The organism is Mucilaginibacter sp. P5_A6 (assembly GCF_056400585.1).
Genome location: NZ_JBFUKZ010000002.1, coordinates 1 through 230686, shown reverse-complemented (window position 1 = coordinate 230686; position 230686 = coordinate 1). Strand labels below are relative to the sequence as shown.

At 42.0% G+C, this 230686-nt stretch carries 192 protein-coding genes, 3 tRNA genes and 2 pseudogenes; 89 read left to right on the top strand and 108 right to left on the bottom strand.

Features of this window, described 5'->3' with window-relative positions; translation table 11 throughout:
- Window positions 1-166 precede the first annotated feature (166 nt).
- Genes AC1DO4_RS03000 through AC1DO4_RS02990 form a run of 3 tightly spaced genes read right to left on the bottom strand, consistent with a single transcriptional unit; the run spans window position 167 to window position 7021 of the window.
- Window positions 167-1042, bottom strand: coding sequence for a transglutaminase family protein (locus AC1DO4_RS03000; protein WP_477412826.1), 876 nt, complete (start codon window positions 1040-1042; stop codon window positions 167-169).
- Between the two features lie 58 nt (window positions 1043-1100).
- Complete coding sequence (locus AC1DO4_RS02995) at window positions 1101-3653, bottom strand: circularly permuted type 2 ATP-grasp protein (RefSeq protein WP_477412824.1); 2553 nt, start codon at window positions 3651-3653, stop codon at window positions 1101-1103.
- Window positions 3654-3676: 23 nt separating this feature from the next.
- Window positions 3677-7021, bottom strand: a complete 3345-nt coding sequence (locus AC1DO4_RS02990; protein WP_477412822.1) for a transglutaminase family protein — start codon at window positions 7019-7021, stop codon at window positions 3677-3679.
- A gap of 567 nt (window positions 7022-7588) precedes the next feature.
- Between AC1DO4_RS02990 and AC1DO4_RS02985 the strand changes: the two genes are divergently transcribed.
- The 6 genes from AC1DO4_RS02985 (at window position 7589) to AC1DO4_RS02960 (ending at window position 14478) form a co-directional block, all read left to right on the top strand.
- Window positions 7589-9049 carry a hypothetical protein gene (locus AC1DO4_RS02985; protein ID WP_477412820.1) on the top strand — a complete coding sequence of 487 codons (1461 nt, stop codon included), beginning with the start codon at window positions 7589-7591 and terminating at the stop codon, window positions 9047-9049.
- Window positions 9050-9077: 28 nt separating this feature from the next.
- Entirely contained in the window at window positions 9078-9635 is a 558-nt protein-coding gene (locus tag AC1DO4_RS02980) for a hypothetical protein (RefSeq protein WP_477412818.1), read from the top strand.
- A gap of 57 nt (window positions 9636-9692) precedes the next feature.
- Window positions 9693-12083: a GMC family oxidoreductase N-terminal domain-containing protein gene (locus AC1DO4_RS02975; RefSeq protein ID WP_477412816.1), complete on the top strand. Its 2391-nt coding sequence runs from the start codon at window positions 9693-9695 to the stop codon at window positions 12081-12083.
- Between the two features lie 47 nt (window positions 12084-12130).
- Window positions 12131-13408: a hypothetical protein gene (locus AC1DO4_RS02970; protein ID WP_477412814.1), complete on the top strand. Its 1278-nt coding sequence runs from the start codon at window positions 12131-12133 to the stop codon at window positions 13406-13408.
- Window positions 13409-13517: 109 nt separating this feature from the next.
- On the top strand, window positions 13518-13898 hold the full coding sequence (locus AC1DO4_RS02965) for a hypothetical protein (RefSeq protein WP_477412812.1): 381 nt from the start codon (window positions 13518-13520) through the stop codon (window positions 13896-13898).
- A 10-nt stretch (window positions 13899-13908) separates the two neighbouring features.
- Window positions 13909-14478, top strand: coding sequence for a hypothetical protein (locus AC1DO4_RS02960; RefSeq protein WP_477412810.1), 570 nt, complete (start codon window positions 13909-13911; stop codon window positions 14476-14478).
- Window positions 14479-14575: 97 nt separating this feature from the next.
- On the opposite strand, the gene AC1DO4_RS02955 is transcribed toward AC1DO4_RS02960, so the two are convergent.
- Both AC1DO4_RS02955 and AC1DO4_RS02950 read right to left on the bottom strand, forming a co-directional pair.
- Window positions 14576-15976: a tetratricopeptide repeat protein gene (locus tag AC1DO4_RS02955; RefSeq protein WP_477412808.1), complete on the bottom strand. Its 1401-nt coding sequence runs from the start codon at window positions 15974-15976 to the stop codon at window positions 14576-14578.
- A gap of 165 nt (window positions 15977-16141) precedes the next feature.
- On the bottom strand, window positions 16142-16345 hold the full coding sequence (locus tag AC1DO4_RS02950) for a hypothetical protein (protein ID WP_477412806.1): 204 nt from the start codon (window positions 16343-16345) through the stop codon (window positions 16142-16144).
- 411 nt (window positions 16346-16756) lie between these two features.
- On the opposite strand from AC1DO4_RS02950, the gene AC1DO4_RS02945 reads away from it, so the two are divergent.
- From AC1DO4_RS02945 to AC1DO4_RS02930, 4 genes are all read left to right on the top strand, one after another.
- Entirely contained in the window at window positions 16757-18004 is a 1248-nt protein-coding gene (locus AC1DO4_RS02945) for a YdcF family protein (protein WP_477412804.1), read from the top strand.
- Between the two features lie 11 nt (window positions 18005-18015).
- Window positions 18016-18891, top strand: coding sequence for a hypothetical protein (locus AC1DO4_RS02940; RefSeq protein ID WP_477412802.1), 876 nt, complete (start codon window positions 18016-18018; stop codon window positions 18889-18891).
- A gap of 374 nt (window positions 18892-19265) precedes the next feature.
- Entirely contained in the window at window positions 19266-22550 is a 3285-nt protein-coding gene (locus AC1DO4_RS02935) for a SusC/RagA family TonB-linked outer membrane protein (RefSeq protein WP_477412800.1), read from the top strand.
- Between the two features lie 24 nt (window positions 22551-22574).
- Window positions 22575-24110, top strand: coding sequence for a RagB/SusD family nutrient uptake outer membrane protein (locus tag AC1DO4_RS02930; RefSeq protein ID WP_477412798.1), 1536 nt, complete (start codon window positions 22575-22577; stop codon window positions 24108-24110).
- A gap of 186 nt (window positions 24111-24296) precedes the next feature.
- Here the strand turns inward: AC1DO4_RS02930 and AC1DO4_RS02925 are convergent, their stop codons facing one another.
- The 4 genes from AC1DO4_RS02925 to AC1DO4_RS02910 all read right to left on the bottom strand — a co-directional run bounded on the left by AC1DO4_RS02925 (window position 24297) and on the right by AC1DO4_RS02910 (window position 28805).
- Window positions 24297-25868 (bottom strand): ATP-binding protein, encoded by a 1572-nt coding sequence (locus tag AC1DO4_RS02925; RefSeq protein WP_477412796.1) that lies wholly within the window; start codon window positions 25866-25868, stop codon window positions 24297-24299.
- A 21-nt stretch (window positions 25869-25889) separates the two neighbouring features.
- Complete coding sequence (locus AC1DO4_RS02920) at window positions 25890-27128, bottom strand: sensor histidine kinase (protein ID WP_477412794.1); 1239 nt, start codon at window positions 27126-27128, stop codon at window positions 25890-25892.
- A gap of 593 nt (window positions 27129-27721) precedes the next feature.
- On the bottom strand, window positions 27722-28447 hold the full coding sequence (recO, locus tag AC1DO4_RS02915; protein ID WP_477412792.1) for a DNA repair protein RecO: 726 nt from the start codon (window positions 28445-28447) through the stop codon (window positions 27722-27724).
- Entirely contained in the window at window positions 28437-28805 is a 369-nt protein-coding gene (locus AC1DO4_RS02910) for a diacylglycerol kinase (RefSeq protein ID WP_477412790.1), read from the bottom strand. The genes recO and AC1DO4_RS02910 overlap by 11 nt, the downstream gene beginning before the upstream one ends.
- 339 nt (window positions 28806-29144) lie before the next feature.
- Here AC1DO4_RS02910 and AC1DO4_RS02905 point away from each other — a divergent pair, with 339 nt between their 5' ends.
- Complete coding sequence (locus AC1DO4_RS02905) at window positions 29145-31478, top strand: efflux RND transporter permease subunit (protein ID WP_477412788.1); 2334 nt, start codon at window positions 29145-29147, stop codon at window positions 31476-31478.
- A gap of 134 nt (window positions 31479-31612) precedes the next feature.
- Window positions 31613-32389, top strand: a complete 777-nt coding sequence (locus AC1DO4_RS02900) for an SDR family oxidoreductase (RefSeq protein ID WP_477412786.1) — start codon at window positions 31613-31615, stop codon at window positions 32387-32389.
- A 62-nt stretch (window positions 32390-32451) separates the two neighbouring features.
- On the opposite strand, the gene AC1DO4_RS02895 is transcribed toward AC1DO4_RS02900, so the two are convergent.
- Window positions 32452-32649: a hypothetical protein gene (locus AC1DO4_RS02895; RefSeq protein WP_477403549.1), complete on the bottom strand. Its 198-nt coding sequence runs from the start codon at window positions 32647-32649 to the stop codon at window positions 32452-32454.
- 83 nt (window positions 32650-32732) lie between these two features.
- On the opposite strand from AC1DO4_RS02895, the gene ileS reads away from it, so the two are divergent.
- From ileS to AC1DO4_RS02880, 3 genes are read left to right on the top strand one after another with little or no spacing between them, the layout of a single operon-like run.
- Complete coding sequence (ileS, locus tag AC1DO4_RS02890; protein WP_477412784.1) at window positions 32733-36116, top strand: isoleucine--tRNA ligase; 3384 nt, start codon at window positions 32733-32735, stop codon at window positions 36114-36116.
- On the top strand, window positions 36117-36500 hold the full coding sequence (locus AC1DO4_RS02885; RefSeq protein ID WP_184547488.1) for a TraR/DksA family transcriptional regulator: 384 nt from the start codon (window positions 36117-36119) through the stop codon (window positions 36498-36500).
- Window positions 36501-37106 (top strand): lipoprotein signal peptidase, encoded by a 606-nt coding sequence (locus AC1DO4_RS02880; protein ID WP_477412782.1) that lies wholly within the window; start codon window positions 36501-36503, stop codon window positions 37104-37106.
- Window positions 37107-37324: 218 nt separating this feature from the next.
- Here AC1DO4_RS02880 and AC1DO4_RS02875 read toward each other — a convergent pair whose 3' ends face one another.
- Entirely contained in the window at window positions 37325-38866 is a 1542-nt protein-coding gene (locus tag AC1DO4_RS02875; protein ID WP_477412780.1) for a Do family serine endopeptidase, read from the bottom strand.
- 190 nt (window positions 38867-39056) lie between these two features.
- On the opposite strand from AC1DO4_RS02875, the gene dapF reads away from it, so the two are divergent.
- Window positions 39057-39842 (top strand): diaminopimelate epimerase, encoded by a 786-nt coding sequence (gene dapF, locus AC1DO4_RS02870; RefSeq protein WP_477412778.1) that lies wholly within the window; start codon window positions 39057-39059, stop codon window positions 39840-39842.
- 303 nt (window positions 39843-40145) lie between these two features.
- Here dapF and AC1DO4_RS02865 read toward each other — a convergent pair whose 3' ends face one another.
- The 11 genes from AC1DO4_RS02865 to AC1DO4_RS02815 all read right to left on the bottom strand — a co-directional run bounded on the left by AC1DO4_RS02865 (window position 40146) and on the right by AC1DO4_RS02815 (window position 57640).
- The gene (locus AC1DO4_RS02865; protein ID WP_477412776.1) at window positions 40146-41780 is read right to left on the bottom strand and encodes a RagB/SusD family nutrient uptake outer membrane protein; all 1635 of its coding nucleotides are present in this window, start codon (window positions 41778-41780) and stop codon (window positions 40146-40148) included.
- A 20-nt stretch (window positions 41781-41800) separates the two neighbouring features.
- Window positions 41801-45034 (bottom strand): SusC/RagA family TonB-linked outer membrane protein, encoded by a 3234-nt coding sequence (locus AC1DO4_RS02860; RefSeq protein WP_477412774.1) that lies wholly within the window; start codon window positions 45032-45034, stop codon window positions 41801-41803.
- A gap of 670 nt (window positions 45035-45704) precedes the next feature.
- Window positions 45705-46433, bottom strand: a complete 729-nt coding sequence (gene pgl / locus AC1DO4_RS02855; RefSeq protein WP_477412772.1) for a 6-phosphogluconolactonase — start codon at window positions 46431-46433, stop codon at window positions 45705-45707.
- A 4-nt stretch (window positions 46434-46437) separates the two neighbouring features.
- Window positions 46438-47955: a glucose-6-phosphate dehydrogenase gene (gene zwf, locus AC1DO4_RS02850; RefSeq protein WP_477412770.1), complete on the bottom strand. Its 1518-nt coding sequence runs from the start codon at window positions 47953-47955 to the stop codon at window positions 46438-46440.
- 25 nt (window positions 47956-47980) lie between these two features.
- The gene (gene gndA / locus AC1DO4_RS02845) at window positions 47981-49405 is read right to left on the bottom strand and encodes an NADP-dependent phosphogluconate dehydrogenase (protein WP_477412768.1); all 1425 of its coding nucleotides are present in this window, start codon (window positions 49403-49405) and stop codon (window positions 47981-47983) included.
- A complete protein-coding gene (locus tag AC1DO4_RS02840; RefSeq protein ID WP_477412766.1) occupies window positions 49402-50031 on the bottom strand; it encodes an HAD family hydrolase in 630 nt (209 codons plus the stop codon). The genes gndA and AC1DO4_RS02840 overlap by 4 nt, the downstream gene beginning before the upstream one ends.
- A gap of 8 nt (window positions 50032-50039) precedes the next feature.
- Window positions 50040-51137, bottom strand: coding sequence for a transaldolase (tal, locus tag AC1DO4_RS02835; RefSeq protein ID WP_477412764.1), 1098 nt, complete (start codon window positions 51135-51137; stop codon window positions 50040-50042).
- Window positions 51138-51308: 171 nt separating this feature from the next.
- Window positions 51309-52016, bottom strand: coding sequence for a ribose 5-phosphate isomerase A (gene rpiA, locus AC1DO4_RS02830; protein WP_477412762.1), 708 nt, complete (start codon window positions 52014-52016; stop codon window positions 51309-51311).
- A 171-nt stretch (window positions 52017-52187) separates the two neighbouring features.
- On the bottom strand, window positions 52188-54191 hold the full coding sequence (gene tkt / locus AC1DO4_RS02825) for a transketolase (RefSeq protein WP_477412760.1): 2004 nt from the start codon (window positions 54189-54191) through the stop codon (window positions 52188-52190).
- Window positions 54192-54209: 18 nt separating this feature from the next.
- Window positions 54210-54965, bottom strand: a complete 756-nt coding sequence (locus tag AC1DO4_RS02820; protein WP_477402633.1) for an ROK family protein — start codon at window positions 54963-54965, stop codon at window positions 54210-54212.
- 293 nt (window positions 54966-55258) lie between these two features.
- Window positions 55259-57640 carry an alpha-L-rhamnosidase-related protein gene (locus AC1DO4_RS02815; RefSeq protein WP_477412758.1) on the bottom strand — a complete coding sequence of 794 codons (2382 nt, stop codon included), beginning with the start codon at window positions 57638-57640 and terminating at the stop codon, window positions 55259-55261.
- 145 nt (window positions 57641-57785) lie between these two features.
- Here AC1DO4_RS02815 and AC1DO4_RS02810 point away from each other — a divergent pair, with 145 nt between their 5' ends.
- Complete coding sequence (locus AC1DO4_RS02810; protein ID WP_477412756.1) at window positions 57786-60194, top strand: DUF2339 domain-containing protein; 2409 nt, start codon at window positions 57786-57788, stop codon at window positions 60192-60194.
- Complete coding sequence (locus tag AC1DO4_RS02805; RefSeq protein ID WP_477412754.1) at window positions 60166-61407, top strand: hypothetical protein; 1242 nt, start codon at window positions 60166-60168, stop codon at window positions 61405-61407. Before AC1DO4_RS02810 ends, AC1DO4_RS02805 begins: the two co-directional genes overlap by 29 nt.
- A gap of 60 nt (window positions 61408-61467) precedes the next feature.
- On the opposite strand, the gene AC1DO4_RS02800 is transcribed toward AC1DO4_RS02805, so the two are convergent.
- The 4 genes from AC1DO4_RS02800 to AC1DO4_RS02785 all read right to left on the bottom strand — a co-directional run bounded on the left by AC1DO4_RS02800 (window position 61468) and on the right by AC1DO4_RS02785 (window position 65203).
- Entirely contained in the window at window positions 61468-62397 is a 930-nt protein-coding gene (locus tag AC1DO4_RS02800; protein WP_477412752.1) for a TIGR01777 family oxidoreductase, read from the bottom strand.
- Between the two features lie 4 nt (window positions 62398-62401).
- Window positions 62402-63220: a DCC1-like thiol-disulfide oxidoreductase family protein gene (locus AC1DO4_RS02795; protein ID WP_477412750.1), complete on the bottom strand. Its 819-nt coding sequence runs from the start codon at window positions 63218-63220 to the stop codon at window positions 62402-62404.
- A 276-nt stretch (window positions 63221-63496) separates the two neighbouring features.
- Complete coding sequence (locus AC1DO4_RS02790) at window positions 63497-64363, bottom strand: ester cyclase (RefSeq protein WP_477412748.1); 867 nt, start codon at window positions 64361-64363, stop codon at window positions 63497-63499.
- Window positions 64364-64429: 66 nt separating this feature from the next.
- Window positions 64430-65203: a helix-turn-helix domain-containing protein gene (locus AC1DO4_RS02785; protein ID WP_477412746.1), complete on the bottom strand. Its 774-nt coding sequence runs from the start codon at window positions 65201-65203 to the stop codon at window positions 64430-64432.
- Between the two features lie 188 nt (window positions 65204-65391).
- Here AC1DO4_RS02785 and AC1DO4_RS02780 point away from each other — a divergent pair, with 188 nt between their 5' ends.
- Entirely contained in the window at window positions 65392-65997 is a 606-nt protein-coding gene (locus AC1DO4_RS02780) for a hypothetical protein (protein WP_477412744.1), read from the top strand.
- Window positions 65994-66296, top strand: a complete 303-nt coding sequence (locus AC1DO4_RS02775) for a winged helix-turn-helix domain-containing protein (RefSeq protein ID WP_477401593.1) — start codon at window positions 65994-65996, stop codon at window positions 66294-66296. Before AC1DO4_RS02780 ends, AC1DO4_RS02775 begins: the two co-directional genes overlap by 4 nt.
- A 316-nt stretch (window positions 66297-66612) precedes the next feature.
- Here the strand turns inward: AC1DO4_RS02775 and AC1DO4_RS02770 are convergent, their stop codons facing one another.
- The 8 genes from AC1DO4_RS02770 to AC1DO4_RS02735 all read right to left on the bottom strand — a co-directional run bounded on the left by AC1DO4_RS02770 (window position 66613) and on the right by AC1DO4_RS02735 (window position 77498).
- Window positions 66613-68157 (bottom strand): carboxylesterase/lipase family protein, encoded by a 1545-nt coding sequence (locus tag AC1DO4_RS02770; protein ID WP_477412742.1) that lies wholly within the window; start codon window positions 68155-68157, stop codon window positions 66613-66615.
- A gap of 40 nt (window positions 68158-68197) precedes the next feature.
- Window positions 68198-70537, bottom strand: a complete 2340-nt coding sequence (locus AC1DO4_RS02765) for a glycoside hydrolase family 3 protein (protein ID WP_477412740.1) — start codon at window positions 70535-70537, stop codon at window positions 68198-68200.
- A 150-nt stretch (window positions 70538-70687) separates the two neighbouring features.
- Entirely contained in the window at window positions 70688-73072 is a 2385-nt protein-coding gene (locus AC1DO4_RS02760; RefSeq protein ID WP_477412738.1) for a glycoside hydrolase family 3 C-terminal domain-containing protein, read from the bottom strand.
- A 338-nt stretch (window positions 73073-73410) separates the two neighbouring features.
- Window positions 73411-74151 (bottom strand): tyrosine-protein phosphatase, encoded by a 741-nt coding sequence (locus tag AC1DO4_RS02755; RefSeq protein WP_477412736.1) that lies wholly within the window; start codon window positions 74149-74151, stop codon window positions 73411-73413.
- Between the two features lie 2 nt (window positions 74152-74153).
- The gene (gene rfbB / locus AC1DO4_RS02750) at window positions 74154-75206 is read right to left on the bottom strand and encodes a dTDP-glucose 4,6-dehydratase (protein ID WP_477412734.1); all 1053 of its coding nucleotides are present in this window, start codon (window positions 75204-75206) and stop codon (window positions 74154-74156) included.
- 16 nt (window positions 75207-75222) lie between these two features.
- Window positions 75223-76245, bottom strand: coding sequence for a UDP-glucose 4-epimerase GalE (gene galE / locus AC1DO4_RS02745; protein WP_477412732.1), 1023 nt, complete (start codon window positions 76243-76245; stop codon window positions 75223-75225).
- A gap of 45 nt (window positions 76246-76290) precedes the next feature.
- Window positions 76291-77274 (bottom strand): UDP-glucuronic acid decarboxylase family protein, encoded by a 984-nt coding sequence (locus tag AC1DO4_RS02740; protein WP_477412730.1) that lies wholly within the window; start codon window positions 77272-77274, stop codon window positions 76291-76293.
- A complete protein-coding gene (locus AC1DO4_RS02735; RefSeq protein ID WP_477412728.1) occupies window positions 77274-77498 on the bottom strand; it encodes a hypothetical protein in 225 nt (74 codons plus the stop codon). The genes AC1DO4_RS02740 and AC1DO4_RS02735 overlap by 1 nt, the downstream gene beginning before the upstream one ends.
- 6 nt (window positions 77499-77504) lie before the next feature.
- Here AC1DO4_RS02735 and AC1DO4_RS02730 point away from each other — a divergent pair, with 6 nt between their 5' ends.
- Window positions 77505-78728, top strand: coding sequence for a 3-deoxy-D-manno-octulosonic acid transferase (locus AC1DO4_RS02730; RefSeq protein WP_477412726.1), 1224 nt, complete (start codon window positions 77505-77507; stop codon window positions 78726-78728).
- A 28-nt stretch (window positions 78729-78756) separates the two neighbouring features.
- On the opposite strand, the gene ruvX is transcribed toward AC1DO4_RS02730, so the two are convergent.
- On the bottom strand, window positions 78757-79167 hold the full coding sequence (gene ruvX / locus AC1DO4_RS02725; RefSeq protein ID WP_477412724.1) for a Holliday junction resolvase RuvX: 411 nt from the start codon (window positions 79165-79167) through the stop codon (window positions 78757-78759).
- A gap of 232 nt (window positions 79168-79399) precedes the next feature.
- On the opposite strand from ruvX, the gene AC1DO4_RS02720 reads away from it, so the two are divergent.
- From AC1DO4_RS02720 to AC1DO4_RS02700, 5 genes are all read left to right on the top strand, one after another.
- On the top strand, window positions 79400-80545 hold the full coding sequence (locus tag AC1DO4_RS02720) for a DNA polymerase III subunit (RefSeq protein WP_477412722.1): 1146 nt from the start codon (window positions 79400-79402) through the stop codon (window positions 80543-80545).
- 2 nt (window positions 80546-80547) lie between these two features.
- A complete protein-coding gene (ricT, locus tag AC1DO4_RS02715; protein WP_477412720.1) occupies window positions 80548-82014 on the top strand; it encodes a regulatory iron-sulfur-containing complex subunit RicT in 1467 nt (488 codons plus the stop codon).
- Window position 82015: 1 nt separating this feature from the next.
- On the top strand, window positions 82016-82498 hold the full coding sequence (locus AC1DO4_RS02710; RefSeq protein WP_477412718.1) for a gliding motility lipoprotein GldH: 483 nt from the start codon (window positions 82016-82018) through the stop codon (window positions 82496-82498).
- A 91-nt stretch (window positions 82499-82589) separates the two neighbouring features.
- Entirely contained in the window at window positions 82590-83873 is a 1284-nt protein-coding gene (locus AC1DO4_RS02705) for a tetratricopeptide repeat protein (RefSeq protein ID WP_477412716.1), read from the top strand.
- Between the two features lie 131 nt (window positions 83874-84004).
- Entirely contained in the window at window positions 84005-85375 is a 1371-nt protein-coding gene (locus AC1DO4_RS02700; protein WP_477412714.1) for a DNA recombination protein RmuC, read from the top strand.
- 9 nt (window positions 85376-85384) lie between these two features.
- Here AC1DO4_RS02700 and AC1DO4_RS02695 read toward each other — a convergent pair whose 3' ends face one another.
- From AC1DO4_RS02695 to nadA, 3 genes are all read right to left on the bottom strand, one after another.
- Entirely contained in the window at window positions 85385-85834 is a 450-nt protein-coding gene (locus tag AC1DO4_RS02695; protein ID WP_477412712.1) for a hypothetical protein, read from the bottom strand.
- The gene (thiL, locus tag AC1DO4_RS02690) at window positions 85835-86881 is read right to left on the bottom strand and encodes a thiamine-phosphate kinase (RefSeq protein ID WP_477412710.1); all 1047 of its coding nucleotides are present in this window, start codon (window positions 86879-86881) and stop codon (window positions 85835-85837) included.
- 369 nt (window positions 86882-87250) lie between these two features.
- Window positions 87251-88243, bottom strand: coding sequence for a quinolinate synthase NadA (gene nadA / locus AC1DO4_RS02685; RefSeq protein ID WP_477406008.1), 993 nt, complete (start codon window positions 88241-88243; stop codon window positions 87251-87253).
- A 407-nt stretch (window positions 88244-88650) separates the two neighbouring features.
- On the opposite strand from nadA, the gene nadB reads away from it, so the two are divergent.
- Complete coding sequence (nadB, locus tag AC1DO4_RS02680) at window positions 88651-90243, top strand: L-aspartate oxidase (protein ID WP_477412708.1); 1593 nt, start codon at window positions 88651-88653, stop codon at window positions 90241-90243.
- 97 nt (window positions 90244-90340) lie between these two features.
- On the top strand, window positions 90341-90646 hold the full coding sequence (locus tag AC1DO4_RS02675; protein WP_477412706.1) for a GIY-YIG nuclease family protein: 306 nt from the start codon (window positions 90341-90343) through the stop codon (window positions 90644-90646).
- Between the two features lie 121 nt (window positions 90647-90767).
- On the opposite strand, the gene AC1DO4_RS02670 is transcribed toward AC1DO4_RS02675, so the two are convergent.
- Window positions 90768-90840 (bottom strand) — tRNA-Gly (locus AC1DO4_RS02670).
- A 74-nt stretch (window positions 90841-90914) separates the two neighbouring features.
- On the opposite strand from AC1DO4_RS02670, the gene AC1DO4_RS02665 reads away from it, so the two are divergent.
- A complete protein-coding gene (locus tag AC1DO4_RS02665; RefSeq protein WP_477412704.1) occupies window positions 90915-91427 on the top strand; it encodes a gamma carbonic anhydrase family protein in 513 nt (170 codons plus the stop codon).
- Window positions 91428-92664: 1237 nt separating this feature from the next.
- On the opposite strand, the pseudogene AC1DO4_RS02660 reads toward AC1DO4_RS02665, so the two are convergent.
- The 5 genes and pseudogenes from AC1DO4_RS02660 to AC1DO4_RS02640 form a co-directional block, all read right to left on the bottom strand.
- A pseudogene (locus AC1DO4_RS02660) lies at window positions 92665-93060 on the bottom strand (Ig-like domain-containing domain); the annotation flags it as partial.
- 115 nt (window positions 93061-93175) lie between these two features.
- The gene (gene mnmG, locus AC1DO4_RS02655; protein WP_477412702.1) at window positions 93176-95038 is read right to left on the bottom strand and encodes a tRNA uridine-5-carboxymethylaminomethyl(34) synthesis enzyme MnmG; all 1863 of its coding nucleotides are present in this window, start codon (window positions 95036-95038) and stop codon (window positions 93176-93178) included.
- A gap of 239 nt (window positions 95039-95277) precedes the next feature.
- Window positions 95278-95511 (bottom strand): CBU_0592 family membrane protein, encoded by a 234-nt coding sequence (locus AC1DO4_RS02650; RefSeq protein WP_477412700.1) that lies wholly within the window; start codon window positions 95509-95511, stop codon window positions 95278-95280.
- A gap of 7 nt (window positions 95512-95518) precedes the next feature.
- Window positions 95519-97387, bottom strand: a complete 1869-nt coding sequence (locus AC1DO4_RS02645; RefSeq protein ID WP_477412698.1) for an ABC-F family ATP-binding cassette domain-containing protein — start codon at window positions 97385-97387, stop codon at window positions 95519-95521.
- Window positions 97384-98040: an NAD(P)H-binding protein gene (locus AC1DO4_RS02640; protein ID WP_477412696.1), complete on the bottom strand. Its 657-nt coding sequence runs from the start codon at window positions 98038-98040 to the stop codon at window positions 97384-97386. The genes AC1DO4_RS02645 and AC1DO4_RS02640 overlap by 4 nt, the downstream gene beginning before the upstream one ends.
- A 276-nt stretch (window positions 98041-98316) precedes the next feature.
- Here AC1DO4_RS02640 and AC1DO4_RS02635 point away from each other — a divergent pair, with 276 nt between their 5' ends.
- From AC1DO4_RS02635 to AC1DO4_RS02620, 4 genes are all read left to right on the top strand, one after another.
- Complete coding sequence (locus AC1DO4_RS02635) at window positions 98317-99027, top strand: pirin family protein (RefSeq protein WP_477412694.1); 711 nt, start codon at window positions 98317-98319, stop codon at window positions 99025-99027.
- Between the two features lie 92 nt (window positions 99028-99119).
- A complete protein-coding gene (locus AC1DO4_RS02630; RefSeq protein WP_477412692.1) occupies window positions 99120-99896 on the top strand; it encodes an MlaE family ABC transporter permease in 777 nt (258 codons plus the stop codon).
- Window position 99897: 1 nt separating this feature from the next.
- The gene (locus AC1DO4_RS02625) at window positions 99898-100689 is read left to right on the top strand and encodes an ABC transporter ATP-binding protein (protein ID WP_477412690.1); all 792 of its coding nucleotides are present in this window, start codon (window positions 99898-99900) and stop codon (window positions 100687-100689) included.
- Window positions 100686-101474 (top strand): MlaD family protein, encoded by a 789-nt coding sequence (locus tag AC1DO4_RS02620; RefSeq protein ID WP_477412688.1) that lies wholly within the window; start codon window positions 100686-100688, stop codon window positions 101472-101474. The genes AC1DO4_RS02625 and AC1DO4_RS02620 overlap by 4 nt, the downstream gene beginning before the upstream one ends.
- Window positions 101475-101549: 75 nt before the next feature.
- Here the strand turns inward: AC1DO4_RS02620 and AC1DO4_RS02615 are convergent, their stop codons facing one another.
- The 3 genes from AC1DO4_RS02615 to AC1DO4_RS02605 form a co-directional block, all read right to left on the bottom strand.
- Window positions 101550-101963: a hypothetical protein gene (locus AC1DO4_RS02615; protein ID WP_477412686.1), complete on the bottom strand. Its 414-nt coding sequence runs from the start codon at window positions 101961-101963 to the stop codon at window positions 101550-101552.
- 261 nt (window positions 101964-102224) lie between these two features.
- Window positions 102225-102530 carry a DUF2752 domain-containing protein gene (locus tag AC1DO4_RS02610; protein WP_477412684.1) on the bottom strand — a complete coding sequence of 102 codons (306 nt, stop codon included), beginning with the start codon at window positions 102528-102530 and terminating at the stop codon, window positions 102225-102227.
- Window positions 102523-102930 carry a DUF4199 domain-containing protein gene (locus AC1DO4_RS02605; protein WP_477412682.1) on the bottom strand — a complete coding sequence of 136 codons (408 nt, stop codon included), beginning with the start codon at window positions 102928-102930 and terminating at the stop codon, window positions 102523-102525. The genes AC1DO4_RS02610 and AC1DO4_RS02605 overlap by 8 nt, the downstream gene beginning before the upstream one ends.
- Before the next feature lie 158 nt (window positions 102931-103088).
- Here AC1DO4_RS02605 and mfd point away from each other — a divergent pair, with 158 nt between their 5' ends.
- Entirely contained in the window at window positions 103089-106442 is a 3354-nt protein-coding gene (mfd, locus tag AC1DO4_RS02600; RefSeq protein WP_477413249.1) for a transcription-repair coupling factor, read from the top strand.
- 11 nt (window positions 106443-106453) lie between these two features.
- On the opposite strand, the gene AC1DO4_RS02595 is transcribed toward mfd, so the two are convergent.
- Window positions 106454-106972 carry a hypothetical protein gene (locus AC1DO4_RS02595; protein ID WP_477412680.1) on the bottom strand — a complete coding sequence of 173 codons (519 nt, stop codon included), beginning with the start codon at window positions 106970-106972 and terminating at the stop codon, window positions 106454-106456.
- Between the two features lie 68 nt (window positions 106973-107040).
- Window positions 107041-107577, bottom strand: coding sequence for a hypoxanthine phosphoribosyltransferase (gene hpt / locus AC1DO4_RS02590; protein ID WP_477412678.1), 537 nt, complete (start codon window positions 107575-107577; stop codon window positions 107041-107043).
- 135 nt (window positions 107578-107712) lie between these two features.
- On the opposite strand from hpt, the gene AC1DO4_RS02585 reads away from it, so the two are divergent.
- Both AC1DO4_RS02585 and def read left to right on the top strand, forming a co-directional pair.
- Window positions 107713-108942, top strand: coding sequence for a M16 family metallopeptidase (locus AC1DO4_RS02585; RefSeq protein WP_477413247.1), 1230 nt, complete (start codon window positions 107713-107715; stop codon window positions 108940-108942).
- Between the two features lie 17 nt (window positions 108943-108959).
- Window positions 108960-109532: a peptide deformylase gene (gene def, locus AC1DO4_RS02580; RefSeq protein ID WP_477406869.1), complete on the top strand. Its 573-nt coding sequence runs from the start codon at window positions 108960-108962 to the stop codon at window positions 109530-109532.
- Window positions 109533-109646: 114 nt separating this feature from the next.
- Here the strand turns inward: def and AC1DO4_RS02575 are convergent, their stop codons facing one another.
- The 3 genes from AC1DO4_RS02575 to AC1DO4_RS02565 form a co-directional block, all read right to left on the bottom strand.
- On the bottom strand, window positions 109647-110273 hold the full coding sequence (locus tag AC1DO4_RS02575; RefSeq protein WP_477406867.1) for a hypothetical protein: 627 nt from the start codon (window positions 110271-110273) through the stop codon (window positions 109647-109649).
- Window positions 110274-110390: 117 nt separating this feature from the next.
- A complete protein-coding gene (locus AC1DO4_RS02570) occupies window positions 110391-110669 on the bottom strand; it encodes a NifU family protein (protein WP_477406865.1) in 279 nt (92 codons plus the stop codon).
- 153 nt (window positions 110670-110822) lie between these two features.
- Window positions 110823-111908 carry an Mrp/NBP35 family ATP-binding protein gene (locus tag AC1DO4_RS02565; protein WP_477412676.1) on the bottom strand — a complete coding sequence of 362 codons (1086 nt, stop codon included), beginning with the start codon at window positions 111906-111908 and terminating at the stop codon, window positions 110823-110825.
- A gap of 118 nt (window positions 111909-112026) precedes the next feature.
- Here AC1DO4_RS02565 and AC1DO4_RS02560 point away from each other — a divergent pair, with 118 nt between their 5' ends.
- Window positions 112027-114261, top strand: a complete 2235-nt coding sequence (locus AC1DO4_RS02560) for a transglycosylase domain-containing protein (protein ID WP_477412674.1) — start codon at window positions 112027-112029, stop codon at window positions 114259-114261.
- Between the two features lie 61 nt (window positions 114262-114322).
- Window positions 114323-114955, top strand: a complete 633-nt coding sequence (locus AC1DO4_RS02555) for a nitroreductase family protein (protein ID WP_477412672.1) — start codon at window positions 114323-114325, stop codon at window positions 114953-114955.
- Between the two features lie 78 nt (window positions 114956-115033).
- Here AC1DO4_RS02555 and AC1DO4_RS02550 read toward each other — a convergent pair whose 3' ends face one another.
- Window positions 115034-116047: a LacI family DNA-binding transcriptional regulator gene (locus AC1DO4_RS02550; RefSeq protein ID WP_477412670.1), complete on the bottom strand. Its 1014-nt coding sequence runs from the start codon at window positions 116045-116047 to the stop codon at window positions 115034-115036.
- Window positions 116048-116210: 163 nt separating this feature from the next.
- Here AC1DO4_RS02550 and AC1DO4_RS02545 point away from each other — a divergent pair, with 163 nt between their 5' ends.
- The 6 genes from AC1DO4_RS02545 to AC1DO4_RS02520 all read left to right on the top strand — a co-directional run bounded on the left by AC1DO4_RS02545 (window position 116211) and on the right by AC1DO4_RS02520 (window position 120010).
- Window positions 116211-116618 (top strand): response regulator, encoded by a 408-nt coding sequence (locus tag AC1DO4_RS02545; protein WP_477412668.1) that lies wholly within the window; start codon window positions 116211-116213, stop codon window positions 116616-116618.
- 130 nt (window positions 116619-116748) lie between these two features.
- Window positions 116749-116979, top strand: a complete 231-nt coding sequence (locus AC1DO4_RS02540) for a hypothetical protein (RefSeq protein WP_477405943.1) — start codon at window positions 116749-116751, stop codon at window positions 116977-116979.
- Window positions 116980-117652: 673 nt separating this feature from the next.
- Window positions 117653-118384: an acyl-CoA desaturase gene (locus AC1DO4_RS02535; protein ID WP_477412666.1), complete on the top strand. Its 732-nt coding sequence runs from the start codon at window positions 117653-117655 to the stop codon at window positions 118382-118384.
- 64 nt (window positions 118385-118448) lie between these two features.
- Window positions 118449-118571 carry a hypothetical protein gene (locus tag AC1DO4_RS02530; protein ID WP_477405939.1) on the top strand — a complete coding sequence of 41 codons (123 nt, stop codon included), beginning with the start codon at window positions 118449-118451 and terminating at the stop codon, window positions 118569-118571.
- 1 nt (window position 118572) lies between these two features.
- Window positions 118573-118896 (top strand): hypothetical protein, encoded by a 324-nt coding sequence (locus AC1DO4_RS02525; RefSeq protein WP_477412664.1) that lies wholly within the window; start codon window positions 118573-118575, stop codon window positions 118894-118896.
- Window positions 118897-118945: 49 nt separating this feature from the next.
- Window positions 118946-120010, top strand: a complete 1065-nt coding sequence (locus AC1DO4_RS02520; RefSeq protein WP_477412662.1) for a fatty acid desaturase — start codon at window positions 118946-118948, stop codon at window positions 120008-120010.
- Window positions 120011-120285: 275 nt separating this feature from the next.
- Here the strand turns inward: AC1DO4_RS02520 and AC1DO4_RS02515 are convergent, their stop codons facing one another.
- The 3 genes from AC1DO4_RS02515 to AC1DO4_RS02505 form a co-directional block, all read right to left on the bottom strand.
- Entirely contained in the window at window positions 120286-120876 is a 591-nt protein-coding gene (locus AC1DO4_RS02515) for a DUF6438 domain-containing protein (protein ID WP_477412659.1), read from the bottom strand.
- Window positions 120877-120940: 64 nt separating this feature from the next.
- The gene (locus AC1DO4_RS02510) at window positions 120941-121435 is read right to left on the bottom strand and encodes a hypothetical protein (protein ID WP_477412657.1); all 495 of its coding nucleotides are present in this window, start codon (window positions 121433-121435) and stop codon (window positions 120941-120943) included.
- 108 nt (window positions 121436-121543) lie between these two features.
- A complete protein-coding gene (locus AC1DO4_RS02505) occupies window positions 121544-122260 on the bottom strand; it encodes a LytR/AlgR family response regulator transcription factor (protein WP_477408686.1) in 717 nt (238 codons plus the stop codon).
- A 458-nt stretch (window positions 122261-122718) separates the two neighbouring features.
- Here AC1DO4_RS02505 and AC1DO4_RS02500 point away from each other — a divergent pair, with 458 nt between their 5' ends.
- Together AC1DO4_RS02500 and AC1DO4_RS02495 are read left to right on the top strand one after the other, a co-directional pair.
- Complete coding sequence (locus AC1DO4_RS02500; RefSeq protein WP_477412655.1) at window positions 122719-123207, top strand: hypothetical protein; 489 nt, start codon at window positions 122719-122721, stop codon at window positions 123205-123207.
- A gap of 624 nt (window positions 123208-123831) precedes the next feature.
- On the top strand, window positions 123832-124617 hold the full coding sequence (locus AC1DO4_RS02495) for a hypothetical protein (RefSeq protein WP_477412653.1): 786 nt from the start codon (window positions 123832-123834) through the stop codon (window positions 124615-124617).
- Window positions 124618-124993: 376 nt separating this feature from the next.
- Here the strand turns inward: AC1DO4_RS02495 and AC1DO4_RS02490 are convergent.
- A tRNA-Pro gene (locus AC1DO4_RS02490) sits at window positions 124994-125067 on the bottom strand.
- Window positions 125068-125323: 256 nt separating this feature from the next.
- Here AC1DO4_RS02490 and AC1DO4_RS02485 point away from each other — a divergent pair.
- From AC1DO4_RS02485 to AC1DO4_RS02470, 4 genes are read left to right on the top strand one after another with little or no spacing between them, the layout of a single operon-like run.
- Window positions 125324-128653, top strand: coding sequence for a synaptonemal complex protein 1 (locus AC1DO4_RS02485; RefSeq protein ID WP_477412651.1), 3330 nt, complete (start codon window positions 125324-125326; stop codon window positions 128651-128653).
- A 1-nt stretch (window position 128654) separates the two neighbouring features.
- Complete coding sequence (locus tag AC1DO4_RS02480; protein ID WP_477412649.1) at window positions 128655-129077, top strand: ATP-binding protein; 423 nt, start codon at window positions 128655-128657, stop codon at window positions 129075-129077.
- Window positions 129077-129508, top strand: a complete 432-nt coding sequence (ybeY, locus tag AC1DO4_RS02475) for an rRNA maturation RNase YbeY (RefSeq protein ID WP_477412647.1) — start codon at window positions 129077-129079, stop codon at window positions 129506-129508. Before AC1DO4_RS02480 ends, ybeY begins: the two co-directional genes overlap by 1 nt.
- Before the next feature lie 41 nt (window positions 129509-129549).
- Window positions 129550-130065 carry a glutathione peroxidase gene (locus tag AC1DO4_RS02470; protein WP_477400842.1) on the top strand — a complete coding sequence of 172 codons (516 nt, stop codon included), beginning with the start codon at window positions 129550-129552 and terminating at the stop codon, window positions 130063-130065.
- A 550-nt stretch (window positions 130066-130615) separates the two neighbouring features.
- Here AC1DO4_RS02470 and rplS read toward each other — a convergent pair.
- From rplS to AC1DO4_RS02410, 12 genes are all read right to left on the bottom strand, one after another.
- Window positions 130616-130963, bottom strand: a complete 348-nt coding sequence (gene rplS / locus AC1DO4_RS02465; protein WP_295720757.1) for a 50S ribosomal protein L19 — start codon at window positions 130961-130963, stop codon at window positions 130616-130618.
- 188 nt (window positions 130964-131151) lie between these two features.
- Complete coding sequence (locus AC1DO4_RS02460; RefSeq protein WP_477412645.1) at window positions 131152-131397, bottom strand: hypothetical protein; 246 nt, start codon at window positions 131395-131397, stop codon at window positions 131152-131154.
- A 4-nt stretch (window positions 131398-131401) separates the two neighbouring features.
- Window positions 131402-131893, bottom strand: a complete 492-nt coding sequence (locus AC1DO4_RS02455) for a hypothetical protein (RefSeq protein ID WP_477412643.1) — start codon at window positions 131891-131893, stop codon at window positions 131402-131404.
- A gap of 41 nt (window positions 131894-131934) precedes the next feature.
- Window positions 131935-132501 (bottom strand): RNA polymerase sigma factor, encoded by a 567-nt coding sequence (locus tag AC1DO4_RS02450; RefSeq protein WP_477412641.1) that lies wholly within the window; start codon window positions 132499-132501, stop codon window positions 131935-131937.
- A 190-nt stretch (window positions 132502-132691) separates the two neighbouring features.
- Window positions 132692-133366 carry a tRNA (guanosine(37)-N1)-methyltransferase TrmD gene (gene trmD, locus AC1DO4_RS02445; RefSeq protein ID WP_477412639.1) on the bottom strand — a complete coding sequence of 225 codons (675 nt, stop codon included), beginning with the start codon at window positions 133364-133366 and terminating at the stop codon, window positions 132692-132694.
- A gap of 70 nt (window positions 133367-133436) precedes the next feature.
- Complete coding sequence (locus AC1DO4_RS02440; RefSeq protein WP_477412637.1) at window positions 133437-134297, bottom strand: hypothetical protein; 861 nt, start codon at window positions 134295-134297, stop codon at window positions 133437-133439.
- A gap of 101 nt (window positions 134298-134398) precedes the next feature.
- The gene (locus AC1DO4_RS02435) at window positions 134399-134770 is read right to left on the bottom strand and encodes a VOC family protein (protein ID WP_477412635.1); all 372 of its coding nucleotides are present in this window, start codon (window positions 134768-134770) and stop codon (window positions 134399-134401) included.
- Between the two features lie 35 nt (window positions 134771-134805).
- Window positions 134806-135192, bottom strand: coding sequence for a VOC family protein (locus AC1DO4_RS02430; protein ID WP_477400851.1), 387 nt, complete (start codon window positions 135190-135192; stop codon window positions 134806-134808).
- A 15-nt stretch (window positions 135193-135207) separates the two neighbouring features.
- On the bottom strand, window positions 135208-135408 hold the full coding sequence (locus tag AC1DO4_RS02425) for a helix-turn-helix transcriptional regulator (protein ID WP_259091615.1): 201 nt from the start codon (window positions 135406-135408) through the stop codon (window positions 135208-135210).
- A gap of 8 nt (window positions 135409-135416) precedes the next feature.
- On the bottom strand, window positions 135417-135836 hold the full coding sequence (locus AC1DO4_RS02420; protein ID WP_477400852.1) for a hypothetical protein: 420 nt from the start codon (window positions 135834-135836) through the stop codon (window positions 135417-135419).
- Complete coding sequence (locus tag AC1DO4_RS02415; protein WP_477412633.1) at window positions 135836-136777, bottom strand: hypothetical protein; 942 nt, start codon at window positions 136775-136777, stop codon at window positions 135836-135838. Before AC1DO4_RS02415 ends, AC1DO4_RS02420 begins: the two co-directional genes overlap by 1 nt.
- Before the next feature lie 152 nt (window positions 136778-136929).
- Window positions 136930-138684: a M61 family metallopeptidase gene (locus tag AC1DO4_RS02410; protein WP_477412631.1), complete on the bottom strand. Its 1755-nt coding sequence runs from the start codon at window positions 138682-138684 to the stop codon at window positions 136930-136932.
- Window positions 138685-138852: 168 nt separating this feature from the next.
- Between AC1DO4_RS02410 and AC1DO4_RS02405 the strand changes: the two genes are divergently transcribed.
- From AC1DO4_RS02405 to AC1DO4_RS02380, 6 genes are read left to right on the top strand one after another with little or no spacing between them, the layout of a single operon-like run.
- Window positions 138853-139308: a MarR family winged helix-turn-helix transcriptional regulator gene (locus tag AC1DO4_RS02405; protein WP_477412629.1), complete on the top strand. Its 456-nt coding sequence runs from the start codon at window positions 138853-138855 to the stop codon at window positions 139306-139308.
- 10 nt (window positions 139309-139318) lie between these two features.
- Window positions 139319-140398, top strand: a complete 1080-nt coding sequence (locus tag AC1DO4_RS02400) for an efflux RND transporter periplasmic adaptor subunit (RefSeq protein ID WP_477412627.1) — start codon at window positions 139319-139321, stop codon at window positions 140396-140398.
- Window positions 140399-140403: 5 nt separating this feature from the next.
- Complete coding sequence (locus AC1DO4_RS02395) at window positions 140404-143532, top strand: efflux RND transporter permease subunit (protein WP_477412625.1); 3129 nt, start codon at window positions 140404-140406, stop codon at window positions 143530-143532.
- Between the two features lie 5 nt (window positions 143533-143537).
- Entirely contained in the window at window positions 143538-144857 is a 1320-nt protein-coding gene (locus AC1DO4_RS02390) for a TolC family protein (protein ID WP_477412623.1), read from the top strand.
- A gap of 47 nt (window positions 144858-144904) precedes the next feature.
- A complete protein-coding gene (locus AC1DO4_RS02385) occupies window positions 144905-145285 on the top strand; it encodes a response regulator (RefSeq protein WP_477412621.1) in 381 nt (126 codons plus the stop codon).
- The gene (locus tag AC1DO4_RS02380; RefSeq protein ID WP_477412619.1) at window positions 145282-146142 is read left to right on the top strand and encodes an N-acetylglucosamine kinase; all 861 of its coding nucleotides are present in this window, start codon (window positions 145282-145284) and stop codon (window positions 146140-146142) included. The genes AC1DO4_RS02385 and AC1DO4_RS02380 overlap by 4 nt, the downstream gene beginning before the upstream one ends.
- 26 nt (window positions 146143-146168) lie before the next feature.
- Here AC1DO4_RS02380 and lnt read toward each other — a convergent pair whose 3' ends face one another.
- From lnt to rsmI, 3 genes are read right to left on the bottom strand one after another with little or no spacing between them, the layout of a single operon-like run.
- Window positions 146169-147794: an apolipoprotein N-acyltransferase gene (gene lnt, locus AC1DO4_RS02375; protein ID WP_477412617.1), complete on the bottom strand. Its 1626-nt coding sequence runs from the start codon at window positions 147792-147794 to the stop codon at window positions 146169-146171.
- A gap of 18 nt (window positions 147795-147812) precedes the next feature.
- Window positions 147813-148349, bottom strand: a complete 537-nt coding sequence (locus tag AC1DO4_RS02370; RefSeq protein WP_477412615.1) for a DUF1572 domain-containing protein — start codon at window positions 148347-148349, stop codon at window positions 147813-147815.
- Window positions 148350-148356: 7 nt separating this feature from the next.
- Window positions 148357-149076 (bottom strand): 16S rRNA (cytidine(1402)-2'-O)-methyltransferase, encoded by a 720-nt coding sequence (gene rsmI / locus AC1DO4_RS02365; RefSeq protein WP_477412613.1) that lies wholly within the window; start codon window positions 149074-149076, stop codon window positions 148357-148359.
- Between the two features lie 148 nt (window positions 149077-149224).
- Between rsmI and serS the strand changes: the two genes are divergently transcribed.
- Window positions 149225-150496, top strand: a complete 1272-nt coding sequence (gene serS / locus AC1DO4_RS02360) for a serine--tRNA ligase (RefSeq protein ID WP_477412611.1) — start codon at window positions 149225-149227, stop codon at window positions 150494-150496.
- Window positions 150497-150955: 459 nt separating this feature from the next.
- Here serS and AC1DO4_RS02355 read toward each other — a convergent pair.
- The 4 genes and pseudogenes from AC1DO4_RS02355 to AC1DO4_RS02340 form a co-directional block, all read right to left on the bottom strand.
- Window positions 150956-151609: pseudogene (locus AC1DO4_RS02355) on the bottom strand (phosphatidylserine decarboxylase family protein); the annotation flags it as partial.
- A gap of 23 nt (window positions 151610-151632) precedes the next feature.
- Window positions 151633-152436 (bottom strand): phosphatidate cytidylyltransferase, encoded by an 804-nt coding sequence (locus tag AC1DO4_RS02350; protein ID WP_477412609.1) that lies wholly within the window; start codon window positions 152434-152436, stop codon window positions 151633-151635.
- Window positions 152433-152645: a putative signal transducing protein gene (locus tag AC1DO4_RS02345; protein WP_477412607.1), complete on the bottom strand. Its 213-nt coding sequence runs from the start codon at window positions 152643-152645 to the stop codon at window positions 152433-152435. The genes AC1DO4_RS02350 and AC1DO4_RS02345 overlap by 4 nt, the downstream gene beginning before the upstream one ends.
- Window positions 152645-153592: a lysostaphin resistance A-like protein gene (locus tag AC1DO4_RS02340; protein WP_477412605.1), complete on the bottom strand. Its 948-nt coding sequence runs from the start codon at window positions 153590-153592 to the stop codon at window positions 152645-152647. The genes AC1DO4_RS02345 and AC1DO4_RS02340 overlap by 1 nt, the downstream gene beginning before the upstream one ends.
- Before the next feature lie 40 nt (window positions 153593-153632).
- On the opposite strand from AC1DO4_RS02340, the gene dusB reads away from it, so the two are divergent.
- The 3 genes from dusB to AC1DO4_RS02325 all read left to right on the top strand — a co-directional run bounded on the left by dusB (window position 153633) and on the right by AC1DO4_RS02325 (window position 155706).
- Window positions 153633-154625 carry a tRNA dihydrouridine synthase DusB gene (gene dusB / locus AC1DO4_RS02335; RefSeq protein WP_477412603.1) on the top strand — a complete coding sequence of 331 codons (993 nt, stop codon included), beginning with the start codon at window positions 153633-153635 and terminating at the stop codon, window positions 154623-154625.
- Between the two features lie 47 nt (window positions 154626-154672).
- Window positions 154673-155059, top strand: a complete 387-nt coding sequence (gene apaG / locus AC1DO4_RS02330; RefSeq protein WP_477400872.1) for a Co2+/Mg2+ efflux protein ApaG — start codon at window positions 154673-154675, stop codon at window positions 155057-155059.
- 272 nt (window positions 155060-155331) lie between these two features.
- Window positions 155332-155706, top strand: a complete 375-nt coding sequence (locus AC1DO4_RS02325) for a DUF6249 domain-containing protein (RefSeq protein ID WP_477412601.1) — start codon at window positions 155332-155334, stop codon at window positions 155704-155706.
- 105 nt (window positions 155707-155811) lie between these two features.
- Here AC1DO4_RS02325 and AC1DO4_RS02320 read toward each other — a convergent pair whose 3' ends face one another.
- Together AC1DO4_RS02320 and AC1DO4_RS02315 are read right to left on the bottom strand one after the other, a co-directional pair.
- The gene (locus AC1DO4_RS02320) at window positions 155812-156327 is read right to left on the bottom strand and encodes a DinB family protein (RefSeq protein WP_477412599.1); all 516 of its coding nucleotides are present in this window, start codon (window positions 156325-156327) and stop codon (window positions 155812-155814) included.
- Window positions 156305-157516 (bottom strand): sensor histidine kinase, encoded by a 1212-nt coding sequence (locus AC1DO4_RS02315; RefSeq protein WP_477412596.1) that lies wholly within the window; start codon window positions 157514-157516, stop codon window positions 156305-156307. Before AC1DO4_RS02315 ends, AC1DO4_RS02320 begins: the two co-directional genes overlap by 23 nt.
- A 173-nt stretch (window positions 157517-157689) precedes the next feature.
- On the opposite strand from AC1DO4_RS02315, the gene gltX reads away from it, so the two are divergent.
- Both gltX and AC1DO4_RS02305 read left to right on the top strand, forming a co-directional pair.
- On the top strand, window positions 157690-159210 hold the full coding sequence (gene gltX / locus AC1DO4_RS02310) for a glutamate--tRNA ligase (RefSeq protein ID WP_477412594.1): 1521 nt from the start codon (window positions 157690-157692) through the stop codon (window positions 159208-159210).
- A 354-nt stretch (window positions 159211-159564) separates the two neighbouring features.
- Window positions 159565-159927 (top strand): TM2 domain-containing protein, encoded by a 363-nt coding sequence (locus AC1DO4_RS02305; protein WP_477412592.1) that lies wholly within the window; start codon window positions 159565-159567, stop codon window positions 159925-159927.
- Between the two features lie 199 nt (window positions 159928-160126).
- On the opposite strand, the gene AC1DO4_RS02300 is transcribed toward AC1DO4_RS02305, so the two are convergent.
- The 4 genes from AC1DO4_RS02300 to AC1DO4_RS02285 form a co-directional block, all read right to left on the bottom strand.
- On the bottom strand, window positions 160127-161779 hold the full coding sequence (locus AC1DO4_RS02300; protein WP_477412590.1) for a M28 family metallopeptidase: 1653 nt from the start codon (window positions 161777-161779) through the stop codon (window positions 160127-160129).
- 244 nt (window positions 161780-162023) lie between these two features.
- The gene (locus AC1DO4_RS02295) at window positions 162024-163379 is read right to left on the bottom strand and encodes an APC family permease (protein ID WP_477412588.1); all 1356 of its coding nucleotides are present in this window, start codon (window positions 163377-163379) and stop codon (window positions 162024-162026) included.
- A 126-nt stretch (window positions 163380-163505) separates the two neighbouring features.
- On the bottom strand, window positions 163506-164033 hold the full coding sequence (gene rimM, locus AC1DO4_RS02290; protein WP_477412586.1) for a ribosome maturation factor RimM: 528 nt from the start codon (window positions 164031-164033) through the stop codon (window positions 163506-163508).
- A gap of 79 nt (window positions 164034-164112) precedes the next feature.
- Complete coding sequence (locus AC1DO4_RS02285; protein ID WP_477400886.1) at window positions 164113-164640, bottom strand: 30S ribosomal protein S16; 528 nt, start codon at window positions 164638-164640, stop codon at window positions 164113-164115.
- Between the two features lie 145 nt (window positions 164641-164785).
- On the opposite strand from AC1DO4_RS02285, the gene AC1DO4_RS02280 reads away from it, so the two are divergent.
- The gene (locus AC1DO4_RS02280; RefSeq protein WP_477412584.1) at window positions 164786-165343 is read left to right on the top strand and encodes a 5' nucleotidase, NT5C type; all 558 of its coding nucleotides are present in this window, start codon (window positions 164786-164788) and stop codon (window positions 165341-165343) included.
- A 115-nt stretch (window positions 165344-165458) separates the two neighbouring features.
- Here AC1DO4_RS02280 and pfkA read toward each other — a convergent pair whose 3' ends face one another.
- The 4 genes from pfkA to AC1DO4_RS02260 form a co-directional block, all read right to left on the bottom strand.
- Window positions 165459-166436, bottom strand: coding sequence for a 6-phosphofructokinase (gene pfkA / locus AC1DO4_RS02275; protein WP_477412582.1), 978 nt, complete (start codon window positions 166434-166436; stop codon window positions 165459-165461).
- Window positions 166437-166586: 150 nt separating this feature from the next.
- Window positions 166587-168320, bottom strand: a complete 1734-nt coding sequence (locus AC1DO4_RS02270; protein WP_477412580.1) for a protein-disulfide reductase DsbD family protein — start codon at window positions 168318-168320, stop codon at window positions 166587-166589.
- A gap of 18 nt (window positions 168321-168338) precedes the next feature.
- A complete protein-coding gene (locus AC1DO4_RS02265) occupies window positions 168339-168791 on the bottom strand; it encodes a protein-disulfide reductase DsbD domain-containing protein (protein ID WP_477412578.1) in 453 nt (150 codons plus the stop codon).
- A 3-nt stretch (window positions 168792-168794) separates the two neighbouring features.
- Window positions 168795-169565 (bottom strand): biotin--[acetyl-CoA-carboxylase] ligase, encoded by a 771-nt coding sequence (locus AC1DO4_RS02260; RefSeq protein WP_477412576.1) that lies wholly within the window; start codon window positions 169563-169565, stop codon window positions 168795-168797.
- Between the two features lie 47 nt (window positions 169566-169612).
- Between AC1DO4_RS02260 and rsfS the strand changes: the two genes are divergently transcribed.
- The 3 genes from rsfS (at window position 169613) to AC1DO4_RS02245 (ending at window position 172890) form a co-directional block, all read left to right on the top strand.
- Window positions 169613-169987: a ribosome silencing factor gene (gene rsfS / locus AC1DO4_RS02255; RefSeq protein WP_477407719.1), complete on the top strand. Its 375-nt coding sequence runs from the start codon at window positions 169613-169615 to the stop codon at window positions 169985-169987.
- A 90-nt stretch (window positions 169988-170077) separates the two neighbouring features.
- Window positions 170078-172186, top strand: a complete 2109-nt coding sequence (ftsH, locus tag AC1DO4_RS02250) for an ATP-dependent zinc metalloprotease FtsH (protein WP_477407721.1) — start codon at window positions 170078-170080, stop codon at window positions 172184-172186.
- Between the two features lie 56 nt (window positions 172187-172242).
- Window positions 172243-172890, top strand: a complete 648-nt coding sequence (locus tag AC1DO4_RS02245; protein ID WP_477412574.1) for a LutC/YkgG family protein — start codon at window positions 172243-172245, stop codon at window positions 172888-172890.
- Between the two features lie 71 nt (window positions 172891-172961).
- On the opposite strand, the gene AC1DO4_RS02240 is transcribed toward AC1DO4_RS02245, so the two are convergent.
- The gene (locus AC1DO4_RS02240; protein WP_477412572.1) at window positions 172962-174047 is read right to left on the bottom strand and encodes a metallophosphoesterase; all 1086 of its coding nucleotides are present in this window, start codon (window positions 174045-174047) and stop codon (window positions 172962-172964) included.
- Between the two features lie 153 nt (window positions 174048-174200).
- Between AC1DO4_RS02240 and AC1DO4_RS02235 the strand changes: the two genes are divergently transcribed.
- The 5 genes from AC1DO4_RS02235 (at window position 174201) to AC1DO4_RS02215 (ending at window position 178835) form a co-directional block, all read left to right on the top strand.
- The gene (locus tag AC1DO4_RS02235; RefSeq protein ID WP_477412570.1) at window positions 174201-174548 is read left to right on the top strand and encodes a hypothetical protein; all 348 of its coding nucleotides are present in this window, start codon (window positions 174201-174203) and stop codon (window positions 174546-174548) included.
- 207 nt (window positions 174549-174755) lie between these two features.
- Complete coding sequence (locus tag AC1DO4_RS02230) at window positions 174756-175307, top strand: hypothetical protein (protein ID WP_477412568.1); 552 nt, start codon at window positions 174756-174758, stop codon at window positions 175305-175307.
- Between the two features lie 987 nt (window positions 175308-176294).
- Entirely contained in the window at window positions 176295-177125 is an 831-nt protein-coding gene (locus AC1DO4_RS02225; RefSeq protein ID WP_477412566.1) for a sensor histidine kinase, read from the top strand.
- Window positions 177091-177735, top strand: coding sequence for a response regulator transcription factor (locus AC1DO4_RS02220; protein ID WP_477412564.1), 645 nt, complete (start codon window positions 177091-177093; stop codon window positions 177733-177735). Before AC1DO4_RS02225 ends, AC1DO4_RS02220 begins: the two co-directional genes overlap by 35 nt.
- 29 nt (window positions 177736-177764) lie before the next feature.
- A complete protein-coding gene (locus tag AC1DO4_RS02215) occupies window positions 177765-178835 on the top strand; it encodes a PA0069 family radical SAM protein (RefSeq protein ID WP_477412562.1) in 1071 nt (356 codons plus the stop codon).
- A 32-nt stretch (window positions 178836-178867) separates the two neighbouring features.
- Here the strand turns inward: AC1DO4_RS02215 and AC1DO4_RS02210 are convergent, their stop codons facing one another.
- The 4 genes from AC1DO4_RS02210 to AC1DO4_RS02195 all read right to left on the bottom strand — a co-directional run bounded on the left by AC1DO4_RS02210 (window position 178868) and on the right by AC1DO4_RS02195 (window position 181550).
- Window positions 178868-179224 carry a ribosomal maturation YjgA family protein gene (locus AC1DO4_RS02210; RefSeq protein WP_477412560.1) on the bottom strand — a complete coding sequence of 119 codons (357 nt, stop codon included), beginning with the start codon at window positions 179222-179224 and terminating at the stop codon, window positions 178868-178870.
- Between the two features lie 88 nt (window positions 179225-179312).
- A complete protein-coding gene (locus tag AC1DO4_RS02205; protein ID WP_477412558.1) occupies window positions 179313-180056 on the bottom strand; it encodes a zinc ribbon domain-containing protein in 744 nt (247 codons plus the stop codon).
- The gene (locus tag AC1DO4_RS02200) at window positions 180056-181153 is read right to left on the bottom strand and encodes a Nif3-like dinuclear metal center hexameric protein (protein ID WP_477412556.1); all 1098 of its coding nucleotides are present in this window, start codon (window positions 181151-181153) and stop codon (window positions 180056-180058) included. Before AC1DO4_RS02200 ends, AC1DO4_RS02205 begins: the two co-directional genes overlap by 1 nt.
- 34 nt (window positions 181154-181187) lie before the next feature.
- Complete coding sequence (locus AC1DO4_RS02195; RefSeq protein ID WP_477412554.1) at window positions 181188-181550, bottom strand: TM2 domain-containing protein; 363 nt, start codon at window positions 181548-181550, stop codon at window positions 181188-181190.
- Window positions 181551-181699: 149 nt separating this feature from the next.
- Here AC1DO4_RS02195 and AC1DO4_RS02190 point away from each other — a divergent pair, with 149 nt between their 5' ends.
- Window positions 181700-183367, top strand: a complete 1668-nt coding sequence (locus AC1DO4_RS02190) for a glutamine--tRNA ligase/YqeY domain fusion protein (RefSeq protein WP_477412552.1) — start codon at window positions 181700-181702, stop codon at window positions 183365-183367.
- Between the two features lie 99 nt (window positions 183368-183466).
- Here the strand turns inward: AC1DO4_RS02190 and AC1DO4_RS02185 are convergent, their stop codons facing one another.
- The 7 genes from AC1DO4_RS02185 to AC1DO4_RS02155 form a co-directional block, all read right to left on the bottom strand.
- Complete coding sequence (locus tag AC1DO4_RS02185) at window positions 183467-184294, bottom strand: N-acetylmuramoyl-L-alanine amidase (RefSeq protein ID WP_477412550.1); 828 nt, start codon at window positions 184292-184294, stop codon at window positions 183467-183469.
- 106 nt (window positions 184295-184400) lie between these two features.
- Window positions 184401-185171, bottom strand: coding sequence for a non-homologous end joining protein Ku (ku, locus tag AC1DO4_RS02180; protein WP_477412548.1), 771 nt, complete (start codon window positions 185169-185171; stop codon window positions 184401-184403).
- A gap of 138 nt (window positions 185172-185309) precedes the next feature.
- On the bottom strand, window positions 185310-186197 hold the full coding sequence (locus tag AC1DO4_RS02175; protein ID WP_477412546.1) for a PfkB family carbohydrate kinase: 888 nt from the start codon (window positions 186195-186197) through the stop codon (window positions 185310-185312).
- A gap of 114 nt (window positions 186198-186311) precedes the next feature.
- Entirely contained in the window at window positions 186312-187400 is a 1089-nt protein-coding gene (locus AC1DO4_RS02170; RefSeq protein ID WP_477412544.1) for a PAS domain-containing sensor histidine kinase, read from the bottom strand.
- A 527-nt stretch (window positions 187401-187927) separates the two neighbouring features.
- A complete protein-coding gene (locus AC1DO4_RS02165; protein ID WP_477412542.1) occupies window positions 187928-188431 on the bottom strand; it encodes an anti-sigma factor in 504 nt (167 codons plus the stop codon).
- Window positions 188428-189009: an RNA polymerase sigma factor gene (locus AC1DO4_RS02160; protein WP_477412540.1), complete on the bottom strand. Its 582-nt coding sequence runs from the start codon at window positions 189007-189009 to the stop codon at window positions 188428-188430. Before AC1DO4_RS02160 ends, AC1DO4_RS02165 begins: the two co-directional genes overlap by 4 nt.
- 192 nt (window positions 189010-189201) lie before the next feature.
- Window positions 189202-189909 (bottom strand): zinc metallopeptidase, encoded by a 708-nt coding sequence (locus AC1DO4_RS02155; protein WP_477412538.1) that lies wholly within the window; start codon window positions 189907-189909, stop codon window positions 189202-189204.
- 354 nt (window positions 189910-190263) lie between these two features.
- On the opposite strand from AC1DO4_RS02155, the gene AC1DO4_RS02150 reads away from it, so the two are divergent.
- Together AC1DO4_RS02150 and AC1DO4_RS02145 are read left to right on the top strand one after the other, a co-directional pair.
- Window positions 190264-191400 carry an NAD(P)/FAD-dependent oxidoreductase gene (locus AC1DO4_RS02150; protein WP_477412536.1) on the top strand — a complete coding sequence of 379 codons (1137 nt, stop codon included), beginning with the start codon at window positions 190264-190266 and terminating at the stop codon, window positions 191398-191400.
- Between the two features lie 79 nt (window positions 191401-191479).
- Window positions 191480-191686 carry a DUF2683 family protein gene (locus tag AC1DO4_RS02145; protein ID WP_477412534.1) on the top strand — a complete coding sequence of 69 codons (207 nt, stop codon included), beginning with the start codon at window positions 191480-191482 and terminating at the stop codon, window positions 191684-191686.
- Between the two features lie 235 nt (window positions 191687-191921).
- On the opposite strand, the gene AC1DO4_RS02140 is transcribed toward AC1DO4_RS02145, so the two are convergent.
- The 4 genes from AC1DO4_RS02140 to recQ all read right to left on the bottom strand — a co-directional run bounded on the left by AC1DO4_RS02140 (window position 191922) and on the right by recQ (window position 196169).
- Window positions 191922-192068, bottom strand: coding sequence for a DUF2683 family protein (locus AC1DO4_RS02140; RefSeq protein WP_477412532.1), 147 nt, complete (start codon window positions 192066-192068; stop codon window positions 191922-191924).
- A gap of 36 nt (window positions 192069-192104) precedes the next feature.
- The gene (locus tag AC1DO4_RS02135; RefSeq protein WP_477412530.1) at window positions 192105-193460 is read right to left on the bottom strand and encodes a UDP-N-acetylmuramoyl-tripeptide--D-alanyl-D-alanine ligase; all 1356 of its coding nucleotides are present in this window, start codon (window positions 193458-193460) and stop codon (window positions 192105-192107) included.
- Between the two features lie 81 nt (window positions 193461-193541).
- Window positions 193542-193961, bottom strand: a complete 420-nt coding sequence (locus AC1DO4_RS02130) for a putative quinol monooxygenase (RefSeq protein ID WP_477412528.1) — start codon at window positions 193959-193961, stop codon at window positions 193542-193544.
- Between the two features lie 39 nt (window positions 193962-194000).
- Window positions 194001-196169 carry a DNA helicase RecQ gene (recQ, locus tag AC1DO4_RS02125; protein ID WP_477412526.1) on the bottom strand — a complete coding sequence of 723 codons (2169 nt, stop codon included), beginning with the start codon at window positions 196167-196169 and terminating at the stop codon, window positions 194001-194003.
- A 578-nt stretch (window positions 196170-196747) separates the two neighbouring features.
- Between recQ and AC1DO4_RS02120 the strand changes: the two genes are divergently transcribed.
- Window positions 196748-199243, top strand: coding sequence for a M14 family metallopeptidase (locus AC1DO4_RS02120; protein WP_477412524.1), 2496 nt, complete (start codon window positions 196748-196750; stop codon window positions 199241-199243).
- A 159-nt stretch (window positions 199244-199402) separates the two neighbouring features.
- Here AC1DO4_RS02120 and AC1DO4_RS02115 read toward each other — a convergent pair whose 3' ends face one another.
- The 3 genes from AC1DO4_RS02115 to AC1DO4_RS02105 form a co-directional block, all read right to left on the bottom strand.
- A complete protein-coding gene (locus AC1DO4_RS02115; protein ID WP_477412522.1) occupies window positions 199403-201850 on the bottom strand; it encodes an outer membrane beta-barrel protein in 2448 nt (815 codons plus the stop codon).
- A gap of 477 nt (window positions 201851-202327) precedes the next feature.
- Window positions 202328-203992, bottom strand: a complete 1665-nt coding sequence (locus tag AC1DO4_RS02110) for a PspC domain-containing protein (protein WP_477412520.1) — start codon at window positions 203990-203992, stop codon at window positions 202328-202330.
- Window positions 203993-204016: 24 nt separating this feature from the next.
- On the bottom strand, window positions 204017-204349 hold the full coding sequence (locus AC1DO4_RS02105) for a PadR family transcriptional regulator (RefSeq protein WP_090639171.1): 333 nt from the start codon (window positions 204347-204349) through the stop codon (window positions 204017-204019).
- Between the two features lie 183 nt (window positions 204350-204532).
- On the opposite strand from AC1DO4_RS02105, the gene AC1DO4_RS02100 reads away from it, so the two are divergent.
- The 5 genes from AC1DO4_RS02100 to AC1DO4_RS02080 all read left to right on the top strand — a co-directional run bounded on the left by AC1DO4_RS02100 (window position 204533) and on the right by AC1DO4_RS02080 (window position 212379).
- Window positions 204533-207727, top strand: coding sequence for a SusC/RagA family TonB-linked outer membrane protein (locus tag AC1DO4_RS02100; RefSeq protein WP_477412518.1), 3195 nt, complete (start codon window positions 204533-204535; stop codon window positions 207725-207727).
- Between the two features lie 20 nt (window positions 207728-207747).
- Complete coding sequence (locus AC1DO4_RS02095; protein ID WP_477412516.1) at window positions 207748-209307, top strand: SusD/RagB family nutrient-binding outer membrane lipoprotein; 1560 nt, start codon at window positions 207748-207750, stop codon at window positions 209305-209307.
- 42 nt (window positions 209308-209349) lie between these two features.
- Complete coding sequence (locus tag AC1DO4_RS02090; RefSeq protein WP_477412514.1) at window positions 209350-210258, top strand: DUF1735 domain-containing protein; 909 nt, start codon at window positions 209350-209352, stop codon at window positions 210256-210258.
- 335 nt (window positions 210259-210593) lie between these two features.
- Window positions 210594-211583, top strand: a complete 990-nt coding sequence (locus tag AC1DO4_RS02085; protein WP_477412512.1) for a hypothetical protein — start codon at window positions 210594-210596, stop codon at window positions 211581-211583.
- Between the two features lie 109 nt (window positions 211584-211692).
- Window positions 211693-212379: a hypothetical protein gene (locus AC1DO4_RS02080; RefSeq protein WP_477412510.1), complete on the top strand. Its 687-nt coding sequence runs from the start codon at window positions 211693-211695 to the stop codon at window positions 212377-212379.
- Between the two features lie 58 nt (window positions 212380-212437).
- Here the strand turns inward: AC1DO4_RS02080 and AC1DO4_RS02075 are convergent, their stop codons facing one another.
- The gene (locus AC1DO4_RS02075) at window positions 212438-212845 is read right to left on the bottom strand and encodes a DoxX family protein (protein WP_477412508.1); all 408 of its coding nucleotides are present in this window, start codon (window positions 212843-212845) and stop codon (window positions 212438-212440) included.
- A gap of 71 nt (window positions 212846-212916) precedes the next feature.
- Window positions 212917-213864: a S66 peptidase family protein gene (locus AC1DO4_RS02070; protein WP_477412506.1), complete on the bottom strand. Its 948-nt coding sequence runs from the start codon at window positions 213862-213864 to the stop codon at window positions 212917-212919.
- Between the two features lie 112 nt (window positions 213865-213976).
- On the opposite strand from AC1DO4_RS02070, the gene metG reads away from it, so the two are divergent.
- The 3 genes from metG to AC1DO4_RS02055 all read left to right on the top strand — a co-directional run bounded on the left by metG (window position 213977) and on the right by AC1DO4_RS02055 (window position 219032).
- Window positions 213977-216049: a methionine--tRNA ligase gene (gene metG / locus AC1DO4_RS02065; protein ID WP_477412504.1), complete on the top strand. Its 2073-nt coding sequence runs from the start codon at window positions 213977-213979 to the stop codon at window positions 216047-216049.
- Between the two features lie 122 nt (window positions 216050-216171).
- Window positions 216172-216243, top strand: a tRNA-Arg gene (locus tag AC1DO4_RS02060).
- 413 nt (window positions 216244-216656) lie between these two features.
- Complete coding sequence (locus AC1DO4_RS02055) at window positions 216657-219032, top strand: ABC transporter permease (RefSeq protein WP_477412502.1); 2376 nt, start codon at window positions 216657-216659, stop codon at window positions 219030-219032.
- Between the two features lie 516 nt (window positions 219033-219548).
- Here AC1DO4_RS02055 and glmM read toward each other — a convergent pair.
- Entirely contained in the window at window positions 219549-220922 is a 1374-nt protein-coding gene (glmM, locus tag AC1DO4_RS02050) for a phosphoglucosamine mutase (RefSeq protein WP_477412500.1), read from the bottom strand.
- Window positions 220923-221314: 392 nt separating this feature from the next.
- Here glmM and AC1DO4_RS02045 point away from each other — a divergent pair, with 392 nt between their 5' ends.
- The 6 genes from AC1DO4_RS02045 to AC1DO4_RS02020 form a co-directional block, all read left to right on the top strand.
- Window positions 221315-223330, top strand: coding sequence for an alpha-amylase family protein (locus AC1DO4_RS02045; RefSeq protein WP_477412498.1), 2016 nt, complete (start codon window positions 221315-221317; stop codon window positions 223328-223330).
- 176 nt (window positions 223331-223506) lie between these two features.
- Entirely contained in the window at window positions 223507-225276 is a 1770-nt protein-coding gene (locus tag AC1DO4_RS02040) for an SGNH/GDSL hydrolase family protein (protein ID WP_477412496.1), read from the top strand.
- 157 nt (window positions 225277-225433) lie between these two features.
- Window positions 225434-226519 (top strand): substrate-binding domain-containing protein, encoded by a 1086-nt coding sequence (locus AC1DO4_RS02035; protein ID WP_477412494.1) that lies wholly within the window; start codon window positions 225434-225436, stop codon window positions 226517-226519.
- A gap of 356 nt (window positions 226520-226875) precedes the next feature.
- Entirely contained in the window at window positions 226876-227541 is a 666-nt protein-coding gene (locus AC1DO4_RS02030) for a carbohydrate-binding family 9-like protein (RefSeq protein WP_477412492.1), read from the top strand.
- A 17-nt stretch (window positions 227542-227558) separates the two neighbouring features.
- Window positions 227559-229307 carry a DUF4091 domain-containing protein gene (locus AC1DO4_RS02025; protein WP_477412490.1) on the top strand — a complete coding sequence of 583 codons (1749 nt, stop codon included), beginning with the start codon at window positions 227559-227561 and terminating at the stop codon, window positions 229305-229307.
- A 661-nt stretch (window positions 229308-229968) separates the two neighbouring features.
- On the top strand, window positions 229969-230686 hold a 718-nt coding region (locus AC1DO4_RS02020), incomplete at its 3' end, for a carboxypeptidase-like regulatory domain-containing protein (protein ID WP_477412488.1).

Below are 230686 nucleotides of genomic sequence, written 5' to 3'. Positions count from 1 at the left end.
GCTTGAGGGGAAATAGCGCGGGCGCGAAAGAGAAATCTTATACGACATGCATTCATTAAGCATTGTTGTATAGCATATCGCCGGAGATTTCTCCTCACTCCAGCGCTCATCCCCACCCTGGTTCGATCGAAATGACAATCGGTTTTAAGAAAAATGCCAATACCCCCTATTCAACCCTGCTTACATCCACATTTACATACATCCGCTGGCCCGCGCCGCTGTAAACAATACCTTTAAGCGGCACAACATCGGCAAAATCGCGACCAATAGCCGTACGGATATGCCGGTCGTTAACCAGTAGGTTATTGGTGGCGTCAAACTCCGTCCACCCAACGTTAGGGATGTACAGCGCTATCCAGGCATGTGAGGCATCGGAGCCAAATAATTTAGGTTTCCCCGGGGGAGGCAGGGTTTCTATATAACCGCTTACATAACGGGCAGATAAACCTATAGAGCGTAAACAGGCCAGGGCGAAATGTGCAAAATCCTGGCAAACACCCTTTTTATGTAAAAAAACCTCCTCAAGCTTAGTGCTTACGTCAGTAAAGCCAGGCGTAAAGTCAAAATCATTAAATATCCGGGCGTTCAGATCAAGCATGGCATCCATGATGGGCCTGCCGGGTGTAAACGACTTTAATGCATACTCCTGGATGCCGGGTATAAACACCACATGGTCCGATTCGAGGTAAAATTGCCGGATATCATTTTCGGCATTTGTGCTCTGCAGCCAGCTTACCACGCTTTCCCAGGGCATGGTATTTTTCGGCACCGTGTTTATCCACACCGGCTCTGCTATGGTAACCTCGCTTTTTATCTCTACGCTCAGTTTCTGGTGAAACTCCTCGATAGAAAAATAGATAAACTTATTGTTAAAAAAGTCCTCCCTGGTTACCAGGAAATGCGGAACCGGGTGAATTTGATAATGTACCTTCTCCACCTGCTGAAAGGCATGATTAACAGGCACCTGGTAAACCAGGTTATGGCACAATGATGCAGGCAGCTGATACTCGTACCGGGTAATATGGGTGACCTGGTATTTCATAAGCCTGGGTGTTTTTTAAGTCCCCGGTTTAAAACAAATAGTGTCATGTAATAAGTTCTCATAATTCGGGAAGTGTATTATTACTTTTTACAAAACTATATTGGCTTTGGGTAGGGCTAAAATAGGTTTCAAATATAAGAGTTGATGCCTGGCTTAATACGGTGATAAGGTGATGTAAAAAGCTGCTAAGTTCCTTTTTGCTGAAATCATTTGCATTGCCCGATCCTGCCATCCTGTTAACATCACACAGCCTGATCATGGTTAAGGCCTCCAGCAGCTTTTTGTGTGCCGGGCTAAGGCCGCCCTCGTTACTGTTATCAGGCAAATGGGTAAGGTGCTCATCAATTTTTGCAATTAAAAAAGCTACCGATTTTGGATTATCCTCATTAACCAGCAATAAATTAAGCACCCCCGGGAGTTGCAGCGTTGAGCGGTACAAATAACGGTAAGTAACCAGGCTTTCGTGGCACATCAGCACCAGTTCCATCAGTTGCTTTTCTACATCGGGCTTTACATTATTGGTTAATGCCGCCTGTAATATGGTGCAGGTATTAAGGGATGACTCTAAGAAGCGGCCAATGTTAAGCAGCCGCCAGCTGGAAGCCCTGGTCATGTTGTCATTATTTAGGCCGATAAAAGCCATTAGCTTGATAATAAACTGATCGAGATTATGATATATCTTCCGCAGATCGTTACCGTTTTCCTTCATCAGCTCAAACTCTTCAGATATACTATCCAATATCCGCCAGGTATCCAGGCTTAAGCGGTCGCGCACGGCATAGCCGTTGGTTAAAAACGACTGCAGGGATTGTGCCAGGGTACCCGCCCGGCCTGTTTCAACCGCGAGGGATAGCAATTCTTTTTCGGGCTGACGCAATTTGGCCTGGTCCTGTGAGGCAAAACCGGGAAGGGTGCCCGTTAAGGTGCTTAAACTTTTAAGCAGTATTACCAGGGTTTGGTTTGTTTCGGGATGAATTTCATCATCGCGCTCGTTGTAAATTTTAAGCACAATACGCATCATCCGCACGTTGCTCACGGCCCGGTCAAGATAGCGCCCCAGCCAAAATAGGCTTTCGCCTGTACGGCTTGGCAAAATATTTTTAACCCGCCTCAATATCGGCTGGTTTGCCACTGATTTAACCTGGCTTTGCGGCGATGGGCCAAGCACCCAGGTATCTTTACTGATACCGCCCGATTGATTTGATATAATAAACTCGCCTTTAACGGGAAAGCTGCGTGACAACCCGCCCGGCATTACGTGATAAACCTCCTTCTCCATATCGGCCACAATGTAGCTCCTGAAAACAGCGTTGCAGGCCTCCAGCTTGTTGCCGATAAGTGACGGCGTTGTGCTGAAGCTTACCACTTCCTGCGCCACATATAAATACGGCCGGGTGTTTATTTCTTTCCTAAGCTCGTCTATTTGTTTTTTGCTCAGTTCGCTGCCGATATATGGCAAGTTCTCGTTACTCCTGTAAATGGAGCGGATAATAAGAAAAGGCAGGTTATCAAGTACATATTTTTTTTCCTTTTCGTGCCCGCACCACCAGGTTGCTACCGATGGTAAAATCAATTCTTCATTTAGCAAATGCTTGCACAGGCGTGGCAAAAATGCCATTAACCCGGGGTTCTCTAATATCCGGCCGCCTAATGGATTAATAATGGTGACTTTTTTTTGCCTTACGGCTTCCATCAGCCCAACCACGCCGAGGTGCGAATCGCCCAAAAATTCAAGCGGGTCGCAAAAAATATCATCAACGCGCCTTACAATAACGTCAACCTTTTCAAGCCCCTTTAAAGTTTTTAGCCATACATAGCCGTCGCTTACGGTTAAATCCTGTCCAAAAACAAGTGTAAAACCCAGGGATGATGCCAGGTAGGCATGCTCAAAATAGGTTTCATTGGCGGTACCGGGTGATAAAAGTACCACACGCGGGTTTTCTTTATTTTGTAAAGCGAGCCTGGTAAGGGTGTTTTTTAACGTTTGATAATAAGATGAAATTTTACGCACCTGGTTTTCACGAATCAAATCCGGAAACACCCTGGTCATGGCGGCCCGGTTTTCCAGCGTATAGCCTGCCCCCGATGGTGCATCGGTACGGTCATGCAGCACCCATATTTTGCCAAGCGGCCCCCGCACAAGGTCGGCGGAGTATAGGATTAGTTGAAACTTGCCCGGTATTTTGATCTTATCGGCCTGCCGCAAAAAACCTTTATGCGTAAACACCATCTCAAGGGGAATAAACCCCTCTTTAATCAGCTTACGTTCGCCATAAATATCCGATAAAATAAGGTTCAGCAATTCGGCACGCTGTACCAGGCCGCGTTCAATGTTTTCCCATTCCTGCTGGCTAAAAACCATAGGTACAGGGTCCAGCTTCCAGGGGCGGTTAATGCCATCGGGATCGCTGTACACATTATAGGTAACACCATTATCCCGCAGCTCCTGGCTAATTTCCCTGCTTCGCTGCGCCATTTTTTCAATGCCCAGCTCATCGTAAGCATGTGCAAGCTTTTTCCAATGCTCGCGTACCACCCCTTCGGGTGCGGCAAGCTCATCAAAAAAAGGTTTTGCAGTTTTACCGTTCCGCTCCAGGTAAGTATCAATCATTCTGCAAATTTCTTATTTTTTCGCTATAAATTCCTGGCATTTTTATATCGCCTCAAATCCATGGTATACGGGTATTCCGGGCTAACCACTTCATTGGTGATAGTATACTGCGGAAGGATATTCATTTTGGTAACAAACCTTCCCCCGGCTGTTTGCTGGGCAACCGCCGGCTCAACCAGGTTAACCGAATGGCCAAAATCAAAAAAGCGGGAAATTATGCGCGACTCGGCCTCGTAACTGTTTACCGGGAAGGTATCATAACTGCGCCCGCCCGGGTGCGATACATGGTACTGACATGCGGCCACTGATTTTTGTGTCCAGGTATCAAACAGGTCGAACACCAGTGGGGTATCGGTGCCAATGGTTGGGTGCAGTGCCGATGGCGGCTGCCATGCCCGGTAACGTACCCCGGCAATGTATTCGCCCTGTACACCGGTACTTTTTAGCGGAATTTTTAACCCGTTGCACAAAAAGGTATAACGCGAATCGGTAAGTCCGGATATTTTAACCTGGATGCGCTCCAGGGATGAATCCACAAAACGGGATGTACCTGTGCTCGACATTTCTTCGCCCAGTACATGCCATGGCTCAATGGCCATCTTGATTTCGATATTGATATCATCCACCTGCAACTCGCCGAGGAATGGAAAACGGAAGCTGAAGAAAGGCTCGAACCAGGAGATATCAAAACCGTAACCGGCATCGCGCAGGCTATTCACCACCTCGGTCATATCCTTATAGCAGTAATGCGGCAGCAAAAAGCGATCATGCAGCTCGGTTCCCCAACGTACCAGCTTATGGTTGTATGGCGTTTTCCAGAACCAGGCCAGCAGCGTTCTGATAAGCAGAAACTGCACCATGCTCATGCGGTAATGCGGCGGCATATCAAATCCCCTAAACTCCAGGATGCCCAACCGGCCGCTTGATGAATCGGGCGAATAAAGCTTATCGATACAAAACTCAGACCGGTGGGTATTACCCGTTATATCTGTCAAAAAATGACGGAAAATGCGGTCGACCAACCAAAAAGGCACTTCGTTCTCGGCACGGTCCGGCACCTGCTGAAAAGCGATCTCCAATTCATAAAGTGTTTCCATCCTACCCTCGTCAACCCGCGGCGCCTGGCTGGTTGGGCCAATAAACTGGGTTGAAAACAGGTACGATAAGCAGGGGTGATGCTGCCAAAATGTAATAAAACTCCGCAAAATATCAGGCCGGCGTAGCAATGGGCTATCAGACGGAGTTTCTCCGCCCAGTGTTACATGGTTACCGCCGCCGGTACCCGTATGCCTCCCATCAATATTAAACTTTTCGGTAGCAAGGCGCGATTCGGCCGCCTTTTTATAAAGAATATCGTAATTTTTAGCCAGGTCGCGCCAGCTTGCTGCCGGATGAATATTCACCTCAATAACACCAGGATCCGGCGTGATCATCATTTTGGTAATGCGATTATCCGACGGTGGGTCATACCCTTCTATCAATACCGGCATTTTCAGTTTCGCGGCTGTACGCTCAACGGCATTTACCAGGTATAAATAATGTTCAAAATAGCTTGTAGGCGGGAAAAAGATAAAGAGTTTACCCTGCCTCACCTCAACCACCAGGGCGGTTTTAAAAATTATTTTACTATTGTTGAATTTAGTGCCGGTAACCGGAATAAGCTTATCACCCTCGGGTAATGCATCTACATCGGCAAACAAGCTTCTTTCTGGTAGTTCCTCCTGCTCTGCCGGGTCAAAATACTGCACCGAATCTAAAGGTAAACGTAAGCCTACCGGCGAGTTGCCGGGAACAAGGAATAAATTTTGCCTTCTAAACGACCATTTACAGCTTTGCCAGTTACTTTTCTCCAGATCCCATTTAATGGGCACCACGTAACCTACAGGCTCATTAAGGCCGGTATTTAGCAACTCTGCCAGTTTCTGGCGCTCCAGCGGCGATTTCAGGTCTACCTTAAGCGGATCAACATTTATCGGGGTTTTGCTTTCTTCCCATAAAAAATAAAAAGGATCCTCGTAAGTAGCTGTTATATTTTTAGTATCGATATGCAATTCATTGGTAAGTAATCGCATAAAGCTTTTGGCATCCTTTGGACCAAGGCCATAATCTTTTGACAGATCGGCCATCAACGTATCATTGTTCCACAACGGTACATGGTCTTTACGCCAGTAACAGGCCAGTTTCCAACGGGGTAATGGCTCGCCGGGGTACCATTTACCCTGCCCGTATTGCATCAGGGCGCCTTTACCATATTCGTTTTTAAGCTTGTGGAACAGGATGTTTGAAAGGCGGCGTTTATGCTCCCCATCTGCCGCCGAGTTCCATTCCGGCGCCTCATTGTTATCTACCGATACAAAAGTTGGCTCGCCGCCCATGGTAAGCCGTACATTGTTGGCGGCAAACTCTTCATCAACTTTATCGCCGAGGGCCATAATATCATCCCATTGCTCGTCCGAGAATGGTTTGGTTACCCGCGGTTTTTCTTCAATCCGGGTAATGGTGTTTTCAAAAGAAAATTCGGTTTCACAAGGTTCGGCCATGCCGCTAATGGGGGCCGCGCTCTGTGCATCGGGTGTACAGGCCAATGGAATATGCCCCTCACCGGCAAATAAACCCGATGTAGGATCGAGGCCTACCCATCCAGCGCCCGGCAGGTATACTTCTGTCCATGCATGCAGATCGGTAAAATCCTGTTCGGGACCCGACGCCCCATCCAGCGATTTTATATCGGGTTTCAGCTGCACCAGGTAGCCCGATGCAAAGCGGGCGGCCAGTCCAAAATGCCTTAACAATTGCACAAACAACCAGGCGGTATCCCGGCAGGAGCCCGATTTTAGTTCCAGTGTTTCCTCGCATGATTGCACACCCGGCTCCATCCGGATGTTGTATGAAATTTCCAGGTACAGCATCCTGTTAAGGCTAACCAAAAAATCCTGTGTGACTGTATTTTTTTTAAGCAGATCGGCAGCCTTTTCGGTAAGGTCCATCAGCAGCGGGCCGCGTTCTGTAATCTCGAGGTAAGGCACCAGGTTTTTTTGCAACGAATCTTCGTACGCAAAAGGGTAATGATTGGCATATTCTTCTACAAAAAAGTCGAACGGATTAATTACAACCATATCGGCTATCACCTCTACATCAATAACAAATTCGTTCACTTTTTCAGGGAAAACGATCCGGGCGAGGTAATTGCCAAAAGGGTCCTGCTGCCAGTTTATAAAATGTTTTTCGGGCAATATTTTTAAGGAATAGCCTTTGATCATGGTGCGCGAATGCGCCGCGGGCCTTAACCGGATAACTTGGGGTGAAAGTGTTATCTGACGGTCGTATTTATAACTTGTAAAATGACGAATTGCTACTTTTATTGACATAAACAGCTTTTTGTGTTATAAACATAGCCTATTAATAACAAAACACGCAATAAAATGCACATTTTATTATATATTTTTTAAATTAATATGAATATCGTAAAAAAGATCGTGGTTTTGGCCCGTAATGCATTTTTGGGTTAGCAACCAAACCGTTGTGAAGTACTGATAGCGGTTTTTTTGAAGATTGCATAGCCCCTTGTCTGGTATTATTAAAATGCTTCAATAAGAGCTTCAATGTTACTAACTCAATTGAATTCCATTGCTATTATTGGCAGAAAAGGCCTAAGTAATATATCGAAGATGCTAACCAAAATAGCTATTTATAACTATTGCATGAGCAAAAAAAAAATCCAAAATTTAATATAATTATAATGCTTTAATTTATAGAGACATACGGGTATTGATCGTTAAAATATTGCCTGGAATTTATTATCATTTTATTTCTTTAACTRCAATCTTGAAACCGCTGGTTGCCGTCAACGCAAATCAATCTCTTAATTGTATTTGCCCAATCAGGTACTAAATAAATGTCCCTAATAAATATGTAACCCAAAAACCTAATGCCATATGCCCCGCCAGGAAAATAACAGTTCTGAACAATCCATTTCTGTGAAACCACAGATTGACTTCGCTTCAGGCGGGAAGTCTACATTTGTTATAAGCGACCTGCATTTGGCGGCGGGCATAAATAACAGCAGCAACTACGCCGGAACCGAGAATTTCTTTGCCGATCAGTCTTTCCTGCGGTTTATTGATCACCTGGAAAACAAGAATGGAAGTGCCACTGCATTATTGGTTATCAACGGAGATTTTATTGATTTTCTGAGGATCTGCAATTACCCGGCAACCGACCTGGAGTTTTCTGAATGGGAACAAATATTACGTATTGTTGGAATTACCAAACTGGAGAAAGAGCTAAGGGATTCAATTGTTGATAAAGAAAAAACATTCGGGCTGCGAACAAACGATTACAAATCTGTTTGGAAGTTACATGTTTGTATGATTGGCCACCAAGCGTTGTTTGAGCGGCTCGCCTTGTGGCTGCATAACGGCAACAAACTAATTATTACCAAGGGAAACCACGACCTGGAATGGTATTGGAAACCCGTACAGCTTTACCTGCAATACCGCCTTGCCAAACTAATAGCCGGAAAGTTAAAAGTTGAGGTAGAATCCATACTGCCTAAAATGACAGGAGGGCTTACATTTGCTGATCATATTGTAATCATCGACAAAAAAATTTATATAGAACACGGTCATTGTTACGAAAATACAACGGCCGTTAAAGGGAATGTTCTTAGTGATAATAACCAGGAGCTGAACCTTCCGTTTGGCTCTTTTTTTAACCGGTACCTGATAAACAAGATTGAACTCTCTTACCCATTTGTTGATAATGTGCGGCCAAGAGAAAATATACTGCTGGTGTTGTTTCGAGAACGGTTTCCGCAGGCATTGAAAATGATTTTCAGTTATATTCCGTTAACCCTTTTATTGATTCCGAAAAAAATGTGGTGGCAGGTTTTTAAATATGCCATTACTTTCTTCCTGATCATCGTTCTCCCGCTGGCCATTACCGGGTATGCGATCTATAAAAGTTTACCTCAGACCTCCCATACCGATGATCCATCATGGGTTTTACAGCAACTTATAAACATAGGTAAAAACTTAGGGTTTTTATTTCTCTCGTATTTGTTTGGCCGGATAATGACTATGGTGAAATTAAGCGGTCCGGCCAGTTTTGTGGCTTACGCCGAAAAGGTCTTTAGTCAAAACCCAGCCTTGCGGGTTGTAACTTTCGGCCATACGCATAACCCGGAACAAAAAAATATTAATGGAAAATGGTATTTCAATACCGGAACGTGGATGCCTGTTTTTGAAGCTTCTTCTGCCGATGTCCGCATTGATAAAACTTACACTTTCCTGCAATTCAATTATGATGAGCATGGTGAGCTGGTGGTTTTTCCTTTACAACGATGGAATGATGATGCCCTGCGCGACGATGATTTGCCGCTGATGGAAAAAAATTGATGAGCTAACCTATACTAATATTAAGTGCATGGAACAAAAATGGACATTTGAAACCCTGGCCCAATGCAGTAAGGACACATTGGAAAAGATATTGCTTAACGGAACTCCGCCGGATATTGAAAAATTAAACGGGCTGATCTATTGTGGCTGGAACCATGAACCCATCGGGAAAATATCCGGCGAAAAGTTTAAAAAAGGATTTTACAAAAGAAATGGCGCCAATTACGGATATAACGAAACCGTGATACAGGATCATCAAAAATACCTGGGCCAATGGGAAGTAGGTTTACATAAAGTGAGGCCGAACCAGTTAGGATATTTCAGGACTGCCTATGTAAAAGACGAACCCTATCACAAACTTTACCAGCCTTATATGCACCTGGCACATTTTAATTATGATATCCCGTTTCACAAATTTACCCTTAGTTTTTTCAGGGTGATCCGGGATTTTGTAGTACTGCCCAATGAAGGCGACCATAGTTTAATGCTTTGCAAAGCTTACCTGCACATCGCTGAAGATCTGAATATTTTTTATTGTTATTTCTTATTGGGGCATCCGCAGGAAATCCGGTATCTGCCCTGGTAAATCAACCTGTAACAAAACAGAAAATGCCTTATACCAAAGAAATATAAAACTAATACTATGAACAAAGAATTAGTCCTTGCTGAAAAATACCTGAAGTCGTTTCTTAAACTGCTTCTCTTCCTGTCTCTGGTAACGCTTTTTTTTCATTTTTTCCCTAATCTTACACCGGGCTTTTTACAGTTTTCCGCAGCAAATAGTTATGCTGCCATATCAGGCAATTCTGTTTTACAAGGATTTTTAATTGTTCTTTTACTTGCATTGGCAATTGGCGATGTCCGCCGTTTCAGCCCGTTGATCCGTTTATTTAAATGGGTGCTGGCCATTGCAATAATATGGACAACTGTACAGTGGATTAAGGGTAGGCCGGCAACCGCGGGCACTACTCACTTATGGCAATTAATTACATATGCGGTTGTTTTTGCCGTGCTTTGGATCTCCTTCAGAGCCGCGGGTATTGCCCGTTACAATCTTAAATATTTATCTATACAGCAATTTCAAACATTACAGGCACTGGCCGAAGTCTGCATCTCGGGAGATACCGATTTGTATAAATTGCAGATAGAACCTGTAAAAGTAGCATCCAATGTTGATAATTACTTAATTGGCTTTAAAGCACAAAACAAGTGGGTAATGAAACTGGTATTAACAGCGCTGGAAATTTACCCCCTCTTATCTTTACGTCCCTTGCTAAGCCTGATGCAACCGGCAGCAAGGTTGCAATTCCTTAAAAAAAGATTTCTAACCGATCTTGAATTTCAAAACGTGCCACGCTGGTATGGCGAAATATTCCAGGCAGCTATAAGGATGAGCAAACAATTATGCTTTATGGGCTATTACAGCGACCCAGCCGTATACGAAAGTATTGGTTACGTGCGGTTCAGCGATAGAAAAGATTTTGATGAAAAGAAGCGCCAGTTTCCCGGAAGCAATTCTAAAGCCGCGTTATTAAAAGTGCTTGAGGATGCTGATATTAAAACAAATGAAATAACTGCGGATATAGTTATTGTGGGTTCTGGCGCGGCGGCCTCTGTATTGGCTCATCAATTGGTACAGGCAGGCAGAAAGGTATTGCTTGTAGAGTGCGGCGGACTTGAACAAACAGCCTCATTCACCGAGGATGAGGTAGATATGGTGAGCAGGCTGTATGCCGATGGCGCATTGCAATTGTCGCGCGATTTCCGTTTCCAGGTATTCCAGGGCCGATGTGTTGGCGGATCAACAGTTGTTAATAATGCGGTTTGTTTTGAAACTCCTGATTATATCCTGGATAGGTGGATCAATGAAATGGGGATTGGTATCGACAGGACAAGGTACGAAAGCTCAATGGCTGCTATATATAAATTGATGAATATAGCGCATACGCCTATAATGACAGATGATAGATTTTTAAACCCTGGAGGACGGCTTTTTGCCGAAGCCTGTAAAAAGATGGGTTACGACAAACCAGAGCTGGATTCGGTAATGGCAAATATCAACGGTTGCCTGGGTTCGGGTTACTGCAACATAGGCTGTACATATGGTAAAAAGCTTTCTATGCTGGATACCCTTTTACCCCAAACACAATTAGAAAACCCCGGATGTTTACAGATAATAGCAAACTGCGAGGCGATTAGTTTTAATCGTAGCGGCACACAGATAGTTTCCCTTACCGGGAACTTTAAAAACGGCCGGAAAATAACTATCAAGGGAAAAACCTTTGTATCGTCGGCTGGTGCTGTTTCATCGAGCATACTGCTCCTAAAATCAAAATTAGGCATAGCCAATGCGGGAAAAAAGCTGGCTTTTAACCTGGGTACGCAAATAACAGCGGCTTATAAAGAAACTGTTAATTCTTATGATGGATTGCAGATCTCTCATTTTCTGAAAACTAACGATCGCCGGTACGTCATGGAAACCTGGTACAACCCGCCCATGTTTCAATCAACTGCCATGCCTGGCTGGTTCGATCAGCATTTTTTAAACATGAAGCAATATGGGCATATGGCGTGTACGGGGGTATTGGTGGGTACAGCCTCCAATGCCGAAGTAAAAGTGGCCGGCTTATTTGGGCGCGATATTACTTATGTGCCTACAGAGGTTGATTTTGCAAGCCTGATGGATGGGCTGGAAAAAACGGCGGAAATATACTTAACTGGTGGCGCCGAGCGCGTTATGCCTAATACATTTAATTATTATGAATACAAAACAGTAAAAGAATTGAAAGACAATTTGCGTAAAAACGTAAAAGCTTCGCCTGACATTTCCACCGGTACCGGGCATCCGCAGGGTGGAAACGTAATGAGCAATGACCCGGCAACGGGCGTGGTAGATGCAAATTTTAAAGTATATGGGTATGATAACCTGTTTGTTTGCGATGCAAGTGTGTTTCCAACCAGCCTGGGGGTTAATCCGCAGGTTACGGTTATGGCTTTAGCACACTATGCAGCGCCTTTTATTGCCGGCAATTAGTGAATAGTAGCCTGAAATTTCTCTGTTAGTTGTTAAATATACCAATTATGAAAAGAATCACTTACAGCTATAAACCAACTATTCTCATCATCATAACAATCATGATGATGGCATTTAATGCCGGGGCTAAAGTATTACCGTATAATCCGGATACTTTAGCTGCCGATAAACCTGGCGTGGATAATTCTGCGGATAAAACATACAGGCCATTTAAATCTGAGGTTTTAAAAATTATAACCGCCCTGGATTCAAAAAAATCAAAATCAGATAACGGCCTGATACAGGCCGATCAAATAATCCGGATAACTATTAGTCATCCCAAGGATTTTTTGTTGCAGCGGCCCAATGATAACAGCAAATTGATTTTATATGCCGATGGTATTCCATTAAAGGGGATGCAGTCATCATATTTTTCTGAACTATCTATCCAGGATGTTAATGATGCAACCAAAATATGGCCCGACTCCCTGGAAATTCCATTTCTTTTTAAAAAGGACAGCACTAACAAGGAAGCCTGGAACAGCTTGTTTCGTATGGCAAGCTGGAATCAAAACCGCATTAGTTTTAAATTGTCAGCGGGTTGGTCGGGCATGTTTCCTTTAAATTATGCAAAGGGCTTAAAGCCAAATACTAAACTCACCCTATTCTTCTATGAGCCTAAAGTTTTTTACATTTTACTTTTCCTTTATGTGTGCTTTATATGCGTTTTTATTGTGGTTTGTCATAAAACGGGTTTGATTAGAGACCCGGACGAAATTAATCATACACACGGGCCTTACAGCCTGGCGCAAACGCAACTGGCCTTCTGGACGGTAATCGTCATCGGGGGATTTATTTACCTGATACTTTTAACCGGGCTGAGCGATTCACTTAACGATTCAATTCTGATGTTATTAGGAATCAGTGGCGGTACCACCGGTGTTGCCGGTTTTATTGATTATTATAAAAAACGGGGCGATAATCCGGCATCTTCCTCCGCAACACCAGGGCCGGCGGTTGCATCAAAAGTACACCAGTCATTTTTAAAAGACATCCTTTCAGATGGCACAAATGTAAGCGTACAACGTACCCAGGTAGCACTTTGGAATGCTGTTCTTGGCATATATTTTATGTGGTATGTGGTCAACAACAAGTCTATGCCTGTGTTTGATAATACCCTTTTAATATTGGCAGGGGTCAGTTCTGTTTTATATTTAACATCTAAAGGGCCCGAGAATACAGTTAAGGCTAAAGATCTCCCATTCACACCACCACCTCCTGCTGCAGACCCCGCAAATGGAGAGGGTTCAACTGATAATTCGGCTAATAATGCTGCGTCGCCTTAAAAAACGGCATTGCAATCTTGCGGTTAAGAGATTGTTTATGCCCCTTATACCTGGTTAACGGCCATGCAAATAATAATTTTTAAAAAATGCAAGTATAAAACTTTGATCCATGGACAATAAACTAAAAATCATATTGATAGTTGTGTTATCGCTCGCGGCTATCAATTCCGTCGTCGCTTTTTTTCAAAAAAGCCAATTGAAGCAAATTCAGAAAAACATTGAGCTTTCACAGATTAATATAAATACGGCGCTCAAAGATATCCAGGCATCCCAGGAAAAAATTGAGGCTATGCAAAAGGATATCAGTGATTATAAAAGCTATCTCAGTAATACACAAACAACGGTAGAAATATTAAACACCAAAAAAGACCTTGAGGAAGCTAAAGCCAGGGGCGTAATTGCTTCCGGGCTTGAAAATATACGCCACCGGCTTGATTCTTTAAAGGCGGAAAGGGAAAAACTAATTTCACAATCAACAATAGAAAACTAAAATTACGGATATGAAGCGCGCTACACTAAAACCGGTTTTGCTTATTGCTATGTGTTTGTTTTTTTCGACCCTGCAGGGTATCGCCCAGGGACTTAAAAAATTTACCGATAACTCACATAAAAAGGTATATAGATATGTAAAAGGCGATACGCTAATGATTGACTGCGATACCGTTATTGTACTTAATAAGTTAACTTTCAGTATTTATGACCAATACTACAGGCGTGGTCAAAATAGCGTTAATGAACTTAAATCAATATCCGATGGTTATGAGGGCATTATCAAAAAACAGGATAGTTTACTGGCAGCAAAAGAGAGTTATTACCAGGTACTAAATACTAAAATGGATTCCCTGGTTACCCGTTCAAAGAATTTTGCAGATAAATCAAGCAGTGACCTGACCCAGCTAAATACACAATTAACAGATGCCAGTACAAAGTTAACTGATACCCAGCGTTTGCTTACCGATGCGCAGAAAATGCTTGCTGATGAGAATAAAAGGCAGAACAGAAAAGCCTTGAAATTTGGAATAGGAGGTGCGGTAATAGGAGCAGTGGTTGCCTTCCTGATAGCCCATTAGTAAACTTTCTATTGTTTGCATTTCAACGCTTGGCAAACGTGGCACCCATAGCCTGAAAATTGCCTTATGCTTAAAATGATATAAGAGACTTGTTAAACTATTGTTGAGGCCGCGTATCAGCCTGCCTGGTTTCAAGGTTTGATGGCTTTGGCGGTTTTTCAACATGAACTAATTTTTTGCGCATCCAGTTTGTAAGCCGGTGGTGTAATGGTACAAGTATTGAAGCGAGAATAACCAGGATAACCAATTCCAGTACGGGCAGATGATTACTAACACGCTGTACAAACGGGTGTATAAAAAGGGTAATAAATTCAAAAACAAGTAACAGCGAAACCACACCCATAAATTCTATCACTTTGCGATGGGTTCGGCCTTTACTAAGTACCAACAATATCAAAAAGAAAAAAGGAATAAATATCGCAATCCCTATAAGCTGCAGGTTAACAATCCTTTCTTCCGATTCACGTCTCTTTTCTTCGGCTATTTCCTGTTGCCTTGCAGCCTCATTAAAGCTAATGGTTTGTATTTGTTTAATTTTCTCCACATTAAACATGGTATCTTTTGCAGCCATTGCTGTTTTTAGATACAATAGCTCAAGATGCTCATTTGAGTGTTGATATATTTGTGTGAGTAAATTGCTCGCATTATAAATACCTACGGGATACTTCGCTTTCCTGGCTGCGTCAAGGGCTTTTTTTGCGTAAAACGCACCAGAGTCTGCTTTATTAGCATCTTTATAAAGCAAAGCTATACTGTTATAAGTATCTGCAAGGCTGCCCTGGTCGTTATTCCGAAGCGCATAAGTTACGCTTAATCTGTAGTAATCAAGAGCGAGTGCCTGGTGTTTCATTTTATAATTGATGTCCCCTAAAATAGACAGCGTGTTTGGCAGCATTCCATCTTCGCCGATTGTCTGCTGTAACTCATAGGCACGCATTTCAAAAGTAAGGGCTAATTCTACTTTATTGAGTTTAATATAGCAGTTGCCAATATTGGATAATACAATACTCAGGAATTTTTTATTATGAAGCGATTCGGCAATTGCTTTTGCCTTAAAGTGATAGAATAGTGCTTTTACATTATCATTGTGATCTGAATAAACAATACCGATATTATTCAAACAAGCCAACTGACCCGGGAGATCATTGCTTTCTTCCCTTATTTTTAACGAACCAAGCAAAAATTTCAGGGCCCGATCATATTTGCCATTTTTCCATAACACAACACCCAACCTGTTTAGGCTGCTTGCTTCCCCGGTTTTATATTTCGTATTTCTTGCAATTGTAAGGGCTTGCTCCGCATAAATTAAGGCGCTATCGGGGTTAAACGACTGTACCTGCATGCTTTTCTTAACCAAGAATGCAACTCGGGCCGTATCGTCGTTTTGGGTTTCAAAAAAAATCTTTGACGAGGCTTTCGCTTTATATTGCGCATTAACAATTTCACTACCCGCCAGCAGGCAAATAAAAACCAATTTTTTATAGGATTGTACTCGCATAAAACAATTAACAAGATAAAAATTGGTCAAAAATTCCTCCTCTCAAATCTTACGAAAAGTTGATTACCTTTTTTATACGATCTGAGTCAGCGGGTCCCTGTATTCGTATCCCTTTTGCGGGCACCGGGTAAACCTTTAATGTGTTACGCAACCAGTAGACTAACCTTAGCCAATAGGGGTGTTTTTATCACGCAAGCTTCTATTAGCCGCCAGGGTAGGTGCCTGCCCAATTGCATCCTGGTTATCTGTAAAATCAATTGGCGTGCCTTTATCAAGAGCATCGCCGATAGCATTCATATCTGGAGAATTATCTTCAGATTCAGCCCCACCGGTTGGTTCTTCCGGTGTGTTTTTTTCGATTATATCCATGATCAAATATTTAATTAATTACCTTATTTTAAAGCAGTTAGTTATGYGACCATACCTTGTTTGTTTAAATTTAGCACTATGGAAACGGATAACCAAATTTTTACAATTATATATTGCTGATAGTAACCTATAGTTATAAAAGCCCGTTCTTTTGCTTATAAAGAAAGCAAATTGATTTGCATCAATTTGCTGTTTTCCGCAAAAAGGTTAAGCGCTTTCAACGTAATAGCTTTATCGTCATAGTAGATTGGTGCTTTCAGAAAATGCTGGAAAAATGTGGGTCTGGTAACCTATTTTCGTCTATTGCTAAATATGCATGCCACTCAAACCTACTATATTTAGTCACGGGAAACCATTTATTAACCTACAGTTTATTTTAGAGTACGTTATTTGTAACACACACTATTTTATATGAATAAACTTTTTTTAAACTCGTTGATGTGCCTTTTCGGGTTCGGCAGTTATGCACAAGTTGTGGCTGCCCCAGATAATATAAGCACTAATACAGATTACGTAAAAACCAAAAATTATTATCTGCTTACTTTATTTGAACAGGATAAAGAGGTAAGTACCATGCTTAAGCATGATGCAGCGCTTACAAAAATTACCCAACAAAAGCTAAAGGTCCTAAACACTTCACTTGCCGATTGTAAGGACGCCGCATGCCTTATAGCCCGGGTAAAATTATCTGGCGATGAGATTGCTGTAGTTAGTGCCCAACTTGCCTTACTTCATAAACCCGGTAACGCCCTGGATCGTTTGATTAAAGCCCGGTTAATTCCATCGGGTGCCTACAGCCTGTATAAAAACCTAACACCGGCCCAGCTACTGGTAAAAGCCTGGGAGCAGGATGCAGCGGCTGTAAATTATACCATAGGCGTATATGCCGAAGGCAATAAGCCAAATTATCCGCTAATAGATTCTGTAAGCTACAACATTCATGCAACCCAATATTATACCTTGATGTATGATTTTAATGCCGCTTTGATAGGGAATGTTAAAAACACAACGTTGTTTTTTGAGCCGTCGCTACAGGCCGCATTGCTGTACCTCCAAATTAACGAACGGCAGGACCCTGCCCATTATGAGCCAATGGAATTAACCGTTAATAAAGCAGCGGTTAATAAAATAAAGACCGTTAAGTGGGCAAGTTTCCCATACTCAAACATACTTGTGCCGGGCGCGGGCCCAGACAACCCAGCTTCGCCATTGAGCGGCGAGGGGATGCTGCGCTGCAGGCTTGCAGAACAGGAGTACAGGCTGGGCAAGGCCCCCCTAATCATTGTTTCGGGCGGTAATGTGCATCCTTATAAAACCAAATACAATGAGGCAGCCGAAATGAAAGTATACCTCATGAAAGTACTGCATATACCCGAAAGCGCTATCATCATTGAGCCACACGCAAGGCACACAACCACCAATATGCGTAACAGTGCAAGGCTCATATACAAATATGGCATCCCGGCTAATAAACCCGGCATTGTTGTTACTGATAAATCGCAAACCGATTTTATAATGCATATGGCCGACAGATGCGAAAAGGAGCTGAAATATGTGCCCTACAAACTAGCTAAACGCAACTCAGAAACCGAAGTAGAGTACTACCCGGTTGAAGAAGCTAAGCAAATAGATCCGGATGAACCGCTTGATCCACGCTAAAATTAACATCGATGCAAAAAATAACATTAACAATATTAGCTGCGGCCTTAGGTCTTGGCTCTTTAGTAACCTCAAATGTTGATCAGCAGCTTAGTCATGCAATAACTGTTGATTCTTTAGGAGCCTGCCAGGGAATCTCCTATCAAAAAGGACGTATTTTTTTGTATGGCGACCGCGAGGTGGGTATGCTCCGTGAATTTAAACAGGAAAATGATAGTCTGGTATACCAGCACAAAGAAATTAAGCTGACAATGAATGGCAAAGATGTGATTAATCACCCTACCGGGATTGCCTATAACGGAACCGGACCAACCTTTATTGGTAATTCCATTCGCCTTAATGCCGAAGGCACAAAATGGAAAGCAGTAATATATTGTGTGGACTGGAAAGGGCTATTAAAAACGGGCACACTTGATGGCAACCTGCTAAATACCATTGACGATGACGCTTGTATACAGGGCACCTGGCCCGAGTATGTTAAATATAATAATAAATGGTATGTGGCCACTACAGATTATGGCGACCACGGTAATGAAGTAAGATTATACGATCCCGAAAAATTAGCGAAAGCTTCAAACTCAAAAGAAGAGGGAGTACTTTACAAAAAATTTACATGTACCCCATGGGTACAAAATCTGCATTGGATAGCTAAAAATGGCATGTTGGTGCTAATCCAAAACAAAGTGGAAGGGCAGCAATGGCGCTTTACGTATATCGATCTTAAAAAATCTGTCGAAACCGGTAAACAAGTAGTGATCAGCCAGGTGGACCACATAGATAGGGCCGATGAGCTGGAGGGCTTCTCTTTTATTGGCGGTATTGAAAATGGAATTGCGGTAACATCGTCCCGCAAAAACAACGTAAATTTTACCAAAACTACATGGTAGCAGCTTCGCAAAGCTATTAAAAAATTGAAATGCCGGGTATCTCGCCCGGCATTTTTTATTAATATAAACTTAACTTTTAAGTATCCCCCGCTTAAGATAGTTGGCTTAATTTTGTTGCCAACATTGTAATATTAATAACCCCTGATTAATGTTATTTTATCATAAGGCAATATTTATTATGATAATATTAAATCTATACTATATTTAATTTAAGCGCCTATGTAACATTAATTTAAACTTAACACCTGGCTGGTCATAAATTAAGAACCGACGAATGCGCGCTAACATTCACACGGTCTCCTGAATAATTGTCAAATAACTAAAAAGCGGTCGAAAGCTTTAGTGTCGTTTTCTAACAATCAACTTTTAAAAATATGAATAAAAAGATTACCCGTGATCTTTTTGAAAGGCTTTTGCTAAAACCTTTTATCTACTTCACGATCATGGCGCTGGCGTTTAACGCAAAAGCGGCAATTCCCAACAAAACCGGGCGTAACCTGGCAATCCAGGTATCCGGTACAGTAACCGACGAAACAAACCAACCTTTGCCTGGCGTATCTGTAAGGATAAAAAACACCGATAAAGGTGTGGCAACCGATGCGAGGGGTAAATACAGCATAGCTGCAGATGAAGGATCAATATTAGTATTTAACTTTATTGGTTATACACCACAGGAAGTTACAGTTGGCAGTTCGGTTACCATCAACGTAAAGTTAATGCCAAAAGCAAACATGCTTAACGAAGTAGTTGCTATCGGCTACCAAACCATCCGCAAAAGCGATGTTACCGGTTCAATCTCCAGTGTTAAGGCAAGCGACCTTAATTTATCTGCGCCATCACTCGGGCAGGCATTAGCGGGTAAGGTTGCTGGTGTGCAGGTATCACAAACAAGTGGCGCGCCATACCAGAGCACCAAAATCAGGGTTAGAGGAATTGGATCATTCAGTGCCAGTTCCGATCCTCTGTATGTTATTGATGGCTACCCTGCCGGCAATGATATTTTCATTAATCCCGACGATGTTGAAAGTATCGACATTTTAAAAGATGCCGCCTCGGCAGCTATTTATGGTTCCCGTGCATCCGGCGGTGTTGTTTTGATAACTACAAAACATGGTAAAGAAGGCAAAGGAAAATTTGAATACAGTGTGCAAACAGGTATAAATCAGTTAGCTAAAAAAGTAAAACTGCTCAACTCAGATCAGGCTGCGCAACTTGTAATTGATGGCCGTAACAATACCTACCGCGACCTGTGGGTTAATACAGGCCACGTTTGGAATGATGCCATGTACTCCGATAACAACGCTACCCGTATTACCAATGTAAGCAATGCAGGCAGCGTGAGTATACCCGACGGACTTTATGACTTTGCTAACCAATCATTAATTCACCAAACAGTAAATACCGACTGGCAAAATGAATTGTATCATAATGCTTTCTTCCAAAAACATAACCTGGCATTTTCGGGCGCTTCAAACGGCTTCCATTACTATGTGAGCGGAGCTTACCAAAATCAGGACGGTATTATACGCACTACAGGGCAGGAACGTATAAATTTCCGCACCAATATTGAAGGCGATGTTAGCAAGAGATTACACGTTGGCGCAAATATAGCCTACACTCAAAATACAAATAAAGAGGTGCAGGAAGGCCGTTTTGACCACGGGCCGGTTCTTGGCGCACTTATATACATGCCTTATTTACCGGCCTATAATGCCGATGGATCATTGGCTACCAATGCCGAGGCATCACAGGCAGCAGCATACGGTTATCAATCTATCGAAAACCCGGTTGCATTGGCCGAGCGTACAAAAATTACCCGCAAAGGCTACCGCAGTACCTACAACGCCAATATAGTTTACAATATATTGCCTGGTTTTAATGCCAAAGCCAATTTAGGTACTCAATCCTACAATGAAAAATATGATTACTACCTGCCAACTAACTTAAGCAGTGGTGCTTTCCCCCCGGGATCAACACAATCCATAGCGGCAGCAACGGCAACAGCTCAAACTATCACCCAGTTAGATCGCCTGGCCGAGTTTACCTTAAACTACAACAAACAGCTTGGTAAACACCATTTTGACGTACTGGCTGGTTATACAGCTCAAAAAACAACCAGCGACCTGATCAGCGTAACTGCCAAAGGTTTCCAAAATGATAATATTCCGGAAATTACTGCCAAAGGCGCAGATGCGAGTCTTTTTACCTTGAATTCAAATACAGGTAAATCGGCTTATACCTTACTATCATACCTTGGTCGTGTTAATTACAATTATGCCGGTAAATACTTTTTAACAGGTTCTTTCCGTGCCGATGGTTCATCGCGTTTTGGCCCTTTAAACAAATACGGCTATTTCCCGTCTGTTGCCGCCGGATGGAACATATCCGAAGAGCCTTTTTACCATAACTTCCTTGGCGATCAGTCAACCGTTAAAGTCCGCGCAAGCTGGGGTTTAAGTGGTAACTACAATATTGGCAATTACGGTTATCAGCAAACGCTTGCAAGCCCTACAGGTGTGGTTTTTGGTAATAATACCATTGCTACCGCTACATATGCCGGCGGTATAAAAGATCAAAAGCTAAGCTGGGAGTCAACTTCGCAATATAACTTTGGTACCGATATCGGCTTGTTTAATGGCCGCTTATCTATCATCGCCAACTATTATTTAAGCTACTCTTACAACCTGTTATATAATCAGCCTATTTCGGCTATATCCGGCAGTACCACCATCCTTACCAACCTGCGCGATTCAAAGATCCGCAATACAGGTTTCGATCTTCAACTTGATGGAAGGATAATAAGCTCAAAGGATCTCACTTTTAATGTAAGCGGCAATATTTCACTAAACCGCAATAAGGTGGTAAAACTACCGGGTAACAATACCATTATAATTAACGGCGCCGAGCGCTCTTACTTAACCAACATTACCACACAAGGTCAGCCGGTGGGTATGTTTTATGGTTTTAAAGTGGGCGGCATGGTAACCCCCGAGAATATCAGCAAGGTTGCTCCATCTGCCTCATCAACCAACCCGCTTAAGCCAGGCGATCTGTATTTTGTGGATACCAACGGCGATGGTAAAGTGAACGATGCCGATAAAACCGTTATTGGTTCACCATACGCTAAGTTTACTTACGGCTTTGCCTTAAATTCTACTTATAAGCATTTTGATTTAAGTGCATCGTTCAATGGCTCTTATGGTAATAAGATATTAGATGGCCAGGATTATTACCTGTACAACATGGAAGGCTCGGGCAACCAGTATGCCGATGTGGCCAACCGTTACAGAAATGCCGCTGACCCCGGCAATGGAACTGTATACCGTGCTTCACGCGGTGGTACCCAAAGTAACAGCACCCGTTTATCTACATTTTATCTGCAAAGTGGCTCGTTCCTTCGTTGTACCAACTTAACGGTTGGTTATAGCCTGCCCGGCATTTTACAAAACACACTGGGTATTAGTAAAGCCCGGTTGTTTGCCAGTGTAGTAAACGCTTTTACCATCACCAAATATAAAGGCTATAACCCGGAGGTTGACTACAATTATTCTGGCGCCGCTTCAAATAATACTCAACCAGCCAACCTTGCACCCGGAATTGATTATGGTACTTACCCCTTGGTTAGGTCGTACAATTTAGGTGTTAATGTTACTTTTTAATGATTTTTTAAGGAGAATATAGAGATGAAGAAAAAATTAATAGCTATCATTTGCCTTACGGTATGTGTAGCCATAAGCCCGGCATGTAAAAAAAGTTTTCTAAACGAAACCGATCCGAATGCTGTTACTGTCGATGCCAATTTTAAATCGCCTAATGATGTTTTGTTAGCTGTAAATGGCATTTATCAATCATTGCGCAGTGGCAATAATATAGGCGAAAGCAGCGACCTGTGGACCGATCAGCGCTCTGACGATACCGGCACAAACGATAACCAATCGAACGCGGGCGAGCCTTTCCAGTTCAACAATTTTTCGCTGATAGCCAGCAATACTTACTTAAAAAGCCACTGGGTGTCGTTATATGCTACAGTTACCCGTGCCAACGTGGTATTGTCGCATATTGATGCTGTAACTTTTGCTGATCCAAACCTGAAGCTGCAATACACAGGCGAAGCCAAATTTTTACGTGCGCTGATGTATTTTCACCTGGTCCGCCTTTGGGGCGATGTGCCGTTGGTAACCAAACAATTAGCCTCTACAGAAGTTGCGGCCGCAACCTATCGCGAAAAACAGGCTACGGTATATGCGCAGATTATAAAAGACCTTACCGATGTGATCAATAACAGCCCGCTACCTAACCTGCAAACAGGTGCTAATATTGGCAGGGTATCAAAAGCCGCGGCCAATGTATTATTGGGCCAGGTATATTTAACAATGGCTACAACTTTAGATCAGGCTAACCGCCAGGTTAATCTTACAAATGCCAAAACCTACCTCATGAATGCCTATAATATGCGCACGTTCGGCGCATTAAGCAGCATTCCGTATACCGATGTTTTTGATGTAAATAAAAAATCAACATGCCCTGAGCTGATCTTCCAGATTGTAAATAAGCAGGGTGATGTTAGTTACAGTTCATCAATAGCAGCCAACAACCAGGCAAAAGGCGAAACCGTTAATTCGCAAAAGGCAGCATCGGGCGCGGGATATAATGTTACCCACGATCTGATCAACGATTACGAAACAGGCGACCCGCGAATGACCTTTTCTGTTAAGTATGCTAATGATCCAATTGTAAAGGATTGGTTTGTTACCAAATTCAGGGATGCGAGTGATGCTGCCGGTAAATTAGGTTATGGTGGCAACGATTGGATCCTGATGAGGTATGCCGATGTGATACTGATGCTTGCCGAGGTTAATAATGACCTTGGGGATGATGCCGTTGCTATTCAATATTTAGATATGGTACGTGCAAGGGCGGGTATGCCAACTTATGCAGTATCCATGGCCAATAGTGCTTACAGTACCAATTATCCAACCCTTAAGCTTGCAATTTTGCATGAGCGCCGCGTTGAGTTGGCATTTGAGCATCACCGTTGGTTTGATTTGCTACGGGCATTTACTACTGATGAACTGGTAGCCTATTTCAAAGGCAAAACCCAGGCTAACTTCGGATCAGCCTTGCTATCAAATTTTAGCACAAAGGATCGCTATTATCCTATCCCATTTGATGAGTACAAGCTCGATCCGGTAAAGATGTATCAAAATCCGGGCTATTAAAACCAGATATAGTTAACCACCTTAAAGGACTATCGGCCCCAATATTGGGCGCCGCTCCTATTGAAAAAAGCCTCTTAGATAATCACTAAGGGGCTTTTTGGTTGTTTTTTGCTTGGACTTTACCTGCACCTCCGGCTATGTGTTATCCTTTGCCCTGGTTTGTTTAGGCTGAATTTTTAGCGCACTTCACTTTATCGGCAGATGGATGGTAAAAACGGCGCCATTATCATTTTCGGCATTAATGGTTCCGCCATGGGCGGTGATGTACTGCTTTACAATGGCTAATCCAAGTCCTGTTCCGTTTACCTTATCCTTGGTTATAAAAGGTTCAAAAAGTGATTTTATGATATCATGAGGTATTCCCGGTCCGTTATCACGTATTACAATAGACACGTTATTATTGGTTTCGTCTGTCTGCGCGGTAATATGTATAACAGCATGTTCTATCTTTTTGTATTGCAGCACCTCTACGGCATTATTCACCAGGTTCATTACAGCTCTTTTAAGCTTACTTTCGTCACCCTGTATAACCAGGTTTCCCGGGATAGTTTTATGAATGGCTACGTGGTCATGATGAACGCCTCCCTCTGCCGCATTGGTAATAGCATCAATTATCCGGTTGATATTAACCGGCTCTTTTTTTACAGGTGTTTCTTTAATAAAATCTAAAAAGTCATCAAATATTTCGGATGACTGCTCGGCACACTGATCCAGCAGATCCACCCATTCGCCGCCTTCATTTTGCTCCCGCATCATCGTCGTAATCAGTTTCATATTTTTAATAGGGGTGCGCAGGTCATGCATCACCATACCAACCGCGTTGCCCGTTGCCGAAAGTTTTTCCTTCCGTATTAATTTTTCGTTTAATTCTGCATTTCTAATTGCCTGGGCTGCATTTTGCACAAACAATTTTAACAAATACATCTTTTCCGTCTTTAATTTTTCATACTTATTTAGCACGGCAAAAACAGAATAGCAATCCATTCTTGCCAGCACCAGTTCATCCATCTGCACTACCTCGTCCGGCTCAATGTGGATGGTTTTTACGCGGGTAATTAATTCATCCAGGTTTATCCTGGCTTCAATAGCGCCAATTGAAAGTATTTGTTCATAGGCAAAATCACCGTGGAGCTTCCCTAACAAAGCCATATCTGTCCCTACCGAAATGGCTAACTGTTCTAAAATRTTTTTAAGTAAAGTATTAAGCTGGCGCTCATTCAAACCAATAGATGATATAGACTCTATTAGTTTCTCAAGGTTTCGCAAACGGTCATAATCGGTTATTGCTTTTGTAGCAAGCAGTATAATTTCTTCTGCTGCATATGGCTTGCAATGATAGCCCACGTTTTGCCCCGCCTGGTCAATAATCTCTTCAATGGAACGGTCGCTGTACGCGGTGATAAAAATAATTTCCGCTTTGTTATCGTACTTCCTTATCTGCCTCGCGGTTTCAAGCCCGTCCCAGCCCGGCATCCGCATATCCAGGAAAATAACGGCATAAGGCTGACCGTTCTCCAATGCCTTTCTTACACAATCAACGCCCTCCCTGCCATTAGATGCTTTATCCACACTAAAAACCGGGATCTTGCTGGTACGGATAGTAAGTATTTCCTTCGGCGTATCAAACAAGATGCGGGCCGCCTGGCTAATGCTGTTATCTTCAATAAAAGCTTTCGGCGCCAGTATTACTTCTATATTATCACGCACCAATTCTTCGTCGTCAATCACAAGTACTGATGTATTTACCTGGTTCATCATAAAAATTCGTTTATAATCCTTTTAAAGGCGTTTACCGTTTTCGTAATTAAATTTAATAGTTGTGGTAGTGCCCCGGCCAGGGCCTTCACTACAAATGTAGAAAGAGCCGGAATGACTTTCAATAATAGATCTGCAATTGTATAATCCAAGGCCGGTACCAGTATTTTTGGTAGTAAATCCCCGCTCAAAAAGATGGGCAGCTGTAGCTTCATCAAAACCCTTGCCTGTATCAAGGATGGTTAATCGCAGCACGTTATCCTCTAAAAGCAATTGGATTTCAATATTTTTTTCATTTCCGTGAACGTCTATTGCCTCTATACTGTTTTTTAATACGTTTAAAATTACCTGCATCAATTTAGTCCGGTCGCCTTTAATCATTGGTACCTGGTCTGGCATATTTAATGTAACAGCAATCCCCTTTTTATCATAAGTGGCAAATATCATTGAACGGCAGTCATAAATAACATCCCTTAAGTTAACCGGTTTTCTGTCCTGTGGCTCATGCCCAACCACATACTGGCGCTGAATGGTAAGGATCTCCTGGATATGGCTGATGATACTAAGCTGTTCGGAAATAGACCGCCGAATTTCTTCCTTGTTAGTTCTCTGAGCCAGGGTAATCCCTTCCAGCAGGCTCACCAGCGCTCCTGCTTTTTGATCGCCAATGGCTGTAGCTAATGCGGTTTGCTGCCCTTTTAAAAACAACACCACATTTTGCAGGTTTTCCTCATTATTCTGTTCCATGGAACGATTGATACGCGTAAGGTATGAACCAAACCCGACCACGGCATTGCCGATATCATGTAATACTTCAGACGCGATTTCAAACTTGCCCTGTGCAACAGCCCTTTCCAGGCCTGCCTGGTGCATGGCCTCTTCTTCCTCGTATTTCGCTGTCAGATCTTCAAAGCCCACAATAATGCAATCTTCAAACATCTTGGTAATATTGAACTGAAAATGATTTTCTGCGTTATTATTTGGATGCGGCAGCCTGAATCTATTTAACGCGTTATAAACTATCCCCCTGAATGGCTCATAATTTTTTATTTTTTCAGAAATCTCCGGGTTGATGCAATCCAATATGGGATAAATATTATCGCCCGGAAGCTGATATGTTTCCAATAAGGGCTTCAGCAATTCTCCCCCGGCTATGTTCAGCCGTATTACTTCGCCGTTTTGATCAATTTCGGCCAGGCCCAATGGAGCATAAGTAAAAATGGCATTAAATTTTTGTTCAGAAAGATTTATCTCATTCTCCATAATTAAATCTGATCGTTATGAAAGTATTGGCTGCAGATACTAATGCAACATTGTTATAATGGTTTATAGTGTACCGTATACGTTTGTTTTTTGCGAATGGTTTCTTTTTAGTTAAATTCAGACAGCCTGTATCTTTTAACCCGCAAATTATAATCAGGCTTTAGGAAAAGTTGTCGATTTATCCTTCCTGGTTTTTCAGTTTGATCAATATTGAATGAGCCAGACGGGTTTGAAATCGCCCGGGCTGAACAAAAAGTGCCAATATGCTCCGGTCAAAAGACCTCCCTTTTGTGCGCTTTTTGGTGGGAAAAATGGGAAATTGGGGTGGTTTTTTTTTAAAACCGACCGGTTTTCAGAAAAAAATGATGTTTTTTATCAAAAAACATGCAAATTTTCGTCAAAAAATTAGTCTACTAATTCTATAGTGCATATATTTGTCCTAATTGTTATTATCGATCTAACCAATTAGTTCTTTATGGTAAATAATGAGGTCAGTCAACTAAAAAAAAGAGACAGCCATCGGCTTTCTCTTTTTTTGTTTTAATACCCTTTATTGTCAAATATTAAACATCGATTTTATATTTCAGGCGGCTTTAAGCTAACACCTCCTCCAGCACATCTCCCGAGCGGATGTTTCCAAAGCCCTCAATATGCAGGGCGTAATACTCCATCAATTTATGCACCAGGTACCGCCTGTCATCATTGCTTAATTTTAATTGCTCCATGTTTTCAAAACTGCATTGCAGCACCAGGCTAAAGTTTTGCGTATGCGGAGGCGAAAGGTACATTACACTATCGGGCTTGTATTTACTAAACGTGCCGTCCTTCAGGTCGAAGTAATCGGCCTTGCCAATTAAAAACTTATCGGGGTAAAAACCGAGGTAACGGGTAAGCTGGGTTAAAAACAGCAGGTGAAAGTTAGCCACATTCCCGGTTTGATGATCGAGCCATTCGATGGCGTTAAACACAAAATCAAAAATATTTTCTTCGGCAGATTGCTGCTTTATCGCTTTATACAGCACTTCGTTCAAAAAAATAGCGATACAGCTTTTGATAACATCATATGGAATGGTTTGCAGCACCGGCGCGTTTTTAAGTTCGGTTATGCGCTGTACGCTACCTGTGTTTTTATGATAAACCACCAGGTCGAGCAAATGCAGGGGCTGCAGCATATTGCGGCCTATTTTAGCTTTTGGCTTTTTGGCTCCGTTGATGATGTATGATTGCAGGCCAAATTTTTCGGTGAAGATCTGAACGATCACGCTACTTTCGCCATAGTCCGTTGCTTTAAATACAATGCCCCTGGTTTTATGCAGCATGAGTTATCAGTAAAATTAGTTTGGGTAAAAATATAGCGATGCCGGTGATGAGCGCAAATAAAGCGGTAATAACCACGGCAGCGGCGCAAACATCTTTCACGTGGCCTGCCTTTTCATTGTATCCCGGCGATACCAGGTCGGTAAGGGTTTCAATCCCGGTATTTAAAAGTTCTGCTACCAAAACAATGGCTATGCTCAGCATGATCCATTCCCATTCGGCGAATGAAATCTGTAACAAAATCCCCAAAACAACGGCACTAAAACCCAAAACCAGGTGAATCCTGAAATTGGGCTGGGTTAATGTAGCATACCTTAAACCTTTAAAAGCAAAGCCAAAACTGCTCATCAGTCTTTTCATGTATCAAAAATACGGGTTTTGATTTATTTAAGCTGGTTTTGAACATTGATTGCCTTTGGTTTAAACGAATCGATATCCTTTACATTTGAGGATGTCACGCAAACGTGGGAAGACAAAGTGCAATCTCCTGTTTTTTTATTTCTTCTTGCAACAGAGCTGTATTTTAGATTACCCGAAGATACACATCCCCATCTGCCATTTCTTTGCATCTTTGCGTGAAATTAAATTTTTACTTAGCCTATATCCGCATTCTGCCATTTCATTTTCACAAAGTCAAATTTGTTCAATCGGCAGATAGATCAAATTTCGTAGTTTAGCGGCGCCCTTAATTTACTGCGCATGTTCTGGAAAAATACAGCATCTTTTATTCTTAAAAACAGGCTCTTCGTGCTGATAAGCGTTGTTGCACTGAGTGTTTTTATGGGATATGAGGCATCCCGGGTAAAAATAACCTTTAACGGCGGCAAGGTACTTCCCGTTACCGATTCGGCTTATATCCGTTACAACCAGTTTAAAAAAATGTTTGGCCAGGATGCTTCGTCTATGGTGATCGGCATAAAATCAGGTAAGATATTTGACAAGGATATATTTAACGACTGGTACCAGATAGGCAACAGTCTGAAACAGGTAAAAGGCATCAAGGCTGTAATTTCAGCAGCCAATGTTTACAACCTGCAAAAAGATACCACTCAACATCGTTTTGTTATAAAGCCGCTGGTTACCGGGGTACTGCAAAGCGCACAAGCGGTTGATAGCGTGAAACAACAACTGGCAAACCTGCCATTTTATAAAGGCCTGGTTTTAAGCAACGATGGCAAATCAACCTTAATGGCCATTACTTTTGATGATAAAATCATCAATACACCGTACCGGGTACCTATCATTAATAAAATAAAAAAACTGGGCGCTGCTTTTGAGCAAAAGCATGGCATAAAAGTACATTACTCCGGCCTGCCGCTCATCCGCACTGTGGTGGGCGACCTGGTGGCACATGAGTTTTCGATGTTTCTTAGCCTATCGGTATTAATTACGGCGCTGATACTGTTGCTCTTTTTTCGTTCGTTTTTCCCGGTTATTTTCCCGGTGATCATCGTAGTTTTAGGTGTGGTTTGGAGCCTGGGTACATTGGTGCTCATGCACTACGAAATGACTATTCTTACGGGCATCATCCCGCCTCTTGTAGTAGTTATCGGGATTCCCAATACCATATTCATCCTCAATAAGTATTATCACGAGTTTGAACTGAGCGGCAATAAATTACAGGCACTTCACATAGCCATTGAAAAAGCGGGCATAACTACCTTTATAGCTAATGTTACCACAGCTATCGGCTTCGGCGTATTATGTTTCACCAACAGCGAACTGCTAACCCAGTTTGGTTTAGTTGCCTCCATAAGTATTATGGCCACCTTCGCATTGAGCCTTATCCTGGTGCCTATTATCTTTAGTTATTTACCATCGCCCAAACCGCAAAAAGCAGGCATTAAGGATAGTAAATTAATGAAACAACTACTTATTAGCCTGGATAATTTAGTGCACAACAAACGTAAAATGGTTTATATCATCACCCTGTTACTTGTTGTGATATCCGCCATCGGCATTACCAAAATAAATATCAATGGCTACGTAGTTGACGATCTGCCCCAGCACAATAATACCCTGGAGGACCTGAAGTTTTTTGAATCGAACTTTAACGGCGTACTTCCATTGGAAGTAAGTATTGATACCAAACGAAAAAATGGCGTAATGAACCAGGCGGTAATACGCAAGGTTGAGAAACTGGAACAACTCATATCATCCTACCCGGAGTTTAGCCGGTCGATATCACTGATACAGGTTTTAAAATTCAGCACACAGGCTTTTTATGGCGGCAGCCCCGATTATTACCGCCTGCCCGATGGTTTGGAGCAAAATTTTATCCTCAATTATGCAGGCAACTCGGGCAAAGGCACCAGCGCACTTAATACATATTTAGATAGCACCCACCAGGTAACAAGGGTTACTTTTGAAATGGTTGATGCCGGGTCAAAAAAAATGAACGTGGTACTGGCCAATCTACAGCCACGTATCGACTCGATATTTAACCCCAAAAAATTCCATGTGGAGCTTACAGGCAGCAGCATTATATTTATAAAGGGAACAAACTACCTGCTTACCAACCTTTACGAGAGCCTGGCCTGGGCCATTTTTTTAATCGCCGGGGTAATGTGGGTCCTGTTCCGTGGTGTAAAAATGATAGCCATTTCTTTACTGCCAAACCTGGTGCCATTAATAATTACAGCAGGTATTATGGGCTTCTTTGGGATCCCGCTTAAACCATCAACCATCCTGATATTCAGCATAGCTATGGGGATCTCCAGCGACCAAACCATTTATTTCATCACCCGCTACCGGCATGAGCTGCGCAACAGCAATAAAAGGGTTTCTACAATTGTATCCGATACCATCCGCGAAACCGGGGTTAGCATGATATTTATAGCAACAGTACTTTTTTTTGGTTTTGGTGTGTTTGTGGTATCCAAATTTGGCGGCACGCAGGCATTGGGAATCCTCTTATCTATCACGCTGCTGGTAGCTATGATTAGTAACCTTACATTGTTGCCGGCATTTTTATTAAGCCTTGAAAAAGGGACCGACAGGAAGAAGCTGAAGGGGCCTGATATAGAAGAGTAGAAGCCTCACCCTGCCCGCTCTGAAGGGGAGGATGCTGAAAAGGAATATTTGGCATGGAGAACTTTAAAGAAAACCGTTAATTAACAATATTCGATTCAATGTCCTCTCCTTTGGAGAGGATTTAAGTGCGACTTATGGATCTTAAACTCAACAACAAAGTAGCCGTAGTGCTTGCAGCAAGCAAGGGCCTTGGCAAGGCAATTGCAACGGCGCTATCTGCCGAAGGAGCAAAGGTTATCATCGGCTCGCGCGATGAAGCAGAACTAACCCAAACAGCCTATGAGATAAAACAGCTTACCGGTAACCCGGTTGTGGCCATCCCCGTTGATGTTTCAAATGCCGGCGAGATAAATTACTTTATAACCAAAGCGGCAGCTACATTCGGGCGGATTGACATTCTGCTGAATAACGCCGGCGGACCGCCATTTGATAAGTTTGAGAACTTTGACGACGAGCAATGGCAAAAGGCTTTCGAGCTCAACTTGCTCAGCTTTGCCCGCTTAAGCAAGTTGGTATTACCACATATGCAAAAAACGGGTAGCGGACGCATCATTAACATCATCAGTGGTTCGGTAAAGGCGGTATTAGGCAACTCGGTACTGTCAACCAGTATGCGGATGGGCGTGGTTGGCATGGCCAAGCTAATGGCCGATGAGTTTGGGCCATACAATATCACTGTAAACAATGTGGCGCCGGGATTGATCCTCACCGATAGAATTAAGCATACTTTCCCTAAAGACGTAGACCCGGAACAAGCAATAAAGGACAAAGCTAAAAGCATCCCGCTGGGACGCATCGGTAAACCAGAAGAGCTGGCCGCGCTGGTTGCATTTTTAGCATCTGAACAGGCGGCTTATATTAGCGGGACAACTATTCAGGTTGATGGCGGAGCGAACCGGGCTATTTTTTAATTCCTGAACCGAAATTTATCGAATTAACAGAATTAAAAATTAGATTCAGCCAAAAAACGCGGCTATTTACTTTCCTTCAAATAATCTATCAGTAACGTAATAATACTCACTATACCGGCCATGGTTAACCCGGTGGCGCCGCCCTGCATAAGTACCTTCCATTTGGAATCCTGCAGCGCCGGAATAACCATTGATGTAGAAAACAGGATCACGGCTACCAGCAGCATTAGTATAGTACGCTTTACTTTATTATTTTTCACCCCTCTAAATTAAAAAAATCATTTATAAATTCCGTATTTTTGCAACCTCTTAAAAAAGAGGTGATAAAAGGTAGAATATATACATGTACAAAGAATATAAGCAGTTAAACTTATCGCAAACAGGCAAAGAGGTACTGGAGTTTTGGAAACAGAACAACATCTTCGAAAAAAGTATCAGCAGCCGCCCGGCGAGTAACCCTTACACTTTTTACGAAGGGCCGCCGAGCGCAAATGGCATGCCCGGTATTCACCACGTAATGGCGCGCTCTATAAAGGATATTTTTTGCAGATATAAAACCCTAAAGGGATACCAGGTTAAACGCAAAGGCGGCTGGGATACCCATGGCCTGCCAATTGAGCTGGCTGTTGAAAAAGCGTTAGGAATAACCAAAGACGATATTGGCAAAAAGATAACTGTTAAGGAATATAACGATGCCTGCCGCAAAGAGGTAATGCGCTATACCGATGTATGGAACGACCTGACCGAAAAAATGGGTTATTGGGTTGATTTGAATGATCCGTACGTCACCTACAAAAACGAATACATTGAAAGCCTTTGGTGGATACTGAAGCAGCTTTATGATAAAGACCTTTTGTACAAAGGATATACTGTACAGCCTTATTCGCCAAAATCGGGCACGGGCTTAAGCTCCCACGAACTTAACCAGCCGGGCACCTATAAAATGGTGAAGGATACTACCATTGTTGCCCAGTTTAAAGTAAAATGCGACCAGGATTCCGGATTTTTATTCGAAGACGTAAATACCGACGTATTTATATTAGCTTGGACAACTACGCCATGGACCCTGCCCTCAAACTGCGCATTAGCAGTGGGGGAGAGCATCACTTATGCCCAAATAAGCACTTTTAATCCTTATACCTACGAGCCTATTTGCGTTGTTTTAGCAAAGGATCTGGTTAAGAAATATTTTAAGGCCGAAGGTGAAAACGCGTCTTTTGAAGACTATAAATCCGGTGACAAAATCATTCCATGGAAATTACAGGCAGAGTTTAAAGGAAGCCGGCTATTGGGCATCCACTACGAACAGCTGATGCCTTACGTAAGCAATGATGACCTGGAGAAAAACGCCTTCCGTGTTATCCCTGCCGATTTTGTTACTACCGAAGATGGTACCGGCATCGTGCACACGGCATCTGTTTTTGGTGCGGACGACTTCCGGGCCTGTAAAGAAAACAACGTACCATCGGTAATGGTGAAGGACGAAAACGGCAAGGAAGTTCCACTTGTTGATAAACAAGGTCGTTTTGTTAACGAGGTTACCGATTTTGCGGGTTACTACGTTAAAGAAGAATACTATAGCGATGCAGAACGCGCCGAGCCTGGTTTTAAACCTACCGACGTACTGATCTCTATCAAACTAAAAACAGAGAATAAAGCATTCGATGTTAAAAAATACGAGCACAGCTATCCACACTCCTGGCGCTCGGATGAGCCTATTTTATACTACCCGTTAGATAGCTGGTTTATCCGCACTACAGCGGTAAAGGATAAAATGGTTGCACTTAACAAAACCATCAACTGGAAACCGGAATCGACCGGAACCGGCCGCTTTGGTAACTGGCTTGAAAATTTGGTGGATTGGAACCTTTCGCGTTCACGCTACTGGGGTACCCCGCTGCCTATCTGGCGCGAAGAAAATGGCGGCGAAGAGAAATGTATCGGTTCCATAGCCGAGCTGAATGCCGAAATTGAAAAAGCTATCGCGGCAGGCTTTATGCCGGCAGGCTTTACATTGGAAGATATGCACCGCCCTTATGTTGATGATGTGATATTAACTTCATCAAGCGGCAACAAAATGTTCCGCGAGCCTGACCTGATTGATGTTTGGTTTGATTCGGGCGCGATGCCTTATGCACAATGGCATTTTCCTTTCGAAAATAAAGAGGAGTTTGCCAATGCCTACCCTGCCGATTTTATTGCCGAGGGGGTCGATCAAACCCGTGGCTGGTTCTTTACCCTGCATGCCATAGCCGTAATGCTGAGCGAGTGCAGCGACGAGGTAAGAACGGTGAATGAACGGGTTGGCAACGGTGGTGTTGCGTTTAAGAATGTGATCTCGAACGGGTTGGTTTTGGATAAGAACGGTAACAAAATGTCTAAGCGTTTAGGCAACGGCGTTGATCCGTTTGAAACCATTGAGCAGTTTGGCGCCGATGCCCCCCGCTGGTACATGATCAGCAATGCATCGCCATGGGATAACCTGAAGTTTAATACCGATGGGATAGATGAGGTTCGCCGCAAGTTCTTCGGCACATTATATAATACCTATTCGTTTTTTGTGCTGTACGCCAATATTGATAAGTTCACTTACAGCGAAGCCGAAATAGCCATAAGCAAACGCCCGGAGATCGACCGCTGGATCATATCGCTATTAAACACCCTTACCCTGGAGGTTGATGGTTTTTATGCCGATTTTGAGCCTACCAAAGCGGCCCGTGCCATACAGGAATTTGTTGACGCTCATTTCAGCAACTGGTTTATCCGCTTAAGCCGCCGCCGTTTCTGGCGGTCGGATAACTCGGATGATAAGTTATCTGCTTACCAGACGTTATATACCTGTTTAATTACCATCAGTAAATTAATGTCGCCCATAGCGCCTTTCTTTTCCGATAGATTATATAACGATCTGAACAGCGTTACCGGTAAAGAGCTATTTGAATCAGTTCACCTGGCTTACTTCCCTGAATATCAAAAAGAACTGGTAGATACTGACCTGGAAGAACGAATGAAACTGGCACAGGATATATCATCCCTGGTGTTATCATTACGTAAAAAGATCGACATCAATGTGCGTCGCCCGCTAAGCAAGATTCTTTTACCTATATTAGATAAAGACTTTAAGGTGCAGGTGGAGCAGGTAAAAGAGCTGATATTATCTGAAACAAACATCAAAGATATTGAGTACATTACCGACACCGCAGGCTTCATTAAAAAGAAGATAAAACCAAACTTTAAGGCCCTTGGCCAAAAAGTTGGTAAAGACATGAAGGTTGTTGCCGAGGCTATAAACAATTTTACAAATGAGGATATAGCTTATTTAGAAGCAAACGGAAATATTGCTGTACTTGATAATAAATATTTGATACTTGATACAGAAGTAGATATCATTGCTGAAGATGTGCCGGGCTGGCAAGTTGCAAATATGGGCAAACTAACCGTGGCTTTAGATGTTACCATATCCAACGAATTAAAGCAGGAGGGTATAGCACGAGAGTTAATTAACCGGATCCAAAACTTGCGCAAGGAGAAAGGATTTGAAGTAACGGATAAGATAAATGTACGCCTTAGTGACCACCCTTACATCAATGAAGCGGTGAAGAATAATTTATCCTATATTTGCGCCGAAATTTTGGCGGTAAGCATTGTGCTTGATAGCCAGTTAAATAAAGGTGATTTAGTCACCATTGATGGAAATGAAATTTTTATTGTTATTAGTAAAATATAAATGAAAGTAGAAAACGAAAAAACCAGGTATTCCGAGTCAGACCTGCAGGAATTTAAAGCACTCATACTGGATAAGCTACGTATTGCTAAAGAAGAATTAAACTCGCTTGCAACTTCATTAAGCTCACCAAATGCTAACGGAACTGATGACACAGCAGGCACCTACAAAACACTGGAAGATGGCTCGGCCACATTGGAAAAAGAGCAAATAAACCAGTTAGCCGCCCGCCAGAAAAAATTTATTGATCAGCTGGAAGCTGCTCTTGTACGTATCGAGAACAAAACTTATGGTATTTGCCGCGAAACCGGCAAACTGATCCCGAAAGAGCGCTTACGTGCCGTACCGCACACCACCATGACCATGGAAGCCAAATTAAAGCAATAAATGAAGGCAGCTTACACTAAACCTTTTTTAACTGCTGCATTTATAATTCTTGCCGACCAGATCATTAAGACCTGGGTAAGGGGGCACATGTACATGGGCGAAGAGATTCGCTTTTTAGGTAACCGCGGCATGCTGCACTATACCGAAAACAATGGCATGGCCTTCGGCATGGAGTGGGGTGGCGATGCCGGTAAGCTGGCGCTAACGTTGTTTCGTATTTTTGCGGTTTGTGGGATTGTTTATTGTCTTGTTTACCTTATAAAACATAAGTATCACCGCGGGCTCATCATGAACGTGGCGCTTATTTTAGCCGGTGCGGTTGGTAATATTATCGATTCAACTTTTTATGGGGTTATGTACAAATACGCGCCGATGTTCCATGGCCGTGTGGTTGATATGTTTTACTTCCCGCTGTTAAAAGGCACCTATCCGTCATGGTTCCCGTTATGGGCCAATGAGCCCTTTGAGTTTTTCAGGCCTGTGTTTAACCTTGCCGACTCGGCTATTTGTGTAGGTGTGATCATGATATTGCTATATCAAAAGCGCTACTTTAAACACGAAGTACCAGAAGTGGCCAGTCCGAATAGTGAAATGGTTGAAGAATAGAAGAAACTAAATATAATTGAAAAAGCCGCTAAATGCGGCTTTTTTGGTTTATCGGAGGATTTTGTCTTCGTAGTCTGTTTCCTTGCAGGCCATTATTCCTAAATGCAGTTCCAGTACTTTGTTTCCTTACAAACTACTGCTCAAAACAAAAAGCCCGACTCGCGGGCTTTTTGTTAAATATCTGCACATCTAATATCTGCACATTTGCATATCTGGACTTACTGCACCTGGAACATATTGTTAAAGTTTGTGCCATCCGGATAATAGCCTGAAATTACCAGGTTACCATTGCGCAGGTTGGTTATAACTTTATCAATATCAGCCACACTGCTAATAGGTGATTTATTGATACTGGTGATGATAGAACCTACCGGAATTTCAAAGCTATCAAATACCCTTCCTTCGCGGACCTGGGTTACCAAAACACCGGAGTTTACATGAAACTTAGCCTTTTGAGCCTGGGTTAATGGCTGAAAGCTTGCACCCAGTTTATTAAACAATTCTTCTGCCGATTTTGAAACGGCAGCAACTCGGGTTGTTGGGTTTGCATCAGCTTTAAGTGTTACGGCAAAATTCTTTTCTTTGCCATCGCGAAGCACGGTAAGATTTATTTTATCCCCAGGCTGCATCCGGCCCACATGTTCCTGCAGGTCTGATGATTCATAAACGGGAATACCCTCTACTTTTGCGATAATATCGCCTTTTTGAATCCCCGCTTGCTGTGCACCTCCACCATCAACCAGGTCATTAACATATAAGCCGGTTGTGTTGCTGATATTAAATTTTTGAGCTGCATCCGGATTAAGCTCTGTAAAGTTCACGCCAATAAATCCGCGTTTTACCGAGCCAAACTTTTTAATATCGTTCAATACCTTTTTAGCAAGGTTAACCGGGATAGCAAAGCCGTAGCCTTCATATGAGCCTGTGTGGGATGCTATCGCGGCGTTAATGCCTATCAGCTCGCCTTTGGTATTTACAAGGGCCCCGCCGCTATTACCTGGATTAATGGCAGCATCTGTTTGAATGAACGACTCAATGGCTTTGTTAAGTTTTGGTGTGGCTGGCTGGTTACGGCTACGCCCGAACGGGTTGCTCTCGTCCTGGCTGTTCTCGCTGCCAATAATACCAATGTTACGGCCTTTAGCGCTTATAATACCCGCGGTAACGGTTGATGTTAAATTAAACGGATTACCAACCGCTAAAACCCATTCACCAACGCGGGCATCGTCAGAGTTGCCTAATTTAACAATAGGCAAATCTGTAGCACTGATCTTGATCAGGGCCAGATCGGTACTTGGGTCGGTACCTATTACTTTAGCCTGAAAGGTGCGGTGATCATTTGTAGCAACTGTGATTTTATCCGCTTTATCAACCACGTGATTATTGGTTACAATGTAACCATCGTTCGAGATAATAACACCCGAGCCTGAGGCCATCTGCGGTCCCTGCGGACGTATGCGCTGGCCGAACATATCACCAAACATCTGCTCCAACTGATCCTGTCCGCTGCCTCCTGATTGACTGCTGTAAGTGGTACGAATGTAAACTACAGCCGGGGTAACCGCAGCGGCGGCCTCCGTAAAATCAAGCGAGCCGGTTGATGATACTACCGGTGCTGATGGATTGCTGGTGAAATAAACCTTTTGTTTGTCCTCAAAACTTAGGTTATCCGCGTATTTACTCTCGATAACTTTGTACGCGCCTAAAGCCAGGGCTCCTCCTGCAAAAGCGGTTAATAATGTTAAACCAATCTTTTTCATCTTTATATTTGCCTTTCTTTGTTTATGTGAATTAAATTTAACAAATCAAATTTAATACCATATAGACTACATAATCAATGATTAGTTATCAGGATTTTTGTTAAAATTTGTTAAATTGTTTTTACTTAGCCGTATTGGTTGCTACAAAGGTTAGGCTACAGGTAAGTAACTGATATTAAATGATATTATTGTGAAGATACGATTTTATAAATACCAGGGCGCAGGTAATGATTTTATCCTGGTTGACAACCGTGAAAACATAGTTGACCACAGCGACCCGAGGCTGATTGCCCGCCTCTGCGACCGCCGTTTTGGAATTGGCGGCGACGGCATGATGTTTCTGCAAAATAAGGCTGGGTTTGATTTTGAAATGGTATACTACAATGCTGATGGCCAGCCCAGCAGCATGTGTGGTAACGGAGGCCGATGTATTGTAGCCTTTGCCAAATTTTTAGACATCATTAAAAACGAAACTGTTTTTTTGGCAGTTGACGGTCCGCATAATGCCAAAATTACAGACGAGGGGGATTGGGTGAGCCTGCAGATGATTGACGTAAACGAGTTAAAAACCGACCTGGATGCCTATGTACTCAACACAGGCTCTCCGCACTATGTAAAACTGGTTGAAGACCTGGAGCATCGTGATGTTTTTCATGAAGGCAGGGCCATCCGTAATAATGCTACCTACCGCAAGCACGGCATTAACGTGAATTTTGTAGAACCAACAGAAGACGGATACTTCGTGCGCACCTTTGAACGCGGGGTTGAGGATGAAACCTTTGCCTGTGGCACCGGGGTTACCGCAGTGGCACTTGCCATGGCCAGCCATAACCAGCTAACAGGGCACATTGATACGCCCATAAAAGTACTTGGAGGCAAACTCAATATTCGCTTTAATTACGATGGCAAAGTGTTTTCGGATATCTTTTTAGAAGGACCTGCCGTACAGGTGTTTGATGGTTCTGTGGAGATATAGCGATCCGCTTAATATAACAGGGCTAAGAAATAGCCTGAGGTATTCTACTGTTCCGTTCCGCAATGTGAACAGGATACACTAAAAAACATGAAACATAACGATAATTCGCTGTAAATTATTGATTACAAACAACTTATGCCCATTAAAATTTATTTTTTGTACGACAAACATTGTCGTACAGGCATCTTTTTTTATATCGAAACAGCGAAACACATCCCTTCTGGAATAATATAAAAGGCCGTGCATTTGCTTGCACGACCTTAACAGTAATATTAACTGAAATTATATAAAGAACGATACAAATCAATTAGGATTTTTAACCGGGGCACTTCCTGCACCGGGCGGGTTTAATACTACCTCATCTGCAGGAACGTCCCAATAATCAAGGAAATTATAATTGATAGTTGCATGTGTACTTAATACTCCATTTGGCGAAAGTACAACCGCATTTGTCCTGCCACCACCTTTTGAAATATCATAGATTACGCCCCATCTCCTGGCATCGTAAAATGCTGTTCCTCTAAACAATAAGGCAAGACGTCTTTCTTTACGCAACTCTTCTTTTGCGGCAGCCAAAGTCAAACCTGTGCCTGAAACTTTTGCAAGCCCGGCACCCTGGTAGGTCCTTACATTGTCTATACTTGCCAAACCAAGATCAATTTGCCCTGTATTGATCAGCGCTTCAGCTTTCATCAACTCATTTTCTTCGTAGGTTCCGCCTATATAAACTTCTTGCTTACCAGGTGTTTTATTAGCAAGCTGGATAGCCCCATTATTTGGAACTGCATCAATTTTCGCATCATATAATTTCCATCTTGTACTAAAAGTAAACCCGCCAACCTGGTTGTAAAATGGTGTAACTTGTAGGAAATTTTCAGCCAAACGTTTATCCCCCGGTTTAATATCCTGTACCAGCCTTTCGCTTATTGTAAAGCTACTTGCAGTTTCGTCACCAGCGGTATTTACAGCCACTGATCCTCCGCCTGAAGAAAATACATAATTGTTTTCTGTTGAAAATCCTGCAAAAATGTTATCGGTAGATTGTATACCCGCAGCAGTTAACGTGAGGATAGATTGCCAATTGGCGGCTGTCATGGCAGACGCACTGGTGTTAACCAGCAGGTTACGTGCCATTAACGTATTTATGCTATGTACAAACATTGCCGGTGTAGGTACTTTGCCATTACCTACCTGGAAAAATGAAGGGATCAATTTCCCCATTAAAGTAGTATAGGCCTCTGTGCCGGGTATCCCGTTTAAAATAGAAGCTGCCTGTGCAAGGTTTTTATTTGATTCGGTAATTAAAGCCGCGCTATTCACATAAGTGGCATTTGTTGTACTTATCTCGTTATTTATAAGTCCCGCATAGTAAATTGAGCCAAGCCTGGCGTAAGCATAACCTTTCCACCAGTAAGCCCAGGCTTTGTAGGTGGCCAGCTTTGTAGCTGCATCGCCCGATAAACTTACAGTACCTGCAAGGGCCAGGATTTGATTACAGGCGTTATTTAACCCATACATGCTCTGCCATTCAAAGTAAAACATGTTCTGACTTTGTTTGTCGCGGGTATTGTTGAGCCTTAAATTTGCTATTTGGGGCTGTGTATTTATTACTTTTGAGCCGTCATCAAGTATTGCATAATCGGGAACGTTAACAAGATTCACGTTATTGTTTGCGGCCTGTGCCGATACATCATCAGCAAGTAATTCATGATAGCCGTAGCAGAGGGAGAAAAAACTGTCGCCCAGCCATCCGTCACCATTTACAAAACCGTTAATGTAAATGCTGCCTGCTGCAAGCGAGGTTAAGCCCGATTCTGTTTTTGCCTGTTCAAGCGTAGGCGAATTAGGGTTTTTTACGTCCAATTCCTTTTTGCAGGATGATGACACAACAAAACCAGCTAAGAGTACTGATGTTATAATATATTTATATTTTTTCATTTTATTTTAGTTAAAGTCAATTAAAATCCAAGATTTAAACCGATCTGGTATGATTTGCTGTTAGGTGTAGAATCATGATCTACCCCCCTGTCAAACGGAGAATTGGATGTACCGGAACTGATTTCCGGATCAAACCCGGTATACTTGGTAAAGGTTAGCAGGTTGCGGCCTGTGAATGTTAAAACGGCCCTTTTGAATACCTTTTTACTTATAAGGCTCGAAAAATCATATCCGAGATAGATATTTCTCAATCGTAAAAAAGAAGCCCCTTCATAAAAATAATCTTTAGTGCCATTCCTTGCACCGTTTACTCCACCAATAATGTCGGCATAAGCGCTTCTGTAGTAAGCTGTGTAAGCGGCGGATGTGCCACCTATATTAACAGCTTTGTCATAATCGCCGCTGATACCATCCCGGTATTGCCATTCCCTGGTTTGGTTATAAAGGTGGCTGCCGTAAACCCAATCAAACTGGAAGCCAAATGAAAGCGATTTATAGGTAAAGTTGTTTATAAACGCCGCATTAAACTTAGGGTTTGGATCGCCAAATGATGAGGCCTCACTTGCAAATTGAATCCCTTTTGTAGCTATATTAACAACCCGCCCATCAACAATTGTATATTTACTGTAATCGGCCGGGAGTATGTATGGCACGCCGGCGCTGTTTGTCTCGCTCAAACTTGTTAGTGCTTTATTACCAAAGATCTGACCGATTTTTTGACCGGCAGTCAAGGTTAAAAAGGTGCTGCCTGCTGCGGTATTCAGGATGATTGGCGCCCCGCTGGTGCTGGTTATCATTGTTGTAGCCTTACTAAAGTTGGTTGTGAAATTCCAGTTAAAATCCCTGGTTTTCAGGATGCCAATATTTAAAGAAGCCTGAATACCGTGAGATGAAAGGCCTATGGCATTGGTTTTTATTTGAGTACCACCCGTTGATGGAGCTGTATTGATATTGTAGATAACGTTATCTGCTTTACGATTCCAATAAGTACCGCTCACATTGATTTCGCTAAACCAATTGCCCGATGCTCCTTTTATAGCTATATCAGTACCAATTTCATATTCTTTTGAAACTTCTACTTTTAAGTTCGGGTTAGCAAGGGAAGTTGGTAAATTAAATGTAAGCGCCGAGCCAAGGTTTCCTGGGTTTATGGTAGGGTATCTGTCAAAAGGCATTGGCTGGGTACCGGCCTCACCGTAACCGCCCCTTATTTTAAATTCGGGGATTACGTTTCCTAAAGCTGAGTTTTTCCAAAAATCAAACGACGATGGCCTGATATATGCGTTTGCATTCGGGAACGTAAACGGCTTTGAACCGCCACCAAAAGCCGATGAATAATCACTTCTGAAACCACCAGCCACGCCGCCATAGTCACCGAAATCAATTTTTTGGTTTACATAAAAACCATAAGTAATAAAAGGCGTGGTGTAATCATAAGATACCGCTTGTGTTGCTGTTTGGTTAAAATTATAAATGGCGTACTCCGGCAGCTCCAGGCCATAGGTATTGTATTGTTTATCAACGTTTTTCCTATAGTCATATCCTACCAAAGTGCTTGTTGTGATGGGCAAGTTGATATGAAAGTCCTTTTCAAAGTCGGTTTTAATAATAGCCGAGCCATTAAAGTTTTGGAAAGTAATGCTGCCGGTATTTTTATCCAGTTCGCCTTTAGGATTGGCAGCATAATTGCCATAATATGAACCAAGATCGATAGCAGTAAGCGTACCCGACTGATTTTTGTAAATGGTATTTTGCTCGGCATGCGCGTAATTGATACCGTATTTGGCGTTTAATGTTATAAACTTGTTGATCTTGTAATCGGCTTGTATATTTTGCAATATATCCTCCCGGTTTGTAACCCGGTTTGCCCATTGGGTATAATAATTTGGATTAGACCCGTTTACGCTGACAGTGCCCGAGTTTAACGACAATGGATAACTCCCATCGGCATTTTTCTGATTAAAATCGTAATAAGGCGATGCATTCAAAACGTCAAATATCCCACCAGCATTACCAATTCCGTAATTTGGGTTAAGGGTGTTTTTAGTATAAATAAGCTGAGTTATCGACCTGATTGTAAATCCTTTGAATAATTCAGCTCCAATATTGGCTGTTAAGTTTGTCCTGTCGTTATAACCATTATTCCTGATATTACTTTGCTGATGGTTATTGGATATGGTTAAGTTATAATCAGAATTATCATTTGCACCCGAGATGGCTGCGCTGTTATTGGTAGTATAGGCGGTTTTAAATAGTTGCGCCAGGTGATCATAATATTTTAAGTTGGTTCCGTATTGCTGATGGGCAATATTTAAAGGATTTGACATCGCAGTAGGATGGCCGTTTGACGGATCGGCTCCGTATGCCCATTGAATGCCCAGGTATCTGCCATCCTGGTTTCTTACCACAGGCTTGCCATCGGCATCAATAAATATACCACTGGCGTCAACTTTAAAGCTGCTCAGTTTTGCCTGGTGTACATTACCAATGTTTAAATAATTGCCGGCACTTACGCTTGATGAGACATCTATCCGGGCCTTACCCAATTTACCTTTTTTTGTGAACACCTGGATAACCCCGTTTGCGCCCTGTGCACCGTATATTGTTGAAGCTGCGGCTCCCTGCACTATTTCGATATGATCAACTGTAGCGGGGTCAAGTTGGCTAATATCAGTTGAACGGGATTCGATACCGTCGATCAAAATCATGGGCGATGTACTACCCTGAACTGTATTGATACCCCTTAATACAATATTGGTTTTTGCCCCGGGTGTGCCATCAACAGATGAAATCTGGGCGCCGGCAACCTGGCCTATCAAACCCTGGTCAATAGATGCCTGTGGCGAAGAGGAAAGACTTTTACCCGAAACAGATTCAACAGAAATACCCAATTTGGCTTTACTCGTAGCCACCCCCGATCCTGTCACAACAACCTCACTTAGTTGTTTAAAATCGTTCGCTAAAGCTACATTTACCACTCCGGTGCTGCCAATCGGCACTTCTGTTTTTGCAAAACCAATGAAAGTAAAAACCAGTGTAGTACCTGATGAAGGTACACTGAGAGAAAATTTACCTGAACCGGATGTCTGTGTACCTATCCGTGTACCTTTCACAGTAACACTTACTCCGGGAACAGGTAAGCCATCATCTTTGCTTGTAACAGTACCTGTAATGGTTCGATTTTGGGCGTACGCGTATTGGCAAAATAATGCCAATAGTATCCCCATCAAGTTTTTGAGAAAACTTTTTTTCATGCTTTGATCAGTTATTAGTTAATAATTTGTGCAGCCACAATATAGATTGTAACAATCACAATACAAATTGATCCTTGATTTTTAGCATTATAGCAAAAAATTAGCTTAATTATAATCTATCTTGACCACATTTATAATATATCGGCAGCAAAAATCTAATAAATTTAATTTTATCGTTAGCCACCGCTAAAAAAAGCCGATATTTTGCAAAATCAATTTGCAATTTTTTACACTAAATCGATTTCATGATAAATTTTTCGGATTTTTCACTTAAAAAAATTATCAATATCATAAACAATTGATTTTTACTACTGCTTGTATTTTATATTTTTTGAGAAAATCTAAGTATAACTAAAATAAGATATCTTAATGCCTTCATTTTTATAAAAAAGATCTAAATAAAAGTATAAATAACAAATAAGCCTTTAAAAAGGCCGGTCAAGATATTTTTTATTCTCATTTTATGCAAAAAAAACTATACATATACTAAATTTTTAAAACACTAAGCTATATATTAATTTATCGCGGCGTTGTGCGGGGATTCCTTTTAAGCAATTGCCTCCATGATCCTGAGAACACCAGAAACTATAATAAAAATGCCAGCAGTGTATACACTGCTGGCATTTTAGTTCGAAGCCAGAGAGCGCCCGAACAATTAGACGTTAATTTTTTATTCTCCTTCCAGGTTCGCCGCGGCGGGTTCATCTAAAAACCATTCTGTTTCGCCAACTATGGAGTCGATTAGCTGGGCAGGGTATTCTTCAATATTTTCTTCATCTTCCAGTACATGGTGTACAGCAATTGCTTTGCCTTCGCCGTATACCAGGAACGCAATGTAACGGGCATCGTTAATCAAAGGAGCATTAAGCGTAATACGCCATACCTGCTGATCTTCCAGCCAAACTTCCTTTACACCAGGCGTGGTATCATGCAAAACCGGTGTATGCGGAAACAGCGACGCGGTGTGTGAGTTATCGCCCAAACCCAACAATACAAGATCGAAACTCAGCTCATCTTCATCAAAAAAGGTAGAGATCATTTCCCAATACCTGGCCGCGGCTTCTGCCGGTTCAAACGTAGTGTCGACCGCAAAAACATTGGCTGGGCTTATCATTAATGGATCAAACATAGCTGTTTTTGCCATCAGGTAATTACTATCCTTATGATCCTGAGGCACATTGCGCTCATCGCCAAAAAAGAAATAAACCTTTTCCCAATCAACCTGGTCGGCGTAACTGGTAGAGGCAAGGAGCTCATATAGTTTTTTTGGCGAACTGCCGCCCGAAAGGGCAACAGTAAACTTACCTCTCGCTGCAATTGACGCGTCAGCTATTTTTACAAAATAATCCGCCAGCGCTACAAGCACCTCATCGGCAGTATTAAATATATTCAGGTTCATAATACTAACGTTTTTTGCCGTTTACCGGTAATGTGAACCAGTTAAATCCGTCGCGGGCAATTAATGCCTCGGCGGCTTCCGGCCCCCATGAATCAGCCGAATAGTTAGGAAAATTCAAACTCTTTTTATTTTGCCAGGTGCTCAAAATAGGCATTACCAATTCCCATGCCTCTTCTACCTGGTCGCCACGCATAAACAGGGTCTGATCGCCCAGCATGGTATCCAATATCAGGGTTTCATAAGCCTCAGGTGCCTGGTTGGTATAAGTGCCTTTATAGTCAAACACCATATCAACCACGTTTAATACCATATCAATTCCGGGGCGCTTGGCCTGTACCTGCAAACGGATACTCATCTCTGGCTGAATGCTGATGATGAGCCTGTTTTGCTGCCAGCTTTCTGCTGCCTCAGTTGGGAATATCAAATGCGGCACATCTTTAAATTGAATGGAAATAACCGATGATGACTGGTGCATGCGTTTACCTGTACGTAAATAAAACGGAACACCCTGCCAGCGCCAGTTATCTATAAAGAATTTGATGGCTGCAAAAGTTTCTGTATTTGATTCGGGATTAACCTTTGGCTCTTCGCGGTAGCCGGCTACTTCTTTTCCTTTCATCCATCCGCTGCCATACTGGCCCCTAACGGCCGAATTACGTACATCCTCGGGTGTAAACTTACGCATGGCCTTTAATACATCAACCTTACGGTCACGTACCTCATCGGCGCTAAAGCTAACCGGTGGCTCCATGGCTATGTGGCAAAGCAATTGCAGCAGGTGATTTTGGATCATATCCCTCATCGCGCCCGATCCGTCGTAGTAATCTCCGCGTTCTTCAACACCCAGTTGCTCGGTAACCGAGATCTGTACGTGTTCAATATAATTACGGTTCCACAGCGGCTCCATAATGGAGTTGGCAAAGCGGAATGCCATAATATTCTGAACAGTTTCTTTACCCAGGTAATGATCTATACGGTAAATCTGGCACTCGTCAAAAATGCTCTTTAGTAATGTATTTAGTTCCTTAGCTGTTTCCAGGTCGTGTCCGAATGGTTTTTCGATAATGATACGCACCCGTTTTTTATCTTCGGCCAACTTGGCTTTTGATATGTTGGACGCGATGATTGGGAAAAAGTTTGGCGCTACAGCCAGGTAAAACAATACATTGGCTTTGGCTTTCCATTCGGCATTGTGTTTTTCAATGCGTTTGCCAAATTCTTTATAGGTTTCAAAGTCGGTTGCATCTGATACCTGGTAATAGATATTTTTTACAAATTCGGCCCATTTTTTTTCGTCAGTTTTTCCGCTGCGCGAAAACTGGTCGATGTCGTTATGTAAATTGTCCCTGAACTGCTCGTCAGTCAATTTTGTACGACCTGTACCAATTATCGAAAACTGTTTAGGCATCCAGCCATCTAAAAAAAGATTATACAGGGCCGGTGCAATTTTCCGGGAATTTAAATCGCCCGTACCACCAAAAATGATGAATATGGTAGGGTCTGATTTTGTGCTTGAGCTCATTGTGATCAGCTTTAATAGTTTATGATTAGTCTTCGGCTTTGGTCCACTGTGTATGGAATGTTCCTTCTTTGCCTATCAACTCGTAAGTATGCGCACCAAAATAATCGCGCTGTGCCTGGGTAAGGTTCGATGGCATTTTTTCGCTGCGGAAAGCATCAAAATAACTTAAAGCTGATGCATATCCCGGAGCGGCAACACCGGCGGCTATAGTGCCCGATAAAATTTTCCTGATACCCGGCAGTGTTTCACTTACCAATTTTTGCACATCGCTGTCCAATAATAAGTGAGGTAGTTGTGGATCTTTATTGTACGCGTTAAAAATATCATTCAAAAACTCCGAACGGATGATACAACCACCCCTCCATATTTTGGCAATTTCGCCCAAATGAAGATCGTATTTGTACTCCTCAGAAGCTTTTGACAGCAAGTGCATGCCCTGCGCGTAAGTAACTATAGATGTAAAATAAAAAGCCTGCTCAAGCGCAACCAGTAATTCGTCTTTATCGCCGGCTAATTCAATATCGCCGCCGTATAAGGTTGAAGCTTTTTCGCGCAGTTGTTTGTATTTTGACAGATCGCGCATGGATACAGAAGTATCGATGGTTGGGATAGGAGTAACCAGGTCCATAGCCACTTGTGATGTCCATTTACCGGTACCTTTAGCTTTTGCCTCGTCTTTAATATCATCTAATAACAGATGATCAGCTCCGGGGGCTTTATATGCAAAAATATCCTTGGTGATATCTAACAGGAATGACTGTAAGCGGCCGGCATTCCATTGAGCGAAGATCTTTTGTATAGAATCATTGTCCAGCTTTAAGCCTTTTCTAAGAATCTCGTAGGTTTCGGCAATTACCTGCATAATACCATACTCAATACCGTTATGTACCATTTTAACAAAGTGGCCGGATGCTCCGGGGCCAATGTAAGTTACGCATGGTGCGCCATTAACTTTAGCTGCTATGGCTTCAAATATCGGTTTCATTACCGCGTAGGCATCTTTATCGCCGCCCGGCATCATGCTTGGACCACGGCGAGCGCCTTCCTCACCACCAGAAACGCCCATACCAAAAAAGTGCAGACCAATGGCTTCCAGTTCTTCAACGCGGCGGTTGGTATCTGTAAAGTGCGAGTTTCCACCATCAATTAAAATATCCCCTTTCTCCAATAAAGGAGTAAGCTCCTCAATTACAGCGTCTACAATTTTACCGGCAGGTACCAGCATCATAATGGCCCGGGGAGTAGTAAGGCTTTGAATAAATTCCTTTACATCGCCAAAGCCTTTAGCGGCCCTGTCGCCGGCTTCATCATTTAACGATGATACCTTAGCTGCATCTTTATCATGCCCGGCTACTGCAAAACCGTGATCGGCCATATTGAGTAGTAAGCTTCGGCCCATAACGCCTAAGCCTATCATGCCAAAAGCATATTTATCTGTTGTTGCACTCATGTTGTTTTGAGGTTTTCTTTTTTTAGGTCTTCTAATATTTTTTTGGTCTTTTCGAAACTGGTATGCTGAAAAGAACGGATACCCAACTTTTGAGCCGTTGTAACAAACATCATCCGGTCATCAAAATACACACATTGCTGTGGCGATGCCTGGGCAATGCCCATCGCCAGGTGCCATATACCCGGATCGGGCTTGCGCATTTTTACTTCGCACGATGATACAAACGCGTCGAACGCATCGTGCAGTTTAAACTTACGTACCCGGTAATCATTTAACTCTTTACCTTCGTTATTAACGGAGATAATACGGAAACCGCAACCTTTTTTCCACTCCTTTAACCATGCCAGCATATCCGGCAGCTCATAGGAGGTAGAATAAATAAAATCCTTAAAATCCTCACGAACAAAATCGCGGGGACGGTTAAATACTACCGTATCCAGGTATTCATCCAACGTGATGCTGCCAATTTCATATACGTTGAATATAAAATTGTGCAGGGCGTTTACTTCGGCATAATCAAGGTTAAACCTTTTGGCTGCTTCCTCGCGCGCCTCGTGCCCCCACCCGTTCGACAATAAAATACCCCCTACGTCGAAAAAAAGGATCTTTACGTTTGCGGTTTCCATAAAGCCGTTTAGGCTACTTTACTTTTTTGATCTTCGATAGCTTTTAACAGTTTTTCGAAAGGTTTATTGAATTTTTCGATGCCTTCATCTTCCAATTGTTGAGTGATGGCGTCAAGGTCGATACCTAAGTCTTTAAGTTTGGCCAAAGTAGCGGTTGCTTCATCTAAACCAGCTTCAAGCGTGTTGGCAGCAATACCATGATCGCGGAAAGCTTCAACAGTTTCCAATGGAACGGTATCTACAGTATCCGGGCCAATCAAAGCCTCAACGTATTTGGTATCTTTAAATGCAGGGTTTTTGCTTCCTGTACTTGCCCAAAGTAAACGCTGTGGCTGCGCGCCTTCTGCGGCCAGTTTTTGCCATCTTTCGGTGCTGAATACTCTTTTGTAAATTTCGTATGCTTTCTTGGCAGATGCGATGGCAACTTCGCCAACTAAAGCTTTTTCGCCTTTTGCTTCTAATAACGGATCAACAATAACGTCGATACGGCTTAAAAAGAAACTTGCTACTGATGCAATATGACCAATTTTATGGCCTGCAGCTAAATGCTCCTCTAAACCAGAAATATAGGCTTCGGTTACTTCTTCGTAACGCTCAAGGCCAAAAAGCAACGTAACATTAATGTTGATGCCTTTTGCAATTGATTGCTGAATAGCCGCCAAACCTGGTTTAGTACCAGGGATTTTGATCATTACGTTTTCGCGGTCAACTTTTTTCCAGAGTTCTTCTGCTTGTTTTGCTGTACCTTCGGTATCTAAAGCTAAAAACGGAGAAACTTCAAGGCTAACATATCCGTCAACTTTGTTTGATTCGTCATAAACGCCTTTAAATAAAGCGGTAGCTTGCTGAATGTCGCTTATCGCCAAACCAAAAAATAACTCCTCGTTATCTTCGGTGGTTGCTGAAAGCTCTCTGATATCATTATCATAATCAGAGCTGCCGGTTATCGCTTTTTCAAAAATAGCCGGATTGGAGGTTACGCCTCTTACGCCATCTTCGTCAATTAATTTTTGCAGTTTTCCGGATGCGATGATTTCGCGGTCGATAAAATCAAGCCAGATACTCTGTCCGAAATCATGTATCTGTTTTACGTTGTTGGTTGCCATATTGGTCTGTTTAAAATATTGTGTTTTTATTTGATTGAATTTGCGAATGCCTATGAATTTGATAGATATTTCTGCAAATGTATTCGTTTGATCTGTTTTGTAAAGTTCTTTGTTAATATTCTGTTTATTGTAAGCTAAATATCATCATTGCGTTACAGTAACGTAACAATCTTAATTATTAGATGCTACCAGTATCTGCAGGTCGTATCCTATAAACAATCCGCTCTCAATAACTCCGGTAATGCTTTTTATATCCTTCTCCAGGCTATTGGGCACTTCATCAAAGCGGCAATCCAAAACCAGGTTGTTGTTCTCTGAAATAATGGGACCATCTTTCCCTTTAGCCGGCCTTATAACAATGCTATTGGCCCCCAGCTTCTTCAATTCGGCTTCCACATGCAGTAAAGCCTGCGGGAATACCTCAATAGGAATAGGAAAATTCGTGCCAATCTTATCCACTATCTTTGAATCATCAACAATAATATAATTCACCGGGCTCGAGCTGATCAATAGTTTTTCCTTAAACATGGCCCCACCACGGCCTTTAATTAAGCTGTTGTTCGGGTCAACCTCATCAGCGCCATCAAACAGCCAGTCGGGTTTGTTTTCAAACAAACTGGTAAGCGGGATACCCAGCTTGCTGCAAAACATCGAGATCTCCAGCGAAGTAGGAATAGCCAGCACGTTCAGCTTTTCGGCTTTGATCCTTTCGGCAATAGCGAGCAAGGCCAGGTAAACGGTGGAGCCGGAGCCTACGCCCAGCACATCGCCATCCTTTACCTTCGCGGCAATTTCAAGCGCTACCTTTTGCTTGCCACTGGCGTTAATGATCTCTGACGACCATTCGAGGTTTTTAATTAAACTACTTTCCCAATTCATGGATTTAGATTTGAGATGTGAGATATGAGATATGAGAGCATTGCCAATTGGCCAAACTCCCGACTCTCAAATCACACATCTAACATCTGCTATTTTTCAATCAGATAAGAGATCAGAACCGTCTGCACCCTGTGCAGCTAAGTCTCAAATCTCACATCTAACGTCTCATATCTACAAAAGCGCTTTAGCCTTATTAACTACATTCTCCACTGTAAAGCCAAAAAACTTGTACAGGGCTTCTGCCGGGGCAGATTCGCCAAAGGTGGTCATACCTAACATGTCACCTTCATCGGTGGTGTATTTATGCCAGCCCATAGGGGATGCCATTTCCACAGCCAAGCGTTTCTTGATTGCTTTAGGGAATACCTTTTCTTTATAAGCGGCATCCTGTTTCTCAAACAGTTCCCATGATGGCATACTAACCACGCGGGTTGAGATACCATCTGCCTCTAATTTTGCCTGGGCCTCCATTATTAAAGCCACCTCAGATCCGGTTGCCATTAATATCAGCTCGGGGTTTTTGCTTGCTTCTGATAGTATGTAAGCCCCTTTTTCCAGGTCGGATGCTTTACCATATTTATCCTGGTCGAGGATAGGCAAGCCCTGGCGGGTGAATACTAAAACCACCGGACCACCTTTGTGCTCAATGGCAACACGCCATGCATGCGCGGTTTCGTTAGCATCGGCCGGGCGGATAACCGTAATATTAGGAATAGAACGCAGAGAAGCCAATTGCTCAACAGGCTGGTGGGTTGTACCGTCCTCGCCTAAGCCAATACTATCGTGCGTGTAAACAAATATCGGGCTTATCTTCATGATGGCCGCTAAACGGATTGGCGGGCGCATATATTCAGAGAACATTAAAAAGGTAGCGCCAAACGGAAGTACCCCTTTTGTTAATGCCATACCATTCATTGCCGAGCCCATTGCATGCTCCCGGATCCCGAAATGGAAGTTGCGGCCGGCCCTGTTCTCGGATGTAAACGAATCAAATTCTTTTAAATTGGTTTCTGTTGATGGCGAAAGATCTGCCGCGCCGCCTATAAGGTTTGGCAGGCTTGCTGCAACAGCATTTAATACTTTACCTGATGCCTGGCGGGTAGCCATTTTAGGGTCCGAGCCTTTAAATACCGGCAGTTTGTCTTTCCATCCCTGTGGTAAACCACCGCTGCTGGCCAGTTCATATTCGGCAGCTAATTCGGGATATTTAACTTTATAATCGGCAAATAGCTTATTCCATTTTTCTTCGGAACCAGCACCCCTTGCACCTTTAGCGTGATAATATTCCAATACCTCATCAGGTACATTGAATGATTTTTCAGGATCAAAGTCAAAGAATTTTTTAACCAGCTTAATCTCATCCGGACCAAGCGGCGAACCGTGTGAACCTGCTGTGCCCGATTTGTTAGGGCTGCCATATGCTATCAGCGAACGAACGCGGATCAATGAAGGTTTTTGTGTTTCGGCTTTAGCATTTATTAATGCCAGTTCCAATGCGTGGGTGTCATTAACATCCGGCAGATCCTGTACATGCCAGCCGTATGACCTGAAACGTGCGCTTACATCTTCATTAAAAGCAATATCAGTACTGCCCTCAATAGAGATGTGGTTATCATCATACAGGTAAATCATGTTACCTAATTGTAAATGCCCTGCTAATGAAGCGGCTTCAGAAGTAACACCTTCCATCATATCACCATCGCTGGTAATAGCATAAACATTATAATTGAAAAGCTCGAAGCCGGGTTTATTATAACGTGCCGATAAATGTTTTTGCGCAATGGCAAAACCTACGCCATTTGCAAAACCCTGACCCAACGGGCCTGTAGTAACGTCAATACCGGGGGCCAAACCATATTCGGGGTGACCGGCGGTTTTGCTATGTAGCTGACGAAATTGTTTAATATCATCTAAACTAAGGTCATAGCCGGTTAAATACAAAAAGTTGTATTGCAATATACACGCGTGCCCTGCCGAAAGGATGAACCTGTCGCGGTTTGCCCAATCAGGGTTTTTAGGATTGTAATTTAAAAACTTTGTCCATAAAACATGCCCCATAGGCGCAAGCGCCATTGCTGTTCCGGGGTGACCGGAATTTGCCTTTTGCACTGCATCTGCCGATAAGACCCGTACGGTGTCTATTGCTAATTTTTCTATGTCCTTTGTATTTTCCATTTTATTGAGGATTGTATATTATTCTGTTGGTGTTGATATTACGCGTTTGGTTTTACTGTCTTCGTCATTAAGCCATAATCTTGCACCGCCTTTGATGCCATCGGCGTTGGTTACTATTTTCATGTTTTTATCCAGCTTAAAAGTGAGCAGATCGGAGTTGCCGCCGCCAATGTATAAAGTATCGTAATTAAAAACGGTTTTTAAAATGTCAAAAACCTTCTGCATGCGCTTGTTCCACCTTTCCTTGCCGAACTTTTCCAACGCCTTTTCGCCTATATACTGATCATAGGTTTTGCCGGTTTTAACTGGCAGGTGGGCCAGCTCAAAGTGCGGCAGTAAGTGGCCATTCATTAGTAATGCGGTACCAAAACCTGTGCCCAGTGTTATCACCATTTCTAAACCTTTTCCGCTTACCACACCCAGGCCCTGCATATCGGCATCATTTACTACTTGCGTAGGCTTGCCCAATGCATCGCTTAGTTTTTTAGTTAGGTCAACATCAGCCCATAGTTTGGTATTGAGATTTGGGGCGGTTTTTATAACCCCGTTTTTTACGTAGCCGGGGAAACCAACCGAAATTTTATCATACGCCGGAAAGTTCTTAACCAATGTTTTTATAGCCTTGATCACATTATCGGGGCTGGCTGGGGCTGGCGTGGGTACCTTGTCGTAATCCATTTTCAGCTCGCCCTTTTTATTTAAAATAGTGGCTTTTATGTGTGAGCCACCGATATCGATTGAAAGAATTTTTTCCTGTGATGTTGTTTTTTTCATCTGTATTGATTTTAGCGAGCTGGCAAACCTGCGGTTAAGCGGGGTAGTTTAATAATTGTAGCGCGTAAATATCACATTTTTAATAATATCTGATTGTTAAATGTGTAATTAACACAAGTGTAATCAATACAATAAGCAATCAACATTACAAGGTAAAGTTAGTGTTGCTTTTCACTTTTCAAACAGAAACACAAGTATTTTTACTCAAAAATGGTAAAAACGATGCAAAAATGCTCTTTTTATTGGTATTTTCCTAAGAAAACATGATTTATATCATGGTTTTTTCCTTTTTTTTAAACAGATATCTTGTTTTTGCCAGCATTAATCATATAATTTCGACCTTTCCATACAAAAATGCCCGATGTGCTTTGCGGCAGGGTAACCTCAATATCCCATTTACCCTTTTCAAACCTATATTTTACAAGCAACTTTCCATTGGGATGCGGGATTTCGCCGCTCACCTTTTTAATATCACCCAAATGTGGCTCTATTTTTATTTTGCTAAAACCAGAGGCATAAGTGTCTATCCCCAATATGGTTCGGTAAAATTCAATATTAGGGCTTGCACCCCAGGCATGGCAATCGGACCGGTTATGTTCTAAATCCGAGATCTCGGCCCAGGTAGTGAGGCCCATTTTGATATTCTTGCGCCATATATCCAGCCATTTTAAATAATCATTACCAAAGCCTGCATTTATTAAGGCCTGGTGCAGGTAGTATTTAAAGTAGATGGTGCATTGGGTAAGCGTAGTATCGGTCATTAGTTTTTTGCCAAGTGCAGATGCGTCATTGCCGGTTACCATGCCTGTTAAAATTGCCAGCGAGTTGGTATGCTGCGAAAAGAGTTGCTGATCCTCCACATCCGAATACAATTGCCTGTCGGCTATCCAATACTTCTTTTGAATGGTAGCTTTTAGTTGCACGGCTTTGCCAGCATACTTGTCAGCCAAAAAAGACAACCCCATTTTAGCCTCCATTTCGGCAGCTTGCTGGTAAGCCCACATCAGTTGCAGGTCTATAAGGGCCGAGCTTCCGCTGGCGCTTTTGGGGGCCATTCCAAAATCCCATCCTTTACTGTTCACCCAATCGGCAAAAGTCCAGTAGGGGGTATCTTTTAGTGAGCCATCGGCCTGCTGGTATTTGTCAAAAAATGCCAGCACATCCTGTACTCCCTGCAGCTTATCTTTTACAAAAGCGCTATCGGGCCGGTACATCCAATAATCGTGGAGCATGCCTATATACCATAAAGAGAAGGTTGAAATTATTTGCGGGGAGAACGATGGATGCCGGCTCAGGGTAATGCCTTCGGCAATGCGGGAGTGGTCCATCTGGTTAATGGCATTACGCACCAGGCGATCGTCGCCGCTGTTGTAGTACGATACCAATGCCTGGATACGGCTATCGCCAACGTATTGCAGCTGCTCATAATAAGGGCAGTCGTAGTAGGTTTCGCCTGCGCAAAGCCGGGCGGTGCGCCAGCCTATCTCCAGCATCTTTTGCATTTCGGGTGTGCCATCAAGCTTCGCGTTGAGCTTAAAGGGATACCCGGTAAAAGTGCCGTAAATATCATCGATCTGTAAAGGCTCGCCGCCAGTTGTTATTTTTACCTGTATATAGCGAAAGGTGCGAAAGCTAAGCGAATTAAAGGATTGGCCAACACTGCCATTTGAAACAATGCTATCCCGGCGACCCGAAAATATTTTATCGTCCACCTCATCGCGGTTACCTTTTACAAGCCCCCCGGGACCAGCCAATTTTATAAACAGGGCTTCGGCATAACTTAAACTGATCCCCGCATTTTTGCCTTTGCTAAAATTAAGCGAAATAAAAGCATTGGTTAAAAAAGTTTGATCGAGCAGCAGGGTAGCCGTTGTATTGGCCGGGATCGATAGCGCTGTTTTAGTTGCCGGGAAAGTCTTCGGAATACTTATGCCTTCTGCCTTACACAATACGGCTATGCGCTGTTTTTTTAATTCCATTGGCGGAATAGAGGAGGGTACCAACATCCATCCAAAAGCATTCACGGTTCCTTTCGGGTTACCATTATCTATTTTAACAGCATTTTTCCAGCTGCTGTCATCCAGGTTTTCGGCATTCCAGTTATTGATGCCGGTGTTCATATCTATCCGTTCGCCCGGGCCGGCTACGTAATAAGTGCCATATCCCACACCTACAATGGGCTGGTATGCTTTGTCGCGGATGCACCGCCAGGATTTATTGGTATTAACAATTGTTTCCGCCTCGCCATCGCCCTGCATAATAAAACCCGTTTGGATAGAGATCTGTGCTTCGGGGCGGTAATCACCATCGTTCCAAACCACAGCAGCTATGCTGTTATTGCCTGCTTTTAAATAAGGCGCCAGGTCTACCGTTTCATAATTCCAGTAATAGGTATCGCCACGTGCCGGACCTAATGATACCAGCGTTTGGTTAACATACAGTTTATACCGGTTGTCGGCAGATACATGAACGATAAATGATTTGGGTTTGTCCTTTAAATCTATATTTTTCCTGAAATAATAAACCCCATAATCTTTAGTCGATTCCCCGGGAACAGTTATCCACTGTGCTTTCCACGATCCTTTTAAAAGTGCTGGATTAATGGATTGACTATAGCTTGTAAACGCCGTTAATATAAATACTATCAACAGCATAGGTTTTAAAATTGCTTTCATTAAATGGCAGGGTATATTAATCGGTTAAAGCGACTTGTTTGCTAAAATACAATTAAAGTTAAAAATGTTTGCCCCGCCCTTAATTATTAATAATGCTTATTATTTCATAAATCCACTATCTTTAGTTTTTGCTAAACCTAAGGTTATGGATATTTTTACCGTATTTATGTGTTTACTGATTGTTGTTTTAATAATAAACAACAAAAGCAGTGTTAACCGCAGTATTGGGGCGCTGGAAATCCAGATATTGGAGCTAAAGCGCATGATAGAACATTTAAGAGTGTCGCGACCGGCGGAAGAGCCCGCCAAACCCCAGGAGGCACCCAAGCCTGTTGTTAAAGAGACACCCCCAATAAAACCGCCGGAAGCACCGGTTGCCCTGCCCCGGCCGCCAGCCCCGCCGGAGATAAAACCGCAGCCAGAAGCTGTTAAACCAGTTGAGGTTGAAAAACAGCCAACGGTTATCAGCGATAGTTTATCAACCATACACAGGCCGGTTAAAACCTCAGATCTGTATCCGCCAAAATCCAAAGAGCCGACGCCTTCATTTTTTGAAAGCCATCCCGACCTCGAGAAATTTATCGGCGAAAACCTCATCAATAAAATTGGTATCGCTATACTGGTGCTTGCTATTGGCTATTTTGTAAAATTCGCTATTGATAGCGGCTGGGTTGGCCCGGCTGGTCGCGTGGGTATTGGTATTGCCTGCGGCGCTATATTGGTGGGTATTGCTCACTGGCTGCGCAATAGTTATAAAGCGTTCAGCTCGGTATTAGCGGGCGGCGGTTTAGCTGTTTTTTATTTTACCATAACGCTGGCCTATCACCAGTTTAACCTGTTCAGCCAAACCACGTCGTTCATTATCCTCATCGTGATCACCGTTTTCTCTGTACTGCTTTCCTTGTTGTATGACAGGCAGGAACTTGCGGTTATTGCCCTGGTGGGCGGTTTTGCAAGCCCGTTTATGGTAAGTACCGGCAAGGCCAATTACGATGCTTTATTTATTTACCTGCTGATATTGAACACCGGCCTTTTAATTATTGCCTATTATAAAGCGTGGCGGGTGCTTAATATAGTATCCTTCGCTTTTACCGTGATAGTATTTGCAGGCGTGCTGTATACGCTTACCGCGCCAACCTATCATTACGGCTTTATTTACGCCAGTATATTTTATGTGCTTTATTTTGCCATCAATGTGGCGAATAATGTGAAAGAGAATAAAAAATTCATCGGGTCGGATTTTAGTATCCTGCTTATCAATACCGCTTTATATTTTTCCGCTGGTTTATACTTGCTTACGGCGATGCATGAACAGCAGTTCCGCGGCTTATTTTGTGTGTGCCTCGCTGTAGTAAATCTCATCTTATCCTACATCCTGTTTCGTAACCGCAAGGTTGATACCAATATTTTGTACCTGCTGATAGGTATCACCTTAACCTTTATTTCTCTGGCAGCGCCTATTCAACTGCATGGAAACAGCATTACCCTTTTCTGGGCGACAGAAACGGTGCTGTTATACTGGCTGTACCTGCGGTCGTCCATTAAGCTCATGAAGCTTACCTCGCTCATATTGTGGGCAGCCATGCTGTTGAGTTTATTTATGGATTGGTCGCAATTGTATACGCACCATGAAATTGCTTTAACCGTTATTGCCAACAAGGGCTTTATTACCACTTTGGTAGCAGCTATAAGCTCTTTCCTGTTATTTGTATTGGTTGGGCGCGACGAGTCTAAAGAAGTATATCGTGTGGGTATTAATAAGCAGGTGTTTGGCATTGCCGGTCTTGCACTTTTGTTTTTAAGCGGGCTATTAGAGATCAATCACCAGTTTTTAAACCGCTATCCCGAAACAACACTAAATATTTTATACATGATGCTATACACCCCGGCATTTGTATATAGCTATTACCTCGTATCTATAAAAGCACCGGTCCTGAAGTTTAATAACAACATCCGCCTGGGTATACTGCTGGTTTGCATTACTGTTTACCTTACCCTGATGCCCGATTTTTTCGGCCTGCTGACCAGCATGCTGAACACCAAAAAGCCACCGATTGGTCATTTTACTGCCCATTGGATAAGTGCTGCATTTATCGCATTGTTGTTTTACCGAGTCGTCCGCCTGTGCCAAACTTTGCTGGATGATGGGATGAAAACACTGTTCACCTGGATATTGAGCGCCGGCATTGTCACTTTTTTAAGTTTAGAGGTATGCCTGCTGAGCAACATTTTGTTTTATAACCAATTGCATTCTATTGAGCGGATAGAAACCGTTTATATTAAAACCGGCTTGCCTATTTTGTGGGGCCTGCTGTCATTCGCGCTGATGTGGCTGGGGATGCACTATAAAGTGCGCACCATGCGTATTGTATCATTAAGCCTCTTCTCGCTTACATTATTAAAATTATTTTTGTTTGATATTGTTGATATCCCACAGGCTGGTAAAATAGCGGCTTTCTTTTGCCTGGGTGTTTTGCTGCTTATTATATCGTTTATGTACCAAAAGGTTAAAAAAATTATTGTTGATGATAAAGCTAAGAGTAAGGAAGAATAGCATAATATTAACCACGTTTTTTTGCGGATTGATGTTAGCGGCATCGGCACAAAAGAGTTTTAAATATGGGGCGGCCCTGCAAAAGCCCGGGAGTACCGGTTTTTACCGGATAAGCCTGCAGCCTGCTTTTGTGGCGAAAGCCAAACCTGGTATGGCCGATATCAGGATAGCCGATGCCAAAGGCAATTTTGTACCTTATATAGAAGCCGGAAGTTTGCCTCAAAAAGACCAGAAAAGTTTTGTTGTTTTTAACAGGATAGATACCCGTGTACCAACAGATACCGGGACCACCTATACAGTCGAAAACAAAACTGGCCTGCCTCTTGACCGCCTTTGGATAAAGCTGCAGAATACCGCTGTACAACGTAAAGTAAACCTGATGGGCGGCGATGACTTGAAACAATGGTTTGCGATACAAGAGGAGATTCCCCTGCAGGAAGCCGTGCAGAACAGCGAGGGAACTTATATGCAATCGCTCTCCTTCCCGGCAAGCAGCTACCGGTATTTGAAAATATTGGTTGATGACAAAAGGAAAACGCCCATTAAATTTTTACAAGTGGGCATTTATACCGAATATGCCAAAACACTGGCTTACTCACCAATACCCGGAGTTAAGTTTACCCGCGCCGATAGCAACAAAACCACATTTATCAGCATAAAGCTGAATGATAATTACCAGGTAAATAAGCTGCATTTAAATATCTCTGCCCCCAAATACTTTAAGCGGAGCATCACCATTTACCAAATAATTGGTAATTATAAAGAAGCGGTAATTGAAGCGGAACTAAATTCTGCTAAAAACAACGATCTACTATTTTCGGCAAAAGCCAAACAATTATTACTGGAGATCGGCAATGGTGATAACCAACCTTTAACCATTACAGGGATCAACGCTTATCAATCAGATGAGTACATTATCAGCTACCTGGATGGCAAACAAAGTTATCGCCTGCTCGCGGGCGATTCAACCGCCCAGGCCCCGGAATACGATCTGAAATTTTTTGCGGATAGCATTAAGGATAATATTCCTGCCATTGCGCACGGCGCGGTTGTTAAAAACAATGTAATACCAGCCGAAAAGCCAAAAGCCGGTAAGGATTATACAGCGTTTATATGGACAGCTATTGTGGTATCACTGGGTTTATTGCTGCTACTCACTTTAAAAATGACTAAGGAGGTGAAAAAGAAAGCAGAAGGGGATAATAAGGGGTAGGACTCTTCCTGCAGGTTAAAACCTACAACCGCTTGCCATAGCGCAATGACAGGATTTTATTTACTCCCTGATACTCAAAATATCATGAATAGCAGCCTCCGCTTTCTCATATTGAAAAGTAAACCCGGCATCCATCAAGCGTTGGGGTTTTACCCAGCGGCTTTTTAATATCAGCTCCGGTTCGGTTCCGATAACTAAGGCGCCAATTTCCAGGAGCCATTGCGGGGCTGGTAACCCAAACGGCATTCCGTAAGCTTTGCGGATGATGCGCATAAAATCGGCGTTCTTTTCTCCATAAGGGGCAGTGCAGTTATAGATACCCTCCATGGCGGGATGATCCAACAGGTATTGGGTACTGCCTGCTACATCATGCTCATGTATCCAGGCTAAGTATTGCTGTCCATTGCCCTGCTTGCCGCCCATGCCCATTTTTACCAGGTTAAGCAGGCGCGGGAAAACACTGTCGCTGCGGCCAAATACAATACCCATACGCAGCGCGATTTTTCGGGTATTCGGGGTTTCACTTTGATTAAAAGTGCTTTCCCATATATTGCAAACATCGATGCTGAAACCATAACCAATCTCGCCGGTTGCCTCATCCTGCGGGTGGTCTTCGGCATGGCGGTATATGGTGGCAGATGTTATGTTGATCCAAAGTTTTGGCGGATCGGTCATTTTATGGATCACATCGCCCAATAATTTGGTGGGGACCACACGGGATGCGATGATCTCGGCCTTATTCTTTTTAGTATAGCGACAGTTTACGTTTTTACCGCACAGGTTGATGAGCATATCGGCGTGGGTTAATTGTACGGTCCAGCCGTTCGCCGTTTTGCCATCCCAAACCACGGTGCGGATGTTATCAATAGCAGGGGCCTGTTTACGGGCCAGGATAATCACCTCGTCGGCAAGGTCTTTATAATATTTTGCCAGTACTGTGCCCAGGTAACCGTTACCCCCGGCAAGCACGATTTTTTTATACGCTTTCATGATTTCAGTTTAAGATCAGCACTAATAAAACAATGCGGTAGCTAACCCAGGTAATGGTCATTACCCAACCCAGGTTCAATAGTTTTGTTCTGCGGATATGTTCCAGGAACATTAATCCTGCAACCCCCATGAAGCACAGGGTATAAATAAGTGGACTCAGCTTAAACCAATGGCTTACGGTCAGTGGGATGAGCAGCAATAAACTACCAGCGAAAGAGATGGTCATCATGTTACCCAGGTAGGCCCATACCTTATCCCTGGCATAGGTGCTGATTACGAAAGCCTGGAAAACTATCTGCCCTCCGCAGATCAGGTACTCACGGTATGCGTTGCCCAGTGGCACCATGCCCACCAGTAAATGTGCATACCGGGTTAATATAAACCCGGTACAAAACCAGGTAAACAGCAGGAAAGCTATGCGATAATGGAGTTTGAAGGCCGGCTGGTAAGCAAAGGCGGCATCCTCTTTAGTTGGCGGAATGATCACCCGCCGGTTGTAAGATATAAAGGCATAAACTATGCTCATCAGCCAAATAAATGGCTTGAATGTGAACAGCGGAGTAAATACCGGCCAGGCATTACCAAGAATCTTGAACAGGCTTTTAATGCCATACGTGACCTCGCCGTTTTTTAGGTTCACAAGGGCTATTTCGTTAACTGCCCGCTGGCGGTCATAAACAGGGCAGGTATCCTGGGCCATGGTTTGATAAGCCTCTCGTCCGTTATTATCCAGCATGCCGGTTTTAACAAAGGCTTTGGTATATACACTGCACATGGGGCATTCTGCATCAAAAAGCACCACATGATCTTTAAGCGTTTTCATTGTATACTGGTTTGTTATAATTGAACAAGACAAATATACAATTTATTTTATATTTTCAATAAATACTGAAAATATAATTAAAACAATAACGGAAAGAGTGCTGTTGACCTGAATGATAAAAACTTCGCGGAGTTTTGAATACAGAATTGCGCATTCTATTGATAATCAGACTTGCGGAGCTTTAAAGCTCCGCAAGTCCTTAAACTACTATCAAAAATATCGGGGAGTGTTAAAATATTCAACAGATGTACGTCGCTGCAAATTTAACAATGGGCCTTAGTCAAGCGCTTTATAAATCGCCCTATCTAAAGTAATTCCAAGGCGTTTAGTCATTTCTGCGGAGTCGAAGTCAATCCGTTTATATTCTGCCTGTACGGCTTCTTTGGCTTTGTTTAATGCTGCCTCGTCTTCCCAAACGGCAACAGTGGCTATCAACATATTGCCGTTCGCGTCCATACTCTCGTAGGCATTGTCGCCTATAAAGCCCGGCAAATTTTTTATAAAAGCCCGGTTGTAATTAACCCGGTTGATAAACTCTTTTTTGGCTTTTGCGGGCACAACAAATTTATCAATGAAAAAAACCAGGTCCCGGTTATTCTTTTTTTCCGATAACTTGCTGATGTCCGCAGGCACAATACCCAACTCCTGTAAAAATCCAAGCCGGTTGGTTTGTATGATTACGCTTGTTATTTTACCATCCTTAAGGGTATACACTCCAATGCCATCATTGGTAACTGTTTTGCCGGTGGCTGCAAAGTTTTGAAACGGACCGCTGTGCGTCCCGGTCCATTTCCAGCTTACCACAACCTTATCATCTTCGGCAAGCAGGTTATCTATTTTCCAATTGATATCCGGGAAAGCTTTAATTAGCTCAAGTACCGGCTCTGCAAAGGCTTGAACGCCTTTGTTTCCCCTAACTCCGGTGTATTCGCCGGATACCCGGTTTTGAAGCGATTCAAAGTTTCTTTTGTTAAGGACTTCCTCATACAGATTTCGTACTATTTCTTTATTCTGAATTGTTGACATGGTAATTTCTTTGTTTTTAATTTTTGGATAGATTTGTTTAGCCGGTTGCGCCATACAGATGCCCGGTATAAGTAGACTTACAAATGGCCGGAAGATACTTGCTTGTCGCGTTTTCATATTGCTGTTGTTTGTTGATACAAATCTCTCAACAACAGCACATCAATCCTTGTAAAAAATCATTGATTACCAAAAAAGCGGCGACCTAAAAAAGTCGGTGGGAGTAAGACCTGTAAATAGCTTAAAGTCTTTATTAAAGTGCGGCTGATCAAAATATCCTGCAGCATATGCCGTTTCGCTTAGGCTTTGGTTAGTTATTCCTTTACCAACCAGTGCTCTCATGCGGACTATTGACGAATATTGTTTAGGTGAAGCCCCGGTTGCTTTCCTGAACCGTTTTTCAAAAGCATCCTGGCTGATGTAAAGTGAATTGACAAGGTCTTTTATTTTAGTATGCCCCTTGCCCGAGTCTATTTTTTGTACTGCCGCCAAAACCAGTTTATCCGGGGCGATGTCTATTAAATGCGACAGCAGGAAGTTCTCGACCAAAAAAATGCGTTGGGCATTTCCTATTGCTCCCGCCAATTGTTCTTCAATTTGCAATATATCGTGGCTGGCAAAAAGGTTATCAAGCGGGAGGCTACTATTAAATAACTCATGTGCCGGCGCTTTTAATAAAGCTGTAGCAATTGCTTCTTTAAATATAACCAATATAGTCCCGGAGTTTTGTGAGTAATTAATTATCCGGGCAGAGTTTCTTAACCCAGAGATCACGGCTGATGGAAGTTTGCTCCCGCCCCCATCGCTTGTATAATTTACATCGCCCTTAAATCTGAACGCCATCACCAGCGATGTATCGGGCAATACCCGGTTTGCACTACCTTCGGCACTCTCTATGACCAGGTATTTCCTGATGTATGGTGTTAATGCGGCAGAAGGCGTTATAACATTAGCTATCATATTCAGGCTGCGGAGTTATAGTGATGTATTATAAAGCTAAAGCATTTTCATTTTTTATAAAACAGTGTTTACTTATTGTGACATTGTTTCCACATAAACCTTTAAAGTAATATTCCCGATTAAAATTATTTCACCGCCCCTTGCAATTATAAAACAATTTCATAGCTTTGAAAAACAAAGTGCTTTTAATGAAAGATCAAGACATTCATGCCGAATTAAGTTCCATCCGCAACCTGATGGAGCGTTCGGCCAAATTTATTTCCCTTAGCGGGCTTTCGGGCGTAATGGCCGGCATTTACGCTATTATAGGGGCGGGCATCGGTTATAAGATACTTAATAATGAAAGCAATGGCCTTTTACGCACCGATATTGATGTAATCACTCAATTATTTATTGTAGCCTTTGCTGTATTAGCCCTATCCATAGGCACCTGCATCTGGTTATCTGCCAGGAACGCGAAAAAACACGGGCAGCCTTTCTGGAATACCGGCAGCAAGCGTTTACTTATCAATATGGCAATCCCGCTGATCAGTGGTGGCCTGTTCACCTTTATTTTGATTTACCATGGTTACTATGGCATTGTTGCGCCAGCTACCCTTATTTTTTACGGACTGGCATTGGTTGCGGGTAGCCACTACACCTATTCGATGGTAAAAGGATTGGGAATATTGGAGATTTTATTAGGTTTGCTTTGCGCATTAATGCCGGGCTATGGTTTAATATTCTGGACGATAGGTTTTGGCTTACTCCACATTATTTACGGTACAATAATGCATTTTAAATACAATAAGTGAAGATCTCATTAGAACAATTTGACAAAGCCTTTGAAAACCGCATTCGCCTTCAAATTATGAGCGTACTGGTTGCCAATGAAAGCTATGATTTTAATTCGCTTAAAGACCTGCTCGACCTGACGGACGGCAACCTGGCATCACACCTGAAAGCTTTGGAGAAAGAAGAATACATCCAGGTACTAAAAAGCTTTATCGGCCGTAAACCCAATACCCGTTACCTGGCATCAGAGAAAGGGCGCGCTGCTTTCAGGCTACATCTGCTGGCCCTTGAAAATTTAATAAAACAACAAAAACTATAATTTTTTCTTGCCTGCTTTGAAACACCCGGTGACGGCTGCCGGAATAAATATTAATTATTCCCATTACCCGGCAAGTGTAAATAAAAATCGGTTGTTAATGATATCCCATCATAAAGCTGTAATCGTGAAGACCGCGATAAATCGACCACTAACTTTTGGTTCCAGTTTGCCTCACGGGCAGGCTTTACCATTGGCCGTAAGTGGGATATTTCTGCTAACTATTTTGTACCCACCAGGATCTCTGATGCCGGTGCAATACCCCAAATGACAGTAAAAGGGTTCGACGCGGGCGTTAACTACTATTTTGGCAGATAACCTATTTACCGCTCATTTGGTTAACCATAAAATCCAAAGCCGCCTTATCGGGCAAAGATATTGCGAAGGGCTTTTCGCCCAGTAGCATTACCTGGTTATCGTGAGTATTGTATTCCGGCCAATTTGGCAATCCTTTGCCATTAGGATTGCCCGTTCTGGCGAAGTTTACCCAATACGTTGATATGGTTGTTGCCAACTGCTGATCTACAGGTTCCCAGGGACGATTCAAAAATTTAAGGTTATCATAAGCATAAGCCACTTCGCCGGTATGAAAGGCTCCATATTTTACAAAATCGGCCGTTGCGGGCAAGCGACGGGTAAAGCGGTACACGTATACTTTTGATTTGCCTTTGGCACTTTGCACATTGGCCCAGGTATAATTTTGTATGCCAAAAATCTGATCGCGGTTAATATTGATCTGCGATCTTTCTGCTTCGGCATCCGTACCGGCCGGGAAGTGCTGCAAAAAAACAGGTGCCTTATTGCCATATTGCGCCGCTATTTGTTTTTTTAAACCTTCGGCATTTTTGAGCTTGCCTACAAAAGCATCATCTTCATTCCATCCGGTTAGTAAGGGCACATCATTTTCTTTATTTTCAGCAAAAATCTGGGCTATTGTTTCAGGCAATACATAGCCATCAACTATCGGTCTCCCTTGCGATTTATTAACCAGTTCGGCCGCCGGTTTGCTTCTCATTTCGGCAATGGAATTTGCACCTAAAGATTGGGCCGTCTTAACGCCTTCTTCCTCGGCTTTTTGCAGGGAGGTACCGCCAAACGGACCGGTTATAAAACTGGCGCCGCTTTCGGCAATGGCTTTCTGAAACATGCCTTTTCCCAAGGGCGATGCAACTAAACAATTCACACTCATAGAGCCGGCAGATTGGCCTGCTATAGTAACATTCCCGGGGTCGCCGCCAAAGTTTTTGATGTTTTGCTTTACCCATTTCAGGGCTGCCAGCTGATCCATCAAACCATAATTACCGGAAGCATTATGGCCCGATTCTTTGGTGAGTTCGGGGTGTGAGTAAAACCCGAAGATACCAACACGGTAATTGATCACCACAAAAACAACGTCTTTCCTGGCCGTTGCTTCTCCATCATAAATAGGCACAGCCGCCCCGCCAGATGCAAAACCGCCACCATAGATATAAACCAACACCGGTTTTTTATCTTCGGACGATTTGGCATTCGTCCAAACATTAAGGTACAGGCAATCTTCGTTAATTGGCTCATAAGGAATCAAAAACTCACGGGTATAAACCCCAAACTCATTGGGCCTGCCTTGCATCGGGCTTGCTGAAAACGCTGTACACTGCTTAACACCAGCCCAGGGAGCAACCGGCTGAGGCTCCTTCCAACGCAGATCGCCAATGGGTGGAGCCGCAAAAGGAATTCCCTTAAATATATGGACGCTACCATCCGAATTCACACTTCCTGATACCTTACCGGTATTGGTATTAACCACATCGGGCAGATTCTTTTGCGCAAACACAAATGAACAATCAATCAATATCAACAAAAGCAATGCAAAACAATTTTTCATATAGAGAATATCTATTTGCGTGTATAATGGGTATATAAATCTATGGCTTTTTGCTGCTATTTTTATATTTTGCGGTACGGGCATCATTAATTATGCCTTTCCAGTTTAGCCCATAACCGAAATCATAAACGTGGCCCTGGTCGTCGGTATAGCATTTCATATCATGCGGCACATCTTCAAACTGCTGCTCCACGGTTTTCATATCGGCAGGCATTTGCAATGGCAGCAGTGCCGATGGTTCGGTTTTCCCGGTCAAAATATCCAACGTGGCCTGGCCCTGTACACCAAAATCAACTACAATAGCGTTCGCATTTTTCTCAAATTCAGAGAACACCATGGGGTTGGCCATATTTACCGAAACGATAACCGGCTTGCCTTTCATTTTAGCATAGGTATCATTCACCATCCCCAGGTCGGTAATATTTATCGCTGTTGACGACTTGCCTTTATAGGTACGATTAGTAAATTTCTCCAGCGGATCGCCCCCGGCAATACTGGATGCACGTGCATCTGTAGCTGTATATTCGCTGTATTGCAGGCTGATAGGCACATAGCCCGTCCCTCCGCTTTTGGCATCCTGGCTGCTATAGCCGCCACCACTGTTCGGGCTGTTAATGAATACTAAAGCGTAGTCGGCTTCATCGGCATTTTCGGTTACCTTAAAATATTTTTTTACCGTTTCCATATTCACCGGGTATTCCAGCTTTTCAGGTGTTTCCATTCCCAGGAAATTGCGCCCGGCCGGGGTGAATTTTTTTGGTATATACACCGTTTTTCCTTTTTGCAACGGTAAAATATTAGCCTTGTTCTTCAGCATTACTATCGACTTAAGCTGTGCCTCATAGCCCGCGTTCATAAACTCGGGGCTGCCCACTGTCGTTTTTGAAGTTTCAATATCCAGGTAAGGATTCTCAAACAACCCTGTTCTGAATATATTCCTCAGCAACCGCACAGCCGACTGCTCAAACCTTGCCCGCATAAAAGACTCACCGTGTTCTTTTACACCCATCTGGTAAGCGGCCACAACAGGGGCAACCTCGTTATTGCCACCAAACTGATCGACCCCAGCCATCAAAACCTTATAATGACGCTGCGCTACGGATAGCCCTTCTACTCCCCATGATTTTCCCGACAGGAAAACATCAACCGCGGTTTCATCACCGGTAACCAGCCAATCGGTGCAAACCACACCATCAAATTTGTATTTTTTGCGAAGCAGATCATTAATGATATAAGAGTTGTAATTGTTGGCTACATTCTCTTTGTTCTTTAGATCCTGGTTAAATGATATGGTATAATAAGGCATTACTGATGCCGCCATTCCGGTTTTGCCGCTCAGCTTAAAAGCACCCTCGGTAAAGGGGATTAAATGCTGCTTAAAATTATTGCCTGGGTAAACCGCGTACTTGCCATAGCCATAATGTGCATCGCGACCACCTTCCCCGGCACCACCACCCGGCCAGTGTTTTACCATGGCATTTACACTGCCATAACCCCAGCCGCCATTAATTTCTTTATCGCCTGTTGAAGTTTGAAAACCATCAATATAACCACGCGCCATATCGGCCGAAAGTTGTGGATCTTCGCCAAAAGTACCACTTACACGTGCCCAGCGGGGCTCGGTTGCTATATCAACCTGCGGTGATAAGGCCGTAGCAATACCCAATGCCCTGTACTCTAAGGCAGCGATGTGGCCAAAGCTCTCTACTATCTTTGGATCAAACGTAGCGGCAAACCCCAATGATCCGGGCCACATGGAAATTGCACCACCTGCTCCGGCGTTATACTCGGCAGTGGCAACAGTTCCATGGCGTGGATCGGAACTGTTATTATTTGGAATCCCCAACCCTAAGCCTTCTACAAAGGCCTGCGCTTTATTGTTCCATTGGGCGGCAATCCCCGGACTTTGTACCGAAGTGATCAGCACGTGCCTTACATTGTCTTTTTCTAAAAACTGTTTTTGCTGATCGGATAAATCGAATGGTTTAGCAGCGCTTTCGGCAAATACCTTCCCGCCATAGGTTCCTTTAAAAGGCCCTGCAGGTGCGGCAGGTATCGGCTGATGCCTGCTATACAGCATCAACCCGGCAATTTGCTCAACGCTCATTTTTGATGCCAGGTCCTTCGCCCGTATATCTATCGGCAGGCGCCAGTCTTCGTACTTATCCAGCTTGCCGTTCTTATTCAGATCTTTAAAAGCCAGGCCGTCAACGGTTAATATTTTAACTCCGGATGTGGCAGAATAACCTATTTCCTGCCCGCCCGTATTAGTTACAAAAACAATATCTCCGGTTGTCTTTTCTGTCCATTTGACTTGCGCTATGGCAGCAGTAGCTGGCAGCAGCGATAGCAGCGCAATAAATTTTAATTGATTAGCCATGAAGTTTATACTGGTTGATGTGTATTTATGGTTGCCTTGTACCTATAAATGCCTTTGCAACTTAAGCTGCAAAGGCATTATAATGATACGGTTCAGGCTTAATTTAAAGCATTTTCTTTTGTTTCTAATCTCCTGACTCTTTCCCCGGCTCTATTTTAACTTCATTTCGTTAATAGTAACCTGTGGCGTTAATACTTTGTTTACTTTTTCAACAGTAATATCTTTTGCCAGTTTAAAGGATGCTTTTTCTTCTATCGCCCTTGACGAAGCGCCTACCCTGATCTCGTATTTACCTTCATCGGCAATCCAGGCCTGCCTGCTGGTGTAAAAAGATGCAAGGTCGGCTGCTTTTATAATAAAGGTCATGGTTTGCGATTCTCCGGCTGCCAGTAAGCGGGTTTTGGCAAATGCCCTTAACTCCTGCTCGGGTTTATCCAGATCTTTTTTAGGGGCGCTGATATAAAGCTGCACCACTTCTTTACCTGCAATATCGCCGGTGTTTTTAATGGTGATGGTTGCTTTAATGCTTTTCGTAAAATCGGTTGAGCTCAACTTCAGATCACTGAATTTAAATTTGGTGTATGATAAACCATAACCAAACTCATATGCCGGTTTAACTTTAGCTGCATCGTAATAACGATAACCCACATAGATGCCTTCCCCGTAAGTAACAGACTCTGGCTTTTCCACTGGTGTACCTGGGAAATTATTTGCCGATGGTACATCCTTATAGTCCATTGGGAAAGTGGTAGCCAGTTTGCCCGATGGATTTACCTTACCACCCAGAATATCCGCAATAGCGTTACCTGCTTCAAGGCCGGGTTGCCATGCCAATAATATTCCATCTACGTCATCGCGCCAGCTGGCAACATCAATAACACCACCTATGTTCAATACAACTATTACTTTTTTACCTTTTGCATGAAATGCGGCAGCTACATTCTTGATCAGGCCCTTTTCTGCATCATTCAAATAAAAATCGCCATCCAGTTTCCTGTCTGCACCTTCGCCGGCGTTTCTGCCAATGGTGATCAAGGCTTCATCTGCGCCGGCGGCTTCATCTGCTACTATGCCGTTCACATCCATTTCGGGAATAGGGGCGGGGTGATCAAAAAAGTTTTTAGGTTTCGGCTGTTTTAGCTTCATATCTGCCAGGTAGGTACCGTAGTTTTTAGATAAGGTTTCCTGTAATTTAAACCCGGCATTGGCCAGCCCCTGCATTAACGATATGGTGTAAGCTTTGTTAACATCGCCGCTGCCTGTACCACCAGCAATAATATCATAACTTGTATTACCAAATACTGCTATCCTTTTTGCCGGAAGAAATGGTAGTGCATGATCCTCATTTTTAAGCAAAACCATGCCCTGCGCTGCGGCCTCGCGCGATACTTTGGCATGAGCTTCAAGATCGGGCGCATCGGTGTATTTATATTTTGTAAACGATGGTGATTTAATAATTACATTCAGCATCCGTTCCACATTCGCATTCAGTTGTTTTATATCGAGCGCGCCGCTCTTAACGGCAGCCACAATAGCTTCTGATTGGCTGGGACTACCTGGCATAATAAGGTCGTTCCCGGCCTTCATTTGCGCTACAGGATCTTGTCCTCCAAACCAATCGGTCATCACAAACCCTTTAAAGCCCCATTCGTTTTTTAAGACAGTGGTAAGAAGATCACGCCTTTGTGAAGTAAATGTGCCGTTAAGTTTATTGTATGACGACATTACCGTCCAGGGTTGCGATTTTTTTACAGCAATCTCAAAACCTTTCAAATAAAGTTCGCGCATGGCTCTTTCACTCACAATTGTATTGATAGAGTTACGGTTTGTTTCCTGGTTATTAGCCGCATAATGCTTAATTGAGGTACCTACGCCATTTGATTGCACGCCTCGTACAATTGCCGCCGTCATGTTACCGGCAACCAGCGGATCTTCTGAATAATATTCAAAATTACGGCCGCCAAGCGGGTTGCGATGAATGTTTAAACCTGGCGCCAATAATATATCCACGCCATATTCGCGCACCTCGTTACCGAAGGCTACTCCCACCTTGTTTACAAGTTCGGTATCCCAACTACTGGCCAGCAGTGTTGCAACCGGAAAAGCGGTAGCATAATACGTTTTTGATTTATCGTCGTTGCGAACAGGCTCGATACGTAATCCTGCTGGTCCATCAGATACGGTCATGGAGGGTATTCCCAAACGGTCGATACCGTGTGTCCGGCCGGCGGCACCCGGAACTTTCTCTGGAATATTATACGCATCAGGATCAGATGGGGGCAATTTGAAGCCTCCAATATCTATCGACTCTGGCTTTTTTCCTTTTACCGGCGGCGGCATACCGGGCATTTTAAAGCCCATGCCCACAACCAGCTTTGATTTTTCTTCTAACGTCATCGCAGCAACTATCTGCTTAACATTGTTTGCGCTTAGTTGCAGCGGCGGTTTTTTACTTTGAGCCTGCGCCGTGGAGTTAAAACTTCCGGCAGCCCACATTATTACAATAGCAACACTAAATTTGTGGCTTATTTTCATGATTAAAGGTTAAAAAATTGTTTTTAATAATTGGTTATAACTTGTTTATTAACAGCAAATAACACCATTGCGTCAACATAACACAATAGTATATATTATCTTTTGAAATTGCAACTGTTTGGGGGAAGGATTTTTGGAGGACGAAGGACGTTCGGACCAAGGACGTTCAGACAAAGGACTCAAGATGGAATGACAGAAGGCCAATTGGGATGGGACGAAAAACGCCTAAAATAAAAAAGACACCTTTATCGGGTGTCTTTGCTCTTTAATCTTTTTATCCTTTGTCTTTCGTCTGATAGTCCTTCGTCCGAAAGTCCAAAAATCCTTGCTCTTTTGTCCTAAAAAAGAAGTGTATTCTTCAGCGGAGTATCAAAAAGAAGTTTTTCGATATAAGTAGTGCGCAGGGCATCTTTTAGCGCCATGGCATGTTTTTCGTGGTGCATATCGCTTGATATGAAATCAATCAGGTTATTGTCTACAAGCATTTCAGCCTGCCTTTTTACATCTTTACCGTAGTAGCCGGTTAGCGAAATGGTATTCAATTGCATGCTACATCCCCAGCCCTGTATATTTTTGTATTGTTCAAGATCCAAATATGGGTATCTTTCGGGGTGGGCCAAAATTGGTTTATACCCCATATCGTTCATTTTTTGTATTACAGGTATAACGTTGGGTGGTTTATTTATAAAAGAAAACTCAAACAGCGCGTAATTATCGCCCATTGTCATTAATTTTCTATCGTTTACACGCTCTTCAAACGTTTCATCAAAATAATGTTCTGCGGCTGTTTCAATAGGTATATCTATATTTTCTTTTTTTAATTCAGCTTTTAGTAACTCCAGGGAATCCGCGATGGTTTCTGGTGTGTTCCGGTAAAAATCGATCATAACGTGGGGGGTAGCAATAATCTTTTTTATCCCCAGTTCCATCATCTTACGAATAAGTATAATTGAATCCTGCGGAGTTTTTGCACCATCATCAATGCCGGGTAAAACATGCGAGTGCATATCAACCATTATTGATTCATAGTTGAAGGTTATTTCCTTACGCTCTTTTTTCTTTTTAAATAACCCAAACATAATTACCGGTTAGTGTACTGTCCTTTATAATATTGCTGGTAATTTCCTGATGTAACATTTTGCAGCCATTCTTCATTGGCAAGATACCAATCTACGGTTTTTTCCAGTCCTTCTTCAAAAGTTATTGTGGGCACCCAACCCAATTCGTTCTTCAATTTTGACGCATCTATTGCATAACGCAGATCATGACCAGCCCTATCTGTTACATAATTGATCAGCTTTGCCGATTCACCGGTCCCGCGGTTCAGTTTTTTATCCAATATCGTACACAATAAATTAATCAGGTCTATATTTTTCCACTCGTTATGGCCTCCAATGTTGTAGGTTTCACCTGCGTTAGCCTTATGAAATATAAGGTCTATCGCCCTTGCATGGTCCTCTACCCAAAGCCAGTCACGAATGTTTTCTCCCTTACCATATACAGGAACAGGCTTATTTTGTTTGATATTGTTTATTGCCAGCGGAATCAGTTTCTCCGGAAAGTGAAAAGAACCGTAGTTATTTGAACAATTTGATATCACGGCATTTAGTCCGTATGTATCCTGGTAAGCCCGTACAAAATGATCAGAACTGGCTTTTGATGCCGAGTATGGCGAATGCGGATCATAAGCGGTTTCCTCGGTAAACATTCCATCTTCTCCTAAAGTACCATAAACCTCGTCTGTTGATACATGGTAAAAGCGGGTTTCACCATAACGCCCTTTCCAGCTTTCACGGGCAACATTCAACAGGTTAACGGTACCTACAACATTTGTCATTACAAACTCAAGCGGGTTGGTTATTGACCTATCCACATGCGACTCCGCCGCAAGATGTATTACAGCATCCGGCTTTTCGGTATCAAAAAGGTTATTTATAAATTCAAGATCAACAATATCGCCCTTTATAAACCTGTAATTCGGCTCGTTTTCAATATCTCTTAAGTTTTCGAGGTTACCTGCATATGTTAATTTATCTAAATTAATGATAGTATAATTTGGATACGTTTTAACAAAGCGGCGCACCACGTGTGAGCCTATAAAACCAGCGCCTCCCGTAATAATGATCTTTTGCATTTAGCTGAATATTAGTTTATAATGGGTTTTGAGATATGTATTTTTCCCACTCCCAGGCAGATGACATCATAGTTTCTATATCCAACTCAGTCTTCCAGCCTAACTTTTTGGTTGATTTGGTTACGTCGCCCCAAACCTTCTCTACATCACCGGCACGACGGGGGCCAATTTCGTAATTCACTTTTACACCCGTTGCGCGTTCAAACGCCTTTATAACACCCAATACGGTATTGCCCTGGCCTGTCCCTAAATTAAACACATCGTAGCCTTTGTACTCATCTTTCTCTAATAACCTAAGTGCTGCAACGTGAGCTTTAGCTAAATCTACAACATGTATATAGTCACGGATACAGCTACCGTCCGGGGTATCGTAATCATTGCCAAAAACAGTAATTTTCTCGCGTTTGCCTATGGCCGTTTGGGTAATAAATGGCACCAGGTTTTGGGGCACACCTATTGGCAGTTCGCCTATAAGTGCCGTTTCATGGGCACCAACAGGGTTAAAATATCTTAACGATACAACCTTATAGCTGCTTGTGCCTGATGCGATCATATCTTTCAACATCTCCTCGGCAATTTGTTTTGTGTTGCCGTAAGGCGATTGGGCAGGTTGCACGGGAGCCTCTTCTGTAACCGGTAATTGTGTCGGCTGCCCATAAACGGTACAGCTTGATGAAAACACAAAATTTAATGGTTTGCCATAATAGGCTTCCAATAAATTAATGAGCGAATAAAAATTATTGCGGTAGTATTTAAGCGGTTTTTGTACCGATTCGCCTACTGCCTTAAAAGCTGCAAAATGAATGATCCCTGCAACATCTGGTTCGGCAATGGCCAGGGCTTTTACGCCGGCTTCATCACAAAGGTCGAGTTTATGAAAAACAGGTTTGTAGCCAATGATCTTGGCCAGCTGTTCTAAAATTTTGGGGTCCGAGTTTGAAAGGTCGTCAACAATAACAGGTTCGTAGCCTGCATTTACCAATTCAACAACAGTATGGGAACCAATAAAACCAAGGCCTCCGGTTACTAATATTTTCATTTTTTTTAGATGTTTTAAGCTATTGCCTTTAAATAAATTATGTTGCTATTTGTTATAGTATGTAAAATCCTTGTGATTTATCTCCGTTTCGGGTAACGATTTAAAGTAATCGAGGGTGATCTTTAAACCCTCGCTCCGCGAAACTTTTGGCTCCCAGCCTAATATTGCCCTGGCCTTGGTAATATCCGGGCGCCGCTGTTTGGGGTCATCGGTGGGTAGTGGCAGGCTGATCAGTTTCTGATCTGTACCCGTTAACTTAATAATCTCCTCCCCAAACTGCCGGATGGTTATTTCATCCGGGTTACCTATGTTCATCGGCTGGGCATAGTCACTATGCAGCAGCCGGTAAATTCCTTCAACCAAATCATCTACATAGCAAAACGAGCGGGTTTGTGAGCCATCGCCAAACATCGTCAATGATTCGCCCCGTAATGCCTGCCCAATAAAGGCCGGTAATACACGCCCGTCATTCAGTCGCATTCGCGGACCATAGGTGTTAAATATACGGATGATGCGTGTCTCTAACCCGTGGAAGGTATGATAGGCCATCGTTATCGCTTCCTGGAAACGTTTGGCTTCATCATATACCCCTCTTGGACCAACAGGGTTTACGTTACCCCAGTACTCCTCGGGTTGTGGATTAACATTCGGATCGCCATATACTTCGGATGTGGAAGCGATCAGCATCCTGGCTCCTTTTGAGCGGGCCAAACCCAACAGGTTGTGGGTACCCAATGAGCCAACCTTTAACGTTTGGATGGGAATCTTTAAATAATCAATAGGGCTTGCCGGTGAAGCAAAGTGAAGAATATAATGCAGTTCGCCCGGAACAAACACAAATTTGGAAACATCGTGGTTATAAAACTCAAAATTCTCCAGTTTAAACAGGTGCGATATATTCCGCAGATCTCCGGTTATCAGGTTATCCATGCCTATTACATGATAATCTTCCTTGATAAACCTGTCGCATAAATGCGAACCTAAAAAGCCTGCGGCTCCTGTGATTAATATTCGTTTCCGGTTTGACATTAACTTATTTCTTTGTGTACGATGCTTTTATAATAAAAACCCCTATAATTTTTTCTCCTGTAAAAGTCATAAAAATTACGCCCGTCAAATATAACAGGTGCATTTAACTTTTCTTCCATAAAATCAAAATCAGGGGTACGCAATACCGGTACAAGACCCGGCTCACGAGTGGGCATTAATAAATATTTGTTACTACTTTTAACCCCGGCTAAGATAATGAACATATTTAAATGATATTACTATATAATATTGGGTTAAGGCTATATTTTGTTGCCGTCTATATAACTGCGTTTTTTAATAAAAAAGCAAGTCAATGGRTAAAGGGGCGGAAAGATCAGCAACTGGTACCCATAAGCAACAGTATTTGGTTTCATTTTGCTTCACTTGGCGAATTTGAACAGGGGAGACCCATTTTAGAAGCTCTAAGAGCCGTACATCCCGGTAAAAAAATCGTGATCAGTTTTTTTTCACCATCGGGATACGAGATCAGGAAGAATACTCCACTGGCCGATTTTGTGTATTATCTGCCTTTAGATACAGCAAAAAATGCCTCACTGTTTATCAACTCCATGCAACCCGAAATAGCTGTTTTTACCAAATATGAATATTGGTACCATTATTTTAATGAGTTGCATAAGCGCGATGTGCCTTTATACATCATATCGGGCATTTTTAGGCCTAAACAAATCTTTTTTACGTGGTACGGCGGCCTTCACCGTAAAATATTGGGTTTTGTAACCCGTTTTTTTTTACAAGATGAATTGTCAAAGCAACTGTTGCAAAATATAGGTTTTACTAACATAACAGTAAGCGGCGATACCCGTTTCGATAGGGTATGGGCCAATGCGCAAAACCACAAAGAAATACCCGTTATTACCCAATTTGCTAATGGTAAAAAAGTATTTATTGCAGGCAGCACCTGGCCCCAGGATGAAGCTTTGCTGGCCGTGCTACCCGCACTATACCCGGATTGGAGGTTCATTTTTGCACCGCATGAAATTGGCGAAGAAAAGGTAAATAACCTGGTAGGTTTATTACCTAAAGGTACAGCAATAAAATATTCCGAATTAATTCAAAAAGAGGGTCTCTTCGCCCATCATTTACCATTCTCCTCTGTCGTTATAGATAACATCGGAATGCTCTCCTCCTTATATGCTTACGGAGATCTCGCTTACATTGGCGGTGGTTTTGGCGTAGGCATCCATAACACATTGGAAGCCGCAGCATTTGGCCTGCCAATAATATTTGGCCCCAATTATCAAAAATTTAACGAAGCCAGGGAATTAGTTGCCCTAAAGGCCGGATTTTGCATTAACGATGTTGGACAGCTTAAGGGTATTGTTGATACTCTTGCAACCGATGAAGCATTTTATACTATTACCAGTAAAAAGGTCATGAATTATGTAAAGGAGCATACCGGGGCTACAGATAGTATTATGGCGCAGCTTGGGTAAATACTCTATCCGTAAATATTGATTGTTATTAATATGATTTGCTCATATAAGACTGCAGCAATATCACCGCCGATATGGTATCAACCAACTCCTTATTTTGCCGGCTTTTTTTATTCATCCCGCTTTGTGCTATTACCGCCGAAGCCATTTTGGATGTAAAACGTTCATCAAGCATCTCAACGGGAATTTCGGGAAATGTTTTTTTTAGCAGGCCAACAAACCCTTTTACATGTATGGCCGATTGGGATGGCGTGTTGTCCATCTGTTTTGGTTCGCCTACTACAAAGCGCTCAACCTGCTCGGTTTTAAAGTAGGTTTTCAGGTAGTCTACAATGTGCATGGGGTGTACTGTATCCAGCCCGGTGGCGATGATCTGTAAGGGATCCGTAACCGCAATACCTATGCGCTTGGTGCCGTAATCAAAAGCCATGATTCTCATTAGATATGAGATGTGAGATGTGAGACGTGAGATTTCATTGGGTGTAAAGATAGGAGATGTGAGATATTAAGGGGTGAGATTTTTTTGCATTTGGATAAAATGAGTTTTTCTTAATAAAAAGGCAATGCAGATTAGCCGGGAGCGCGGCTCCTGTCTCAAATCTCAAATCTCACATCTAAAATCTGATCCCGTCATATCTCACTTCTCAAATCTAATTCCTATTTTGCACCAAATGCAGTTTAAGCAAATAGTAGGACAAGAAGCAACCAAACAACGGCTGCTTAACTCGGTGACAGAGAACCGGGTAAGCCATGCACAGTTGTTTTTAGGCCCCGAGGGATCGGGCAGCCTGGCGCTTGCTGTTGCTTACGCCCAGTACCTGTCCTGCGAAGATAAACAGGCCGATGACTCCTGCGGCACATGTTCATCATGCCGCAAGTACAATAAACTAATGCACCCCGATCTGCATTTTTCGTACCCGTTTTTCGCCAAACATAAGGATGATACCGCGCTTACTTTTATTGAGCAATGGCGGGATGCATTTACCGCTAACCCCTACATGAACCTGGATACCTGGCGCGGATACCTGGATGCCGAAAACAAACAGGCCAACATTAACATTGCCGAATGCCACCAGATTATCAAAAAACTCAGCTTTAAACCATTTGAATCGGTTTACAAAGTCCTGATACTTTGGCTGCCGGAATATTTGGAAAAAGAGGGGAATGCGTTGCTGAAAATCATCGAGGAGCCTCAGCCAAACACCCTTTTTATTCTTGTGGCCCAAAACCAGGACCAGATACTGAACACCATTCTATCGCGTACACAACTAATAAAAATCCCGTGCCTGTCTTCGCAGGATGTGAAGCAATACCTGATCACAGAACATAACCAAACCGAGGATGCGGCTGCCGAAATAGCCTACCTTACCAATGGCAACTTAACCGAGGCGCTAACCATGCTGCAGCAGGATACAAAGAGTTACCATAGCCTGTTTGTACAATGGCTTCGCTTATGTTTTGGCAACAAAGGGCTGGAGGTTTTAACTTTTGTTGACCAATTTGCTAAAATGGGACGGGAGAATCAAAAGAACTTTTTGCGATATGGCATCAGCTTTATCCGCGAGTGTTGCCTGCTAATGGCAGGGGCAGGCAATCTGGTGCACCTACCGGCCAAAGAACTGGAAACAGCCCAAAAAATGACTAACGTGCTCAATATAGAAAAAGCGCAGGATATATGTACCGAGCTTGAAAAAGCACATTACCATGTAGAGAGAAATGCAAATCCCAAAATTTTATTTTTAGATGTATCTTTACAGATTATAAAAATACTGAATTTAAAAACCATCCCTTCGGGGAGTCAATATATGCCAAATTAATTATGGGATGTGGAAGTTGTTCAACAGGGGGCGGATGCTCCCCTGCGGGCTGCAAAAGTAACGGCTCGTGCCTTACAAATGGTTGCAGCAAATTAGATGTTTACGATTGGCTATCCCACATGGATATGCCAACCAATTATAAACCGTTTCCGGTTATCGAAGTAAAATTCAAAGGTTCGCGTAAGGAGTTTTTCCTGAATAATGATAATATTTACCTTGAAGCCGGCGAACTGGTAGCTGTTGAAGCTACTACCGGGGGCTATGATATTGGCCACGTTTCTATCACCGGCGAACTGGTACGCATGCAAATGACCAAACGCCATGTTAAGGAGGCCGATGTGGTTAAAAAAATCTATCGCAAAGCCACCGTAGCGGATGTGGATAAATGGAAAGCCGCTAAGGATATGGAATGGGAAACCATGCATAAATCGCGTAAGCTGGCGCTGGATCTTAACCTGAGCATGAAGCTGAGCGACGTGGATTACCAGGGCGATAAAACCAAGGCCACCTTTTATTATACTGCCGAAGGCCGTGTTGATTTCAGGGAACTGATTAAAAAAATGGCCGAAACCTTCCGCATCCGTATAGAAATGCGCCAGATAGGGATGAGGCAGGAAGCAAGCCGTTTAGGCGGCATTGGTTCATGTGGCCGCGAGCTTTGCTGCTCAACCTGGCTAACCGATTTTAAAACGGTTTCTACCTCGGCGGCCCGTTACCAAAACCTTTCTTTAAACACCTTAAAACTTGCCGGGCAATGCGGTAAATTAAAGTGCTGCTTAAATTACGAGCTGGATACGTACATGGATGCGCTTAAGCATATCCCCGATAATGTAAACATTTTGAAGACTGAAAAGGGCGATGCCCGCCTGCAAAAAACCGACATATTTAAAAAAATTATGTGGTTTAGCTACCCCCGCGAGGAATCATGGGTACCTATGCCGATTGCAAAGGTTAAAGAAATTCAGCAACTGAACCGTGAGGGTATTATCCCGGCCGACCTGGGTGAAATGGAAGAAGAAGAAACGCTGATTGTTAAGGCGCTTGATTACGAAAACGTAGTTGGCCAGGATAGCCTGACCCGCCTCGATGACCGGAACCGCAACAAAAACCAAAAGAAGAATAACAATAATAATCGCAATAAAAATCAAAAACCTGGTATCACCGGCGGCGATGGAAAACCTAATAACCAGCCGCGCCCACAAGGAGCAGCTCCTGTAGCCGAAAAGATAGCAGGCGCCCCGGAAGGTAACCGCCCGCAACAGGGAAACAGGCCACCAAAGCAACAGGGTAATCGTCCGCAAAACCAGGGCAATAAGCCGCAACAACAGGGGCCTAAACCCCAGGCGCAGGGCAACAAACCACCCCAGGAAGGCGGCAATAACAACAGGCGTAACAGGCCAAACCGCCCAAACCCTAATAACCAAAACCGTAACAATAATAATCCACCACAGCAGGATACACCACAATAAAATGAAACGGTATATAAAGATACTTTATCCGGCAGCGTCCCTTTTAATGATAGCGCTGCTGGGTAGCTGTACCGACCCTAAAGCGGTTATTGACACAAACCTGACCTTTGCAGATCATAATTGGTCGTACGTTAACCGGGTTAAATTTGATTGCAGGATAGATGATGAAAAGGCTGCTTATAACCTTTACTTTAATCTGCGCGTTACAGATGCCTATAAATACTCCAACCTGTTTGTGCTCATTTATCAAACCTCCCCCGCTAAACAGGTAAAGGTAACCCGTTACGAAATAAAGCTGGCTACCCGCGACGGCGAATGGCTGGGTAAAGGCTCGGGTAATTTATATAGCTACCAGCTGCCTTTTCAAACCAATGTAAAATTCGCGGCTAAGGGTAATTACCATTTCGAGATTGAGCAAAACATGAGGGATAACCCACTGCATGATGTAAGCGATGTAGGGCTGAGGGTAGCGAAAGTGCAATAAATTGTTTTTCCTGGTATTTAATTTGTCCCCTTTTTTTTTAAATCAAAGTAATATTTTTTACATTAGGTGGCTTATAACCTTGCTTTAGCTAATGAAAAAATTATTCCTTATCACACTCCTTTTTCCGTTGCTTGCCGATGCACAAATAAATGCCGATAGTGCAAAGTACCAGAGCACAATTAAGTACTATACCAAGGCCATTACCCAAAACCCTAAAGATGCCGGCTATTATTACAAAAGAGGAATGGCTCAATATGGCCTCGAAGACTATAAAGCCGCCCTGGCAGATTTGAACCAGAGTATTACCCTTGATGCCAAAAATGAAGATGCTTTTATAGACAGGGGACGCACCTACGATAGTTTGAAAGACTATAAAAACGCTTTGGCCGATTATTCAAGCGCTATAGCATTAGCACCAAAAGATGCTGTTGCTTTTTATAACCGGGGACTTGCCAAAGCACACCTGGATGATTATAAAAATGCATTGGCCGACTATAACCAGGCCATAATTCTTAACCCTAAAGATGCAGATGCGTTTAACGAACGGGGCATCTGTAAAAAACACCTGGAAGATTACAAAGGCGCCATTGCCGATTATACACAAGCTATTGTGTTAAATCCTAAAGACAGCTATCCTTACTTTAACCGGGGGCTTTTAAAAAACACCTTAAAAGACTATAAAGGCGCTATAGCCGACTTTGACCAAACTGTTATACTAAATCCAAAACATGCCGATGCCTGGTATAGTCGCGCAGGCGTTAAACGCACGCTTGAAGACTATAGGGGCGCAGTGGATGATTATACAAAATATATTATGCTTGAGCCCAAAGACCCGGATGGCTATAACGGCCGGGGTTTAGCTAAATTGGACCTGGACGATTTCATTGGCGCTAAAGACGATGACAACAAAGCTATCGCGCTCGACCCCAAATATTCGGCTGCTTACTATAACCGTGGTCTTGCTAACGATGGGATAAATGATTATAGCGAAGCTATTGATGATTATACAGCCTACATCAACTTAAACCCTAAAGATGCCGATGGCTACTTTAAGCGCGCCAATACCAAATTAGACCTTGAGGATTATAAAAGCGCTATTGACGATTACAACCTGACGTTAAGTATTGATCCACAGTATAGCAACGCATACTATAACCGCGCCCTCGTAAAAAGGAAGCTGGAGGACTATAAAGGAGCTATTGACGATTATACCAAAGTTATAACCCTGGAACCTAAAAATGATGATGCTTATAATAACCGCGGATATGCCAAACATTTATTGAATGATAAAACCGGAGCCTGTGCCGATTTTAATAAAGCAGTTTCCATGGGCAATAAACTGGCCCCTGAGAATATTACTAATTTTTGCAAGTAAAATACTGCTTATCCTATTTATTTTCACGCTGATTCATTGATATTGCGCTATATTTTGCAATACTGATTTTGTATATATCTTCTTTCCATTACTAAAAATATTAACTTAAATTTGCTAATATTTTTATCAAAATGAGTGCTGATATTATAATGATCGCTTCAGTAGTTATCCTGCTGATAGCTGTTTTATTGTTCATCAAAAAACCAAAGACTGTTGAATTAATTTCGGCCGGTGAACTGAATAAACTCCGTACCGAGAGCGACCAGCTTAAAATTGCATTGGCCAAAGCCGAGGAAAAAGCCAGCGGCTTAGCCAACGAAAAAGAAAACATCACCCTGTTTTTAAAAGAAGATAAGGACCGCATCCTGGATGAACTTTTTCAGGAACGGGCCCTGCTTGCACAAGCCAATCAATCGCTGGAAAGCGCCCGGGCCTACTATAAATCGCAACAGGAAAAAGTTCAGGAACAAAAGGTGGAAATTGAGCAGATCCGCGTGCAGTTTCAGCGCGAGTTTGAGAATGTGGCCGAAAAACTGCTCAAAGAAAAATCAAAGGAATTTATTGATGTAAACCGCAGCAACCTGGATCTGATCCTTAATCCGCTCAAAGAAAACCTGAAGGCCTTTGAGGATAAGGTAGAGAAGGTTTACAACATGGAAGCCGCCGAGCGCAATACCCTTAAAGGCGTAATTACCCAACTGATGGACCTCAACAAACAAATTAGCGATGAGGCGCAGAATTTAACAAAAGCTCTTAAGGGTGATAACAAAAAACAAGGCAACTGGGGCGAGGTGATATTGGAGCGGGTATTGGAGCGCTCGGGGCTGGTTAAAGACCAGGAGTACCGCATCCAGGCGGCTATGCAGGCCAATGATGGCACGCGTTACCAGCCGGATGTAATCATTGACCTGCCGGATGAAAAGCACCTGGTTATCGATTCAAAAGTATCCCTCATTGCCTATGAGCGACTGGTTAATGCCGATACCGAAGAAGACAGGAAGCTTTTTGCCAAAGCACACGTCGAATCTATCCGGGCCCATATCAACGGATTGTCGGCCAAAAAATATCACGATCTCTATAAAATCAATTCCCCGGATTTTGTTTTGCTTTTTGTGCCGATAGAATCATCCTTCAGCATAGCCGTACAACTGGATGGCGAATTGTTCAACTACGCCTGGGATAAAAAGGTTGTGATAGTAAGTCCGTCAACATTGCTGGCTACTTTGCGTACCATTGCCAGCATGTGGAAACAGGAGCGTCAGAACCGGAATGTGCTTGAAATTGCACGTTTAAGCGGTGATATGTATGATAAGTTTGTAGGTTTCCTGGGCGATATGGACAGTATTGGCAGAAACATAAACCAAACACAAACTGCTTACAACAGCGCCATAAATAAGCTATCGGACGGCAGGGGGAATTTGACAACCACCGCCGAGAAGATCAAAAAGTTAGGTGCCAAAGCTGATAAGCAAATTGATAGTAAGTTTTTGGGAGAGGACTAAACCCCTGGGTTAATTTACATTAGCTCTCACCCTGCCAAACCACCCTTTTGCCTGCGTGGAAAACAACAACCCCATTGCTATAAGTTCAAGCACCACTTCCAAAATAAACAACCCAGTTAAAAATACAGGTGTTTTAAAAAAAACAGCGGGTTGAACGGCCCCGGTTGGTGCTATTGCCGGATGGGTAATATTTGCAACCAGGACGTAGGAGTTAAATAATATCAGGATAAGCATTACTATCCTTGCCCATTTCCGGCCCTCGCCGGTCATAAAAATGAAGTAAAAAAGGAAGCCGAACAGAAATATAAAAGCAGCCAGGTTAATGCCATCCAGCAAATTGCTGATCATTTGCAGCAGCAACGCAAAATACAGCATAAATGTACCCGCAATCACCTGGTTTGGCACCGCCCCTTCGGGGTGTTTATTCAAATAAAACCAGCCAAAAAACCAGCTTAGCATTTATTCCGATTTTTTAAATGCGTTCCATCCCTGGGCCTTCAACGGGTGCGAGTTGCCAGTCCTCGTGACGAGATTACAGCCCGCTGAAGCCTCGGTGATATGGCCGATGATGGTTATATCCATTTTAAACTTGATCTTGTCGTAGTCGGCTTGTTTAACGGTAAATAGAAGCTCGTAGTCCTCGCCGCCACTCAGCGCGCACACGGTTGGGTCAAGGTTAAATTCGCGGGCTGTTTCAAAGGTCATAGGGTCTAAAGGGATCTTTTCCTCATATATGCTGCAGCCCTTTGCGCTTTGCTTGCAGATATGCATAATTTCGGATGCCAAACCGTCTGATACATCTATCATTGACGTAGGTTTTACATCAATGCTTTTCAATAGTTCAACTATATCTCTGCGGGCTTCGGGTTTAAGCTGGCGTTCAACAATATAATCTTTCCCTTCCAGGTCAGGCTGGATATTGGGATTTTCGAGGTAGATCAATTTTTCGCGTTCCAATAATTGTAAGCCGGTATAAGCCCCACCCAGGTCGCCGGATACACAGATCAGATCACCTTCGCCGGCGCCACTGCGGTAAACAATATCGGCTTCGTCGGCATAGCCTATGGAAGTTACGCTGATTACCAACCCTTGTTTTGATGATGTGGTATCACCGCCAATTAAATCAACATTATATTTTTCGCAGGCAATATAGATGCCTTCGTATAATTCTTCAATAGCCTCTAAAGGGAACTTGCTTGATAAACCTATTGAAACGGTAACCTGCGATGCCGTCCCATTCATGGCGTAAATATCACTCAGGTTTACCTGGATGGCTTTATAGCCTAAATGCTTTAATGGCGTGTAAGCCAAATCAAAATGGATGCCTTCCAACAGCATATCGGTACTTATCAGCACTTTTTTGCCGGTAAAATCCAATACCGCGGCATCATCTCCCACACCTTTAACCGTGCCTGGCTGCCCAAGCTTTATATTTTTTGTTAAATGGTTTATTAAGCCAAATTCGCCTAAGTCTTCTAAATTGGTTCTCTCCTGGTTTTCAAACATATGCTTTATGATTTCACCTATTTATGGTGATTTCACTGGTACTTTTATCTTTACTTAAGGCCGATCATATTTATCAGCCATATAACTATTCTTTTATTAAAATTTCGCGCCGTCGCAAAAAAACGCTTTGATGCCTACCGCCGAAGGCGGGAAATTTTTTTGAGTTTTTAGGCCTTATTATCTATATCCTTTGATAATAAGGCCTAAAAATCTTCACTTAATACTTACTCTTTCCTCTCCACGCGTCATTGCGGTACAGCAATCCCGTACTATACAGGGCAAACCTGCCAAGCTGCTCTGCTTATAGGGGATTGCTTCGTACCTCGCAATGACGGGGGGACTTAACGGTTTGCCTATAAGTTGATATAATCACAACCCTAATCTTGCCGATATCTCCAGCATCCTTTCAATAGGCTTTACGGCTTTTTCAATAATATCAGCCGGTACAGTAATCTCCGGCATTTCATTTTTTAAACACAGGTATAATTTCTCCAGTGTGTTACGCTTCATATGCGGGCAATCGTTACAGGCACAGCTGTTGTTTGGTGGCGCCGGAATAAATGTTTTATCCGGGTTTTCCTTTTGCATCTGGTGTAAAATACCTGCCTCCGTAGCAACGATAAATTCCTTATCCGGGTGATTGCCTGCATATTTCAATATCCCGGTTGTTGAGCCAATATAATCGGCCATCTGCAGTATCACCTCCTCACATTCGGGGTGGGCCAGCAGTTTAGCATTGGGGTACCTTTCCTTCAGTTTGGTTATCTTTTCACGACTGAAGATCTCGTGCACCATGCATGCACCATTCCACAATACCAGGTCGCGGCCTGTTTTTTTGGCCACCCAGGCCCCAAGGTTCTTATCCGGTCCAAATATTATCTTTTGATCCTTTGGCAGGCTTTCAACTATCTGTACCGCGTTGCTCGATGTGCAAACAATATCGCTTAAGGCTTTCAGCTCGGCTGTACAGTTTACGTAGGTGATCACCAGGTGATCGGGATAGTTTTCTTTAAACTTTTTAAACAAGTGCGGTGGGCAACTATCTGCTAATGAGCATCCTGCTTTTAAGTCGGGTAATAAAACTTTTTTGTTTGGTGATAATATCTTGGCAGTTTCGGCCATGAAATGTACACCGGCAAAAACAATAATTTCGGCATCAGTTTTTGCAGCCTGCTGAGATAGCCCAAGGCTGTCGCCAATATAATCTGCAATATCCTGAATATCCGGATCCTGGTAGTAATGAGCCAGTATGACTGCATTTTTTTCCTTTTTAAGTTTTTCAATTTCATCAAACAGATCAAGCGTGGGGTCGATGTATTCGTCCACAAATCCTGTCACATTTATTTCTTCGAAGATATCCATTTCAACAAATCAATTAATAACAACTATATTTTTATATAAATAAAACTATTACTTATTATGGTGTTAGTTATGTGCAAAAGTCGCTATACATTTTCTGGTAAAAGTTATTTTTAACTTTTTATTAACACTTTTCCACACTTTTTTATTTTGTATCAGTTTGATTTTGTGAATACTATTAGAATCAAATTTTACTTTTAAAAGTTATATGTTAATATTTTGTTAATGTAGAAAATGTTAGCTTTAGTGTTTAAACTATGCAAAAGTCGCTCAAAAATTATTCATTTCTGCAACAAAATTGGAGGTTATCCACGGTTTCAGTATTTGTTAGCTATTTCTTTACATCAAATTAACATCTTTATACGTGTTATTAACATATCGTGTACATTTACACAACTTATACTTAAAATATGACCCGAACTGTTGATTTCCTGATCGTAGGATCAGGCATAGCCGGACTAAGTTTTGCACTTAAGGCTGCAAAACATGGTAAGGTTCTGATAGTTACCAAATCAAACGAAGATGAATCCAACACTAAGTATGCCCAGGGTGGTGTTGCGGTAGTTGTGGATAAAAAGGAAGATTCTTTTGAAAAACACATAGAAGACACTTTAATTAGCGGCGATGGCCTTTGCGACCGGGAAGTTGTGGAAGCAGTTGTAAAAGAAGGCCCGGAAAGAATTAACGAGATTATTGATTACGGAACCAATTTTGATAAAACAAACGAAGGGTTTTATGACCTTGCAAAAGAAGGCGGCCACTCCGAATTCAGGGTATTACATTATAAGGATGTAACCGGGCTGGAGATTGAACGTTCGTTATTGGAAGAGATCCACAAGAATCCAAACATCGAGATCTTAACCCATTATTTTGCTGTCGATCTGATCACCCAGCATCATTTAGGTGAGCTGGTGGGTAAATCGAGTACGGATATTACCTGTTATGGTATTTATGCTTTTAACACCGAAAGTAATGTTGTTGAAAAGATATTATCTAAGGTTACTGTAATGGCATCAGGCGGCGCCGGGCATATTTATTCAATTACTACCAACCCAACTATTGCTACCGGCGATGGAATTGCCATGGTGTACAGGGCAAAAGGTAAGGTGCGTAATATGGAATTTATCCAGTTTCATCCTACCGCTTTATATAACCCGGGCGAATATCCTTCTTTCCTGATATCTGAAGCTGTGCGTGGTTTCGGGGGAATATTAAAACGTACCAATGGAGAAGAGTTTATGCAGGAGTATGATCCGCGTAAATCATTGGCACCAAGGGATATAACAGCAAGGGCTATTGATGCCGAGATTAAAAAATCGGGGGAGGATTTTGTTTACCTGGATATCAGGCACAGGAGTAAAAAAGACATTTTAAATCATTTCCCTAATATATATGCCAAATGCCTGGAGATTGGTATCGATATGACCAAGGATATGATCCCTGTGGCGCCGGCCTGTCATTATATGTGCGGTGGTGTAATGGTTGATCATGTTGGCCAATCGTCTATATTAAGGTTATATGCCTGTGGTGAGTGCTCATCAACTGGTTTGCATGGAGCTAATAGGCTGGCTTCCAATTCGTTATTAGAAGCTTTGGTGTTTGCACACAGGATTTATGAGGATGCTATCAGTAAATTTAATGATTTTGTGATACCTGGTAACATACCTGATTGGGATGAGCACGGTGTACAACTATCAAATGAAGATATCCTGGTTACACACAACGTACGCGAGATGCAGAAGCTGATGAATGACTATGTGGGCATTGTACGGTCTGATTTCAGGCTGGAAAGGGCCATGCGCAGGTTGGGCTTATTGTACGAAGAAACAGAGTCTTTCTACAAAAAAACCAAGCTATCCGTAAAACTTTGCGAGCTACGTAATTTAATCCAGGTATCATTTATTGTAGTAAAATCGGCTATGTTACGCAAAGAGAGCAGGGGATTGCATTATACTACGGATTATCCTGTGCATGCAGAGGAAGTGAAGGATACGGTGTTTTAGGAATGGGAAGATTTCTTTACTTTACACTCCCGTCATTGCGAGGAGGTACGACGAAGCAATCCCCGATATGCAAAGTCAACGTCATGATAAATGAGTAATGATTATGGGCAGAGGAGGGCACATTTATATAGTTACTAATATGACGCATTCGGTGCTATACATCGGCGTAACTTCGGATATAATAAGTAGGATTTGGGAGCATAAAAATAGAAATTACCCTGATAGCTTTTCTGCGAAGTACAATTGCAATAAGCTGGTTTATTATGAATCGTATGCCCATATTGAAGAAGCTATAGCAGCTGAGAAATTGCTAAAAGGTGGGAGCAGGAATAAGAAAATTAAGTTGATTAATGCCTTGAATCCGGAATGGATTGATTTGTATGAGAGTTTGGTTAAAGCGTAATCGGTATAAGTTAAAGCGTAGTAGTAAAGTAATTCCTGATCAGGAACTCAGACAAGCATGGTTCCTCTGTAAGTAGGGGATTGCTTCGTCGTACCTCCTCGCAATGACGGTTTTAGATTAGAGCGGAAAACGGGATTCGAACCCGCGGCCTTCAGTTTGGGAAACTGATGCTCTACCAGCTGAGCTATTTCCGCTTAAATTTGCTTTCAAACATAAAGAAAAAGTATAGCAATCAATAATTCAATAACTCATTAATTCAATAATTAATATGCCACTGATATTACCTGTAAAAGATAAAAGCCCAATCTGGGGAGAAGATTGTTTTATAGCCGAGAACGCCTCTATTGTGGGCGATGTGGTGATGGGCAGCAACTGCTCTGTATGGTTCAACGCAGTTATCCGCGGTGATGTGCATTATATTAAAATAGGAGATAACACAAATATCCAGGATGGAGCAGTAATACACGCTACTTATTTAAAAGCACCTACCAATATAGGGAATAATATATCTATTGGCCATAACGCTTTAGTACACGGCTGTACACTGCATGATCATGTACTGATTGGTATGGGCGCTATTGTGATGGATAATGCTGTTGTGAATGAATTTGTGATCATTGGCGCAGGCTCAGTTGTTTTAGAAAACACCATTTGCGAAAGCGGGTTTCTATATGCAGGAACGCCTGCAAAAAAAATAAAACCATTAACAGACGAACAGATAGCGATGCTTAAGCAGCTTCCAAAAAACTACATCATGTACTCGGGTTGGTTTAAGGAGTAGCAGGTTCCTTGGGTACAGTAATAGGTTCCTCGGCCTCCCAGTTGGGTCTTAAGGTGATCTCCTTTTCATTAATCCAGATGTTTTCCGGTTGTTTTTTTAAATGTACATTTCCGCTGTCCCATTTGCCATTCCGGTTCTCATCATAAACAACGCGTATCATGTATTTTCCGGTAAAATAGTTTCTATAAACTATAGTTCTGCTTTTGGTGATAGGGTCGCTTTGCTGTATAACTTTTTGTTCGTTCAGCAGCTCAACCACGTAGGCTTTTGATGTATCCGGCACAGTAACTTTAACGGTAAGGGTGCTGTAGTTTTCGGGTTTATCGGGTTGAAATTTCTTTGCGGCATATTTGTTTTTAGTGCCATATATGTCTGTAAATGCCCCTTCGTTAAATATAAGTTCATATTTGGCGTTTTGCCGCCATCTATAGTTAAGGGTAATGTGTTTACTATTCCCCGTATCTTTTTGTAATGTATAGTCGGACGTTGCCAGTCCAATAGAATCTTCTTTAAGCGTGATCTGGGCGTTATTTATCGTTTCTATAGGCAGGTTACTCGTTATTACCAGGTCGTTGCCCGGTTTTAGCTTGTCGTTTGATATATTGTATTTGAAATTAAATATCCTGGTAAAAAGTTCTTTTTTGCTCTTTAAAAGGTAGGTGGTATCAACTGGTTTGTTATTATCATAAATAGCTACCCTTATCGAATCGAAGTTCATATATTTTACAAATACTGATGCTGTATCTTTCGTCTTGCTAAATTCTACGTATTTCTGATTGTTGATATCAGCCGGGTAAATAACTTTTAAGGACGGCTTTAACAAAGCTTTGTTAAAAACAAAAAGCATTTTTCCATCTACATCAAAACGTTTTTCGGCAAACCTGAATTTTTCGGGGAATTGTTTAAATAGGTTTAACTTGATATTTTGCGTATCTGATTTAAGGTTGATGGGTTTTTTAAGAAAAGCTACCAGTTCATTATCGTTATTAAAAATCTTATCCGGACTGGCCTCYTTCAAGGCATAGATGCGGTACTGATTTTCATGTAAATTATTGAGACTAAAATTACCAGAAGAATCAGTAGTTGTAAAAATGGAAGGTTTCTTTTTGCCAAACAGCGTATCCTGTTTTACCGGGAAAAGCATAACAGTGATATCTTTTTCTTTTTCCTGGGTAACGGTGTTGGTAACGGATCCGGAGATACTCAACGAGTCGATATGCGGACCTGTAGAAAAAACGTAGGTGAAATTTTTCATCACGTTACTTTCATTTACATCCTGGATAGATTTTCCGAAGTTGATAACGTAAGTAGTGTTTTTAAGAAGCGTGTCTTTAAAAGTTATCTTCAGCTTCTTTTTGTTGGATGAGTACTCAGGCGGTTTTTCCATGGTGGGGCTCATGGTAATTTCCTGGTACTGGTTGGTTAGTTTTATAAACTCGTCAAATTCAAGGTCAATTTGTTTGGCAGCAAAGTTTCGTGTTTTATTGGCCGGTATCGCCTTCGCTAAAACAGGCGGGGTTACGTCGCGGGGGCCTCCCTGGGGCTGTTGTTGCGCAGCGCAGCCAGAAATCAGCAAAACAACAAAAATATAGAGGAGAAAATTGTAAAAATTGGCCGGTTTTTGATTTAACATAGTTTTTAGGCGATATAAACGATTTTTATATTTTTATGAACTCCACTATTAAAAATCCGAAATAATTGATTTAAAAAGATATTTTATAATTATTTAATTATCAATGCTTTACGTTTTATCTTGATACATGAACCATCAAAACCGAAATATCTGATGGCGATACGCCCGAAATTCGCGAAGCCTGGCCCAAAGTGCGCGGTTTTATTTTCATCAGTTTTTCGCGGGCTTCTTTCGATAACGAAACTAAAGTATGATAATCAAAATTTGGATTGATTTCCCGGTCTTCCATTTTTTTCATCCGGCCTACAATCTCCATTTCTTTTATAAAGTAACTCTCATATTTAATTTTTATTTCAGCCTGCTCAATTGTTTCTTTGTCATAGGCCGATAATAATTCTTCCAGTCCGCTATCCGCTTTTTTCAGGTCATTAAAACCAACCTGCGGGCGGCTCAACAAATTAAAAAGTTTGGCGCCTTGCGATATGGCAGAGGTACCCAATTCATCAAGTAAGGTATTTACTGTTGATGGATCGATAGACTTCGTCCTGGTATAGGATACAATGTCGTCGGAGTTTTTGATCTTTTGGTTTACCTTATCTAAACGCTCATCGCTGATCAGTCCTAATTCATGGCCCATTGGCGACAGGCGGATATCTGCATTATCCTGGCGCAGCAATAAGCGATGCTCGGCTCTTGAGGTGAACATTCGGTAAGGCTCTTCGGTGCCTTTGGTCACCAGGTCGTCAATTAAAACACCGATGTATGATTCCGATCTTTTCAGGATCAGCTCATGTTTATCATTAATTTTTTGGTGCGCGTTGATACCTGCAATGAAGCCCTGGGATGCCGCTTCTTCATAACCGGTAGTACCATTAATCTGCCCGGCAAAGTATAGGTTACTGATCAGTTTTGTCTCTAACGTTAAACCCAATTGAGTAGGCGGGAAGTAATCATACTCGATGGCATAGCCCGGGCGAAACATTTTAGCTTTCTCAAATCCGGGAATCTGGATAAGGGCTTTGTATTGTACATCCTCGGGCAGGGAGGTGGAGAAACCATTTACGTAGATCTCTACAGTGTTTAAGCCTTCCGGTTCCACGAAGATTTGGTGACGATCTCGCTCTGCAAAACGGTTGATCTTATCTTCAATGGAAGGGCAATAACGCGGACCCAATCCTTTAATTCGGCCGGTAAACATTGGCGATTTTTCGAAACCTTCTTTCAACGTTTCGTGTACGTTTGTATTGGTGTAGGTGATCCAGCAACAGCGTTGTTCTTTGATCATGTCTACATCGGTAAAGGAGAATCTGCCCCGGTCTTCATCGCCCCATTGCTCTTCCATCAAGGAATAATTAAGGCTCCGTCCGTCAATACGGGGAGGTGTTCCGGTCTTCATACGGCCGGCCTCAAAACCCAGTTCCGATAGTTGTTCAGTTAGGCCGGTAGCCGATTTTTCACCTGCGCGGCCACCACCAAATTTCTTTTCGCCTATGTGGATGATGCCATTTAAAAAGGTGCCGTTTGTAAGCACCACCGCGTCGGCTTCTATCTCTACACCCAATGACGTGCGAACGCCGGCAATGGTATTTCCCTTAATTAAAAGGGACGAAACAGTATCCTGCCAGAAGTCGACATTGGTAGTTCTTTCCAGTGATAAACGCCATTCTTCGGCAAAGCGCATGCGGTCGCTTTGTGCTCTTGGGCTCCACATAGCAGGGCCTTTTGACTGGTTCAGCATCCTGAATTGGATGGATGTTTTATCCGTTACAATTCCCGAATATCCGCCCAATGCATCAATCTCCCGCACTATCTGTCCCTTGGCAACACCGCCCATGGCGGGGTTACAACTCATCTGTGCAATCACGCCCATGTTCATGGTAATGAGCAAAACAGATGATCCCAGGTTGGCGGCAGCAGCAGCAGCTTCACAGCCCGCATGCCCGGCACCAACCACAATAACGTTATATTTCTTAAACATTTTATACCTCCATGTTCCACGTGGAACAATCAAAATCCTTCTCTATTTCTGTTGATCTCGGCCAAAGTTTTGACCAATAACAGTACCTAATTTATTTCCATGTTCCACGTGGAACATTACAGAAGCGGGCTAAATTGCCGTGTTTTATAATTGTAGATAAACCCGTAATTATTCCCCTATAAAAGTCGATTTTTATAGATTAATCTACATTTTATAGTTACAAAGCTATCTATTTATACTCATGTTCCACGTGGAACCTTTAATAATGACACCAGCGCTACAGTACCCCAAACGCCCTCTAATACCACAAAAGGGTAAAAACTCACCATATATGATGCATAGCAGCAAGTGCCTGCACCAATAAAATTCAACAGTTTATAGGCCTTGCTTTCTGCTGATAGTTTATTCAATAAATTAAGCACAAATGCTACCAGTAAAATGATAACACCAACTGATGCTATGATATCCGACACCTTCAATTTATGCTTCTTTTAATTCGGTTAGTTCAATCCATCGGGCGCTTTTATCATCAAGCTTTTTGTTTAATTCAGCTATCTGCGCCATTATTTCGTTAAGCTTTGCAAGCTCAATGCCTACCTTGTTTAACTGCTCTGTTTTATCTTTTATCTGGTTTTCTATAGCTGTAATTTCGGCTTCCGTTGTTTCCAGTTCCTTTGCTTCTTTAAAGCTAAGCTTGCTTTTTTTAGCAGCGGGAGCAGGGGTAGGAGCGGCCGCAACCCCACCTTTTTTGGTTTGCTGTTTGGCCTCTTCCTGCTCAAGCCTGTAAGACGAGTAGTTGCCATTGTAGATGCGTACCTGGCCTTGTCCTTCCATAATAAATAGCTGGTCGGTTAGCTTATCCAGTAAATACCTGTCGTGCGATACCATCATCAATATACCCGAATAGTTGGTTAAAAACTCCTCTAAAACGTTTAGTGTGTCAATATCCAAATCATTGGTTGGCTCATCCAGTATAAGGAAGTTAGGGTTCTTCATCAGGATGCTCATCAGCTGTAACCGTTTCTTTTCGCCACCGCTCAGTTTGGATATAAAACCATATTGCTTAGCAGGCGGAAACAGGAATAAAGTTAGCAGGGCAGATGCCGAGATCATTTTGCCATCGGCCATGGTAATAAACTCAGCAACGTTTTTTACAATATCTATTACCCGCTCATCATCCTTAAAAACAATACCCGATTGATGGAAATAACCAATCACAGTAGTTTCCCCTTTTACAATAGTTCCTTTGTCGGGTTGCAAAGCCCCTGTTATTAAATTTAACAACGTTGATTTGCCGGTACCATTCTTTCCGGCTAAACCAATGCGATCTCCTTTTTTAAATACATAGCTGAAGTTATCTATATAGGTGTTGCCGTTAAAGCCTTTATAAAGATGTTCCATCTCCATGATCTTGTTTCCCTGGCGCGCTGTTTTAACGCTTAGTTCAACTTTTTCACGGATACCACCACTCTTAGTTTTATCTTCCAGGTCATAATAAGCGTCAATACGTGCTTTTGATTTGGTTCCGCGGGCTTGTGGCTGGCGGCGCATCCATTCCAGCTCCTTACGCAGCAGATTGCTGTTCTTTTGAAACGCGGCATCATCCGCGGCATCACGCTCGGCTTTCTTTTCCAGGTAATAACCATAACTACCATTGTAGGGTATTATCTTACCCCGGTCAATCTCCAATATCTCGTTACAAACGTTATCCAGGAAATACCTGTCGTGTGTAACCATCAATATGGTTTTGGAGCCATCGGTCAGTAATTTCTCCAGCCACTCAATGGTATCAATATCCAGGTGGTTGGTAGGTTCATCTAAAATATAAATATCGGGGTCTTCAATTAATAGCTTAGCCAATGCCAGGCGCTTCTTTTGTCCGCCCGATAATGTATTGATAGGCTGATTAAGGTGATGGATATCCAACCGGCCCAAAATGGTTTTGATCTTGTATTCGTATTCCCAGGCATCAACCTCGCTCATCTCCTCCATTATCTTTTCAATGGCTTTGGCATTATCAGGGTCGTTTTCCAGCAACTCCTCGTATTTACGAATCAGTTGTTGCTGCACATCATCAGCATGAAAAATATAATCGCTGATGGTAACAGCATCCTTAAAACCAGGATCCTGCTCCAGGTAGCCCATATTAAGATCCCTGGCCTGAACAACCTTGCCTTCGGTTGGTTTAATATAACCGGCCAACAGTTTTAATAAAGTTGATTTGCCGGCGCCGTTAACACCAACCAGCGCAACCCTGCGGCCGCGGTTAATGCCTATGGTTATATTTTTAAATAACCAGTTGTCATGAAATTGATGGCCAAGGTTCTCGGCAGATAGATAAGTACTCACGATAATTGTTTTATTATGTCAGATGGGTACACAAATACACCCACCTCGTTTTTTGTTGATTGTTTGTACATGGCCATAGCCACGGTTTCGGCAGGTATGCTCCTGTATTTTTTTAAGCTGCCAATTAATAAGGGATCAATAACTTTTGCAAGTCCGCCAGCAATTTTTTCCATCAAGCGTTTCTCCTGCCTTTCTCCGGTTAATAGCGAAGGCTGGTAGATATGGGTAGCCGGTACACCAACGTTTATAACGTCGGCTTCTGTTTCACCCTTCATCCTTATATAAAAGCTTGGCGCTTTTGCATCGGCACCAATAACAGATACCAAATGATATTGCTTAACGCCATTTTTTTGCGCTAATTGTGCCAGCTGTACAGGATAATCATGATCTATCTTCCGATAAATATTCAGATCCGGCGTTTTGGCCTTGGTGGAGCCTAAACAGCAGAATACGGCATGGCCGTTTAAAACATAAGCATAGCTATCCAATTGGTCAAAATCGACCACCTGCTGTCTTAATTTTTTATGCTGAAGATCAATTTTTTTCCTCACCAGGATTAAAACTTCATCATAAAAAGGTTCGCGCAGCAAAATGTGGAGCAATTTACTGCCAATAAGTCCGGTTGAACCTGCAATAATAGCTTTATTTGCCATTGATACTTAATTTTTTGCAAAAGTACACATAATTAAATCAATGCAATTTCGGCAGAGTAACGTTTCGCGCAAAGACGCTAAGGCGCAAAGATGGCGTAATGACCGTTGATTTAATTTGCGCTTTCACCATCCAACATGCTAATAAAGCTTTGGTTAAAAATTGCCGTGAGGCTTTATAGACAACTTAAGCCTTTGCGTCTTTAGCGGGAGATTAAACTACTTAAATCCATTGGCACGGCTATTGTGTGTTTAAACATATAAAATGGAGATATAAGAATGAAAACAATTTTTTATGCCGAAAGTAAACGCGGCAAAAATGATATAGGCTGGTTAAAAGCAAACTTTTCTTTCAGCTTTGGGCCGTATTACAATCCCGAACTAATGCACTTTGGTGTTTTAAGGGTTTTAAATGATGATACTATAGCCGGGGGTAAAGGTTTTGGCTTGCATCCGCACGATAACATGGAGATAGTAACCATTCCGCTGGAAGGGGGATTGGAGCACCAGGACAATATGGGCAATAAAGGCGTGATTAATGCCGGTGATGTGCAGGTAATGTCGGCCGGTACCGGAGTTTATCATTCAGAATACAATGCTTCGGCAACGGATGCCGCTAAAACGCTCCAGATCTGGCTTTTCCCAAAGGAAAGAAATGTACAGCCAAGATATGATCAAAAAAGCTTTAAAGACGCCTTTAAACTAAATGAATTAACTGTTATGGTATCACCGGATAAAGGAGAAAACACCCTTTGGCTGCACCAGGACGCTACCTTTAGCATGGGTACTTTTGAAGCCGGGAAGCCTCTTAATTATGTTATAAAAACGCCCGGCAACGGTGCATACGTGTTTCTGTTGGATGGCAAAGCTAAATTAAATGGTACCATTTTAAACAAAAGGGACGCTATGGGTGTTTATGATAGCAGTTCATTTACAATTGAAACCGAAGAACTTTCCCGTTACCTGATCATTGACGTACCAATGTCATAAACCTGCAAGCCGGCCCCTAAAGGTGAATTTTCCTGAACTGCAAAACATTTTGATAAATCGTTGTTGTATTTGTCAAATTATTAACCTAACACATGGCAGAACAAGTAATTACCGGGTGGCGAAAGTGGATGCTGGATATTGGTGAACAGTGCGTTTTCTTCGGCAGGTTTTTAAGAAACATATTTGTCGGCGGCTTTGAATGGTCGGAGTTTGTGAGGCAATGCTACGAAATTGGTTATCGCTCCATGATGCTGGTAGGTATCACCTCCTTCATCATGGGGTTTGTGCTAATCCTGCAGTTAAGGCCATCTCTTGTTGCGCTTGGGGCCGAAAGTATGTTACCCAAAACGCTCGCGGTATCCTTTATCCGCGAAATGGGGCCGGTAATTACGGCTATTATCTGCGCCGGCAAAATAGCCTCCAGTATAGGTGCGGAACTGGGCAGCATGAAAGTTTCTGAGCAAATAGACGCCATGGAGGTATCCGGCGCAAATCCTATACAATACCTTGTAGTTACACGCATCTTAGCTACAACGCTAATGGTTCCTCTGCTGTCTGTAATTGGGGATGTTATCGGCCTTTTGGGGGGCTTCCTGGCTCTTAATATTACCGATAGCATTAGCTTTTCTCTTTATTTTCACAAATGCATTAGTGCGCTTGATTTTACCGATTTTTTACCCGCACTTGTTAAAACAGTATTTTTTGGCTTCGCGATAGGTTTTGTAGGGTGTTATAAGGGCTACCACTCCAATAAGGGCACCGAGAGCGTAGGTATCGCCGCAAACTCAGCCGTGGTAACGGCATCACTCTGGATCTTTGTTATTGATGCTATAGCCGTTCAAATCACCAGTTTGTTATTTTACAGATAAGATGGCAAAGGGAAAAGAAAATATCGAAACAAATAAAAAATCATCAGCCATTAAAGATGAGGTGGTTATACATGCCAATGGTTTAAAGAAATCCTTCGGCGAAAAAGAGGTATTAAAAAATATAACGTTTGATTTGAAACGGGGTGAGAATGTGGTGGTGTTGGGCAGATCGGGCGAAGGAAAATCGGTAACCATACAATGTGTGGTTGGCATGCTAAAACCCGATGGTGGCGATCTGAATGTTTTTGGCGAGGATGTTGCCGGCATGAGCGACGATGAGCTAAAGCAATTGCGTGTAAAAATCGGCTTCCTGTTCCAGGGTGGGGCATTGTATGACAGTATGACCGTGCGTGAGAACCTCGAATTCCCGCTTACAAGGGTGCTTAAGCTTAAAAACCAGGCCGAGATCGATAAAAAGGTAGAAGAGGTATTAGAGAGCGTAGGATTGCTTGATTCGATCGACAAGTTGCCGTCTGATCTGTCGGGGGGAATGCGGAAAAGGGCTGGCCTGGCCCGTACGCTCATAGTACATCCCGAGATTATGCTGTATGATGAGCCGACTACCGGATTAGATCCCATTACATCGCGCGAGATCAGCGAGCTGATACTCCATATGCAAAAAAAATATAAAACATCATCTATTATTATTACGCATGACCTGGAATGTGCCCGCATTACAGCCGACCGGATTATGGTGATGGATAACGGAGAATATATAGCCGAAGGCACCTGGGCAGCGCTGCAAAAATCGGATAACGAACTTGTAAGATCTTTTTTTAACGAAACAACATGAGAACCACATCATCGCAAAAAATAAAAATTGGCCTGTTCACCTTCACCGGATTGGTGGTATTGGTACTGGCTGTATTTTTCATAGGCAACCAAAAAGGGTTGTTTAATTCCACATTTAACGTTTATGGAACATTTAAGAATGTGAATGGTCTGCAGGTTGGCAATAATGTGCGTTTTGCCGGTATCAACGTTGGTGTGGTACAATCTATCAACATCATAACCGATAGTTCGGTAAGGGTTGACCTGACGCTAAATGAAAAGGTAAAAAAATTCATAAAAACCGACTCTAAACTGAGCATTGGCAGTGATGGTTTAATGGGCGATAAGCTTGTTGTTTTAGCTCCCGGAGGCATAACCAGCAACCAGGAAATACAAGACGGGGGCAGGCTTACCTCTATAAACCCGGTAGATGTGGACAGGATAATCACCAAGCTTACCAGGGTAGCTGATAATGCGGAAACAATGACAGCAAGCCTGGCTGAAATTGTAGGCAAGATTAACAGTGGTAAAGGAAGTATCGGTAGGTTGTTGAACAGTGATAATTTGTCAAAAAGCCTGGAGAGCACTGTAAAACAGGCTCAAACTACCATGAAAAACGTACACGCTACCACCGGTACCCTAAATGAAGATCTGAAGGCTGCACAATCCAACTTCCTGCTGAAGGGTTTCTTCAACAAGAAGAAAAAAGCCGCAAAAGCCAAACAGGATTCTATTAGAAAAGTGCAGGAAAAGGCGCAAAAGGAGAAAGAAAAAGTAGCTAAGGAAAAAGCCGATGGCAATAATTAAGGGCTAAAAAAAGGATCAACAATATGAAATTATGAAATACGGTATTCGATTTGTGAAATGAGGTAATTAACGTTACTAATTCGAGGGCTTTACCAGCAAAGCCAGAACAGAGGCGTCGAAAATATTGGCAAAAGCATTAACGATGCCGTTGCCTTTAACCGTTTTTTTGAAATCTTCAGGATAAAAAATATGGTCGACACCGAGGGCTTTTAGCAGGGCATCCACTTTGGTGTGCTCCTTGCTTTTGTAGCAGCAGATTTTTATGTTGCTGTACGATGGGTTTGATTGCAGTCGCCGTAATATTTTTTCTATGTCGTGGGTAAGGTGGTCATAATCCAATATCACCACGTTGGGCTTTTGCTCATGGATGGATGGAAAAATATGGCTTGTTACCGAGATGTGCCGGAATTGTTTATTATCAGGAGAAAGCTCAACTGAAAATGTTTCAGGAGCAACCAATAGTACATTCTTGGACCGTACGCGGATCATAACCAATTAATTAGGGGACTTAAAAGTAACTGATATAGTTCGCTTTGTCAACAATTTATTGCGTTTTGTAATAATATTAACACCAAATGGTATATTTTTTTACAATTCTAACACCACAACCGTCGTGTCTTTCTTCCCGGGAAATTAATTTAATTTTGGATGTGGTATTTGCGGGTTCTTGCTCCCTGTTATTTTTGCTTAAAATCTGCTAAAACGTTCCATTTGTGATAAAACAGCTTGCCGCATTGTAATTTTTGATGGTTAAGCCATAGGGAATTTCGGTTTAGATACAAACCGATCCCTCCCCAATACAAAGATCCTGTAAAATATGATCAGCACAGCAGGTACGCCCAGCCAATGGGCATGAAGGGAGTTGAGTACCTGGCCGTGGAACAGATAAATAATAGAGTGACCCAGGCCACAGCCGGGGCACCAGGTTAAGCCCAATAGTTTTAAGGGGCACAATGTAAAATGCGATGTAGCCTGCGGCGACGTAAAAGCCAGGCACAACATCGCCGTTATCCAGAAAACAAGTTCAAAGTATTTTGAAAAAAGCCGTTTAATCAACCTTGTTGGATTTGTTCATAAATAGTAAAGATACCGCAAACGCCAATAATACACCAACTAACAGTGCGCCGAAGATACGGCCAGAAAAATCACGCAAAGTATTATCTGTTGATACATAGCTGAAATACAATATGCCGCCAAAAACAGTTATTATACCGCCGGCAATCAATATTTTAAAACTTTGTACCAATGCTTCTAAAAAGCCCATCTGGCCTTTACAATCGTTTTTGCGATAGCTCCAGATACCTATTAATAACCCGGTAGCAGGGATAAGGAACGAAAAATATTCAAATGGAGCAACGGTGTCTTTATCGGGAGTTACCCCCATGGCGTGGGATACAAACATCCAGATAATACTCAATAGGCCAATGAAAACGCCCCATACAATTGCATTCTTCATGATGATTTAATTTTAGTTGAAAATTTAGGTTGAACTCAGGGAAAATATTACTTGAATTTATAATTTAAAAGTAATTAAGCCTGCATATTGTTTGCATATTTTATACAAATTACATCGATTTATTTAAAAGGGCTTTTTTGCGTACATTTGCGGCAGTTTTGAATATCCGTGATATATTAGATAGATATAAAGCTGATGACAGGATTAAAGCATTGGCCACCGCGCTTAATGCTTCCAAAAATCCAAGGGTACAGCTTCGTGGTTTAGTCGGATCGAGTGATGCGGCCATGGCGGTAGCATTGTATTTTTTGCAGCACAAGCATATGGTGTTTGTACTGCCCGAGCGTGAAGAAGCCGGTTATTTTCAGGCAGACCTGGAGAACCTTACCGGCAAAGAAGTACTGCTTTTCCCATCATCATACCGCAAACCATTTGAATTTACCCAGCCCGATAGCAGCAATGTGCTTGCCCGTGCCGAGGTGTTGAACGAGCTTAACCATTCGTCTGAATTTGGCCAGTTGATAGTTACTTATCCCGAAGCGCTTGCCGAAAAGGTAATAGACCGCGCATCGCTTGAGAAAAACACCCTGGAGATTGCCGTAGGCAACAAGCTAAGCATCGACTTTATTAATGAGTTTTTAATTGAGTATGATTTTGACCGGGTTGATTTTGTTTACGAACCGGGCCAGTTTTCTGTAAGGGGCGGTATTGTGGATATTTTTTCTTTTTCGCATAATCTGCCTTATAGGGTAGAGTTCTTCGGCGATTTTATTGAGTCTATCCGCACATTTGAGATTGAGAGCCAGCTATCTGTTGAGCAGGTAAAAAGCATCACTATTGTGCCCAATGTACAATCAAAATTTTTAACAGAAAGTAATATCTCGCTGTTAGAATATGTGGATGCCGGTACGCAGGTATGGATAAAAGACGTACAGTTTACGTTGGATATTATCCAAACCGGCTTTAAAAAGGCAACAAATTTGTGGAAAGCATTATCGGCCGATGAAAAAACGCAGAATCCGGATTGGATAGACCCTAAATTTGGTTTTACCGACGAAAAACTGATTGCTGATCAACTGCATGATTTCCCGGTGGTTGAGTTTGGCAAGCAATTTTTTTACCAGCCAAGTGCTGCTATCAATTTTGATCTGCGCCCGCAGCCGTCCTTTAATAAGGATTTTACATTGCTTATCCACAACTTTAAAAATAACGAGGCAGAGAAGATAGAAAACTTTATTCTAACCGATTCTTCAAGACAGGTAGAAAGGCTATATGCTATTTTGGATGACCTTGATAAAACGGTAAAGTTTACGCCGATAAGTATCTCGATAAGGGAAGGCTTTGTTGATCATGAACAAAAACTGGCCTGTTATACCGATCACCAGATCTTCGATCGCTATTATAAATATAAGCTCAAAAAAGGTTACCAGCGCTCGCAGGCTATTACCCTGAAAGAACTGCGCGACCTTAAGCCAGGCGATTACGTAACTCATATTGACCACGGCATAGGCAAATATGCCGGCCTGGAAAAAGTGGAGGTTAATGGCAAGCAGCAGGAAATGATCCGCCTTATTTATGCTGATAACGACCTGCTATACGTAAACATCAACTCGCTTAACCGTATTTCAAAATACAGCGGCAAGGAGGGTACCATACCCAAAATGAACAAACTGGGTACCGATACCTGGGAGCGCCTCAAGAAAACCACAAAAAAAAAAGTTAAAGACATTGCCCGTGACCTGATAAAGCTTTACGCCCTGCGCAAAGCCCAGCATGGTAATTCCTTTTCGCCGGATAGTTACCTGCAAACAGAGTTAGAGGCATCGTTTCTTTACGAGGATACACCCGATCAGGAAAAAGCTACGGCTGATTTTAAAAAGGATATGGAATCGCCGCATCCTATGGATAGGCTCATCTGCGGCGATGTGGGTTTTGGTAAAACCGAAGTTGCTATTCGTGCCGCGTTTAAAGCCGTTGCCGATAGTAAGCAGGTAGCCATACTTGTGCCTACCACTATATTGGCGGCCCAGCATTACAAAACATTTACCGACAGGCTCAAAGGATTCCCGGCCAATATCGATTATATTAACCGGTTTAAAACCAGCAGGCAGATTAAGGATACCTTAGAGAAACTGAAGGACGGCAAGGTAGATATTATTATAGGCACACATCGCCTGGTGAGTAAGGATGTGAAGTTTAAAGACCTGGGATTAATGATTATTGACGAGGAGCAAAAGTTTGGTGTTTCAACAAAAGAAAAGCTGAAACAAATGCGCGCCAATGTAGATACATTAACGCTTACCGCTACACCCATACCGCGTACCCTGCATTTCTCACTAATGGGAGCCCGCGATCTGTCTATCATATCAACCCCACCGCCAAACAGGCAGCCTGTAGTTACCGAACTGCATGTATTTAACGATAAGCTGATAAAAGAAGCTGTTGAATTTGAGATAGAGCGCGATGGGCAAATCTTTTTTATCCATAACCGGGTTGCCGATCTGCCTCAATTAGGAGGGATGATCCGTAAACTGGTGCCTAAAGCCCGCATCGGGATAGCTCACGGACAATTAGAAGGCGATGCGCTGGAAGATGTGATGCTTAAATTTGTAAACCATGAATACGATGTACTGGTGGCTACAACCATCATCGAAGCTGGTTTGGATATCCCGAATGCCAATACCATTATTATCAACTATGCCCATATGTTTGGCCTCAGTGATTTGCACCAGATGCGCGGCCGTGTAGGCAGGAGCAACAAAAAAGCATATTGCTACCTGCTGAGCCCGCCATTATCAACGCTCACCAGCGAGGCCCGCAAGCGCCTGAGCGCCATTGAAGAGTTTAGCGACTTAGGCAGCGGCTTTAACGTAGCCATGCGCGACCTGGACATTCGCGGCAGCGGAAACCTTTTGGGCGCCGAGCAAAGTGGCTTTATTGCAGAGATCGGATTCGAGATGTATCATAAGATCCTGGACGAAGCCATTCAGGAACTAAAGGAGGATGAGTTTAAAGGCGTGTTCCCGGATGATAAGCCAAGACCATACATTTCTTTTACCCAGATTGATACCGACCAGGAGATATTGATCCCGGATGAGTATGTAACCAATATTGCCGAACGCTATAACCTGTACACTGAACTTTCCAAGCTGGAAAGGGAGATAGAGTTATCTGCCTTTCAACAGCAATTGCATGACCGTTTTGGACCGATACCGCCACAGGTACATGACCTGCTGAACACCATGCGCCTGCAATGGATGGGCAAAGCCATAGGCTTTGAAAAAATCTCGTTAAAGAAAAATGTACTGCGGGGCTATTTCATTACCGACCAGCAATCAACCTATTTTGAAACAGAGGCGTTTCATAACGTGCTGGCCTTTGTGCAGGGCAATCCCCGCCGCACCAATTTAAAGGAAGTTAAAAATACCCTGCGACTGAGCGTGGAGGGGGTTCATAGTATTGACCAGGCATTGCTGTTTTTGAACGAGATGGCGGGGTTGGTGAACGCTTAATAAAAAGCGGGTTAAAAAGCGACAACGGGCCAATATACTTTTTTAAATTCCCGACAGGTATTGATCATTGCATTTTTATCAACAGGTAACATCTCGCCATAAACTGAATTTTGTAAGACTTGGCTATGCATATCTAAAACTATCCCCGATTGAAACACAGTTTTTTCGTTTTTTAAGAGGTAAAACGTGCTTTCAACGGTTGCAACATCGCCTTGTGTTATTCTAAATCGCCATTCACGCTTCATTTTTTGTAAAAGGTTTCGATCGGTTGTTTTCAGGCAGGTACGATGAGGAATCTGGGTGTTAAGATCCACAATGTCTGATGATGATATAACAATATATGCTATCCATTCATCTTTCGTAAAATCGAATTTTGAAAAGACGTTTACAGTATCGCCGGCCTTAGACTTAAAATAGGGAAGTATATCGCCATCTTGAGAAAACGGAATAACAATATTATATCCTTTTACCGAAACAAAAATTGCCGCCAGAAGAGTAATTCCGACGACAATTTTTAGCGTAGTTTTCATGAATATGCTCTGTGGTTTATCCTAAGACATGTAAATTCAAAATCAAATCTCTCAACGCCGAAATTAAACTACACCTTCTTATAAATCGCATCTAAATTCCGCCCCATTTCCTTATAATCTAACCCGTAACCAACCACAAATTCGTTCTCAATTTCAAAGCCTACATATTTAAGTTCATCTATATTTTTAAGCAGGGCTGCTGGTTTAAGTAACAGCGAGCACACTTTTATGGATGCAGGTTCGCGTTGTTTTAATTTGTCTATCAGGTAATGCACAGTGTTGCCAGTGTCTACAATATCCTCAATAATAAGCACATCGCGGCCTTTTATATCTAAAATTAAGTCTATATCGTCGCGAATTTTAAGCTTGCTGGTGGTGCCGCCATAATAGGAGGCCAGCTTGGTGAAGGAGATCTCGCAGGGAATGGTTATTTGTTTTATCAGGTCGGCGATGAATAAAAAGCTGCCGTTAAGCACGCCTACAAAAACCGGAACGCTTTGTTTAAAATCTTCGTTTATCTGTAATCCAATAGTTTTTACGCGGTCTTCAATAATTTCGGCGTTAATAAGGGGCTCAAACTCAAGGTCGGCAATTTTAATTTTCATTGATGTGTTTTAAGGGGTATCTGGTTTTAAACGTTATAAGCTTGTCACTTTAGTGTACTAAAGTACTAAAATCACGTACAAATCGTGCGTAAAATAATTGTAACATATATAACACTATCTTTGCATTTCCATATGATCGACTACCAGGCCCATACCTTACCCAATGGCATCCGCATTTTGTTTAAGCCATCGCCCTTTGCCGTAACGCATTGCTGCTTTATTGTAAACGCAGGCTCGCGCGATGAAGGCAACCAGCAGGAGGGCCTTGCTCATTTTATTGAGCACTTATTATTTAAGGAAACCGAAAGGCGCAACACCAATCAAATATTAAACCGGCTGGAATTGGTAGGCGCCGATTTAAACGCATATACTACCAAAGAATATACCTGTATCCACGCTTCCCTGCTAAACCAGCACCTGGAACGTGCTATAGATCTGTTTGAGGATATCCTGTTCCACTCCACCTTCCCGGAGGATGAGCAGGAAAAGGAGCGCGGTGTAATCCTTGATGAGATTGCCTCATACCTTGATCAGCCGGAAGAAGCTATCCAGGATGATTTTGAGGAACTGTTGTTTAAAGACGAGCCCATCGGCAAAAACATTTTGGGCACGCCCGAAACCGTTGGCCGGATGAACAGCGGCGATGTGCGCGCTTTCATTAAAGCCAACTACAGCACATCCGAAATGATATTTGCTGTGCATGGTAATTATGACTTTAAAAAGGTTGTTAAATTAGCCGAAAAATATCTTGGCAGCATTGAATCCCATCAACCCTCCAAAAACAGGATAAAACCGCAACCTAATAAAAGCGGGATATTTGTAGTTAAAAAGCCGATCTCCCAAACCCATTGCATTATTGGCAACCAGGCTTACGCCTCATCGCACCAGTACAAAAATGGGTTGCTGTTATTAAACAACCTGCTTGGCGGAATGGGAATGAGTAGCCGGCTTAACCTGGAGATCCGTGAGAAGTATGGCATTGCCTATACCATCGAATCGAACTATACGCCTTTTACTGATACCGGCATTTTCTCTGTTTATTTTGGAACAGACACCGAAAAGGCTGATAAAGCCGCAAAGCTTGTTCATAAAGAATTAAAAAAACTGCGCGAGCAAAAGCTGGGCACCTTGCTATTACACCAGGCCAAACAAAAATTTATTGGCCAGATTGCATTGGCAGAGGAAAATCGGCTTAGCCTTATCATATCCATGGCCAAAAGCCTGCTCGACTTTAACCATATTGAAACCTTAGAGGAGATTTTTGCCAAAATAAATGCGGTAACAGCCGCGCAACTGCTGGAAATAAGCAATGAAATATTTGACAACGACGGCTTAATTACATTGAAATTTGAGCCTAAACAATAAACCTGTATTTTTGCAAAATGAAGTACCCTATCATCGCCTACGGAGATCCTGTTTTAAGAAAAAAAGCCACTGCTATTGAGTCGGACGAATATCCACATATAAAAGAGCTTGTGAACAACATGTTTGAGACTATGTACGGCGCCCGTGGGGTTGGCCTGGCAGCGCCGCAAGTGGGTATGTCTATGCGTTTATTTGTGGTGGATGCAACTGTTTTTGATGATGAAGAGCCGGAGCTGAAAGATTTTAAAAAGGTATTCATTAATGCCGTTATTTTAGAGGAAAGCGGCGAGGAATGGGGTTTTAATGAGGGCTGCCTTAGTATCCCGGATATCCGCGAGGATGTTTATCGCAAATCGGTAATCAGGATTTCGTATTACGATGAAGACTGGAAACATTATGAGGAAACCTTTAAAGGCATGGCTGCCCGCATCATTCAGCATGAATACGATCATATTGAAGGAAAATTATTTACAGATAAGCTGAGCCCGCTGCGCAAAAGGCTTATTGAGAAAAGGCTGAACGACATTTCAAAAGGAATAGTTAATGTTGATTATAAAATGAAGTTCCCGGCTGCAAAAAAGGGGAGATAGTCAGTAGGGAGCGGGTAATAGTGAGTGGAAAAACCACGATCTTCCTTCGCCTTCAAGTTTACTATAAACATAGTAAGATTAGCAAACGCACTATTCAAAACTGTCCACTCACCACTATTTGCTATCCGCGTCCGAGATCTGTTTGATCAGGCTTCCCCAGGCAAGTGGGTTTAGTAAGGGGTTGGGCGTTAATGAATGCGAGTTGAGGATGCTGGTGTGCATGCTTTGTGCATTTGCCGATTGAATTTCCTGCGCATCCCGAGGAAGGGTATTAAACAATGCGCTAAGAGATGCTTTACTAATATTTTTGCGGGCTATCTCCAGGTCATCATCCGCCAGTTTTATTGCTAAAAAATCTTTCTTGAATTCATCTGTAGTGGCCCACGGAAATACATGAAATGCCGGCAGGTTAATAATTTGTGGCTTTATGCTAACCTGCAGCGTATAACTTTTACCGGGCAGGTTGGCCGGAATTACAACCGTGACTTGTCCGTAACCTACACAAGTAAAGCGCAAGGTATCCTGTTCATGTGCTACAAAAGAAAAATAGCCTTTGTAATTGCTTAAGTTAACCTGGTTGTGGAACGACGTGTTGGTGATGGTAACATAAGGAACAATCACCTTTGCACTATCGGCATTATGAACTATACCAGTAAATTGCACAACCGGTCGTTCCTCGTGACTTTGCGCAAACGTGGCAGCCGATGCAAATAATAAAAATATAAAAACCAAATATTTCATATACCTGTCGCTTTTCCGCTGTTTATTTACCTTCAATACAAGGGAAAAGGTTTCAAAATGTTGCTCAAAAATACGTTAATACAGTAAATATAACCTGTATTTAACAATTCTTAACACCTATCTTAAATTTTCTGGCAGTACCGCGTTTGGATCGTCAATATCCGTAAGGTTTATTGCTTCAATTGAGGTAACCTCGGGCACAGCCTTTTTAATGGCTTCCTCAATACCGGCTTTAAGGGTCATGATGCTCATTGGGCATGACCCGCATGAGCCAAGCAATTTTAATTTAACAACCCCTTCAGAGGTGATTTCTTCAACAGAAACATTCCCGCCATCAGCCTCTAAATACGGACGAATTGTATCTAAAGCTGCTTCAACCTGACTTAATAAACTCATTTTTACTAATTTATAACTACAGTAAAGTTATTAATAATTTACAATATTCTATGTTCCAATATTTTGCCCGGATGTTGCTATAACATCAACGAAAATATTCTCTTTTTATGTTAGTACGATGTTTGGTTGCCCCCTGGCTCCCGGCCCTAAATTTTATGCCTCAACTTTTTTTTCCAGGCTCTTATCAAAATTTGAAATGGCTACCTGCTGGGCCACACGTTGTGCCATATTTATAAAAGCAGCGGTCATCGCGCCGTTTTCTTCCAATATAGCAGGAGTGCCGGAATCGCCGGAATCACTGATGCTTTTAATCAGCGGGATCTCTCCTAAAAACGGAACATCCAGTTGCTGAGCAAGCTTTTGCCCGCCCCCCTTGCCAAAAATGTAATACTTGTTATCCGGAAGTTCGGCCGGAGTAAAGTACGACATGTTTTCAACCACACCCAGTATCGGCACATTAATGGCCGGCATCATAAACATGCCTATTCCCTTTTTAGCATCCGCCAGCGCTACGTTTTGCGGCGTTGTTACAATAACAGCACCGGTAACCGGGAAGGTTTGCGTAACAGTGATGTGGATGTCGCCAGTTCCGGGCGGAAGATCGATCACCAGGTAATCCAGTTCGCCCCAATCGGCATCATTAAATAATTGTTTTACAGCCGTTGATACCATTGGCCCACGCCAGGGCACGGGCTGGTTAGGGTCGGTAAAGAAACCGATTGATAATAGTTTAATACCATATTTCTCAATGGGCTCAATCCGGGTTTTGCCATCCACAACGCTGGCCTGCGGGCGAACGCCCTCAAGCCCGAACATGATGGGGATCGACGGGCCATAGATATCCGCATCTATCAACCCTACTTTAGCGCCCGAATATGCAAGGCCAAGGGCAAGGTTTACCGCTACTGTTGATTTACCCACGCCGCCTTTGCCCGATGCTACTGCAATAATATTTTTAACTCCCGGTACGCCGGTGTTTTTTTGCGTAGTAACGTGCGATGTCATGTTGATGCTTACCACTGCATCTTTACTTATAAAATAGCTGATGGCATTACGGCAGGCATTTTCTATTAACGCTTTTAGCGGACACGCCGGTGTGGTTAATATAACCGAAAAGCTAATGTTGTTGCCCTCAATATGTATATCCTGTATCATGTTGAGGGTAACCAGGTCTTTTTTCAGGTCTGGTTCTTCAACATTACCCAGTGCTTGTAAAACTTGTTCTTTAGTGATTATCATATTATTACGGGCAAATTTATAAAAACAGGTGGTTGATTTATGTTTGTTAAGGAAACAATTTACAGAAACAACCGTTTGGAGGGGATAAGAATTAGTTTAGTTTTGGAAAAATTTACTCATGAAGCGCCTCAACCCTAAATACATACGCATAACCGCATTTATCCTTATTCCCTTATTTATTATATTGCTTACTGGCTGTTATATCGCCTGGTCAAAACGCGAAGCCCTGCTTCAGGCGGCTATTGGCAAAGCTACAGCAAAAGCAAAGCGCGATTATAATTTAGATGTAAAAATAGGCTCGGCCCATTTTACGGGTACCAGCACGGTGTCTTTTTCAGATGTTAGCATAGTGCCCGAGCAGCGCGACAGCCTGCTTAATATTAAAAACTTTGTGGTAAGTGTTAAACTATTGCCGCTAATTGTGGGCGATATTAAATTATCTGATGTTTTATTACAGGATGGTTTTATCAACCTAACCAATATAAAAGGGGTGAAAAACTTCGATTTCCTGTTTAAAAAGAAAAGAGATACCACATCAACACATAAAGTAGACCTGAGCCAGCTTGCCAACAACCTGGTTAACGAGTTGTTGTACAAGATCCCGGATAACTTAACGCTTAATAATTTTTCCATAAGTTTTAAGGATGATAGCAACAAGGTAAAACTGCTTGCAAAAACCGCGACCATCAAAGACGGGGATCTTACATCAACAATTGATGTTGATAATGGCGCGGCAACCTGGCATATGGATGGCAAAATGCACCCCTCAGATAAAAATATAGATGTAAAACTTTATGCAGACGGTGCAAAAGTAGAACTGCCCATCATCCAGAAAAAGCTGGGGCTTAAGATAAATTTTGATACCATAAGCACCAAATTAACCAAAGTTGAGCACAGCGGCGGCGAAACAAAAATATACGGTTCGTGGGCGGTTCATAATTTGTTGCTAAACCACCCGGCACTCTCATCGGGCGACATCGTGTTCCCGGATGCAGCCATTGATGCCAACGTTTTTGTGGGCAGTAATTATGTATCTGTTGATAGCTCGTCTATGATACATATTAAAAAGCTAACAGCCAGGCCATATCTTAAATATACCCTTAAGCCGGTTAAAATTTACGAGCTCAAAATGAATACGGGCTGGCTAAACGCTACTGATATTTTTGATGCTTTCCCCCATGGGATGTTTGATGCTTTGGATGGGATACAGGTTATAGGCAAATTAAACTATGCCATGAACTTTTATATGGATTCATCAAAACCAGATGATTTGCAGTTTGATTCGCGGCTGGATAAAAATGGTTTCCGGATTGTGAAATATGGCAAAACAGATCTATCAAAGCTGAACAGTACGTTTGTACACACCCCTTACGAAAAAGGCAAACCGATGGCACCACACCTCATTGGGCCGGAAAACCCGGAGTTTACTCCTCTTAATGAAATTGCTCCCAATCTTCGCAATGCGGTGATGACGGCCGAAGATCCGTCCTTTTATACCAACCATGGCTTTGTTGAGGAGGCATTCCGTAAATCGCTGGTTACCGACTTTAAGACTAAAAAATTTAAACGTGGCGGTAGCGGAATTTCGATGCAGCTGGTTAAAAACGCTTTTTTAAGCCGCGAAAAAACGCTTGCGCGAAAAATTGAAGAGATCCTGATTGTGTGGATGATAGAAAATAACCGCATCATGACTAAAAACCGGATGCTGGAGGTTTATCTGAACATTATTGAATGGGGCCGTAATATATACGGTATATCTGAGGCCTCGCATTTTTACTTTGGCAAGTCGCCATCAGAACTTAACCTCGGCGAAAGTATTTACCTGGCCAGTATTGTTCCGTACCCTAAAGGCGGATTATATGCCTTTCAGCCCGACGGAACGCTGCGCCCCGGGCTGCATGGCTACTTTAACCTGATAGGCAGATTAATGGCCGGTAAAGGACTTACGCAGCGGGATACCAGCGCCTATGGCTTTTACGGAGTACGCCTGAGGGAGGGTTTAAGGCAAACCATTGTACCTATTGATACAGCAAAAGCTGATAGCCTGATGAAACAGGGGGGGGATGACAATGAAATACTGCCTGTAATAGAAGAGCCGACTAAAAAGCCGAATTTTTTCCAACGCTTATTTGGTAAAAAAGATACAACCAGTCAAAAGCAGGAAGAAAAAGAAAAGACCGCTAAAGAAAAACTAAATGAGCAAATTGAAGCGCTTAAACAGGATTATAAGAACCGCATAGACCACATTGATACCGCAGGTAAAACCCGTAAGGATATCCGTGTTGAAAAACGCAGGCTTAAACAAGAAGCCAAAGACAAGGAACAGGAGCTAAAAGATAAAGCCAAACTTTAGTTTACGATGGCATGACCAAATTGAATGTTCAAACATCTATTTTTGTTTGAGCAATTGAAGAATGATGTCATTAGTAGAAAAATTACAAAAAAGGGCCGCAATTAAAAAATTCGACCCATCAAAAAAAATAAGCACCGAACAGTTAGATCAGTTACAAAGTGCAATACAACTGGCCCCATCATCATTAGGCCTGCAATCATTTAAAGTTATTGTTGTTCAGGATGCAGCAACGAGGGAAAAGCTGCGTGCAGCCGGTTATAACCAGGCCCAGATCACCGATGCTTCCGCATTATTTGTTTTTGCGTCGTTAACAACATTAGACGAAGCCTTTGGCAAAAAATTCATAGATCTTGTTGCCGATACCCGTAGCGTTGAACGCACAAGCCTTGAAGGTTTTGAACAAATGGTTTTAAGCACATTAAGCAGTCGTACCGATGAGCAGAAACTGGCTTGGTCGCACAGGCAAACATATATCGCTTTGGGTGTATTGGTTTCAGAAGCAGCCGAATTGGGCATCGATGCAGCGCCCATGGAAGGTTTTGATGCAGCGCAATTTGATGAGATCTTAGGCCTTAAAGAAAAAGGATTAACAACCTCCGTTATCGCCGCAGTTGGTTTCCGTGCCGACGATGATGTTTACAGCAAAATGATCAAAGTACGCCGGCCGAAAAGTGAGTTGTTTATTCACGTTTAATTGGTGAATAGTTGATTAGGTGAGTGGTTGATTGGGTTCATTTTCTGATACTTTACCACTCACTTAATTAACTACTCTCTATTCCCCGCCCGAACTTTTTCTGATAAACAGCTTCGATTTTAAAACCACGTGCCGTTTATGGTTTGACGCATTTTTTTGCTCCAGGGCCTCAAACAGCAGGGTAGCGGCTTTAATACCCATTTCATAGGCGGGTTGTGTAATGGTTGATAGTGCCGGGCTTAACAACGGTGCTATACCAAGGCTCGAGAAGCTGATCATCTTGAGATCCCCGGGAATAGAAATCCCCAGGTCGTTGCACACATAGTAAGTAGCAAAGGCCAAACGTTCAACCGAGCTGAAAATACCATCTGGCTTAATTTCCTGGAGTACGCGGGTCAATACCTTATAGTTTACCTTTTCGTCGTTGCTGCAGTCTATTACAAGCTCGTCATCAAAAGCGATATCGTGCTTTTTTAAAGCATCCATATAACCCTGCATCCGCACCTGCCCTATTGATATGTTTTTATTTATCACCAGGTATGCCACTTTGCAGCAACCGGTTTCCAGCAGGTGCTCGGTAGCAGCAAAGCTGCTGTCATAATCGTTGGTAGTTACTTTAGCAGCGTCAATATCTTCATAAACCCTGTCAAAAAATACAACAGGAACATTTTTTGATTCCAGCTGGCGCAGGTAATTGTGGTCATTAGCCTCGCCCGATACCGACATGATGATGCCATCAACCTTGCCGTTGTTTAAATAATTTACAAACGATACTTCCTTTTCGAAAATATCATCCGTACGGTAAAGCAAAATGTAAAAACCTTTTTTACGGGCAACCTCCTCAATACCGTTTATAGCTTGCGAGAAAAAGTCGTTGGCAATTTCAGGAATTATTACCGCCAGTGTGCGGGTTTTTTTGTCCCTTAAATTACTGGCGTAGTGGTTGGGTAAAAAGTTATGCTCTTTGGCAAAGGCCAGGATCCGCTCCTTGGTGTTTTTATTAATATCCGGGCTGCCATTAAATGCCCTCGAAATAGTTGAAGTAGATATATTGAGCTCCTTAGCCAGTTTCTTTATATTAACAATATCCATTATGCTCAGCTAAATCTGGTTTATTCAGTCAAATGTAATAAAACTGATCTGTTTAAGTCCCAAAATTCAACTGTATTTGTTGTTAATTGTATTAAATACTATCCTAAACCCTACAACTTTACACAGGCTGGCAAAATGGTTTAACTGTAAGTTAATCAATGGCATGCCCTTTGTACAACATTACCAGGCAAGGTTGGAAAAGATCATGGCAAAGAAAATATTGATAGTAGATGACGACGAGTTGATGATTGATGTAATGACCTACATTTTAAGCAGCAATGGTTACGATGTGGTATCATATAACGACTGGCATAACATCCTGAACAATATCAGGACTACCCATCCAGACCTGGTGATACTTGATGGTTTGTTTTCGGGTATGAATGGCCGCGATATATGCAAGCTGATAAAGTTGAACAGGGATACGCAAACCCTGCCTGTAATCATCTGCTCCAGCAGTGATGATATTGACGACTCACTATCCCCAAAAGGCGCTCCTGACGATGTGCTGCACAAACCATTTGGTATAAATAACCTGTTAGATAAGGTTAAATATCAGCTTGCTGCCTGATAAGACACAAATTCATTTTTAGTTTAACGTGCTTAAAATTAACAACTTACAACTATATGGTGAGGTTTGTCACATCTTTTTGTATTTTTAGGGTATTGGATTTGTATATTTACCCGGAGAGAAGACAAAGATGGGACTGCCACTAAGAATAACATATAATGATACCGACCACGTGTATCAGATCAATACATCGCCGATAAACAAGACGACCAGCGAGCTTGAAATTTTATTGAATGGCGAAAAAATCACCCTTCAAAAAGATGAGCGTAGTGTATGGGTACAGCAAGGCGACGGCCCGTTAATTGACCCCGAACTGGCACAGGCTTTAGGAAGATCGGTTTCTTTAAGGTTCAGAATGTAGGCAGGATTAAGCAGCAAATATGCGCTGCAAACTCATTTCAGATATTAGATCCCAACTAATATAATAATACCTGGCGCCGAACCTAAAATTAGGGCCCTTCAATTACAATTTATCTCCTGTTTATAGTATTTCGGATTTTTTTACTCAATAGAGGCGCTTTTCATTCGGGTTGGAGTAATAGCTGGTTTGGCTGTGGCTTTAAAATAAATAAAGCCTCCTTGCTCTCGCAGCGCGGAGGCTTCTACCTAAACCTTATCACAATGGGGGAGAAGCCCCGATTTGCATTACAAACCTACTATAACACCCTTTAAAAAAGACCAAGTATCGACGAATAGAATATATCTATCGATAGAAAGCCTTGTGGATGGTATTGCCGGCCGGCGAAAAAAAACATTTTAAATTAAATAACAAATTGCTTAATTAAAGGTTATTATAATATAGTCTTTTAAGATTTACTATAAAGTACCTGCCGTTTTGGGTTTTAAACCAAAACATTTTTCCCGTTGACCGCAAGCGCTTCTTAAATTTTAAGCTTGCATCTCATCAGGCAGATTCAGGCCACAGAGAACAAAACGTCATCTGTTTACACCGCATCCAACAGGCACGATCCCTTTAAGGGGGCTACCATGCTTGCATTATACCGTATTTAGTACCTGCTATTAATTCTATTTTTATGCTGATCCTGATTTTTTTTATTGCGCACTGGTTCTTGTCACTGTTTTTTCAAACTTTTTTCCAACACCGCTACGCCTCTCACCGTATGTTCACCACGAACAAATTCTGGGAACGCGTTTTTTATATTATGGCCTACCTATTTGAAGGAGCTTCCTTTTTAAATCCCCGGGCCTACGCTTTAATGCACAGGGAACACCATGCTTACAGCGATACGGCAAAGGACCCGCATTCGCCCCATTTTTTTACGGATATTTTCCAGATGACAAAGGCCACCTTTAAAACATTTGGCGATCACCTGCAAAGAGTAAAGAACCCCGAAGCCCGCTTTGCCGGTAACTACCCTGAATGGCCGCTGATTGACAGGATGGGTTCTTCGATACTATCCAGGCTGCTGTTTGGCGCCGCTTACACCTGCTTTTACATTTTTTTTGCCGCCCACTGGTGGATGTTCCTGCTGTTGCCCATCCATTTTTTGATGGGGCCAATTCATGGCGCAATTGTAAACTGGTGCGGGCATAAATATGGCTATACTAATTTCGACAATAAAGACAAATCAAAAAACACCACACCTTTCGACTTCCTGATGCTGGGCGAACTGTTTCAAAACAATCACCACAAACACCCCAATAGCGCCAACTTCGGAAAAAAATGGTTTGAGATAGACCCGGTTTACCCGGTTATGAAGCTGATGCACTGGATGCGGATTATTAAACTCCGTAAAGCGATTTAAATTTTACGCGCTTATAGCGTAATCAGCCCTCACGGATTATCAATTAACATTAAACAACAAAACAATGAGTAAAGATAAAGGCAGTAAAGCCCACAAAAAAGGGCCAGCCACAAACGGCAAAAAAACGATGTCTGATTATCAGGCGTCTAAAACCGAGGTCGTATCTACCAATAAAACACACAACTAACATGGCCGGCCAAACAGTTGAATTGCAGGCCAACATGTTTTTATTTGACCTAAGCAATAGCGCCAAAGAACATTGGTTTAAAACAGAAGAAGCCTGGGAGGTAAGCTTAGCCACAGATGATGAAAGATCTGCCATGGAAAAGAAATATTACCCCACCATTTCGGTAAAAGTTTTACCCGAGCAATTGGCAGAGTTATTTGAGCTGATTAAAGAAAAGTTAATCCTGGCACAACCCGACCAGGAAAAAACGTGGGACACTAAAACAATTATAAAAAACCAAATACAATACCTCATTGCCTTTAATCCAAAACGGCAACGATCTTAAATAATTACCAGTTTTTATCCAAGCCGATCACTATTAAATTTTTTAGCCGATGCCTTTTTTAGATTATGTATTGCAAACCCCTTCATACGGGTGGAAGGACGCACAGGGGGCCTTGATAAAACCGACTGTGTTACAAATGTTAACCGAGTTTTTTTCGAGGTTAAACCCCATTAAAAACCGTAAAAACTGGTTGCCATTTTTTAGCTGGCTGAAGGTTTTGTGCCTGGTACCGTTTTTTGTGCTCTTCATCATTTATTTTTTAAACTGGTGGACAATACCGGCGGCCTTTGTTTATGGAATGATCATTATGGGTACGCATGGCACCATCTGGCATCATCGTTACTGTACCCATGGGGCCTATACTTTTAGCAATAAATTCTGGCGCTTTATAACGCAGAACCTAACCCTCAGCGTTATCCCCGAAGAGATATATGTAATATCGCACCATGTGCATCATTCCAAATCCGATCAGCCCGGCGACCCTTACAACGCCCAGGCCGGGTTTTTATATTGCTTTTTGGCCGATGTAAATCACCAGCCAATTGCCAAATACCTGAATGAAGGCGACTACAACCGGGTTAAACAATTGATGAAACATACCGGTGTAAAGGCAAACACCTACGCGCAATACCAGCACTGGGGCTCGTATGTAAACCCCGGGCGCGCGGTTATGTCGTGGATCCTGAACTGGTCTTTCTGGTACGCGGTTTTTTATTTAACAGGTGGCCATGCCCTGGCTTTCAGCTTATTTGGCGCTGCCGCATTCTGGGCGGTGGGGGTACGTACATTTAATTATGAAGGCCACGCAAAGGGTAAAGACAAACAACATGAGGGTACCGACTATAGTAAAAAGGATAAATCAATTAACCAGCTGTGGCCCGGTTTTGTAGCCGGCGAATGGCATAACAATCACCATTTGTTCCCCAAAAGTGCCAGGAGTGGTTTTAAGCCGCACCAGGTTGACCTTGCCTGGTATTATATCAAATTAATGAGCTGGATGGGCGCTATTAGCCATTATAAAGACAATAAAAAGCAATTTTACGAACAGTACGAACGGCCCTATCAGCATAGTAAAAGCTCGAAAAAGCTCGTATTAGCCGATTCCCAGGTGTGAGTTTCTGCTCGTAGTATATTACTTACCCCTGTTTACCTTTGGTTAATGTGGTTGCCCCTTTTAATCAACCCCCACTGGTTAAAAAACCAGCTGATTATTGCATCCACGTTGTATCAAAGAAGAAGGCTTTATGAATAATGTTCATAAAGCCTTAATTTTTTAAGTTGGGGTGAGAAGATTCTAACTTCTGACCCCAGTGTCCCATGCTATCCATACTGTCGTGATTGTTGATTAATTAGTTGTTTTGATGTTGGCCCAGTTGTTAACGGAAAATACTACCGGGTGTCGAAATGTTTGATTCTCGGATCAAGTTGTACTGTTGTGCCAAAATGGATTGTATCCTTCGCCAACTTTAACTTAACATGTTTGTATGCACTATCAAGCCAGTGATGTAATTTCCCCTCTTGGCTATCATCACCATCGACAGTTTCAACTCTTATACTTCTGTGATTGAAGTATACTTTAAGCTCTCTATGTCGAAGGTCGCTTGGGAATATTTTCTTTGTAGTATCAAGGTTGCTGTAATCCATCTGTTCCAGCTTTTCGGTTAATTCATTCCAGAATACCCTGCTTACTTTACCAGTATAATATGCCCTTGATTTTCGATGCTTTATATAAGAACTGTCAATGTAATATTCGAAGTTAAGCGAACTATCTATGCTTACAGCTACGGCATCGCAAGGTAAGAAACATAAGCTTTTTGCAAACTCGACCTTTGTTATGCGCTTATCAATATGGGCTTTACAAGCGGTTAAAAGTAAGGCGACAGAAAACAAGCAGAACAGGGGATAGATTCTTATATAAAAGCTGCAATTCATATAGAGTTTTGTAGGGATAGCCCGAAATGCGGTTACAAAAATTTTCACAGATTACCAATTATTATAAATTGATCCAGTTTTTCACTAATCTAATATTAGTTTGGGCCTGCCGTTAATTACGGTGTATATTCCAGCCAGCATATGATGAATCAATCATATAATATCTACTTGACCTTGTAGATTGATAAGGGCCAAACAAAATATATTTCCTTTTCCAATGCCAGCTCTTAGGAACCTTGTGATGGGCACTAAGTGGTTTTGCATATGCTAAGCTTATGCCATTTTTAACTTCATAAAGTTTATATCCTTTTAATATCAAAGTGTCTACTCTTAACCGGTCAGCACCTGATGAGAATGCTTTTTCAACTTTCGAAATCGTAGTGTCCTTGTCATATTTTAAAAAAATAGTGTCAAGCTTTAGCTTGTAACGACCTGTTGCAAAGTCTGAACTAACGTCATATAAGTAATGATACTCAAATGTGTTATTTGTAGTAAATTTTAGATAAGTTAATTCATTAATTTTGTCATCGACATACTTCTTTGCCAATATTGATTGTCCTTTTGTAAAACCGGGCAAGAGTATTATTAACAGGATTGCGTATTTCATTGATAACAGCGTATACGTCTAAGATAGTAAACGGTATTTACTTCGGCGAAGCGCTGGGGATAAAATCATAGAAATCGCCGGCATTAACACAGCAAACAACACCGCTTTTTATGCCAACACCTTACTTTTATCCGACAATTTTTTCCATTGCCCCAAATATTGTCTTCCTATTGGTATTTCAATTTTACCAATTTCAACATCGTAATGGGTAAAGGCAGTAATCTTGTTAATTGCCACAATAAAAGACCGATGGACCCGGGCAAATAAATTATGCGGTAACTCTGCTGCCAATGCTGTTAAAGAATACTTAACCACTAAAGGGGTATTAAGCAGCCTGTAAATCTTGATGTAATTTTTGGCGCTTTCTATATAAACAATTTCGTCTAAAAAAATCTTAAGTGTTTTTCTGTTTGCCTTAAAATATATGCATTCACGTTCCACATGCATATTCAGGCCTTCTTCTGGAGAAATGCCCGCATCGATCACCTTATTAACAGCCTTTAAAAAACGCTCTAAACTTAATGGCTTTAGTAAAAAATCCACCGCATTTAAATCAAAAGCTTCGGCGGCAAATTCCTGATAAGCAGTTATAAAAATTACTTTGGGGGGATTTTGTAAGGCTCTTAGAAAACTAATYCCCGATAATTCAGGCATCCGAATATCCAGGAAGAGTAAATCTATCCTTTCTGTTTTCATGATCTCGAGTGATCGTAAAGCGCTGTCACATACAGCCACAACTTCAAGCTGCTCCACCTTATCGGTCCACTTTTTAATTGTCATTAAAATAAGTGGATCATCGTCTATGATTAAGCATCTCCACCGCATATTTTAAAAAGTTTATTTTATTTTCCGCATTGTATTTTAAACAACGGGTAAATAAAGATAGCATTAAACTATTACAAAGTTAAAATAGGCTCTTCAATGGTGTTCTCATTACTATTTTTCGGGTTGATGTATTTGCATTTTAATAAGAATCGAAATTTTTATAAAAAGAACCAGCTTAACTAAAATAAACACTTTGTGCCCATCATCTATATGACGCATTAATTGATTAATAGTTACACAAAAGCCGTTAATTTTAGATAAATAACCAAAAAGGTAACCAACAACTCATCTCCATGGACAAACGGCATTTACCTGTTAATAACGCAGTTTATCCACATAATGTTGTCGAATAAATCCAGATAGCCTGCATATATCCACACTATAATTTAACCCCTCAAAAGCGATTTAGTTTTACACTTTATATTAATTCTTTATATTAAAAATTAAATCAAGACACCATGAAAAAATTAATTATTCCCTTTTTGTTAAGCGGACTAATATTAACATTAGGGGTCAACAGCACGTCTGCCCAGGTCCAACTGAAAGAGGTTACTATTTCGGGAGCACCAATCAGGGTTCAGGTATCAAAACAGGTTTCAGATTCATTCGCCAGTTTATTTGTAGGTGCTCAGGAACCTAAATGGTTTCAGTCTGATAAAAATTTTGTAGTTAGATTTATAATGGATAACCAGCAAAACAAAGCGGAGTTTACAAGAAAGGGCGATTTAGTGTATCATATGGCTTTTGGGTACGAAAAGGAAATGCCTGCCGATATACGAACTATTGTAAAAAGTAAATATTTCGATTATACAATTAACTCCACTGTTAAAGTAGAGTATGAAGGAAAGAGTGCATGGATTGTTAATATTGAAGATGGCAAACAATACTTTGTGTTAAGAGTAGTAGATGGTGTTATGGATGTTTTAGATAAAATTAACAAAGTATGAGGCCGTGTAAGAATAAAACAGGAAGTTAACAAGAAATATATTTTTAATTCAAAGAAAGAGGCTGTCTCAAAAGGACAGCCTTTCTACATTTATGCGCTGATATTAAAACCCAACAACAATCATTGCGGGTACCCACCAGCCAGGCTGGAAAAAAAGTGATGACATGATTTAAAAGTTAAATTGTAGAGTAGTCTGTAATCGTAAACAATCGGCTTATTTAGTTAAAAAAAAGCATATCCAATCGGTCCTAAAATCATTCAAAGATGCTCTCTTTTGCTTTTGTTTAATGTCGGGACGAGAAGATTCGAACTTCCGACCTCCAGCATCCCATGTTGGCGCGACAGGGGCTACTATAAATCAATAAATATTGATTCGCATTCACATTGTCCCTTATTTAATCAGCTAATTTTCTTTTTTTAAACAATTCAATAACAAATTGCGTATTATATACTTTATATGTAAGTTTATGTAACCTAAATGAATTATTTATGGTGGTAAAATTTTAGACATTTATTTTGTCCGTACTTGGTGCTTTTTTTACTGAGATAATTAAGTTGTTAAACCGCCAAATAAGAACCGCCACCAGATGAAATAAATGCCTATATCATATAAAACTTAAACATTATGAGTAAGATTTTAATTTTTGCAGCTTTATTTAGCCTCTTAATTTGGGGATGTAAGAAAAAAGAGAAGTCGCCCGAGGCAGGTTTGTCAGGTGTATATGAACTTGAAAAACAAGTACTCGATCGCGGAGGCAAAGACTCTACGATTAAACGAACTCAAATTAAAATCTATACAGATCGTAACTATGTGTATGCCAGCATAGTACCTGATTCATCTGTTGGGTTTGGCGTAGGCGCTTATACACTTGACTCGGCCAACCGACTTAAAGAACATAGTATCTATACCAGCAGAGCTATTGACTCACCCCTCACCTATAAGCTTGAGATTACAAGAAAACCTGGTGGTTATACCCAGGTCATTCCTGACTTTGCCACAGTAAGAGGTGTAAAATATGTATTGAAAGAAGATTACAAAAAATTCCCGCCAGCAGATAGCTCTGTACTTGATGGTTTGTGGAAAATGGAAAAAACCTATACAATAAAAGGCAAAGACACGATCCCAACTGATGTAACACAGTATAAAATATTCTGGGGAGGACATTTTATTTTTATACACAGGTTCGCTCAGAATAAGGAAAAAACCATCTTTAAAAATGGGTTTGGCACCGGGGTATTTTCTTTTAGTAATGATACGCTTAAGGAAGAAGAGCAAATATCAAATTACAGGCTTCTTCAGGGCAATAAATTTACTGTTAAAGTCACGATGAATGGTCATGACGAATATACCCAGGTGATTAATAGCGCTACAAATGGCCGATCTGTAGAAATATACAAGCGAGTCAAATAACATTCCTTATTTAAAAATGATGTGAAAATTCTTGCGTTGCGGTTGCATCACCGGCTTTACACCTATGAGTGTCGCTGCAAAGGCCATGATGCACGCGAATTCAAGTAAAACAGGATAACTGCTATAACGATGTTGCTGTCTTATTTTTGGAAGGATTTTTTCACCTTCAAATAGATTCATGACGTGATAAGGCTTAAAGATGCAATATAATCAGCATGACTGTAATCCGTATAAACACAATTTACAACTACTTGAATGCCATTCACAGACAGTAAAGGCTAACACGGAGGTCAACAGGGCAGTCTGCAAAACTAAAAAAAGCATATCCAATCGGTCCTAAAACCTTTCAAATATGCTCTTTTGCTTTTGTTTCCTGTCGGGATGAGAAGATTCGAACTTCCGACCTCCAGCACCCCATGCTGGCGCGATACCGGGCTACGCTACATCCCGAAATAATGTAGGGAGTGCAAATATATAATTTGCAGGTATAATTTAAAACTGTAAATTAATTACCATCCCTTTTCGACCTCAAAAAATTTTTTTCGCTTGTTTTACAACCCCAAAGCGGGCTTATGTCATTTTATTTTTAAATATTATAAGTGTATCATATTATTGCGATTTTAAGTTTTTAACTTAACGGCCTTGACAAATATTATTTGCCGATGTTTTCCGTTTAATTTTGTATCCGATACTTTAGTGCTGAACTATGCCATCTGTTGAAAATTATGAATTACTGATAGTAAAGATTAACATCTTTATAAGAAAGTATTATTTCAATAATTTTTTGCGCGGTTTAATATTCCTGGGCGCAGGCTTGTTTACGGCCTATGTTGTTATTACACTTAGCGAGTATTTCGGCAACTTTAATACCCTTTTCCGCACCATTCTTTTTTACTTTTTCATCCTGCTTAATATTGGTTTGATATGCTGGTTAATATTGCCGCCATTGTTAGCCTGGTTTAAATTGGGCAAATCACTTACACATGACGAAGCCGCCGAAATTATTGGCAGGCATTTTCATGATGTGAACGATAAGCTGCTTAATACGCTTCAGCTTAAAAAATTAGCGGTTGCCGATGTAAATCACCGGGCGCTTATTGAGGCCAGTATTGATCAAAAGATAGAATCATTAAAGCCGGTAAGCTTTCCGTCGGCTATTAACATCCGCGAGAACACCAAATATTTAAAATGGATCCTGGCTCCGGCAACCGTTATTATAGTAATTGCCTTTGCTGCGCCATCTGTTTTAACCGAAAGTACAAAAAGACTTATCAGGCATAATGAATATTTTATACCGGCCGCGCCGTTTAAATTTAATGTGCTAAACAAAACTCTGTCCGTTGTTCAGGGCGATGACCTTAAAATCGACTTAAAACTGGATGGGGATAAACTACCGGCCGATGTATATATAGAAACCGCCAATAATACTTTTAAGCTGGATAAAGAAACCATCAGCCGGTTTCATTACCTGTTCAGCAACCTTCAGCAAAACACCCGGTTTAAACTTATGGCTAATGGCTTTGCCTCGCAATTATACGAGATTAAGGTAAACCAGAAGCCCGCCTTGCTGCATTTTGATGTGGAGCTGAACTATCCCGCTTACCTACATAAAAAAAACGAAACACTGGTAAATGCCGGCGACCTGGTGGTACCGGCCGGCACCAATATTAAATGGCAGCTGCATACCCAATATGCTACCGGCTTAACCTTTTTAATGAACAATGTTATACGCACGACGCTACCCCGTGGTAACGACGTTTTTGAGCATAGCGAAAAGGTTTATAAAAATGCCGTTTATAAGCTTAGCCCCTTAAATACACAAGTAAACCATAGCGATTCTGCTACTTATCATATCAATGTGGTATTGGATGAAGCGCCGGTGATCAGCGTAGAGGAGAAGCCGGATTCGGTAAGCATGAAGTCGTTATATTTTAATGGAAAAATACAGGACGACCATGGATTTTCGGCTTTAAATTTCCATTATAGTGTACAGTCATCCGGCAATAAGGGCAATGCCAAAACGTTTATAAAACGGGTGGACGCAGATATGAGGCAAACGCAGGCGGATTTCTTCTATTTCTGGAATTTAAAGGATTTGGGCATCAACCCCGGCGACCAGGTATCCTATTTTTTCGAGGTGGCCGATAACGATGGAGTAAACGGACCTAAAAAGGCCCGCACCCCCGCGCGTACGCTAAACCTGCCAGATGCTAAGGAGATAAATGAGCAGTTGAATGCCGGCACACAGGCTATCAAACAAAAGATGCAGTCGGCCATTAAACTGGCAGGGCAGGTTGAGCACGATTCGCAAAAACTGAACCAGTTATTGCTTAATAAAAACACCCTCTCTTTTGATGAAAAAAAGCAGGTGGAAGACCTGCTGCAAAAACGGAAAGACCTGGAAGACCTGGTGAAGGAAATTAAGGACGATAACAAGAAAAACCTATACAACCGCCAGGAAAACCAACAACAGAACGAAGAAATATTGGCCAAGCAAAAACAAATAGAAGATTTGTTTAATAACGTGCTTGATCAAAAAACAAAGGAGTTGCTTCAAAACCTGCAGCGGCTATTAAACGAGCAGCAAAAAGATGCCACACGCGACAATTTATCCAAAATGCAGATGGATAATAAATCGTTGAAAAAAGAACTCGACCGCATGCTGGAACTTTATAAAAAGCTGGAGTTTGACCAAAAGCTGAATCAGCATATAGATCAGCTTAATAAACTGGCCGATAAGGAACAAAAGCTATCCGAAAAAACCAACCAGCAGGGCGCTGATAAGCAACAATTACAGCAGGAGCAGGATAACCTGAAAAAAGATTTTGAAGATGTTAAAAAAGGGCTTGATGACCTGCAGAAAACAAATGAGCAGGCCGAGCATAAAAGCGACTTTAAGAACCCCGAAAAAGAAACGCAGAGTATAGACCAACAAATGGAGCAAAGTGCCGGCGAACTGCAAAAGAACAACAAGGGCAAGGCAAGCAAGGCGCAGCAGCAGGCGGCTAAAGAAATGCAGCAACTGGCCGCCAAGCTGCAGCAACAAGACCAGGAGGGCGAAAGCAAGGAAAATTCAATTGATGCCCAGCAACTGCGCGAGTTGTTGAAAAGCCTGGTAAACAGCTCTTTTAGCCAGGAAAAGCTGATGCAGACATTGAAAAGCACCAACCCTACAGATCCATCTTATATTACGTTATCGCAAAATCAAAAAGATATTAAGGATAACCTGAAAACGGCCGAAGATAGTTTGTATGCGCTGAGCAGGCGAATTCCGCAAATCCAGTCGACGGTAAACCAGGAGATCACCAGTATCAATACCCATATTGACCAGGCGCTGGATAACCTTGGCGAAAGGCGCACGGCCGAAGCCAACCGCAACCAGCAATATGCTATGACATCCATGAATAACCTGGCCCTGATGCTGAGCGAGGCATTGGATCAGCTGCAAAAAATGATGAATAAAGGCAAGGGAGGCAAAGGCAAGCCCCAGTCGCTATCGCAGCTATCAAAAATGCAGCAGCAGCTAAACCAAAATATGCAAAAGGCGCGCGAGCAGATGCAACAGCAGGGCAACCAGGGTAAAGAAAAGCAGGGCGGCCAGGGTAATATGAGCGAGCAACTGGCCCGGATGGCCCGCCAGCAGCAAATGATAAGGCAGCAACTTGAGCAGATAAATAGGGAAGAAAATAAGAATAGGACGGGTGATTTAGGTAATTTAGATAAAATTTCGCAAGAAATGGAACAAAATGAGCATGATCTCGTAAACAGGAAAATCACAAATGAAACGCTGAAGAGGCAACAACAAATTCAGAGCCGGTTATTGGAAGCTGAGAAGGCACAACAGGAACGGGAACAAGACCAGCAAAGAGAAAGTAAAACCGGCAAAGATATACCTCCGGGGTACATAAAAGCACTGCAGGGATACCAGCAACAGAGCGCAAAACAAACGGAGCAGATAAAAACTGTATCTCCGGCACTTAATTTGTATTACAAGCAAAAAATAAAATCATACTTTGATCAACTTAATGCCAAATAATATGGAACAGGCAAATGTTCGAACCAGCGAATTATACACGTTACAGCTACCGTCGACCCCGGAGAGCATAACGCAGCTTGAAGCGCTGATAGAAGAGATTGCTGATAAACATAATGTTGCTGAGGATACCTTTGCCAACATGATGACCTGCTTAAACGAAGCAGCTATAAATGCCATTATGCATGGCAATAAACTCGATGTATCAAAAAAAGTGATCGTTAATGCCGAGGTTGAACCCAAGCGCATTATATGGACAGTGACTGATGAGGGCGAAGGTTTTGACTATGATCACCTGGCCGACCCAACGGCCCCCGAAAACCTGGAAAACCTTACCGGACGCGGCGTGTTCATTATTAAACACCTTGCCGATCAATGTATTTTTAATACTGCAGGCAACGAAATAGAACTACATTTTAAAATATAATGCCGGCCATCCAGTTTTTTGAAGAAGACATCAGCTACAAATTAAAAAATAAAACCTTGGTACGGCAATGGATAAAAGATACCATTACCACCGAGGGGTTTAAACTTAAAGAGCTTACTTATGTCTTTTGTTCAGATGCGTACCTGCTGCAGCTTAACCAGCAATACCTCGATCATGATACCTATACTGACATTATCACCTTTGATAACAGTGAGGCAGAAGGCAGCATTGTGGGCGACATTTTTATCTCCGTGGAGCGCACCCGCGAAAATGCTGCAAAGTTTGGCATAGCCGAAACAGAGGAACTTCACCGGGTAATTATTCATGGCGCACTGCATCTTTTAGGCTATACAGATAAAAGTGTTGTTACAAAGAAAAAAATGACACAGAAAGAGGATGAGTACTTGGCTAAGAGAAATTTTATTAGCTAATTTTACTTAGTCATTTGTTTAACCATCAATTATTTATAACCATGAAATTAATTACGCTAATATTAGCTTTCTTTTTAATGTCGCCCCCATCCTCGGTTTATGATTTTAAACTAAAAACCATCGATGGCGACAACTTTTCCCTGGCCAAATACAAAGGCAAAAAAGTACTTATTGTAAACACAGCCTCCAAATGCGGCTTTACCAAGCAATATAAAGATCTTGAAGCACTGGCCGAAAAATATAAAGGCAAACTGGTGGTAGTAGGCTTTCCGGCAAACAATTTTGGCGGGCAGGAGCCCGGCACTAACCAGGATATTAAAACCTTTTGCAAAGAAAACTTTAATGTTACCTTCCCCATGAGCGGCAAGGTGAGTGTTTTAGGCTTGGATATTGATCCGTTGTTTCAATATCTTACCACAGCGCCAAACCCGGAATTTACCGGTGACATCAAATGGAACTTCGAAAAATTCCTGGTTGACGAGAACGGCAAACTCATACACCGTTTCAGGTCGCAAACCACACCATTATCTGACGATATTACAAAATACCTTAACTAAGGTAAGCTGATATAATATATAGCGAGGCCCTGGGTTTACCGGGGCCTTTTTTTGTTGGGGAAGTTACCCATGACGTGTTTGCAAAAAAAACAATCTGTCATGCTGAGTTGTAAAATTTCGCAAAAATCTGAAGGGGGAATGACGTATGTCGTATGGCTGCGAGTCGACTCACCCCGACGAGGCTATGCCCGTCTGCCCCTCTCTCCGACTGCGTCGCATAGAGGGGCAATAAAACATTAAATTGAGCTTCACCCTCTTTGCGGCACAGCCGGAGAGAGGGTCGGCCAGCGAAGCGTAGCCGGGGTGAGTCGTTGCCAGGGTTTAAGCGAATGCTTGTGTAAAAACGTTATGGGTGACGTTTGAAGCATCTATTATTCGTCATGCCTCTTCGCCCTGTACAGTCTGCCAATAGATCCTTCACGGCATTCAGGATGACTAAAGCTTTTCCTATCCGCCTAATTTTTCACCATTAAAAAGGCCTTTCCCGATAAGATCAGAAAAGGCCTTTTTAAAAGCTTTTGTATGCCCTCTTAAAAAAGAGGAAGGGTAATTAAACTCTTTTTGATTTGATACGAGCTGCTTTACCGGTAAGGGCACGCAGATAGTATAATTTAGAGCGACGCACTTTACCGTGACTGTTCACTTCAATTTTATCAATGTTTGGAGAGTTAATAGGGAAGATACGCTCAACACCTATACCATTAGAAACTTTACGAACGGTGAATGTTTCTGAGTTACCTGCACTGTTACGTTGTATAACAACACCCTGGTAAACCTGGATACGTTCTTTGTTTCCTTCTCTGATTTTATAATGCACACTTACAGTATCACCAGCCTTAAAGGAAGGAAACTGTCTTTTTTCTATTGATTGCTCTTCAACAAATTTTACTAAATCCATGATTTTTAGCTCTTAAAGCGATTTTTAGCCCGTAAAAATCGGATTGCAATTATAGGGATTATTTTTTATAAATGAAAGTCTATTTTAAAAATTTCCACAATTTGCATTTTGTTAACAATTTGATGGTGATTATATTGATTCTGTGGGCGGTTTGTTTTCATTATCGGTAAATCAACGGTCAAAGATAACTAATCCTCTAAAACCGGGGCATCCGGCTTTTTTTCGGTAAAGTAGGCCACCACGGTGTAACCCAAACCAATAATAAGCAGGTTAAATACAAAGTTAATAAGGGTATCGCTTACCGAATGCGAACGGCTGTCGATATCAATAAATGTATAAACGGCGTAAGCAAATGCTATAACCAATATTACCCAGCCGGCAACAGCTGCGGGAAGGTAGATAATTCCTTTGCGGGTGAACCAGTTTAATTTCATGATCTTAATTTTTAATGGAGATACTTTCTGTCATCACATAACCTATAAAAACAAACACGATAGCCAGGCTGATAAGGATCAGCACAATGTTCCATAATTTTATTTTTACGGTGATACTGAGCTCCTTTACTTTGCGCCGATCGGGGTCAATCTGTTGAACTTGTACATGCAAAATGGATAGTACATTAATAATAATGCATACAATCGGCAAAACAAATAATACTATTGGTCCCAGGAAATCTATAAAAGGAATTTTTGCCAGGCCAGACAGCAGCGTAAACATAGCCGCAAACCATCCCATCCGGGCATGAAAAAAGTAGAACATAAATACACATAGTAAAAAATAGCAGGGCACTGCAATAAGCCAAACCCCAAGGGCTGCAGAACGGCTTGCGTTCATGATGGCCATCTTCACCGTATTTTGATGATGTGAAGGATTTATATCCGGTACTTTTAAATTTTCCATCTGCTGTAAAAAATCATCGTTATTTTTCATGTTAATTACGTTTAAAATGCATTTAGTTGAATTTGGTTGCATTAAAACAACATATTTCTTAATTTTTCTAAGCCACGGGACAGCAATGATTTTATTGTTCCCTCATTTTTACCCAGGATCTCGCTGATCTCGGCATTGGTTTTTTGTTCAAAATAGCGCAGCGCCACAACCTCCTGGTACTTGATATCAAGCTTAAGCAGGTTTTGGCGTATTAAGTTATAATCATTGTATGCTTTAATCTCCTGCTCCATTATTTCCCGCTCATTATCAGCATTTTCGTGCAATAGCTTCTCCATCTGCGGGTTCTCCAGTAATTGTTGTAGCGATTGCGGTTTGTATTTGCTGCTGCGGTAATATTGGTTAAGTTCGTTGGTGGCTATGCGGTACAGCCAGGATGACAAGCGAATGCCCCTCCATTGAAAAGTGCCAATCTTGAGGAACGCCTTTAAAAATGTTTCGGCGGCAATATCTTTTGAAAGGTCGTAATCACCGGTGCGGCGCATAATATATCCAAAAACAGGCTTATACCACCTATCAAACACCTGCCCAAAAGCAGCGGGCTCTGTTCTGCATTGTTCAATAAGCTGGGCTTCCTGGCTGGGGTTCATAGTTGCAATATACCTGTAATGCAATAGGCATCAATTGGTTGCAATCTAATTTAGTGAAAGTGAATGGGTTTTGGTTGAATAGGTGAATACTCAGGTTTATTGAAGAACTCTTGTCGTGGGAGTGACCGTACTTCGGTATTAAAGCAAGTTAACCACTCACTTGATCCAACCTAATCAACCACTCACCAATTTACTCCAACAAATCTGGTCTTCGCACCCTGGTGCGTTCCAATGCCTGCTCAAAGCGCCATTTTTCAATTTCGGGGGTATTGCCGCTTAACAGGATCTGGGGCACCTTGTAGCCATTCCAATCGGCTGGGCGGGTGTATACAGGGGCATCCAGCATATCGTCCTGGAAGGAGTCGGATAGGGCCGACGTTTCGTCACTCAGCACGCCAGGTATCAGGCGTACAACAGCATCAACCAAAACCGCCGCCGGGAGCTCGCCGCCGGATAATACATAATCACCTATACTGATCTCCCGGCTTACATAAATGTCGCGGATGCGTTGATCTATGCCCTTATAATGTCCGCATAAAATAATGATGTTGCCTTTAATTGATAGCTGGTTGGCAATGGCCTGGTTAAGCCGTTCGCCGTCGGGCGACATGAATATCACTTCATCGTACGCACGTTCGGCTTTTAGCTTTTCGATACAGGCTGCAAACGGAGGAATGGTCATTACCATGCCGCTGCCACCACCATAGGGGTAATCATCAACGCTTTTTTGTTTGCTGGTAGAGTAATCGCGCAGGTTATGCACATGTATTTCGGCGATGCCCTTTTTTTGAGCGCGCTGCAAAATAGAATGTGCAAATGGGCTATCCAGCAAACCGGGTAATACAGAAATGATATCGAAACGCATAGTGCAAATATGCGGATTTTTGATCGATGTGCAGATGTGCAGATTTCAGATGTGCAGGTGAAATGGAAAGTCAGGATAAACGAGGGGCTGAGATCAGTGTTCCCTCATCATCCGATTTGGATGCTTTGTATATCAGGACATAGAATACAATAACGAACACAAGCTGGACAGAAATTAATGCCGCAAATTGAACCGTTAAATAGTTAAGTCCATATATCGCCCATGTTAGTATAATAAACATACCGCAATTAATGAAAACGCTTAACCGCATGGCCTTAAGCCGGAGAGCCTCAATTTCCGTATGTTCGGTTTTTTCTTTTGACCATATCCAAAGCAACATACAGGGTAAAATTAAATAAGGCGAACACTCAGGGTCAGTCTTCAAATCAAGCCCATTTATTACAAATAACCCGATTATAAAAACAATGGATGTTGTTTTACCAACCAGGCTAAATGGGCGGTATGGCAGGTAAAATAGGCTGGTTTGTTCTTTTCTTTTAACCCGTAGATAATAAAGACGCCCAATAAATATTAACAAAAGCAAAATTAAATTATTGTCGATAGCAAAATTGACACTGTGGGAGAAGTCAATTAAGTTTAACATTAAAACGGTAATTAAGGCAGCGTTAACCAGCACGGCCCAATATAGCGCTTTAAGGCGAAGAGTTGCTGTACGTTGGTTTTCGGGCCTGAATTTTGAAAACCCGATAAATAGCAAGCCCAGGATGGCTAATGTGGTTGCAGCCTCGTCTGTAAGGTTGTTGCTGCCATTAGATTCAATAATACTATGTCCCGAGTGCCCGCCATTGTAATCTAAAAATGGAAGATATCGGTCATCAAATTTAAACAAGGCTCCTAAAATAACCCCAGTAACAGCTAATATGAATCCGATTATTTTAAAATAGTGCGGAAGCAATAAGGTTGGTTTCATGATGATTAGGTTTAATCCAATATAAGAATAACGACGTAAACTAAAAATTCTTATTGCAACTTTAAACGGCTTTGATTCCAGACTCTAATCCGTTGTTTCACCTACCCCCTATGTTGATAGATCCCCCATAAATTCCCGGCCGGATCAGTAAAATGCGCGGTTATCTCTGGGAAATCTTTGCTTATGGGCTGGGTTATTACACCGCCATTTGTCGATATAGACTCAACCGTAGCTTCGGCATCATCAACCATGATAGATATGAGCAGGCCGGCTTCTGTCATTGGCTTTCGCCCGGTTACCCACATGCCGCTTACCTGGCCAACGCCATCATCAAAAGAGGCGAAGCCCTCGTTGTTGATTCGGATATGCCAGCCAAAAACTTTTTGAAAAAATATAGCCGATTTGGTAATGTCATTTGCCGGAATTTCGATATAACAGATCTTGCCATTGCCGTAAGTTGGTTCGTTTGCCATGATGATTTAATTTTTTGGCCTTTAGCCTTTTATCTTCAAATGGATTTCTGGATCTGCCAGCGATGACCGAAGGGGTCTTCAATCTCGCCCTGACGGTAGCCGTAATCATAATCCTGTATGGGCGACTTTATTTTTGCACCAAATGCAACAGCTTGATCAATTACGGCATGCACATCATCTACAAAAAGACCGATGGTTACCGATGGCTTATTTTTATCCAAACTAAAAAATCCGGAATACGGGGTTTCTTCGTGTAAATGAAACATAGCCCCATTGATGGAGAGCTCGGATACGTGAATACTTCCATCGTCATTACCAAACCGGCGGAGTTCCCGGGCGCCGAAGGCATTGATATAAAAACTGATATCGGTAACCCCGCCGGGAATGGCCAGCATGGGGGCAAAAATTGGTTTATCTTTCATAATTATATGGTTTAATTAATCCTCGTCATCCAATGTAAAAATTTCTTCAACCGGTTTGCCAAAAACGCGGGCTATTTTCAGTGCCAGTACAGTTGATGGCACATAGCGGTTGCTCTCGATGGTATTTATAGTCTGGCGCGATACACCTATAGCTTCGGCCAGGTCGGCCTGGGTTATGTTTTTGATGGCTCGCTCTACCCTTATGTTGTTTTTCATGGCTGTGCTTATTCCTTAATTAAACGATTATTCTGGAATATCTTCCACCTGAAACGGACAATGAAGAATACAAGGGGAACCAGTAAGTTTAAAAACAGTATATGCTCGGTATCTGTAGAAAAAACCAGACTGATGATCAAAAACAAATAATTAACATATACGGCCCATTGTAACGAATCGAGCCGCAATTGTACTATTTGTTCATCTTCAATTTTCTCCTTTGAAAATGCTGCAATGAATAAACCAACAGCCATTAATAAGGTTGTCGACATAAAAAACAGATGCCGGCCATTAAAGATACCCATATCCGCATCGTCTGCGTGAAGGCCCATTAGCTGTTTTTTGTACAATACAAAAGGGATGTGCACAAATACCAAAAAGTAACCTAAATAGCGGCACCAGTAAGGGAATAAGAATAATGGTTTCATTATAATATGTTTAAGTTTAAACTGTTGTTCTTTTTGTCATTCACCAGCCAGGATAAGCGTAATAGCCGAGATTGAAATACGATTATAAAGATGAGCGGAATAGTACTCAGGTTAAGTATCTGGATCAGGAGAAAATCAAGGCTAAAGAAAAAGAAATTTGAAACAAGTAAAATGGCATAGTTTGCGTATACGGCAATCTGCATAGCCTCCAGCCTGATTGTGCTGATATACTCATCTTCTTTACGTTCTTTGGAGTATACCCATAATAGTAATATAAATGGCATTATATAATATAACCCATCACTGTACATTACCCACGCAGATTCATTTACAGTAATGAGAAACCATGAATTATTTAAAAAAGAATAAACGACCAGGGGAATGGCTATTATAATACACAAAACAGATAATATTTTAGCTATTTTGTAAAATGGCTTATAAGGTAGGAAGTGCAATGGCGCTATTTTATATTCACTTTTTGTTCGATAAACGAGGTAATAAAACCTGAGTATAAATATAACCAGGGGCATAAAAAGGTTATACATAATAAATTGCTGAGCCATAGGGCTGATATAATCTGGAAGCCATGTATTAAAAGCCAGGCCCGCTACTTCGTAAATTACCCAGGTGATATATAATAGGTAATTTACAAATATTGCCCAATACAAGGCATTAAGCCTTATGCTGGCGGTTAGCTCATCCTCGTTTTTCATTTTTGAAAATGCTATTAACAGCAATCCGGCAACAATTAATACCAAAGCAAGCTCATTGGTGTAGTTTTCAAATACGCCCGGTATATTGTTGTGTTGATCGGGGTATTTACCAAATCCGGGGATGGTATAATTATAAAACAGAAACAGGAATCCTAATACAAATCCGGGTGCTGCCAAAAGGGCTCCGAGGTACCTGAAACGGGCAGGAAATAAAAGATGCGATTTCATATTTGTAAAGTTTGGTTTACCAAATGTAAAACAAACTTTACAAATGTCAAAAACATTTGACAAGTTTTTTTTCGCGCTTTTTTAAATAAGTTACTGAACACAAAAAAGGCCGGCGATAGACAGCCAGCCTTTAAAATTTTATAAAGCCCGGATTACAAACTCAACCATTTTTTTCTCACGGCCAATTGCTGGGTATTGGGATTATCTATCGATGTAATTTTATATTTCACCCTGGTGTTTTTCAGCAAGGTAACCGGCAAAATAATATTTTGGCCGTCGCGGTTTACAGTTACCTGTATTTCATCACCGGGCTTTTTGCCACTTATCATTGTAGAGGGATCGTTAATGGGGTTGCCGTCAATAGCAGTTATTTCATCGTTTACATTAATGCCATCAATATAAGCTGCAGTACCACGGGTTACAGCGGTTACAATTACTTTTTTAGCTGCCGTTGTGGCGGTTGTAATGCCCAGGGCCGCTTCATTATTGTCGGCCAGTTCATCGTTTACTTTGTAGCCGGCGTAACCCAGGTATTTATTGTAGTCAACAGGATCAAGTCCGTTAATGTATTTTTTATAAAAATCATCCAGCTTTTTGCCTGCAAACATTTCAAAGCTTTTTTTAAACTCTGCATCGGTATAGCCGCGTTGTTTGGTTTTGTAGTACATGGTATACATATACTTCATCACATCATCAAGCGAGTGTTTTTGGTTTGAGCTGTTGATGATCTCCAAGTCGAGCATCATGCCTATTATAGCTCCTTTTGTATAATAGGATATAGTGGTATTATTGGAGTTCTCATTAGGACGATAGGCCTTGATCCAGGCATCAAAGCTCGATTCGGCTACCGTTTGTACATCTTTGCCCGGCAGGTTTTCCAATATGTTAAATTCATTGGCTATCTGATCCAGGTAGTTTTCCGGCGAATAAAGATTGGTACGGCGTATGGCTATCTCCTGGTAATACTCGGTAAAACCCTCGGCTATCCAAAGGTTGGTAGTATAGTTTTCATTATCATAATCAAACGGGCCTAAAACAATTGGTCGCAGGCGTTTTACGTTCCATAAATGAAAATGCTCATGAGCTACCAGGCCTAAAAAACTTTGGTAGGCTTTTTCATTGCCATAATTATCGCGCGAGGCCCCCAAAACTGTTGAGCTCAAATGCTCAATACCACCGCCGCCACGAACGTGATTATGTACTATAAAGGTATAATGCCGGTTAGGGTTTTCGCCAAATATGGCGACCTCCTGCTCAACAATGGCGTGCATGTCTTTTTTAAGGCGTTCCTTATCGTAATTGCCGCCTCCGTACATACACACCTCGTATTTAACGCCCGATACATCAAAGCCAAAAACATCCTGGTTTCCTACTTCGATAGGCGAATCAAACAGGATATCAAAATTAGGCGAATGCCTTACAAAGGGATCGCCATTTACCATTTCTAAACTGGTTGAAACTTTTGCCCAGCCGTTATAAGGTTTTATGGTGATGGTTGATGGCGAATGCAGCATATTTGCCGGGTAAATAAATATACCCGATGTTGACAGAAAACCATGCGATGCATCGATATAACTGGTACGTACCGATATTTCATTAGCGTAAACGCGGTACCTTACCGTTATCTCCTTTATGCTTTTTGTATTAATACGCCAGGTGTTTTTATTCATCTTGGGCGATGCCACAACTTTGCCGTTTATACTGGCGCTAAAGGCTTCTATATTTTTGGCGAACTCCCTTATCAGGTATGATCCGGGTGTCCAGACAGGCATTTTAAGGTCGAGTGTATTTTGCTTTAATCCCGAGATATGCATTTCAATCTCGGCATAATGGGCCTGCGCTTCTGGAAACGAAACAGTATAAGATATAATAGCCGTGGCTTGCGCCTTACTGGCGGATAAATTCATAAAAAGTAAAATTAATGATACAGTTGAGGTCAGCTTAATGGGTTTCATGCCCGCAAGTTATAAAAATTATGGTTTTTTAAAATATAAGGCATTTAAGCACTTGTAAAATGGTTGATACATGTAACTATTATAAATACAGGCGGATTAAGTTTGCAATCATTTATTAAGATGAAGTTGGTAGAGCCCATATCCCGGAAACTTATACGCTTAGGTAAATTATACCTTAACGTGCTGGCCAGGCATACTGCCCACCTGGATGTTACCCGGTACCATTTTATTTTATCGCTGATCTATTACCACAACGGGCAGCTTACGCAAAACGCATTGGCGCAGATATTGGATAAAGATAAATCGGCTATGGTGAGCATCATCAATATGCTTACGGCCAAAGGCTTTGTTTACCGTGAAACCAACCCCAATGATCGGCGCGAACATTTGCTTAAGGTTACCGAAAAAGCAAAACTGGCCGTACCGCAGATAGTGAAAACATTTGAACATATTAATTCTGATATCACCAAGGGGATCTCGGCACATGAAATGAAGATATTTGAAAGCGTATTGCAAAAAATGCAAAACAATATTAAACCCCATTCAACCCAACCCGATTTAAAAATCACAAAATGATTAACGCAAAATGAGAACAAGGTATATCATTTACATAGCGCTGGCATTGCTGGTTGCTTTTTTAGTTTACAACAAGTTTTTTAGCCAAAAAGCCAAAGAAACAGCCGCTGCTAATGCCGGCGGTAAAAGCGGCAAAAAGAAAAACGGCCCTGTAGCAGTTAACATCATGATTGTAAAGGATACTGCTGTAAACAATATTATTGATGTAACCGGTAGCATTGATGCCAACGAAAAAGTAAGCCTTGTAAGCCAAACAGCCGGCAACATTACAGGTATTTATTTTACAGAGGGAAGTAAAGTTAAAAAAGGGCAGCTGTTGGTTAAGGTTTATAACCAGGACCTGGAGGCATCATTGGCACAAAACCAGTACCAGGTAACCCTGGCTAAGCAGGTTGAGTACCGCAACAAGGTACTGCTGCAAAAAGAAGCCATAAGCCAGGAAGAATACGATACCTCGCTAACCTCGCTAAACTCATTAAAAGCCGCCGCTGATGTAATTAAAGCACAGATAAGTCGAACAGAGATCCGGGCACCGTTTTCCGGCACCATCGGCTTACGGAATGTTAGTCCGGGCAGCTATTTATCACCGGCCGCCCCCATTGCACAGCTTGTGAATATCGATCCTGCAAAGCTTACTTTCTCCGTTCCTGAAAGGTATCTTTCTATCCTTGGGGCTGGCAGTAAAGTGATGTTTAATATAGAGAGCTCAAGGGAAAACTTTACAGGTACTGTATATGCTATTGAGCCATCAATAGATGTTAACTCGCGTACCATTACCGTGCGTGCAAAAGCGCCCAATCCCAAAGGATTATTAACCGCAGGTAGTTTTGCTAAAATAAATTTAACGCTCGATCAGATCCCAAAAACCATCCTGCTGCCAACGCAAGCTGTAATTCCAGATTTAAAAAGCAGCCTGGTTTATATTTACCATAATGGCGTGGCTATTACCAAAGCGGTAAAAACCGACATGCGAACCGATACCAAAATACAAGTTATAGACGGCCTAAAACCCGGCGATAGTGTTGTTGTATCGGGCCTTATACAAATGCGACCAAAAGTTCCTTTAAAAATTATTAAAGTTATTAAGTAACCGTTATGAGTTTATCCTCAGTTAGTATAAAAAGGCCGGTATTGGCAACAGTAATGTCAGTAGTTATTGTTGTGTTTGGTATTATTGGCTATAAATTTTTAGGGGTAAGGGATTTCCCTTCGGTAGATCCGCCTATTATTTCAGTATCCACCAGTTACTCTGGCGCCAATGCTGATGTAATTGAATCGCAGATAACGGAGCCCCTGGAGAAATCCATCAACGGAGTGCCCGGTATCCGCAATATTTCGTCAACAAGCTCTGTTGGGCAAAGCAATATTACAGTTGAATTTGATCTGGATGCCGACCTTGAAACTGCCGCTAACGATGTACGCGACAAAGTTTCGCAGGCACAACGCCAGCTTCCGCAGGATATTAACGCCCCGCCGGTAGTTACAAAGGCCGATGCCAGCGCTGATAATATAATAACCCTTACCGTAAGCAGTAATACCCGTAATATTACCCAATTGGACGATTATGCCGAAAACGTTTTGCAGGAAGGACTGCAAACCATCCCCGGTGTAAGTACCATTAACATACAGGGACAGCGGCAATATGCAATGCGCCTATGGATTGACCCTAACAAACTATCGGCCCTGGGCCTTACCGCTACAGATATTGGCGCTGCCCTTGCAAAGGAAAACGTGGAACTTCCGGCTGGTAAAATTGAGGGTAATAATACCGAGGTAACCATAAGGGCTCTGGGTAAATTATCAACCGAAAAAGATTTTAATAACCTCATTATCCGCGCTGATAGTAACCGGGTGATCCACCTTAGCGATATAGGTTACGCGGTTTTGGGTTCGGCAAATGAGGAAACCATATTTAAGGAGTCGGGTGTGCCAATGGTTGGTTTGGCCCTTGTGCCACAGCCGGGTGCCAACTATGTACAGATAGCAAAGGACTTTTACGTCCGCCTGGAACAGATCAAAAAAGACCTTCCGCCAGATATTTCGGTAAAAGTAGCATTGGATAATACCCGGTTCATCAATCAATCCATCACCGAAGTGCAGGAAACACTTCTCATTTCGTTTGTGCTGGTGGTAATCATCATTTACCTGTTCTTCAGGGATTGGCTCATTGCTTTCCGCCCGCTGATTGATATCCCGGTATCATTGATAGGGGCATTCTTTATCATGTACGTTTTTGGGTTTTCTATTAATATATTAACCCTGCTGGGCATTGTGTTGGCAACGGGACTTGTGGTTGATGATGGTATTGTGGTAACAGAAAATATCTATAAAAAGGTTGAGGCCGGTATGGCTATCCGTAAGGCGGCCTTTGAAGGGTCGGCCGAAATCTTTTTTGCGGTAGTTTCTACCTCGGTAACTTTAGCAGCGGTATTTTTACCTATTGTATTTTTACAGGGCTTTACAGKCAGACTATTCCGCGAATTTGCTGTAGTAGTTGCCGGGGCGGTATTGATATCGGCCTTTGTGTCCCTTTCGTTAACACCGATGCTGAACGTTAAACTGATTCGTAAGAATAACAAAAAATCAAAATTCTACGAAAAAACGGAGCCATTCTTTGTTAACATGACCAACTCATATACCGAAACACTGGTTAAGTTTATGAAGGTAAGATGGGTTTCGTTTGTAATCCTCGCGGTATCTTTATTAATTATCGGGATTCTTGTTAGGGTGATCCCATCAGAGCTTGCTCCGTTGGATGACCGCAGCTTATTACGATACAGTGTAACCGGATCAGAGGGCGCAACATATGAGTATATGACCCGATACATGGATAAGGTATCGAATCTTGTGGAGGATTCTATTCCCGAGGCCAATGTTAACCTGGAAATCGTTTCACCATCTTTTGGCGGTGGTGGCTCCACTAACTCCGGCTTTGGCCGGATTGGTTTGGTGGCACCGGATAAGCGAACGCGAACCCAGCAACAACTGGCCGATTGGATGAACAAAAAACTGGGTAAAATGCCCGATGCCCGCGCCATTGTAATACAGGAGCAAACCATAAGCGGTGGTGGTAGCGGTGCGCGTACTTCATTACCGGTTCAGTACGTTATACAGAACCAGGATTTTGAAAAGATTCGTGCGGTATTGCCTAAATTTTTTGCCGAAGTATCCCGCAGCCCTGTTTTCCAGGGAACAGATGTGAACCTTAAATTTACCAAACCCGAGTTAAGGGTAGTTACCGATCGCGACCGCGCCCGTGATTTAGGCGTATCTGTAGACGACATAGCCCAAACACTGCAATTGTATTATAGTGCCGGCCGGTTGGATTACTTTTTGATAAACGGAAAGCAATATCAGGTAATTGCCCAGGTTGACAGGGCTAACCGCGATCAGCCACTCGACCTGAGATCGGTGTATGTACGAAGCAGCAAGGGCGGTTTGGTACAGCTGGATAACGTGGTAAAAACTACCGAAGGTGCCACCCCGCCGGCTATTTACCATTTTAACCGATATAAGTCGGCCACTATACAAGCTGGTTTGGCTCCCGGCAAAACCGTTGGTGATGGCATTGCCGAAATGGACCGCATCGCGAAAAGCCTGCTTGATGAAACATTTAGTACTGCGTTAAGCGGACCGTCTCGTGATTATGCCGAGGGGTCATCAAACATCCTGTTTGCCTTTGGCTTTGCCCTTTTGCTGATATACCTCGTATTAGCAGCGCAGTTTGAGAGCTTTATGGACCCATTTATTGTGATGCTTACTGTACCGTTGGCTATTTCGGGGGCATTTATGTCCTTATGGCTATTTAATCAAACACTTAATATCTTCAGCGAGATAGGTATTATTACCCTGGTAGGGCTGGTAACCAAAAACGGGATCCTGATTGTTGAATTCGCCAACCAGCGTATGGAGCATGGCATCACCAAATACGAAGCCGCCGTTGAAGCAGCCACGGCCCGTTTACGCCCCATATTGATGACCAGTTTGGCCGTGGTATTGGGTTCGGTGCCTATAGCATTCGCGTTGGGCGCAGGGGCAAAAAGTCGGGTATCGTTGGGTATTGTAATTATGGGCGGCATGCTGTTTTCCCTGGTACTAACACTATATATCATTCCAATGATGTATGTGATCTTTGCTTCAAAAACGCGTCGCGATCCCGAGGAAGAGCCGGAGGAAGAATCCAAACCAAAGAAAAAACCAATAAAACTTATTGAAAATTTTTAAGCGATATGATCATTAAAAAAACAGCTTTCCTGGTTTTTTGCTGTACCTTTTGGGGTATAAATACATGGGCGCAGGATGCACCGCTGCTTACATTAAAGGATGCGGTTGAAATAGCTTTAAAAAACAACTATAATATAAAGTTATCGCAAAACAATAAAACCATTGCTGCCAACAATGTTACACTGGGCAATGCGGGTATTTTACCGCAGTTGAACGGCAATTTTGCATCAACCAACAGTCGCCAAACAACCAAACAAACCCGTAGCGACGGTACCGTGAACAACATCCGCAATGCGGCAAATACAGGCGTTAACTATGGTGTGGCGCTTAACTGGACCATTTTTGATGGTTTTAACATGTTTGCCACCTATGATCAGTTGCAACAGCTGGATAAGCTGGGCGCTTTACGACTGCAGGATACCCTACAAAACACCATTGCCAATGTGATAGGCACTTATTATGATCTTATCAGCCAAAATGAACAAATAAAAGCGTTGAAAGGTGCTATTGATATTTCGCGTACGCAACTACGTTATGCCAATGATAAGTTTCACGTTGGCCGGGCATCAAGGCTGGATGTTTTAAACGCGCAGGTAAATTTAAACACAGATACCGCTAACCTGGTTACGCAATACCAGCTGTTTAAAACAACCAAAATTCAACTAAACCAGATCCTGGTGCGCGACCTGCAAACCGACTTTGCTGTAGCCGATACCATTGTGGTTGATGATAAGCTGATATTGGGCGATATTTTATCCAAAGCTCAATTGCAAAATCCGGCTATTCTATCTACACAAATAAATCGCCGCCTGGCCGAGATCAACCTGAAACAGGTGAAGTCAACCCGCTATCCGCAGGTAGCTGTATCATCCGGTTATACCTTTAGCAATAACAAAACCCCGGCAGGTTTTACTTTACAGCAAAATACGCATGGCTTAAACTACGGGCTAACCGCTACCATTAATATTTTTGATGGTTTTAACCAAAACCGCCGCGAACGAAACGCCAGGATACAGATAGACAACGCAAATATTAATGCAAAGCAAATTCAGCTGAATATAGAAACCCAGGTGAACAGCCTTTATGCCGCTTACCTGTCGGGTCTTGATTTGATAAAATTAGGACAGGCTAACGTAGTGATAGCCAAGAAGAACATGGATATTTCGCTCGAAAAATATAAGCTGGGCAACATCACCCCGCTGGAGATCCGCGAAGCGCAACGCAACTACCTTGATGCGCAATCAAAGTTTTTTGCGGCCCAGTACCAGTCAAAACAAGCGGAAATTACACTTAAACAAATAACCAATACTATAAATATTCAATAAAAAGCCATATTTTATAATTTGTTTGTAAAAAGATATATATTTGATGTATGTCTAACCCCTACAAAATTTGCTTATTGATCGATGATAACTACATCGACAACTTTGTTACGCGTAAGGTTTTAGAGGCCAGCAATTTTGCGGAAACTATAATTGTGCGCCAATCGCCTGCCGAAGCTATTGATTCGCTTAGGTTGGGAATCGTTAAACCGGATGTTATCTTCCTTGATATCCGTATGCCTACAATGAGCGGTTTTGAGTTTTTGCAGGAATATGACCTGTTAGAAATTGATAAGGAAAGCATAAAAATATTTATGCTTTCATCTTCGCTTGATCCTACTGAAATGGAGCAATCGGCAAACAATAAATATATTACTCAGCATATACATAAGCCATTAACCACAAAAGCCCTTGAAGAACTTAGTGCATGATTTTAGTAGCTGATAGCGGATCTTCAAAAACAGACTGGTTGCTGCACGTTGGTCAGCAGGATTCGTTGTCCTTTAAAACCGCGGGCTTAAACCCATATTTTTTGAGCGAAAAAGAAATCGCCAAGGTAATTCACGATCAGGCACCCGGTATGCTTGCCTATGCCGATAAGATTGAGGAAATCTATTTCTTCGGAGCGGGTTGCTCGAGTCCGGACAGGCACGAGATTGTTTCCAATGCTATCAGCCTGCATTTTCCCAAAGCATATGTCTCTGTAGATAGCGACCTTTTAGGCTGCGCCTATGCAACCTGTGGCCATGAAAAGGGCATTTGCTGCGTGATGGGTACCGGGTCAAACATATCATTTTTTGATGGAGAGGAAATATTTGAAGGCCAACACGGCTTGGGCTATGTTTTGGGCGATGAGGGCTCGGGCACATGGTTTGGCAAAACCCTGATTACCGATTTTTTATATGGCCGGATGCCAGAAGTAATCAATACGAGGTTTGAAGAAGCCTATCACCTGAACAAAGATATCGTCATCAAAAATGTTTACCAGAAACCCAATGGTAACACCTACCTGGCTTCTTTCTCAAAATTTGTAAGTGAGATAAAGACCACGCCATACGGGCAGGAAATTTTAGAGCGGGGGTTGATGGAGTTCATCAAGACAAACATTAAATCGTACCACGAGTACCACAAATACAAGTGCCATTTTGTAGGGTCCATAGCCTACTTTTTTGCCGAAGAGCTTATCGCGCTTTGCCATGAGCAAGGTGTAAAAACCGGCAAGGTTATTAAGCAGCCAATAAATGATCTGATGGCATTTATTTTAAAGCGGAACGAACAGCTGGCGTAAATACCCCGTTATTTCAACATTTTCATTTACGCTGCAGCTACCCTCTTTTTCAACCGCGGCTTTACCATAATAAACAGCATCAGTAATACGGCAATTCCACTTCCTGCTTTTGGTAAATAATCGCCATGCTGAACGTAAAATGTAATATCGGAGTTAAGGTTGATATCTTGCTTGATAGCGGTTTTTGTCCACCATTTGGTTTGTTGTACAATATCGCCGCGCTGGTTAATAAAAGCCGAAATACCTGTATTTGCAGAGCGGGCTACCCACCTGCGGGTTTCGATAGCGCGAAGCTTGGCATAATCCAGGTGTTGGTCTTTCCCTGATGTATTTTCCCACCAGCCATCATTAGTGATAACAGCGATAAACTGGGCTCCCTTTTTTACAGAACGGGCCACATATGCACCCCAGATAGATTCAAAACAGATAACAGGATCAACCCCGATGCCGCTTTGCGAATAAAAAACATCCGCATCCGGCTGACTGCCATAAGCACCTGTAGCGCCCCCCAAATGTTCAAAAACTGGTTTTAAAAATGATAATATATTACCAAATGGCAATGATTCGGCTCCTGGCACTAACCTCGATTTATGGTAGAACTGCACCTTATCCCCATTTTCGATATTAAGCGCCGTGCTATAGCTATCGGCAAATACGCCTGGTTGCTGTGTTGGGCTTGCGGTTGGTGTGGCGCGGCTATTAAATAACCGGTATGTTTCACTCCCGGTTACCAGGTTTCCATTTTTATAGTTACGTAACAAATGATGGGCCTGCTTATAATATTGGCTTTCAAGAATCCTATCCTCATCTATATATCCAGGAATGGCGGTTTCGGGCCATAAAAAAAACTCCGTATTGGGTTGTGCCGCACTTTGCGACAGACGAATAAGTATATCTATCTGTGTGGCTACAGGTATAGTTCCCCCTTTTTCATAAGGATCAATATTAGGCTGAACAGCTACTATATTTGAAGGGTTTTTTTGTTCGGTATAATTGTAGTAGGTGTATAACGAAAAGCATATTGGCAGCAGCAATGTAAGCACAAAAGCAGTAATAAGCTTAAGCCTTACCTGTTTTGTTTGGGCTTCGCGCAGGCCTGCATAAATTAAAAAAGCCGGGATATTTACAGCCCATACCCAAATTGTACCCCCATAAACTCCGGTATATTCATACCATTGCACCCATTGGTGGGTTACAGCAAACCCGTTTCCTAAAGTCATCCAGGGGAAATTCAAATCCCAGCTTTGGTGCAGGTATTCGTAGCCAATCCACAAGCATACCAAACCGGCCAAACCCAAACTGCGGTTGGTTAAAATACGCAGGCGGTAATACAACCAGCATGCCGTAGCCATCAGCAACGGACCAAGCGCGTATGGTATTAATGTAATAGGGATAGCCACTAAATTGCCTACCTGCTTAAGGGCGTTATATACCCAATAGATAGATGCCGTGTTCCAAACAAAAAAGCCGATAAAGGTTACGTTGAAGATCTGCTTACCTTTTTTGGGGGATGCTGATTGAATAATGTTCTCCATCGCCAGCAGCATCGGTACAAAACCAACAAAAAGCAGGAAAGTGGTATACGGAGTAGGCGGCCATGCTATCCACAGTAATAAGCCGGAAAGTATAGCTAACGGAAGATTTTTTTTCATTAAATATATTATGTAGATCTATTTGACTGCGCCGTCGGGGTTTGAAAATTTATCTGCATTAAACATTTCCGATTTGCCTTTAGGGATTGATAACGACTTCCATTTTGAACCGGCTATCATTTTCCCAATAAATACAATCTGACCAACATGATATGGATAATGTGCAAGCTGCCTGTTAATAGCGTCCACAACGGTATGCGCCTCATTACGGATGTAAATAACTTTTTGCCAATCATCCGGAGCTATGGAGTTTAAAGCAGCAAACAGGCATTCCCAGCCCTCGTTCCAGATACTTAGCAGTTCGGCACGTGTGTTAATTTTATCTTCAAACTCGGCATCCCTATGGCGCCATGGTTTTTCTCCATCGGCATTTAAAAAATCAGTCCAGCGCGATAGCATATTGCCGGATAGGTGTTTAACTATAATGGCAATACTGTTGCTTTCTTCATTAAAGCGCCAAAATAAATCGGCATCATTCAATTGCTCAAATGTTTGCTCTCCAAGCATTTTGTAGTAAGCAAATCGTTTTATGGCGCTTTCTAAATAATTTTCCATAATCGCCTTATTCTTCGGTTTCTCCGTCCCTGTACTTATCCTTTGATGATTTTGCTTCGGCCCCAGCCACACACATTACAAACTCGCCCTTTAAAGGATGCGTTTCAAAATATAGTTTAACCTCGGCAACCGTGCCCCGTACAGTCTCCTCGAACATTTTGGTTAGCTCGCGCGATACCGAGATCTGCCTGTCGGCACCAAAATAAGTAGCCATTTCATCCAGCGTTTTTAATAAACGATGGGGTGATTCGTATAGTATAATGGTGCGCTCTTCCTGTGCCAAAAACTTGTACCGGGTTTGCCGGCCCTTTTTTAGTGGCAAAAAGCCCTCAAAGCAAAATCTATCTGTAGGGAAGCCTGAGTTTACCAAAGCGGGCACAAAAGCCGTAGCGCCAGGCAGGCATTCTACCGCGATATTAAACTTTAAAGCTTCGCGAACCAGGAAAAAACCGGGATCGGATATCGCGGGTGTACCAGCATCAGATATCAGCGCGATATTTTTGCCCTGCAGCAAAAACTTAATGATCTCGTTTGATGACTGGTGCTCATTGTGCTGGTGATGCGCAAATACTTTCTGGTGGATATCGAAGTGTTTTAATAGTGGGGCCGATGTGCGTGTATCCTCAGCCAGGACCAGGTCGACCTCCTTTAAAACACGGATCGCCCGGAAGGTGATATCCTCCAGGTTGCCAATTGGGGTGGGTACTAAGTATAGTTTACCAGGCATTTATACATTTTTTGTCGATGGCCATAGTCGATGGTCCATAGTTTTTTAGCTTCAAAACCAAATCATTATACGTAATTCCAGGAGCCATCGACTATGGACCATGGACTATTAACTAAAACAAATTATATCTTTGTCAAAAAATAAAATAATGCTGCAAGTTAGTTATATCCGTGATAACAGGGAACAGGTTTTAGAACGTTTGGCTGTAAAAAATTTTAAACAGCCCGAACTGGTTGATGAGATAATAGGGTTAGATGATAAACGTCGTTCAACTCAAACCAGTATGGACAACGTTTCGGCCGAGGCCAATGCAGCTGCAAAACAAATTGGCGAGTTGATGCGCGCCGGAAAAAAAGCCGAAGCCGAGGAAATAAAATCAAAAACAGGCGCCTGGAAAGAAGATATAAAAAAGTTTGGCGATCAGTTAGCGGTTACCGAAGACGAACTATACCAAAAACTGGTTTTGCTGCCCAACCTGCCACACAGCTCGGTACCAAAAGGGTTAACCCCGGAGGAAAACGAGGTGGTTTTAGAGAACGGAACAGTGCCTCAATTACCCCAAAATGCATTGCCTCATTGGGAGCTGGCTGCAAAATACAGTCTGATAGATTTTGAACTGGGTGTTAAAATAACCGGCGCCGGTTTTCCGGTATATAAAAATAAAGGAGCCAAATTGCAACGCGCTTTGATTAATTATTTTATTGACGAAGCCGAAAAAGCGGGCTACAGCGAAGTTAGCGTACCGCTGATGGTTAATAAGGATTCTGGTTTTGGCACCGGGCAACTTCCTGATAAAGAGGGGCAGATGTATTTTGTAAACGAAGATGAATTATACCTGATCCCCACTGCAGAGGTGCCAATTACCAACTTATACCGCGATGTAATATTAAAGGCAGATGAATTACCGGTTAAAAATTGTGGGCACACGCCTTGTTTCCGCCGTGAAGCCGGTTCATACGGTGCGCACGTACGTGGGCTTAACCGCCTGCACCAGTTTGATAAGGTAGAAATTGTACAGGTTGTACACCCCGATAAGTCATACGAAACGCTGGAGCTAATGAGCGCCCATGTACAAGGCTTATTGCAAAAACTGGGCTTGCCTTACCGTGTGCTTCGCCTTTGCGGAGGCGATATGGGCTTTGGCTCGGCCTTAACTTATGATATGGAAACCTGGAGTGCCGCGCAACAACGCTGGCTGGAAGTTTCTTCTGTATCTAATTTCGAGACGTTCCAGAGCAATCGCCTTAAACTCCGTTTCCGCAATGCAGAAGGTAAAACACAATTGGCGCATACACTTAATGGCAGCGCACTGGCTTTGCCCCGTATTGTGGCTACATTACTTGAGAACAACCAAACCGAAAAAGGTATTAAAGTGCCCGAGGTGCTGGTACCATATACTAAGTTTGAATGGATTGATTAACCGCCTAACTTACCGAAAGGTGAATTAGGGAAAAGAGAAAGGCCGCGGAAATCCGTGGCCTTTCTCTTTATATATATGTATTTGTTGTAAAATCCGGGAGGGGCTAAAGTAGTGACGTTTGAAAGATTTGTCATTCAGCATTGTAAAGAATCTATTCGCATACTTTACAATGCTAAGAAACACGGCGAATAACAGATCCTTCACAGCGTTCCAGGATGACAAAAGGGTGTAGTCTTATTGTTAATAAGACTACTCTTCCGTCTTCTTAGGCTTAGCAGCAGGCTTCTTTTTCGGGGCGGCCTTTTTTTCCGCCGGCTTTGGTTTTTCAACCTCAGGATGATCAATAACCAATGGTAATTCCTGCTGATGGCTTTCATTGATGATTATGGTTGGCTCAGCGTCATTAACAGGCATTACTTTGGCGGCTGTTTTTTCTGTTACTGCCGTTAAAGCACTTGGCAGTTCGGCCAGGATGGTTCTGCCGCCTTTTACAACATCGCCAATGTTTACTAATATTTTGGAGCCTAGCGGTAAAAACACGTCAACCCTCGAACCAAATTTGATAAAGCCAAATTGCTGACCTTGCTCAACAACATCACCCTCTTTTACATACCATACAATACGGCGGGCCAAAGCGCCTGCAATTTGCCTGAATAATACCGATACGCCTTCGCTGTTTTGAACACAAATGGTGGTCCGTTCGTTCTCGGTTGATGATTTGGGGTGCCAGGCTACCAGGTATTTACCTTTGTGATATTTAAAATAGCTTACCACACCGGCAATCGGGTTGCGATTTACGTGCACATTTACCGGCGACATAAATACCGATAGTTGGATCCGTTTGTCTTTTAAAAATTCTGTTTCTTCTGTTTCTTCAATTACTACTACTTTTCCATCGGCAGGGCAAAGCACAGTAGTTTCATCGGTACTGATATCAAGGAACGGACTGCGGAAAAACTGCACAATCACCAAAAAGAAAAATCCAGATAAAATGTAGATGATCCATTTTAGCGTATGCGCTTGTGGGAAATAAAACTGTATCAGCGCATTCAGCACAAAAATGAACAGTATGGTGAGTGCCAGTGAAGTGTATCCTTCTTTATGAAAAGTCATATTATAGATGATTTATTACAAAGCTACAAATTTGAAATGAAGTACAGGTATGCATAAACAATAGGTGCAGCCATTAATAAGCCGTCGAACCTATCTAACAGGCCGCCATGGCCAGGTAATATGCCGCCACTATCCTTTACATTAATGCTGCGTTTGAACATAGATTCTACCAGGTCGCCCATAGTACCGAAGCAGGAAATAAGGACAGATATAGTTACCCACTGTTTCCAGGTAAGCTCAACATAAAAACGACTCAATATCAGTGCCGCTACAGCGCTGATGATGATACCGCCAATTAAGCCCTCGTATGTTTTCTTGGGCGAATGCCGCTCAAACAGCTTTGTTTTACCCATTTTGCTTCCTACTAAATAGGCCCCAGTATCGTTGCTCCACAAAATGATCAAAAATGCCAGTGGAATGTGGAAGTTAAAAGCACCATTAATAAAGGCCAGGGCATGAAAAAACATGAAGGGCACAACCGCAAACATTATCCCTAAAAAAGTAAAGGCAATATTACTGAATGGGGCTGAGGTTTTTTTATAAAGCTCCTGTATATAAATGGCACTAAAACTTACCGGTAAAAAGAAAATAAAACGCCACGCAGGGAAATAACAATTGGCCGCAAAGAAAGCAAAAAGCAAAGCTCCGTTGACGATGCCGCTTTCGCGGCTGGCTTTTATTCCGCCTTCTTTTACCAGTTTATAAAACTCAAACAGGCAAAATGATGCAAGCAATAAGTAAAACCCACTAAAAACATACGCCCCCAGTAAATTGGAGGCAATCATCACGATGATAAAAAAGAAGCCGGTAATGGCGCGTAATCTCATAAATTAATTTGGTTGAGGATCATGATCTCAATGGCGTTGCTAAAATCCTCCTGGTGAATATAAACTTCAATATCGCCAAAGGCGCGATGCGAAGAGTCTTGCTTGTTTAATAAAACAGTGTCAATTTGGTGCCGGGTAAGCACTTGCTTAACAATCTCTGATTGATAAAAATTGGATGAACTAAATATTTTGATCCAGTTTTTTTCCATCAATTACTTAACTCCGGTTTTTTGCCCATTGCGATATTCCTGTATATAAAAAGCAAAAATAAAACAATTATTAAGCTAAAAGCATACACCGGGTAATTAAATACATGTTGATCATCGGGATCCAGTGTAATGGTTTTACGCTGGTATAAGTAGGTAATAACCACGGCCGAGCCATTATTTAAAAAGTGACCCCAAACACCCGTCCAGATGCTGCCGCTATAGGCAACAAAATAGCCAAAAAGGGCGCCCAGGAACACCCGTGGTAAAAATGTAAAAAACTCCATGTGAAAAGCGCTGAACAGGATTGCTGTTATCCAGATAGCAGTATGTTTGTTTTTGGTCCACTGAATAAAAATGGTTTGAATTACGCCCCTGAATAAAAACTCTTCGGCAATGGCCGTTAACAGGCCAACCACAAGCACAGCCCAAAGCATGGCCCAGATAGTTTTCATTTTTAGCATAGCCTCGGTTGCTTTTTGTGCCGATAGCTCCATTGCGCGCATTTTATCCTCAAGCTCTTTAAGCGCAGCCGGCAACGTTAGCTTTTGATTGATATTGCTAAGCATCTCCATAACGGGCGATGAAAACAGCATGACAGTGAATATCAGCAATAAAAACACGGGCAGAAACCTAAAGGTAGGCTTTAAATATGTTGATGTATCTGATACGATAAACCGGGCAAAAAGCACAGGCGCAACAAACAGCGGCAGTGTGGTACTAACTATCTGCAATATCCATAATGTGGTGCCAACATGCGGGTTTTGAGTATTGAAGCTGAATGTATCTGCAAGGGTTTTAAATCCGAATATTGCCAATATAATTCCCGCTGCAATAAATGAAAAAATAATTACTAAGCCAATGGTTATGCCAACAATAGCTAAAAACTGTACAAATATGGCTGGCTGGTTTGTCTGTGGTATGTAGTCCTTTATGGGTTCTTTTATCATTTGGCGTAAAATGCTTATTTTTGCAACGCTAAAGATAAGCATGTCTGTACAAATAGGAAATATTGATTTAGGAGAGTTCCCGCTGCTGCTGGCGCCGATGGAAGACGTGAGTGATCCGCCATTCCGTTATGTGTGCAAGCAAAACGGTGCGGATATGATGTACACCGAATTTATCTCATCAGAAGGATTGATCCGCGATGCCGCTAAAAGCCGCGCAAAGCTGGATATATTTGAGTATGAGCGCCCCATCGGCATCCAGATCTTTGGCAGTGATATCGGCCACATGCGCGAAGCCACGGAAATAGCCTCGCTGGCCGGCCCCGATCTGATGGATATCAATTATGGCTGCCCTGTAAAACAGGTGGCCTGCCGCGGTGCCGGTGCCAGTTTGTTACAGGATATTGATAAAATGGTGGCCATGACCAAAGCCGTTGTTGAAGCAACACACCTGCCTGTAACCGTGAAAACGCGTCTTGGCTGGGATGATAATACCAAAAACGTATATGAAGTGGCCGAGCGTCTGCAGGATGTGGGTATAAAAGCCCTTACCATACATGGCCGCACCCGCGCACAGATGTACAAAGGCGTTGCAGATTGGTCATTGATTCGCGATATTAAAAAAAACCCGCGGATAAAAATCCCCATTTTCGGCAACGGAGACATCGATTCGCCCGAAAAAGCGGCGAATTGGAAAATGGAATTCGACGTTGATGGCATGATGATAGGCCGTGCTGCAATTGGTTACCCATGGATATTCAGGGAAATAAAGCATTTTTTTAAAACCGGGGAGCACTTAGAAAAGCCAACCATTACCGAGCGTATTGCAGCGTGCTCAACGCATTTGCAAAAATCCATAGAGTGGAAAGGGCCTAAAACCGGAATTTTTGAAATGCGCAGGCATTATTCTAACTATTTTAAAGGAGTAGATCACTTTAAAGAGTTTCGGATGAGGCTGGTCACTGCAGGTACTTTAGACGAAGTGCAACAGATACTTGCCGAAATAGATGAAAAATATGCCATTGAAATGGCGTAATATTTGCTCTCTTTCATTATATTTGAAGTAATAAGAGACTGATGCACATGGTTACCACTATAACAGAAGGCGTTAAGGTTTCTATAGAGACCATATACCAACCCGAATATTCTAATCCGGCTAATGATCATTTTATGTTTGCCTACAAGGTGAATATCGAGAACATGAGCAACTACGCTATACAATTAATTGGTCGCCATTGGTATATTTTTGATTCAAACGGAGCCAAGCGCGAAGTTGAAGGTGAAGGCGTGGTTGGTCAGCAACCAGTTATAGAACCAGGACATGCGCACGAATATGTATCTGGCTGTAACCTTAAAACCGATATGGGCAGCATGAAAGGTGAATACCAGATGATACGACTGCTTGATAATGCAAGCTTTAATGTACAGATCCCCGAATTTTATTTGATTGCACCTTATAGGATGAATTAAACCCTGGCCCATTCAAGGGGAAGGAATAAAAATATATAGAAAGCCCGGATGAGAAATTGTCCGGGCTTTTTTTTGTCAGAATTTTGGATGGCCGGAGGGGCAGGTAGTTCAGGACAAGCTACTACCATTCATTTACAAAACCGAACACGTTTTTTCAATTATTTTTATGCGGGCCTGTAACCTGCTTCAAATCCATGTTGTCATAACTTACAAATACACCAGTTATGGTGGTTAAAAAACGAAATTTATTAACTTATTAAAATTAAAATAAAATGGACACCGGGAATTTAGGAATATTAGCAGGCATCGTTATATCATTAGGCTTTTTCGCCATGATCTTTGCCGTTGTTTATTTATATAAACGCGAAAGAATGGCAATGATTGAAAGGGGTATGGACCCACGCAGTTACAAGCCACAATCAGCGCCTTATCAAAACTTAAAATGGGGACTGCTGCTTATTGGTTCGGGTATTGGGTTGTTCCTTGCGTTTATATTGGATCATTCGGTATTTCAAAACATGGACGACGATGTATTCTTCCTTTACTTATCGCTTATAGCCATCTTTGGTGGTGCTGGCTTGTTCCTGTCATATAAGATCGAGAAAAAGGAAGTATTGGATAGGGAAGAAGTGAGCATGCAGAAGTAAGAGCGATCGCAGTTAAAATAAAACGCCTTCATTAATTAATGAGGGCGTTTTATTTTACCGGAACTTATGCCGAAATCAGTTTCGGCATGATGGTTTTTGGAAACTCTACCCAATGTTATACCGCTCCCTAAAAATATTCAAATGGTGGAGTTCGTGCCCGGCCAGCATGTAAACAAATGCCCTTACCGTAAACCGGCTATTGCTTGCAATGCCATCGCGTAATAGCTGATCATTGCTAAAGCCTTTGATCATGTATATGTTTGATAAGCGGGTGGCTTTAAATTCCCCGGCCAGATCCTTAATGCTAATTCCGCTTACATCAGTATTGGCAACATAAACATCCTGGTCAAACCCAGGCAGCTCAATATGGTTACGCGAAAATACCATGGCCCGGTAGGCAAAGGTTCTCTCGGTATCTATCATATGGCCGAGGGCCTGTTTAACGGTCCACTTGCCGGGTGCATAGGCAAAATTTGCCTGTTCGGGAGTAATGTTGCTAAACAGTTGATAACTTGATGCCATTAGTTGCTCCAATAAGTCAATTACATTTTCATTGGGTACAAGGCCAACATAGCCTGCCGCAAATGGCGAATATTCATCAGGATTGGGTTTGCTTATCATTGCGTGTGTTTTTTAATACTATTCTAAAAGTTGTTCCCTTGCCCACTTCCGAATCTTTTACAAATATCTGCCCGTTGTGGTAGTTCTCTATCATCCGTTTGGTTAAGGATAAACCTAAGCCCCACCCGCGTTTGCGCGTGGTGTATCCCGGCTGAAAAACGGTATCGAATTTAGAACGCGGGATGCCTTTACCCGTATCGGTTACATCAATATATACCTGGTTTTTTATTTTATTACCAGTAATCTCAACCTTTATACTGCCTTTACCGTCGATGGCATTAACGGCGTTTTTAAGCAGGTTTTCTATTACCCAATCAAACAACGGAACATTAAGGCCCGCGTTAAGGTGAGGGTTTCCACTCATTTCAAAACTTATATTTTTACTTACGCGCACCCTAAAGTAATCAACAAAATCTTTTACTACTTCATAAACGCCGTGCTCTTCCAATACTGGTTTTGATCCGATTTTTGAGAAACGATCAGCCACAATTTCCAGCCGTTTTACGTCGTTTTCCATTTCGGCCACCAGTACATCATCTTCGGCGTTGAATTTTTCTTTCATCAGTTCTATCCATGCCATTAGCGATGATATTGGCGTGCCCAGCTGGTGCGCGGTTTCTTTGGCCAAACCAACCCAAACCTGGTCCTGCTCAGATTTGCGGGCGGAGCTGAAGGCAGTATAAGCCATCAGCAAAAATATAGCGATTACCGTTAACTGGATGTATGGAAAAAGGCGAAGTTGCTGCAAAAGGGGCGAATCTTTATAATAAACCAGGGTCTCCTCTCCTAAAATCTGGGTTCTAATTGGTTCATGCTGTTTTTTCATGTACTCCAACTCTTCCTTAAAATACTCCGGATCGTATTTTTTCTTATTATCCGCGGATGGAAGGTCAATAAAGGTTTTTGTAGTATCCAATCCGCGCGATAAGCGAATATCGCCTTTGCCATCAGTAACAATGGCCGGTACAATTAAGCTATCGCGCACGGCTATGGTATATTGCAAAAAGTCGTTATCGTCGGAGTTTAGGATCTGCCTCATGCTCATAGCCCAAACCTGTGCCCGCGTGCGTTCAGACCGGGCAATGTTTTTAACCAGGTATCTGGTATAAATTAAAGATCCGCTGGCTATTACAATCGCAAACGCGAGCAGTAAATACTTCCACCGTTTTTTTCGCTGATATGGGTTCATGCTGGCCAAGGCTCAAATAACGTGATTTTTATTTAAATGTGGAGATTTCATAGATGCGGATTTCATAGGTGCGAATTTTGAAAATAATAAAACTGAAATTATCATTTTCAAATTATCTGCACATCTGTAATTTGAAATCTGCACATCTAAAATAAACTTATCTTTGCGCCATCATGACCGATAAAAAAGTAAGAGTTCGTTTTGCACCGAGCCCGACAGGTGGCTTGCACCTGGGAGGGGTACGCACCGTGTTGTTTAACTATTTATTCGCCAAAAAACACCACGGCGATTTTGTTTTGAGAATTGAGGATACCGACCAAACACGCTATGTGGAGGGCGCCGAACAATATATTTTAGATTGCCTTAAATGGTGTGGCTTACACCCGGACGAAGGCCCGGTTGCCGGCGGCCCATTTGCGCCCTATCGCCAAAGCGAACGTAAGGCTATTTACCGTGAGTATGCCGAACGCCTGGTAATGCAGGGACATGCTTATTATGCATTTGACACTGCCGAGGAACTGGATAAGAACCGTAAAGAGATCCCTAACTTTCAATACGGGCAGGTTTACCGCGAAACATTGCGTAATTCTATTTCATTGCCGCAACACGAGGTTGATGCTTTGTTGGATGCTCATACGCCCCATGTAATTCGCATAAAAATGCCTGCTGATGAAACAGTAAGCTTTAATGATATGATACGCGGGCATGTAAGTTTTGAAACTAACCAGGTTGACGATAAGGTTTTACTAAAAGCCGACGGAATGCCAACGTATCATTTGGCAGTTGTGGTTGATGATTACCTGATGAAAATTTCACATGCTTTCCGGGGAGAAGAATGGCTGCCATCTGCGCCGGTTCACCTGCTCCTTTGGGAATACCTGGGCTGGAAGGCCGATATGCCGCAATGGGCACATTTACCGCTGATATTAAAACCAGATGGGCATGGCAAGCTAAGCAAGCGCGATGGCGCACGCCTGGGTTTCCCGGTATATGCCATGAGTTGGTTTGATGCCAAAACAGGAGAGCTTACCCCTGGTTTCCGCGAGTTGGGCTTCTTGCCGGAAGCATTTTTAAATTTACTGGCGACCCTGGGCTGGAATGATGGTACCGACCAGGAAATATTTACTCTTGACGAACTGATAGAAAAATTCTCGATAGATCGGGTTAGCAAGGCCGGTGCGAAATTCGATTTCGAAAAAGCAAAGTGGTTTAATGCCGAGTGGATAAAACGCTCGGACGTTGGCAGTTTAAAGCTGGCAGTTAGCAAGATTCTGGCAGATAAAGGGATTGTTGTTACCGATGATAAAAAACTGGAAACGGTTATCAACCTGATAAAAGACCGCTGTGTGGTACTGCCGGATTTTTACCAGCAGACAGGCTACTTTTTTGAGCAGCCTAAGGAATATGACCTAAATGCTGTAAAACCAAAATGGACAGATGCTAAAACGGATTTCTTTGCAGCGTTAACGGACCTGTTAAGCGCCGATGGCGATATCGAAGCCCATGATCTGGAAACTATATTTAAAGCCCTTGCTGAAGAAAAGGCGCTAAAGGTAGGTGATGTGATGCTGCCTTTCCGCATTATGCTGGTTGGTGGCAAGTTTGGTCCGCATGTGTTTGATATAGCCGCTTTGTTGGGCAAAGAGGAAACTATTAGCAGGGTTGGAAAGGCAGCAACTGCTTTTACTTCTTAATACAAATTGCCATCCTTGATTTTGTAAACGCCTAGGAATAACCGCCTTGTCTTATTATTCAATGAAATAATGAGATAAGGCGCTTATTTAATCTGTTTGGCGCAGTTCCAATGTTCCTTCCCGAGCCTCGTCCTTCCGAAGCATATAATTTTTTAGACTCTTTTGGCTAATTGCCCCGGACCTGCCGATGATAATGATTACTGAGCCGGTAGCTTCTTCCTCCCGGAAAATTCACCGCTGAAACCCACTATTTCACCGACTTGTTGCCCCTGCTAACCTATAATGTATAGGTGTTTATCTTGTGTCGATATACCTTTATATCATAAAACAAACACAAACTTAACCTTTAAGAAAATGGACACTTACCAAAACCCATATATGATGTTCGACGGAATGACTCCCGAAGAATATGCCTTTTTACAACAAGCTACAGCATCCCTGAATGAAAATCAGCAAAGATATTTTATGAGCGTTTACTACGGAAAACGCAGAAACCCGCAGGATCTGATGCTGGCTACCTTATTAGGTTTTGTAGGAGCATCCGGCGTTCAGCGTTTCCTTACAGACCAAATTGGTATGGGCTTGCTATACTTTTTCACAGCCGGCTTTTGCTTTATCGGTACCATTGTCGACCTGATCAATTATAAGAGCATGGCCAACGAATACAACCAAAAAATGGCTTTCGAAAGCTTCAACATCGCAAAAATGAGCAACTAAGTTTGTCCCTCGGGGCATTAGTTTCACTATATATACATCAAAAAAATCCACCTTCTGTTACGGGGTGGATTTTTTAGTTTTATAAAAATTGGCTGTCATAGTGAGCCTGTCGAATCATGGTGGGTAAGGTCTCTCAACATGAGTCTTCGACAAGCTCAGATTTACAGGTTTTTTTGTCTTGACTCGTGCATCTTATTCTCTATTTCCCCATCGCCTTATCCCTAACCGCCTTAAACTCCGATCCTGGTTTCCAGCCGGGGAAGGAGGTTTCGTTACTTAGTTTTGTGCCCACCCTAAAAAGAATATCGGCTACCTGGGACATGCCCGCAGCATCCATATCGCTGCTGTAGTTATCGGCTGCCTGGTGATAACGCAGGTCAACATATTCCTTTTGTTTATCTGCCCCATAAGTTGCTCCCTGGGTTTTGCTGATGCTGCCGTTATTGATATCCAATGCAGGCACACCAAGTTTTGCAAAGTTAAAATGGTCTGAGCGGTAATAACTTCCAGAGCCCGGTGTACGGTCGCCCACTATGGTTAGGCCATCCTGTTTGGCAAAATCGGCCACATAATCTTCCAGGTCGTTTTGGCCCTTGCCGGTAATGGCAATGTCTTTGGTTTCGCCATAGCTGCCAAGAGCATCCATATTCAGGTCGGCAACAGTTTTATTGAGCGGGTAAACCGGGTGGGTAGCATAATATTCTGAACCCAATAAGCCTTGCTCTTCTGCGGTAACCGCAAGGAAAACTATAGAACGCTGAGGTTTCGCCTTAGCATTTTTAAAGGCTTCAGCTACGCCAATAAGTGCAGCAACCCCGCTGGCATTATCAACCGCGCCATTGTAAATGCTATCGCCCTTGGCATCTGGCTTGCCGATACCAAGGTGGTCCCAGTGGGCTGTATATAATACATACTCATCTGGCCGTGTGTTGCCTTTAATAGTACCTATAACATTACGCGATGTGGAGTATTTTAATTTATTGCTAATAGTTAAAGAGATATCCCTGTTTAGCGGGATGGCCTTAAACCCTTTTTTGCGGGCAACGGCGCGGATGTCGCCGGTTATGCCGACATCGGCTAATAGTTTTTTGGCGGCATCTTCGGTTATCCAGCCTTCCACCTTGCAGCGCGACATATGTTTGTCTTTTTGCTGCAGGTAAAGCTTGGCACCGGCAAAACTGTTTTGCACCACCTTCCAACCATAGCTGGCCGGTTCTGTTTGATGTACAATAATTACTCCGGCTGCACCCTGGCGTGCGGCTTCCTCATACTTATAGGTCCAGCGGCCATAATAGGTCATGGTATCGCCTTTGAAAAAATCCGAACGGCCCGATTTAAACCCCGGATCGTTAACCAGTACAATTACGGTTTTACCTTTTACATCCAGCCCGGCATAATCATTCCAGCCATATTCAGGCGCGACAACGCCATAACCGGCGAATATCAACGGTGACTTTTTTAGTTCGACTCCACTTACTTCCTGGCGGGTGGAGGTTACAAAATCAGCCCCGGCATGCAGGGGCATCGGGGTTTTACCGCCGCCAATTTCCATCGTTTCCGACAGTGTACTTGTGATCTCTACCATAGGCACATCCTGGAAATAGCTACCATTATTGCCTGGCGCTAAACCTGCTTTTTTAAACTCCGATGAGATATAGGCTATTGCTTTATTTTCACCTTCGGTAAATGGCTTGCGGCCCATTAATGAATCGGCAGCCAATACGGCAATCTGCGCTTTAATTTCATCGGGTGTTATCGCTTTTTCTGTTTCCTGAGTTTTGTTATGTGGGCTGCAACCTGCAAATAAAGCAACGCCTGTTAACAGCAAAAAACAATTATGTTTAATATTCATATGGATGTTTTTTTCAAATGTAAATAAATTGAAATTTATATTGCAACGGGTGGATTATGGCTTAATGCTGTACTTTTTGGCTATTTAACACAATTGAATAAACATTTTTGCATGAAAATATGATTGGTCCACCTAAAGGTAGCGGTTTATTTGCGGGGGAAGGCAATTGTAAAACCACGCGTATGCAACATAACCGAATTTTTACAATGCATATTCTTGATGAAGCAAGGTAGCAGACAGCCTGTTATTTTTTTTCCGATGAATGCGGTCGTGGGAAACTGTTTTTCAAATGTGGCCTGCTAAGTAAAATTATACGCCATGCCACCTCTGCACTTAATAAGGCGGTTATGGCAAAGCCCGCGGCTGTAAGCGCCTTTGGTGTTGAAGAAAGTGCGCCACCCAATGCAACGCCATACACTATAAACGGCAATAAAAGAACAAGGCAGAGGCCGGTTATGTTTAAGGGAATCCGGAAGGGCCTTTTTTTATCCGGCTCTTTTATCCGTAGCTGTACCAAAGCGATGTACTCTAATGATAAACCGGCTCCATAAACGGTAACATCGATGATTAGCAGATCGGCAAAGGTCCAAAGGATCATGAAGCTTACCACCAATGAGCAAATAATGATAGATATATATGGTGTTTTAAACCTTTTGTGCAGTTTGTTAAGGCCGGAGGGTAATAAATTGTCTCCGGCCATTACCTGGGGCACACGGGATACCGACAATAACACAGCCGCATATATTCCCAATGTGCTGGCCATTCCGCCTATTGCAATTACTACCCCCAGCCAATTTCCGGCAATGAGCACGCCCAAGGCCGGGAAACCATTGTTTGTTAAGGTATCATGGTTAATGCCCGATTGCTGTGCTATCCAGGTGATAAAAAAGTAAACAACTATTACCAGGGCAAAGGCGATAAACATAGATACCAGGTAGGATCGCACCGGTTTTTCAACTTCCTCGGCATAGGTGGTAATGTTATCCCACCCCAGGCAGTTCCACATTACGGTGTACAAGGCCATACCGAAAGATGGGAATGTGAGGCCCTTTAATGATGGTGCAGGAATTGTTAATGGCCCGGGATGGTGGTGGATTGCCAAAACAATTAAAATTAACACCGGGGCTAAAACAACGGCGCTTAAAAACAGGCTTACTTTTCCAACCGGTACTATACCTAATATATTTAACCCTGCAGATGCCCAGATGATAAGCAGGCAAACCGGCACCTGGCACTGCAGTAAAACCGGGTAAAAAAAGGAGGCATATTGTACAAAAAGTACGGGGTATATAGCCAGGTCTACAAAGGTATAAAGCCAGGTCCACCAGCCTTCGTAAAATCCCCAGCGAGTGCCCAATGCATATTTTACCCATTTATAATAACCGCCTGTTACCGGCATCATGCTGTTAAGCTCCAACACGGTAAATATGGCCGGTACATCCCATAAAAGTGGAGTAAGCAGGAGTATTACCAGTGCGGCGTGGTCGCCGGCATAGCTCAAAAGCGGTTCTAAACCATAAGGGCCGCCGGATACAGTGAAGAAAATAACAGCAACAAGCTGTACGGGCCTTATCTTTCTTAATGCAGCGGGTGATGGCATAAGGTATAAAAATATAATTTAAGTACTAATTGTCGAAGTTTTGCGTGCTTTATTTAAAATGTGCTGCTCACAAATCCGTAATCTAACGGCACTTAGCTCTGATTATCTTAAAATATGCCTTTATCCTCAATCTTGTAAATAAACATCCAGTAAACCCTCCGGCAAATCAATATAGATCTCGCCGGCTTCAATATCAATTCCTTTAATGATTTCCAAATTAAGCGGGAACAGTACTTCTTTGTTTTTGTATTGAACAGTAGCAATTAGCTGTTGTGGGTATTCCTGTACCTGGGTTATCTCGCCCAGCTCACCATGCGTTTCATCAATAGCGATAAAGCCTTCCACATCATTCAGGGTGAATTCAGCTTTTTTCTTTTTAGGTTTTAGTTTGTTGGGCAGGTATATGTCTCTTTTTACCATCAGGGCAGCCTTTTCAATGGTATCCACATCCTCCAAAAACAAATAGGCATTGCTTTTTTGCAGGTATTTAATGGATTGCACAAAATAAGGGATCATTTTGCCAGCCATGTCAATAAAAACGGCGTCGAATTTAAGAGCATCAAGGCCATCGAAATCTACATAGATTTGCATTTCGCCTTTTAAGCCCTTGGTTTTTAAGATACTGCCAACCCTGAAACAATCTTCGGTCTTCATAAAAAATCGTTATTAAACAATAATGGCGAAGAACCTATTGTGAGGTTGCTTCGCCATTATGTAAATTTTAATCAAAAAATTATTCTGCGCTTTCAGCATCAGCAGCCGGAGCTTCTTCGTCAGCTGTAGCTTCAACTTCTTCGGCAACAGGAGCGTTTTTAGCAGCAATTGCAGCAGCTTTTTCTTCCTTCTTTTTAGCCTCAGCAGCCAAAGCAGCTTTACGTGCTTCGTCTTTTGCAGATACAAGGCTGGTTTTTTTGCCAGTGATCTTTCCTTCTTTCAAATCAGTCCACTCAGCAAATTTTGCTGCGGCTTGTTCTTCAGTTAAAGCACCTTTTTTAACACCACCTTCTAAGTGTTTTTTGTACAGCACACCTTTGTATGAAAGGATAGCACGACAAGTATCGGTAGGCTGGGCACCTGTGTTAACCCACTCTAAAGTTTTGTCGAAATTAATGTCGATAGTTGCAGGATTGGTGTTTGGGTTGTATGAACCTAAACGCTCAATAAAACGACCGTCGCGTGGAGCGCGGGCATCTGCTACTACGATGTAGTAAAAAGGCTTTCCTTTTTTACCGTGTCTTTGCAGTCTGATCTTAGTTGCCATTTCTTTATTTTATGTATTCAACATGTCCCCGGAGTTCTTTCTGCGGGGATGCAAAGGTATTAATTATTCTTAACAATTTAAAAGCCTTGCAATTAATTATTTATTGGTTGCCATTTCAATAAAAAAAATTGCAATTTGAGCCACCATGAGCATCAACAGAAAACTACGCATTGCTATTGACATGGATGAGGTATTGGCGGATACCATTGATAAATTTATCGAAGTATATAAAGACCGTCATGAAACAGAAGTATTACTGGCCGATATGCACGGCAAGGAATTTGGCGAAACCCTGCCCCCGCACCTGGTTAGTTCTGTAAGGGAATACGTTAACGAGAGAGGCTTTTTCCGTGATCTGAAAGTGATGCCGGGGAGCCAGGAAGTAGTAAAGGCCCTTATGGAAAAATACGATGTATATATAGCCTCGGCAGCCATGGAATTTAAATACTCGCTGGAGGATAAGCAGGAGTGGCTGGAGGAGCATTTCCCTTTTATATCCTGGACTAATATCATCTTTTGCGGCCACAAAATACTGGATGTGGATATTATGATTGACGACCGGATAAAAAACTTTGTGACTTTTAAAGGCCGTAAACTGCTGTTTACCTCACCGCATAACTTATTGATAGATGGTTATGAAAGGGTTGATAACTGGCAGGAAGTAGCGGAAAAGCTATTAAACACACAGTTCAATAGCCTGTAAAAGTGTTGTCTACTATGAAACGGGGCACGTCATCTGAAGGGGAAATGGAGTAACTATTAGAGACTTACGAGGTTTTTAAAACTTCGTAAGTCTGATATTGTAAAGATTGCGCTAATTACATCGATAAGATCTCTACAAGCTTTAACAGGTTGGGATTGATCTCGACATGGTGTTTAATGGCGTGTTCGAAAGGTGTATAGGCTATTTCGTTGTGAATGATGCCTATCATTTCGTTACGGTGGCCATCTCTTAACGCTTCAACGGCAGCAGCGCCAACGCGGCTTGCCAGCACCCTATCCATACAGCTTGGTGCACCACCGCGCTGTATATGGCCCAGTATCGAGATGCGGGTATCATAATTAGGGAATCTTTCCTGTACCAGGCGGCCAACTTCAAATGCACCGCCGGCTTCTTCGCCTTCGGCAACTATTACAATTCTTGAGGTTTTGTCTTTGCGGCCATTTTCAAGGCGGTTAAATAGGCCTTCCATGCCGCCCTTGCTTTCGGGTATCAAAATGGCTTCGGCACCGGCTGCAATACCTGTACGCAAAGCTATAAGCCCGGAGTCGCGACCCATCACCTCAACAATAAACAACCTGTCGTGCGATTCTGCAGTGTCGCGGATCTTATCCACAGCCTCAACAACCGTATTAATAGCTGTATCATAGCCGATAGTAAAATCGGTACCCATTAAATCGTTATCTATAGTGCCGGGCAGGCCAATAATAGGGATGTCGTATTCGGCTCCAAATACCTTGGCGCCGGTAAATGTACCATCGCCGCCAATACCAATAAGGGCATCAATATTATGTTTTTTTAGCTGCTCGTACGCCTGTTTACGGCCTTCAGCCGTTCTGAAATTATCACAGCGGGCGGTTTTTAAAATAGTACCGCCGCGTTGTATAATGTTTGATACCGATTTACGGTTCATCGGTAAAAAGTCACCTTTGGTCATTCCTTCATAACCACGACGGATGCCTGTAACATCAATACCATAGTATATAGCCGTACGTACAACTGCCCTTATAGCTGCGTTCATTCCCGGCGAGTCTCCACCTGAAGTAAAAAGTCCGATAGTTTTAATCTGCGTCATTTTTTATCCTGATAAGGTTGGCTTAACCCTACCTTAAAAAATTGAATAATAAAAAAATTAAGTATTTTTAAAGCAGCCAGCCCCATCAAATAAAAAACGCGGCAAACTTTTAAAAGTTGCCGCGAATTTACACTTAATTTTTAAACGATGTTACTTTTTGTATGCAGCAATGCCGCTATCTAAAAAATTTATGTAACGATCAATATGGTAGTCGGCATTATAATGTGGCAAAACTGTTCCGTTTTTATCGGTCATTTCCTTGCCATCGCTATCAAGCATTACATATAACGGCTGCGAATTTGAGTTGAACCGGCTTGCTTCCAATTCGCTCCACTTGTCGCCAATGTTAGTTATCTTTTTAAAACTGTAAGTTGATGTATACTGATCTTTAATATCTAAGGCCGCTTTATCATCTACCACAAGTTGTAAAAGGATAAACTCGTTCTGTAGCTTTTTAAATACCACCGGGTCCGACCATACGTTGGCTTCCATATTGCGGCAATTAACGCAGGCAAAACCCGTAAAATCAATCAATATTGGTTTCTGCAGCTCTTTTGAAGCTTGCAAAGCCTGGTCGTAATCATACCAGGGCGCCAGGCCTTTTATTGCAAGGGCCGAATAATTTGCCGCGTATTTTCGCTCTTTGCCATCTTGTTTTGCTGTTGTGGCAGCAGCGCCCCCCGGTATCGGCGAAAGATCAAAGTCTTGTGTGCCTATTGGTGGTAAAAAGGCGCCGATAGATTTGAGCGGAGCGCCCCATAAACCCGGAATCATATAAACAACGAATGCAAATACAATTATTGATAAAAATACCCTTGGGATTGAGAGATATGGTGCATCACTATCATGCGAAAATTTAATTTTGCCCAGCAGGTAAAGCCCAACCATTAAACCAATGGCTATCCAAAGGGATAAAAACACTTCCCTGTCAAGCCAATGCCAATGATAAGCCAGGTCAACGTTCGATAAAAATTTTAATGCAAAAGCAAGTTCCAGAAAACCCAAAACTACCTTCACGCTATTTAGCCACCCCCCCGATTTTGGTAAGCTCTTTAAGGCTGATGGGAACAGGGCAAAAATAGTAAATGGAAGGGCTAAGGCCAGGGAAAAGCCAAACATACCCATTGCCGGCCCAAGCCTATCGCCTTTTGACGCGGCATCAACCAATAAAGTGCCTATGATGGGGCCGGTGCACGAAAATGAAACCACTACCAGGGTTGATGCCATAAAGAAAATGCCGACAAGGCCGCCTTTATCGGCATTTTTATCCAGCTTGTTGGCTAATGAGCTTGGCAGCGTAATCTCAAATGCACCCAGGAACGAGACCCCGAATACGATGAGCAGCAGGAAAAAGAAAATATTAAATATACCATTGGTGGCAAGCTCATTTAATGCGCTTGAACCAAATATGATAGAGATCAGCAAGCCCAGTGTTACATATATAATAATGATGGAGATACCGTAAATAAGCGATTGCATAACAGCCTTGCTCCGGCTGCCGCTTTTTTTGGTAAAAAAGCTTACAGTTAATGGCAACAATGGATAAATACAAGGCAAAATAACAGCAGTAAAACCACCGATGAGGCCTTCTATAAATATCTGCCAAAGCGTTTTGGCTTTCGCGGGTTTGGGCGCGTCATGCTTAACAACGGTTTTGGCAGCCGCAGCCTTAGCAGCAGAGTCGGCAGCTTTTTTCCTGATGGCTATACTATCGGCTGCGGTTGGTATATCGGTAAATTGGATATCGCCGGTTGATATAGTTGTATCCTTGCCCCCTTTTTGCGCTGCATAAACCGGCTTTGGCGCGTTTATGCCAAATATGATGAGTAAGGTTACCACAGCAATAGATGTAGGCAACCAATTGATCTTGCTAAATATTTTCATGGATATACCAGGGAATGTTTATTTGCCTAATGGAATGGTAAAGTCAACATCTTCTGGCGGCAGGCATTTTTTATCGTTACAGGTCATGTAAGTTAGCTTGCCTGTTACATTGGTTGCTGTAGATGATTTAAGGGCGATTTTTTGCTGAAAAACAACTTCCTTTTCAAAATAAGTAACATTCATGCTGAATGCTTTCTCGAATTTAGATATTGGAGTTGGTTCGGTAGTTTTACCGCTTGTTGCGTAAAGTTTTGATGGCGCAAACTCAAAAGATGTTTTTATAGGGCCGCCATCACCAACATTAAGCGAATAGATATGCCAACCGGGTTGGATGGTTGCTTTTAAAAAAACAACAGCTTCTTTACTATTCAGCTTTTTTGCCGCGTATGACCACCTTACCGGTGTTTCTATTTGTGCATAAGCCCCGGCGCAAATCACAAGCGCCACCATCATCAACAACAATTTTTTCATTTATTATTTATTTAAAAATTCAATTTGTTTTAAGTTAAACTCCCGTTTTTCGTTATTATTTTTAACAACCAGTAAGCCCTCATCTTTTACATCAATAATGGTTCCTTTAAAAACCTCACCGTTTGATCGGAAATCCTTTATTTCGTTTAACCAGTATAGCCGGTTTAAATAAGCATTCCGTATAAGGTCAAACTTACCGGCCTTTAAGTTAAGATAGTATGCCTCAATATGAGCGCAAATTTCAGATAATAAAGTTCGTAAATCATAATCTTTGTGTAAGATTTGCTTTACCGAGATAGCATTGCCGGCTCCCGGTTCAAAACTTTCCTGGTTTATGTTAAGGCCAATGCCAATTATGGCGTTTTTAATCCTGTCGCTCTGCAGGTTAGTTTCAATTAAAATACCGCCAAGCTTATGGTCGTCATAATAAATATCATTTGGCCATTTTATTTTTAATTTATTGCCCAGTATGGGTTCAAGGGCTTTACAAACGCCTAAACTTACCACCCGGGTAAGGTCAAACTGGTTAGAAACTGGTAAAAATGAGGGCATTAGCAATAAACTGAAGGTGAGGTTTTTGCCCGGCTCACTGTGCCACTTGTTTTGCTGCTGACCCCGGCCTGCATATTGGCTTTCTGCCATAATGACCGTACCTTCGGGCAATGGCTTGGAATTTGACAGTAATGTTTTAAGGAATGTGTTGGTTGAATCAACTTCTTTAATTGTTACCAAATTTTGACCAACAAATAATCCCGAAAATATGTTATTTTGCAAAGTGTAATAATTTTTAACCAAAAAACGTTCAAAACTAATTCTTTTTGATGGTAAAAAATAAAAAGGGGAATCAATCAACCTATATTTCTGAATTGGCTATACATGGCATTCAGGAAAAAAAGGGAAATGAGATAGTAAGGTTAGACCTTCGTAACTTAAATAGTTCGGTAACAGATTACTTTGTAGTTTGCCATGCCGATTCAACCACACAGGTTAAAGCTATAGCGAATAGCGTTGAAGACGAAATTTTTAAAGCAACCCAGCAAGAGCCATGGCGCAAGGAAGGGCTTGAGTACGGCGAATGGATATTGCTTGATTATGTGGATGTTGTAGTTCACATTTTCCGAACCGATAAGCGGGAGTTTTATGGTGTAGAGGAACTGTGGGGAGATGCAGAAATTAAATATTTCAAAAGCGCTTAATTATTGGTCACATAAGGGCCGGTAACTGCGTCATGTTAATAACCGTGTATTTTAAATTATAGATATTGAGTTTGAGCTCGTAACAAAGAAATGAAAGATAATAAAGATAATAAATCAGAAAGTCCGAAACCGATAAGGAAGATTCTAAATAAAAAAACGCCTCCAAAACCACCTAAATTTAACATTATGTGGATTTATGGTATTATTGTTTTGGCATTTTTGCTGGCGTCTACCTTATTAGGCGGTGAAAATGGTACACGAATCACCTACCAGGATTTTGAAACAAATATGCTGAAACAGCATGATGTTGACCGAATAATTGCTTACAAAAGCGGCGATTTGATAATTGCCGAGGTTTATATAAAAAAGGAAAGCCTGGGTAAACAACGTTACGTTACCGATAGTGGTAAGCAACAACATTTATTTAGCGCTTCGGGCAGTGGCCCTCAGTATACCTTTACTGACGATTCATACGAAAGCCTAAAAAAATCTATCGCAGCGGCAGAAAGTACAGACCCTACGGCTCCTAAAGTTTCTGTTGAACTGCAGCAAGGCCGCGAAAGTCTTTTATCAAACTGGTTGGTACAGGGTGTTATTATGGTGATCCTGTTTGCTGCCGTATGGATTTTCATTATGCGCCGTATGTCTGGCGGTTCTGGCGGTGGTCCGGGCGGGCAGATATTTAACATTGGTAAATCAAAAGCTACCTTGTTTGATAAGGAAGCACAGGTTTCGGTTACGTTTAATGATGTTGCCGGCCTTGAGGAAGCCAAGCAAGAGGTAATGGAAATTGTAGATTTCCTGAAGAATCCCAAAAAATACACCAACCTGGGCGGTAAAATACCTAAAGGCGCATTGCTGGTAGGTTCACCAGGTACGGGTAAAACCTTGTTAGCCAAGGCTGTTGCGGGTGAAGCCCAGGTGCCTTTCTTCTCCCTTTCAGGATCTGATTTTGTGGAGATGTTTGTAGGTGTGGGTGCATCACGCGTTCGTGATCTGTTCCGCCAGGCTAAGGATAAGGCCCCTTGTATTATATTTATTGATGAGATTGATGCCATTGGCCGTGCCCGTGGTAAAAATAATATAGTTGGTGGCAATGATGAGCGCGAAAACACCTTGAACCAGTTATTAGTGGAGATGGATGGTTTCGGTACCGATTCTGGTATTATTATTCTTGCTGCAACCAACCGTCCGGACGTACTGGATTCCGCGTTGTTGCGCCCTGGTCGTTTTGACAGGCAGGTATCTATTGATAAGCCCGATTTGATTGGCCGTGAGCAGATTTTTAAGGTTCACCTGAAACCTATTAAGCTTAATGATGGTGTTGATGCTAAAAAGCTATCCGCACAAACACCTGGTTTTGCAGGCGCCGAGATTGCTAACGTTTGTAACGAAGCAGCTTTGATAGCCGCCCGTAAAAATAAAGAATCGGTAGATATGACCGATTTCCAGGATGCCATCGACCGTGTGATTGGTGGTTTGGAGAAAAAGAACAAGATAATATCACCGGAAGAAAAACGGATAGTAGCATACCATGAAGCCGGGCATGCTATTGCAGGTTGGTTCCTGGAGCATGCCGATCCGTTGGTTAAAGTATCTATCGTTCCGCGTGGTGTTGCAGCATTGGGTTACGCTCAATATCTGCCAAAAGAGCAGTTTTTGTATACTACCGAGCAATTGCTTGATGAAATGAGCGTTTCAATGGGTGGCCGTGTTGCTGAAGATATAGTTTTTGGCAAAATTTCAACCGGCGCCTTGAGCGACCTAGAACGCATTACCAAGCTTGCCTATGCTATGACAAAAATTTATGGTATGAACGGTAATGTGGGTAATGTATCCTTCTACGATCCGCAGGGAGAGTACCAGTTTAACAAACCATATTCGGATACCACTGCCGAGATGATAGACAACGAGGTGCGCAAGCTGGTTGATGATGTTTATCAGAAAACCAAGGTGCTCCTGAATGAAAAACGGGATGGCTTAGAGAAAATTGCTCAAAAGTTATTAGAGAAAGAGGTGTTGTTCCAGAGTGACCTGGAAGAGATATTAGGAAAACGCCCTTTTGACGAACGAACCACTTACGATAAGTTTGTAAACGGCGAAGCCGCTTTAAATCCGGAGATTGACAACAATGCAATACCCGAAAATGTAACTAATCCTGAGTTATCGAGGGTTGACGCGCAGGATTCAAAGGTTTAATAAAATAATATTATAAAAAGCCACCAGCGTAGCTGGTGGCTTTCCTTTTTTACATTATGAGGGATATTACCACATCAAAAGAAAAACTGCTTAAAAAGATCCGCAAGGCGTTGCTGGAAAAAAGGGACAACCCTTATCCCCAGCTGGAAGACCTACCGCTTTATGCAACCGAAGAGGAAATTCCCGAAGTTGTTTTTGCAGAGCAATTTGCCGCCGTTAACGGACAATTTGTTTTTTGCGAAGACGAGATGCAATTCATTGAAACATTGCTTACCCTGGCCGAAGAACGCAATTGGCGTAAAATATACTGCTGGGAGCCCTCCCTACAGGAAATACTTACCCGCTTTGAGTACCCTTTTTACGAAACGGATAAAGATTTTGACCAGGCCGAAGTTGGATTTACCCTTTGCGAAGCTTTAATAGCGCGCAACGGGAGCATTTTGCTATCAAACGGTAATATGGCCGGCCGGCGCTTAAGTATTTATCCACCGGTACATATTGTGCTGGCTTATACTTCGCAAATGGTAATGGATATTAAGGATGGCTTCAAGCTTCTTAAAAGTAAATATGGTAATCGCCTGCCATCCATGATCAGCAATGTAACTGGTCCAAGCCGCACTGCCGATATCGAGAAAATGCTTGTGCTTGGCGCTCACGGACCAAAAGAACTGTTTGTGTTTTTAATTGATGATTCTGTGTTGTAAGTTGGGGGTTGTGCCTGGTGGCTGCTGATTTGCAAAGCCTGCTGTATAAAAAACCATACACAAAAAACATCTTAAATCAATGCCTCAAGCTTACATTCTTCCAGTACAAGCCTGTTACTTTTCTTTTTATTATCATATTCCCATTTTATTAATCTTATGAAACCATTGGCTATTTCAATGCCGGTTATATCACCATCATCAAAACAGCAGCAGCCGCTGTTAAAATAATAAGGTTTATACGCGCTAAAATCGGGAACTATATCGCCCTTTAAATTCCTGTTTACAATTTGCTTTTGAATTTCGGCAATGGCAGCAGTGTTGCTTGTTTTTTTTGCTCTTGCCATTTCATCGTATAATCTTTCGAGGTGGGTGAGGGATCTGAAAACCGGCTGGTGAGTATGCCCGGTTATAAGCAATGTGTTTTCGCGTTTAGCCACCCATTCATACATAATCCGGTTGTGATCGGTTTTTAGCAGATCGTTGTTGGCTGGCGTATTAGGATTCACCTTTAGATAAGCCTGGAGCGGGGCCCAGATATCAGACACAAACCATTTGCTAAACCAGTTGCCATCACTTTGCTGGTCGCCCTGGTGGCCGTGAGTAAGGTATATATTAAGCGGCATACCATTTACTTCGGTTTGTAATATGGCGCCTTCATAGATATTTACCCGTTGTCCGTATACCTGTACTAACCCGGCGATAGCAAGTGGATCATTACCCCAATAAAGGTCGTGATTGCCAAATATCTTGAAGAAGGCTTTGCGGTTAATAAAGCGCTTTTCGCTTTCAAAGGTTGCTTTATTGTGCCTTTTTATGGTGATGAAGAGGTTTTCCCAAAGCTCTTCACTATCACCCAGGTTAATATAACAAAAACGCTGCTCCTCATAATAGTCAAGTGCAGTAAGATAGTTTTTCTCGGCCAGGGCAAAAATGTCCATATCATCACGTGCTCCTTTATGCTGATCAGAAAATATGATGAATTTATCTACCCCGGTGTCAAAGGGAATCAGCAGCCCTTTTTTGCCTGGCCTTGTAAGTATGTTTTTATATAGGCGGCTTAATGCCTTATCCACTCGCTTCTTATCGGGCCTCGACGATAGCCTGTCGGCCAGTATGGCTACCCGTTTCGTTAACAGCTTTTGCAGAAATTTGCGCATGGGTTTTTAACGTAATATAAAACTTTTGTGGTAATAAAAAGAAGCTAAAAAAGTACCTGTCCGTTTTTTAACGATGAAAAATACTGTTTAAAAATGGATAGGTATTTTAATTTGTAAATTATATATTGCTTACTTATTAACCCCCGATTATATATGAAAATTATTGATTTAAAAACCGCAAAAAAAATGGTGGATCACTATCACACCACCCGGAAAAACGTTATCGACAAAACTCATGGTATTAATGATACCAGATCTGTTTGGTTCGATATTGATTCATTTAAAACCTTTGTAAGTAACTTACCCGCAGAAGTAACTGGTGTAAGGATTCATTTGGCATCCCATGATGGAACAGACACACACAACCACACAACGGTTGTTCTTGCCGGGACCGTGAATAAAGAAAGCAGCCATACTGATGCTGTTTCAGACAGTAGCGTGTTTACTGCTGGATTGGAACCTGTAAACGATGGAAAAGCCTGTCCTCCAAATTGTCTTTAGGTTTTTAGCGGACTAAAACGATAACATTCAATATTTAAGATAATTTTAAAAAAATGCATATAGATAAGCTATTTTCGCATTATATTATAAGATCATAAATATTGAATGTTATACAATTTTTATTGCTTTTCCTTAATTGTAACCTTTTTTTTCTGTTTATATGCTTATAAACATTTAGATAGAAATTTTAAATTGTTTCTTCCATTTATGGGATTTTCAATTGTTTTCGAAACGGGAAATGTATTCAATTGGCTTATAATTAATCATACCAATTCCTGGGCCAGCAACATAGAAGAATTAATAGAGTTTGTCGTTTTTACTTATTTTATGACCTCGCTTGCAAAAAGAGCGTCATATAAAAAGAAAGTATACATACTTGCTGCTTTTGTAATACTGCTTTCACTTATTGATATGGCTTTTATCCAGGGCGTTTGGAAGTTGAACACCATTGCAATGGTAATACAAGCCTTATTTATTTTGACTTTAATTTGCATTTATTATCATAATTTATTCGAAGAAGCAGAGGAAGGTTTGGTGCTTATAAAGCATCCTCCGTTTTTAGTTGCTACAGGCTTGCTTTTTTATTTTCTTTCAAAATCTTTTTATTATTCCTGCTTTAGCTACATGGCATATAAAAATAATTATCATTTTTATATTTTGGCTGCAACCATTCCAGGGCTTTCAAATTTAATGCTCAATTCTCTGTTAATTTATGCCTTTTTATGTTGTGCAAAGGCGAAGAAGTTGTCTTTGAAATAAGACGTGCTGTTCTTATTTAGATTCATAAATATTGAATGTTATACAATCTTTACTTTCTATCCCTAATAATAACTTTTTTAGTTTGTTTATATACTTATAAACAGCTCGATAGAAACTTTAAATGGTTTCCTCTGTACCTGGCCCTTGTAATTGTTATTGAAATTGCCAGTATGCATCACTTGCTTGTAATTAATCACACCAACTCCTGGTGCAACAACAATGTTTCATTAATGGAGTTTATCCTTTTTGCTTATTTAATCACCTCTTTTAGTGGTGATGCATTGTATAAAAAGGAGGTATACATATTCGCGGGCGTTATAATCCTGATTTCGCTTATTGATATGATTTTTATACAGGGAATTTGGAGGTTAAATACGCCGGCAATAATATTGCAGGAGCTATTTATTTTGACTTTAATTTGCATTTATTATTACAATTTGTTAGCAGAGGCCCGTGAGCACTTGATACTTCTAAAGCATCCACCGTTTTTAGCTGCTACTGGGGTGTTTTTTTACTTCCTTTCGAATGCGGCTTTTTATTCGTGCTATAGTTACATGGCGTATAAAAATAGCTATCAATTTCTTATCCTGGCAAAAACTATTCCAGGGATATCAAACCTGTTGCTCAATTCACTCTTAATAGCTGCCTTTTTATGCTTTCCAAAGAAGGCGCTATCAACACAATAATTGCGGCGTTGCACTATTTTAGCATGTAATTAAAGTTCATAAGGGATCGTTTATCTTATCATTGGCTTGTATTTATTACTATAATCTGCTTGAGGAAGCCGCGGAGTATCTTTTTCTATTAAAACAGCCACTGTTTTTGGTTGCTACAGGGTTGCTCTTTTATTTTCTTTCACTTGCTTTTTATTATTCTTTTTTTTAGCTACATATTATATAAAAACAATTATCATTTTTATATTTTGGCAGCAACTATTCCGGGGCTTTCAAATTTGTTGCTCAATTCACTCTTAATATCTGCCTTTTTATGCTGTTCAAAGACGAAGAAGTTATCCTTATAATAATTGCAGGTACTGCATTATTGCTATTGCTTGGATTTTTTATGGTCGGATTTTTACTGATGTTTCAAAAAAAGCAGAATAAAAACGCACTCGAAAAAGCCGAATTAAAATCATCATTTAAGCAGGAATTGCTAAAAACCCGTATCGAGATCCAGGAGGAAACACTTAACTATGTTAGTCGTGAAATGCATGATAATATTACCCAGGTATTATCATTTGTAAAACTTAACCTTGGCCTGTTGAGCAAAAAGCTTGATGGCGATGAGCAGACCAAATTAAATGATACCCGTGAGCTTGTAGCGCAAACCATTACAGATCTGCGTAACCTTTCAAAAAGCCTCAGCTTTGAGCATATAAGCGCGTTGGGACTGGTGAAAACATTAGAGATGGAGGCTGCTCGGATCAATAAAAGCGGGCTTATTCATGTGGATGTAACGGTGGAAGGCGAAGTTTACAGCCTGGGCGAACAGCGCGAACTGGTTTTGTTCAGGATATTCCAGGAAGCATTAAATAATGTGTTAAAACATGCAGATGCCGCAAACATTAAAATAGGTTTGCATTATAACACACAAATGTTTAATTTAACCATCGAAGATGATGGCGTTGGTTTCCAGCCCGAATTGCTTAACGACAAGAGTGGATCGGGGTTGCGTAACATGACAAACAGGGCAGGTTTGATTGGAGCAGAGGCGGTTATAAGCAGCTCACCCCAAAAAGGTTGCACTATTAAGCTGTCGTTGAACCCCCTGGTACAAGAAATTTATGCTAACGGAACCTATTCAAATAGCCCTGGTTGATGATCACCGCCTTTTTAGGAGTGGCATGGCCGCGCTAATAGATAGTTTTGGCGGCTATAGTATTCTGTTTGAGGCCGCAAATGGTAAAGAACTGATAGATAATATTACAGAAGGGATTATACCTGATATTATTTTGCTTGATATTAATATGCCTGTTATGGATGGCACATCAACTGCCCAATGGCTTAAAAAGCACCATCCATCTATCCGGGTTATCATTCTATCCATGTTTGAGGATGCCGAAAAGGTGTTATCAATGGTGATGGCAGGAGTAAAGGGTTATCTGTTAAAAGACGCGGAGCCCGATGAGTTTGAAAGGGCATTGAGTAAAGTTTCGGAAGGGGAGCTTTTTTACCCCGATTTTGTTACCAAGCACCTGCTGAATAATTTTAACATTGATAAAGCGGCACAGGTAAAGCTAAATCCGCGTGAAATTGAATTTTTACGCCTCACCAGCACCGAACTTACTTACAAGGAAATTGCAGATACCATGTGCATAAGCGTGCGTACAGTTGATAGTTACCGCGACCAGCTTTTTGAAAAACTGCAAATTAAAAGCCGCGTTGGCCTGGTTTTATACAGCATAAAAAACAAGCTGGTTGATTTGTAATTTGCTAATTTAATTAGCAAATTTGCCATATGGCACATGAAGATAACCCAGACTTTTTTAAAGGCAGGGGGGCGCAGGTTAATACCCACAATAAGTTTCTGAAAAACAAATATGTGGCCGACCATATTGAAGGGCTCGATGAACCCTTGCTTGAAAATAGCTTAACCCAGCCTTTTGAGGAGACGCCCAAAAAGATAGTAAGCGAATCAAACAGCCCCGACCTTAGCCATATGTACTCTATAAACCCTTACCAGGGTTGCGAGCATGGCTGCATTTATTGCTATGCCCGTAATACTCATGAATATTACGGTTTTAGTGCAGGGCTTGATTTTGAGCGCAAAATCATTGTAAAGCGGAACGCCCCCGAGCTTTTGGAGCAATATTTTAATAAAAAGAATTATAAACCCGTTTGCATCCTGCTATCGGGCAATACTGATTGTTACCAGCCGATTGAGCGTAGCTTACAAATAACGAGAAAACTGCTGGAGGTTTTTTTGAAGTATAAAAATCCGATCGCTATCATCACCAAAAATAATCTTATCCTGCGCGACCTGGATATACTAACCGAGCTGGCCGCCATGAGCCTTGTGCATGTTAACGTTTCTATAACCTCGCTTAACGAGCAATTGCGCCAAAAGCTCGAACCACGTACGGTAACTGCAACGGGCAGGTTGGCCGTTGTGCAAAAACTATCAGAAAAAGGGATCCCCGTTAGGGTAATGGCGGCTCCTATCATCCCGGGCCTGAATAGCAACGAGGTACCCAACATTATTAAAGCCGCTGCTGACAGGGGCGCGTTGGCTGCCGGATTTACCATTGTGCGCCTTAACGGCAGCATTGCCGAAATATTTAGCGACTGGATCCACAAAGCGTTTCCTGATAGAGCTGAAAAAGTGCTGAACATGATTCGCGAATGTCACAACGGGCAGCTAAACGACAGCAATTTTGGGCGACGGATGAGCGGTGAAGGTAAGATCGCTGAATCCATCCACCAGATGTTCAGGATGGCTTGTAATCGTTTTATGGCGGGCCGTGAAATGCCGGATTATGATTACAGTTTATTTGTGCCTAAGAAGGGCAGGCAGACAAGTATGTTTTGAGCTACGAATGTTATCTGTAAATCAATTATTATCTAAAAACGAGTTTGTGCTTTTTTCTTAATGGTGTATAAATCTAACAGAACGCCAACTCCTATCCCAACTGTATAGCACAATAGATCGCTAAACAAAAAGCCTTCTCCTAAAACCAGCTTGCCAAAAATAGTATGCCGCAAATCATTTATCCAGGGCGCTTTGTAAAGCTGGCTAAACTCTATAGCATAGCAAAATAAAAGGCTTGCTATAATGGCGTATTTTAAAGGCTTATTAATAAGTAGAAAACGCATGATAAAGTAAACCATCAGCGCCCAAAGAATATCGCCGATAAACAGAGGAATAAATTTAAAATGCCGGGAAAGCAGGCCAATAACAATGGTTGCGACCGAAAGCATGAAATAAAGAATCCTTGATCTGGGCATAAAAATTGTTTCACAAAAAAAGGCATCCTATAGATGCCTTTCATATTATTTAGTGCTTTGCTTATATGGTCTCTGCTTCTAAGGCCATCTGCTCATCAACAAGGATACGTCCGCAATGCTCGCAAACGATGATCTTTTTACGCTGACGGATATCAGACTGGCGCTGAGGCGGGATCTGGTTAAAACAACCTGAACATGAATCGCGCTGAATAGTTACAACAGCCAAACCATTTTTGGCATTTTGACGCAAACGGTTGTAAGCTGTAAGCAAACGCTCCTCGATGTTAGGAATAGCTTTTTCTGCCTGCGCAACAAGGTCGTTCTCTTCTTTTTCGGTTTCTGCAGTAATAACGCCTAACTCATCTTTCTTAGCTTCCAGATCGCTTTTGCGGGCTTCCAGGTCGGCAAGGGCTTTTTCATACACCTGCGTTTTTGAGGAGATCTCAAAACCATATTCCCTTATTTTTTTCTCGCTTACCTGTATATCTAATCCCTGTATCTCAATTTCTTTTGATATGGCATCATACTCACGGTTATTCTTAACTTCGTTAAGCTGCGTTTCGTATTTTTTAATATTTGCCTGGGCGTCTTTGATCAGGTTTTTGCGGGTTACTATCTCATCCTCTACATCATCCAGCTCATATTTGATCTTTTGTATGCGGGTTTCAAGGCCAGCAACATCATCTTCCAAATCGGCAACTTCCATTGGCAGTTCACCCCTTACCTGGCGAATTCTATCAATTTTAGTGTGGATGGTTTGTAGTTCGTATAAAGCTTTAAGCTTCTGTTCTACGGTTTGTTCCATTAAATAAAATATTTGACGGGGTTTGTATTTACTTCTGTTAAACGGACGGCAAAGATAGGGAATTTTTTTCTAATTATATCATACATTAATTGTACCGTAAATTGTTCACTCTCAAAGTGTCCGATGTCGGCTATCACTATTTTTCCTTCGGCATCAAAAAACTCGTGATACTTGTAGTCAGCAGTGATAAAAATGTCGGCTCCGGCGGCTATAGCATGCTTCAATAAAAAGCCTCCTGAACCACCGCAAACGGCTACTTTTTTAATGGGTTTGCCTGTAAATGCTGTATGCCTTATTACATGTGTACGCATCTTATCTTTTACATGAAACAGGAACGATTCCTGATTCTGCGGTACTTCCAGCTCGCCTATCATACCCGAGCCAACCTGCTGGTTTTGGTTGGTTAAGCTATAAAGGTCATAAGCCACCTCTTCATATGGATGGGCCAGTATCAGCGCCATGATTATTTTACTCTCCAGGTTGGCCGGGTAAATGGTTTGGATGCAAGTCTCATTTTCCCGGTGGCGTTTACCCGGTTCGCCAATGTAGGGCACGGTAGCATCATTGCCTTTAAAAGTGCCCAGTCCCTCGGCATTAAAGCTAACTTCACTGTAATTACCAATATTGCCTGCTCCCGCCGCAAATAAAGCATCGCGCACGGCATCGGCATGGCTATGGGGTACAAATGTTACCAGCTTTTTAAGCAGGTTGTGTTTTGGTACCAGTATTCGGCAGTTTTTTAAGCCCAGTGTATCGCAAATTCGGGTATTTACTCCGGTCATCACGTTATCAAGATTAGTGTGGATGGCGTAAATGGCTATGCGGTTGCGAATGGCTTTTTCAACCACGCGCTCTACATAAGTTTTGCCATTAAACTTTTTTAACCCTTTAAAAACGATAGGATGGTGCGATATAATTACCTGGCAACCGGTAGCGATGGCTTCATCAACCACAGCTTCGGTACAATCTAAAGAAAGCAGGGCCTGTGTTATTTCCTGGTCGGGGTTACCTACTATAAGGCCTGCGTTATCGTAATCTTCCTGGTAAACCAGTGGTGCAAGACTTTCAAGGTAGGCGGTAAGGATGGATAGTTTCATGAACAAATTTAACTATAAGATGGCTGGGTTAATTTTATGGGGTTAACATAGCCATACGATGGCTTTCATAAGCCATGTTTTTATTATACTCTAACGTGAGCGATTTATTGTTTATCAAATCAACAATAGTACCAATAAGGCAAAAGCCGCCGGTAAAAAGATAAAGTAAACCCATACCAATTTGCCCAAGTACAAAACGCTGTACGCCTGCAATTACAATAAAACCAAGTAAGGTAAACAATAGTATTTCCTGCGCGTTTTTACGTTTGCTGGTGTAAACCATGTAAAAGTATTTGGTTTGATTTTCATTTAGTCCGGCGGTGGCTTGTTGTAAAAAGCCCATTTCTTCGGGCGTCATATCCTGAAAATTTGTGTAAGGATCCTGGTACGTGTTCATTTTCTGTATAGGTTTTTGATTTAAGCTGTTTCAAATTTAATTATTTTATCATAATAACCATACGCTAATTGTCAATACACCAGTTCCCGTTTATAAAGTTAGGGGCTTAAAAATTTTGTTACTTTTGTGGTTATTGATAACTGTTGTTTATGAGCGAAGAAAGATCATTGAACTTTATAGAGGAAATTGTTGAAGAAGATATAGTCGCCGGCAAAAACGGAGGCCGGGTGTTAACCCGTTTTCCGCCCGAACCTAATGGTTACCTGCACATCGGCCATGCCAAATCCATTTGCTTAAACTTTGGACTGGCGCAAAAATATAACGGTAAAACCAACCTGCGCTTTGACGATACCAACCCCGTTAAAGAGGATGTTGAATATGTTGACAGTATTAAGGAGGATGTAAAATGGCTGGGCTTTGAATGGGCCGAAGAATTATACGCGTCTGACTATTTTGACAAGATATATGAATTTGCTGTTACCCTTATCAAAAAAGGCCTGGCTTATGTAGATGACAGCACAGCAGAAGAGATTGCTGTACAGAAAGGGACACCTACAGAACCTGGTACACCCAACCAATACCGCAGCAGATCGGTGGAAGAGAACCTGGAGCTGTTTGCCGATATGAAAGCCGGTAAATACCCCGATGGCGCCAAGGTGCTACGGGCTAAACTTGATTTAGCAGCACCCAACATGCATCTGCGCGATCCTTTGATGTACCGCATTAAGCATGCGCACCATCACCGTACAGGCGATGCCTGGTGCATTTACCCGATGTACGATTTTGCCCATGGTCAATCGGATGCTATTGAGGAGATAACCCACTCCATCTGTACGCTGGAATTTATACCTCACCGTGCTTTATATGATTGGTTTATTGAACAGCTGGGTATCTTTCCATCCAAACAATATGAATTTGCAAGGTTAAACCTCAATTACACCGTAATGAGCAAGCGCAAGCTGCTGCAGCTGGTTACAGAAGGATATGTAGAGAGTTGGGACGACCCGCGAATGCCTACCATTAGTGGTTTACGCCGCCGGGGTTATACCCCTGCCAGTATCCGTGAGTTTTGTGAGCGTATTGGCGTGGCCAAACGCGAAAACATGATAGATGTTGGCCTGCTGGAGTTTTGCATCCGCGAGGACCTGAACAAAACCGCTTGGCGCCGTATGGCTGTGCTGGATCCTATAAAATGTATCCTGACTAATTACCCCGAAGGTGAAGTAGAAACGATGCATGGCGAAAACAACCCCGAGGTTGAGGGTGGCGATGGCAGCCGCGAGTTCCCTTTTAGCCGTGAGTTGTGGATAGAGCGTGAGGACTTTATGGAGGTGCCGCCTAAGAAGTTCTTCCGGCTGGGTGTTGGGCTGATGGTGAGGTTGAAAAACGCTTACATTATTCGTTGCGACGACTTTGTTAAAGATGCCGATGGCAATGTAACTGAGATCCACTGTACTTACCTGCCCGAATCTAAATCTGGTAATGATACCAGTGGCATCAACGTTAAGGGAACTATTCACTGGGTAAGCGTACCACACGCCAAAACCGCCGAGGTGAGGCTTTACGATCGCCTTTTCCAGGTAGAGAATCCGCAAAGCGAGGAGGGTGACTTTAAGGACTACATTAACCCCAACAGTCTGCACATAATCAAAACAGCCTACATTGAGCCCGACCTGGCCAACGCCAAGCCCGGTACCCCGGTGCAGTTTATGCGCAAAGGCTATTTTACACTGGATAAGTACTCAACAGCTGATAAATTAGTTTTCAACAGAACTGTTACGCTAAAAGACGGGTGGAAGAGCCCCCCGGCCCCCTAAAGGGGGAGTTATAAAGCATACGGCCATTCGCTACACAAGTGAATGGCCTTTTTTATAAAAGCCGTAAATCAAAAATTCCCCCTTTAGGGGGTTAGGGGGCTAATACTTCCTATACACATTATACAACACATTCAAATCCAGCTGCGTCATGGCTGGGCTGTCTTCAATTTGTACAAAATGGCGTTTAAAGGCTGCTATTGCGGCTGGCAGGTTGCTGGTATCATAGCCTATGAGGCGCAGGGCTGTTGCATAGTCAAAGTTGTCGGGTGGTAGTTCCAGCAGTTCGTCGCTCCAATAGCCGAAACCTTTTTGGGCCAACAGTTTCCAGGGAAACAGCGGACCGGGATCGGGCTTGCGGGCGGGGGCAATATCCTGGTGGCCGATAAAGTTTGCCGTAGGGATGTTATATGCCTTTTTAAGCTGGGCCAGTAAGGCCAGCAGGCTCTTTACCTGTACATCATTAAAGGGCTCATGGCCGTTGTTGTCAATTTCGATACCTATAGAACAGCTATTCATATCGCTTATGCTGCCCCACCTGCTAATGCCGGCCTGCCAGGCGCGCAGGTAATCGTTAAGCATGTGGTATACCTTGCCATCTTTGCCCACTACATAATGGGCGCTCACCTGGGGTTTTACCAACGTAAAAGTTTTAAGCGTTTGTTTGGCCGAATCCTGTGCCGTGTAGTGAATAATTACATAGTTTGGCTTGCGGGCGTTGAAGTTTACGGTACCAACCCATTCGCTGGGAATGGTAGCACCCAGGCTATCAACCAGCATGGCCGGTTGCTCGCGACTGATCACCTTCAGTACCGAATCTGCCTGGTGCCTGTACACTTTGTTGGTTATGGCGTATGGTCCTTTGGGCGAGCAGGAGCTGAGGGTGGCAAATACAACCCCAATAAATATAGCGTAAACGGTAGTTTTCATAGGCGATGGAAGCTTATTCGCTAAAGTAAGTAAATAACAGTTTATTTAACGATTCTGCCTCTCCTTGATAGTCGCGCGTATTTGAACGTGGCAGGAATAACATACATCAGGCTTTTTTCGTTTTCAAACTACTCATCAACTGATCATAAAGGTCATCGCTGCTGGTTTTATGGGGTTTAAGTTTTTTAACCGTGGCACGTTTGCCTTTTGATTTTGCTTTGATGATCTTCAGCAATTCATCATTGTATTCATCCTTAAATTTAGATACATCAAAATCTTCGGCATACTGGTTTATCAACGTGAGGCCCATATCCAGCTCCTTTTTGCTTATGGCAACGTCATGGCCAATATTAAGCTCCTCAGTACCGCGTATTTCCTGTCCAAAGCGGATGCGGGTAATAACCAATACGTTTTCAACGGGGTGCACTATGCAAAGGCTCTCGGTGCTGCGTAAAACAAAGCGGGCCAAACCAGCTTTTTTTGATTGCGTGAGCGCTTTCAGCAGCAAGGCATAGGCTTTATTACTGGGGGTATCGGGTTCGGTGTAGTAGGAGGTTTCATAAAACATGGGGTTCACATCGGCAATATCAACAAAGCTTTCTATTTCAACTACCTTGCTTTTCCCGGGTGCGGCATCCTCAAAATCCTGCTCTTCAACTATCACATAGTCATCATTGCTCAGCTTATAGCCCTTTACAATTTTATCATAAGGCACCTCCTTATGTGTGCGCTCATTTACCCGCTGATAACGGATGCGTGCATGATCCCGGCCATCAAGCATATCAAAGTTAAGTGATGATGTTTGCACGGCCGAATACAGCTTAACCGGGATACTCACCAACCCAAAACCAATTGAACCTTTCCAGATAGATCTCATTACCAATGTGTTTTAATACATTGGTATAACTAATAAAAGTGCGAAAGGGTTTTATAGAAATGCGTATTAGTTCACTGAAGAGAACGCAGCAGACTACGCTTTGTGGCTGTTTTGTATAAATTACAAAAAATTAAAGGCTCAATAACTGTATACCTTCACGCCATTCTCCAGTAAGTTCATTACATCCTCTTCGGTGCCTGTAAATGGTCCCGATGATTCAATTTTAAAACTGGCCATAGCAGCGGCAAACTCGCCGGCCTGCTGAAATGATGCACCTTTTATACGCTGGTATAAATAACCTGCCATATAGGTATCGCCACAGCCTGTAGCATCTACAACAGCTATGGGCGTATAAGCCGGAATATTGTAAAAAACACCATCAGTATAAATAACAGAACCCATACTGCCCAGGGTAAGTACCACTTCTTTAACTCCCCAGTCGGCCAAAATACGTGCGCCTTCAAAAATATCGGTACTGCCGGTAAGTACTTCGGTTTCGTACTCATTGGCTTTCAGGATGTCTACATAGCGCAAAGCCTCCCGTTTATCGGCCCAGTCAACAGGTACCACGTTTGTATTTTCAACCTTGCGTAAATAGCCCTGCACATCCAAAGAAACACGGCCGCGGCTATGCAGTTCTTTGATCAGTTCAACAGGCATATCATCGGCCAACAGCGGCCCTAAGTGAAAAATTTGTGCATCTATTTGCTGCAGTTGCTCAACAGTAAAAGGATTGGCCTTTTGCAATACCCGCTGGGTACGGTGGTCCTGGTTTTGGGAGTAGATATTTTCAAAATAAACAGAAAGCCCGCCTACAGACGCATTTACCTTAGTCCCTTTGGAACGTAGTTTTTCAACAACAACCATTTCGCTTTGGGCAAGTGTGGTTACGAGTGTATAACTGACATCCATATTGCGGATGGCATTGGAAAAATAAAAGGAAGTGCCGCCGGCCATGTGTGCAACCGCGCGCGGTGTTACCACTTTATCTAATGTAATATGCCCTACACAACAAATATCGTACATGCTTTTTATCTATTTTGAATAAGCGCCTTACCAACCAGGAGCAAACCGCAAATGTATGTAATATCAATGTTTAATTAATGTAAGGTTTTTAATACAGGCAAAAATATGAGCAGATTAGTTTTTAAACGACAAAATGAATTTAGCGCCCTCATTGGGTTTACTTTCAAGGGTTATTTGCCCGCCCAGGCCGGTAATGTGATTATGTACCAGGTAAAGCCCTATGCCCTTGCTGTCATGATGCTGGTGAAATTTTTGGCGAAGGCCAAAAATCTTGTCTTTTACATCTGCCATGTTAAAGCCCAGTCCGTTATCGGCAAATATTATTTGTTTGACGCCATTATTAATTGCCGAACTAATGGTAATGACTGGTGGAATATCCGGACGGGCGTATTTTATTGAGTTGGTGATAAGGTTAAGGAAAATACTTTCCAGGTACGCTTTGTTAAATTTGATGGTACTGTTTGCTGCAAAGTTTACATTTATAGTAACGTTTGAATGCTGTAACAATGAGCTTAGCGAATGTAAAATTGTGTTTAGTGAATCGTTAATGTCCAGTTCTTCCACTTGTACATTTAAACTATCTTTCTGGCTCAAAACATCAATATAATTATTTAATGTATCCTTCAAACTTTCCGAAGCGGCTTTCAGCATGCCAATAAATTCAACCGTTTCTTCATCCTGTATCTTTGAAACATCTATAAAATTAAATACCGATAACAGGTTACTTACAGGCGACCGCAGATCATGCGATGTGGTATATGTTAGCTGCTTTAGTTCGTTGTTTATTGTGGTAAGATGGGTTATGAGGGCGTTTCGTTCTTCTTCCTGCTTCTTTTTGTGTGTGATGTTTTTGGCAATAGCAAAAACCAGCCGCTCGCTGTCAACAGGCATCGATGTCCAGGCAAGCCAAACAATTTTACCGCTTTTGGTTATGTACCGGTTCTCGAAATTTAAAAGTGGGATATCGCGTGTCAGGTTATCCCGGTTTCTTGAGGTGATACCCTGGTCTTCGGGGTGTACAAACTCATTTATAGGGCGGGCAAAAAGTTCTTCATTGGTATATTCCAGTACTTTTGATACTGCTGAGTTTACCTTTTTAAAGTAACCATCGTAGCCGGCAATGCAAAAAAGATCTGCGGATAGTTCAAAAAAACGTTCGAAATTAAAATCAGTGTCATTACCTGGATTAACACTATTGAACATAAGAAAATTGGTTTTATTACAGCCATCAGGGGGAAGGGCTATTAGTTACAACGGGTTATACGGAAAGAGAAAAAAATAGTTTGTAACAAATTTGAAGACGAATATAGATGTGCAAATTAACTTCGTTGAGGGCTTCGCCGTTTCAGATATGCAAATGTGCAGATGATAAACAAGAGATGCAGATTAACTTCGTTGAGGGCTTCACCATTTCAGATGCGCAGATGATAAATTCAATTCTGTTGGTGCTAAAATTACGGTTCAGATAATCTTTAAAAATAAAAGCCTCCCAACCTTGCGCCGGGAGACTTTCAACCTAAACCTTATCACAATTAAACCGGTAAGATTACCAGTTCATATACAATCATACAATTACTATACCAAAGTAGGATACTTTATGAATTTTTTTATCAAGTTGATTTTAATGCCTTTTCTGCTTCAAAAAATGAGCGGTTTTGTTAAGTTATTACCTGTTAACTGAACAATTGCATTAACAACTGTCGGCTTTGTTGTACACCATACAAAACACTTTATGCCTGTTTTGCGATCTTTTTTCTGCGCAGATAGCTATCGGCTAAAAATAAAGCCAGCACTACATCAAATACCAGGAACCATTTAAATACCTGGCTGCTAAAAATATGGCCCATGTTGGGCATTTGAATGCTGGCCGGTAGGGTAACCTTTACATCAACAGCCGAACCGGAAAAATGAATGTTGGCTATTGTAAACACTAACAATGCCAGTATGGTAAAAATAAAGAAGATGCCAACGCCTATTATGATGCGTTTATCAATAGCCGCCTTTAAAGGCTTACTTGCATTTTCGGTACGGATGGTTTCCATCACATTATAGGTAAAGGCCATTGATGGCTCATCAAGCTCCATGTTTGCAAACTCCTGGTTTAGCAGCAGCAGCTCCTGGTATTTTTGCCTGTACACCTCATCCTGCTCAATAAGCAGGGCAATGGCATCCTGCTCAGCCGGTGTGCAGATGCCATCAATGTAGTTCCAGAGTTTTTCTTCAATGGTGTTCATATCAGTTCTTTAACCTCATGTTTTAAATTACGCTCCAGCTTATCTTTCAAACGCTGGCGCGCCCTAAATAGTTTTACTTTAACCGTATTGGCCTCCATTCCCAATGTTTGGGCAATTTCTTCTAAAGATTGCTCGCCCTTATAAAACAAGGTGATGATGGTGGCATCATCGGGCAACAGTTGCTCAATGGCCTGGTTCAGGTAAAACGATCGTGATTTATTTTCCACATTATCAGCATCATAAGCCGACTCATGGTTTTTAACCTGTATGTAAGTGCCCTCGTCATCTATAGAATCGGTGGCCACCCTTTTTTTTCTCAAAAATGTCATGGCTGTATTATATACAATAGTATACAGCCACGTTGTAAATTTAGATTGCCCCTGGTACATGGCCAGCGAGCGGTAAGCTTTTATAAAGCAATCCTGTGCAATTTCCTCAGCATCCTCGCGGCTTTTAGCAAAACGCATAGCCAGCGTAAATACAAAACGCTGGTGCCGTTTAACCAGGTCGGCATAAGCCGACTGGTTGCCAGCCAGTGTCTGTTCTATAAGATCTATATCTGAAAGCTTGCTTTGCATGTGTTACAACCTCTCTGACTACCGGACTTTTACTTAGGTTACAGGAAGGTACGAAAATATGTGCAGATTTTAGATGTGCAGATTTTGAATTCGATGAAGAAGTGAATAAATAAAACGGTTTTTATAACGTCATCTGCACATTTGAAACGGAGAAGCCCTCAACGAAGTTAATTTGCACATATCCGCACATCCTCAATTCCGCCGGTTAAACAAAAACGAGGCATAATATATCAACGTAGCCAGTGCGCTTACGGCGGCTACAACGTAGGTCATGGCAGCCCACCACAGGGCATCTTTAGCCAGCTCATGTTCATCGGTGGTTTGTATAATGCTATAATTGTTATTAAGCCAGGCTAATGCGCGGCGGCTTGCATCAAACTCAACGGGCAGGGTTATAAAGCTAAAGAAAGTAACCAGTGCCAGGGCGGCAACACCTATAGCTAATACAATAGAGTTATTGGCAAAAAACAACAACATTATACCGATGAAAAGAGTCCATTGGGTTAGCGTTGATGCCACATTGATAACCGGTACCATGGCCGAGCGAAAGCTTAACCAGGCATAAGCTTGTGCATGCTGAACCGCATGGCCGCATTCATGAGCGGCAACAGCAGCCGCGGCTATGCTTCTGCTGTAATAAACATCCTGGCTTAAGTTAACAGTTTTTGTTTCGGGGTTATAATGGTCGGTAAGCTGTCCTTCAACACACATTACCTGCACATCAAATATGCCATGTGCGCGCAGCATTTTTACCGCCACTTCCTGGCCCGAAAGACCAGATAGTAAGCCGATTTCCGAATATCGTTTAAATTTACTTTTAAATCGCCACTGTACAATAAAGCTTACCAGGGCAACCAAAATCATCAGCAACCATGCCGAGTTAAAGCCGATGTATCCCATAATTAATGATAGATGATTCATATTAAGTTAAAATTCAAAATTAAAAAGTCAAAATTCTCTTAGATCTTAGATTTCCACCGTCGTTGCTTCGTGCCTACCCCGTTGCGCGTTTGTTTTTAACCGTATATTTCCTTCAATAACGGCCGCGTCACCCAGTGCTTGTCGAAGGGGGCGCGTATAGGCCTTTGCCTACTATGCTTCGACAGGCTACCCATGACAGACCTTTAGCAACGTTATTCCGCTTTGTCAAAGCCTCCATAAACCCGTTCAAAAACTATTCCGGTCTTAATTCATGTCAAAACTAAATACCCAATTGCAGGGCTTTTGAGTTTTACTTTTTACTTTTGACTTAAAATGTATTCATACTGGGAACGTACAGCGTTTATTGATAATGCCGATGTAATTATCGTCGGTAGCGGCCTTGTTGGCTTAAGCGCCGCCCTGCATTTAAAAAAGCAGCAACCTGCTTTAAAAGTGTTGGTGTTGGAGCGGGGCTTTTTACCATCGGGAGCCAGTACTAAAAACGCGGGATTTGCCTGTTTTGGTACAGTAAGCGAACAAATTGAAGTAATAAATCGCTCATCCGAAGCCGAAGCGATGCGCCTGGTTGATTACAAATGGCGCGGCCTGCAGCGCTTAAGGCAAAATCTGGGCGACGAAAATATCGGCTATCATCAATACGGTGGGCACGAATTATTTATGGAGGATGAAACCGATGCTGCCAAAAGTGCTTTCGACCAGGTAGATCACCTCAATAAATTATTGCGGCAAGCCATAGGCGGGCCTGACATTTATTCAGTGGCTGATGAAAAAATTGCAGGTTTTGGCTTTAATAAGGTAGGCCACATGATCTACAATCCGTTTGAAGGGCAAATTCATACCGGTAAAATGATGCGCACCTTATTATATAAGGTATACCAACTTGGGGTACTGGTGCTAAACAATGTGCAGATCACGGCAATTGAGCAGGAAAACAAACACATCTGCCTGCAAACAACCCAGGGGAACTTTAAGACAGGCAAGGTAATACTGGCTACCAACGCCTTTGCCAGCCAATTATATCCCGAACTTAATGTGATTCCCGGCAGGGGGCAGGTATTGGTTACCCGGCCAGTATCCGGTTTAAAGCTGAAAGGCACCTATCATTTTAATGAAGGCTATTATTACTTCCGTAATATTGATAACCGCGTATTGTTTGGCGGTGGCCGTAACCTGGATTATAAAGCCGAAGAAACCTGGGACTTTGGGCATACGGATATTGTAAAGGAAAAGCTGCTCAGCTACCTGCATGAAGTGATCCTGCCTGATCAGCAAATTGAAATTGATTATTGGTGGAGCGGCATTATGGGCTTTGGCGAAGAATTAAGTCCGATAGTGAAAGAGGTAAAGCCGGGTGTTTTTTGCGCGGTGAGATGCAATGGTATGGGCGTAGCAATGGGAAGCTTGGTGGGTGAGGAAGTGGCGGAACTGGCGATACGTGAAGAGCATTAAGGTAACCCCGTCAATGTTGAAACCATAGATATAAAAGAGAAATTTGTAAATTAGTGTTTTAACTATAAAAGTTTGCAAAATGAACACCCTCGCGGTACACCCTACTAACGAAGTTCAGGTTAAGGCCGTTAAAGCTGTATTGGAGGCTTTACAGGTGCCTTATGACGAAGAACCTGAAACTCAACCGATTTATGATGCTGAATTTATGGCTGATATTGAAAAAGGCAGAAAAGCAGCAAGAGAAGGGAAAGGAACTATAATTAAAATAAAGGATCTGTGGAAGTAAAATTCATGGATGAGGCTAAGAACTATTTAAATTTGATCGTTTATGTATTATATAAAAATCATTGCCGTTGACTTTAGTCAACGGAATAGTGACTGAAAAACAGGGGCTTTAGCCAAAATTCCGCTTGAGTAATTGGGCTGAAGCCCGCAATAATACTTTCTTTTACCGTTGACGGCAATGAATATTTTCCGTTTTTAGACAGCTTCTAAGTCCTTCATCGCTTGAGGAGAAAATATTATTTCCATAGGTTGTTAACATCAACCTTTATTCCTTTACCATCTTTAACGTCTTTTTCACCTTGTTCAATTCTGGCTACCATTGCAGGTGATGACACGATGTAATCCGTTTCATCAACTTCCTGCTGTACTACAAATGTGCTCATGATCGAATTTACTAAAATTTCAACTGTTTTTACATCTTAAAACAACCCCACCAACCGCTCCAAAGCCATCCCTCTTGAGCCTTTTATCAGGATAGTTGAACCGGTAACCGGATTTGCCTTTAAGCCGGCGATGGCATCCTCTGCAGTAGCATAGAAAGTAGCCTCCTGGTTTTGAATTTTGAATTTTGAATTTTGACTTAAAAAGTCTTTCCCAATAAATATCCGTCCATCAACTTCGGTATCCAAGGCCTTTTGAATAACAGCAGTATGCTCAACAGCCGATTCTGGTCCCATCTCAAACATATCGCCAAGTATAAGTACTTTTCGAATAGCGTCTAATTTGCCTATGTTCTCGATAGCTACAAACATGCTGCTTGGGTTGGCATTATAGTAATCGCAAATAAGCGTGTTGGTAGCCGTTTTAACAATTTGTGAGCGGTTGTTTTTAGGCTGATAACCCTCGATGCCTGCGTTGATTTCGGCAGCGGGCATATTAAAATAAGTACCAATGGTTATAGCCGCTAATATATTATGCAGGTTATAAGCCCCGGTAAGCTGTGTTTTTGCGGTATGGCTTTCCCCTGTTTTATTGTTGGTCCACTCCAGGGTAAGTAAAGGAGAGTTTTCAATCAGTTCACCGCTTGCCAGGTCATCAATAGTATTAGTACCGTAATAAACAACATTGCTCAGTTTGCGCGCAGCAGCCATTTCAAGTAAAGTAACGTCGTCACTATTGATGAAAACAATTCCTTCACGTTTATCGGCCCCCCCTTCAGGGGGCGGGGGGGGCTTCAAATAATCGTACAACTCCCCTTTGCCTTTTTTTACACCTTCAATCCCGCCAAACCCTTCCAGGTGCGCTTTGCCTACATTGGTGATTAACCCGTGCGATGGCTGGGCTATGCTGCAAAGCAGTTCAATCTCTTTCTGGTGATTGGCCCCCATTTCAATAACCGCCATTTGATGCGAGGCATTAATGGTTAAAATGGAAAGCGGTACCCCTATATGGTTATTTAAATTGCCTTGTGTGGCCTGGGTTTTAAAATGTTGTGATAGTACGGCGTTGATGAGTTCTTTGGTGGTGGTTTTGCCATTGGTGCCTGTAAGGCCAATAACCGGGATATTTAATTGCCTGCGGTGGTGGCGCGCCAGGTCCTGTAAAGCAGTTAGCGTATCATCTACCAGTAAATATTTTTCACCCAGCTGGTATTCCGGGTTATCTATTACCGCATAGGCCGCTCCTGCTTCAATTGCTTTTTGGGCAAAGGTGTTAGCATCAAACTTATCGCCTTTAAGGGCAAAAAACAGGCTGCCTGCAGCAATTTTGCGGGTATCGGTACTGATAACAGGATGTTGCAGATATAGCTGGTAAAGTTGTTGGGTAGTAGTCATACGTAATCTGGCCGCCTTAAGGGCATGTTAAGCAACAAAGTTAAATGATTGATACGTATATATTGGTTGGGGCGTATAAAATTACATATCGGGCTTTTTGGCAAAGCCAATCAAGCTAACATCAACAAGTTCCAATGATTTTACCATATGCTGAACCGTTTCCTTGTATTTTTTAAAATGAGGTGTTTCTATATGTAATTTGTACGCGGCTGTATCAGCATATATTTCGAGGATGGTAATGTGTGCCGGATTTACTTTATCGGCCACGGCGTAATAAGTTAATACCCCGGGCTCAACGCTAACAGCGGTTGTCATTTGCCCTTTCAGGGCGGCGTTATACAGATCTAACTGTGCAGGATCAACCTGGATCTTCGCCAGCCTTACCATTTGATTTTTTTGCTGTGCCATAGCCTTATTGCTAAAAGAAAGCGTGAAAATACCTGTAATAACAATTAAAAACAGGGAGCGGATTTGGCTGAAACTAATTTTAAATACCTGCATGTTATAGGAGATTAAGCTATCTAAGATAGGCAACATATATCATTGATCTTTGTTCATCCAGCTTATTACGGCTTTAATTTCGCCGTAGCTGTAGTCATCGCCCAAAATTTGTTTTAACGGCGAAAGCATTTGGCTGCCATAACTCTCCACCGCATCTTTTATAACAGGGATCTTCTCCTGGGGCACAATCTCCAGGATATCTATCTCGCCCGATTCAATAAAGTGGCTCAGGTGACCTTCAATGGTCATTGGAGATAAGCCACGGGCGGCTGCAATTTCGGTTATGCCTTTGCCCTGGCGGTACATCGTAAAAGTTTCGGTACGGGTATCATTGGTTTTGCGTGTTTTCGGGGTGCGCTCCACCCGGTCGGTTTTGGCTTTTCGTTCCCGTTTTGGTGATTTATAGGCTATTTTGGACTCCAACCCTTTTTCTTTACAATAATCTTTAACCGGCTGCAACAGCTCACGACCGTAACGGGCCAGTTTAACATCGCCGAAACCCGAGATCAAACGCAGTTCATCAAGGCTTTGGGGCAGAAAAGTGGCCATTTCCAGCAGGGTAGCATCAGATACTATAATGTAGGCCGGTACATTTTCCAGCCGGGCAATATCATTACGTACACTCTTAATCCGGCTCAATAATTCGGCCTCATGTGGTGGTGCCTGTACATGGGTATGGGTTTCTTCTGTTATCTCACTTTCAATAAATTCAACCTTTTGCAGGCCTTTTAATACGGCAGCGCTTTTATGGGTTAGCTTTACTATAGGATAGCCATCATCGGTGATGTGCAGGTAATCCATCGTGATCAGCTCGCGGATGTAGCGCTGCCAGTCGGGTTTGCTGATATCGGCGCCAATGCCATAAGTTTTTAGTAGTTTATGTTCATCGCGGATCTTTTCGGTTTTCGATCCGCGTAAAAAGTCTATCACATAGTTAACACCAAAGCGTTCATTTAACCGCGCAACAGCCGATAGCGCCTTTTGGGCTATCAGCGTGCCATCAAAGCGTTTAAACTCGGTTAAACAAAAATCGCATGAGCCGCAATTGGGAGGGAAGGCCTCATCAAAATAATTCATCAAATACTGCCTGCGGCAAGCCTGCAACTGGCAATATTTCACCATATCGTTCAGCTTATTGAGCATAATGCGGCTTTGTGCCTCGTTGCCCTCAATGCGGGCAAAGTGCTGCAATTTACCCGCATCGCCCGGCGAATAGAGCAATAATGCCTCTGATGCCAGGCCGTCACGTCCGGCCCTGCCGGTTTCCTGGTAATAGCCCTCAATGTTTTTAGGCAGATCCATGTGCACCACGTAGCGCACGTTTGATTTATTGATGCCCATTCCGAAGGCTATGGTTGCTACGATGATCTTAACATCATCGCGCAAAAAAGCCTCCTGGTTTTTTACTTTTAATTCGTTACCTAAACCGGCATGGTAGGCCTCGGCAGCAAAGCCCTCATCTTTCAGGTCGGCAGCCAGGTCTTCAGTTGATTTGCGCGACAGGCAGTATATAATGCCCGATTCATCCTTTCGTTCGTTCAAAAAAGCAATGAGCTGATTAAAGCTGTTTTTTTTGGGTACAACCCGGTAAGTAATATTAGCCCGGTTGAATGAAGATACAAATACCGCAGGTTTATGAAGATTTAACTTTTCGAGGATATCCTTTTGGGTCAGCTTATCGGCAGTAGCGGTAAGCGCGATGACAGGCACATTAGGGAACTCGGTTTTTAGCTGTGCAAGCATCAGGTATTCCGGTCTGAAATCATGACCCCATGACGAGATGCAGTGCGCCTCGTCAATAGCTATTTGTACTACCGGAAGGGTTTTTAAAAAGGCGATCATTTTATTATCGCCGCCAAACAAACGTTCGGGAGCCAAATACAGGAGCCTTACCTGGTTGTTTCTAAGCTGTTCAACCAATCGCCGCTGTTCATCGGGGTTTTGGGCCGAGTTTAAAAATGCTGCAGGTATACCGCTTACATTCAGGCTGTCAACCTGGTCTTTCATCAACGCAATAAGCGGCGATATTACAATGGTAAGCCCATTCAACAATACTGCAGGTAACTGGTAACACAATGATTTACCGCCACCGGTTGGCATCAGCGCCATCACATCCTGCTTATTTAAAACATGCTGAATAATGGCCTCCTGCTGGTGCCTGAACGCGCTATAACCAAAATATTTTTGCAGGGCTTGTAATGGGGTCATATAGATGTGCAGATTTTAAATTTCAGATATGCAGATTTCAAATTTCAGATGTGCAGATTTCAAAAGCGCAGATTTCAGATGTGCAAATTACAAATTATCAGGCAAATTGCTAAAATTTTTAGATTTTTTAGGACTGCCAGCCGGGTAGATCCATTTAATTTTTGTAAATTTGTGTATCAGCCGCTAAATAGCCATTCCGGCTTTTATCTAATAACTCTTCTTAAAAAAGACTTAAAGTTGCTGTTTTGATTGCAACGATCTCTTTCTAAATCAATTACAAAAATATAAAGGCGCGTAGCTGGGTGTTCAAAAGGATAACAAAGGTACACGTAAGGTGATTTGCAAGGTGCATGAACAGTATATGAAAGGTGTGAGTTGGGTGCTTCATAGGCATTTCTAAAACGGCGAAACTCTTATCGAACAAAATCTGCATATCTGTCCATTGAAAACGGCGAAGCCCTCAACGAAGTTAATCTGCGCCTCTGTAATTGTAACAATCTGCACACTGGAAATCTGCATACCTACGCATTTAAAATAAATTCTGCATATTAGCGTATCTCTTATCCTACGCGTATATCATGGTAAAAAAACATTTACTCCTTTTTGTTTTTGTCAGCTTTTTCTGTTCGGCCTTTGCTCAAAAAATACAATCACCCGAAGAGTTTTTGGGCTACAAGCCGGGCGAGCAGTTTACCCCCCACTATCGTATCGTTGAATACTTTAAATACATAGCCCAGGCATCAAAAAATGTAAAGTTGCAGCAATTTGGCACTACCAACGAAGGGCGACCACTGCTTGCTATGTTCATTGCATCCGACGAAAACATTGGCCGGCTGGAAGAGATCCGTCATAATAACTTACGTGTAGCCGGGATAGAAAGCGGTCCACTGCTTACAAATGCACCCGTAATTACCTGGTTAAGCTATAATGTGCATGGTAATGAGCCTGCATCAAGCGAGGCGGCTATGTGGACTTTATATGACCTTGTTGATCAAACAAATACTACCACCCAGGCATGGCTTAAAAACACATTAGTGGTTATCGACCCCTGTTTAAACCCCGATGGGCGCGACAGGTACGTTAATTTCTATAACTCGGTAAAGGGAGCTGTGCCCGATGCCAACCCAACATCGCGTGAACATGCCGAACCATGGCCGGGCGGGCGGGTAAATCATTACTATTTTGATCTTAACCGCGACTGGGCATGGCAGCAACAAAAAGAGACCCAGGCCCGTGTAGGTTTATTTAACCAATGGCTGCCACAGGTACATGTTGATTACCACGAGCAGGGGTATAATGCTCCCTATTACTTTGCCCCGGCAGCCGAGCCGTATCATAAAGATATTACCCAATGGCAACGCGATTTCCAGGTTACCATTGGTAAAAACAACGCTAAATACTTTGACCAAAATGGCTGGATGTATTTTACCAAATATGAGTTCGACCTGCTTTACCCTTCGTACGGCGACACCTACCCCCTATACAATGGATCGATAGGGATGACCTATGAGCAGGGTGGTATCAGCGCCGGGTTGGCGGTTGTTACCCGTAGTGGCGATACCCTTACCCTTGCCCAGCGCGTGGCTCATCACCATTCAACAGGTTTAAGTACTATCGAAACAGCATCGGCCAATGCGCAAAAACTGAAAGATGAGTTTAAAAAGTTTTTTGATAACAGCCGTGCTAACCCGCCGGGCGAGTACAAAACCTATGTTGTTAAAAACGATAACAACAATAAAATAAACGCCATGGCCAAATTGCTTGCCCGCAACGGGATACAATATGGCTTTGGATCAGGCAATAAAGCGGTTACTGGTTATAACTATATAACCGGTAAAACCGAGCAGTATACTGTGGGGCCTAATGACCTGGTGGTAAATGCCTATCAGCCTAAAGCTGTATTGCTGCATGTGTTGCTGGAGCCCCGAACTTTTATTCCTGATTCAAACACCTATGATATTACCGCGTGGTCGCTCCCTTATGCTTTTGGTTTGAAGGCATATGGCGTTAAGGAATCGTTTAAACCGGCAAGCGCCGAATGGAGCATTGTGGCGCCCAAGGCTTTGGTGAATACCCATGCCTATGCTTATGTATCGGCATGGCAATCTGTTGGTGATGTAAAATTCCTGGCAGCATTGCTTAAAAAGAAGATAAGGGTGCGTTATTCCGAAAAACCATTTGATGCAGCCGGGAAGCACTTTGCGCCAGGATCATTATTAATAACCCGTGCCGGTAATGACCGGGCCGATTTTGACCAGGCCGTTACCCAAACTGCTGCCGGGCTTAACCAGGAGGTTACGCCATTGTCATCAGGATTTGTTGATAAAGGATCTGATCTTGGCTCAGATGCGGTAAGGTATATTCGCCAGCCTAAAGTTATGCTGGTTGCAGGCGATGGTGTAAACTCCGAAGCGATGGGAGAGGTGTGGCATTTTTTTGAGACACAGTTGGGCTATCCCATTACCCTGGTTAGATACCAGGATATTGGCCGCACGCGTTTGGCCGATTTTGATGTAGCCGTTTTTCCTGACGGCAGGTATGATGATTTTCCATCAGAGAAACTGCAGAATTGGATCCGCGATGGAGGGAAGCTTATTGCTGTGGATAATGCTGTAGCATTACTGGTTGATAAAAAAGGTTTCCTGATAAAAAAGAAGGAGGATAAAAAAGATGACAAGGATAAAGACAAAACGGTTAAAATTTATGGCGACCGTGATCGCGATGCCATCCGCGGTATGATTCCCGGCGCCATATTTAAACTTAATCTTGATAATACCCATCCCCTTGGTTTCGGTTTGCCTGATTACTATTATTCATTAAAACTAAACGATGATATCTACGAGCTTTTTGGCGGCGAGGATGGCTGGAATGTAGGCACCATTAAAAAAGATAGCTACGTATCGGGTTTCGCGGGTGCACAAGCCAAACAAAAGATCAATAATGGCTTGCTGCTTGGTGTGCAATCCATGGGCCGAGGCTCGGTAGTTTATATGGTTGATGATCCGTTGTTCCGCAGTTTCTGGGAAAATGGCAAACTGCTGTTTAGCAATGCCGTGTTTATGGTAGGGCAGTAAGCGAAGCCCCCCGGCCCCCTGAAGGGGGAGATTTTGATTTGCATATTGGCAAAGCAATACTTCATAGCATTATAGTATATAAAATCAAACGGCCTTGCTCGGTTAAGCAGGCCGTTTGATTTTCAAATCTCCCCCTTCAGGGGGCCGGGGGGCTGTGGTTTAATTATTCCCCTTCACTCTACCCTTTTCGTCATCGGCGCCGCTGCGGTGCTGGCGTACCTTGATGGAATTGTTGCCAAAGTTGTAGGTGAGTGTCAACCGCCCTACCCTTGAATCGTTTTTCTGTTTAATGATGAAATTGTTATTAAGTGCAGTGCTGCTCAGGTCGTTGCGGCGGATATTAAAAATATCGTCGCAGGCAACTTTAACATTAAGCTTCTTATCCATAAATGATTTGCTTATGCCCAAATCTATCGAGTAGCGTGGTCTTATTTTGTAAATGGCATAAGTTAATGGCGATTGATAATCGCCCATTATCTCTAAACGGGCCCCTGCAAACTTAAAAGTCTGTGTCATCCGGGCCTGGTACGCCCATTGCCCATCTTTAAAATTAAAGCCGGCCAATGTGTCTGATTTAAAGCCCAGGTAAAATGCCGTTACGTTTATATTGCCTTCCCACCATTTGGTGATTGTAAAGGGGGTGTTGATATTGGCGTTATATCCTGTTTGTGTTTGTAAATTTGCATTGGTTTGAAACGTCTTTTTGCCTTCGGTTAATATCAGTTCTGTAATGGCATTAGTGGTATGGCTGTAGCCCAGGGTCACATTAACAGTTTTATTATAAGTGTAGCTAAATTCAAAGTTTTGAGTGTATTGCGGATTAAGGAAGGCGTTACCCTTACTAAAGGTATACGGGTCAAGGTAATAAATGAAGGGGTTTAAATTGTCGTACCCCGGTCTGTCTATCCTACGGCTGTAAGATAAGCTAACTTCATTTTTATCATTAATGGTATGATTGATGAACGCGCTTGGGAAAAGGTTAAGATAGCTGCGTTTTACCGGTGCGCTGCCTATCAGGTTTCCGTCCGACTGGGTGTTTTCGGCACGTAAGCCAAGCTGTACCGACGTTTTTTTGAATTGTTTGTTAATATTGAAATATCCGGCCTGTATTTTTTCGGTGTAGATGAAGTGGTTGGAGCGACCTTTATCATTAATAAAAATACCGCTGCTGTCTATTTGCGCACGCAAATCATTATCGGTTTTAACACTACTGAATTTAGCCCCAACTTCAAGCTTGATCGTTTTAGTCAGAGGTTTGGCATAATCAACTTTGCCCGTATATATGGTGATATCTGATGGGGTTTGATTCAGTAATATCTGCGAAGCTCTTTGCGGACTGCCATCGGCTAAAAAATAATCGGTATTGTAGCGGGCATCAGAAAAGTTCCTGAATTTGGAGTAATCAAGGTCGATGCTTATTTCCTGTCCGCTGGTATCTATTTTATATTTGTCATTAAGGTTAAGCGCAAAGTTTTTATAGGTTTGAGGTATAGACGACACGGTATGTAGGGATGAATCGGCCACGCCGTATTGTTTGCCAATAATTGTGTGCGTGTCATTGGCATCAGTACCACTATTGTCATAGCCGCTCACTACAAAACCGATGATATGTTTGTCTGTAAGATCATAATCTGCCCCTAACCGGTAATTATTATAATGATTTGATCCTGGCATGGACGATTGCTGATCAAAGTATGTTTTGTGGCCGGCGCTATCGGTAATACGTTTAAGATCGAGGTTATGTCCGCGTTTATTATCGCCATGGCTGAATGTGCCAAACAGGTTCAGTTTTCCCTCCTTATGATTCAGGTTTAAGCTGCTGTTATCTCTCCAGTACATTCCTTTGGCAACACCTACGGTAACACTACCGTTTGTGCCAGATTGGGAGTTCTTTTTTAGTTTGATATTGATGATGCCGGAGTTGCCTGCCGCATCGTATTTAGCCGATGGATTGGTAATGATCTCGATAGATTTGATGGTGTTGCCATCTGTTGAGCGTAGCAGGGTTGCCAGCTGCGCGGCAGTAAGATAAGTGAGTTTATCGTTTATCATTACGGTTACACCTTGTTTACCTTTAAGGCTAATGTTATCATCCTTGTCAACGGTGACGCCGGGAGCCCTCGCTAATATTTCCATAGCGGTGTTGCCAGCAGCAAGTACACTGCCCTCCACATTCATTACCGTACGATCAATCTTGCGTTCTATTAACGGTTTGGTAGCAGTAATATTAACCGTTTTCAGGGTGTTGTTACCCTGCTGCAGGTTTAAAACAGGCACAGCTATGTTTGCCGAATTTTCGGTAACGGTAAATGGCTGGCTGATGGCTTTTGTATAGCCAACTACTGTCGCCTTTATCAGGTATTTGCCGGTTGGTACTTTTTCAAAGGCGTAAACACCATTGTCGTTACTTAAAGCGCCTTTAACTACTGTTGAGTCTGATGCTTTGATGATGCTTACACTGGCGTAATCAAGGGGTTTACCCTGATCGTTTACAAGGGAGCCGGATACTTTGGCACTGCCGGTTTTGCCGGCCTGGCCAAAAGATACACTCCAGCTGATAACTACAAGCAGGAACGTATATAATATATGGTTGATTTTAGTTTTCATTGTTGTGTTGTTAAAATGTTTGGGCAGTAAAAAGCCATTAAGGAAAAAGCTCCTTTTAAAAATTGTGTAAATAAGTTGTCAGGTGTTTTGGCGCTTAGCCTTTAGTGTGTTTAGTAATTATTGTATATAAGCAGTTTGTTTCATAGTGTATCAGTTTTAGGGACGATGGTAATGCTGTAGCCTTGTAAGCCCCGGTCTGTAATTTGTGCGTCTTTTTGTATAAGATGCACAATAGGGGTGATTGGTTACAGAGAAATTAAACTTTTTAATGCCGGGAAGATGTTTTGGGCCATACCGATTATGATAGCCTGACCTAAAGGGTAGTTACTATTGGCAAAAGCTAAAGATACAGGTTTAACAAGAGGAGGGCTGACGGCACAGAATGTAATACTGTAAAAAGGAATAATAAGCCCGCTAAATAATAGCAGGCTTATATATTTTATCAAGACTTTCATATAGGTAGGTTTGGGGTAAGTACTATTGATCTGCGTTTTTAATGCTGTCTGCTACCTCTTGTTTTCTGAGACTATCAATTGTAGCTTGTGGAACGGGTGGTATTTTGCACTCTAAGCCATTTGCCGTCATCACAAATACCGAACCATTAGGGTTAACCGGCTTGTTGTTTTGCCCGCAATCATAAAGGTTAAAACCCATGTTCCTGTCAAGCTTGTTGTCAATAACCAGGGTTGAGTTTATAGGAACTTTTAATGTAATATATAGCTTTTGACCACGCCATTTGGTCCCCGCAAGCCGTTCCAGTCGGCGATCGAATTTTATTACCGAATCTTTTTGTGTAAAACGATAGCTGATGTTCCGTGCATTGATCAGCGCATCCTCATCGTCGCGGCCCCTTGCAGTAAATGATTCAACAAGCACAGGTTGTGGAACATCACTTTTTTCTATATTAATGTTCACCGGTTCTGTGCCAAAATCATCGTCGCCATTAAAATCATCATCTAAAATTATCATACCATTAAAACGCTCTTTGATGCGCAGTCGGGTACTATCCTCATTGCTTAAATATTTGGCATCATTAAGTTGCAGGTAATAGGTGTTGTTTGGCGTTGCTTTAATGTTAATAGTTTTGCTCATTTTTGCCCCTTCTCTAAAATCGGCCGAAGCCCTTACGCCGTAGTAAACAACAGCTCCCAAAGCTGCCAGCCATACGCATAATAAGGTTGTGCCAATTGTACGGTTAAATGATGCGTTTTTAAACAAGAAACCAATGATTACCAGTATAATTGATAACAAGGGTATTGCCAGTAATAAAAAGCCCCCGGCAATAAATATTACGCTGGTTTCCTGGTTAACAAAATTAAACGGAGGGATATGGTATATATCAGTTTTGCCAAAGGCAATCAATCCAACAACAGCTACAATGAGTGCTATTGCAAGACCGAAACAGGTAAGTAATATCGCCCCGGCTATCAATTTACCAACCAAACTACCCGCTCCTCTTAAAAATACGCCCAGGTGATCAAAAAAATCGCTTATAAAATCGCGGGTTTTATACACAAATGGTTTGGCTTCATGTTTGAAGTTGTGCAGGTTTTCTTTAACGGTGCTTAGTTCATCCTCAAAGTTCTTTTTAAAACCTTTTAGATCCTGCTTTTCGCCTTTCATGGCCATACGGTCGGCACGGGTCATGGCTTTGGGCACTACAATCCATAAAATTACGTAAAGAAAGAAACCACTGCCGGCCACGCAAAACGATATAACGAATGCGAGCCTCACCCAAACGGCCGGGATATCAAAATAATTGGCAATACCGGCTGCAACACCGCTCACCAAATGATCGTCGGGGTCGCGAAAAAGCCTGCGGCGCTCCGTATTATAGGTATAGTTATTGTTCCCCGGAGTTTTTGCATCGCTTTCTGCGAATTCAAAATCCTCTACGGTGCCCATTTGCTCAACAACCAGCTTAACATCCTGCTCAACAATAACCTGTTTGCTTTGACTTGCTAAAATTTCGTTAAACATTTCGGCAATCCGGTTTTCGATGTCGGTTGTGATCTCCAGACTGTCTGCGGAGGTAGAAAAATGACGCTTTACATCAGTCATGTAAAGTTTAAGTACGTCGTAAGCATCCTCTTCGATGTGAAATACGATGCCGTTTATGTTAATTATGATAGTTTTGTTCATGATGCGTAATAATTTCCGGTTTTTTTATTTTCTGTCTCCAATGGCCGTTTGCACGGCATAAACTAATTCCTGCCAGGTTTTATCCAGCTGTTCCAGCACGTTTCGGCCTTCGTCTGACAGTACATAATACTTTCGCGGGGGGCCAGAAATGGACTCGACCCAGTTGTAAGTGAGCAGGCCATTGTTTTTTAAACGGGTTAATAATGGGTACAGAGTACCCTCAACTACAAGCAGTTGGGCTTTCTTAAGTTCAGCAATTATGTCTGATGCATATGTTTCGCCCTTGGCTATGATGGAAAGAATGCAGTACTCCAGTATGCCCTTCCTCATTTGGGTTTGTGTGTTTTCAACGATCATAATACAAAGATATATGTTTTAGATTGTATTATGCAATACATAGTACTAAAATTATTAATTTTTATTGTTAAACGTGCTTTTTTTAAAAAAAAATCGTCTTTTTAAAGAAAATACTTGACTTTTTGATAACGTAACATTACTTTTAACATTAATTAACTATTAACTGATCTTATTATTAACAAAATGAAAAAACTTCTACTAGCAAGTTTGTGCTTTCTGTTGTTATGCCTAACGCAGGTTTATGCACAAAACCGTACAGTAACAGGTACGGTTACGGCCAAAGATGACGGCCTACCAATTCCGGGAGTATCAGTAAAGGTAAAGGGTACCTCAAGCGGCACCCAAACCAATGCAGCCGGAAAATTCTCCTTAAGCGTGCCATCCGGTGCGGTACTTACTTTTTCTTTCATCGGGTACAGTACCCAGGAGGTTGCAGTTGGTACAAAAAGTTCGTTAGATGTTGTAATGTTAAGCTCCAACAGCCAATTGAACGAAGTTGTTGTAACCGCCTTAGGTATTCAAAGGCAGGCCATATCGGTGGGTTACTCGACATCTAAAGTATCTGGCAAGGACATTACACAGGCAAAACCTATTAGTGTAACCAACGGCTTAACCGGTAAAGTATCGGGTTTGCAGGTTACAAGTACTAACAACGGTTTGTTTGCCCCTACACGTGTAACCTTACGTGGTAACAGGTCACTACTTGGTAACAACCAGCCACTTTATGTTGTTGACGGATCTATCTTCTATAGCGATATCAGCACGCTGAATCCTGAGGATATTGCCGAAACTACCGTATTGAAAGGATCAAGCGCCTCGGCGGTTTACGGTTCTGATGCGTCAAACGGCGTTATCGTAATTACAACTAAACACGGTACCAAAGGGACGTCTGCATTAACAGTATCCTCAACCTATCAGATTGAAAAAGTGGCTTACGTGCCAGAGTATCAGTCTCGTTTTGGTGCGAATGGTGGTGAAGGTGAAGTATTTGATTTTACAAAATTTGTAAACCCGGATGGAACTTATACCTACTACCCTTACGAAAATCAAAGCTATGGTCCGGAGTTTAACGGCCAGTTAGTGCCGATAGGCCGCCCGTTGCCCGATGGCTCATCTGAAATGGTGCCTTATGCCGCTGTTAAAAATCAAAAGAAAGACTTTTTTGATACAGGTATTACTACCCAGCATAACTTTAACTTCAACTCTGGCGACGAAACAGGTAGTTTCTACATGTCTGGCCAGGATTTGAAAACAAAATCTATCATGCCCAAGGATGAGGGCCGCAGGGACGTATTCCGTATAGGTGGCGATAAAAAATATGGTAATCTTTCAGTTACATATTCGGCAGCATACACTTATAAAACCACAAACAGAACCAATACAGGCGATGTTTACAACGATTTGATCGAATCGCCGGTTAACATACCTATCGCGGATTTGAAAGATCCTAATAGTAAATATGGCGGTGTTGACGCTTATTACAATGATTACTACATCAGCCCGGGGCAAATTATTAAGCAATCCAGGTTTTTAAATACAGAAAACCACATCCAGGCTAATTTGCAGGCTAACTTAAAGGTTGCTAACTTTTTAAGTTTATCTTACCGTACTTCTATTGACAATTCTTTGACCAGGTACGAAAACAAAGATGCCGGCAGAACTTTTACCCCTTATACCCAAAGTACTGCTATTATGGTTTACCCTAATAATAACGGCGGTTTGGATACTGTAACTAATGACGGCGCCGGTACTAAGTACTCTGCCAACAATGTGTTGCCATCATACGGAACCGGCAACTCGGGCGTGTTGTTATTCAGTTCAGATTTCCTGGCTAACTTTAACGTAAAGCTTCCTCACGACTTCAAATTGGATGGTACCGTTGGTGTTGCTTATCTTGAAAACAGGATTAATACAACTAACATAGCGCAAACATCGATTAACTTTTTACCATACGCGGTATCAAACTTTACCGGTATCACAACAAGTTCAATTGGCCAGGTTCAATATCTTGCCCGTAAACTTGGTTACTTTGGAACAGCAACTTTAGGTTACAAGAGCTACGCCTTCTTACACGGATCATACCGTACCGACTTAGACTCAAGGCTATCTGATAAAAACAAATATATTCCATACTATGATATCGATGGTACTGTAGTGTTGAGCGAGATATTTAAAGGAATAGCTGATAACGATTACCTAAACTTTGTAAAGGTGCGTTACGCGCATTCATTAACAGGTAATGCTTCTGCGTTGGCTAATGGTTCGCAGTATATGGCTTACGGCGCTTACCAAACCCAACCAACTGTGGTGGTGGCCGGTGGCCTTCCAGGTTATTACCTGAATGGAACAATCGCTAACCCGGATATCAAACCCGAGAAAGTTACTGAAGATGAAGTTGGGTTGGATTTAGGCTTCCTGAAAGACAGGTTGACCTTAACCGCATCTGCCTACAAATCAACTACCAGGGATGGTATCGTATTTGCCCAAATCTCTCGCGCTTCTGGTTTCACTTCAGCATTGCTAAACGCTGCAAACTCTGAAAACAAAGGAGTGGAGTTGGATTTACRCGGTACAATAGTTAACTCAACAGCTGTTAAATGGAGTTTAGGTGTTAACTACACTAAACAAAAAAGTAAAGTGATAAGTATCGTATCTGGTGTAAACGAAGTACAGATCGGAGGTAATACCTTTGGTGTTATAAACCTGCCTTACGCTCAAATTAAAGGTTACGACTGGACAAGAGATCCTGCTACAGGTAAGGTGATTGTTGATGCCACCACTGGTTTGCCAACAAGATCGTCAGCAACCCAGCCTTTGGGTAATGTTAACCCAACCGACCTTTTAGGCATTACTTCTTCGTTAACCTATAAAGGAATTACCATGAACGTTACCATTGATTACAGAGGTGGTTACAAAATCTTTAATGCTATCGGTAACACGCTTGACCATGCTGGTAACGGTATAACTACAACACTTACTGGTCGTCAGCGCTTTGTATTCCCTAACTCTGTTTACAAAGATGCAAGCGGAAACTATGTTGATAACACCAATGTGCTGATGCAATTTGGCGACTTCAACTTTTGGCCAACAACCTGGAGAGGTGTTGATGCCAACTACGTGATCAGCGCGGCAGCCTGGAAATTACGTGAAGTTTCTTTCAACTACAACTTGCCAAAAGCATGGTTAAGAGACCTTAAATTTGTTAAAAACGTTAACGTTGCATTATCTGGTCGTAACCTGTTAATGTTCCGTCCATCGACCAACAAATTTACCGATCCGGAGTTTAACGATGATACCAGCAACGCAGTGGGTAGAACCACTTTGAACCAGTCTCCTCCAACAAGAATAATCAGCGGAACATTAGCTGTAACTTTTTAACAAAGAAATTGATAGAAAAAATGAAAACGAAAACAATATTTAAGAGAAAAGTTAATCTCGGTTTACTTTTCTCGGCTGTGATGTTAACGGGTATTGTGGGATGTCAGAAGGGAACTTTCGATATCAATAACACCAATCCAAACAACCCAACCTCAGTACCAGCACCATACTCATTGAAAGCGTCGCTGGTAGCTACCGCAAGTTTAGTTCAAGGGGGTAATTCTGATGTTTTAGAAAACTGGATGGGGTACTGGACGCAAAGTGGTGGTTTTACACCAAGTACAACTTATGTTTTATACCAGATAACCAGTAGTGATTTTACCGGTAATTTTGACGCCGCGTACATTAACTTGTCAAACTATAACCTGTTGCTGAAAACAATAGGCAATGATCCTATACAAACAAATTATAAAGCGGCAGGTACTATTATGGAGGTGTATGTTTACCAGCGATTGGTTGATTTATATAACAGCGTTCCGTATTCTGACGCATTAGTAGTAAAACAAACCTTCTCTTATAAATATGATGATCCTGCAACAATTTACAAAAGCCTTGTAGCAAAATGTGATTCGGCAGTTGCGCTTATAGATAATGCACCAACTAATGCCATCGCGCTTGATAAAAATTTCGACGTGCTTTTCCAGGCAGATATGACCAAATGGAGGAAATTTGCGAAAACGCTGAAACTGAAGCTTTTAATGCGTCAAACAGAAAACGGATTAGGCTCTGCTGGTGTTAAGGCAGCTTTGGCTGGTTCTGTAGCAGGCGACTATTTAACGACAGATGCCGCTGTTGCGCCAGGTTATTCAACAAGCACAACCGGAACGTTGAATCCGTTTTATTATGATGTTGTCGCAAATAATACAGGCTTAAATGGTTTAAATACAACTTACTGGCGTGCAAATGCTTATGCGGTTACTTTTTATCAAAATCACAATGACCCTCGTGGCAACTATATCTATGCCCCGATAGGTTCTACCGCGGCAGGTTATAGTTCGCCAACAAACGACCTGAGCAAAATAAAGGGGAGGGTATATGGTAGTAATAACGGTAACGGTGAGTCGAACTCTGCAATATCTGCAATTTTAGGTACCGGCTTCACCTCTTCAGGTGCACAAAAAGGGCCTGCTCAACCAGCAGTATTACTTCCTGCTTTTGAGAGTTTATTTTTACAGGCAGAAGCTATTTATCGCGGTTATCAAACAGGTGATGCAGAGACAGCTTATAAAGCGGCTGTTGCTGCCGACTTTGCGTTTCTCGGCACTCCTGGCGCTACGGCTTATACCGCCCAGGCAGATATTGCTACAACATATTCGGCCACGCCAGATAAATTGAATTTGATCATTACTCAAAAATGGGCTGCAATGAACTCGGTTGATCCATTGGAATCGTATAGCGACTGGAGAAGATTAGGTATCCCTACAACTTTACCTGTATCAGCATATCCAGGTGTTAACGTACCGCACATTCCTTACCGTTTGCCTTACCCGATCAATGAAACAACCTTAAACGGCGCAAATGTACCGGCAGGAGGTAAAGGAACGGACTTGTTTACATCTAAAATTTTCTGGATGAAATAAGCTTTGGGCTTATGTTTATGAAATAATTAAAAACAAAAAGAAATGAAAAAATTAATCATACTATTAGGAGTCCTTACCGTCTCGCTTACGTCTTGCCTGAAAGACAAGCCGAACGTGGATTTATCAAATATCCCGGCGTTTGCCGAACTTGTGCATTCCGGTGACGCTTATTTTGGTGAAGCTTCAATCACCGATGCCGACGATACTATATCAAGAACGCTGCAGGTTAATATAACAGGTCAGTATCCGCCTACAAGCGATGTAACAGTTACGATTGCAATTGACAATAGCGCAATTGCCACTTATAACGCAGCCCATACTGATGTTGTTTACCAGGCATTGCCTGCAGGGGCATTTAAATTTGCGGCAACACAAACAATAACTATTAAAGCTGGGACACGCCTTGCCGACTTACCTGTAACTTTTTACCGGGCGTTTATTGATCCGGCAAAGAGCTATATGTTGCCTATTAAAATAGTAAGCGTAACGGGTGCAAGCAAACCGGCTAACTTTTACATCAAATATTACCACTTTATTGGTAACGATTTTGCCGGTACTTATAAACACCAGTTTACCAGAACACCAGCTGCCGGCAACTATGTTTACGCAGACGGGAGAACTTCTAAATTTTTACCAAACACTCCTCGTCAATTTGAGGTAGCAGGTGGTTATTATACCGGTACTGTTAGATACATGGTTACCTTTCAGCAAGTAGGTACTTACCCTAATGCCACTTATTCAAAGTTTACAATCGTAATTGATCCTGCTGATGTTAGCGGTATACTTACAGCTAACGGTATTGCAATCACAACAGCGCCGTCTATTAACGGTTATGATGATAGTAAAACCTATACTTATGCCCAGGTACTTCAATTATTTGATAATGGTTTCCAATACGACGTGCTTGGTGGCTCCGGCGCGAGGAATAATCTTGACCAATACAAAAAATGATTTTTTTAAAACGGCATAGCCTGCTTAGATAAGGATTTTGCCGCCAAAAAGCCGGCTCCTGTTAAAGGAGGCCGGCTTTTTTGTTAATTCGAAAGTAAGTGATAATATTGATTTAGGTAATGTTGAGCAGTAATTAATGAAAACTAAACAGATATTGTTGTAGCTGGTTGCTCAATTGAAAAATAGTTTTTAACATCTGTAACATTTGTTTTGTGAATTTCGTCAACTATGGTAGCGTAACTAATTTGTTATCATTGCTTTTGTGACAAAAAAAGCGTTTGTTCGTGTTGACTTTAAGCCTTATTATATTTAACTTTAATAACTAATTATTTAATATGAAAAAGTATATCCTATCTGCGATGATGTGTGTTGCGGCTGTCCAATTTGTAATAGCACAATCCATAACTGGTACAGTAAAAAACGAAAAGGGCGAGGCTGTACGCTCGGCTTTGATCCAGGAGGAGGCAGACACCAAAACAGCTACTTATACAGATTCACTTGGCTTTTTCAGCCTGCCTTTAAAAAGCAATACAGCTCTTTGGGTTATTGCCAAAGGTTATCAAGATGAAAAAGTTAGTGCTAAGGATAATCTGGTTGTGGTTTTGAAGGCAGGTAAATCATCGCTGAAAGCGCTTTCGTTAGATGATCCCGCTAAAACGAAGAAAAGTGACGCTCCTTTAAATAGCACACAGGGATATTCGTTTTTTAACGTGTCCGCGTCGAGAAGTGGAGGTAACTTATTTAACGTTAGTGTAAAAGAAGATACAAAAGGCAGCCGTTACTTAGTTGGTGATGGCTGGGCTAAAGGATATGTAGTTGATAAGAGCGGGGCTTCCATTAAAAACGATAATTTTAGCTATAATTACGACAAGATAAACGGTTCGTTACTGTTAACCCAGGATAAACGTGCCGCCGTTGATGTGGATCGTGACCAGATTAAGAGCTTTACTATTTATGATAAGCTGGATCAACCTCAAACCTACGAGCTAGTTACAAACATAAACCCGACACATTACAGCCAGATTTTGTCTGACGGGAGTAAATACAAAGTATATAAATACACAAAGACAACATTTGTTAAAGCGAATTTTCAAACTAATGGCATGACCTCGAGTGGAAACCGTTATGATGAATATGTTGATGAGCCAACTTATTATGTGCTTAACGTTAAAACTTCGGCGATGCAGAAAATATCGTTAAAAGCAAAAGCCATCAAACAGGTTTTTGCTGCCGATGCGGATAAAGTAAAAGCATATTTCAGCGATCATGCTGACGATGATATCAACGAAACATTTCTGAAAAATCTTGCCGATTCACTGAATTAATTGGCTTTAAACACTTTATAACAAAAAAGACCGTTAGATTTTTCTAATGGTCTTTTTTTTACTTTTTATTTGGACACCACTGTTCAATTTATTATTGATATTTTTTAATATGAAAAAAATATTTCTGTTATCGTTTATATTTTGCGTTGTAGCAGGCAAACGGATAATGGCGCAATCCGCACCTTTAAATCTTGCTTCGGGAAGTGGAACGTTTTATAATATTTCGCGTACAGAAGGTACAAAGGGAAGCCGTTATTTATTTGATACCTGGGCAAAAGGTTCTGTTGTAGATAGCAAGGGAAACACCATTAAAAATGATAGTTATGGGTTTAATTATGACAAAATTAATGGAGCGCTGTTATTAACACAGGATAAACAAACCGCTGTTGATGTGAGCAAGGAACAGGTTAAAACCTTTACCGTTTATGACAAACTTGAACAACCGATAACCTTTGAATATGTACCGGCTATTGATCCTACACATTTTAGCCAGGTACTTTCGGCAGGAGCCAAATACAAGGTTTATAAACTTACAAAAACTACTTTTGTGAAGGCTAATTATAAATCTGACGGCATGACATCAAGCGGTAATAAATACGATGAGTATACTGATGAGGCTGCTTATTATGTGTTTAATATTAAAACAGCTCAATTGCAAAAGGTACCTCTAAAGAACAAAGCCATAAAGCAGGTATTTGCCGATGATGTTGATAAGGTAAAAGCGTTTTACAGCGCCCATGGAGACGATGAGATTGACGAAAACTTTCTGAAGAGTTTAGCTGATTCGTTAAACTAAACAGAAAATCGTTTTATTAAAATGACCCTTTAGGTTAATTGACAGTTCTTTTGGCCGATCACTTCTTATCCACACTATATTTCCCCGGCCCAATAAAAATAAGCCCAGCAAATACCACAGCATCTTCAATGGCGTGTGCCGCGTCTCCTAAATCGCCGCCGCTGCCAAAATGAGTTAAGGTGGCAACAATAAGGGTGACCAACATTAGTATACACACCAGCCGGAAAGCAAGCCCTATTAGAAGCAGAAAACCGCCCAGAAGCTCGGTTGCTGCTGCCAGGAATCCCCAAACTACAGGTAAAAAATGAATGCCTACATACTTCATTGATCCCCCTAAGTGTTCCCAGCCTTTTACGCCGCCCATTAGTTTGGGATAGCCATGATAAATAAACATGATGCCTAAACCCACGCGGATGATTAACAGTCCCGTGTTTTTGTAATTGCCTAAATTGCCGAGTAGTGCCATATGTAATAATTGTTTTTAACTTATTTATTATTGATTAGATCTGTTGATTATTTCACTCTGAAAATCCGGATTCATACAAACTGCGCACTTACCTGTTGCTCTTTTACGTTTAAACTAACATTTCGCCCCAATATTAAACTGCAATTATCGGGGATATGCCCGGCCGGGAAATCAAAGCAAACGGGATAGTCATATTGTTTTACGATATCCATAATTATACCAGGGATAGTTTGCCCAAATGGGATGTCGTTATCCTTTATATCGGTAAAGCCTCCTACAATTAAACCTGCAAGGCTTTTAAGTTTGCCTGCCCTATCCAGGCAGCGCAGCATCCGGTCTACACTATACAGATACTCCCCTACATCCTCAATAAATAATATTTTGCCGGTATAGTCAATATCCGATGCTGAGCCGGAGATAGCTACCAACAACGATAGATTACCACCAACCAGTACCCCCTTACCCTCACCCGCCCGATTTTGAGCGTGCGAAGTAAATTGATAACTTAAATCCTCACCGAATAAGGCTTTACGCAAAGTATCCAACGAGCGGGCTGATGCATCGGGAATATTTACAGGCATTTGCCCATGTATGGTTTGCGCCTGGTAATTTGCAAACAGGTGTGCATGTAGCACAGTAATATCGCTAAAGCCGATAATCCATTTGGGGGTTTGGGCAAACGTGCTAAAGTTAATCCTATCAATGATCCTGATAGTTCCATAGCCGCCGCGAGCCGCTATAATAGCCTTTATGGTATCATCATCGATAAAACGCTGCAGATCTTTCGCCCTTAACTCATCATCGCCGGCAAACTGGTGATATGATGCATCAACGGTTTCGCCCAAAACAACCTCTAATCCCCATGATTGTAAAAGTGCGATGGCATCTGTCATTGGGCCGGGCAACTTTTTTGCAGGGCAGGTGATAGCTATTTTATCTCCCTTTTTTAAATAGCTTGGGAGCCTGGAAGCGGAGGGTGCCGAACGACGGGAAGAAACTGTATGAGCGGGATTATCCATAGGTCAATAATAATAAATTTTTTTTCGCATCCGTATTTCGGACTTCACTGTATCCGGGCTTTTCCAACTTAAATAATTTATCTTTGCGAATTATTTATAACGCCTCTTTTTAATGTCAGAACTCAACAAATATAAAAGATATACGGTTACATCGGCTTTACCTTATGCCAACGGCCCACTGCATATTGGTCATCTTGCGGGCGCTTACCTGCCTGCCGATATTTTTGTGCGACACCTAAGGCTCAAAAAAAAGGATGTACTATATGTTTGCGGCTCAGATGAGCATGGTGCTGCCATTACCATAAAGGCTAAAAAGGAAGGCACAACGCCGCAAGCTATTATTGATAAGTACCACACCCAGATAAAAGAAAGTTTTGAAGAGTTTGGGATAGCCTTTGATATTTACCATCGCACCTCGTCTCCAATACATCATGATCTTTCGCAGGAGTTTTTTCTGAATTTGTATGAAAAGGATGAGTTCATTGAAAAAATGAGCGAGCAATACTACGATGAGGATTATCAGCAATTTTTGGCCGACCGGTACATCATCGGGACATGCCCGAATTGCCATAATGAGAATGCGTACGGTGATCAGTGCGAAAGGTGCGGTACATCACTAAATCCTACCGACCTGATCAACCCGGTATCAACCTTAAGTGGTAAAGCACCGGTATTAAAGCCAACCAAACACTGGTACCTTCCGCTTGATAAATACCAACCCTGGCTGGAGCAATGGATAGATACCAAAGAAGGCAGCTGGAAAACAAATGTGTTTGGTCAATGTAAATCATGGCTTAAATCGGGCCTGCAACCCCGCTCCATGACCCGCGACCTGGATTGGGGAATAGATGTACCCCTGGAAGAAGCTAAGGGCAAGAAGCTATACGTTTGGATGGATGCACCCATAGGATATATCTCTGCCACCAAACAATGGGCTATTGACAACAATAAAGACTGGAAACTATACTGGAAAAAACAGGCCGATGAGCAGGATGATGCTTGTTTGCTGCACTTTATTGGTAAAGATAATATTGTATTTCACTGTATTATTTTTCCATCTATATTGCATGCCCACGGTGAATATATTTTACCACAAAATGTACCTGCCAATGAGTTTTTAAATTTAGAGGGCGATAAACTTTCTACTTCACGTAACCATGCTGTTTGGTTGCACGAGTACCTGGAAGAATTCCCGGGCAAGCAGGACGAACTGCGTTATGTACTTACCTCTATATTGCCCGAAACCAGCGATAGTGAATTTACCTGGAAAGACTACCAGGCCCGTATCAATAACGAACTGGTAGCTATACTTGGCAACTTTGTAAACCGGGTAATGATACTGATGCATAAATTTTACAATGGTAAAATTGAAGGCACTACTGATAAAATTGAGCTTAACGACGAATACCTTAATACCGAAATAGGCATTTGTTATGACGAGATAGAGAAAAACCTGGAGGCTTACCGCTATCGCCAGGCCTTGCAGGCGGTAATGGATATAGCCCGCCTTGGCAATCGCTATTTAACAGAAAAAGAACCCTGGAAAACTATTAAAACCAATCCTGAGGATGCTAAGCAGGCCCTGCATAACTGTTTGCTCATCATAGGTCATTTAACTACAGCAGCGCAGGCGTTTTTACCGGAAACCGCTAAAAAAATCATAGCGATGCTAAACTGGCCAAATGAAGTTATTACTTACGACCAGGAATTCTTTTTTAATAACGGGCACCAGCTAAACCCATCTTCATTGTTGTTTGAGAAGATAGAGGACGAGGTAATAGAATATCAGCTGCAAAAGTTGCAGGCTAAAAAGGCAGCTGCAGCTCCGCTCCCAAGTATTGATATGCAACCCGCAAAGGACAATATCAATTATGATACTTTTGCCGCAATGGATATCCGCACCGGAACTATCCTGGCTGCCGAAAAAGTTGCCAAAACCAAAAAGCTGCTAAAGCTGACCATTGATACCGGCATTGATGAGCGCACGGTAGTATCGGGCATTGCAGAATATTATGAGCCGGAGGCGATCATCGGTCAAAAGGTAAGCATCCTGGTAAACCTGGAACCACGTGAGATTAAGGGCATCCTATCACAGGGAATGATCCTGATGGCTGAGAACAGCGAAGGGAAACTAAGCTTTGTAGCACCTATAGATGATTTTCATAACGGGGCAGGAATTAGGTAGATGTGCACATTACGGATGTGCAGATTTTTGCCGATAAAAATTTGCTGTTAAGGCATGTGATTTTTCATTGATAATTTGCACCTTTGCAAGCTGATTGAGGTTTTGCCTTTATCAGCCATAATGGTCCCGTAGTTCAACGGATAGAATAGGAGTTTCCTAAACTCTAGATATGAGTTCGATTCTCGTCGGGACCACAAACTCAGGCAAGTTGTCAACAAAGTTGACAACTTTTTTTATGCATCCACCAAATGGATAATCCTAAAGTCTTGATTAGGGATCAAGCAGAATTGGAAGGAATAAAAAAAGTATTTGTTTTGCAATAGACTAACAATACCAATATCTTGTCATCTGCATACGAAACACATGTCCACCTGATCGGTCTAATTTTTAAATTTATCAGGCATAATTTTTAAATATGAGAAAATTTGCAGTTACCACTGATGAATTTACGGGTCAAGATTCGCTCGAAATCGAACACCGCCTGTTCGCTATTGATACAAAGCATCACTTTCACCCTATTTAACAATCTGACAATTAACCAATTAACAAATGGCATAGTTTTGATTAAGAACGACTGTATCGATCAATTAATTGTACTATAACCATTATGATAAAAAACTATTTAAAAATTGCCTGGCGCAATTTGATAAGAAGTAAATCGCATTCATTTATCAATATAGCGGGCCTATCTATTGGCATGGCTGTAGCTATACTGATCGGATTGTGGATATGGGACGAACTATCTTTTAATAAATATCATCAAAATTATGACCACATTACCCGGGTAATGCAACACCAGACCATAAACGGGGAGGTCAGCACACTGAAAGCGATGCCTATACCTGCTGCCTATCAATTGCGTCAAACCTATAGGGGAAACTTCAAATACGTAGTCCTGTCTTCTTGGACAAATACACATCTCGCATCCTATCAGGGTAAAAGTTTATCCATAACGGGCAATTTTATGGAACCCGAGGCCCCTGATATGCTCACCTTAAAAATGATCAAAGGAACAAGATCTGGTTTAAAAGATCCGTCATCTATTTTGCTTTCAGAAACCGTCGCCCAAGCTATTTTTGGTAATGCCGACCCAATAAATAAGGTCATTAAATTGGACAGCCTAAATCTGAAAGTAACTGGTGTATATCAAGCGTTGCCTGCAAATACATCATTTAATGAAGTATCATTCGTAGCACCCTGGAAAGCGTATGCCCGTACTGAAGAGGTACGGCAGGCAGAAGGAAACTGGAATCATAATTCATTTCAAATCTTCGCCCAGATTGCAGACAATGCTAACCCTGTATCGCTGTCATCAAAAATCAAAGATATCAAATTCGGTCAGGAAGATAACGACGGCAAAAGATTGAAACCCGAGTTATTTCTTGATCCGATGAGCCGCTGGCATCTGTATTCAGAATTTAAAGATGGTGCAAACATTGGGGGTGACATTAAATATGTATGGCTTTTTGGTATTATCGGCATTTTTGTCTTGTTACTTGCCTGTATTAATTTTATGAATTTAAGCACCGCACGATCAGAAAAGCGGGCTAAAGAAGTTGGTATCAGGAAAGCAGTAGGGTCAGTTCGGAGTCAGTTAATCATGCAGTTTTTAAGTGAATCTCTGCTTATGGCCTTGTTGGCCTTTATCTTATCTCTATTACTGATACAGTTTTCACTTCCCTTCTTTAACGAGTTGTCCGGGAAACAAATGTATGTTCTGTGGAAAGAACCCGTATTTTGGATGTTGGGGACCAGTTTTGCGATCTTCAGTGGTTTACTTGCAGGTATTTATCCTGCCTTTTACTTATCATCTTTTAATCCGGTTAAGGTATTAAAGGGGACGTTTCGCATTGGCAAAATGGCCAGTTTACCCAGAAAGACGCTTATTATTATTCAATTTACATTTTCCGTGCTCATGATCATCGGGACGATAGTTGTTTTCCGTCAGATTCAATATGCCAAAAATCGCCCGATTGGTTACAACCGGACAAGCCTCGTCATGATAAGGCCTTACTCGGAAGATATCCACAATCATTTTGAATCATTCCGAAATGATTTAATGCAATCCGGCGTAATTACCGAAATAGCAGAATCCGGAAACCAGATAACCCGGGGCAGCAGAACAAGCGGCGGCCTGGCCTGGCAGGGAAAAGATCAAAATATGGCTGATGAATTTGCAACTTTTGCCGTTACATCACAGTATGGTAAGGCGGTAAATTGGCAGCTCAAAGATGGCAAAGATTTTTCTCAGTCGTTAGCATCTGATCAATTTGGCCTGATTTTAAACGAAGCGGCTGTGAAATATATGAGACTCAAAAATCCGGTTGGCCAGATCATATCCTGGAACGACAAAAAATATACAGTATTGGGAGTAACCAAAGATATGATTGTTGAATCGCCCTATGAACCTATCAAACCTACAATTTTTTATATCTCCACAGAACCCGGTATAATTAACGTGAAGATAAATCCAAAAACAAGTGCCGTCCAGGCCCTGAATACCATAGAAGCCATTTACAAAAAATATGCGTTAGGACAGCCTTTTGATTTTCAATTTGTTGATCAGGAATATGCAAAGAAATTTGGCAATGAAGAGCGTATTGGCAAATTGGCAAGCTCCTTTGCCGCGCTGGCCATCTTCATCAGTTGTTTAGGTTTATTCGGGATGGCATCCTTTATGGCCGAACAACGCATTAAGGAAATTGGCGTACGAAAGGTTTTGGGAGCAACTGTTTTTAATTTATGGTCGCTTTTGACGAAGGACTTCATCTCGATGGTTATTATCTCGATCATGATCGCATCTCCTGTTGCCTATTACTTTATGCATAACTGGTTGCAGAATTATAGTTTTCATGCCCGTATGGATTGGTGGATATTTGTAGTAACGGCCGCTGGTGCTTTGATAATTACCCTACTTACAACCAGTATTCAGAGTGTGAAAGCGGCATTAGCTAATCCAACAAAAAACCTTAAAGCGGATTAACTGCAGGCCGACAATTTTAAAAAAGGGGAATGATTCTTCGGCCATTCAATTAACCAAGACTATCTCATTAATCCTATTAAGCCTATTGCTTGCGTAGGCAATAGAGTATTAATCACCATATATTTTATCAGTGGCTAATCATAATTATCAGCCGTTGTCAAATCCAAATCCGCCATTAAGCGCAAATCAGAAAGGAAATAGTTCGAGATTTGTACAGTAGCCACCACTGAAAACAGTATCAAAATAATGTAAAAGCCTGCAAATCAAATGATCGCAGGCTTTTGTTTTACGGTCGAAACCCCAAAAATTGCAAGTGTCTTATTTAAGCATGTTAAATAGAGGGTATTTTGTTTTTTTACCACTACATTTCGATATAGGTCCACTTAAAAAACTATCGTCATGTTAGAAAAGGTTTAGGCTTATTATTTTATTTAAGAAGGCCAAAGGATTACACCTGCGACGCTTTACCATTTTATCTGTAAATCACAGTCGGCGGTGTTCCTAAAGAGATTATATTTATCCACGCATTGTTTCCATTACATCGTTTATTATGCCATCAGCTGCTTTTTTATCTTTTGCTTCAGCATATATTCTTATAATAGATTCTGTATTTGAACGCCTTAAATGCACCCATCCGTAATCAAAGTCTATTTTTAAGCCGTCAATTGTATTCTGGGGGCTATGTGAATAGTTGTTTTTAACTTTTTTAATGATTGACTCAATGTTTACGTTTTCGTCAAGTTCCAGTTTGTTTTTGGATATAAAATAGTCGGGATAAGTATTGCGTAAAGCAGAGGCTGGCTTACCAAACTTAACCAGGTGAGTTAGAAATAAAGCAATACCGACTAAAGCATCTCTTCCATAATGCAATTCAGGATAAATTATTCCGCCATTTCCTTCGCCGCCTATCACCGCATTAACTTCTTTCATTTTATTTACCACATTTACCTCACCAACTGCTGCTGCATAATATTGGGCTCCGGCTTTTTCGGTAATATCCTTTAGTGCGCGGGTTGAAGACAGGTTAGAAACCGTATTTCCTTGCTTGTGCGTTAAAACATAATCAGCAACGGCCACTAAAGTATATTCTTCGCCAAATTTACTTCCGTCTTCACATACAAAACACAAACGGTCCACATCAGGGTCAACTGCGATACCTAAATCAGCCCGATTCCTTAATACTTCATTTGAAAGCTCCTGTAAATTTTCGGGCAATGGTTCAGGATCATGAGCAAAGTTGCCGTCGGGTTCGCAATACAATTCAAAAATTGTTTTTACCCCCAATGCTTTTAACAAGGCAGGTACAAAAACTCCGCCTGTTGAGTTAACCGCATCAACCGCTATTTTTAAATTTGCTTTAGCAATGGCATCAGCATCAACAAGGGGGAGGGCCAACACCATGTCAATATGTTTCTGCATATAGGTTTCATCGTAAATTACCTTGCCGAGGTTATTCACATTGGCGTAATCAAAATCGCTGTTTTCGGCTATGTCAAGCACCATTTTTCCTTCGTCGTGATTAATAAATTCGCCGCGATTATTTAACAGCTTTAAAGCGTTCCATTGTTTAGGATTGTGACTTGCTGTTAATATAATACCGCCGGCAGCATTTTCAGCAGGCACGGCAATCTCAACGGTAGGGGTTGTTGATAAACCTAAATCAATAACGTCAATACCTAAGCCCTGTAGGGTGCCAATCACCAGGTTATTAACCATTGAACCAGATATCCGGGCATCCCGGCCAACCACAATTTTTTTTATCCCTGATTGTCTTATCGCCCAGCTACCAAATGCTGATGTGAATTTCACAATATCCAATGGGGTTAGATTTTCACCTACCGGACCACCAATGGTTCCTCTTATTCCAGAAATTGATTTGATTAATGTCATTATGATATAATTACTTTAATGGGTTTAAAATTGGCTTGAAATTCCGCAAGGTATATGAACTCATATAATCTATCCATCTTGTCACTAAAATTTTTTTTGCAAGCTTTTTTCATTTTTGCGTGTTCGGAAACGCAAAAATATAAAATTTGTTTATAAACGTATGAAAGGAATTGTAAAATGATTTTTAGTAGCCGGTAAATGGTGTTATTGGGGCTATCTGTGTTAATGAGACAATGCATTAAGAGCTATTTTGATTTGTACAGATTCTGCACCCTGTTCCTGTGCTTAAAAGAAAAACTATTTTCTGAGTTTTAAATTAAAAATTAATCCCATATATTTGTGTGCGCACACACTAAATCATTTCTAATATTTTCTTGTTAAATTTATCAAGCATGCTAAAAAAACTCTTGTTTTTAATTCTAATCGGCCTAACAGGCGCTGCTAACGCTCAAAATGTTTTTCTATCGGGTGTAAAGCCGGGTAAAGCGGTTGCATTTTCGGGTAAAGGGGCATTGATTTTAAAAAATAGCTGTTTATCAGTAAAATGGTTTGCCAACAAAAAAACAGTCACTATAAACGAATTTGCTGCGCCGGATAATAAACGGATTTCTTTAAAAGGCTCGCCCCTGTTTGAACTGGAGCTTAAGGATGGTGCGGTACTTAATTCTGCTGATTTTCAATTAAGTGCCTTTCCTAAAATTGTTTCGGTAAAGGGCAATCTGCAGGCGGCTAAACTTGCCGAAAAGGAAAATGGGATGGCAGTTTTTGCTGAGTTTTTGAATGTGAAACATGGTATTCGGGTAAGCTGGGAGGCTATTTTGAAAGATAATTCCAATTATATCAGGCAGGTTTTTAGCTTTCATAACCTGAACGATTCTTTAAGGATCAGAAAATTGAAGCTTATAAAGTTCCCTGCCGGGACGGGGATTAAGCCATCGGGTATTGTTGATGGATCGCCGATGGTTTCGGGGAATTTCTTTTTTGCATCCGAAAGCCCGATAAGTAAATACAATGCTCAAAATGGCTGGATAAGTAGTTATATTGAACGGCAGGAACCAAGCCTGGATTTAACTTCATCAACCGTATGGGGTATTGCTCCCGAAGGTCAGCTGCGCAGGGGATTTCTTTATTACCTGGAACGGGAGCGAGCCGTGCCATACAGGCAAATGCTGCATTACAATTCATGGTATGATATTTCATGGGCTGATCGTAAGCTGACTGAGGCTGGTTGTCTTGATCGCATCCAGGCGTTTGGAGATAGCCTTACTATAAAACGTAAGGTTAACTTAAACGCATTTTTGTTTGATGATGGCTGGGACGATAATCAAACATTATGGCAAATCAGTAAAACGAATTTCCCCGTAGGGTTTGATAATATTAAGGCGTTGGCCCGTAAGTATAATGCGTCTTTGGGAGTGTGGATGTCGCCCTGGGGTGGTTATGAGCAGGCAAAAGAACAAAGGCTGCAATATGGAAGAAAACAAAACCCTCCTTTTGAAACTAATTCACATGGATTTTCCCTTTCGGGGACTGTTTATTCTACCAGGTTTAAAGATGCGGCCGCTAATTTTGTTACTAAATACGGTATCTCCATGTTTAAATTTGATGGTGTTGGGGCGGGCGATCAGTCGGCAGGCGCTACTCCTGAGTATCAAACGGATATGGAATCGCTGTTAAACCTGGTGTCATCGCTTCGTACCGTAAAACCCGATCTTTATTTTAGCCTTACCATAGGTACCTGGCCATCGCCTTTCTGGCTCAAATATGGTGATGTGATTTGGAGGAACGGCTGGGATACAAGTACCCAAGGAGAAGGAGATGGCAGGCAGCAATGGCTCAATTACCGTGATGGCGAAGTATATAAAAATATTGTTCAGCGCGCCCCGCTTTATCCGTTAAGTTCGCTGATGTATCATGGCGTCTGCATTGCTGATAATGGCGCAACCGCCAAATTTGATATGAATGACAAGGATATCTCTGACGAAATATGGTCATTTTTTGGATCGGGAACAAGCTTGCAGGAATTGTATATTAATCCCCATAAATTAAACACGGCTAACTGGGATTGCCTGGCTGCTGCAATAAAATGGTCGCGGGAAAATGCAGACATCATGCCGGATGTTCATTGGGTGGGCGGCGATCCATCTAAAGGGGATGTTTATGGGTTTGCGGCCTGGTCGCCCAAAAAGGGCATCATTACTTTAAGAAACCCTTCGGGCAAAGCAAAAACCTTCCGGGTTGATGTACACAATGTTTTTGAATTGCCTTTAATTAACGATAAATACAGCTATCTTTTTTATAATGCAAAAAGTAAGGAAATGAAAACTCCACTATTTAAGGGAGATGTCTATACTGTTACACTGCAGCCGTTCGAGGTGATGGTATTAAACGCTAAGCCTGTTCATTAAAGACGTATATTTCGGGCTTAAATTTTTGCCGGTTGAGTTGCTGAGCAATGGTGAAATTCAAATAGGTAAGCAGGCAAATGTCTTATATTATTTAATGGCTTTTGCTTTACCATTAACAAAATAGGCAGGCAATGATGGCCGTTTTTATGGTAGCATTGCCTTTAAACAAATTATAAATGAAACGGATATCAAAAGTAATTTTATTAAGCCTTTGCTTTTTTAATACAGCATCTTTTGCACAAACTACGGCAGCATATAAATGGCTGAACCCGGCTGCAGCTGATTACCCTGTGATAGAAGGACAGGCATGGCCAAAGGAAACAGCAAGCACCTATGACCGGTTCCCGGCACGTGCCGAAAAGGATCTTAATCCTAATGTATGGAACATATCGCACAGCAGTGCCGGTTTATATATCAAGTTTAAAACAGATGCTTCCAACCTGGTTATCCGTTATAAGGTTAAAGGTGATCTTGCCATGTCGCATATGCCGGCTACAGGTGTAAGCGGTTTAGACCTTTATGTTCTGGATCCTAATGGGAAATGGTGCCTGGCTCCCGGTAGCTTCTCTTTTAAGGATACCATTACCTATCGTTATTCAAATATTAAAGTAAGTTCAAGCTTTCCGGGAAGAAGCTACGAATACAGGCTCTTTTTGCCATTATATAATGCGGTATCCTGGCTTGAGATAGGAGTTCCTGCCGGTAACGCATTTAATTTCATGCCTTTGTCTAAAGAAAAACCGGTGCTTGTATACGGAACATCCATTGCCCAGGGCGGTTGTGCGTCGCGGCCTGGGTTGGCATGGACTGCAATTTTACAACGCGCGCTTGATCGCCCGCTGGTAAACCTTGGTTTTTCTGGTTCCGGGCTGCTCGAAAAATCGGTTATTAACCTGATGGCAGAGGTAGATGCAAAAATATATGTACTTGATTGCATGCCCAATTTAACCAGTTTTCCTGATCAGGAAATAGAGAAGCGTTTATTAGCATCAGTACAAAGTTTAACAGAAAAGCATCCGCTGGTGCCCATATTGCTTGTAGAGCATAGTGAGGGCAATGTAGATGGTTTATTAGATACGGGGAAGAATGCTGGCTATAACCGTGTTAATAAGGTGCTTAACCAGGCTTATTCAAAGCTGGCTGCTGCAGGAACTAAAAACGTTTATTTATTAACCAATAAGGAAATTGGTTTTGATATTAATTCAACGGTTGATGGTTTACACCCCAATGATGTTGGGATGGAAAAATATGCCGGTGCTTATGAGAAAACCATACGGGCAATTATTAATGAACCAACGGGCAGGTATTCAACCACTGTGCCGGTTGTACAAAGCAGGGATGGTTACTATGATTGGCGAAACAGGCATAGTGAAATACTAACGCTCATTAAAACGGATCCGCCTAAGATTGTATTTCTTGGTAATTCCATCCTGAATTACTGGGGCGGCATACCAAAAGCGCCTTTAGCAAGAGGAGCCGATTCATGGGATAAATATATGACGCCCTTAGGTGTAAAAAATTTTGGTTTTGGCTGGGACCAGGTAGAGAATGTATTGTGGCGTGTATATCATGAAGAAATAGATGGCTTTAAGGCCGACAAGTTTATGATAATGATAGGTACCAATAACCTGGCTGCTAGCAATGATGAAGAAATAATTGAAGGGTTAAAAATGCTGGTACAGGCAGTAAAAGTACGTCAGCCCGCAACTGAAATTCTTTTATCGGGCTTGCTGCCGAGAAGAGAGCAGGAAAAACGGATAGCAGTGCTTAATAAAGCAATTTCTAAGCTGGCCGCTCAAACCCAGGTCCGTTTTATTAACCCGGGGAAAATATTGCTTAACCATGCCGGAAAGGTGGATGAATTACTTTTTGGGGATGGCTTGCATCCTAACGAGATTGGTTATCAAAAACTGGCAGTTGCTTTACTTCCATACCTTAAAAAATAATATCATCGCATTAGTGCTTCTTCTAAATAGTTCAGCCTTCCGGGGAGAGTTGGGCAGGTTCTTTTTGCCAGAAATCAGCAATGACCATTTATTTATTTGTTTTTAAACACCTTCTTATTAAATTACATTTGCTATCCTTTTTAATTGAAAGCTTAATATGAAGAATAAAATTGTCCGCATTAAAGATATTGCCGAAAAAGCGAAAGTTTCAACAGGTACGGTTGACAGGGTATTGCATAAACGGGGGCGGGTATCAAAGAAAGTGGAGGAGCGAATTCTTAAGATCATTGAAGAGATGGATTATGAACCAAATCTTATGGCGAGGGCGTTGGGATCCAACAAAGTATATCAAATTGCTGCATTAATACCGGATCATAAGAGCGATTCCTATTGGTATGCACCAAAAGCAGGGATTGAAAAGGCAGAGAAAGACCTGAAACAATATGGCATTATTGTTCAGCAATATGTATTTGACCCTTACGACGTAGAGTCGTTTATAGCAAACGCCAACCAAWTAACCCAGGATAATCCAGATGGCATAATTTTGTCGCCTATATTCTATCGGGAAACCCTGCCATTTTTTGAGAAATGGAAAGTGGCCGAAATTCCGTTTGTGTTATTTAATACTCAAATTGCCGAATACGATCCTTTAAGTTATATAGGTCAGGATTCTTACCAGAGCGGTTTTTTGGCGGGCAAACTTATTCATTACGGACAGCCCGATCCTTGTTCAATATTAATTGCACATATTGATGAAGAAATAAGTAATGCCGCCCACCTTTTGAAAAAGGAGCAGGGATTCCGTAATTACTTTTCTCAAAACAACCTCGATCATCAGTATAAAATTTTGAGGATTGAGTTAAACCGGTCAAATGCGGCACTGTTTATAACACAGCTGGATGCTATAATTGATAGTACACCAGATATGGCCAGTGTTTTTGTAACAACATCAAAAGCCCATGAAATTGCAAAGTACCTGGAGCAGCGGCATATTAAGCATATCAAAATAATAGGATATGATTTACTGCCTCAAAATTTATATTATCTGAATAAAGGGGCGATTAGCTTTTTAATTAACCAAAATCCTAAAGGTCAGGGTTACTGGGGTATTTACCAGTTAACTGATTACCTGGTGTTTAAGAAGGAAGTGCCTATTTTAAAGTATCTTCCTTTGGATATTGTTACAAAAGAAAACATGAACTATTACATTGATGATGAAGATACTGTGTATTTAGATATTTAATCGTCTGCTGATTTTCAATCAGCGTTTACAGTAATTTTTTTATCCCTGGTGAATTGCTTATCTATATGCAAGTCAGCAGGGATTTGTATTTTTAAACCAGGTTGTTTTTTAGTAAAGCTGCTTATTGCTTGCGCCTGGTGGGGCATAAGGCCTATTAGGATATCTGCTGATATCCCAATAGGGTTAGTAATAGATGGATTATCATTTGTAAAAAGAACTTTGTATAAGAAATTAACAAAAGTGTGTGCGAGCACGTAAATATTTTTATATTTGTACTTAACCTTTTGTGTTCTTTTTTGTGTGTTCGTACACACTTATGAATGCTAAGGCAGAAACTTAATATGGATAGAAATTAAATGATGGAACTTATAGTGCCATTTTTAGGAGCTGTAAGTAAAGACAGTCCTATAGAACATCTTTCACTTTTGTTAGATAGTTATGAAAAGCATCTTGTTGGAATAGCGCCGTGGCCCCAATATGGATATAGGCCTGATGTTCATTTTGCAATAGCTTATAGTAACGATTGTGTTTTCATAAAATACTACGTAAGTGAAAAGTCTGTAAAGGCTATATATAAACAACCAAATGAACCCGTTCATAAAGATAGTTGTGTGGAGTTTTTTGTTTCATTTGGTGACGAGCCGGGTTATTACAATTTTGAGTTTAACTGCGCGGGCACTTGTATGCTGGGCTTTGGAACAAGTAAAACCGACCGCAAGTTATTACCGGAGGCGGTTGTGCGGATGATAAGGCACCTTGCGCTGTTAAAGCCGGTAAATAATCCCGCGGATGGGAATATAAGCTGGGAACTTACCCTGATGATACCATTGGAAGTGTTCAGTCATCATTCATTCACATCATTGAATGGTGAGCAATGCCGGGGCAACTTTTATAAATGCGGCGACGAGCTGCCCGAGCCTCATTTTTTGGCCTGGAATGATATTAAATCCACCGATCCGGACTTTCATTTGCCCGAATTTTTTGGGAGAATGAAATTTGAACATAAACGTATAGCAGTCTGATAGAAAGCAGCGAAATCATGAACATACAATTTACCATAATACTGTTGTTATTTAGCACTGTTGTTTCGGCACAGTATAAAATTGATGGGTCTTACCAGGAACTTCCCGATCCTAAACCTGTTCAACAGGAAACCTGGAGCGCGTTAAAACCCGGTGTGTATGTAAGTTTTGCTTCAGCGGATATCCGTTATGATAAACGGAATGCTCCTTCAATAGCCCCTTTACAAACTCAATGGCTCTCCAAAGCATGGAGAGGGGAAAAAGTGCATACGCAATTCCTGGTATGGACAACCCGGGACATGCAGCAGGTTAGTTTTGAATGGAGCACTCTCGGCGACGGTAAAGGGCACCAAATTCCGTTAAAAAATATAAGTGCCAATTTTGTACGTTATGTAATGGCTGATGGGTTGAATAATGAAGGCGGAGGTTGTGGGATACAGGCTGGTCATGATTCTTCTCTTGTTGAGGATGTAATTGATCGGGAAAAATTCCTGCCGGTAGCTAAAAATACTACCCGCCCCGTTTGGTTAAGCGTTAATGTGCCGGATGATGCGGTTGAAGGTATTTATAAGGGTTATGTGAAAGTTAAGGAAGGAAAAAATAAATATCCCGCGATTTTGCATTACACAATTGAAGTACTTAATCACACGCTGCCGGCACCGACACACCGGAAATTTCATTTAGATCTGTGGCAAAATCCATACTCGGTTTCCAGGGCATATGGTGTAGAGGCCTGGTCTAAACAGCATTTCGACATTATGCGCCCATATATGAAAATGCTGGCAGATGCTGGTCAGCAATCAATTACCACTACACTTATATATGATCCATGGAATAGCCAAACATATGATATTTATGGATCGATGATAAAATGGACTAAAAACAAGAATGGTTCATGGACTTATGATTATACGATTTTTGATAAATGGGTGTCTTTTATGATGTCGTTAGGGATTAATAAATTTATCAACTGTTATAGTATGATCCCCTGGAATTTGAAATTCTATTATTATGACCAGGCCCTGGGAAAAGACACTGCAATCATCGCCAAACCTGGTACCCCGGAATATAATGCGCATTGGCGCCCCATGCTGGCTGATTTTGCCGGTCACCTTAAACAAAAAGGATGGTTTACTAAAACCACTATTGCTATGGACGAAAGGCCTATGGAGGATATGCAAAAAGCAATTGCATTAATTAAAAGCGCGGATAAAGATTTTAAAATTTCATTGGCGGGTAATTATCATCCCGGTATTGAGCATGATTTGGTAGATTACAGCGTGGCCTCAAACCAGGTAATAGATGAGGCAACCATGCTTTCGCGTAAAAAAGCGGGATTTAATACTACCTATTATACCTGTTGCACAGAAGGGCATCCCAATACATTCTCTTTTTCGGCGCCTACAGAATCTGTTTGGCTGGCATGGTATGCAGCTTACAAGGGATACGATGGGTACCTGAGGTGGGCTTATAATTGCTGGACAAAAGATTCTTTACATGATACACGTTTTGGATCATGGTCATCCGGAGATGCATATTTGGTTTACCCGGGTTTGCGGTCTTCCATTCGCTTTGAGCGATTGATAGAAGGCATTCAGGATTTTGAAAAGATAAACACGCTGAAAAAGGATTTTATAAAAAATAACCAACCGGACAAATTGCGTCAGCTTGAAAAAATACTGAACGATTTTGATCTTCGGGAGTTCAAGGACAAAACCGCAGCCGGAATACTTCACGCAGCCCAAAACCAGTTGAATAGCTTTTAGATCTTATAAATAAAAGCATGTCCGCTATCTTGCCTTGAGTTAGCATGCAAAGCGTTGGCTTATTTATATCAAATAGATATGATATAAATCAGCCAGCGCTTTGCCATGTCATCCCATGCTTATTCCAATTAAAACTTTTTAAACCTGTCCCTGTTTTGCGCTAAAATCATGGACCATATTTTATATATGTGTGATGTAAACTCCTATTTTCCATAGTCTTTTTTTTGTTTTAAATGAATAATCTATTAAAATGCCATTTTTGATACGGATTTTCTCTGTTTTTTAACTAAATGATATAAATGTTTCATTTTAATCGTCGTTTTGTTGAATAATTGGTTTTTCAAAGGCATTTGTGTGCGATTAAATCCTGTCTTGTAAATTATTCTGTAAAAAATTCATACCATTTTGGCATAAATTCTAAGTAATTTTTACTTAGAGGCCATTTCAATTGATTTTAATCCAATTTTTTAATCATTTTCTTGAAAATTTCGTAAAAGTTGGTCATTTGTTTTAAAATGTTTGCGCACACGCTTTTAATTTTTAAATTTGTTTATATACATAAATAGAAGTGTGTGTTTGCGCACACATGTAATTTTTAAACAAACCAATCTCTTACAAAAAAAATGGCTTATGTGTCAACTAAACTAAATCAGGATAATTTATGAAATCAAGACTTTTACGAAAAATTCAACCCGGTTTCGGGCTGTTCTTACTTCTTAATTTGTTGTGTTATGAGGGGTATGCCCGTAACTCAATAAATGGAAGCGCTTTAATAAACCCGGTTGCTGTTACTATAACAGGTAAGGTAACAGATGCGAAAGGGGAATCGCTTCCCGGGGTAACCGTAGTAGTTAAAGGTACCCAGATTGCTACATCAACAACTACCGACGGAACCTTCAAGATTCAGGCAGATGCGAATGCTGTACTGGTTTTCCAGATGGTGGGCTTTATTAAGCAGGAGATTCCTTTAAATGGGAGAACATCACTTAATGTTACGCTGAAGGAAGATAACCTGGCACTAAACGAAGTGGTAGTTGTGGCTTATGGTAAGCAGAAAAAGCTAACGATAACCGGGGCTGTTACTACGGTGAGTGTTGGAGACGTGATGACTCCAAATCGTTCTTTATCTAACGCGCTGGCCGGTAAAGTTGCAGGTGTTATATCTATGCAGCGAAGCGGGGAGCCTGGTTATGATAATGCATCATTTACTATTCGTGGTATCGGTACTTTTACTGGTAACTCAAACCCGCTTATTATTATAGATGGGGTTCAGCGCGATGATGTAAACAGTACCTATGGGGGGGCTTATAATAACATAGACCCCGAGGATATTCAAAGTATTTCTTTGTTAAAGGATGCTTCATCAACCGCTGTATATG

What these genes read in the sequence shown, in the direction of transcription:
- AC1DO4_RS02030 (WP_477412492.1), top strand. Translation starts at nt 226,876, where the DNA reads ATGATGGAACTTATAGTGCCATTTTTAGGAGCTGTAAGTAAAGACAGT.
- AC1DO4_RS02865 (WP_477412776.1), bottom strand. Translation starts at nt 41,780, where the DNA reads ATGAAAAAATATAAATATATTATAACATCAGTACTCTTAGCTGGTTTT.
- ku (WP_477412548.1), bottom strand. Translation starts at nt 185,171, where the DNA reads ATGAGATCTATCTGGAAAGGTTCAATTGGTTTTGGGTTGGTGAGTATC.
- AC1DO4_RS02780 (WP_477412744.1), top strand. Translation starts at nt 65,392, where the DNA reads ATGAAAGATCAAGACATTCATGCCGAATTAAGTTCCATCCGCAACCTG.
- AC1DO4_RS02265 (WP_477412578.1), bottom strand. Translation starts at nt 168,791, where the DNA reads ATGAAAAAATTGTTGTTGATGATGGTGGCGCTTGTGATTTGCGCCGGG.
- AC1DO4_RS02165 (WP_477412542.1), bottom strand. Translation starts at nt 188,431, where the DNA reads ATGAACACCATTGAAGAAAAACTCTGGAACTACATTGATGGCATCTGC.
- AC1DO4_RS02805 (WP_477412754.1), top strand. Translation starts at nt 60,166, where the DNA reads ATGATAAAGCTAAGAGTAAGGAAGAATAGCATAATATTAACCACGTTT.
- AC1DO4_RS02795 (WP_477412750.1), bottom strand. Translation starts at nt 63,220, where the DNA reads ATGAAAACGCTTAAAGATCATGTGGTGCTTTTTGATGCAGAATGCCCC.
- AC1DO4_RS02305 (WP_477412592.1), top strand. Translation starts at nt 159,565, where the DNA reads ATGGACACTTACCAAAACCCATATATGATGTTCGACGGAATGACTCCC.
- AC1DO4_RS02905 (WP_477412788.1), top strand. Translation starts at nt 29,145, where the DNA reads ATGTTCTGGAAAAATACAGCATCTTTTATTCTTAAAAACAGGCTCTTC.
- AC1DO4_RS02705 (WP_477412716.1), top strand. Translation starts at nt 82,590, where the DNA reads ATGAAAAAATTATTCCTTATCACACTCCTTTTTCCGTTGCTTGCCGAT.
- serS (WP_477412611.1), top strand. Translation starts at nt 149,225, where the DNA reads ATGCTGCAAGTTAGTTATATCCGTGATAACAGGGAACAGGTTTTAGAA.
- ruvX (WP_477412724.1), bottom strand. Translation starts at nt 79,167, where the DNA reads ATGAGAATCATGGCTTTTGATTACGGCACCAAGCGCATAGGTATTGCG.
- AC1DO4_RS02045 (WP_477412498.1), top strand. Translation starts at nt 221,315, where the DNA reads ATGCTAAAAAAACTCTTGTTTTTAATTCTAATCGGCCTAACAGGCGCT.
- AC1DO4_RS02070 (WP_477412506.1), bottom strand. Translation starts at nt 213,864, where the DNA reads ATGGATAATCCCGCTCATACAGTTTCTTCCCGTCGTTCGGCACCCTCC.
- AC1DO4_RS02555 (WP_477412672.1), top strand. Translation starts at nt 114,323, where the DNA reads ATGATGTCATTAGTAGAAAAATTACAAAAAAGGGCCGCAATTAAAAAA.
- AC1DO4_RS02345 (WP_477412607.1), bottom strand. Translation starts at nt 152,645, where the DNA reads ATGGAAAAAAACTGGATCAAAATATTTAGTTCATCCAATTTTTATCAA.
- AC1DO4_RS02520 (WP_477412662.1), top strand. Translation starts at nt 118,946, where the DNA reads ATGCCTTTTTTAGATTATGTATTGCAAACCCCTTCATACGGGTGGAAG.
- AC1DO4_RS02205 (WP_477412558.1), bottom strand. Translation starts at nt 180,056, where the DNA reads ATGGAACAAACCGTAGAACAGAAGCTTAAAGCTTTATACGAACTACAA.
- AC1DO4_RS02285 (WP_477400886.1), bottom strand. Translation starts at nt 164,640, where the DNA reads ATGGCAACTAAGATCAGACTGCAAAGACACGGTAAAAAAGGAAAGCCT.
- AC1DO4_RS02225 (WP_477412566.1), top strand. Translation starts at nt 176,295, where the DNA reads ATGCTGTTCAAAGACGAAGAAGTTATCCTTATAATAATTGCAGGTACT.
- AC1DO4_RS02025 (WP_477412490.1), top strand. Translation starts at nt 227,559, where the DNA reads ATGAACATACAATTTACCATAATACTGTTGTTATTTAGCACTGTTGTT.
- AC1DO4_RS02740 (WP_477412730.1), bottom strand. Translation starts at nt 77,274, where the DNA reads ATGTCAAACCGGAAACGAATATTAATCACAGGAGCCGCAGGCTTTTTA.
- ftsH (WP_477407721.1), top strand. Translation starts at nt 170,078, where the DNA reads ATGAAAGATAATAAAGATAATAAATCAGAAAGTCCGAAACCGATAAGG.
- AC1DO4_RS03000 (WP_477412826.1), bottom strand. Translation starts at nt 1,042, where the DNA reads ATGAAATACCAGGTCACCCATATTACCCGGTACGAGTATCAGCTGCCT.
- AC1DO4_RS02175 (WP_477412546.1), bottom strand. Translation starts at nt 186,197, where the DNA reads ATGTACGATATTTGTTGTGTAGGGCATATTACATTAGATAAAGTGGTA.
- AC1DO4_RS02115 (WP_477412522.1), bottom strand. Translation starts at nt 201,850, where the DNA reads ATGAAAACTAAAATCAACCATATATTATATACGTTCCTGCTTGTAGTT.
- zwf (WP_477412770.1), bottom strand. Translation starts at nt 47,955, where the DNA reads ATGAGCTCAAGCACAAAATCAGACCCTACCATATTCATCATTTTTGGT.
- AC1DO4_RS02565 (WP_477412676.1), bottom strand. Translation starts at nt 111,908, where the DNA reads ATGATAATCACTAAAGAACAAGTTTTACAAGCACTGGGTAATGTTGAA.
- AC1DO4_RS02710 (WP_477412718.1), top strand. Translation starts at nt 82,016, where the DNA reads ATGAAACGGTATATAAAGATACTTTATCCGGCAGCGTCCCTTTTAATG.
- hpt (WP_477412678.1), bottom strand. Translation starts at nt 107,577, where the DNA reads ATGAAAATTAAAATTGCCGACCTTGAGTTTGAGCCCCTTATTAACGCC.
- AC1DO4_RS02530 (WP_477405939.1), top strand. Translation starts at nt 118,449, where the DNA reads ATGAGTAAAGATAAAGGCAGTAAAGCCCACAAAAAAGGGCCAGCCACA.
- AC1DO4_RS02470 (WP_477400842.1), top strand. Translation starts at nt 129,550, where the DNA reads ATGAAATTAATTACGCTAATATTAGCTTTCTTTTTAATGTCGCCCCCA.
- AC1DO4_RS02105 (WP_090639171.1), bottom strand. Translation starts at nt 204,349, where the DNA reads ATGATCGTTGAAAACACACAAACCCAAATGAGGAAGGGCATACTGGAG.
- AC1DO4_RS02665 (WP_477412704.1), top strand. Translation starts at nt 90,915, where the DNA reads ATGCCACTGATATTACCTGTAAAAGATAAAAGCCCAATCTGGGGAGAA.
- AC1DO4_RS02425 (WP_259091615.1), bottom strand. Translation starts at nt 135,408, where the DNA reads ATGAAAAACAACATAAGGGTAGAGCGAGCCATCAAAAACATAACCCAG.
- AC1DO4_RS02380 (WP_477412619.1), top strand. Translation starts at nt 145,282, where the DNA reads ATGATTTTAGTAGCTGATAGCGGATCTTCAAAAACAGACTGGTTGCTG.
- AC1DO4_RS02900 (WP_477412786.1), top strand. Translation starts at nt 31,613, where the DNA reads ATGGATCTTAAACTCAACAACAAAGTAGCCGTAGTGCTTGCAGCAAGC.
- AC1DO4_RS02755 (WP_477412736.1), bottom strand. Translation starts at nt 74,151, where the DNA reads ATGTTTGGGTTATTTAAAAAGAAAAAAGAGCGTAAGGAAATAACCTTC.
- AC1DO4_RS02885 (WP_184547488.1), top strand. Translation starts at nt 36,117, where the DNA reads ATGAAAGTAGAAAACGAAAAAACCAGGTATTCCGAGTCAGACCTGCAG.
- AC1DO4_RS02880 (WP_477412782.1), top strand. Translation starts at nt 36,501, where the DNA reads ATGAAGGCAGCTTACACTAAACCTTTTTTAACTGCTGCATTTATAATT.
- AC1DO4_RS02295 (WP_477412588.1), bottom strand. Translation starts at nt 163,379, where the DNA reads ATGCCATCACCCGCTGCATTAAGAAAGATAAGGCCCGTACAGCTTGTT.
- gndA (WP_477412768.1), bottom strand. Translation starts at nt 49,405, where the DNA reads ATGAGTGCAACAACAGATAAATATGCTTTTGGCATGATAGGCTTAGGC.
- AC1DO4_RS02525 (WP_477412664.1), top strand. Translation starts at nt 118,573, where the DNA reads ATGGCCGGCCAAACAGTTGAATTGCAGGCCAACATGTTTTTATTTGAC.
- AC1DO4_RS02195 (WP_477412554.1), bottom strand. Translation starts at nt 181,550, where the DNA reads ATGAACACGTACCAGGATCCTTACACAAATTTTCAGGATATGACGCCC.
- AC1DO4_RS02545 (WP_477412668.1), top strand. Translation starts at nt 116,211, where the DNA reads ATGCCCTTTGTACAACATTACCAGGCAAGGTTGGAAAAGATCATGGCA.
- dusB (WP_477412603.1), top strand. Translation starts at nt 153,633, where the DNA reads ATGTCTGTACAAATAGGAAATATTGATTTAGGAGAGTTCCCGCTGCTG.
- galE (WP_477412732.1), bottom strand. Translation starts at nt 76,245, where the DNA reads ATGAAAATATTAGTAACCGGAGGCCTTGGTTTTATTGGTTCCCATACT.
- AC1DO4_RS02340 (WP_477412605.1), bottom strand. Translation starts at nt 153,592, where the DNA reads ATGATAAAAGAACCCATAAAGGACTACATACCACAGACAAACCAGCCA.
- AC1DO4_RS02450 (WP_477412641.1), bottom strand. Translation starts at nt 132,501, where the DNA reads ATGAACCCCAGCCAGGAAGCCCAGCTTATTGAACAATGCAGAACAGAG.
- rplS (WP_295720757.1), bottom strand. Translation starts at nt 130,963, where the DNA reads ATGGATTTAGTAAAATTTGTTGAAGAGCAATCAATAGAAAAAAGACAG.
- AC1DO4_RS02965 (WP_477412812.1), top strand. Translation starts at nt 13,518, where the DNA reads ATGGACAATAAACTAAAAATCATATTGATAGTTGTGTTATCGCTCGCG.
- rsfS (WP_477407719.1), top strand. Translation starts at nt 169,613, where the DNA reads ATGGTAAAAAATAAAAAGGGGAATCAATCAACCTATATTTCTGAATTG.
- AC1DO4_RS02215 (WP_477412562.1), top strand. Translation starts at nt 177,765, where the DNA reads ATGGCACATGAAGATAACCCAGACTTTTTTAAAGGCAGGGGGGCGCAG.
- AC1DO4_RS02075 (WP_477412508.1), bottom strand. Translation starts at nt 212,845, where the DNA reads ATGGCACTACTCGGCAATTTAGGCAATTACAAAAACACGGGACTGTTA.
- AC1DO4_RS02630 (WP_477412692.1), top strand. Translation starts at nt 99,120, where the DNA reads ATGGCAGAACAAGTAATTACCGGGTGGCGAAAGTGGATGCTGGATATT.
- AC1DO4_RS02800 (WP_477412752.1), bottom strand. Translation starts at nt 62,397, where the DNA reads ATGAAAGCGTATAAAAAAATCGTGCTTGCCGGGGGTAACGGTTACCTG.
- AC1DO4_RS02185 (WP_477412550.1), bottom strand. Translation starts at nt 184,294, where the DNA reads ATGAAAACTACCGTTTACGCTATATTTATTGGGGTTGTATTTGCCACC.
- AC1DO4_RS02790 (WP_477412748.1), bottom strand. Translation starts at nt 64,363, where the DNA reads ATGAAAACGCGACAAGCAAGTATCTTCCGGCCATTTGTAAGTCTACTT.
- AC1DO4_RS02325 (WP_477412601.1), top strand. Translation starts at nt 155,332, where the DNA reads ATGGACACCGGGAATTTAGGAATATTAGCAGGCATCGTTATATCATTA.
- AC1DO4_RS02695 (WP_477412712.1), bottom strand. Translation starts at nt 85,834, where the DNA reads ATGCTAAGCTGGTTTTTTGGCTGGTTTTATTTGAATAAACACCCCGAA.
- AC1DO4_RS02500 (WP_477412655.1), top strand. Translation starts at nt 122,719, where the DNA reads ATGAAAAAATTAATTATTCCCTTTTTGTTAAGCGGACTAATATTAACA.
- AC1DO4_RS02575 (WP_477406867.1), bottom strand. Translation starts at nt 110,273, where the DNA reads ATGAAATATTTGGTTTTTATATTTTTATTATTTGCATCGGCTGCCACG.
- ricT (WP_477412720.1), top strand. Translation starts at nt 80,548, where the DNA reads ATGGGATGTGGAAGTTGTTCAACAGGGGGCGGATGCTCCCCTGCGGGC.
- AC1DO4_RS02595 (WP_477412680.1), bottom strand. Translation starts at nt 106,972, where the DNA reads ATGAAAACTACGCTAAAAATTGTCGTCGGAATTACTCTTCTGGCGGCA.
- AC1DO4_RS02160 (WP_477412540.1), bottom strand. Translation starts at nt 189,009, where the DNA reads ATGCAAAGCAAGCTTTCAGATATAGATCTTATAGAACAGACACTGGCT.
- AC1DO4_RS02410 (WP_477412631.1), bottom strand. Translation starts at nt 138,684, where the DNA reads ATGAATTTATCCGCCAGTAAGGCGCAAGCCACGGCTATTATATCTTAT.
- pfkA (WP_477412582.1), bottom strand. Translation starts at nt 166,436, where the DNA reads ATGACGCAGATTAAAACTATCGGACTTTTTACTTCAGGTGGAGACTCG.
- AC1DO4_RS02640 (WP_477412696.1), bottom strand. Translation starts at nt 98,040, where the DNA reads ATGGCAAATAAAGCTATTATTGCAGGTTCAACCGGACTTATTGGCAGT.
- AC1DO4_RS02980 (WP_477412818.1), top strand. Translation starts at nt 9,078, where the DNA reads ATGGAACAAAAATGGACATTTGAAACCCTGGCCCAATGCAGTAAGGAC.
- AC1DO4_RS02540 (WP_477405943.1), top strand. Translation starts at nt 116,749, where the DNA reads ATGGGACTGCCACTAAGAATAACATATAATGATACCGACCACGTGTAT.
- AC1DO4_RS02415 (WP_477412633.1), bottom strand. Translation starts at nt 136,777, where the DNA reads ATGAAATCGCATCTTTTATTTCCTGCCCGTTTCAGGTACCTCGGAGCC.
- recO (WP_477412792.1), bottom strand. Translation starts at nt 28,447, where the DNA reads ATGCTGCATAAAACCAGGGGCATTGTATTTAAAGCAACGGACTATGGC.
- AC1DO4_RS02945 (WP_477412804.1), top strand. Translation starts at nt 16,757, where the DNA reads ATGAATAAACTTTTTTTAAACTCGTTGATGTGCCTTTTCGGGTTCGGC.
- AC1DO4_RS02620 (WP_477412688.1), top strand. Translation starts at nt 100,686, where the DNA reads ATGAGAACCACATCATCGCAAAAAATAAAAATTGGCCTGTTCACCTTC.
- AC1DO4_RS02820 (WP_477402633.1), bottom strand. Translation starts at nt 54,965, where the DNA reads ATGAAAAAAACAACATCACAGGAAAAAATTCTTTCAATCGATATCGGT.
- glmM (WP_477412500.1), bottom strand. Translation starts at nt 220,922, where the DNA reads ATGACATTAATCAAATCAATTTCTGGAATAAGAGGAACCATTGGTGGT.
- AC1DO4_RS02720 (WP_477412722.1), top strand. Translation starts at nt 79,400, where the DNA reads ATGCAGTTTAAGCAAATAGTAGGACAAGAAGCAACCAAACAACGGCTG.
- AC1DO4_RS02085 (WP_477412512.1), top strand. Translation starts at nt 210,594, where the DNA reads ATGAAAAAGTATATCCTATCTGCGATGATGTGTGTTGCGGCTGTCCAA.
- AC1DO4_RS02615 (WP_477412686.1), bottom strand. Translation starts at nt 101,963, where the DNA reads ATGATCCGCGTACGGTCCAAGAATGTACTATTGGTTGCTCCTGAAACA.
- AC1DO4_RS02550 (WP_477412670.1), bottom strand. Translation starts at nt 116,047, where the DNA reads ATGGATATTGTTAATATAAAGAAACTGGCTAAGGAGCTCAATATATCT.
- AC1DO4_RS02080 (WP_477412510.1), top strand. Translation starts at nt 211,693, where the DNA reads ATGAAAAAAATATTTCTGTTATCGTTTATATTTTGCGTTGTAGCAGGC.
- AC1DO4_RS02930 (WP_477412798.1), top strand. Translation starts at nt 22,575, where the DNA reads ATGAAGAAAAAATTAATAGCTATCATTTGCCTTACGGTATGTGTAGCC.
- AC1DO4_RS02675 (WP_477412706.1), top strand. Translation starts at nt 90,341, where the DNA reads ATGATTATGGGCAGAGGAGGGCACATTTATATAGTTACTAATATGACG.
- AC1DO4_RS02975 (WP_477412816.1), top strand. Translation starts at nt 9,693, where the DNA reads ATGAACAAAGAATTAGTCCTTGCTGAAAAATACCTGAAGTCGTTTCTT.
- mnmG (WP_477412702.1), bottom strand. Translation starts at nt 95,038, where the DNA reads ATGTTTAAGAAATATAACGTTATTGTGGTTGGTGCCGGGCATGCGGGC.
- AC1DO4_RS02510 (WP_477412657.1), bottom strand. Translation starts at nt 121,435, where the DNA reads ATGAAATACGCAATCCTGTTAATAATACTCTTGCCCGGTTTTACAAAA.
- AC1DO4_RS02155 (WP_477412538.1), bottom strand. Translation starts at nt 189,909, where the DNA reads ATGGGATACATCGGCTTTAACTCGGCATGGTTGCTGATGATTTTGGTT.
- AC1DO4_RS02960 (WP_477412810.1), top strand. Translation starts at nt 13,909, where the DNA reads ATGAAGCGCGCTACACTAAAACCGGTTTTGCTTATTGCTATGTGTTTG.
- AC1DO4_RS02430 (WP_477400851.1), bottom strand. Translation starts at nt 135,192, where the DNA reads ATGAAAGATAAACCAATTTTTGCCCCCATGCTGGCCATTCCCGGCGGG.
- AC1DO4_RS02420 (WP_477400852.1), bottom strand. Translation starts at nt 135,836, where the DNA reads ATGAAACCATTATTCTTATTCCCTTACTGGTGCCGCTATTTAGGTTAC.
- AC1DO4_RS02840 (WP_477412766.1), bottom strand. Translation starts at nt 50,031, where the DNA reads ATGGAAACCGCAAACGTAAAGATCCTTTTTTTCGACGTAGGGGGTATT.
- AC1DO4_RS02245 (WP_477412574.1), top strand. Translation starts at nt 172,243, where the DNA reads ATGAGGGATATTACCACATCAAAAGAAAAACTGCTTAAAAAGATCCGC.
- trmD (WP_477412639.1), bottom strand. Translation starts at nt 133,366, where the DNA reads ATGCGTTTCGATATCATTTCTGTATTACCCGGTTTGCTGGATAGCCCA.
- AC1DO4_RS02055 (WP_477412502.1), top strand. Translation starts at nt 216,657, where the DNA reads ATGATAAAAAACTATTTAAAAATTGCCTGGCGCAATTTGATAAGAAGT.
- AC1DO4_RS02200 (WP_477412556.1), bottom strand. Translation starts at nt 181,153, where the DNA reads ATGAAACTATCCATCCTTACCGCCTACCTTGAAAGTCTTGCACCACTG.
- AC1DO4_RS02240 (WP_477412572.1), bottom strand. Translation starts at nt 174,047, where the DNA reads ATGCGCAAATTTCTGCAAAAGCTGTTAACGAAACGGGTAGCCATACTG.
- rimM (WP_477412586.1), bottom strand. Translation starts at nt 164,033, where the DNA reads ATGAAGACCGAAGATTGTTTCAGGGTTGGCAGTATCTTAAAAACCAAG.
- AC1DO4_RS02090 (WP_477412514.1), top strand. Translation starts at nt 209,350, where the DNA reads ATGAAAAAATTAATCATACTATTAGGAGTCCTTACCGTCTCGCTTACG.
- AC1DO4_RS02810 (WP_477412756.1), top strand. Translation starts at nt 57,786, where the DNA reads ATGGATATTTTTACCGTATTTATGTGTTTACTGATTGTTGTTTTAATA.
- AC1DO4_RS02770 (WP_477412742.1), bottom strand. Translation starts at nt 68,157, where the DNA reads ATGAAAAATTGTTTTGCATTGCTTTTGTTGATATTGATTGATTGTTCA.
- AC1DO4_RS02765 (WP_477412740.1), bottom strand. Translation starts at nt 70,537, where the DNA reads ATGGCTAATCAATTAAAATTTATTGCGCTGCTATCGCTGCTGCCAGCT.
- rsmI (WP_477412613.1), bottom strand. Translation starts at nt 149,076, where the DNA reads ATGCCTGGTAAACTATACTTAGTACCCACCCCAATTGGCAACCTGGAG.
- AC1DO4_RS02535 (WP_477412666.1), top strand. Translation starts at nt 117,653, where the DNA reads ATGCTGATCCTGATTTTTTTTATTGCGCACTGGTTCTTGTCACTGTTT.
- AC1DO4_RS02400 (WP_477412627.1), top strand. Translation starts at nt 139,319, where the DNA reads ATGAGAACAAGGTATATCATTTACATAGCGCTGGCATTGCTGGTTGCT.
- AC1DO4_RS02460 (WP_477412645.1), bottom strand. Translation starts at nt 131,397, where the DNA reads ATGAAATTAAACTGGTTCACCCGCAAAGGAATTATCTACCTTCCCGCA.
- nadA (WP_477406008.1), bottom strand. Translation starts at nt 88,243, where the DNA reads ATGGATATCTTCGAAGAAATAAATGTGACAGGATTTGTGGACGAATAC.
- AC1DO4_RS02390 (WP_477412623.1), top strand. Translation starts at nt 143,538, where the DNA reads ATGATCATTAAAAAAACAGCTTTCCTGGTTTTTTGCTGTACCTTTTGG.
- AC1DO4_RS02815 (WP_477412758.1), bottom strand. Translation starts at nt 57,640, where the DNA reads ATGAAAGCAATTTTAAAACCTATGCTGTTGATAGTATTTATATTAACG.
- AC1DO4_RS02435 (WP_477412635.1), bottom strand. Translation starts at nt 134,770, where the DNA reads ATGGCAAACGAACCAACTTACGGCAATGGCAAGATCTGTTATATCGAA.
- AC1DO4_RS02370 (WP_477412615.1), bottom strand. Translation starts at nt 148,349, where the DNA reads ATGGAAAATTATTTAGAAAGCGCCATAAAACGATTTGCTTACTACAAA.
- AC1DO4_RS02320 (WP_477412599.1), bottom strand. Translation starts at nt 156,327, where the DNA reads ATGATAAGCAAACCCAATCCTGATGAATATTCGCCATTTGCGGCAGGC.
- AC1DO4_RS02385 (WP_477412621.1), top strand. Translation starts at nt 144,905, where the DNA reads ATGTCTAACCCCTACAAAATTTGCTTATTGATCGATGATAACTACATC.
- ileS (WP_477412784.1), top strand. Translation starts at nt 32,733, where the DNA reads ATGTACAAAGAATATAAGCAGTTAAACTTATCGCAAACAGGCAAAGAG.
- AC1DO4_RS02950 (WP_477412806.1), bottom strand. Translation starts at nt 16,345, where the DNA reads ATGGATATAATCGAAAAAAACACACCGGAAGAACCAACCGGTGGGGCT.
- AC1DO4_RS02570 (WP_477406865.1), bottom strand. Translation starts at nt 110,669, where the DNA reads ATGAGTTTATTAAGTCAGGTTGAAGCAGCTTTAGATACAATTCGTCCG.
- AC1DO4_RS02095 (WP_477412516.1), top strand. Translation starts at nt 207,748, where the DNA reads ATGAAAACGAAAACAATATTTAAGAGAAAAGTTAATCTCGGTTTACTT.
- AC1DO4_RS02235 (WP_477412570.1), top strand. Translation starts at nt 174,201, where the DNA reads ATGAAAATTATTGATTTAAAAACCGCAAAAAAAATGGTGGATCACTAT.
- AC1DO4_RS02455 (WP_477412643.1), bottom strand. Translation starts at nt 131,893, where the DNA reads ATGAAAAATAACGATGATTTTTTACAGCAGATGGAAAATTTAAAAGTA.
- AC1DO4_RS02735 (WP_477412728.1), bottom strand. Translation starts at nt 77,498, where the DNA reads ATGTTCATTATCTTAGCCGGGGTTAAAAGTAGTAACAAATATTTATTA.
- AC1DO4_RS02700 (WP_477412714.1), top strand. Translation starts at nt 84,005, where the DNA reads ATGAGTGCTGATATTATAATGATCGCTTCAGTAGTTATCCTGCTGATA.
- AC1DO4_RS02405 (WP_477412629.1), top strand. Translation starts at nt 138,853, where the DNA reads ATGAAGTTGGTAGAGCCCATATCCCGGAAACTTATACGCTTAGGTAAA.
- rpiA (WP_477412762.1), bottom strand. Translation starts at nt 52,016, where the DNA reads ATGAATTGGGAAAGTAGTTTAATTAAAAACCTCGAATGGTCGTCAGAG.
- rfbB (WP_477412734.1), bottom strand. Translation starts at nt 75,206, where the DNA reads ATGCAAAAGATCATTATTACGGGAGGCGCTGGTTTTATAGGCTCACAC.
- AC1DO4_RS02350 (WP_477412609.1), bottom strand. Translation starts at nt 152,436, where the DNA reads ATGAGATTACGCGCCATTACCGGCTTCTTTTTTATCATCGTGATGATT.
- AC1DO4_RS02480 (WP_477412649.1), top strand. Translation starts at nt 128,655, where the DNA reads ATGGAACAGGCAAATGTTCGAACCAGCGAATTATACACGTTACAGCTA.
- gltX (WP_477412594.1), top strand. Translation starts at nt 157,690, where the DNA reads ATGACCGATAAAAAAGTAAGAGTTCGTTTTGCACCGAGCCCGACAGGT.
- recQ (WP_477412526.1), bottom strand. Translation starts at nt 196,169, where the DNA reads ATGACCCCATTACAAGCCCTGCAAAAATATTTTGGTTATAGCGCGTTC.
- tkt (WP_477412760.1), bottom strand. Translation starts at nt 54,191, where the DNA reads ATGGAAAATACAAAGGACATAGAAAAATTAGCAATAGACACCGTACGG.
- AC1DO4_RS02940 (WP_477412802.1), top strand. Translation starts at nt 18,016, where the DNA reads ATGCAAAAAATAACATTAACAATATTAGCTGCGGCCTTAGGTCTTGGC.
- pgl (WP_477412772.1), bottom strand. Translation starts at nt 46,433, where the DNA reads ATGAACCTGAATATATTTAATACTGCCGATGAGGTGCTTGTAGCGCTG.
- AC1DO4_RS02560 (WP_477412674.1), top strand. Translation starts at nt 112,027, where the DNA reads ATGAAGCGCCTCAACCCTAAATACATACGCATAACCGCATTTATCCTT.
- AC1DO4_RS02785 (WP_477412746.1), bottom strand. Translation starts at nt 65,203, where the DNA reads ATGATAGCTAATGTTATAACGCCTTCTGCCGCATTAACACCATACATC.
- tal (WP_477412764.1), bottom strand. Translation starts at nt 51,137, where the DNA reads ATGGCAACCAACAACGTAAAACAGATACATGATTTCGGACAGAGTATC.
- AC1DO4_RS02635 (WP_477412694.1), top strand. Translation starts at nt 98,317, where the DNA reads ATGAAAACAATTTTTTATGCCGAAAGTAAACGCGGCAAAAATGATATA.
- AC1DO4_RS02625 (WP_477412690.1), top strand. Translation starts at nt 99,898, where the DNA reads ATGGCAAAGGGAAAAGAAAATATCGAAACAAATAAAAAATCATCAGCC.
- AC1DO4_RS02150 (WP_477412536.1), top strand. Translation starts at nt 190,264, where the DNA reads ATGTATTCATACTGGGAACGTACAGCGTTTATTGATAATGCCGATGTA.
- AC1DO4_RS02170 (WP_477412544.1), bottom strand. Translation starts at nt 187,400, where the DNA reads ATGTTCAATAGTGTTAATCCAGGTAATGACACTGATTTTAATTTCGAA.
- AC1DO4_RS02995 (WP_477412824.1), bottom strand. Translation starts at nt 3,653, where the DNA reads ATGATTGATACTTACCTGGAGCGGAACGGTAAAACTGCAAAACCTTTT.
- AC1DO4_RS02145 (WP_477412534.1), top strand. Translation starts at nt 191,480, where the DNA reads ATGAACACCCTCGCGGTACACCCTACTAACGAAGTTCAGGTTAAGGCC.
- AC1DO4_RS02605 (WP_477412682.1), bottom strand. Translation starts at nt 102,930, where the DNA reads ATGAAGAATGCAATTGTATGGGGCGTTTTCATTGGCCTATTGAGTATT.
- AC1DO4_RS02300 (WP_477412590.1), bottom strand. Translation starts at nt 161,779, where the DNA reads ATGAATATTAAACATAATTGTTTTTTGCTGTTAACAGGCGTTGCTTTA.
- AC1DO4_RS02860 (WP_477412774.1), bottom strand. Translation starts at nt 45,034, where the DNA reads ATGAAAAAAAGTTTTCTCAAAAACTTGATGGGGATACTATTGGCATTA.
- def (WP_477406869.1), top strand. Translation starts at nt 108,960, where the DNA reads ATGAAGTACCCTATCATCGCCTACGGAGATCCTGTTTTAAGAAAAAAA.
- AC1DO4_RS02110 (WP_477412520.1), bottom strand. Translation starts at nt 203,992, where the DNA reads ATGAACAAAACTATCATAATTAACATAAACGGCATCGTATTTCACATC.
- AC1DO4_RS02920 (WP_477412794.1), bottom strand. Translation starts at nt 27,128, where the DNA reads ATGGAGAATGAGATAAATCTTTCTGAACAAAAATTTAATGCCATTTTT.
- AC1DO4_RS02910 (WP_477412790.1), bottom strand. Translation starts at nt 28,805, where the DNA reads ATGAAAAGACTGATGAGCAGTTTTGGCTTTGCTTTTAAAGGTTTAAGG.
- AC1DO4_RS02935 (WP_477412800.1), top strand. Translation starts at nt 19,266, where the DNA reads ATGAATAAAAAGATTACCCGTGATCTTTTTGAAAGGCTTTTGCTAAAA.
- AC1DO4_RS02280 (WP_477412584.1), top strand. Translation starts at nt 164,786, where the DNA reads ATGAGCATCAACAGAAAACTACGCATTGCTATTGACATGGATGAGGTA.
- thiL (WP_477412710.1), bottom strand. Translation starts at nt 86,881, where the DNA reads ATGTTTGAAAACCAGGAGAGAACCAATTTAGAAGACTTAGGCGAATTT.
- AC1DO4_RS02315 (WP_477412596.1), bottom strand. Translation starts at nt 157,516, where the DNA reads ATGAACCCATATCAGCGAAAAAAACGGTGGAAGTATTTACTGCTCGCG.
- AC1DO4_RS02220 (WP_477412564.1), top strand. Translation starts at nt 177,091, where the DNA reads ATGCTAACGGAACCTATTCAAATAGCCCTGGTTGATGATCACCGCCTT.
- AC1DO4_RS02130 (WP_477412528.1), bottom strand. Translation starts at nt 193,961, where the DNA reads ATGCAGGTATTTAAAATTAGTTTCAGCCAAATCCGCTCCCTGTTTTTA.
- AC1DO4_RS02140 (WP_477412532.1), bottom strand. Translation starts at nt 192,068, where the DNA reads ATGAGCACATTTGTAGTACAGCAGGAAGTTGATGAAACGGATTACATC.
- AC1DO4_RS02210 (WP_477412560.1), bottom strand. Translation starts at nt 179,224, where the DNA reads ATGCTTTCGGTCGCAACCATTGTTATTGGCCTGCTTTCCCGGCATTTT.
- nadB (WP_477412708.1), top strand. Translation starts at nt 88,651, where the DNA reads ATGACCCGAACTGTTGATTTCCTGATCGTAGGATCAGGCATAGCCGGA.
- AC1DO4_RS02230 (WP_477412568.1), top strand. Translation starts at nt 174,756, where the DNA reads ATGGGATTTTCAATTGTTTTCGAAACGGGAAATGTATTCAATTGGCTT.
- AC1DO4_RS02970 (WP_477412814.1), top strand. Translation starts at nt 12,131, where the DNA reads ATGAAAAGAATCACTTACAGCTATAAACCAACTATTCTCATCATCATA.
- AC1DO4_RS02270 (WP_477412580.1), bottom strand. Translation starts at nt 168,320, where the DNA reads ATGAAAATATTTAGCAAGATCAATTGGTTGCCTACATCTATTGCTGTG.
- apaG (WP_477400872.1), top strand. Translation starts at nt 154,673, where the DNA reads ATGGTTACCACTATAACAGAAGGCGTTAAGGTTTCTATAGAGACCATA.
- AC1DO4_RS02135 (WP_477412530.1), bottom strand. Translation starts at nt 193,460, where the DNA reads ATGACTACTACCCAACAACTTTACCAGCTATATCTGCAACATCCTGTT.
- AC1DO4_RS02990 (WP_477412822.1), bottom strand. Translation starts at nt 7,021, where the DNA reads ATGTCAATAAAAGTAGCAATTCGTCATTTTACAAGTTATAAATACGAC.
- AC1DO4_RS02485 (WP_477412651.1), top strand. Translation starts at nt 125,324, where the DNA reads ATGCCATCTGTTGAAAATTATGAATTACTGATAGTAAAGATTAACATC.
- AC1DO4_RS02955 (WP_477412808.1), bottom strand. Translation starts at nt 15,976, where the DNA reads ATGCGAGTACAATCCTATAAAAAATTGGTTTTTATTTGCCTGCTGGCG.
- AC1DO4_RS02495 (WP_477412653.1), top strand. Translation starts at nt 123,832, where the DNA reads ATGAGTAAGATTTTAATTTTTGCAGCTTTATTTAGCCTCTTAATTTGG.
- AC1DO4_RS02875 (WP_477412780.1), bottom strand. Translation starts at nt 38,866, where the DNA reads ATGAAAAAGATTGGTTTAACATTATTAACCGCTTTTGCAGGAGGAGCC.
- AC1DO4_RS02440 (WP_477412637.1), bottom strand. Translation starts at nt 134,297, where the DNA reads ATGAAACCAACCTTATTGCTTCCGCACTATTTTAAAATAATCGGATTC.
- AC1DO4_RS02190 (WP_477412552.1), top strand. Translation starts at nt 181,700, where the DNA reads ATGAGCGAAGAAAGATCATTGAACTTTATAGAGGAAATTGTTGAAGAA.
- AC1DO4_RS02985 (WP_477412820.1), top strand. Translation starts at nt 7,589, where the DNA reads ATGCCCCGCCAGGAAAATAACAGTTCTGAACAATCCATTTCTGTGAAA.
- metG (WP_477412504.1), top strand. Translation starts at nt 213,977, where the DNA reads ATGTCAGAACTCAACAAATATAAAAGATATACGGTTACATCGGCTTTA.
- ybeY (WP_477412647.1), top strand. Translation starts at nt 129,077, where the DNA reads ATGCCGGCCATCCAGTTTTTTGAAGAAGACATCAGCTACAAATTAAAA.
- AC1DO4_RS02760 (WP_477412738.1), bottom strand. Translation starts at nt 73,072, where the DNA reads ATGAAAATAAGCCACAAATTTAGTGTTGCTATTGTAATAATGTGGGCT.
- lnt (WP_477412617.1), bottom strand. Translation starts at nt 147,794, where the DNA reads ATGAAAAAAAATCTTCCGTTAGCTATACTTTCCGGCTTATTACTGTGG.
- AC1DO4_RS02120 (WP_477412524.1), top strand. Translation starts at nt 196,748, where the DNA reads ATGGTAAAAAAACATTTACTCCTTTTTGTTTTTGTCAGCTTTTTCTGT.
- AC1DO4_RS02040 (WP_477412496.1), top strand. Translation starts at nt 223,507, where the DNA reads ATGAAACGGATATCAAAAGTAATTTTATTAAGCCTTTGCTTTTTTAAT.